Genomic DNA, 230686 nt, shown 5'->3' on the forward strand with positions numbered 1-230686 from the left:
GAAGGCTCCTTTTGCGCTGAATCTGTACGTCTGTCCTTCCTGCTTCCATGTGCAGCACAGCCTGGCGCAGGAAGACCGCATCCAGCTTGTCCGCAATCTCAGTACCTCAGCCGAATAAAGATCGGATTCATGCTTTCCCTGCTGTCTGGACATGTTAGTAATAGATGATGTGTCTTAGGACGAGCAGGGAGGGCTAAGCATGAGAGGTTCAGAACGGGGACAGGCGGCGCTGCTGCTGGCTGTAGGCGGGCTATACCTTCTGGCTACAGTGCTTGCAGGAACGTTCCTCAACGTATATCTGTGGAAAAGCCGGCAGAACTTCGCCATGATCGGCTGGTTCACCGTGGCCCAGCAGCTTGCCGTGGGTCTCAGCTTTTGGCTGGGCGGCAAGTGGGTGAAAGAACATAACAAAATGAATGCCCTACGGCTGGGAATTGCCGTATCGGGCTTTTTTTATTTGCTGGTGCTGTGGCTGCGGGGCGACGCGATTCATTACATTTGGCCGCTGGGCGGGGTCCTCGGGCTATCCATCGGGCTGTACTGGCTGGCGTTCAATATTGTTTTCTTCGAGATTACCGATGCCAAGAACCGCGATTTCTATAACGGGTGGATGGGCCTGCTCGGTTCCCTGACGGGAATAGCCGGACCCTGGGTGTCCGGCTGGATGATCTCCCGTTGGCAAGGCGGACAAGGCTACCGTATGGTATTCATACTGTCGCTATGTATCTATGGGTTGGCTGCTGTGCTCAGCTTCGGCCTGCGCAAACGGCCGCGCGGTGAAGCCTATCTCTGGCTGGAGCCCTGGCGCGAGCTTACCCGCAGGCGCAGTCCTTGGCGGCCAGTTGCGGCGGCGCTAGTATTTCAGGGCATCCGGGAAGGCGTATTCTCCTTCCTGATTGGTCTGCTCGTCTACATTGCAGCACAAGAGGAGAGCAAGCTGGGACAGTTCGCCCTGCTGACCTCCGCCGTCTCCCTGATCAGCTATTATGCGGCCGGCAGATGGTTCAAGCCCCGGGCCCGCCTCAGCGGTATGCTGGCAGGCAGCCTGCTGCTCATCGCCTTCCTTCTTCCGCTGCTATGGAAGGTGAACTTTACGACCCTCCTCATCATGGGGATCGGCACCTCACTCTGCCTGCCGCTCTACATGCTGCCGATGCTGTCCACCAGCTTCGACCTGATGGGCGTGTCCGAGGAGAGCGCCGGCAAACGCGTGGAGCTGGTAGTGCTCAGGGAGCTTAGCCTGATGAGCGGCCGCCTCCTCGGCCTGCTGATCTTCATCGCCGTGCTGTCCCTGGACCAGTCCCCGCGGACTCTAACTCTGCTCATGCTGGGATTGGGCGTTGCGCCGATTGGGAGTTGGGTGGTGGTGCGGGGGTTGCTGAATTTAAATACGCAAAAGCATTCATAACCCAGTGTCATATATCACCAGCCTCGCTTCCCGTTAGTGAATATCCTTCTCTACTGCTTTTGATAATAGTCTAAATTCATTCCTACTAAACTCAATCAAGCCGTCCCGCTTCATCCATGCCAGCTCTCTGGACAAGGCGCTGCGGTCTACGTCCAGATACTCGGCCATGGCTTCCCGATCAAAGGGAATCGTAAAAGTCTCGGTTCCAGCATCACGCATAACTCTTGTTAAATAAGTTAAAACCTTATCCCGAATAGTCGGCATAATCAGACAATCATTCCGGTCATGCAGTTCTAACGCCCGCTCAGCAATACTATCGAAAAGATTACCAAGTAATTGTTCGTGTGCCATACATAACTTTGTGCATGGGCTCAATATGTTTTGGATAGGAATAAACAGAACCTCAAGCGGTTCTATGGCCTGTACTGACATCGGGCATCTTCTTCCACGGCTGGCAGCTGTGAGAACAGCGGTATATCCACCCGGGTAATGGAGGGATACAATAATTTGTTTTCCTTTGACGTTCAATTTTGTACTTTGAGCGGTGCCCTGCAATATGATGCCGACATCATCAACGAAATCGCCCTCCCGTACCACCATCTCATCTTTTGCATATTCTTTGCGTGTGGCTGACAGACATTCAAGCATTTGGGGAATATCATTTGGAGAAATCCCTGAAAATAAACGTGATTGACAGAGGGACTCTAAGTTAATCTGAGAGGCTTTGCGTTGCATGTGCAACATCCTTTTTATTTTTACTATACTATATTAATCGTACATACACACGAAGTTTAGCTACCTTGTCTAACGTCAGAACGGAGGAAGAGCAATGCAAACGAAAGAAGATTCAATCAAAGCGAGAAACCGGCTGTTAGCCACCAAGGTTATGAAAAATCTGAAAAACAGAAAATTTGAAGCTTATTACTGTGACAACGCCATAGAAGCTGCGGAAAAGGCGCTATCCTTAATTCCGGAACAGTCTTCGGTATCTTGGGGCGGGTCGGTCACGCTTGAGGAAATCGGGCTTCTTGACAGGGTATGCCAAGGCAACTATGCAGTCATTGATCGTGATACAGCGCAGACGATGGAGGAACGTTATGACCTCATGCGCCAATCTCTTTTATGTGATACCTATTTAACGAGCTTCAACGCGGTTAGTGAAGATGGGATATTGGTCAATATCGACAGTGTGGGCAATCGGGCGGCAGCGATTACTTTTGGACCGAGAAGTGTGGTTGCTGTCGTGGGGATGAATAAGGTGTGCAAGACCGCTGAAGATGCAGTGATCAGAGCCAGAACCTATGCCGCTCCCATTAACGCAAACCGTCTTTCGAGTTCGTCCAGCCCATTTTTACATTCACCGCAAAAAACGCCCTGCCTAATCAATGGTGCTTGTGCAGATTGTAAATCAGAGGATTGTATCTGTTCTTACATCGTCGAAACAAGAATGTGTAAAACAGCGGGGAGAATAAAGGTTATCCTCGTTGGTGAATCTTTGGGGTTTTAATTTTTTTGGCACCGTTCGGGTAATTTCTCGAATTGGTGCCTTTTTGTTAGTTTTGATTCTTTGTCACAGCACACCTCCCTCCAAAATTCTCCGCCGCAATGTTATATTAGTTGTAGTTATATGTAGTTATAGTTGCACAAAAGACAAGGAGACCCCATGAACATTAAAGTACTAATCGTTGAAGATGACCCGATGGTGGCGAAGTTCAACCGGCATTATCTGGAGCAGGTTCCGGGCTTTGAGTATGCGGGCTGGGCGGCGACAGGGGATGAAGCGAGAACTATGCTGGAGGAGCAGCAGGTAGATCTGGTGCTGCTGGATATTTATATGCCTCGTGTCAGCGGGCTGCAGCTGCTCTCTGCTCTGCGGGAGCAGGGGAGCAAGGTGGACATCATTGTGATCTCCGCCGCCAGTGATAATGCGAGCATCCGCAAGGCACTGCAGAACGGGGCCGTGGATTATTTGATCAAGCCGTTTGAGTTTGCCCGGTTTCAGGCGGCACTGTCGGCGTATCGTGAAGATTATAAGCTGATGCACAAGGAGCATCTAAGCCAGGAGCAGCTGGATAAGCTGCTGCGGCATTCGCTCGGGACGGAAGAGGAGAAGTACGCTGCCCTGCCGCTGCCCAAAGGGCTTGCCGAAGGCACACTGGAGAGCATCTGGAGCACAATTAACCGGCTGGAGAGCCCGGTGTTCTCCACGGAGGATATCAGCAGTCATGCGCCCATCTCGCGGATCTCGGTCCGCAAATATCTGGCTTTTCTAACGGAGGCAGGTATTCTGGAAATGGAGCTTAGCTACGGGGCGGTAGGCAGGCCGGTGTATATGTATAAGGTGAGACCTGAAGGGCATGAACTTATCCGTAAATATCTATGAGCGTTCTCTTAAAATAAAACGGAGTCAAGGTGTCCCAAGGCTGCCCCAGGCGTTCCATGACTCCATATAGCCGTCACATTAGCTGTGAAGGTTATTAAGCTATGCCGTACATAAGCGTGCGCAGAATCAATCGAAGGCCTGCTGCAGAGCGAGCGGACTGAACTCGTTAATGATTTTATAGGCTACCAGGTGCGGGTTGTTCATGTCATTGTCGTAGATAATCATGTGATGCTTGCCCTTCAAAATAATGTCGAACCGCTGCTTCCGGTCGGCCTGGACGATGGTAATGTAATAGCTGTACTTGTTGTCTGTGCTCACATTGCGGGCGGATTTCATCAGGCGGACGCTGGAGAAATCATCGTAGATCCGCTTAATCGCTTCCGGCTCAGTAAGCACAATATCCTTCTGTTCACCGGGAACAGAAGATAGGCGGGTAATTTCCAGAGCGGCGATATCTTCCAGATGGATGGTTCGGGTAACTACTCTTTTGAATGAAGTATAGCGGCTCGCGGTGTAGCTCATCAGGGAGACACCGGCTGCTGCCAGAACAGCACCGGCCAGCCAATATTTTTCGCTTTTTTCCATAGTTTCTGTTCCTCCTAGTGATACGGTTGTATAAGCTCCAATTATAAATCTATAAACACATTCAAGCAAATTCACTACCTTTATTTACTTTATCATTTCTTTAATTACTAAATATTCTTGTCAGGGCTCCTTCAGGTTATGATGATTGTGAAAATATGCACAATAACAATTGGAGGAGAACTGAATGAACAGAAAGAGATGGGGAAGTCTGCTGGGCAAGGGGTTGCTGCTGGCAAGTCTGGTGGTATTGCCTGCATGTAACAGCACCAAAGGGGAGTCTACGGACATTGTTATTATCGGCGGCGGCGGCGCGGGAATGACTGCTGCCATTGAAGCGCATAATCAGGGAGCCAAAGTGATATTGATCGAAAAAATGCCTATGCTTGGAGGCAACACCGTCCGTGCGGAAGGCGGATTGAATGCGGCAGGAACACCTTATCAGGCAGCGGCTGGCATTACAGACAGTCCGGAGCTGCATTTCGAGGATACTATGAAGGGCGGCAAGAACCTGAACAACCCGGATCTGGTCAGAACACTTACGAACGGTGCGGCGGCTTCGGTGGAGTGGCTGAAGGAGAATGGAGCCGAGCTGTCTGAAGTGGGACGCGCAGGCGGGGCAAGCGTGAACCGGATTCACCGTCCGGCAGGCGGGGAAGCGGCAGGGAATTTCATCGTAGTCGCGCTGAAGAAGAAGCTGGAGGAGTACAAGATTGATGTGCGCCTGCGGACGACTGCCGATGAGATCGTCAAGAACGAGGACGGCGTGGTTACCGGAGTGAAGGTGACGGATAAGGATGGCAAGCAGTACACGATTAGTGCGAATTCCGTTATCCTGGCGGCTGGCGGTTTTGGAGCTAACATGGACATGATCAAGGGGTATCAGCCGAAGCTGGAAGGGTTCTCTACCACTAACCACCCGGGCGCAACCGGAGATGGTACAACGATGGCAGAGAAGATTGGTGCCAAGCTTGTAGACATGAAGGAGATTCAGATTCATCCGACCACCATTCCTAATCAAGGCGTGCTGATCACGGAAGGGGTACGCGGAGACGGTGCGATTCTGGTCAATAGCGAAGGCAAGCGATTCACGAATGAACTGCTGACCCGCGATGTCGTGTCCCAGAATATTCTGGCCCAATCCGGTAAAGTAGCTTACCTGATCTTCAATGATGAGCTGCGTGCGAACCTGAAGGCAACTGAGGTTTACTTTGGAATGGATTTGGTCAAAGAAGCGGCAACACCTGAAGAATTGGCGGCACAGATTGGTGTAGATGGCAAAGCGCTTGCGGATACACTGAAAACGTATAATGGCTTCGTTGCTTCCGGCAAGGATACAGAGTTTGAACGGCCGGATCTTAAGCTGTCTTTTGAAAAGGGTAAATATTATGCAATTCAGGTAACACCGGGAATCCACCATACCATGGGCGGAGTAGCAATTAACACCCAGGCTCAGGTGCTGGATACCAAGGATCAGGTCATTGCCGGGCTGTATGCTGCGGGCGAAGTAACCGGCGGAGTACACGGCGCGAACCGTCTGGGCGGTAATGCACTGGCAGACATCACTACCTTCGGGCGGATCGCAGCGGATGAAGCTGTGAAGGCACTTAAGAAATAGGAACTTTCAGAAGGAGGAATTATTCATGCACAAGTGGACAAAAACCTTGCTGTTCTCTGCCCTCGCGGCTGCAACAGTACTAACAGCTGGATGCTCATCATCTTCCGGCAAGTATGTGGACGGGACATATGATGGAACAGGCAAAGGGGTTAAGAGTGATATTAAAGTGGCGGTAGAGATCAAAGATGAGAAGATCGACGCCATCACCGTACAGGAGCATAAGGAGACGCAGGCGATGATCGATGCGGCTGTAGAGAATACGATTCCTGAAATTATTGAAAAGCAAACCACAGAAGGCGTAGACGCCCTCTCCGGGGCTTCCGGCTCCAGCGGCGGAATTATTGAAGCGGTGACCCAGGCGCTGGAACAGGCCAAGAAGCAGTAAGCTATCATCTATTTGTCTATACAAGAGTTGTGAAAAGTTCATTCCAGCAAGCCCAGCCCTCCTGTCTCCGGCAGAACGGCTGGGCTTGCTGCATAGTTCCATCCCCAGAAACAATCACTCTGGAGTAGCTTTACAAATTCTAGTTCAAATAATATAGTTCGAATGGTATAGGAATATGGGACATGAAGGGAGGTCTTCGCACCAGTGGCCAGGAAAAAAAGCTACAGTCTGCGCACAATGATTGCCGTCATGGTGTCTGCCGTTGTCCTGCTGGTACTGCTGATTTTATATTTTATTTTCCGGAATCAGATTATTCCGCAGACCCGGCAGGCGCTGGAGGATAAGGCGATTACGATTGCCCGTACCATCGCCCTGATTCCGCTGGTCTCTGAGGGACTCAGTGAGGGCAACAGCAAGGAGATTCAGGACTACACCTCAAGGATCGCCCGCCGCAATGATATTATGTTCGTGGTCGTGACAGATATGAAGGGAATCCGCTATTCTCATCCGGATGCTTCGCTGGTCGGTCTGCCCTTTGCGGGAGGCGGCCAGGAGATATCGCTGCGCGGAGGGGAGAGCATCTCCGAAGGGGCCGGTCCGCTCGGCAGATCCCTGCGCGGCTTCGTGCCGGTCTATAACAACCGGGGGCATCAGGTGGGTGTGGTCATTGCCGGTCTGTCCCTGGAGCGGGTCGAGCGGCTGGTCCTGATGAATGAGTGGACGATTATTGCGATTCTGGTCTCGGGAGCCTTGCTGGGAGCGGGAGGAGCATTCATTCTGGCGGCCCGGATCAAGCGGATGGTGTTCGGGATGGAGCCGGAGGACATCTCCAAGCTGCTCCAGGAACGCAGTGCGATGCTGGAATCCACGCGTGAGGGAATTATTGCCGTAGATCAGGAGGCGCGGATTACCATCCTTAATATGGAAGCACAGCGGCTTCTGCGGGCAGCGGGGATTGGCGGGAGCGCCATGAACCGGCAGATTGCCGAGTATTGGCCGGAGCTGGGTCTTGAGCAGGTATTGGCTGAGGGAGAGGGGATACAGGACCGGGAGCTGGAGCTGGGAGACAGCTCTCTTTTGGTGAACAGCCTGCCAGTCCGGGTGAATGGGAACATCGTTGGCGCGATTGCTACCTTCCGGGATGAAACCGAATTGGCTGTGCTGGCAGAGAAGCTGTCGGGAGTCTCGGTCTATGCAGAAGCGCTGCGCTCCGGTGCCCATGAGTTCATGAACAAGCTGCATGTCATTATGGGCATGACGCATATGGGTCTGTATGATGAGCTGCAGCAATATATTCTGGGAACGGTAAGCAATTACCAGAAGGAGATCGGGTCGATCACAAGACAGATCAAGGACCCGGTGCTGGCCGGATTTCTGCTGGGGAAGCTGAGCCGGGCACGCGAAGCGGGGATGGAGCTGCTGCTGACCGGAGACAGCTATCTGCCGGAGCCGGCTGATCCGCAGGTGATTCATGAGCTGATTACGATTGCCGGCAATCTGCTGGATAATGCTCTGGAGGCGCTGGGGGAGCTCTGTGAGCAACCCGTGAAGCGGGTGGAGCTTGCTTTTCAATATGAAGAAGGGCGGCTGCTATGCGAGGTTAGCGACAACGGTCCGGGAATTCCGGCGGGTCTGGGGGATAAGATCTTCGTTCAGGGCTACTCCTCCAAGGGTGAACAGCGGGGAATCGGCCTATATCTGGTGAAGAAAAGTGTAGACAAACTGGGGGGTCATCTTGAGCTTGCCGCCGGCTGCGGGCCGGGAGCACATTTTATCGTGGATGTGCCTTATGAGGTGAAGGAGGAGGAGGGTGTGTGAACATTTAAGGTCCGCATACCCGCTTACTTTAGTTACAAAACTCTTTAATAATTTACGGAAGGTTCCACAAACCGCTTCTTTGGCGCTATGATAATTGTGAAAATATGCACAAGGGGGCACAACTCACATGAATAAGAGATTAACAGCGGCGCTTATCCTCATTCTCTCCGTGATGCTGGTCATTGCAGGCTGCGGAAACAACAATGCGGGCAGCAGCAAGAATGAGAGCAAGGAAGCGGGCAGCGCGGCTACAGAGCCGGTAGCAACCACTGCACCTACTGAGAAGCCGGAGGCCGTGTCGGGAGCATCCGAAGCGAGCTATACTCCATATGATCAGTTAAAGGATAAATATGATATCGTCATCGTCGGCGCGGGCGGTGCTGGAATGTCTGCTGCGCTGGAAGCCAAAGCGGCCGGCATGAACCCGGTCATCTTAGAGAAAATGCCGGTAGCCGGCGGCAATACAACCAAATCCTCCTCAGGGATGAATGCTTCGCAGACCAAGTTCCAGAAGGAGCAGGGCATCGAAGACAGCAACGAACTGTTCTATGAAGAGACCCTTAAGGGCGGACATGATACGAACAATAAGGAGCTGCTGCACTTCTTCGTGGATCAATCCGCAGGTGCCATTGACTGGCTCGATTCCATCGGAATCCGCCTGAACAATATTACAATTACCGGCGGTATGAAGGAGAAGCGTACCCATCGTCCGGAGGACGGCTCGGCCGTGGGACAATATCTTGTAGCAGGACTTGTCCGCAATGTTCAGGAGCAGGGAATTCCGCTGTTCGTCAATGCGGATGTGAAGGAGCTTACGGTACAGGATGGTAAGGTGAACGGCGTGAAGGTGCTGTTCAACCAGGCTGATGACAAAACGATCAGCGCAGCAGCAGTTATCGTAACCACCGGGGGCTTCGGTGCCAACAAGGAACTGATTGCCAAGGTTCGCCCGGATCTGCAAGGACTGGTAACGACCAACCAGATTGGCAGCACCGGCGACGGCATTGCCATGATTGAGAAGGTCGGCGGAACTACCGTGGACCTGGATCAGATTCAGGTTCACCCGACTGTACAGCAGGAGAAATCCTACCTGATCGGTGAAGCGGTCCGGGGAGAAGGGGCTATTCTTGTATCTGCTGAGGGCAAGCGCTTCGGCAATGAGATGGATACCCGTGACAAGGTGACGGCTTCAATTAATACACTTCCTGAGAAATCCGCTTATCTCGTGTTCGACGCCGGAGTGAAATCCCGTGTAAAGGCGGTAGATCAATACATCAAGATGGGTGTAGTCAAGACCGCAGATACCATCGAGGCACTGGCGGATCAGATGAAGGTTCCAGCCGCTGCACTTAAGACCACCGTGGAAACATGGAACAGTGCGGTGAAAAGTAAGTCGGATGCCGAGTTCGGCAGAACAACCGGTATGGATAATGATCTGTCCGGTGCTCCGTATTATGCGATTCAGATCGGCCCTGGAATTCACTATACGATGGGCGGAGTGGTGATCAACACCAACACTGAGGTCTTGAACAAAGACGGCAAGGCGATTACGGGCCTGTTCGCGGCAGGAGAAGTGGTCGGCGGGCTGCACGGTGAGAACCGCATCGGCGGTAACTCGGTAGCCGAGATTATTATCTTCGGACGTCAGGCAGGGATTAAGTCGGCTGAATTTGTAAAAGCGCAATAAGCTATTATTCTATATTGTTCTCATGTAAAAGGGATGCTCCGCAGCCATCAGGCTATGCGGGCATCCCTTTCTGTGTTGCAGCTCTAAGGCTGTATCGCCGGGGAGGGCGCAGGCTTGGCCGACCGGGTCAGCGAGAACAGCTCCAGCTCCGGACGGCTTTTGCCGGCCAGCGTATCGGCAAGCAGCTCGGCGGCAATCATGCTGTAGACCGTGCCGTTTCCGCCATAGCCTTCAATGAAGTAGCAATGCGGAAATTCCGGGTGCGGCCCCATATAAGGCAGTCCGTCACGGGTGGAGCCGAAGACCGCTCCCCAGGAATATTCGGCCTTGATTCCTTGAAGTTCCGGGAACAGGGCCGTAAGCTCCTCGACCAGACGCTCACACTGGGAGAGGACCCTTACCTCACGCCGCTCCACGCTGGTAAGCTGCTCATCCTTGCCGCCGGCGATAATCCGGCCTTCAGGAGTAGTCCGGAAATACAGATAAGGCCGGGCCGTTTCCCAGAGCAGGCTCTGCTCATGCCATTTTGGAAGATGCGGCAGAGGCTCGGTCATAATAGCATAGGTGTTGATCAGCTCTGCTCCCCGGTCCTTCTTCATCTCCTGGGTCTCGTACCCCATAGCAAAGACGACTTTCTTTGCAACAATCCGCCCCTGTCTGGTATGACAGATTACGCCGTCTGGATTGTACTCATAATGAAGGGCTTCGGTATGCTCATAGACCCTTACCCCGCCGGAGTGCGCTTTATGAATCAGGCTGTGTACGGTGCGCAGCGGATTGGTTTCCGCATCTCCTTTGGAATACAGCGCACCTGGTTTGGAGAAGGCGTAATGGGCGCGGATCTTCTCCGCCTCCCAGAACTCCGAATCGAAGCCGTGCTTGATCAGATTCTCATTCTCCTGCTTCAGCATATCCACATCTTCCGGGACGCTGGCATAGAGCAGACTGGTGCGTTCGATGATCTGCGGATCGATGTCCAGCTTCCCGGGCAGGGCAAGAATCGCACGCATGGCCTGCTGGCACAGCTTGTAGAACAACACGCCATTCTCTTCCCCGAAAGTATTCATGCAAGCTGTCAGCGACTTGTCATTGGCGATCTGCAGCAGTCCCGTATTGGCGTGGGAGCTTCCGGTACCGATCGTTCTTTTATCGATAAGAACGGTATCTGCTCCACTGAGGGACATGCGGTAAGACATCATCGCTCCGCCCATCCCGCCGCCTACAATGAGACAGTCGCAGGTTATATCTTCCTCAAGCACCGGATATACCGGAGGCTCAGGCAGTGTGTGTTCCCAGGGCAGTTGCCCGCTGACGAGTTTCATAGATCTGTTCGCTCCTTTATGTCATTCAGAGTAGTATTATTTGCACTATTGAAGAGTCTCATGCGTCAAGACCCTAAGGATTATTCATTAAGTGTGAGCTTGCTGAATGTACCTTCCGGCACATAAACAGCCTTCCCCGGAAGCATACTAAGGAACGCTTGAACAACCAGAAGGAGGGACTACCGAACATGCAATCTAACCAAATGCAGGCACTAAGCGGAAAAGAATTGGAGTATATCGCCGATTCCATTTCCAATGAGGATTTGCTGATTAAGCAGCTCGCGGCTACAGCCGGAACCACTCAGAACTCTGCCGTGCAGGGGATCTGCATCCAGCAGATTCAGAGTCATACCCATCACATGGATATGCTGGTCCAGCTGCTCCATCAGCATCAGCAGTACGCACCATCACAGCCGCAATAACAGGCAGAACCCACAAACTTTGAAGGAGGTTTTACCGTGTACGCACAGAATGGAACGCCGTTTATGGCGGATGAAGATTTACTCTACACGATTTTGGCCGATTTGAAGCGGACAGTCCGCGAGTACACCACAGCAGCTACAGAATCGAATTGTCCCGCCGTCAGACGGGTATTCAATGATTTGACCATGGATACCCTCAGAATTCAGGGAGAACTGTATATGCAGATGTCGCAAATGAACATGTACACCGTTCCGGGCAAAGCGCTGCGCCAGGATGTGGACAAGCAGATTCAGAGTGCCCAGCAGACCCAGCAGAAGCTGCAGCAGTTCGTGCGTGAGAAAACAGGCGGGGCAGGAGCTTATAACCAGAACTCGAATGTTTCGCAGCATCAGCCGAACGTCCAGCAGCATCATAACGGTTCCTATTATATGTAACCCTGGCGATGGCCCTGTGAAGCATTAGAGCGCTTACCCGGCCATGCAGGAGAAAATATAAAGGGAATAAGTCAAATAGCCCCGCCTCGGCGGGGTTATTTTGTTTGCAGAACGGTACTTTTCATGTCATATTAATACTAAACTCTTTTTTGCAGGAGGCCCTGAGAATGAATGAATTGAAGAGGAAAGTGCTGGAACTGCTCAAGGAGGACGCGCGAAGCTCAACGGCATTAATGGCGACCCTGCTTGGTGCGGAGGAAGAAGATGTGAAGACCGTGATCGCTGAAATGGAGCAGGATCATGTCATTGTGAAATACGCGACGGTGGTCAATTGGGACAAAGTCGATGATGAACGGGTGACGGCGCTGATCGAGGTGCAGATTACCCCGGAACGGGGCCGCGGCTTCGAGGGCATTGCCGAACGGATCTATCTGTATCCGCAGGTTAAATCCGTCTATCTGATGTCCGGCGCTTACGATCTGCTGGTGGAAGTGGAAGGGCGCAATCTGCGCGAGGTCGCTAATTTTGTGTCTGAGAAGCTGTCACCGATTGATGCTGTGCTCTCTACCAAGACGAACTTTACGCTCAAAAAATACAAACAGGACGGTATCATCTTTGAAGAGCATGAGGAAGACAACCGTCTGATGATATCTCCGTGAAGGATGTAATGTCATGATCATTAATAACGCTCAGCACACAGGAGATAAAGGCAAGTCGATGAACTCTTATTTGGCCCCGCTGGTCCAGCAGATTCAGCCTTCGGGCATCCGCAAGTTTTTTGATCTGGCGGCAGGCAGCAAGGATATTATCTCGCTCGGTGTCGGCGAGCCGGACTTCAAGACGCCCTGGCATGTGAGAGAGGCCTGCGTCTATTCGCTCGAACGAGGCTTCACCGGTTACACCTCCAATGCCGGAATGCCCGAGCTCCGCGAGGGGATTGCCGAGTATCTGGAGACCCGCTTCGCCGTGAAGTATGATCCGGCGAACCAGATTATCGCCACAGTCGGCGGCAGCGAGGCCATTGATTTGGCTCTGCGTGCCCTTATCTCTCCAGGAGACGAGATTCTGATACCCGAGCCCTGTTACATCTCTTATTCTCCGATTACGGCTATCGGCGGCGGTATTCCGGTAGGCATTGAGACCTTCGGGAAGAATAACTTCAAGCTGACTGCCGAGGATCTGGAGGCCAAGATTACCCCGCGCTCGAAGATTCTGATTCTCTGCTATCCAAGCAATCCGACGGGTGCCATCATGAGCCGTGAAGATTGGGAGCCGATTGCCAAGGTGGTAGAGAAGCATGATCTTATCGTCATCTCGGATGAGATATATGCCGAGCTTACGTATGGAAGCAACCATGTCAGCTTCGCTTCGCTGCCGGGGATGCTTGACCGGACGATCCTGGTCAGCGGGTTCTCCAAGGCCTTCGCCATGACCGGCTGGCGGATGGGCTATGCCTGCGGTCACCCGGACCTGATCTCAGCCATGCTGAAGATTCACCAGTATACCGTCATGTGTGCGCCTTCGATGGGTCAGGTGGCTGCGCTGGAGGCCCTTACCAACGGAATGGAAGAGAAGGACCGCATGACAGACTCTTATAACCAGCGCCGCCGATTGATTGTCAAGGGGCTGCGGGAGGCGGGACTTGAGTGTCATGAGCCGCAGGGTGCCTTCTATGCATTCCCTAGTATCCAGGCCACCGGCCTGACCTCCGACCAGTTCGCCCAGCGTCTGCTGCTTGAATATAAGGTCGCCGCCGTTCCGGGAAGTGTCTTCGGTCTGGGCGGAGAAGGCTATCTGCGCTGCTCCTATGCCACCTCGGTGTCCCAGTTGAATGAAGCGGTTGAGCGAATTGGGGCATTTGTCTCACAGCTGGCCCGGGAAGGGGCCTGACAAGGCTCGACAAAGAAGTAAATAGAACTATAGCCGATCACCTTCTGATATGGTATTATTTTACTCTAAGGACAAGAAACACCTGTAATACACTTACATGGACCTCTTATTCCGGGAATAAAGGCGCTTCATATCTGGTTGCATAGAACCACACAGTTCTTATCTGGATGACGCGCAATACTTTTATCAGGAAGGGTGATTGTGCTGAGCGCAGATTATTACTTATCCTCCTTTGGCGGGAAATGTGGCTCCGGAAGCGGGCGACCTCCTGCCAGAGAAGATGCGAATGCACGCAGGCTCTCGCTGGAAGATGAAATTCAGATGCTCCGCAGCAGAATGGAACAGCTCTTTATGCAGGAGAAGTCCTTTACCTCGGATAATGTAATAGCAATCAGCAGCTTGCTGGATCTCAAGATTAATGAGTATATGAGAGGCCGCCACCGCAAGAGCAATTAATACGGCACGATTATATCAAGCGGATGTCTTCCTTTGGGAGATGTCCGTTTTTTTTGAATAATGAAGTACCGGAAGGTGGAGTATGAAAATGATCAAGGTATTTAAAAGCGAGGCCGGCAAAGAGCAGGTTCTAAGGTCCTATAACAAACTTCTTGACGCGTGGGGGACGGAATTCCAGGAGCTTGATGTGGAGACCCCTTATGGGACAACTCATTGTATAACAGCGGGAGAGCCGGAGTCACCGCCCTTGCTCCTATTACACGGGGTAGGCGATAATTCGGCCGTGATGTGGCTGCTGAATATGAAGGAGTTGTCCCGGCATTTCCGCTGCATTGCGATAGATACGCTGGGAGGACCGGGGAAGAGTGTTCCAGGTGAGCTGTTCCATAAACGGACCTTTGACCAGGTGGATTGGATTAACAAGGTCGCAGATGGGCTGAAGCTTGACCAATTCTGTGTGGCAGGAGTGTCAAACGGAGCATATATGGCCTTCAATTACATGGTGAACGGGCCGGGAAGAGCGCTGAAGGCTGTCTGTATGGAGGGAGGAATAATCATTTCTCCAATTAAAAGCATGATACATACGCTGATGATGATGTTCCCGGAGATTCTTGTTCCTACGCGCAGCAATCTGCTCAAGGCAGCCCGCAAGCTCAGCTCCCCGGCCTCAGGCCTGTTCGACAAGCATCCCGAAGTCGGGGAGCATCTGGTGCTGTTAATGCAGAATCATAACCAGCAGGCGATGTTCGCCCATAAGCTTCAGCCCTACGAACAAGAGAAAGCGGTTACGTTCCAAGATCAGCTATACTTCCTGCTGGGAGATTATAAGCTGAAGCAGAAGCGGGAGTTCACCAGAACACTGGACGCTGGCGGGTTCCGCTATACGGTCATCCCGGACGCCGGTCACGGCGTGAATCATGAGCAGCCGGAGCGGGTCAACCGCGAGCTGGTGGCTTTTTTGAAGGGGAGGAAGGGGAGCGAATCTATATAAATAACCCCCTGCGCCAGTCCAAAGGGACCTATCAGGGGGTTATACATGCATGTTAGTTAACCTTGAACGTGGCCACTGCCTGCTGTAGCCCATCGGCCATTTTCGCCAGCTCGGTAGAGGCTGCGGCTACCTCCTCCATGGAGGCGAGCTGCTCCTCGGAGGCTGCGGCAGCGCTCTGGGAACGCTCTGCCGCCTGCCTGGCCACTTCTGCCATCTCCGCCACCGAGGAGGTTAGTTCCTCGGTTCCGGCCAGCAGCTGCTCGGAGGAAGCAGACATCTCATGAACCTGGGTGTTAATCTCGCCGATGCCGCCGAGAATATCCGTGAACAGACGCCCGGCCTCGCCTACCATCCGCGAGCCTTCCTGAACGGCACCGGCATTCGCCAGCACCGCATCGGATGCAGCACGGTTGCCCTGCTGGATCTCAAGAATCAGGGTGCTGATATGCCCGGCGGCTTCGGCTGTCTGCTCGGACAGCTTCTTCACCTCACCGGCAACCACGGAGAAGCCCCGCCCGTATTCGCCCGCTCTGGCAGCCTCAATCGCCGCGTTTAAGGCCAGCATGCCGGTCTGATCGCTGATGCCTTTGATCAGACCAATGATGTTGCCGATCTGCTGGGATTGTGCGCTAAGAGAGGTAATCATGCTGGAAGCCTCTGCGGCGGTCCGTTCCATCTCTTCCATCCGGTCCACCGCCTCCGTAATGATGGAATGCCCGTTCTGCGCCTGGCCTGCCGCCCGCCCAGCCGCTGCTGCGGTGTCCATTGAGGCCTCCGCGATCCGCTGCACACCGGCGGCCATCTCCTCCATCGCTCTTGCAGACTCGCGGGTGGACTGCATCTGCTGATCCGCTCCGGCTGAGAGATCCTGAATATTCTCCACAATGGCCTCTGTGGTGTGATTGGTCTGGTTGGCGCTAGACATTAATTCCTCCGAGGTCGAGGCGACTTGCAGCGAGTGATCGGCAATGGTCCCCAGGAGTCTGCTCAGATTGGTAATCATCTGGTTCAAATGCCCGGCCATATTGCCGAATTCATCCTCACTGTCTACCTCCAGCTTCCCGGTGAAGTCTCCGGCAGCCATCTGCCGGGACATCTCATTGACCCGAGTCAGCTTACGGGTAATATAGCGGCTGTATAGATATACGGCTGCTACCGTCAGGATAAGACCTGCAAAGCTAACCAGCAGAATAGACCTTAGCAGCCCTTTAAGCGGCGCATACAGTTCCTGTTCCGGCATGGCAAGACCCACGGTCCAGCCGGTATCCGGCAGCTTTTCATAATACATCTGGATGGTCCCGCCGGAATCGGCATAGGTTACCATCCCCTGATTCTGCTGAAGCATTTCTGCTCCCGCTGCGGACAGACTTGCGCTTTTTTCATCTGTTATTTTCAGCTGCATATTCTTCTCGGCATCCGGTCCGGCAATGTAATTCCCCTGCTTGTCCAGCAGGAACGCCCAGCCTGTATTCCCCACCTTGGTCTGTTCGATCCTGCTCTGCAGCGTCTTGAGATCGATATCGCCGGCCATGACACCCAGCAAGGTATTCGTGGTATCCCGGAAAGGAACAGTAAACGTAGCCATCGTTGTCCCTGTAATCGTGTCGTAGAATGGATCTGTAAACGCTGCATGGTCTCTGCCGATAGTGTACCAGTTCTGCCCGTGATAATTATAATCGGGGTCATTGTACTGCTCGGTTGTCACAATTTTGTCGCCGTCTCGGTGGGCATAGGTGGAGAAGTACTTCAGCTTGCTGTCATACCGTCCGGGTTCAAAATAAATACCCACACCATATGTATCCGGATTAGCCTTCAGCGCACTAGACAGCATCGTCCGGTATTGATCCAGTGTGAATTCCGCAGCGTGACTCTCCAGCGTCCTTGCCAGAACCTCGGGAACCTTGCTGTGGACATTTAAGTTCGCATTAATTTCGTTAGAAATATCCGATATCTGCACATTCATTTTTTGCTTAACCTCGCGCTGGATAATGCTTTTGGAATACATGTACGACAACAGAGCGACCAGCACCAGCGTGATCAGAAAGATGGGCAGGATGAATGCAAATGTTCTCATACGTATGCTTTTGAACCGGAGCCTGGAAATTGCCTTGTGAACAACATTAGCCATGTGAATCCCCCCCATTATATAGTGAAGCTATTTATACTTATATTGAATATCATCGGCTGGAGAGCTGATTTTGTTGTTACTTTTTGTCGAAAAAAATAAAAAAATGTCGTATACCTAAGTCTGTGGGGTACGACCAAAGGCGGAGACGGCGGCAGACCCGGGACTGATGTCCGCTTCCAATTGTAGGCATATAATGAATATTCACGAACATCACTGAGTACGGGCTGGAACTGTACAGTGTAAGGAAAGAGGAAGATATTCATGCTGCATGATCAGCTGTTGAGGGACCCGAATACATATGAAGAGCTTAAGCTGGAGGGTACGGGGGCGGTCAATCCGGCGAATGGACGGCAATATCCGTGGAAGCACGGGTATTTGGCTTTTATGGAGGAAGCGGATGCCGCAGGCAGTAACCGGAAGTACCTGGAGCTGTACAACCGGATTGCCCGTTTCTACAGGCTGTCCAACAAGCTGTATTTCGCGTTGAAGTTCGGCGGAGAACGCAGCTATAGAGAGCAGTTCCTGTCTGCGCTTGAGCTGCGCGGCGGTCAGCGTGTGCTGGAGACCTCGGTGGGCAGCGGCGATAATTTCCCGTACCTTAACATGAAGGCCAAGAACGCGCAGGCCGAGCTGTACGGGCTGGATATTTCCAGCGGAATGCTGAAGCAGGCGGTGCGCAATCTGCGGCGGTGGAAGCTGGAGGCACATCTGTTCCAAGGGACTGCTGAGAGGCTGCCTTTTCAGGACAACAGCTTTGACTGCGTGTACCATGTTGGCGGAATCAATTATTTCAGTGATCCGCGTGCTGCGGTACTGGAGATGATCCGGGTGGCGAAGCCGGGCACAAAGCTGATGATTGCCGATGAGACGAAGAAGCTGGTGAAGGGAACGTACGGGAAGGTGCCGGTGGTTAAGGGATATTTTGCAGAGGGAGCAGACATGCCGGAGATGCTTGGGCTGATTCCGCCGGAGATGCTGGAGGTAGAGTACAAGGAAGTGTGCAAGGGCCTGATGTATTGCATTACCTTTCGTAAGCCTTGAGGCGAATTGTGCGGCAGGACGATTACGGACTTCCTCCTCAGGGTTTTATTTACATGTCTTTAATGTTGATCTTTGTTTGCCACCCTACCTAAGAACGATTACACTATTACTATGTGATTTTGCAACTTAGGAGGGAAGTATCATGGCGATCTATACGCGTACGGGGGATAAGGGCGAGACCTCGGTGATTGGCGGCCGGGTAGGCAAGGACGATGTCCGCGTCGAGGCTTACGGCACCATTGACGAGCTGAACTGCTTCGTTGGCCAGGCACGGAGCTTGATGGAAGACGAGCGGTTTTTGGATGTCCGCGAGCAGCTGCTGGAGATTCAGCATGAGCTGTTTGACTGCGGATCGGATCTGGCATTCGTGAAGCTGAGTGAGAACCGCTATAAGGTGAAAAGCGAGATGGCCACCCGCCTGGAAGGCTGGATCGATGCGCTTCAGGCCGAGAATCCGGTGCTGGAGCGCTTCATCCTGCCCGGCGGAAGTCAGCTGTCCTCGGTGCTGCATGTCTGCCGGACGGTGTGCCGCCGGGCCGAGCGCCGGGCAGTGACGCTGGGCCGCAGTGCGGAGATTAACCCTGAGGCGGTAATCTATCTGAACCGGCTGTCCGACTATTTCTTCGCCCTGGCCCGCGCCGCCAACACCCGGCTGGAGATTGCTGAAGTAGAATATCTGCGCAGCAAAAAGGTGTTTCGGAACAAATGACCAGCTATTATCCGCCCATCTCCTATATCGTGCCGCCGTCCGAGGACGGCTGGCTGCTCAAATCCATCCTGCAAAAGCGGATGGATGTCTCCCGCAAGCTGCTCTCCCGGCTCAAAATGACAGACCTCGGCATTACCCTGAACGGAGAGCGTGTCTATATCAGCGTCAAGGTGAGCAGCGGGGATCAGGTCCAGATACGGATGGAGGAGGAGACGTCAGAGGATATTTTGCCGCAGCCGATTCCTTTCGAGATTCTGTATGAGGACGGGCATCTGCTTGTGGTAAGCAAGGCCGCCGGAATGATTGTCCATCCGACCCACGGCCATTATACCGAGACCCTGGCGAATGGTGTGGTTCATTACTGGGCAGAGAAGGGCGAGCGGGTCCGCTTCCGCCCCGTACACAGGCTGGACCAGGAGACCTCCGGGGTGCTGGTGATTGCCAAGAACCCTTACAGCCACCAGCACATCTCCGAGCAGATGATTGCCGGAACGGTGGACAAGCGGTATACCGCGTTCGTGCACGGCGTGCCTGCTCTGCCCAGCGGCGATATCGACGGTCCGATCGACCGCGACCCGCTGGAGCCGCACCGGCGGATTGTGACGCCGGACGGCTATCCCTCCTTGACCCGGTATGAGGTCAAGGAGGTCTATGGCAGCGCCGCTTCACGCGTCGAGCTGAAGCTGGAGAGCGGGCGCACCCACCAGATCCGGGTGCATATGGGGTCGGTCGGCTGCCCGCTGATCGGTGACGGGATGTACCGTCACCCGCTGTATGGGCAGGCAGCTGGCAGCCGGTCGGAGGCGTCAGCGCCTGGAGAGGAGCGGCGTGCGGGCGAGCCGGCGGTGACCGCAGACGGCGAGGAGCAACAGGTGCAAGAGCTGGCGGTGACCGCAGACGGCGCGCCGCTGCCGCCGGGCGACGCCGCCCGGCTCGCGCAGATCGCGGAGCTGGACGCGGCCATTCCGCGCCAGGCGCTGCATGCGGTGCGGCTGGCCTTCCGGCATCCGGTGACGCATGCCGAGCTGGTGTTCGAGGCTCCGCTGCCGCCGGATATGGCGCTGCTGCAGGAGAAGCTCCGGCAGTCGGCGCGGTAAGTAAGCGCCGGACATGTTCTGGCCGCAGCTGACATCTGCCGCAGCGGGCAGCAATTTATATGCACTTTATATTTTATATATAGAAGGAGAAGCCGATGAGTGACTTGAAGGTGTATCAATATCCGAAATGCAGCACCTGCCGCAGCGCAGTAAAATGGCTGAAGGAAGCAGGGCATGAGCTGGAGCTGCAGCATATCGCAGAGCAGCCGCCAACTGTGGAGGAGCTGCGCGTGCTGGTGAAGCACAGCGGCCTGCCGCTGAAGAAGTTTTTTAATACGAGTGGTGAGGTCTACCGGGAGCTTGGCCTGAAGGATAAGCTTGCAGACTTAAGCGAAGACGAGCAGCTTGCACTGCTGTCTGCACATGGAATGCTGATTAAGCGTCCGGTAGTCACTGACGGCAAGAAGGTTACCGTAGGCTACAAGGAAGACCAGTACGCCGAAGCTTGGAGCAACGCCTAAATTAAGGAATACAAGGAGAGGTTACACATGAGCACAGCAACAGAAATGAAGGGCCGGGTCATGATCGTCGATGGAATGGCTCTGCTGTTCCGCGCTTTTTATGCTACCTCTTATGGTGGATATATCCGCAAGACCCGCGCCGGACTGCCGACGAATGCGGTGTATGGATTTTTGCAGTATTTTTTCGATGCAGTGAGTACGTTTGAGCCTTCACATGTGGTCTGCTGCTGGGATATGGGCAAGGGCACGTTCCGTTCGGAGAAGTACGAAGGCTACAAATCGAACCGGATTGACGCGCCGCTGGAGCTGATCCCGCAGTTCGACCTCGTGAAGGAGGTTGTGGCAGAGCTGGGCGTGCCGAATATCGGGCTGGTCGGATACGAGGCAGATGACTGTATCGGTACACTGGCTTCGTGCTACAGCGGGGAGTCGGAGGTCTATATTCTGACGGGGGATCACGACATGCTCCAGTTGGTGAATGACAGCGTCAAGGTCGTGATTATGAAAAAAGGCCGCTCTAACTATAAAGTGTATGATCCGGCTGAGCTTTTGGCAGAACGGGGCCTCACTCCTGCGCAGGTGATCGACCTAAAGGGCTTTATGGGCGACACCAGCGATAATTATCCCGGGGTGAAGGGCATAGGCGAGAAGACCGCCACCAAGCTGCTGACCGAATACGGCACGGTAGAAGGGGTCATTGAGAACCTGCATCTGCTGCCCAAGGGCGTACGCGCCAAGATTGAAGCGGATCTCGACATGCTGCATCTCTCCCGGGAGCTGGCGGAGATCCGCTGTGATGTGCCGGTAGTCTGCGAGCTGGCCGAATGTCTCTGGGAGCTGCAGCGGGATACGGCGGCCCGCAAGTTCCAGGAGCTGGAGTTCGGCAGCCTGATGCATCTGATCGGCGGAATCGCCGAGGTGCGGGATGACCGTGGGATCGTGCAGATTGAGCTGGGGGATCTGGGCTGAGGCCGGAATAGACAGCAAACCAAACAAGACAGTAGATACTCACCTATCGTGAGTGTGTACTGTCTTGTTTGCGTGTGAAGAGATAGATCGCATTATCCTCAGAGGGCGGCACAAGCAGGCGGGATAATTCCTCATTCAGCTCCATGCTGAAATGCTTAGCCTTATTATAAGCGTCGAAGTCACCGGTGATCGCCGGGTCTCTTGTGCCGATTACAATATACAGCTCCACAGATTCCGTATTAAAAACATGTTTCTCGTACGGATTGCCGGGCACCGGCCAGGAACAAAGTACAACCTTAGGAGCGTATTTGCTCAGGGCGGCTTTGGCATCGGCTTTTTCCACAAAATCCGGGTAGGTGATATAATGCGCCCAGCTATAATCATCGGTTGCCCGGCAGGCCGTGCCGTTATCGTTAAGGAATCTCGTCAAGGTACCGTCACCGGCACCGATCTCCAGGCACTCCTTATCTCCGATCAGAGCGGACAGGCGCTTGATTAACGTACGGGAATAGAAGCAGTAGATCCCTTGTTTATTGACAAGCGGCATCAGCACTTTGGGGCGGATAATCAGCTTCCAGCATACCCGGAACAGAGGGAGCGATACAGGCTTTCGTACAAGCTTTTCCTTGAACAGGAGCTTCTGCAGAATATAACCGTCCCAGAGATTGAACCGGACAGGCCCGGAGGCTGATTCGGCGGACACCGCTAATTGCAGCTGTTCGATCAGATAAATGGCAAAGCGGGCTTTAATAATATTAGGAAGAAAAGCGTTGATAGTGGTTTGATTAAAGCCGCTTTTGACAATTTTGCTCTTCGCTATTTTGGCGCTGCTGGTATAGCTGGCGAGCAGATTGTGGATCAGGTTGGCGCGTTTTTGGCTCGATAGGGCATTGATCTCAAGCAGAACCTCTTCTTTGTACTCCGGATATTCTGACAAAAGCGTACGGGTATCGGTCTCATTCCTCAGAATTTGCTCGGCGGCCGTCTTGCTGAAGGTTATCGCTCTCAGGTCCCGGCTCAAATGACAATACCCTCGCAGTGATCCACCTCATGCTGGATAACCTGCGCCGTAAATCCGGTAAAGCTATCCCGGTGCTTTTTAAAATTATAATCGAGGTACTCTACCTCAATATAGTCGTATCGTTTCGCAGGACGTACGCCTTCGAGCGACAGGCAGCCTTCCTCAGTGTTATAAGGACGGGCACGCTTGACGATCACCGGATTGATCATCGAAAGGGTTAATTGCTGCTCCACGCGGATGGCAATGATGCGTTTGTTGACGCCAATCATGTCCGCAGCCATGCCGACGCACCGGTCGGAGTTGGCGTTCAGCGTCTCCACAAGATCCATTAACACGGGCAGATCCTTTTCCGTGGCCGGCGCAGATTTCTGGCTAAGAAGCGATATATCTTTATTGATAGGTCTAATCATCATACTCTCCAATTATGCTGTATTTGTGTGTCCATAATATCATTTTTGGCGGGGAAGTGAAATGCGGGAGTGAGAGATATGCGGTTAAGATAAAGATTGACGAACCGGAGGAAGCTTGATTATAATGTTAATATAAGTGTTAAATGATTAACAAATATATTAACTTAAAGAGGAGCGTTAACTTCCCATGGCAGAACGCATTGTACTGAACACCGACATCCGCAAAGGTAAGATTGACCGCAACATCTACGGACATTTCGCTGAGCATCTTGGACGCTGTATCTATGAAGGCATCTGGGTGGGCGAAGATTCCCCTATTCCGAACACCAAGGGTATCCGCAACGACGTAGTGGAAGCGCTTAAAGAAATGAAAATTCCGGTATTGCGCTGGCCGGGCGGCTGCTTCGCCGATGAATACCACTGGAAGGACGGTATCGGCCCGAGCGAAGAGCGCAAGCGGATGATCAACACACACTGGGGCGGCGCGGTAGAGAACAACCATTTCGGTACGCATGAATTCATGCTCCTCTGCGAGATGCTGGGCTGCGAGCCGTACATCAACGGTAACGTAGGTAGCGGAACTGTTCAAGAGATGTCCGAGTGGGTGGAATATCTGACGTTTAACGGAGTCTCGCCAATGGCTGAGCTGCGTCAGAAGAACGGCCAGGAAGATGCCTGGAGCGTTAAGTATTTCGGCGTGGGCAACGAGAACTGGGGCTGTGGCGGTAACATGCGTCCTGAGTTCTATGCTGATCTGTACCGCCAATATCAGACGTATGTACGTAACTATGGTGACAATAAGATCCACCGGATCGCCTGCGGGGCGAATGCGGATGATTATAACTGGACGGAAGTGCTGATGCGTGAAGCTACCCGCTTCATGGATTCAATTACCCTGCACTATTACACCCTGCCTAATTCGGACTGGAATCATAAGGGCGCGGCTACAGGCTTCGGAACAGACGAATACTTCACAACGTTGAAGAAGGCACTATTCATGGATGAGCTGGTTACCCGCCATATCGCCATCATGGACAAATACGATCCGGAGAAAAGAGTGGGCCTGATCGTTGACGAGTGGGGCACCTGGTATGATGTTGAGCCGGGTACAAACCCGGGCTTCCTCTACCAGCAGAACACGATCCGCGATGCGCTGGTGGCCGGCTTGACGCTGAATATTTTCCACAAGCATAGTGACCGTGTACGGATGGCGAACATTGCCCAGACCGTGAACGTGCTGCAGGCAGTTATTCTGACCGAAGGCGAGAAAATGCTCCTGACTCCTACTTACCATGTATTCAACATGTACAAAGTACATCAGGATGCAGAACTGCTGGAGCTGACTGTAGACAGCCCGGTATACAGTTACGAGGGCGTAGAGATTCCTGAAGTATCGGCTTCGGCTTCAGTCAATGCTGAGGGCATCATTCATGTCAGCCTGTGTAACCTGAATCACGCATCATCGGCAGTGTTGCCGCTTGCCCTGCGCGGATTGGCTGGTCAAGCATCCGTAAGCGGAACGACGCTGGCCGGAGCTTCCATCGATGCCCACAATAGCTTTGAGCAGCCGGAGGCTGTAACACCGCAGGCATTCAGCGCCTTCAAGCTTGAAGGGGATACGCTGACTGTAGAGCTGCCGCCAATGTCGGTAACGGTACTGGCCATCACTCCACAAGCCTAAGGAGAGAACTGCATGACAACCACTTCAGCCTGCAAAGGATGCCGGGAGGAGTACAAGGTCACGGAAGCACAGATTGCCCGCATTCTGGCGTCCTCCATGTTCAACCCCGGCAATACCGCTTCAGACGAGGTCTATGCCGAGCGGCTTGCGCTTTGCGGGGCTTGCCCCAAGCTGCAGGATGGCGTAACCTGTACCGCCTGCGGCTGTATCATTCCTGTCGTGGCCCGGCTGAAGGCCCGCAGCTGTCCGCTGCCGGGCGGCGGCAAGTGGCAGCCGGTGGCGGAATGACGGCCCACGCCTAACGGCGGCAAGGGATTAGGCGAATAGATAGGCTAGGAGCCATTCTTGCCAGAAGAGACAAATTGATCACCGATAGCCCCTCCAACCTGCACAATACGGCAGTTGGAGGGGCTTTTTTTGTGTTGTGGAGGAGAGGGGGAGGAAGAGGAAATGAGAGGGATAAATCCATCTAATGCGGCGTGAAGTGGGCTGGAAGAGGAAATGAGAGGGATAAATCCCACTGATGCGGTGGAAAGTGGGTTAGATGAGGAAATGAGAGGGAAAAATCCCTTTGGTGCGGTTGGAAGTGGGCTGGATGGATGTTGCGAGGGGCATAAGTGCCCCTGAATTGGCCGAAAGTGAGCGATGAGCGGAAATGAGGGGCATAAGTGCCCCTGAATTTGCTGAAAGTGAGCGATGAGCGGAAATGAAGAGCACTAATGCCCCTGAATTGGCCGAAAGTGAGCGTTGAGCAGAAATGAAGAGCACTAATGCACCTGAATCGGCCGAAAGTGGGCGTTAAGCAGAAATAAGGAGTATTAGCTCTAAAAGTAGCTGAAACGAAAACTAACCTAATTAGTCTAACTAATCTATCTCTACTACCTACCTACCTACCTACCTACCTACCTACCTACCTACCTACCTACCTACCTACCTACCTACCTACCTACCTACCTACCTACCTACCTACCTACCTACCTACCTACCTACCTACCTACCTACCTACCTACCTACCTACCTACCTACCTACCTACCTACCTACCTACCTACCTACCTACCTACCTACCTACCTACCTACCTACCTACCTACCTACCTACCTACCTACCTACCTACCTACCTACCTACCTACCTACCTACCTACCTACCTACCTTCTACACACCCTAATTTGGCTTTCATATAGGACCCGGCAAATCTGCCACGCCATCTGTATAAAACAGCTCAAACACCAAATCCTCGTTGTAATTGCCGAAGCCTTTACCGAACAGGGTGAGGCCACCGATGTGCTCGGCATCCTCCTCGACAGAGAGCCGGAAGGTCCATTGTTTGTTGCGGATGCCTACCTGATCCAGGGTGACCTCCGACAGCTTTTGCCCATCCATGAAAGTGCCCGTCTGCGTAATCCGCAGCTGCTTGAGCAGGCCGTATTGATTGGTGAGTGCAGGCCACCAGGCCGGGGTGTATTTTCCCGGGTTGTCTCCGTAGTCACCGGGGCTGGTCCAGAAGCCGAGCGATTGTCCGTTCAGCGTGAAGGTAATATCCGACGGCCAGTTGTTGTTGACGGACGGGGCTTCGGAGGCGATCTCCATCGTGATGGCAAGCTCCTCCGGCTGCTGGCTCGACAGCAGGAAATTCGGGATTTTATACTCGACGAACCCCTTGCCGAACCAGAGAATCCCGGCGTTCACCCGCTCCTGGTCCCAGAAATAACGGGGATCGTCAAAGTGCCCGATGACCCTCTCTGTCGTAGACAGTCCGCAGGTAGGCTCGATCTGGAAGTCGGAATAATGCCCCACAGGGATGTCCTTGCGGTACCCTCTGCGCGGAGTCCGGGCCTGTCCCGGAAAAACAATCTCAGCCCCGTCGGCGGCCAGTGTACAGATCTTCTGCAGGCCGCTTTTGCCGGGAGCCATATGGCTGCGGATCAGCCCGGCGGCTTCGAGCTTGCGCACATGCATGGTCATAATCGCACTGCTGAGCTTGAGGGCTGCGGCCAGCTCCTTCACGTTCATGGGCTTATCGGACAGCAGCCGCAGCATATGCAGGCGCACGGTACTGGACAGGGCCTCGTACACGGGCAAAGATTGTTCGGTTAGATCAAGTTTCATCGGATGCCTCCACGTTCAGGTTATATAGTTAATAATTATATTACTCAAATAAAATTTCTACAAGCCATGATTGGCTGCAGGCGAGCTTTTCCAATTTATATCACAGACAGGCCAATCTCTGTCAGCTATGATTTGAGATGAATTAGCGATGAAACAAGGTGCTCTTGCCGGAAGCGGCAAGGGATAACAGGGAATCGGGTGCAACTCCCGAGCGGTCCCGCCACTGTATGGAAGAGCTGCACTTCATGAGGTCACTCGGGAAGCCCCCGGGGAAGACGAAGTCTGCAGCGCCTGTATTCCAAGCCAGGAGACCTACCTTGTCTACGCACACCACGACTCTACGCGGATAGGAGCGGTGTACGGATAGGTTAATGAGAAGAGGCGTTCTGCCCTGATGGACCGGAGAAAGCTTGGTGCTTCAAGGTGATCCCCGGTTATAGCTGCTGGATACAAGGATACGGCCCATAGTGATGGGACGGTGAAAAGCACCTTGTTCCGCTTCGCCACGGGTTGCGCGCTCTATCGAACTTGCCTGCGTACATACACTCCCACCCTATAGGGTGGGTTTTTTGGGCTTTATGATCTGTAATGGGAAATCAACAAACATGGAGGGTGACAAATGAAAAAGCACAGATGGTGGAGCTTTGCGGCACTGGTTGCCGGATTTACGGTGTACTTTATGCTGAACGAACCGGGGACGGCCCGGGCGATGCACATTATGGAAGGATTCCTGCCGGTTGGCTGGGCAGTGTTCTGGTGGGCGGCGTTTATCCCGTTCTTTGTCCTTGGAATCTTCAAGCTGAGAGCCATGACCCGGGAGAATCCGGAGCTGAAGCTGCTGCTGGGTCTGGCCGGGGCGTTTACCTTCGTACTGTCTGCGCTCAAAATGCCTTCCGTGACCGGAAGCAGCTCCCACCCCACCGGTACCGGACTAGGTGCGGTAATGCTGGGGCCGCTGCCCATGAGCGTAATCGGCTCGATTGTCCTGCTGTTTCAGGCGCTGCTGCTGGCGCACGGCGGGATCACTACGCTTGGAGCCAATGCGTTCTCGATGGCGGTGGCGGGTCCTTTTGCCGGATATGCAGTGTATAAACTGATGATGAAAATGCCGGACCGCGAGAAGCTGGCCCTGTTCTGCGCCGCAGCGGTAGCGGACCTTAGTACGTATGTGGTGACGTCCTTCCAGCTAGCGGTGGCGTTTCCGGCGGCGGATGGCGGCGTTCTGGCATCTTTTCTCAAATTCGGGGGCATCTTTGCCGTGACGCAAATCCCGCTGGCCATCAGTGAAGGGCTGTTGACGGTACTGCTCTGGAACTGGCTGAAATCGTATAGCCCGAATGAATTGTCGCTGCTGAAACGCAAGGTGAACGGAGGAAGAGCCTAATGAGCAATAAATGGAAAAATGGGTTGATGCTGCTGGTTGTTATTCTGCTGGTCATTCTGCCGCTGCTGCTGGTTAATGGGGAATTCGGAGGGGCCGATGATGCGGCTGAAGGTGTGATTACCGAAATGAATCCTGACTATAAGCCGTGGTTCAAGCCGCTGACCGAGCTGCCGGGTGAGACGGAGAGTATGCTGTTTGCATTGCAGGCCGCGATTGGTGCCGGTGTGATCGGTTATACCCTGGGGCTGCTCAAGGGCAAGCAAGGCGGGACGAAGCAGCATAGCAGCAAGTGATCCGGCGGATTGACGTTCTCTCTTACAATAATGCTCTGCGCCAGTTGTCCCCGATGTGGAAAAGCTCGTTCGCAGCCCTGATGTTCCTGCTATCTTACACCGTACATCCGGTACTACAGGCTGCAATCACCCTATGGATGATGTCCTGGTGTGTATTACAGGCCCGTATTCCCTTCCGTGCTTATGGCATGCTGTTCGGCACAGCGCTGCTGTTCTATGCCCTTAGCGTACCGGCGCTGCTCGTGGAATTCGGGCATCCGGCAGCGGGAGAGGCAGGAATATTCCCGCTTCCGGGACTGAACCTGCAGGTATATGTTACAGCGGCCGGGCTTCAGCGGGCAGGGGAGCTGCTGGCCAGAATCTCTGCCTGCATGAGCTGTTTCTTCTTCCTGATGTTCACTACTCCGTTTAGTGAGCTGTTGCAGGTGCTGCGCAGGCTGCGGATGCCGCAGATTGTCCTGGAGCTGATGCTGATTATGTACCGCTTCCTGTTCCTGCTGAGTGATGCAGCGCATGGTCTGCTGCTGGCCCGCAGGCTGCGCGGAGGCCGCCGGGGCTACAAGGCCAGACTGCGGGAGACTGCGGCCATGGCAGGGGCGCTATTCGGCAACACGATGCACCGTTATTACGGATTATCGCAGGGGCTGCTGGCCCGCGGCTTCACAGACGAGATTATTCTCCCGCCTTATACGGCGCGTCCTGTGCCACGGCGCTATACTGTTCAGGCTTATGCTGGTATTGCGGTGCTGCTGCTGGCTGAGGCGTATTTTATCATAAGCATATGAAAGGAGCCGGCCATGGATCAGGAATCTAGCTTGGCTTGTGACGGAGTGGTCTTTCATTACCCGGATACGAAGGAGCCTGCACTGCATGAACTGACGTTCTCCATCCCCGCAGGCAGCAAGACGGCGGTACTCGGTCATAACGGTTCGGGCAAATCGACGCTGTTCCTGCATGCCGTCGGCATTCTGCGCCCGCAGCAGGGTACGGTTGTGCAAGGAGGGAAGGCGTTATCCTATTCCAAAAAAGAGCTGGCCGCTCTGCGGCGGAAGGTGGGCCTGGTCTTCCAGGACCCTGAGCAGCAGCTGATCCTCAGCACACCGCTGGAGGATGTGTCGTTCGGGCTGCGCGGCAGCGGCATGGCTGAACCGGCTATTGCTGCGCGCTGCCGGGAGGTCATGGAGCTGCTGAATCTGACCGATCTGAGCGATAAACCGATGCACCAGCTTAGCCTGGGCCAGAAGAAACGCACGGCACTCGCCGGTGTACTGGCTATGGAGCCGGAGCTGATTCTATTGGATGAGCCGACCTCTTATCTGGACCCGTTATCGGAAACGAAGATGCTGAAGGGGCTTGAAGCCATACATGATAAAGGGACAACCGTAGTTATGGCTACGCATGATATGGACCTGGCCTACCGCTGGGCGGACTGGATTATTGTGCTGGAGCATGGAAGATGCCGGGCGGCGGGGACTCCGGAGGAGATTTTTGCGGGACGGGAAGAGCTATTGTCCATCGGACTGGGACTGCCGCTGCTGGCTGACTTATGGTTCAGCCTGCCTGCCAGCTTGACCGCAGGGCAGAGCGCTCCCCGCACCGCCGGGGAATTCAAGGACAAACTGCATAAGCTGCTTGCGCTTAACCACAGCTATTCATGAACGGGGGAAGAAGAATGAAGAAACAAGGAAAGCTGCTGATTATCGGCTTCGGCCCCGGAGCGCTGGAGCATATTACCGGCCGCGCACTGGCTGCGCTGGATGAGAGTGAGGCGGTCATCGGCTATACCACTTATGTAGATCTGATCAGGCCGCTGCTGCGGCACCAGGAGATTGTCGGCACGGGGATGACTGAAGAAGTCAGCCGGGCCCAGGAGGCCGTCCGCAGAGCAGAAGCGGGACAGACGATTGCAGTAATCTCCAGCGGCGATGCCGGTGTCTACGGGATGGCCGGGCTGGTATACGAGGTGCTGATCGAACGCGGTTGGAGCCGCTCAGAGGGGGTACAGGTGGAGGTGATCCCGGGAATATCGGCGATCCAGTCCTGTTCCTCGCTGCTTGGAGCGCCGATTATGCATGATTCCTGCACGATCAGCCTGAGCGATCATCTTACCCCCTGGGAGAGCATTGCTGCGCGTGTGGAAGCGGCGGGGGCAGCAGATTTCGTCATTGCGTTCTATAATCCGCGCAGCGGCAGACGGACGCGTCAGATTGAAGAAGCGCGCACTATTCTGCTGCGTTACCGTGATCCGGCTACACCGGTAGGCATTGTCAAAAGCGCCTACCGTGACCGCCAGCAGACAGTCGTAACGACGCTGCAGGATATGCTGGAGCATGAGATCGGCATGCTCTCAACCGTGGTGGTCGGCAACTCTGCTACCGTTGTCTATGAGGACCTGATGATTACGCCGCGCGGATATGAGCGCAAGTACAGTCTCGGAGCACAGACGCAGACGCTGAAGCCGCACGAGCGGCTGCGCACAGCCGCAGAACCGTGGTCGCTGGCTGCGGCGGAGTCCGGGCAGACAGAGGGGGCAGCTGGAGCCGGAGCGGCCAAAACTGTGGATGCTGGGAGAGCAGCAGAGACTGGGCAGAGGGATGCAGCAGATGTTGGAAGCGAGACCGAGCCGGGACAGGTGAAAAGTGCAGAAGCATCAGGTTCGGTTCGGATGGAATGGGCGCTGGGCTGTGGCGAAGCGGAACCAGGACAGACGGAAGAGGCTGCTGCGCAGAGCCTGGCTGCTGCTCCGCAGGTGGAGCGGCTGCGGAGCTTATCCGGTCGCCTGAAGGCATCCACCGATTCTTCCTTCGAGCTGGAGATTGCTCCCGCAACCGGCAGCCGCAGCTTCAACGGTGATCAGATGAAGCTGCTGGCTGAGCTTGCAGGCAGCGATGGGCAATTGATCTATACGAAGGACGGATATTTCCTGCTGCGCGGCAGCCGGAATGAAGAGGCAGAGGCAGGAGCAAGGCTGCTGGAGGCCGGACTGAATGTAAGTACACCTGGAGATTACGTGAAGGTGAAGACCTGCGGATTCTGTGAGCTGCGCAGAAGCGGAGCGTTAAGTGCTGCTGTCCGGCTCCACACCCTGCTGCATGGAATGGCTGTGCCCAGAGAGCTGCACATCAGTGTAGCCGGCTGCGGGATGGCTTGCAGCTCCGCTGTGCTGGATGATATCGGACTGGTAATGTCGCGCGGCAGCTATGAGTTGTATCTCGGCGGCAAGAAGTCCGGGCGGGGTGCCCATGCAGGGATTTTGGTGCGTGAAGGGATGGACGAAGAGCAAGCGGTAGCCGCTGTAGCTGCCGCAGTTGAGGACTACAGGGCTCATGGCCGGGAGCAGGAGCGGTATCATGCGTTCCGGGAACGGATGGACAGCGCAACAGGGAGTGCAGCCCATACATCAGATAACGATAACAGCAAAGAAGGAGTGCAGACGATGAGAACGGTATTACTGGTGGGACACGGGAGCCGGGTTCAAGCGGGAAATGAGGAGCTGCTGGAATTCACCCGCCGGCTCGCAGCCCGTAAGCCGGAGCTGAAGGTTGAGACCTGCTTCATAGAGCTGGCCTCGCCTTCCATCGCTGGCGGAATTGCCAGATGCATTGAGGGTGGTGCGGCGGAGATATACGTAGTGCCGATTATTTTGTTCGCGGCGGGGCATTCCAAGCTTGATATTCCAATGGCCATTGATGAAGCCAAGCAGAGATATCCCGGGGTGAAGTTCATCTACGGACGTCCGCTGGGGGTGCAGGACCGTGCCGTCGATATTCTGCTGGAGCGGATTCAGGAAGCAGAACGACTTCCACTCCTGCAGGTGAAGGTGGCTGGCGGAATGGACCTGGACCTGCGCGGGAACGGTGCATCCACCATAGAGGATAAGGACACCATCGTGCTACTGATGGGACGCGGGGGCAGTGACCCGGATGCCAACAGCGATCTGTATAAAATAAGCCGGCTGCTCTGGGAGAGAACAGGCTACCGCAGCGTGGAAAGCTGCTTCATTGCCATCGCCAAGCCTTCGCTGCCGGACGGGCTTGAGCGCTGCCTTGCATTGGGTGCGCGCAAAATTATTGTTCTGCCGTACCTGCTGTTCACCGGAGTGCTAATGCAGCAGTTCGCAGAGAGAGTGGCGCAATTCGCAGCGGAGCATCCCGGGCTTGAAGTGGAGATCGGCGGCACACTGGGCGCACATCCGCTGCTGGCGGATATGCTGACAGAGCGGATCGAGGAGACGCTGGAAGGCCGTGCCTTCAGTAACTGCGATAACTGCAAATACCGCGATGCAGCCTCTTTGCACCATCATCACCATCACCATCACCATCATGGTGAGGAGGAGCACGGGGAGCATGGGCATGGACATTACGGGCATGGGCATCACAGTCATGAGGGACATGGACACGGGCGCCACTGCCACGGGGAACATGGGCATACGCATGATCACTGCCATAGGGAGCATGAGCATGCACATCACGAGTGTGCGCATCACAGGCATGATGAACATGGGCACACGCATCACGCGCATGAGCATCACTGCCATGGGCGGCATGATGTAACGGAGGCGGCGGCTCTGGCAGACGATCTGGCGCTTCGCCAGCCGCGATGATCTTCATGTTATGCGGCACCAGCGACGCCCGCGAGCTGGCTCAGAGCCTCCTGCGCCAAGGCCTGCCGCTGCAGGCCAGCGTGGTGACGCCCAGCGGGGCAGAACGCCTTATGGCCGCAGGCATCCGCACCCGCGTCGGCAGACTGGACCGCGAGGCGATGATCGCTTTGCTGCAAGCGGGCGGGTACCGTGCCGTGGTGGACGGCAGCCATCCTTTTGCGCTGGAGGCCCATGCTAATGCAATGGAAGCTGCTGCTGCCCTGGGGTTGCCTTACTTCCGCTACGAGCGGCAGAGCCTTATCTATAACAGCCATCCCCGGCTGTTGCTAGTGCATTCCTATGAAGAGGCTGCGCGCAAGGCTAAGGAGCTGAAGGGCTCTGTGATGCTGACTACCGGCGGCAAAACGCTGGAGATTTTTGCGGAGGAGCTGCTGGGAGATCCGGATATCCGGCTGACCGTAAGGCTGCTGCCTTGTCTGGAGAATCTGGAGAAGTGTCTGACCCTTGGGATTGAGCAGCGGAATATTATTGCGCTTCAGGGCCCTTTTAGCAGAGAGATGAATGAGGCCTTATACCGGCAGTACGGCACCCGGGTGATGATTACCAAGGAGAGCGGGGCCGAAGGCTCGGTGGATGAGAAGCTGCATGCCGCGCTGGATATGGGGTTATATGTGATTTTGATTATGCGGCCGGGGCTGCCCTTCGGGGATGGCGGAACGGTGTTTGATTCTTTTGACGAGATTACGGCTGCTGTGAAGAATGCGCTGCTAATGACGAGGGAAGAGGGATGAATGTGGATTTCGGGACAGAGTTCAAGCCGGTGACCGTACAGCCGCAGGAGATAGAGGGTCTAAGCTTTCAGATGATTACGGAGGAGCTGGGTGAACATTCGTTTAGTGCATTGGAGTACCCGATTGTACAGCGGATTATTCATGCTTCGGCTGATTTTGAGCTGGGGCGCAGCCTGGTGTTCCATCCCGGGGCGATTGAGGCGGGGATTCACGCCATTCTGCAGGGCAAGCCGATTATAGCGGATGTGCGGATGGTGGAGGCGGGCATTGCCAAGGAGCGGATTCAGCGGTACGGCGGCGAGGTCCGGGTACATATTTCAGATCCTGATGTGGTGGACGAGGCGAAGGCGCTGGGAACCACAAGGGCGATTATCGCAACGCGCAAGGCCTGCGCCCAGGCACCGGGGGGAATCTATGTCATCGGCAACGCGCCGACTGCCCTGCTGGAGCTGATCCGTCTGGTAAAAGCAGGCGCCGCCCAGCCCGGACTTGTCATCGGCATGCCCGTTGGCTTCGTCTCTGCGGCGGAATCCAAGGATGAGCTGCGCAAGCTGGATATTCCCTACATCACCAATATCGGCCGCAAAGGCGGCAGTACAATCGTGGTCGCCGCAGTGAACGCACTAAGTCTGCTGGCAGTCCGCCGGGCGGCGGGCGAGCTGGGTTAGCTTGATCAGAGAATCAGATCGCTGAAGCGTAGGGCTGGTGAGTTGTCATATCCCGCTTAAGGTGCAAGTGGTATGCTTAATCGCACTCTGTACAACTAAATGCTCTGATCTACGAGTGAATAGCCAATTAGCTGTAAAACGTGCAATTATACTTTTCTATAATCGGTGTTCTCCTTCATTTGGGCAGATATAGTTGTACAGATTACAGTTAGATGAGGAAATCCTCCCTTTTTGCGGGTTTTAAATGTACAGAATACAACTATCTCAAATTATTTACTTCTTTAGTTCTAATAGTATTCTGTACAACAGAATTCGTGATTTTATAGTTGAAATCTGGTTCTACTGTAGTTTATACACTTGATTTGTGGATAATAGCTCCAAAACACCTCCCCCGCCAAATTCTAATGTACAAAATGCAGCAGACTTACTTTTTTGGCGGATTTGGGGTTCAACTAATGTACAAAGTGCAATGGATCCAGAATTTGTATAAAAATCTCCTGATTTGCTTAGAAGCAGCAGTATAATCAGGTTATATAGAGAGTAAGACAGGTTACCTGCCCAGGGCGAACGCTCAGAGGATAGGCTTCAGCGATGTGCAGATTGTTCAGTTTGTGAGGATTCATTCTTAGACCATCAGCAAAGAGGGAGTGCCATGACCAAGGAAATACCCGGTCACGCCGTCAGGCAGAACCGGGGCCAAGAAAGCGGGGAGGCAGGGGCGGGGCAAGCAGAGCGGGTAGAGCAAGCAGCCGGACCTGAATTCGATCAGGGATCTGAGCAGTTGGAGCAAGTAGGCGGCCCCGAATCCGCAGAAGCAGTTGAACGGCTGGAGCAAGCCAGCAGCCCCGAGATCGGGCAGACGGCCGAGCATGTACGCCAGGCTATCGAACCCGGATTGCCCCGATTTGATCAGGCAACTGAGCAACCGGAGCAAGCCAGCTGCCCCGAGTTCAAGCCAGCGGCTGAGCAGGTACAGCAGGCTGTAAAACCTGGATTGCCCGCTCCCGAATCCGCAGGTGAAACGCCAGCTCCCCCGCTGCGCAGGGGCTACACGACAGGGGCCTGTGCCGCAGCGGCAGCCGCAGGTGCGGCCACCCTGCTCATTACAGGGGAGAGCCTGCCTGCGGTAGAGATTGATCTGCCGGCCGGGTTCCGTCATGCCTTTGAGCTGACTGGCTGGCAGCGTACAGGAACACACACGGCAAGCTGTGCCACAGTGAAGGATGCCGGAGACGACCCGGATGCGACACATCTGGCGTGGATCGAGGCGGCGGTGAGCTGGCGGGATCAGCCCGGCGTGGAGATTGACGGGGGCCGCGGTGTTGGCCGGGTGACGAAGCCGGGGCTGCCGGTGGGCGTCGGAGAGGCGGCGATTAATCCGGTGCCCCGGAGGATGATTCAGGAGGCGGTATCCGCCGTACTGGAGGAGCACGGTGCAGTGCGGGGCCTGAGGGTAGTCATCAGCGTGCCGGAGGGCGAGAGCATCGCCATGAAGACGCTGAATCCCCGGCTGGGTATTCTGGGCGGCATTTCGATCCTGGGCACACGGGGCGTGGTGACCCCGTTCTCCACCGAAGCCTATAAGGCGAGTGTGGTTCAGGCCATCTCGGTGGCGGCTGCGGCGGGGAACCGGCAGATCGTGCTGACCACAGGCGGCAGCAGCGAGAAATACGCCATCGCGATGTTCGCAGAGCTTCCGGAGGAAGCTTTTATACAGATGGGGGAATATGTGGGCTTCTCACTGGAGCATGCCAAGGCATACGGAATTCGCAAGGTTACCTTCGTCGGGATGGCCGGCAAATTCTCCAAGGTGGCTCAGGGGGCCATGCTGATTCACTCTAAGAACGCGCCCGTCGATTTCGGATTTCTGGCAGCCGTTGCGGCAGGTGCGGGAGCGTCCCCGGAGCAGGTGCAGGAGATTGCTGCCGCCAACACAGCCTCACAGGTCGTGGATATGATGACTGAGGCGGGGAATTACACTTTTTTCGAGCAGCTGTGCAGGCATGCCTGTGAACAGAGTCTGGCGCATATGAACGGAGGCATGATTGTGGAAATGGTGCTTATCACAATGAAGGGCAGGGTGCTAGGAAGGGCGGAAATTCATGGATAACCTGATTTATGTAATCGGGATCGGTGAGGATGGCGCCGGCGGCCTGACCCCGGATAGCTTAAGCATAGTGAACAACAGCGAGGTGCTGCTGGGCGGCGAGCGGCAATTGAATTTTTTCGGCAGATACAGAGGGGAGAAAATCGTGCTGCAAGGCGGGCTGAAGCCTTTTACAGACAAGCTGGAGGAGGTGTGGCGTGAGCGGCGGACGGTGGTGCTGGCCTCGGGGGACCCGTTCTTTTTTGGGATTGCGGGTTATCTGGTCCGCAGGTTCGGACCGGAGCATGTGGAGGTGATCCCCCATTATAGCAGTGTGCAGCTTGCGTTCGCGCGGCTCGGGGACAGCTGGCAGGATGCTGAGCTGATCAGTCTGCATGGGCGTCCCATTCAGGGACTGGCCCAGCGGATCGACGGCAGGCACAAAATCGCCCTGCTGACAGACGAGAACAACACCCCTGCGGTCATTGCCGCTTACTTGCAGGAGTTCGGGATGGTGGAATATGAGGCGTTTGTCTGCGAACGTCTTGGCGGGGCGGAGGAAGTCTGCCGGTTCTGGACGCTGGAGGAGATGGTAACCAGGGAGTTCGCGGCGCTTAATGTCGTGATCCTGCGCCGTAAGCAGGAGGTCTCCGCTCCCGTGCGGCGCGGGTTCGCTTATCCCGACGGGGAGTTCCGGCAGCGTAAGCCGGAGAAAGGCCTGATTACGAAGCGCGAGGTCCGCGCTCTAGTGCTGTCGGAGCTGAACCTGTCCGAGGATGCAGTCGTGTGGGATATCGGCTCCGGCTCGGGTGCGGTGGCTGCGGAATGTGCGCGGATCGCCAGACTTGGGAGGGTCTACGCTCTGGAGAAAAGTGCGGAGAACCTGCCGAATATGGCAGCGAACCGTCTGAAGTTCCGGGCGGATTTCGAAATCATTCAGGCGAAGGCGCCGCAGGGCTTAGCGGCTCTACCTGACCCGGATGCCGTCTTCATCGGCGGGAGCGGCGGTGAGCTGGCGGCCATTATTGAACATAGCGCTGCGAGGCTTCAGCCCGGCGGACGGATTGTGGTTGGGGCGATTACGGTGGAGACCCTGCATGGCAGCATGGAGGCGCTTAAGGCCGCAGGACTGGCCTGCGAGGTGACGATGCTTCAGGCGTCGCGCGGCAAGCCGATTCTCGGCATGACCCGGTTCGACGGAATGAATCCCGTCTATGTGGTCAGCGGCCGGAGGCTTCATTAATCATCAGACAATAACGAAGGAGGAACCCGCAATGAAGACCGATGTAACTGAGCCGCGTGAGCAGGCTGCGGAGGGACAGGAAATATCGTCAGGAGAAGCTGCAGGGACGCTGTGGACAGAAGCAGCGATACAGGCGGCCAGTGCGTTATTTGACCCGCTGGATGCAGAAGAGCTGGAGCTGGAGGAAAGACTGACTCCCCGGGCGCTCGGAACGTTATACGGCATAGGCGTTGGCCCCGGCGACCCGGAGCTGATTACGCTTAAGGCTTGCCGTCTGCTGCGGGAATGTCCGGTGATTGCTTATCCGGCTACCAAGAAGGGCGGCAATTCCTACGCCTATGAAATCATTGAGCTGCATGTAGACCCGCAGGACAAAATCATGCTCGGACTGGTCTTTCCGATGACGAAGGACCCGGAGCTGCTGGCTGGCGGCTGGACCCGCACGGTAGAGCTATGCTGGGGAGAGCTGAGACAGGGGCGGGATGTGGCTTTTGTGACGGAAGGCGATCCTAATCTCTACAGTACCTTCATTCATCTGGCCCGGCTGATGCAGGAGCTGCACCCCGGTGTGCCGGTCGTCTCGGTTCCGGGAATATCCTCGGTGCTGGGCGCGGCGGCTGCGCTGGAGCAGCCCCTGGCAGACGGCAATCAGCGGGTGGGGATCATCCCGGCTACGGACGACAGGGAGGCGCTTCGGGAAGCGCTGCTGCATCATGATACGGTGGTGTTCCTTAAGGTGGCCAAGGTGCTGGATGTGGTGCTGGATGTGCTGGATGAGCTGGGCTTGTCCGGCCGCGCCTCGGTGGTAACCAAGGTCACCTCCCCCTATGAGACTGTCTGGCGCGATGCACGGGACCTGCGGGGCAAGGAAGTGGAGTACCTGAGTCTGATGGTGGTGAGCAAATGACTGAGCTTGCGTCGAAGGTATACATTGTAGGTGCCGGACCGGGCGACCCGGAGCTGATCACTGTAAAAGGCAGCCGAATCTTGCGCTCCGCTGATCTGGTGCTGTATGCGGATTCGCTGGTCAGCGAGGAGCTGATCCGCAGCGCTAAGCCCGGTGCGCAGGTGCTTCAGAGCTCGGGCATGGATCTGGAGCAGCAGGTGGAGCTGATGACGCTTGCCGTGCAGTCCGGTAAAAGCGTAGCCCGTGTCCACACCGGAGACCCCGCCATGTACGGCGCGATTCTGGAGCAGATGTCGCTGCTGAAGCTACGCGGCGTCGCTTACGAGATTGTACCGGGCGTTAGCTCGGTTTTTGCCTCTGCGGCGGCGGTTGGCGCAGAGCTGACCGTGCCGGAGCTGACGCAGACGGTCATTCTGACCCGTGCGGAAGGGCGCACACCCGTGCCGGAGCGCGAGCAGCTGCGCAAGCTGGCGGAGCATCACTGCACGGTGGCGCTGTTTCTGAGTGCATCACTGGCCGGTCATGTGAGCAGTGAATTCCTGGCCGCAGGCTGGAGCCCGGAGACCCCGGTGGCAGTCGTGAAGCGGGCCACTTGGCCGGATCAGCAGATTCTGCGGACCACGGTTGAGAAGCTGGAGGCGGACCTGCAAGGTGCTGGCATCACCATGCATGCCATGATCCTGGCCGGCTGGGCGCTGGACCCCGGGCTGACGGACCGCGATCAGCACCGCTCCAAGCTGTATGACAAGACCTTCACCCACGGCTGCCGGGAAGGAATCGGCTCCGGTGAGTAAGCGGTATGCGGCTGTTGCGATTACGCGCAGCGGGATAGAGCAGGCTGTGAAGCTTGGCGGGAGGCTTGGCGGGACTGAGGTCTTTGTCTATGCCAAGTATAGCGGAGAGCTGGAGGCGCGGAGCGGGGAGATCACTGTTTTTGACGGACCGGTCAGAGGGGTGCTGCCTGGGCTCTTCGGGAGCTATGAGGCGGTCATTCTGTTCTTCTCACTGGGGGCGGCTGTCCGGCTGACGGCTCCGCTGCTGCGGGATAAAAGAACCGATCCTGCCGTCATCGTCATCGATGAGCGCGGGGAGCATGTCATCAGCATGCTCTCCGGCCATCTTGGCGGAGCGAATAGGCTGACACTGGAGATTGCGGAGCTGCTGGGCAGCCATCCGGTGATCACCACGGCTTCGGATGTGCAGGGTACCTTCGCTGTCGATCTGCTGGGCCGGGAGTACGGCTGGCGTGCCGACAGCTTCACCTCCATGAAGGGGGTTAGTGCTGCGCTCGTTAACGGGGAGCCGGTAGCCTTTGTGCAGGAGAGCGGGGAACGTGACTGGCTGCCGCCGGGTGCTGAGGTGCCGGAGCATGTCTCTATGTTCGCAAGCAGAGCTGAGCTTCGGCATAGCGGACGCAGCTTCAGCGCAGCGATTGTGGTAAGCGACCGGGTGACGGAGGAACCAGAGGAGGACGCACCGGCAGATACTACTCTGGCCGAGTACACTGTAGTGTATCGCCCGCGCAGTCTGGTGCTTGGACTCGGCTGCAACCGCGGGACGTCTGCGGATGAGCTGGAAGCGGTGGTTCTTCACACTCTGCACGAGCTTAATTTGTCGCTCCATAGTGTGCGGAATGTGGCGACAGCCGGGATCAAGGGGGATGAAGCGGGACTCTTGGCCTTGTGCGCCAAATACAGCTGGGAGCTGGTTCTGTACACCCCGGAGCAGCTCAATACAGTAGAGCTGGACCATCCGTCTGAGGTGGTATTCAGGGCAACCGGGGCTTACGGTGTCTGTGAACCTGCTGCGCTGCTGTCTTCAGGTGCGCATTCGCTCCTGCAGCCTAAGCTCAAGAGCGGCAATGTGACCATCGCCGTAGCCCGGATTGTCTATCCCGGAGAGAAGGAGGGGAAGAGCGGTGAATGAGCTGAGGAATGCAGCCAGATATGAAAAAAAGCCTGGATCAGCCCCCCGTGAGCCGCAGGCGCATCCCCGCCTGGTCATCGCAGGCACAGGCAGCGGCTCGGGCAAAACAACCGTCACACTGGGGCTGATGCGCGCTTTTGCCCGGCGGGGCCTGAAGGTTCAGGGCTTCAAATGCGGCCCTGACTATATCGATCCCGCCTATCACACTGCGGTCACAGGCCATCCCTCGCGCAACCTGGACTCCTGGATGACTTCAAGCGACTATCTGCAGGAGTATTTCCTGCAGGCCTCGGCGGATGCTGACCTGTCCGTCATTGAGGGCGTGATGGGGTTGTATGACGGCAAGGAAGACACAGCACTGACCGGATCCACGGCGGAGATCGCCATCCTGACCGCCAGCCCTGTGCTGCTGGTGGTCGATGTCCGCAGCATGGGGCGCAGTGCCGCGGCGATAGTGCTGGGCTTCCGGCAGCTGGAGCCGCAGGTGCAGATTGCCGCCGTTCTGGTGAACCGCTGCGGCAGCGAGGGTCACTACCGGTTAGTTAAGGCTGCCATTGAAGCAGCCTGCGGGATTCCCGTGATTGGCTGGCTCCCCCGCGACAGCGGGCTGGACATCCCGGAGCGGCATCTGGGCCTGCTGCCCGCTGTGGAGCGAGGGGAGCTTGCGCCCTTGTTCGAGCGTGCCGCCGACATGCTGGAGCAAGGCACGGATCTGGAACGGCTGCTGGAGCTTGCGGCTGCCGCTCCTGCTGTGCAGGGGCAGCCTGTGTCGCCGGAGCAAGAAGCCTTGCTTGCCTGCATGCAGATGCCGGACCAGCAAGTTCGCTCTCTTACATATGCGGCTGAACTTTGTAACCCCGCTGCTCAGATACATAAGACACAGGCAGGCCCGGCGGGGCCTGGCCCGCTCATTGCCGTAGCCCGGGATGCGGCGTTCAATTTCTATTACGCCGATAATCTGGAGCTGCTTGCACGTGAAGGTGCTAAGCTGGTGTACTTCAGCCCGCTCAGCGGTGAAGGCATTCCGCCGGAAGCTGACGGCATCTATCTCGGCGGCGGCTTCCCGGAAGAATTCGCGGCGGTGATTGCCGCGAACCAGCTATTCCTCGACGGCCTGAGATCTGCCGCAGACGCTGGAATGCCACTGTATGCGGAGTGCGGCGGCTATATGGTGCTGGCCCGCAGTCTGACCGACCGCACCGGCACGGTGCATGAGATGGCCGGGATCATTCCGGCGCATACCGTGATGCAGGAACGCCGGGCGGCACTCGGGTATCGTGAAGTTACGGCACTTCACGACTGTCTGCTGCTGAAGCAGGGCGAGCGTCTGCGCGGCCATGAATTTCATTACTCCGTCATGAGCTATCCTGACGGGGAAGCCCGGACCTATGCCTATGAGAGTAAGGGCAGAGGGGGGAGCCAGCCTGAAGGCTACATCGGAGGAAGCATCATGGCTGCTTATGCTCATATCCATCTGGCCTCCCATCTTCCGGCAGCAGCCCGGCTTGTAGCAGCCTGCCGGGCCTATCGTGACCGCAAACAGGCTGTGCAGCAGCATGTTCCCGGCTCCCGCAACCAACAAGTGGAATAACGTATCTTAAATTATTAATTCTAACGAAATGTGTGGCGATAAGTGGAAAAACAACATCTATTCATGTTACTTTTAGCTACTTGGGCTAAAATGGGCAACATTAAGTGTTGTTTTTCCAACTGTTGTTCTAGCATCGGCTATTCGTTCATTAGCAAGTGTAGAAAATCCAACTACCCCCGTCCCGTTCAATTCGGCCTAAGCCTCATCAGCAAATCACTTATTCATACTGTATGTCAACCGCTTGTCATACGTATATTTGATACGTATAATAGGACAAGAGAACGCTTCATTATCGCGCACGGGCTGGTCAACGGGCAAGTTCCAGCGCAGGAAACTATCATTGTATTTATCGTATCTCAGGAGTCTATCGAAATTATCAGAAGCAACAGCATATGGATGCATCAGGAGAAGGGGGAACGCTGCAGTGAAATTGTTGGGAGCGATTGAAGCAGGGGGAACGAAGTTTGTATGCGGTATCGGGAATGAGGACGGGACGATTATCGACCGGGTGAGCTTTCCGACGGCTACTCCTCAGGAGACTATGGGCCAGGTAATGGATTATTTCAGCGGAAAATCAGTGGAGGCTATCGGAATCGGTTCATTCGGACCGATTGACCCTGTTATCGGCAGCCCCACCTATGGATATATTACAACCACACCGAAGCCGCATTGGGGCGGGTATAATCTGGTTGGAGCCGTTGAGGAGCAATTCCGGGTTCCGATCGGCTTTGATACAGATGTGAACGGCGCAGCGCTGGGCGAGTACACCTGGGGAGCAGCGCAAGGGCTGGACAGTTGTCTCTATATCACGGTGGGCACCGGGATTGGTGCCGGTGCTGTGGTAGGCGGGAAGCTCGTTCACGGGCTGTCCCACCCCGAGATGGGCCATATCCTGGTCCGTCGTCATCCTGAGGACCACTACGAAGGCTTTTGCCCTTATCACGGCGATTGCCTGGAGGGTCTGGCGGCGGGGCCGGCCATCGGCAAGCGCTGGGGTAAGCCCGCGGGCGAGCTGCCTGCGGATCATCCGGCCTGGGCGATGGAGGCCCACTATCTGGCTCATGCGCTTATGAACTATGTGCTGATCCTCTCGCCGCAGAAGATCGTAATGGGCGGCGGTGTGATGAAGCAGAGCCAGCTCTTCCCGCTGATCCATGCCAAGCTGCAGGAGCTGCTCGGCGGATATGTGCAGCATCCGGCGCTCAATGAAGAGATTGGCAGCTATATTGTGCCTCCGCAGCTTGGAGATAACGCTGGTCTGTCTGGCGCACTGGGTCTGGCCAAGCTGGCTTTAGACCGCAAGTAGGATATTTTGTCAAAAAGAGATTGACTGTTACGTAATATATGGTATTCTAGGTTTTAACAGTATAGCATTTAAGAGGAAGCACCTCTTTCACGAATGTCGTGGGAGAGGTGCTTTTTTTGCGTTCAAATATAAGTATGTATAGGTTTCACGCTATACATTATCCTTATATTTCTCGTTGAAACTACCGTCCTTTAAAAGGACGGCAGAGCCGTTTCTACTTGCCAGCGCTCATGCGTACTGTAAGACGACGAAAGAAGGGATTCATATGCAGATCGTATTTATGAACCGTTTGTGCAGAAGATCAGGAGTGGACGAAGAGAATTTTGCCCAGCTGTGGATTGGAGAGGAAGAGGGTCAGTGGCGTCTTGACTGGCGTGATTTCTCCGGCGAAGAGGAGACGGGCGACAGCCTGTGGTATGAAGGCGGATCGTGGAATGAGATGCTGTGTGTATACCGGCACGAGCTTGCCGTGAAGATGGGGGATGGCTACCGCCCGCTGATTGACGGGGTATTTCATGATGACGATAACCTCAGCAGCCGCAGTCAGGAGCAGCTTAAGCTGCAGTATTACAGTGAGCAATACGGGAATGAAGCCATCTTCGAGGAGCTGTGCTCCTGGCGCAGAGGGAAGGCCTCCAGTGAGCGGAAGGCGCCTTATATCCTGGCCAGCAACCGACTGCTGCGCATGATCAGCGCATTTCTTCCCCGCACGGAGGAGGAGCTGCTGCAGCTCCCGGGTGTGGGTGAAGGCAAAGTCTCACAGTATGGTGCAGACTGGCTTAGCATCACCGCGGCGGCTGAGCGTGAGCATGATTTTCCGCTAAGCTGGGTGAATCATGCCATAGACGAAGAGAGCTTCGTATCCTGGCACTATAAGCAGAAGGAGCTTAAGTACAAGAAGCAGCTGGAGCGGCTGAGACTGCGGCGCGTTCTATTACAGGGGATTGAAGAGGGACAGGGGATGGAGCAGCTCAGAGTGCTTAGCGGAGTTTCCCGCCGTGAAGTGCTTGAAGTGGTAGAGGAGCTGGAGAAGGACGGCTACTCGGCCGAGAAGCTTATTGCCCTGGAGCTGAGAGAGGTGAGTCCCGAAGAACAGAACAATATTTGGACAGCCTATGAACTGATCGGCGACAACTTCCTGAAGCCTGTCCTCTACAAAGCCTACGGCGACAACTTCGTACCTGCTGACGGACTTGATCTGTATTACGAACGCCTGCGGCTGATCCGCATCCGCTTCCGGCGGGAGCATCCGGCGGCGTTAGGGATAGTTACCCCTCAATAATTATTGAGTCTGATGGCCTGCATCAGTCCCAATCTACGGTCCTGATGACCGGAATTCCTGATCGGCGCAGACGCATTACATACTGGTGACATACCAAAAAGACGAAGGCTCTCCGAGTCCCGGTAGCCGGGTATACGGTGCCTTCGTCCCTCGTATTCGTCCGCTCTGCTTCATAGCCACTCCTTCTTACGGAAGATAATTAGCATTCCGCAGCCTAGCGTCACCATAACGGCAATGACGCCATAGTAGCCGTACTCGGTGTGGATCTCCGGGATATTGTCAAAGTTCATGCCGTAGATTCCGGTAATCACGGTCAGCGGCATGAATATGGTAGTAATTGCTGTAAATACACGCATGATTTCATTGGCGCGATTGGCAATACTGGACTGATAAGCTTCGCGCAAGTTGCCCATGAGATCGCGGTATGTTTCGAAGGTCTCAGAGATCTTGACCGCATTCTCATAGATATCGCTGAAATACTTCTGCAGCTGATCGTCGATCAGGCGAAGATCCTTCTTGTTGAGCGTGTTGATAACTTCCTTCTGCGGGCCGAGCATCTTCTTCAGCCAGAGAATCTCACTGCGCAGACCGATGATCTCGCTCAGATGCGATTTCTTGGTATGCATGAGGATGTCTTCCTCCAGCTTCTCGATCCGCGCTTCAATCCGGTCACCGACCGAGAAGAAGTTGTCGACAACGAGGTCAATCAGCAGATACAGGAAGCGGTCAGGCGTACTGACCTCCTGCTCCCATAGTACGGGCTTCAGGACACGCAGCTCATGGATCTTCTGCTTCGTAACGGTAATAATGAAATGTCTGCCAAGGAATACGTTGAGTGCACGGAGGAAGATTTCCTCATCATCGAACCGGATGCTGTTCACCACGATGAAATAATGACTCTCATAAATCTCCAGCTTCGGACGCTGATCCTCTTCACTTAGACAGTCTTCCACAGCCAGATCATGCAGGCCGTATATAGGCTGAAGCTCTACAAGGTCCTCCACATCCGCATCAATCCAGTAGAACCCCTCGGCAGGGGCGGTTAAAGTTTCTTCAATATTGTCAATAGGCGTAAAAACCCCTGCATTCACCAGCCGGATTTTCATCTGATTCACTCCTTATGTCCCTGGTCTTCTCCAGGGGTATGCTAATTTCAGCACACGGAAAAAATCAGCTTGGCCGGTGGTACAATCATGGACGAAGGCCAAAAGACGGTCCGAGAGCATGAAGAAAAAGGGCTCCCGCCGCCGGCAAGCTGATGTTAATCCTGTGTGGTTGTTCATTCTGCACGCTTATTCGCGAGCCCGGGTCGCCTTCCATTGTTCTCTCACCTCTTCTTTTCGCCGTTTTTTTTGAAATATAAGAATGTATAGGTTTCACACGATACCTTATCCTTATATTTCTCGCTGAAACGGTACCGTCCTTTAAAGGGACGGCAAAGCCGTTTCCACTTGGTTGAAACACTTGTCTAGTATAACGCCGGGATATGGCTCTTACAAGAGAAATTGTTTTCTGTTATAAGGCCCCTTCAGCATTGTATGGACTTGACGAAAAGGAGGTTCATGATTTAAAGTGAAATTTAAGAAAAAGCATCGTTCAGATGCTTAAGGTTATTCAACTGAATACAGCTAAATCTTATCAAGAGCAGGTGGAGGGACTAGCCCGATGAAACCCGGCAACCGGCGTGTGAACGCACGGTGCTAATTCTTGCGGAAGCTTTGCAGGGCGTTATTCGTCCGGCGAAAGTTCTCTGGCAGATGAGAGAGGCGCATATGACTGCATGATATGACCTTTCTCGCCCGGGAAAGGTCTTTTTTCGCTACCCTGCCTCAGGTTGAACCACCAAGTGGAACCCCATTTCAGTTAAGGAGTGAACAGCAATGCCTATCAAAATTCCCGACAGCCTGCCGGCCAAAGAAGTATTATCCGGTGAGAATATTTTTGTAATGGATGAAAGCCAGGCTTTCCATCAGGATATCCGTCCTCTCCGGATCGCCATCCTGAACCTGATGCCTACCAAAGAAACTACTGAGACCCAGCTGCTGCGCCTTATCGGGAATTCCCCGCTTCAGGTGGATGTTGTTCTGCTGCACCCCAGCTCCCATACGTCGAAGAATACTTCGGCAGAGCATTTGAAGAGCTTTTACAAAACCTTTGATGAGATCAGCCACCGCCGGTTCGACGGCTTGATTGTAACCGGCGCTCCCGTAGAACAGCTGGAGTTCGAGGATGTCAACTACTGGGAAGAGCTGAAAGTGATTTTTGAGTGGAGCAAGCACAATGTAACCTCGACCATGCACATCTGTTGGGCGGCGCAGGCAGGGCTGTATCATCACTTCGGCGTGCGCAAGGTGAGTCTGCCGGACAAATGCTTTGGAGTGTTTCCGCATACAATGAGCCATAATAATGTCAAGCTGCTGCGCGGCTTCGATGAAGTGTTCCATGTTCCGCATTCCCGCCATACCGACGTCTCCCGTGAAGATATTGAGCAGAACCCGGAGCTGCAGATTCTGGCAGAATCCGAGGAAGCCGGGGTGTACCTGGTGGCTACGCATGACGGGAAGCAGATTTTTGTCACCGGACATTCGGAGTATGATCCCTTCTCCTTGAAATGGGAGTATGACCGGGATATCGCCAAGGGGCTGGAGGTTGCCCTGCCGAAGCACTATTATCCCAAGGATGATCCGACACGCACACCGCCGGCAGTCTGGCGCGCCCATGCTAACTTATTATTCGCTAATTGGCTCAATTACTATGTATACCAGGAGACTCCTTACGATATCGGGGCATTTATCTAAGAGGTTGACTTATTCTTAATAGAAGTAATTAATCAGGAGGCAATGGAGATGGATGAGAAACTGAGAATTGAGAGCAGACTGGCACAGATTGGTTCAATGGAGGACCCCGCCACCGGGGCCATTAATTACCCGATTTATCATGCGACGGCCTTCCGTCACCCGCGGCTTGGACAGAGTACAGGCTTTGACTACATCCGCACCAAAAATCCTACCCGCTCTGTCCTAGAAGAAGCGGCAGCGGCCCTGGAATCAGGGGATGCCGGCTTCGCCTGTGCCTCCGGTATGGCTGCACTGACTACAGTGTTCACCTTGTTTGGACAAGGGGACCATCTCATTGTATCGCTGGACTTGTACGGCGGTACTTACCGGCTGCTGGAACGGATTCTCTCCAAATACGGCATCAGCGCCTCCTATGTAGATACGAATGATCTGGATGGCCTGGAAGCGGCCCGCCAGCCGGGCACGAAGGCTGTATTCATTGAGACACCGACCAATCCGCTGATGATGATTACGGATGTCGAAGCCGTATGTACCTGGGCCCGCCGTCACGGGCTACTCACGATTGTGGACAATACGCTGCTGACCCCGTTCTTCCAGCGCCCGCTGGAGCTTGGCGCAGATATCGTGGTTCACAGTGCGACTAAGTATCTGGGCGGGCATAACGATGTGCTGGCGGGGCTGATTGTGACCAAGGGTGCAGAATTGTCGGCTGAAATGGCTGTCCTGCATAACTCCTTGGGAGCCGTGCTCGCGCCGAATGACAGCTACCAGCTGATGAAGGGCATGAAGACCCTCGCCCTGCGTATGGAGCGGCATGAGAGCAACGCCCTGGCTATTGCCCGTTATCTGCAGGAGCATCCGGCGATTGCCGAGGTCTTCCACCCGGGCCTGCCGGACCATCCGGGTTATGCCATTCAGAACCGCCAGTCCTCCGGCAACACCGGGATCTTCTCCTTCAAGGTAAAAGAGGCCAGCTATGTGGAGCCGTTGCTCCGCCATATCAAGCTAATTGCCTTCGCCGAGAGTCTGGGCGGTGTGGAATCGCTGATGACCTATCCGGCGATACAGACCCATGCCGATATTCCGGCTGAAATCCGCGATGCTGTAGGCGTGGATGACCGGCTGCTGCGCTTCTCTGTCGGCATAGAGCATGTGGATGATCTGATCGCCGATCTCGGGCAGGCCCTGGAGGCCGCCCGGAGCGAGCTGGAATAAGGCGATGCGCCGCCGGACCTGCCCGGCATGCGAGATTCGCAGAACGTACAAGCAGCAGTGCCTTTGTGCACTGCTGTTTATTTTGCCTGGGACAAGGGCATTTATTCCGTCCTGTGCAGCGAAACATTTTTCAAGAACAGCCGATTGTGATACGATGGGAGAACGGACTATTTTTATTTCAAATTGTATTTATCTCATAGACTTCATAGATGAAGAGGAGGCCGTCAACAGTGAGTGCAGTCGATCTTATACTGGATAAGGCACTGAAGGGTGAACGTCTTCAGTTGGAAGATACGGTCACATTATTCGAGAGCAATGAAATTGAGAAAATGGGCGCTGCCGCAGATATTATTATGAAGCGCTGGCACCCGGAGCCAGTGACGACATTCGTCATCGGCCGCAACATTAACTACACCAATGTATGTGATGTATATTGCCGATTCTGCGCCTTCTACCGCAGACCCGGTTCGGAGGAAGGCTATGTGCTTCCCGATGAGACGATCTACCAGAAGATTGCCGAGACCATGAGCGTAAACGGAACCGAGATTCTGATGCAGGGTGGTACGAATCCCAATCTGCCGTTCAGCTATTATACGGATATTCTGCGCGGCATCAAGCAGCGGTTCCCGGAGATTACGATGCATTCCTTCTCACCGGCGGAGATTATGAAGATGGTGGAGGTCTCCGGCCTGCCGCTGGAGCAGGTCATGCGTGAGATCCATGCTGCGGGCCTCGATTCCCTGCCCGGCGGCGGTGCAGAGATTCTCGATGACCGTACCCGCCGCAAGATCAGCCGGCTCAAGGGCTCCTGGCGCGAGTGGATGGACGTCATGCAGACCGCACACCGGATCGGCATGAATACAACAGCCACGATGGTGATCGGTCTGGGCGAGAGCATGGAAGAGCGGGCGCTGCATCTGCTGCGTGTCCGTGAAGCCCAGGACGAATGCATTGCGAACAAATATGATTCCGAGGGCTTCCTGGCGTTCATCTCCTGGACCTTCCAGCCGGATAATACGAACCTGAAGCTGGACCGCCAGACCCCGGAGGAATACCTGAAGACCGTAGCCATCAGCCGCCTGGTGCTGGACAATATCAAGAACTTCCAGTCCTCCTGGGTTACGATGGGGCCTGAAGTAGGCAAGCTCTCCCTGCAATACGGCTGCAATGACTTCGGCAGCACGATGATTGAGGAGAACGTAGTCTCCTCGGCGGGCGCGACCTACAAGGTCAACATCGAGTCGATCACCCAGCTCATCCGCGAAGCGGGCAAGATTCCGGCGCAGCGCAACACGCGTTATGACATCCTGCGCACGTTCGAGGATGCGAGTGTCAAGATTGACAATGATTTTGTGATGCAGAACTAGAATAAAGCTATACACCAACAGATCAATAACGGGGCTGTGCTACATATAAGTAGCGCAGCCCCGTTATGTTTTTTGGAAACTATTATTTCCTCTTTAAATGATTCGTACAGTGACTTGGTTGCTGAATGTGGCTGAAGGATCGCCGGGAGGCGCAGGAGTGTTTTGATTTTACGAGTTAAAAGGCTAAAACTACGCGAAAACCGAATAGCAATCGTTACAGCGTCATGTAGCCAATGTATATGAAAAACAGCATACATTGTGTTCACTCGCAGGCATATGGCCGAATGTATGTGGAAAACAACATATATTGTGCTCGCTCACAGGCATATTACCCGAATGTATATGGAAAACAGCATACATTGTGCTCGCACGCAGGCACTTAACCCGAATATATGTGAAAAACAGCATATATTGTGTTGGCGTTCCAGGTAATTCCAATGTATTGGATTTTAGTTTTCTTTGTCATAGAGTTGTAAAATTTAATCGTTATATTTTACAAAAAACGCTGAAATAATGTGAGATTTTACACAACAATTTATAAGAGTTAATGGAATTTGATAGATTCATAGGGAAGGCTATGATACAATTTTTCGGACAGTGGTAGAATAATATAGCAATCACAGGGAGGAAATTAGATTTATGGGAGAGAGAAGATGGAACAAGCCGATAGCTTCTTTATTGGCTACCACAGTTCTGGCAGCACAGATGCTGGGCGGAGTATTCAATGTTCCTGTGCTGGCGGCAGGAAAGGCTGAGGCTTCTCCGGTGATTAATCCGGGAACCATTAATTTACGCTTGATGAGCACGACTGATGTTCATACGAACGTATATGGATGGGACTATTTCAAGGGTGCCGCCTCCGCGACTGTAGGTCTGGACCGTACTTCAACCTTAGTAAAGGCTGCACGCAATGACGCAGAGGGGAAATACAACCTTTTGCTGGATAATGGCGATTTAATTCAAGGAACACCGCTGGGAACGTATATGGCCCAAGTGTCTGATTTCAGGACTAGCGAAGACCAGATTCATCCGATCATCGCAGCTATGAACCTCATGGGTTATGATGCAGCAACCTTCGGCAATCATGAATTCAATTATGGTTTGGATTATCTGGACCGGACCGTTAAAGGCAATGTAAACAGCGCAACTTATAAGGAGTCTACGGGAGCGAAGTTCCCTTATGTGAATGCAAATATTTATAATGTGTCCGATAATAATAATACATTTGAACCTTATAAAATCATTGATAAAGAAGTAAAAGACAGCAACGGCAACACCGTTACTATCAAAGTCGGCCTCCTGGGTCTGGTTACTCCGCAGATCATGGAGTGGGACAAGGTGAACCTGGAGCAAAAGGTTATTGCCAAAGATATTGTGGAAACGGCGAAGAAGTTTGTTCCTGAAATGAAGACGGCTGGTGCGGACGTTATCGTCGCCATGACTCATTCCGGGTTCGACGCTGCTGCCGCAGAAGGAACTGGAGCAGAGAATGTTATTAACCTGCTGAGCAAGGTGCCTGGCATCGATGCCATTACCTTCTCGCATACCCACAAGGTATTCCCGACGAACGGCGTTGACAGCGCGCTGGATGCTTCCTTCAAAGATCCGTCCACCAAGAAACCTTACAATAATGATGTAGCTAAGGTAGATAACGTTAATGGCCACATCAATGGGACTCCGGCAGTACAAGCGGGCTATGGCGGAGGTTACCTGGGCCTTATCGATCTGAAAATCGCCCAGAACAGCAGCGGCAAATGGGCAGTAGACAAAGCAGCTTCGAAGGCTTCTACGCGCTCTATTGCTGGCGCTGCCGTTGACACCGCTATCGATGATCTTGCCGGAGCGGCACATCAAGCTACGATTGATTACGTGAATCAGCCGCTTGGTGTAACTTCTGCGCCGATGAACAGCTATTTTGCTATGGTACAGGATGATCCGACAGTCCAGATCGTAACCTATGCCCAGCAGCAGTATGTATCTAACTTGATTCATACGAACGAGAATCTGGCCGGCTACAGAAACCTGCCGATCCTGAGCGTTGGTGCACCGTTCAAGGCTGGACGCAACGGCCCTGAGGAGTATACAGATATCAAAAAGGGCGACCTTACAATAGCCAGTGCAAGCGATCTGTATCTGTATGACAATACGCTTAAGGCGATTGTAGTGAAAGGTTCGACCGTCAAAGAATGGGTAGAGATGAGTGCAGGAGCGTTCAACCGCATCAAGCCATCCATCTCTACACCGCAATCTCTGTTAAATTCAGCATTTGCTGTGTACAATTTCGATGTGATTGACGGCATCCAATATACGCTTGATGTCACCCGCAATGCCAAGTACAAGCCCGATGGGAGCATCAACGATAAATCCTCCAGCCGGGTAACCTCCATCACCTATGGCGACAAGCCACTGGACCTGGATCAGGAATTCGTGGTCGTTACCAACAACTACCGTGCAAGCGGCGGGGGTAACTTCCCGGGTGTCAAAGAAGCGAAAATGATCATTGATTCCCAGATGGAGAACCGCCAGGTGCTGATGGATTATATCAGTGCTGCGGGAACCGTTGATCCTACCGCAGACAACAACTGGTCGATTGATCCTATCCAAGGAAATGTCACTGTAACGTTCCCGTCTTCACCTAGAGCAGCAGCAGTCGCTCCTGCCAACATTACAGCTACGGGTACTACAGATGTCAGAGGCTTTGAGATCTACAACCTTGACTTGAAAAAATCCGCTCCAACCCCAACGGGAGATGTTGAAGTTCATCTGCTGGGCATTAATGACTTCCACGGCCAACTGGACACTACCTCGGTGGTGAATGGGGAAGCTGTAGGCACAGCGGCTACACTTGCTGCTTATTTGAAGGAAGCCCGTGCCAAATATGAGCATTCGCTGCTGTTCCACAACGGCGACTCTGTGGGCGCATCCGCTCCGGTATCTTCGCTGGAACGGGACAAGCCAACAATGGAATGGATGAATCTCATGAAGTTCGACGTCGGTACCCTGGGCAACCATGAATTTGACCAAGGTGTTGAGGCGATGAAGGCTCAAATCTATGGCGGTAAAGACCCTAAGAACGAGAAAGTCGTCCATAACGGCGCAGATTTCGATTATATCAATGCCAACGCAGTAGACAGCACCACCGGCAAACCTATTATCACCCCTTATGTAGTAAAAGAAGTTGGCGGTGTGAAGATCGGCTTCATCGGAGTGGTAACCAAAGCAACGCCAAGCAAAGTATCACCAGCCGGTACAGCCGGTGTGAAATTCCTGAGTGCTGAGGAAGAAGTCGCGGCGATTGAGAAATATGCGGCCGAGCTGAATGCTCAAGGCGTCAAGACGATCGTGGTGCTTGCCCATGATCCGGCAACAACGAAGACTGATCCGGTGACCAAAAAGAATGTATCCACCGGCGAAGCTGTAGATCTAGCTAATGCGCTTCCTGCTAATTCCCCGGTTGATGTGATCGTAGCCGGAGACAATCATGGCTATGCCAATGATACGGTGAACGGTAAGCTGATCGTTCAGGCTTACTCTTACGGAACGGCTTTTGAAGACATCAAGCTGGTGATTGACGGAGCTACAGGTACAGTGAAGAGTAAAACAGCTACTGTAACGAACACAGTTCAGAGTAAAATCGCACCGGATGCCGAAACTAAGGCATTGGTAGACTACTATCTGAATCTTCACCCTGAGCTGACTCAGCCCGTAGGAACTACTGACGGTACAATAACCCGTACCGATGCCTACACTAAGGAATCAGCATTGGGTAATCTGATTGCAGATGCGATGCGTCATGCTATCTTCAAAGAGGGCGAGAAAGATCCTGCTGATTTCGCCTTCATGAACCCGGGCGGTATCCGTGCGGATCTTCCGAAGGGCAATGTAGCGTTCGGAGATCTGGCGAAGATCCAGCCGTTCGGCAACACACTGGTGAAGCTGACGCTGACTGGTCAACAGATCAAGACCCTGCTGCAGCAGCAATGGGCAGTTAAGCCTGATGGCACCGCGGACACGAAGACACTGCAAATCTCAGGTCTGAAATATACAGCGAACATGTATCTGCCAGTTGCAGAACGTGTGGCTAACCTGACTAAGGCTGACGGAACACCTATTGAAATGTCGAAGAGCTACACGGCTGTAGTCAATAACTTCATGGCTGCGGGCGGCGACAATTATAAGGTGTTGACTGAGGCAAGCGCCTCGCTGGCCGGACCGATTGACCTGGATGTATTCTATGAATACATCGTGAACACATTCAAGGGCGGTGCGATCACGGCTGCCATTGAAGGTCGGATCACTAATGTGGAGAAAGCCCCTGGAACGGTTAATCCAAGTCCTAGCTCTAATCCTGGTACTGGATATAACCCTGGACCGGTTGTAACAGCAACGCCTAAGCCGACAGCTGCGCCATCGGCTACGCCGGCAGCTTCTGCTACACCAGCTCCTGTGGCTACACCGGCACCTACAGCAACTCCTGCTGTAGCCTTCAAGGATCTGGGCAAGGTAGCCTGGGCCGCAGATGCCATTAATGCACTGGCAGCCAAAGGCATTATCAAAGGGATGGACAGCACGAACTTTGCGCCTACCAAAAGTGTGACCCGCGCAGAATTCGTAACCATGCTGGTTCGTTCACTTGATTTGAGCAATTCGGCTTCACCTGCGAAATTCAGCGATGTGAAGCAGGGAGTCTGGTACTCCGATACGATTGCTGCAGCTGTCAATGCAGGTCTTGTAAAAGGCTCCGGCAACGGTAAATTCGAGCCGGGCCGTGAGATTACCCGTGAGGAAATGGCGATTATGATCGCGAATGCCCTCAAGGGTCAGCTGCAGCCGGTAGACGCTGCAACGTTGAACAAATTCACGGATAAGGCAAAGATTGCCCCTTACGCCCAGCAGGCAGTGGCACAGCTGACTCAGATTGGTATCGTCAACGGTGTGGATGCTAAGCAGTTCGCACCGAAGAGTATGGCTAACCGTGCCCAGGCTGCGGTGATCATCTTCCGTATGCTGGAGAACAAAGCTTCATAAGTTGAAGTTTCATCATGTAATCATGAAATGATAATCAATCAGAGGAAGGCCCGTGCTGAAATAGCACGGGCCTTCTCTGGACTGAGGACGGGCAGCCGTTTTGCGCTTGACGGAAGATAAGCTGAGATTTATAATTGCCTTAATTCATGTTATCAGCGTTGACGAAGATATGAACCACTTGCTTTGGACCGTTTCAGAGAGAGGAAGCCTCAGGCTGCAACTTCCTCCGGTACCGGCTGTCGGTTTACCCCTTTGTAGCTGCGGTTATGAACTCCTGACGGCTTCCGTACTCCGGAACCTTAACGGATAGTAAGAACCGCCGGTTCATGGCCGTTATCCCCATGCTAAAGAAGGATTATATTCTGCAGTGAAGCATAAGCAGCTGCTGCAAGGATAGATCGAATTTGGGTGGAATCACGGGTGCAATCACTCGTCCCTTTGCGGGACGGGTGTTTTTTGTGTAAAGAGTTCAGCGAAGTATAACCCAACAAACCTTAGGAGGAAGTAATCATGTCAGTAAATATTAAGCTTCCGGACGGATCGGTCCGGGAATATGCAGACGGCAGCAGCATTGATGATGTAGCCGCCTCTATCAGCAGCGGACTGCGCAAGAACGCCGCAGCAGGCAAGCTCAACGGGATTGTCGTAGACCTGTCAACACCACTGCAGGAAGGCGATCTGGTAGAGATCGTAACTCTTGATTCGCCGGAAGGTCTTGAAGTGATGCGCCACAGTACAGCTCACCTCATGGCGCAGGCGGTAAGACGCCTGTTCGGCACCAAGGAAGTGAAGCTTGGAGTAGGTCCTGTGATCGAAGACGGCTTCTATTATGATATGGACCTGGAGCATCCGCTCAATCCCGAGGATCTGCTGAAGATCGAGAAGGAAATGGACCGCATTGTCTCGGAGAATCTGCCGATTGTCCGCCATGAGGTCAGCCGGGGAGAAGCGCTGGAGCGCTTCGGCGAGCTGGGTGATCCTTACAAGCTGGAGCTGATTGAAGCTCTGCCGGAAGACAGTGTCATCACGATCTATGAGCAGGGCGAATTCTTCGACCTCTGCCGTGGCCCGCATTTGCCGTCTACGGCCAAGATCAAGGTATTCAAGCTGATGAATGTGGCCGGGGCTTACTGGCGCGGGGACAGCAAGAATAAGATGCTGCAGCGTGTCTACGGCACAGCCTGGATCAAGAAGGCACAGCTGGATGAGCATCTGCGCCTGCTGGAGGAAGCGAAGAAGCGCGACCACCGGAAGCTGGGCAAGGAGCTGGAGATTTTCACCTTCAATCAGTTAGTTGGACAAGGCCTGCCGATCTGGCTGCCTAAGGGCGCGAAGCTGCGCAGTATTCTGGAGCGTTATATTGTTGATCTGGAAGCAAGCCTCGGATACCAGCATGTCTACACTCCTGTACTGGGGAACGTAGAGCTGTACAAGACTTCCGGCCACTGGGAGCACTATCAGGAAGATATGTTCCCTAAGATGACTATCGATAACGAAGAGTTCGTGCTGCGCCCGATGAACTGCCCGCACCATATGATGATCTACAAGAGCTCGATGCACAGCTACCGCGATCTGCCGATCCGTATTGCCGAGCTTGGAATTCAGCACCGTTATGAAATGTCGGGAGCCTTGACAGGTCTGCACCGCGTGCGTTCTATGACGCTGAATGACTCACATATCTTCTGCCGTCTGGACCAGATCAAGGGCGAGTTCATTCGCGTGCTGGAATTGATTAAGCAGGTATACAGCGACTTCGGGATTGAAGATTACCGGTTCCGTCTGTCCTATCGTGATCCTAAGGATACTGAGAAATATTATGCCAACGACGAGATGTGGGAGACTGCACAGCGTATGCTGCGTGAGGTAGTCGAAGAAGCCGGCCTGCCGTTCTACGAAGCCGAAGGCGAAGCAGCCTTCTATGGTCCGAAGCTCGATGTGCAGATTAAGACTGTACTCGGTAAAGAAGAGACACTCTCGACCGTACAGATTGACTTCCTGCTGCCGGAACGCTTTGAGCTGGAATATGTAGGCGACGACGGCCAGAAGCACCGTCCGGTTGTCCTGCACCGCGGGATTCTGGGAACGATGGAACGGTTCGTAGCCTTCCTGCTGGAGAACTTTGCCGGTTCACTGCCGCTCTGGCTGTCTCCTCAGCAGGTGAAGATTATTCCGGTATCGTCAGCCTTCGACGACTATGCGAAGGAAGTGGAAGCGAAGCTGCTGCGCAGCGGCATCCGTGCGGAAGTGGATTTACGCAATGAGAAGATGGGCTACAAGATCCGTGAAGCTCAGCTCGAGAAGCTGCCGTACATGTTCGTGGTCGGCGAGAACGAGATGAATGCGGGCAGCGTAGCAATCCGTAAACGCGGCGAAGGGGATATCGGTGCCCAACCGCTGCAGGAAGCGATTGATTCACTTGCACAGGAAATTGCCGGACGTGTAATTTAATTCAGTCTGATTACTGAACCTCTGTTATAAGCCTCGTGAGACCGCTATGGCGCGGTGTCATGTATAAAGTTTTGTGAATCGGGAAACCCTCGTACTATGGGGAGGGTTTAACTAATGAACAAAATGGGCTTATACCAGAGGTTTTGGTGTCTTTTCGTCACGATCGTCCTTATGCTGACCGCTGCCGGGATCTTCCCGGATTACGCGCGGAAGTCAGTCCAGGCGAGAGGGATGGAGGACACTGCAGGGCAGCATGGAAGCAGCATACAGAAGCAGTCACCCGTTGATCGTCAGCAGGCAGGCTCAGCATCCCGTCTTGGAGGCTCTTCAAGAGCCGTACAGCCGGATGCTGCAGACAAAGCTGCTAAGCCAGAGGTACAGGCAGCTAAGCCTAAGAATGCTGTTAAAGCACCCGGCTCGGTACCGGTAGCCGCTCCGGCTCCAGAGCAGATTATCACCTCGCTGAAAGTAATGGCGACCGGCTATACAGCCGGATACGAATCCACCGGCAAGACCGCTAAGCATCCGGAGTACGGGATTACGTATTCAGGAGTGAAGGTACGGCGGGACAAGAATGCGGTATCCACGATTGCAGCGGACCCGAAGGTGCTGCCGCTGGGAAGTATTTTATATATACCGGGTTATGGATATGGAATTGTGGCCGATACCGGATCGGCAATCAAAGGGCGCAAGATCGATCTCTACTTCAGCACCACCAAGCAGGTCTACAAGGAATGGGGCAAGAAGTCGGTCGTGGTTCAAGTGATCAAACGCGGCGACGGCAAATGCACGGAAAGTATGCTGAAGAGCCTTGGCCATGCCATACAGACTTATAATGCAGTTCCGCAATATTTGCTGGAAGAAGCTATTTAACGGATGCTTTCGCTGGACAATCCGGGAGTTTGAATTTATTTTCACGTGAGCATGCATAATACAGCGGGCTGCTTCCCATAATATCGACTGGGGCAAATACTTGCTTCTTCCGATACAATAGGGAGGTGATTCTCGTGGCTAATTCCAAGAAACCAAAGGTACAAGAAAACTTCAAAACACCAAATGAAAAATACAATGCAGAGTTCGCTGTTGAAAATGACGGTGCAACTAAGCAAAGCAGCTCTTCTATGACCAAACCGGCTCAGAAACCGCAGCAGTAATGCTGGGTTCCCGGTAAGCTCCTGAAGCAACAAGCTGTCCTGCCATGTCCGAATTACGGGCTGGGGGGCAGCTTTTTTATGCGTTTATAATTTAACTTATTATTCCAGCTGTCTCGGTCTGGAGACTGAGATACGGTTCCTTCTTACGCCGCTGTTCTCTGCTGCATTCTTCCTGTAGACTAAGGTTATAAGTGTTCAAGAGGAAGAGTTGTATTTACGACAAGGAGGATGACATTATGAAACGAAGGTTCACCAGCCAGGTACTCGGAGGCCTGCTCCTCATCGGTCTTGGAGGAATGTTCCTGCTCCGGCAGATGGGCTATACGGATTTCAGTCTGGGTTCACTGATCTCCACCTATTGGCCGGTTATTCTGATCGTGATGGGCGTACAACGGTTTTTGGCCTCGGATGAGGAGCGTTCAAGATTCTCTGCAACACTCGGCGGATTTATATATCTGGCGATCGGTGTGTTTTTCCTGGGACGGAATTTAGACTGGTTCTACTATTCGGCAAGCGACTTCTTCAAAATGCTGATTCCGGTCATGCTGATCGGCGGCGGATTATCCGTCATCTTCAGACCGCGGCCGGGTACTCCGCCAATACCTCCGGCACCGCCTTCACCGCCCGGCTACTACCCGCCTGGACCCGGTAAGAGTCCGCTGGATACAGCGCCGCCCGCTCCGCTCGAATCTACGCTCGATCAGCAGTTCGAGCAGAAATTCGGCAAGCCGGCAGGCAGCGTGGACCGGAACTGGAATGATTATCTGCATAAGAATGAGGAAGACGCAGACGGTAACCCGCTGCATGCCTCGGCAGATACCCGCTGGCAGGAGAAGCAGGAGCGTCAGGAGCGCAGACGCCAGGAGCGACAGGAACGGCATGCCCGCCGTCATGGCGAATGGCATGAGGAGTTCCAGGATTCCGGGAATGATAAGGATGCGACGAACCGCTCGGCTTTTATCGGTGATGTGCATATGGGCAAGGAGCATTTTCAACTGAAGCGGACCAACATTTCGCAGTTCATCGGGGATACGGTGCTGGATCTGACCAATGCGCAGATTCCTTACGGCGAGACCAAGATTAATATCTCTGCTTTTGTCGGCGACATTAAGGTATACATTCCGGACGATATGGATCTGGGTGTGGCTGTGACCGGCAGCTCGTTCATCGGTGATATGCAGGTGCTTGAGCAGTCGCGCAGCGGGTTCATGAGCAATGTGCAGTGCAAGACGCCGTATTACAAGGAATCGGGCAAAAAGGTCCGTATCAACGTTAGCTGCTTCATCGGTGACGTTAAAGTTAAAACGGTGGGTTAAATGGGGATCTTCAGTAATACCAAGTGGATGCTGCTGGTGTATTTCCTGCTTAGCGGCGGGGTGACAGCGGGACTGATGTATGCGGGGACATGCCTGGGCTATATTCAGGTGGTGGATACCCGGATGTGGATCTACCTGTGTCTGGGCATTGTACTGTTCACAGTTATCATCGGCTACATCGCCGGTCAGCGGATTCAGCGGCGGATCGATCATCTGGATCTGAATATGCTGCAGGTGGCTAAGGGCAATATGTCGGTGAGGATGCCGGAGAGCGAGGACCAGTCTTTCGCACGTGTCTACCATGAGTTCAACATCATGATGGATACGGTCGAGAAGAAGATGAAGCGGCTTCAGCAGCTCGGAGAACAGGAAGTTATTGAGAAGGAAAAGGCAGCGGAGAGTGCGGTACTGGAAGAGCGCAGGCGTATGGCCCGGGATCTGCATGATACGGTGAGCCAGCAGCTGTTCGCTATTCACATGTCCGCCTCCTCGCTGCCTAAAGTGCTTGAACGCAGCGCTGAGCACGGGCAGACGGTGATGGATCAGCTGATAAGCATGTCCCAGATGGCGCAGAAGCAGATGAGGGCGCTGATCGCACAGCTGCGTCCGGTGGAGCTGGAGGGGCGCAATCTGTTCGAGGCACTGGAGAAGTGGTTCCCGGATTACTGCCGCCAGAACGGGCTCAAAGGGGTGAAGGAGCTTGAGCTTCAGGGTGAGCTGTCCGAAGCCATTGAGCATCAGCTGTTCCTGATTATTCAGGAATCAATGGCGAATATCGTGAAGCATGCCGGTGCACGGGTGGTCAGTCTGTCCCTGCGGGAGGTGCCGCGCCAGGTGGTGCTGAGCATCAGCGATGACGGTCAGGGCTTCGAGCACGTGCAGCACAAGCAAGGCTCCTACGGGCTCACGACTATGCGTGAGCGTGCCGAGAAGCTCGGCGGTCAGGTCGAGATTATCAGCCGCAGGGGAGCGGGAACGACGATCCGCGTACATATTCCAAAGTTTGTCCAAGGCCGCGCGGAGACCGCTGCTGACGGGATTGAGGCCGATTCTGAAGAGGCTTGATGGGCTCGGCGGTGATGAAGCCGGGGCTGAATCATGCTTACACAATGTTAGGGGGAGTACAGAATGAGTCTCGTAAAAGTACTGCTTGTAGATGATCACGATATGGTGAGAATGGGCCTCAAAACCTATCTGATGCTGGACCCGATGTTTGAAGTGATCGGAGAAGCGGCCAACGGTCATGAAGCGCTGGCGATGCTGCGCGAGCTGGGACAGGAGTCGCTGCCGGATCTGGTGCTGATGGATCTGATGATGCCGGTGATGAACGGGGCTGAGACCACCCGCGCGGTCCTGGCTGAATTCCCCGGGCTCAAGATCGTCATCCTTACCAGCTTCCTGGAGGACGATCTGGTGGTCGATGCGATTGAAGCCGGGGCTGTCAGCTATGTGCTGAAGACCGTCTCGGCAGAAGAGCTGATCTACGCGCTCCAAGGCGCCTATCGCGGCATGCCGGTGATGACCGGCGATGTGTCGCAGGCGCTGACCCGCGGCATCCGCCAGCGCACGGTCCAGGGCGACACCTCCGGCTTGACCGAGCGGGAGAAGGAAGTGCTGCTGCTGATCGCCGAGGGCAAGACGAATAAGGATATCGGCGAGGAGCTGCATATCAGCATCAAGACCGTGAAGACCCATGTCAGCAACCTGCTGATGAAATGCGAGCTGGATGACCGCACCCAGCTGGCGATCTACGCCCACCGCAAGGGCTGGGCGCAGGGGTAGCAGCTTCGGGTTTTTTGACTAAATCTAATGATCTATTGAACCGATAAGGAGGCTATCCGAATAGCAAACGCCAATCTGATGAAGGAAATTAACCTGAATAATCTGCGCCAGGTGATGAAACGGATGGAGACGGCTACAAAACCCCAGCTAGCTGCACTGACCAAGCTAAGCGTAGTAACTGTGAACTCATTAGTTAAGGAGCTGTCCGAGTTAGGGGAGTTGTTTGAAGACTTGGTGGTGCCTTCCAACGGGGGCAGACCCGCACAGACCTATCGCTTTAATTACGATTTCAGTCTCGCGTTGGTGATGTACGTGACAGAAAAAGCGGGAAAAGTACTGATCTCCGTCGCAGTTATCAATTTGAAGGACGATATTCTGATGAAGGATGAGCATATCATCCCGGTTTTCGAAAGAGATTTTTGCTATACAATTATTGAACATGCCCTGAACCGGTATCCTACCATCAAGGTCATTGGCATAGGTATTCCGGGACAGGCGGTAAACGGTGAAATTAAGGTTAGCAGTCTCCGGGAGCTGACGGGCACCCGGTTAATTGAAGAGATTGAGTCCCGGTTTGGTTTGCCTATCCTGGTGGAGAATGATGTGAATGCCGCGATCAGCGGATATTGCATGAAGCATAGCGAAGGCGAAGAGCAATATTTACTGGGTCTCTACTTTCCGAACGGTTACCCGCCGGGTATGGGGATATACCTGCACGGCAGCCTTCTAAAAGGAAATCAGGGGATGTCAGGAGAGGTAAAGTTCCTTCCTGATATGCCTGAGTGGAGCCTGGAGATCCCCCGGGACACATTCATAGCTGCAACCTGCAGGATCTTACAGACGGTGAATGCTGTGCTGGCCCCGGATAGAATTGTCATCTATCAGGACAGAGTGGAGGATGCCGTCTGGACATCGGCCTGGACAGCCTATCAGCTTCAGCACCCCATGCCTGTTTATCCGGAAGTCATCTTACAGCATACCTTTCAGGAAGATTTCGAGAACGGTCTGCGCAGGCTGACCCTGAAGGAGTTAGAGCCGGAGCCCGTTTAGACCTAACGTACTAAGAACCCTTGTTAACTATACAGGGGTTTTTTTGTTGTTTTTGAATCATTCAATCCACTCCTTGACAAAAAATAAGAGAGAGAACATACTTAGTATATATACTTTATAAAGTTTATTTATTAAGTGGTTTTAGGAGGAGAATCATTGTCTACGTATTTTTTGATTATTATTTATCTGGCTTTTATTAGTCTGGGACTTCCCGATTCTTTACTTGGCTCTGCGTGGCCTGTGATCTGGCCAGAGATGGGTTCATCGCTGGGGTCGGCGGGAATCATCTCGATGATTATTGCCGGAGGGACCATCGTGTCCAGTCTGTTCAGCAACACAATCGTGAAGCGCCTGGGGACAGGACGAATTACCTTTGTCAGTTGCCTCTTAACCGCCGCCTCATTGTTCGGATTCTCCGTGTCTCCATCTGTGTTGTGGTTCATTGTAATGGCCGTTCCGCTGGGTCTTGGGGCAGGTGCAGTGGACGCGGCACTGAATCATTATGTGGCTGAACATTACAAGGCTCATCATATGAGCTGGCTGCACTGCTTCTGGGGCGTAGGCGCGACCCTGGGACCCATGATTATGGCAGTCAATCTCGTACACGCCCAGTCCTGGAGAGGGGGATATGCGGTTGTGGTCATCATTCAGTTCGGATTCGCAATGCTTCTGTTAGTGACACTTCCGTTATGGAAAAAGGTTGCTGCCACGCGCGAGCCTCAGCTTCCCGCAGCGCTTAGCAGCACTCTTCCAGAGGAAACGGCAGTGAACCTTAAGCCGCAGGCGAACACCCTCCGCTTGCAGGGCGTTAAGCCTACTCTGTTGACGTTCTTGTTGTACTGCGGGATAGAAGCAATGGTTGGACTGTGGGGCGCCAGTTATCTGGTAGGCGCAAGGGGAGTTGCGCCAGATACAGCAGCGGCCTGGATCTCCGTATACTATGCGGGCATTACAGTTGGCAGGCTGATTACCGGCTTCATCACTTTAAAAGTCCATAACCGCCTGCTTATCCGTTACGGTCAATTGGTGACCATTATAGGCGGAGCTATTCTTGTAATCCCGCTCCATCCGGCCCTCTCGCTTGCAGGCCTGATATTGATTGGTCTTGGCCTCGCACCGGTTTATCCGGGTCTCCTGCATGAGACGCCGGTCCGGTTCGGCAAGGAGAATGCAGCCCGCTTAATCGGGTATCAGATGGCGGTAGCCTATACGGGGACAACGTTAATTCCGCCGTTATTCGGACTTTTATCCGTGCGCACCAGCATTGCCGTTTTCCCCTTTGCTGTACTTACGTTACTGATCTTCATGTTCGGCAGTACAGAGCGTGTGAACCGGCTATTGGGCCAATCCACTTTAGGGAGGGAATAAACGGATGGCTTATATTCTTATATGCGCAATCATCTGGCTGGCCGCCTACTTTCATATGGCCGCATTCAAAGAACCTATGGAGGTGAAGCCTATCCGTAGTGTAGAAGATCTGTTTGATTAATCAACGATCCATCATCGTCTTGGTATCTTTTATCTCCGCTTAAATTGTTTTTAATGTGACCTTAAGGTTTACAGTACAAAATAAGGACATCAAAACAAATAACACTTTGCCTGACACGGCAAGGCGCGGGAGGAAAGTAAACATGGACGATAACAAAAACAACTTCAATCGTGAGAACAACTACAATCGTGATCATGAACCGGGACCGGATCGTGAATGGGACAATAATCATAATGATACTGATAACAGCACTAATTCAACCGCAGAAGGCGGCTCCTACTACTATTCTTACGGACCTTTCAAATCGCTGAACAATGATGAGATGAACGGCAATGACCCGCAGCATTATAACCGCCGCGATCCTGAGCGGGTAGAGGTTACACCGCCACAGCCGGTGAAGTCCTTACCGTATAACACATCGCTTCGCACTACCGGCAATGACGGGAACGGCGGACGCGGCGGCAATCCTCCTGAGGGGGGCAACGGCTGGCAGTACAACCGTAAGCCGAAGAAGCCGGTGAAGGCGGTACTGGTATCTTTTCTCGCCGGAATGGTAGTCTTATCAGGCTCCATGTTCATGGCAGACCGGGGGAACTGGTTCACCGGAGGCCAGGAGGCAGCCACAGTTGCAACGAATCCGGCAGGGAAGACGGCAAGCGGCAATGCTAATATTACACCTTCCACTTCCGCAGCGGCGCTGGTCACCGGCTCGGGAGATGTATCCGGCGTAGTTGAAGGGGTAGGGCCGGCAGTCGTCAAGATTGAGACGCTGGTGAAATCGAACAACTCGCGGAATAGAAGCAGCAGCCCGAATATGAGCGATCCATTCTCACAGTTCTTCTTCGGTGATCAATTCGGCGGCGGAGGTTCCGGTTCGAATAATTCGGAATCCCAGCCGGGCTCGAATAATTCTTCTCCGCAGCTTACACCTTACGGTATTGGTACAGGCTTCATCTATGATTCGAACGGTTATATACTGACCAACCAGCACGTGGTAGATGGTGCCGATGTCATTCAGGTTACCGTAGACGGCACCTCCAAGACTTATGAAGCGAAGCTGCTGGGCTCCAGCAAGGATCTGGATCTCGCCGTACTGAAGATTGAAGGCTCGGACTTCCCGTCTGTGGCGCTTGGCGATTCCGATAGCATTAAGGTCGGCTCAGAGGTTGTGGCGATCGGGAACCCGCAGGGCTTCGACCATACAGTGACAACCGGGGTGCTCAGTGCCAGAGGCCGCAGTATTGATATTGCCGAAGAAGACGGTAGTGGTACAAAAACCTACAAAAATCTGCTGCAAACCGACGCCTCGATCAACCCGGGGAACTCCGGCGGACCGCTGCTCAACATGAATGGCCAGGTCATCGGTATGAACGTTGCAGTAAGCAGAGATGCCCAAGGGATCGGTTTTGCGATTCCGGTAAATACCATTAAAGGCGTGGTAGATAAGCTTGAAGCCAATCAGGAAATTCCTAAGGAACCGGTGCCGTTCATTGGGGCTACTCTGATGACGATTACCGATGAAGTTGCCAAGCAAATGGGGACAACGATTAAAGAAGGCTCTGTAGTAGCTGAAATTGTCTTTAAATCTCCTGCTTATACAGCGGATCTGCGTCCTTACGATATCATTACAGGAATTGACGGAAAGAGCTATGCTACCAGCCAGGATCTGATCACTTACATCCAGACGCTTAAGGTAGGCGATAAGGCGACTCTGAATGTGGTCCGTGACGGCAAAAAGCTGGATCTGCCGGTAACGATCGGCAACAAGAATGATTTCGAGACCACGCAGACTCAGAAGCAATAAGCACATCATGCGGTGGGCGTTAGAGCGGAAGGGGCAACCCTTCCGCTCTGTGCTGTTCGTGTACGGATGCGGAGAGACTGGTGCATCTGATACAATAGAGATATATGAATGAGACAATGGGGGCTGCCGGATGCGACCGAATATACTGATAATTGATGATGATGAGAAAATAACCTCTATGCTCCGCCGCGGGCTGGCCTTTGAGGGCTATGATGTCAAGACGGCGTCCAACGGGGCTGACGGGCTGCGTGCCGTTCTGAACAGTGACCCAGATGTGGTCATTCTGGATGTTATGATGCCCCAGGTGGACGGGTTCGAGGTCTGCCGCCGTCTGCGGGAGGGCGGGAGCAGCGTTCCTGTGCTGATGCTGACGGCAAAGGATGAAATCGAGCACCGGGTGAAGGGGCTGGACCTGGGCGCGGATGACTATCTGGTGAAGCCGTTTGCGCTGGAGGAGCTGCTTGCACGGGTACGGGCACTGCTCCGGCGCAAAAGCGAGCAGGGCGGTAGCCCGGATCAGGCCGTCACCTATGAGGATATTACGCTGGATGTGGATTCCCGGGAAGTGACCCGCGCCGGGCGGCGCCTGGAGCTGACGGCGAAGGAATTCGAGCTGCTTCATCTGTTCATGCAGAATCCGAAGCGGGTGCTCTCCCGCGATCTCATTATGGATAAGATCTGGGGATACGATTACAGCGGGGAATCGAATGTCCTGGAGGTATATATTGCAATGCTGCGTCAGAAGACGGAGGAGCATGGCGGCAAACGACTGATTCAGACGATCCGGGGAGCCGGTTACATCCTAAGAGGTGACTAATATGTCCATACGTTTGCGGCTTACTGCCTGGTATTCGGGAATTCTGGCTGTCATGCTGCTGGTTTTGTCCGGCGTGATCTATGCGTTCGTCTATATTAATACGTACGGCGACTTGAAAAACCGGCTCCAGAATCAATCGCATCAGGTAGAGCTGAAGGCGGGCCTGAGCCCGGACGGAAACCTGCAGCCTGTGCTTGGGGGACCAGCGGGTCAGAGCCTGTTCGCCCAAATGTACATCTATGATCTGGACCGGCTGATTCTAAGCCCAAATATGACCGAAATTAAACTGAAATTCCAGGTTCCCGCCAAGGAGGACCTGCATAACCAGGAGGGATTCCTGCAGGCCAGCTATGGCGGTAACCCCTTCCTGATCTATCAGCGGGCGGTTGATGTAACGCTCAACAACAGTCTGCCTGCGCCTGCTGTCCTTCAGGTCGCCGTCTATACGGGGGAACAGGTCACGCTGCTGAACCGGCTGAAGAATATTCTGCTGGCCGGCTCCTTCGCTACCCTGCTCGCAGCCTTCACCTTCGGCCTCTTCCTGGCCCGCAAGGCGATGAGTCCGATTGGCAAGGTCATTGAAGCTGCGAATGGAATACAGACGGGAACTGACCTTAGCTCGCGGATCGTATATGACGGTCCGCAGGATGAGATCGGACGGCTGATTGAGACGGTGAACAGTATGCTCGGGCGGATGGAAGGCTTCTATACGGGGCTGGAGGAGGCCTATGCCACGCAGCGCCGCTTCGTCTCGGATGCTTCGCATGAGCTGCGGACACCGCTTACAACCATCCGCGGGAATATTGATTTGCTGCAAAAGGTCTGGGAAATGAAGCCGGATGACAGCCGGATGTCTGAGGCGGATATCCGCCAGCTCTCAATTGAATCGGTGAAGGATATCGCCGATGAAGCGGCACGCATGAGCCGTCTGGTAGCGGATATGCTCTCCCTGGCCCGGGCGGATACCGGCCGGACCTTCGAGATCGAGCCGGTAGCGCTGGAGCCGATGATGACTGAGGTAGCCCGCCGGGCGTCCTTCCTGACGCGCGAAGCGGAGTGGTCTGTAGGTGAGATGGGCCATCTGAATGGTAAGTATATCCTGGGGAATAAGGATTACCTGCAGCAGATGATGTTTATTTTCATTGACAATGCGTTCAAATACACTCCGGCCGGTGAGGTAACGCTGGATGCATTGCTGTATCAGAATCAGGTGGGAATCCGCATTGCTGATACGGGAATCGGGATGGACAAAGATGAGGTGCCGCATATCTTCGACCGCTTCTACCGTGCAGATGAATCCAGAGGAATTACGGAAGGCATCGGGCTAGGACTGTCCATTGCCAAATGGATTATTGAGGAGCACGGAGGCTCTGTTGAGGTGGTCACCCGTCAGGGGGAAGGGACGACCTTTGTGATCTGGCTGCCGCTTCTCTTTGCCCCGCCGCTGGAATAGGGTATAATTGAGTGGCTCCTATTACAGCAGTCATTGACAGCAGAAAGCGGTGAATTCATGGAAGTCATCAAAATCTCTCCCCGGGGTTATTGCTATGGCGTCGTCGATGCTATGGTGATGGCACGGCAGGCTGCGCAGAATCTGGATCTGCCCCGGCCGATTTATATACTGGGCATGATTGTGCACAACAGCCATGTCACGAACTCCTTCGAGGATGACGGAATTATTACGCTGGACGGGCATAACCGTCTGGATATTCTAGATAAAATAGATAAGGGAACAGTCATCTTCACAGCCCACGGCGTATCGCCTGAAGTACGTAAGGTGGCACGCGCCAAAGGCCTGACTACGGTGGATGCTACTTGCCCGGATGTGACGAAGACGCACGACCTGATCAAGGAGAAGGTTGATGAGGGCTGCGAGATTATCTATATTGGCAAGAAAGGCCACCCGGAGCCGGAAGGTGCGGTGGGAATTGCGCCGGAGCATGTCCATCTGATCGAGAAAGAAGAGGACATTGCCGGCCTCTCTATCCCTTCCTCACGGATTGTCATTACGAACCAGACCACAATGAGCCAGTGGGATATCAAGCATATTATGCGCAAGCTGCTGGAGACCTTCCCTGGTGCCGAAGTTCATAATGAGATTTGTATGGCTACGCAAGTGCGGCAGGAGGCTGTCGCTGAGCAGGCGGGCCAGTGCGAGCTGGTTATTGTGGTCGGTGATCCGCGCAGCAATAACTCCAACCGCTTGGCGCAGGTATCAGAGGAGATCGCGGGAGTTACAGCCTATCGCATCTCGGATGTATCCGAGATGAATACAGAATGGCTGAAGGGAATCACCAAGGTAGGTGTGACTTCCGGCGCTTCTACGCCGACGCCGATCACCAAGGAAGTCATTAATTATCTGGAGCAGTATGACGAAGCGAAGCCGGAGACCTGGGAGATCAAGCGCACAGTCAATATGGCGAAGCTTCTGCCTCCTGTGAAGAACAAGACTGCCAGCACCAGCTGACAGGTCTGCATAACAATAACGATGAACTCATAGCGGATAACCGGCAGTGCGGCCTGAGAGGGCTGTGCTGCTTTCTTCGTTTTTGCCACATAGAATTCACACGGAACGGGGAATAATGGTTGACTGAAAGGGGAATATGCGATAAAATTACTTTAGTGCTTAAAAGCGTACACGCGTCGTAGCGAAATAGTAAATCAGAGAATTAGCAGTGTGCCGGTCTATCCAACAACACTAATACGGGTCCAAAAGGGGAGCTATAATATGATCGTTATTACATCCAACCAAACACCTCAGGAACAGGTGAGTGAGATTATTGCCGTGATTGAGAAGGAAGGCTTGCAGGTCCATCTCTCTGTAGGGGCTGACCATACCGTAATCGGACTGGTAGGGGGCGTCACTCCGAAGCTAGCCGAGCATCTTCGCCAGATGAAGGGCGTGGAGAATGTAGTTAAGATTACCAAATCCTATAAGCTGGCGAGCCGCGACTTCCATCCGGAGGATACGGTTATCGATATCCGCGGAGTGAAGATCGGCGGGGAGAACTTGGTTATTATGGGCGGTCCGTGTGCCGTAGAATCTCCGGAGCAGATCGATGAGATTGCCCGGCTGGTCAAGGCTTCCGGCGGCCAGGTACTGCGCGGAGGTGCCTTCAAGCCGCGTACCGGACCTTACAGCTTCCAAGGGGTTGGCGTGGAAGGGCTGACAATGATGGCGGAAGCCGGCAAACGTCACGGCCTGCTGACCATTACTGAGGTCATGACGCCGGAATACGTGGATATTTGTGCTGAGCATGCGGATATTCTGCAGGTAGGTACACGCAACATGCAGAACTTTGACCTGCTGCGCAAGCTGGGGACCTGCGGCCGTCCTGTGCTGTTGAAGCGCGGGTTCAGTGCGACCTATGATGAGCTGCTGAACGCGGCAGAATACATTCTCGCGGGGGGCAACCGGGATGTCATGCTGTGCGAGCGCGGCATCCGTACCTTCGAGACTTACACGCGTAACACGCTGGATCTGTCGGCCATTCCTGTGTTGCAGAACCTCAGCCATCTGCCTGTAATCTCTGACCCGAGCCACGGCACCGGACGCCGCGAACTGGTAGCCCCTATGGCCAAGGCCTCGGTTGCTGCAGGCGCCAACGGTCTGATCATCGAGATGCATACCGACCCCGATAACTCCATGACCGGAGACGGCGTTCAGTCTCTGTTCCCTGAGCAATTCGACAGCCTGCTGCGGGATCTGGAGAAGCTGGCACCGCTGGTGGGCCGCAAGTTCTCTCCGTCTCTGGAGGCTGCGCCTGTAGTATGATTGTCAACGAATAATGACTATTGAACAGCTCTCTTCTCCCGCTTCAGGCTGGAGGATGAGAGCTGTTTTTGCTGCATATTGGACAAAGGTGACATGGAATCCGGATGAAATTGGTATTTTCACCAAAGCGTCAGAATATCTCACATTGTCGCAAGAAATACCTGACATAAGCATTGACGATGTTAGGTATGCGATTTATAATGACGACAGCAAAAAAATAAAAACAAGAACATTTGATACGATGAGCGGCCTAATGTTCGGAATCTGGGGAGGAATTAAGCATGTCGGTTGAAAAAGTATTGCAGACGATCAAGGAAAACAATATCGAGTGGGTGGATTTCCGGTTTGTAGATTTGGGTGGACGTGCTCACCATATCTCTTTGCCAGCATCCGCAGTTGAAGAAGAAACCTTTGTAAATGGAGTAGCATTCGATGGTTCTTCCATTACAGGCTTCCGGGGGATTGAAGAGTCGGATATGGTAATGATGCCTGATCCAAGCACCACTTACATTGACCCGTTCACTGCTCACCCGACACTGAACATTATGTGCGACATTTTCACGCCTGATGGCGAACGTTATGAGCGCGACCCGCGCGGTATCGCAGTGAAGGCTGAAGAATTCCTGCAATCCAGCGGTGTAGGTACAGCAGCATTCTTCGCACCTGAATCCGAGTTCTTCATCTTCGACGATGTCCGTTACGAGAGCGGAATGAACACTTCCTCCTTCTACGTAGATTCCGAGGAAGCAGCATGGAACACTGGCCGCAAGGAAGAAGGCGGCAACATGGCATTCAAGGTTGGCGTGAAGGGCGGATACGTGCCTGTAGCTCCAGTGGATTCCCAGCAGGATATCCGCAGTGAAATGTGCCGTTTGCTTGGTGAAGCCGGCCTCGAAATCGAGCGTCATCATCACGAAGTAGCAACAGCAGGCCAGGCGGAAATCAACTTCCGTTTCGACACCTTGAAGAAAACAGCTGATAATCTCCTCACTTACAAATACATTGTGCAGAACACTGCACGCCAATACGGCAAGGTAGCCACCTTCATGCCAAAACCGCTGTTCGGCGATAACGGTAGCGGAATGCACGTTCACCAATCGATCTTCAACGGCAGCGAGCCTTTGTTCTATGAAAAAGGTGCCTATGCCAACCTGAGTGAAATGGCGCTGCACTACATCGGCGGTATCCTGTATCATGCTCCTGCATTGATCGCGCTGACGAACCCAAGCACCAACTCGTTCAAGCGTCTGGTTCCTGGCTATGAAGCACCGGTCAACCTGGTCTATTCCAAGGGGAACCGTTCCGCTGCTGTCCGTATCCCGGTAGCTGCTGTAACACCTAAGGGCTGTCGCATCGAATTCCGTACACCGGACTCTACGGCTAACCCATACCTGGCCTTCTCCGCTATGCTGATGGCTGGTCTGGACGGAATTAAGAAGAAGATCAACCCTGAAGAAATGGGCTACGGTCCGCTGGACAAGAACATCTACGAATTATCTGATGCAGACAAAGAGAAGATCCGCAGCGTTCCGGGTACCCTGGACGAAGCTCTGGATGCACTGGAAGCTGACTTCGAATTCCTGACAGAGGGCGGCGTATTCACCAAAGACTTCATCGATAACTATATCGCCCTGAAGCGTTCCGAAGCTCAAGCCGTTGCCATCCGCGTTCATCCGCATGAATACTCCCTGTACTTCGACGTATAAGCTTATAAGATAAGCTAGTGTAAAACTAGCTGGATAGAGAGGCCTCTGGAATCTTTTGATTCCGGGGGCTTTTTGTGTTTTTTTCGTGTAAACAAACTTTCAGGGGTGGCAGTTCGTGCTGGAGGGAGAGGCGAGAGGTGGAAGTAGAGAGGTGAAAGGTGAAAGGGATAACCCCCACTGTTGCTGCTGCTGATTAAACTGAGGGAGAGTAAATATGAGGAGCATAAGTGCACCTGAATCCGGGGAAGTTGTGTGCTAGTTGAGCAAATGTGAAGCCCTGTTCTCATTTGTCGCAAATAGCTTAATATTGTGGTTTCGTAAATTTTCGTTACTAAAATAGTGTTAATGTAATAAAATTACAATTAAATGTGATTCTCTGAGCTTTAGAGTATTAATTTTGCACATTAATCTCTGCTCATAAGTCACAAATAACGCTTTACAAAGGAAAATAACGGTGTAATAATGAAACCGAAACCGATTTCGGAAAGCGGTACCGGGCTTTGCGATTATGTAGTCATACGCAATCAAGAATACGTCTGCTGTTAGGAAAAGGGAGGATGAATGTATTGAAGGATCAATCAAAGGTGTCAAGATCAGGCTGGAGCTTCACCGGGAATAACGGAGACTTTCGGCTGGAGCAGCCGGACCGGAGCAGCTTTTTATATTTTCCGCTGGTGAATGAAGGGGGCATGATGTCCTCGGTCAGTCCTAGGCTGCATGGTCAGGCCACTTCGGGCCATAATACCTTTCTGACACCGCCAATCTCCGTGGAGGATCTGCATAACTCCCGCGCCTCGCGCAATTTCTGGGTGTACATTGAAGGCAAGGGCGCCTGGTCGGCTGCCGGCAATTCTGCACGGCAGAATGCGGCGTTCTATGGCGAAGCAGCAGATGAATCCTTGCTGGAGGCAGGACTTCTGTGGCATCGGGTGACGCGGGAGAGTAAGGAGCTGGGGCTGAGAGCGGAGATCACAAGCTTCGTACCCTGCGGCAACGACAAGGTTGAACTGATGAAGGTGGTACTTACGAACAGCGGTACAGAGGCGCTTACGCTGACATCTACAGCAGCTATTCCGTTGTATGCGCGTTCTGCGGATGATCTGCGCGATCACCGGCATGTCACCTCGCTGCTGAACCGGATCTATACTTCGGCGTATGGCGTAGAGGTGCAGCCTGCGCTGTCCTTCGACGAACGCGGCCACCGGGTGAATCATACTTCGTACGGGGTATTCGGGGCTGGTGAGGGCGGAGCGCTGCCAACCGGATTATTCCCGGTGCAGGAGGAATTCATCGGCGAGGGCGGGAGCCTGGACTGGCCGGAAGCGGTCGTGAACAATCTGGCGCCGCCGATTGGAGAAGATGGCGGAGTGCCTTGGGAAGGATATGAGGCGCTGGGTGGTTTGCGGTTCGCCGCAATCACTTTGGAGCCGGGTCAGAGTCATTCTTATGTCGTAGTCATGGCGATTGACAATGATAGAATCGATGTGCAGGCACTGATGGCCAAATATGGATCTGCTGCGGCTTTTGACGCGTTGCTTGATGAGAATAAACGCTTCTGGGCGGATAAAGTCAATACGGTAGAATTCCATACCGGAGATCATGCCGCCGACGAATGGATGAAATGGGTCACGCTGCAGCCGGTGCTGCGCAGGCTATACGGCAACTCGTTCCTGCCTTATCACGATTATGGCAGAGGGGGACGCGGCTGGCGCGATCTCTGGCAGGATTGCCTGGCTCTGTTGATTATGGAGCCTGCGGATGTGCGCAGCCTGCTGCTGAACAACTATGCCGGAGTTCGAATTGACGGCAGCAATGCGACGATCATCGGGCAGCAGCCGGGCGAATTCATTGCCGACCGCAACAATATTCCCCGGGTCTGGATGGACCATGGTGCGTGGCCGTTCCTGACTACCATGCTATACCTGGATCAGAGCGGGGATCTGGACTTCCTGCTGCAGGAGCAGACTTATTTCCGTGATACCTTCATGAACCGCTGTAAGGACCGCGACGCCTCCTGGGAGCCGGGGGCAGGAAGCAGTCTGCGGACAACTGCGGGCGAAGAATATACAGGTACTATTCTGGAGCATATCCTGCTGCAGAATCTGGTTCCTTTCTTCAATGTGGGTGAGCACAATAACATCCTTCTGGAAGGCGCAGACTGGAACGATGGCCTCGATATGGCAGCACAGCGGGGCGAAAGTGTTACATTCACAGCCTTCTATGCCAGCAACCTGCTCGATCTGTCCAAACTGCTGGTTACCCTGAAGGAACGGACTGGCGGAGATACACTGGAGCTGGCCGAAGAGATGGTGCTGCTGCTTGACTCGCTCGGCCAAGCTGTCGATTATGAATCGGTGACGGCCAAGCATGAGCTGCTAAGCCGCTTCTATGCTGCTGCACCGAATAAGGTGAGCGGGGTAAGAGCCGTGCTGACGCTTGAAGAGGTTGCAGCAGATCTCGCCCGTAAGGCGGAATGGATCTTCGATCACCTGCGCCGCAATGAATGGGTAGAGAGCGGACACGGTGACGGCTGGTTCAACGGCTATTATAATAATGACGGTGAACGTGTAGAAGGGGAATGGGCGGAGAGCACACGGATGACGCTTACCGGTCAGGTCTTCCCGCTCCTCGGCCACGCTGCTGCTCCAGAGCAGATTCCTGCGATCATCTCTGCGGTAGAGCGCAATCTGTACGATGAGAAAATCGGCTACCGTCTGAACAGCAACTTCGGCGGCATTCAGCAGAATCTGGGCCGGGCATTCGGCTTCGCCTTCGGACACAAGGAGAACGGAGCCATGTTCAGCCACATGACCGTTATGTACGGCAATGCGCTGTATAAGCGCGGATACGTTAAAGAAGGCCGCAAGGTGCTGGATTCACTGTATAATCTGAGTGCGAACTTCGAGGTGAGCCGGATGTATCCCGGAATTCCGGAATATATCAATGAGCAGGGCAGAGGAATGTATACGTATCTGACAGGCTCGGCAAGCTGGCTGCTGCTGACGATGGTAACTGAGGTGTTTGGCGTCAAAGGCAAGCTCGGCGACCTGCTGCTGCAGCCGAAGCTGGTGAATGAACAGTTTGACGGCGATAAGAGCGCCTCGATCAAGACTATCTTTGCCGGACGCGAGCTGAAAGTCGTCTATATGGCCTCTGGAAGCACGGAATACGGAGAGTATCAAATACACGCAGCCCGCTTGAACGGGGCTGAGGTAACGCTTCAGCGCGTCTCAGAGGGTGCTGTGATTCCACGCAGCCTGTTGACAGACCTGCCTGAAGGAGAAATTCATCTGCTGGAGGTAGAGCTGGCCTAAAGCCGGAGCTGCTGAATTCTATCGCCTGCTCTGCCGGTCCGCGCGGAGCAGGCGTTTTAATATCCAAATAACCCGTATAGAATGGGCTTGGAAATGCTATGATAGGATGTGCTGCGTCCAACCAGGACAGAAAGGAAAGAGATCAATGACACGTATACTATCCAATGGAGTACTGACCGTAGAGATTGCTGATGTGGGAGCCTATGGAGGCACCCGTTTTGACTGGACAGGATTTATTACAGGCGTGAAGCTGGACGAGGGCGGGCATACCTTTTGTGTTCCGGAAAGTCTGGTGCCTGGGCAGGGTACTGGAGGGATAGGCCTCTGCAATGAGTTTGGCATTTCCCGGGCAATTGGCTATGAAGATGCTGCTCCTGGGGAATGGTTCCCCAAGCCCGGCATCGGGCTGCTGCAGAAGCAAAGTGATGAGCCTTATTCATTCGTCGGGGAGTATCCGCTTAAGCCATTCCCGATCACTGAAGAGTGGAGCGAAGACTCGGTTACATACACTGTGCAGCCGCTGGAATGCCGGGGCTACAGCATGCGGCTGGTCAAGACATTGAAGCTTGAAGATAACCGGCTGGATATTTCCTACAGGATAGAGAATACAGGGACCGAAGCGCTGCGGATTGAAGAGTATATTCATAATTTTGTCGGCATTGATGGGGCGCTGGTAGGGACGGATTATGAGCTTAGGCTGCCGGGAACGCCCCAGATCGTAGCCCCGGAATCGGCGTATACGGAGAATTTGCTCAGCATAGACGGGAATAGCCTGACATGGGCCGGGGAACCGGACCGCCAATTCTATTGCAGACTCGAAGGCTGGGAGCAGGCGGAGGCGGACTATTACTGGGAGCTGATCCATAAGCCTACTGGGGCCTGCATCAGAGAGAGCGGAGATTTCGCTGCTGAGCGGATTGCGCTGTGGGGAGACAAGCATGTAATTTCACCCGAGGTTTTTGCAGACATCACTATTTTACCGCGTCACAGCAAGGGTTGGAGCCGCAGATACCTGTTTTCAGCCTCCTGATTGCGGCCTAGCTTACCTCATATGTGAATAATTATACTTGCTGGTGTTTATCGTTATCTGCTATCATAGCGATATCCATATTCATAGGAGAGAAAGGGTGGGAGTTATTTTGAGCAAGAGAGCATACAATTTTAATGCCGGTCCGGCCGCATTGCCGCTGGCAGTATTGGAACGTGCACAGGCGGAGTTCGTTGAATTCCGGGAGAGCGGAATGTCCATTATGGAGATGTCGCACCGCGGGGCGATATACGAATCCGTGCATAATGAAGCTCAGGAACGCCTGCTTTCGCTCCTCGGCAATCCGCAGGGCTACAAGGTATTGTTCATCCAGGGCGGAGCAAGCACACAGTTCGCCATGGTTCCGATGAACCTTATCGCTGAAGGCCAGGTCGGCAGTTATGTCATGACAGGAAGCTGGGCGGACAAAGCCCTGAAGGAAGCCAAGCTGACAGGCGGCGGTCATGTAGCCGCATCCTCCGCAGACAAGAAATTCCTGGCTATTCCTGAGCTTAGCAGCATCAAGGCTGCGGACAATGCCGCTTACCTGCATATCACCTCGAATGAGACGATTGAAGGCACGCAGTATGCACAGTATCCTGATGCCGGTAACATTCCGCTGGTTGCCGATATGTCCAGTGATATTCTGAGCCGCGACTTCGATGTGAACCAATTCGGTCTGATCTATGCCGGTGCGCAGAAGAATCTCGGACCGTCGGGCGTTACCGTAGTGATTGCCAAGGAAGAGCTGATCGCAAGTTCTCCGGCGAATATTCCGACGATTCTGCGGTATGATACTCATTACAAGAACAACTCTCTCTACAATACGCCGCCATCCTTCTCTGTATATATGGTTAACGAAGTGTTAAAATGGATTGAGGAACAGGGCGGGCTTGCCGGCACTGAAGCCAAAAACCGTGACAAAGCAGGTCTCCTGTATGATTATATCGACGGCAGCGACGGCTTCTACCGCGGAGTTGCGGAAGAAGGCAGCCGTTCCATCATGAATGTAACGTTCCGGATGCAATCGGAGGAGCTGGAGAAGCAGTTCATCAAAGCTTCCGAAGCGGAAGGCTTTGTCGGCCTCAAGGGACACCGCAGCGTAGGCGGCTTACGGGCTTCGATCTACAACGCAGTCCCACATGAGAGCGTTAAGGCGCTGGCTGATTTCATGAAGCATTTCCGGCAAACTCAAGGGTAATGAAAGAACGTTCCTGACCTTCCGCCTGGCAGCGGAAGGTTTCTTCTTGCCCGCAGCCAGGATCATTGAGCCCGGCCTGTGTCCGGCCTGTATCTGCAAGCAGCATCAAGAATACATCACAGGGCCATGGAGGACACGGCGGATACTTACTCCGCCGCACTCCTTAAGACCCTACAGAGAGGAAGCATTCGTATTATGGCATTACACATTGTGCTGGTGGAACCGGAAATACCGGCGAATACCGGCAATATCGCCCGTACTTGTGCGGCCACAGGAACCCATCTCCATCTCGTGCACCCGCTGGGCTTCCGCACAGACGATGCTACGCTGAAGCGTGCCGGACTCGATTATTGGCATGCAGTGAATATTGAATATCATAATTCCTTCAGTGAAGTATTGGAGAAGTATCAGGAAGGGCGGTTCTTCTACGCGACCACCAAGGCCAAGAAGCGCTATAGCGATTTCGCCTTCCGGGATGGAGACTTCTTCGTGTTCGGGAAAGAAACCAAGGGGTTGCCGGCAAAGATCCTGGAGGCTGGTCAGGAAACGGCGATGCGGATGCCGATGAGCGAGGCGGTCAGATCGCTTAATTTGTCCAATTCGGCAGCGATTGTGGTCTATGAAGCGCTCCGGCAGCTCGATTTCCCACAACTTTTCTAAAAGTTGACATCATTTTTTATTTTTTTCAGCAGGATTCGACATTTTAGTAACGAAATAGTTGATTAGTGCCGAAGAAAGTAATAGGGTACGTGAACTTGGATGTCAGAAATGGCACTACTAATCATAAGTTGAACAGGAGAGTGTAAGTTAGATATGAAACCTGCTGGCGTTGTACGTAAAGTAGATCAGCTGGGTAGAATTGTTCTGCCTAAGTCTCTGCGTAAAAGGTATCAAATGAATGAAGGTGATCCTGTAGAAATTCTTGTTCAGGGCGACCACATTATTCTGGAGCGTTACCGTCCGAAGTGTGTCTTCTGCGGATCTATGGAAGGCGTAAGCGAATATAAAGACCGTTACATTTGTTCAAGCTGCCTTACCGAGATGACCCAACTGCCAAAACACGCGTAAGCGTAGAGCGCATCAATTATCTACATAGGGTAAAACGCGTAAGCGCGTCTTATAACATGGATGCTGGTTGGACTCGGCTTCAGTGAATAGTGAAGAACACAAAAAGAGCGCCGCACACATCCGTGCGGTGCTCCTTTTTGTGGTATACGTCCATCAGATGGTTCGCGGAGGGCGGGTCACAGCCCCTTAGTCTTGTCGTCGTTGTAGGAAGAAGTAAGAATACCAGCCAGAAACAGTACAAATACCAGGGTCACGATCCAAAAAGTCAGGGAGAACGACATGCAGGCACCTCCATTATTGACGATCTTCGTTACCCTGAGTATACCCTTTTAATCTGTAAAAATAAATGAAAATGTGATATTTAGCATTGACGGTTATACTCGGAATTACTTGAAGAACAAGAAGTTGGTTGGGACGCGGCGCAAATTGCCGTCGGAAGGCTTGTTAATAACCTTGCCGCGGAAAATCATGGACGATGAGCCGCCGCCGTCCAGGTTATAAGCATCGATGACGCCGAGATTGTACAGCTTATCCTGCAGCTCAGCCAGTGTTGCTCCCGAGTTACCGTTCTCGTTATATCCGTCAGCGACCAGAATCAGCAGCTGATTATCCTTGTAGTTACCGATGATGGTCCGCGGTGCCCGCTTCGGGGCCAGCTGCCATTTCAGCGGAATGGCTGTCTTGCTCTGATTCTTCAGCAGCACAGGGACGAAGGTTGCTCCGAATACCGGCTCCAGCTGATCGAGCTGGTCACGACTGGTGAATTTGCCGCCGATCAGCTGGCCGGATTTGTTCAGGCCGACGAAGCTGAGATCCTTGTAGCTGGGCTCGAAGCCGTACAGATATTCTCCGCCGACGATGGTGGTCGAGAGCGGATAACGCTTGCCGTTCTGATCAGCGAAGCCGCCGGCATTAATGCCGGCCGAGGCACCGTAGCGGTTCACGGCCTGCAGTGTGGTCTCGGAAGCGCCCGTGCCGTCACCGGCCAGGCTCATCTTCATGGCTGAGGTATCCTTCAGCTTAATCTTCATTGCGTATGCTGTATAATTGCCGGGGTTCAGCCGGTATAATTCAATGGTAATCCGGTCGCTGCTGATCACATCGGCAGGAATGCCGAGCCGGGAACTAATCCGGCGGTTGTAGATCCGCTCAGGACGGGAGGTCTGGGCCGTTGCTGTGCTGACCAGTGTGTTCATAGCGTTCGTGGTCTGCTTGTAGAGCTGTGCGCTGGTACCGATAGAGTCTATGGTGTAAGCGGCATAGCTCTTGGCCACAGCCAGGTCCTGCTTCAATTGCGCGGTTTCATTCACGGGTCCGGGGTCAGCTGCGAAGGGGGCGGTATTCAGCTTAAGCTCAAGCGGAGGCTGGTACAGCCACAGACAGAGCAGCAGTCCGAACAATGGAGCAGTCAGGAGCATGAAGAACCGGTTCACTCTTTTGACAGGAGTCATCATTTCAGCAGATCCATCTCTTTCTTGAGCGTATCAAGCTGTTTCTTGACCTCGCTTAATTGCGTGTACAGCTTGTTGCTGTTGTCCGTCTTGTTACTGGCATTATCCTTGGTGAAGGTCAGCAGCTCGTTGAACGTCTGCACGGTGCTCTGAAGCTCCTTCACTTGTTCTGACAGGACGGCGATCTTCGACTCGTAGTCGGTCTTCAAAACGGTAAGCTGCTGCTGGCTTTGAGATCCAAGCTCGCTCAGCACCTGATCCTTCAGATGATTGGTGTAGCTGTACACGGCATATACGCCGGCTGTGATCATCAGAATCCAGAACAGTAGAAACCATTTTACGGACGAGCCGCTTCTCTCTGCACTCCGGCGAGAGTGTACCCGGGTCGATTCCGCTAGCGGTTGCATTTCATCACCTCAAGCCATATTTTTTCAAGTCCTCATTCTATCAGACTTTCAGGTTTTTCGCAAAAGTGAAAGAGCCGCGCAGAAACGACAAAAAGTAATTGCATCCTGTTAAACTACTGCGATACAATTTCTATAGATTGGAATATCTGATGGACGTATTCAAGGTAAAAGTAGGAAGAATAGACTTATGACAGCATAGATCCTTGTTTGCGTGTTGACAGGAAACGCTTACAGCGCTTTCCATTCTGGAAAATTATATAGATAGCAGGAGGTCTGGGCATTAATGACGAAGGTCTGGCAGGTGGTCATCGTGGGATGTCATCCCACAAGTATGCTGGGAACAAAATTAATTCTGGAAGATGAGGAGGGACTGACGGTAGACGGCATGTTCGCTACCTGGGAAGAATGTCTCGCGGGCATGGAGGAATTAAGGCCTGATCTGGTGCTGAGTGATTATCAGATGCATGACGGAACCGTAGAGCAGGTGCTGCCGGACATGAAAAAAAGCTCACCGTGCTCCCACATTATTATCATGACGGAGGAGAACGATAAGGAGATATTCCTGCCCCTGATTGAACTGGGAGCGAGCGGGGTATTGTCGAAGGGAGCCACTCCGGATCAGCTTCTGCAGATGATCCGCGGCATCCGCGAAGGGTTCCTCTCCATTCCGCTGGAATGGATCGAAAAGGGCTTCCGTCCGGTAGCCTCCTCCAGAGGGCTGGAAGGTGTCTTGCAGCTGACACAGACGGAGATGTTCATCATGGAACGCATTGTGCAAGGAATTACATACGACAAAATCGCACTTGAAATTGAAGTCAGCCGCCGTTCGATCGATAACTACCTGCGCAAGATTTATGTGAAGCTGGAAGTATCGACAAGAGCGCAGGCAATTGAGAAGTTCGCGCTTTTCTCAAGACAGAACAAGCAAATCTACGCATAATCCCTGTATTACGACATAATGGCGTCAGGACTGGAATATTCTTAAACCAGATAAAGGGGGGAAGCGTATGAAGTATGAGTTTTCTTCGCGCGCACATACATTGTTATCTTCACCGCTGCTGAGTATCCGTAAGGAGACACGCCGGGGTACGCTGATCTCGCTGGCAGAGGAGCTCCCGGCAGAAGAATTATTTCCGCTGTCACTGCTGTCTGAGGCGGCATCTACCGTGATCTCCACAGATGCAAGTGCGCTGCAGTACGGGGAGCCTGAAGGGTATGGCCCACTCCGCGAATGGCTGACCGGAGATTGGCTCCGCAGCAAAGGGGTGGCGGTAACCGAAGGCGGAGTGCTGCTGACAACGGGCAGCCAGCAGGCCATCGATCTGCTGTCCAGGGTGTACATCGATCCCGGGGATCATGTACTGGTTGAGAATCCGACTTCTCCCGGTATTCTGCAGGCGCTGCGGATGCAGGGAGCCGTCATTATTCCGGTCCAGGGGGATGGGGACGGCCTGCTGCCGGATCATCTGCGCCGAACGATCCGCAGCTATAGGCCCAAGATGCTGTTCGCTGCGCCAAGCTTCACCAACCCCAGCGGAGTGCTCTGGAGCCTTGCCCGGCGGCAAGAGATTCTGGAGCTGTGTATCTCACATAATGTGCTGATCGTGGAGGATGATTCCTATGGCGATCTGCACTTCCAGCGGAGTGAGGGCCACCCCTCCAAGAAATATCCTACTCTATATGCGCTGGAGAATGTCAGCGAGGGCGGGCATGTGCTGTACATCGGCTCCTTCAGCAAGACGGTCGCGCCGGCGCTGCGGACGGGCTGGGCGGCGGGAAGCCGCGAGCTGATCGGCATGATGGCTGCCGCCAAGCAGATGGCGGACTGGCAGTCCAGCTCGCTGAACCAGCGCCTGCTGCATCATCTGCTCAGTGTGTCGGCTTTTGATCTAAGGGAGCATATCGCGCTGCTGAACCGCGAATACAATACCCGCCTGAAGCTGATGGCGGAGCTGCTGAAGCGTCCGGCCTGGAAGCACAGCGTGTATGATATGCCGGCCGGCGGCATGTTCCTCTGGGTATCGCTGCCTGAAGGCCTGGACGCGATGGCTCTGCTGCGGGCTTCGCTGTCTAAGGGGGTAGCCTTCCTGCCTGGTCCGCTCTGCAGTGTAAGCGGAGGCTCGGACCGTATCCGGCTCAACTTCAGCCATCCCGGCCGCGATGAGCTGCTGCTTGGAATGAATCTGATGAGCGAAGCGGTGACCGAGTTCACGGCGCGCAGCTAGGGGAGAAGGAACGGGCGCAAATATGAGCTTCACGGAAAATGAGCGGATTTTCATTTGAATTTTGCCGGATGCTATGTTAGGCTGGAGTCAATTAAATCTTCCATAAACACATCGTTTACTGGATTGTTACTGGCCGTGCCAGGCAAAACCTAAACTGATGGTGACTGATTTGAACCCGTTCGCCGGGCTCGATGATCTTGCCATAGGTTTAGGTTTTTCTGTTATATAGGCCATGCAGAAAGATCATAATGAAAAGGGGTAAGGACTATGGCTACAGTACTTAACGGATTTCCTGAGCATTTCTTATGGGGCGGCGCAACCGCTGCCAATCAGCTGGAGGGCGCTTTTGATCAGGGGGGCAAAGGGCTGTCAACCGCAGATATGATCGCCTTCGTGCCAAAGGATAAGCGCACAGGGGATCATTCTATGGAGATCTCTTCGGAGCGTATCGCCCGGATTCTTGCCGGAGAGACGGATGACTGGTTCCCGAAACGCGAAGGCGTTGACTTCTATCACCGCTACAAGGAGGACATTGCTCTATTCGCCGAAATGGGCTTCAAGGTGTTCCGGCTCTCGATTAACTGGGCACGGATCTTCCCGAACGGCGATGATGCCGAGCCTAACGAGCAGGGTCTGCAATTCTACGACGATGTATTCGATGAACTGTTGAAATACGGCATTGAGCCGCTGGTTACTCTCTCGCACTATGAGACTCCGCTCGGTCTTACACAGAAGTATAACGGCTGGGCCAGCCGTGAAGTGGTCGGCTTCTATGTGAAGTATGCTGAGACTGTATTTACACGTTACCGGAAAAAAGTAAAGTACTGGCTGACCTTCAACGAGATCAATGTCATGCTGTTCAGCCCGTATACCGGAGGCGGTATTCTTACAGACCGTGTGGAGAACAAGCTGCAAGCGGTCTTTCAGGGGCTGCACCATCAGTTCGTAGCAAGCGCCCTGGTTACCAGACTCGGACATGAGATTATTCCGGGCTCGCAGATTGGCTGCATGCTGGCCCGTATGGAGAGCTACGCGCATACCTGCAATCCGGCGGATGTACGTAAGAGACAGCAGGAGGACCAGCTGAATCTGTTCTTCACGGATGTGCATGCGCGCGGCAAGTACCCGCTTTATATGAACCGTTATTTTGCCGAGAACCATATTGAGATTGTCCGTGAACCGGGGGATGATGAGCTTCTTGCTGCGAATACAGTAGATTTCATCTCGTTCAGCTATTATATGACGCTTACGGTGTCCGCAGGTCCGGAGGGTGAGGCGACTGAAGGAAATCTGCTGGGCGGCATCAAGAACCCGTATTTGAAGGCCTCCGACTGGGGCTGGCAGATTGATCCTGTGGGTCTGCGCATTACCCTGAATAACCTGTACGACCGTTACCAGAAGCCGTTGTTCATCGTAGAGAACGGGCTGGGCGCATATGACAAGGTGGAGGAAGACGGATCGATCCATGACCATTACCGGATTGATTATTTGCGGGAACACATCAAGGAGATGAAGGAAGCGGTGAAGGACGGCGTGGAGCTGATGGGCTATACGGCCTGGGGCCCGATTGACCTGGTGAGCATGTCGACCTCGGAAATGTCCAAGCGCTACGGCTTCATCTACGTAGACCTGGACGACACGGGAAGCGGCACGCTGAACCGCAGTAAGAAGGATTCGTTTGAGTGGTACAAGCAGGTGATTTCGTCGAACGGTGAAATATTGTAGGTGAAATGGGGCAAGCTTAAGAAGCACAGGCTTTAATAAACCGTTTTCATAAAAGTGTTGTCATATTAACAATGATATGCTAAGATGCTGCTACAGGTAGAATAACTGGATTGTTACTGTTCATTCAGGCAAAACCAGAAACGGGCACTCTTTTGATGCCGTTTTGGTTGTGCCTTTTTTAACACGATAATGTTGTATCCCCGCGCCTGCGGGGGGATTTTATTACTCTGACGGTGTAAGGTGATGGAATGAAAATTGCTAAGGTGCTCAACAACAATGTGGTCACCGTACTCGATGCCAGCGGGAAGGAACGGGTCGTAATGGGCCGCGGTATCGCCTTCAAGAAGCAGGCCGGGGATGATGTTGAGGATGCTCAGGTCGAGAAGGTATTCGCCCTGGAGAATAAAGAAGGTTCACAGAAGCTGATGTCGCTTCTCTCGGAGATCCCGCTGGAATATGTGGAATGCACCGATGAAGTGATCCGTTATGCCGAGACGGTGCTCGGGGAGAAGCTGCATGACAGCATCTATATCTCACTGACGGACCATATCCATTTCGCCATCGACCGCCACCGTCAGGGGCTTCAAATCAAGAATGCACTGCTGTGGGAAATCAAGCGGATGTACCGTAAGGAGTTCTCCATTGGACTCAAGGCGCTGCAAATTATCGAGGAACGGCTTGGGGTTCTGCTGCCGGAGGACGAGTGCGCTTTCATCGCGATGCATCTGGTTAATGCGCAGATGAACGGTGAGATGCGGGAGACGGTAAGTATCACGAATATCGTGAAGGACATCTTGAATATTGTCCGGCGGAGCTTCCTGATTGAGCTGGATGAAGAATCACTCGGGTATTACCGCTTCCTGACCCATCTGAAGTTCTTTGCGCAGCGGGTGGTTCAGGGCACTCCGATGGAGGAGCGGGACCAGGATCATGCGCTGCATGATCTGGTCATGAAGCAGTACCCGGCTGCCCATGCGGTTGCGGTGAAGATAGCGGACTATTCCCGCAAGATATACAAACGGGTCTTGTCCAAGGAAGAAATATTGTATCTGACCATTCATATTGAACGGATTATCCGTAATGAGGATATAACAGAATAATGTGGTGCAGGATTGCTACTCGGAACAGAGGCAAAACCTAAACCCGGACAGTGCTGGAGGCAGAAGACTGCCTTTCCCCGCTGATCGGCGTTTAGGTTTTTTTTTGCGGAAAACATACTACATCTAAGGAGCAACATCTTATGAATACAAAAGAGCTGTCCAAAGAAATATTGAAGCTTGTCGGCGGAGAAGACAATATCGATCAGGTAACCCACTGTATGACCCGTCTGCGCTTCAATCTGAATGACAACAACCGTGCGGACAAAGCGGCCCTGCAGAAGACGGACGGGGTTATGGGCGTGATGATTAACGGCGGGCAATTCCAGGTCATTATCGGTAATGATGTGCCGGTGGTCTACAATGACCTGATTGGCAATATGTCCGTTTCTCCTGAGAAGAAGGCTTCTGGTGACAAGGTTGAGAAAAAGAAGCAGAACCCGCTGAGTAAGCTGTTCGACTTCATCTCGGGAATCTTCACACCGATCCTGCCGGCCATTACCGGTGCGGGGATGATCAAAGGGATTGTCGCCCTGCTGGTGGCGGTGGGCTGGATGGGGACAGAGAACTCCACGTATATCATTCTCTCGGCGATCGGGGACGGTGCCTTTTACTTCCTGCCGATTGTTCTGGCCATCAGCGCTGCCCGTAAGCTGGGAAGCAATATGTACATCGCTGCTGCGATAGGTGCGGCCATTCTGCATCCGACCGTCACCACGCTGCTGGGGTCCGGGGAGCCTGTTACCTTCGCTTCACTGCCGGTGGTAGCTGCAACTTACGCTTCGTCTGTCATTCCGATTGTGATTGCAGTATGGCTGGCCTCCTATGTGGAAAAAGCCGTTGATAAAGTAACCCATGCTTCCCTGAAGCTGATTATCGTTCCGACGGTTACGCTGCTGGTCATTGTGCCGCTTACCCTGATTGCCGTAGGCCCGCTGGGAGTAATTATCGGGGATGGCCTGACTGGAGGCATCAGCTGGCTGTTCGAGAATACGGGGTTGTTCGCAGGCCTGCTGCTGGGCGGAACCATGTCGCTGCTGATCATTACCGGGATGCACTATGCTCTGATTCCAATCATGATCGCATCCATTGCACAGCTTGGCTATGACTATATGATTCCGATTATGATGGTAGCGAACTTCGCCCAGGCGGGCAGTGCGCTTGGTGTCTCACTGAGAACGAAGAACAGCAAGCTGAAGTCCCTCTCCCTGTCCACAAGTATTACGGCTTTCATGGGGATTACAGAACCAGCTATGTACGGTGTGAATATGCGGCTTAAGAAACCGTTCATCGCTGCCCTGATCGGCGGAGCCGCCGGCGGTGCGTTCCTAAGCTTGTTCAAGGTAAAAGCGTATGTTATCGGCGGACTCGCCGGGCTCTCTGGCATCCCGATGGTTCTCGGTGCGACCTTTGTCTATTCGGTCATCGGCTTCGCCATCGGGGCGGCAGTTGCTGCCATTGTCACTTATATTATCGGCTTCGAGGATGAGCCGGAAGCTGCTGCTGCACCTGCGGTGACTTCTGCCGAGCCTGTCGCATCTGACGCTCACACTACTGTAATCGGCGCTACTGCTGAGTCTACGATGGTGAATCAAGAGGTGTTCAGTCCGATTGCCGGAGCGGTGAAGCCGCTCAGCGAAGTGAGCGACCCGGCCTTCTCGGAAGAGATTATGGGTAAAGGATATGCCATTCAACCGTCCGAAGGCCGCGTAGTCTCGCCGGTCCAGGGAACGGTGTTCTCGCTCTCGAAGAGCGGACATGCCATTGGTCTGGTCAGCGACAGCGGAGCGGAAATGCTGATCCATATCGGCATCGACACGGTGAAGCTGAAAGGCTTGCATTTCTCGCCCAAGGTAACCGCCGGAACGCGGGTGGCTGTCGGCGATCTCCTGATGGAATTCGATCTGGTCGAGATCGAGAAGGCTGGCTATAGCACGATTACGCCGGTTATTATCACGAACATCCAGCAGTACCAGTCCATCCAGTCTGCTGGCGCCACCTCGGTTAAGGAGAAGGAGCTGCTGTATACGGTGCTTGCTTAGGGCGAGCCAGGAGCGAATAAGCGAAGGGCTGGGGCTTGGAGTGAATGAGCGAAGAGCACAGTATAAACCAGTAGGATATTCTAGAGTATAGATCAGGTAAGTGGATAGAGAAGGTACAAAGGAGTTGTCGCTCGCAGCAGGTCTGCGTGGGGACAACTCCTTTTGTGCTTGGATAGTTGGCGCGAGAGATGATTCGCAGGCTGAATGTGTGCGGAAAACCGAATACAATGTGATGGACGCGGGTAAGCGGGCCGAATGTGTACGGAAAACCGAATACAATGTGATGGGACGAGGGTAAGCGGACCGAAAGTGTGCGGAAAACCGAATACAATGTGCTGGGGCGAAGGTAAGCGGGCCGAATGTGTACGGAAAACCGAATACAATGTGATGGACGAGGGTAAGCGGGCCGAATGTGTACGGAAAACCGAATACAATGTGCTGGGGCGATGGGGCGAAGGTAAGCGGACCAAATGTGTGTAAAAAATCGAATACATGTATTGGCGATTATCCAGTAACTTTATTCTGTGGAGATAGATGGAAAAAGAGTATCTAATTTGACTGGATTCCTCGAATTTGGGACTTTAGTTGGAAAAAGTACATTTATTCAGCTGAAATATGCTACTTGAGACAAAATGGTGGAAAATAAGTGTTGTTTATCCAACTAATCTTTTGCGCCGGGAAAAACTCAACAATTTAAGTGTTGATTTTCCATCTATTAGCCGGGCAGTAGAGCGGGAACGCCTCACGATTGTGTGAATGCCCATGTAAAGGGAGGCGCTTCCGCTCGGGTTCGGCAGGTGGAGCTGCGAACGAATCGGCAGGTGCAGCTGGCCCAGGTCCGGCTGTTGGAGTAGTGAGCGGATGGGTAGGCGCGCGGCCCGGGTTCGGCAGGTGGAGTAGTGAGCGGATGGGGAGGCGCGCTGCCCGGGTCCGGCAGGTGGAGTAGTGAGCGGACAGATGGGCAGACACGGCGGCCTGGGTCCGGCTGTTGGGGCTGCGAACGGATAGGCTGTCGCAGCAGCCCAGGTCCGGCAGATGAGCTGCGAACGAATCGGCAGGACCTGGGCCTGAGGGCGGCCAGAATCCGCTGAGATCCGCTCCGGCCGGGCGCGGGCCTACAGCTTGCCTGCGCTGACCTCCGCGATCGTGGCATATTCGATCAGCGCTGCCCTTCCGGCGGCCGTGAGCGTGTAGCGGCCGCGACCTACCCGGAAGAACCACGAATAGTAGTTCTTCTGCAGGAAGGCGGCGGCGCCGGGCACGCCGCTTCGCTTACGCAGCGCGGCGGGCGTGACGCCGCGCGGTGCCTCAGCCCGGCTGCGCGCAGCCGCCGGGCCCCCAGCAGCAGCGTCAGCCGCCGCTGCTGCCGTATCCGTGGCCGCCGTCTCCCCAGCGGCCACGGCAGTTCCCGGCGCGCCGCCCTGCGCCGCGCGCCCCCCGCCGAGGCCGGCCGCATCAGCGGCTTCGGCCTCCAGGGCCTGCAGCGCGAGTGCTACGCGCAGCGCCTTCTCGCGGTAGGCCGTCACGAGCTTGACGCGCGTGCTGCCGCCGGTGTTGTAGTCCCCGCTGCGCTCGCGGAACTCATAGAGCAAGCGCTCGCGGCGGCGCACCGCGCTGCGGGTCTGCGGCGGCGCGTCGCCCGGCTCCGCGAGCACCTCGACGAGCGGGGCCTTCGTCTTGTAGAAGACGACGGTGATCAGCCCGAGGCCGAGCCGGCGGCACAGCCCGGTGAGCTCGCCCCAGCGCTGGTTGACCGCGCCCTTCTTCTCCCTGACGCGTTCTACCGCGAGGTAGACGTTAGGGCTGAGCCGCAGCCGTTCAATCCCCTGCAGCAGCAGGGCGAGATTGAACGATTTTTTCATCTCCACAATGAGTGGCTGCGCCTCGTCCTCCCGGATGCCCACCAGATCACAGGTCCGCACCTCACCCTTGATGTCATAGCCTTGCCGTTCAAAAAAACTCTTCAAAGGAGCATACAGCTCCGTCTCCTGCTTGATTGCCATTCGTATTCACTCCTGCCCTGGATTGCAGCGTAATTATAATAGAGAATTTATGATTCTCTATTATAGCACAGCAAAAAAGAGGTCAACTATTCCGGGCTCGCCGCATAGGTATGTAATACACTTTCTAAGCTTGGTGGAGCAAGTAGGAGCGCAAGAGGAGGCAGCGAGCCATGGATATTTTTGAGCGTATAGCAACGCATCGGGCTGAGAACGACCGTTTGGCGTGGAGCGGCACTTTCAAGGACTATATAGAACTGCTTAGAGTAGACCCCTCTCCCGCCAAAACGGCTCATTCCCGCGTATACGACATGATCAAGTCACACGGCGTCGAGGACATTAACGGACGTAAACGGTATAAGTTTTTTGAACAGGAGATCTTTGGACTGGATCGTGCGGTGGAAAAGCTGGTGGAGGAATACTTCCATTCCGCAGCCCGAAGGCTGGATGTGCGTAAACGGATTCTGCTGCTGATGGGACCGGTCAGTGGAGGAAAGTCCACCTTGGTCACGCTGCTGAAGCGCGGCCTGGAGCAATATTCACGCACGGATGCGGGTGCGGTGTATGCTATTGAGGGCTGCCCGATGCATGAGGACCCGCTGCATCTAATTCCGCTGGAGCTGCGGCCTGAGATCGAACGCGAGCTGGATGTACGGATTGAAGGCAATCTCTGCCCGTCCTGCCAGATGCGGCTGAAGAATGATTACCACGGGGATATTGAACGTGTGGCGGTTACCCGGGTGCTGTTGTCGGAAGAGGAGCGGGTAGGGATTGGTACATTCAGCCCTTCCGACCCGAAGTCGCAGGATATCGCGGATCTGACCGGCAGTATCGACTTCTCCACCATTACCGAATTCGGCTCGGAATCCGATCCGCGGGCCTACCGCTTTGACGGGGAGCTGAACAAGGCCAACCGCGGCCTGATGGAATTCCAGGAAATGCTGAAATGCGATGAGAAGTTTCTGTGGAATCTGCTGTCTTTGACCCAGGAGGGCAACTTCAAGGCCGGACGGTTCGCGTTAATCAGTGCTGACGAACTTATCGTGGCCCACACGAATGAGACCGAATATAAATCCTTCATCTCCAATAAAAAGAACGAAGCGCTCCAGTCCCGCATGATCGTCATGCCGGTTCCCTATAATCTGCGCGTCTCTGAAGAGGAAAAGATCTACGCCAAGCTGATCGGCCAGAGCGATATGAAGCATGTGCATATTGCCCCTCACGCGCTGCGCGCGGCGGCGATCTTCTCAATCCTGACCCGGCTCAAGGAGAGCAAGAAGCAGGGGATGGATCTGATCAAGAAGCTGCGCATGTACGACGGCGAAGAGGTCGAGGGCTACAAGGAAGCGGATCTGAAGGAGATGCAGACCGAATACTTAGATGAAGGCATGTCCGGCATCGACCCGCGTTATGTCATTAACCGCATCTCCAGCGCCCTGATCAAAGGCGATCTGCAGTGCATGAACGCGCTGGATGTGCTGCGGGCGATCAAGGACGGACTGGATCAGCATCCTTCGATTACGAAGGAGGAGCGCGAGCGTTATCTGAACTTTATTTCTATTGCCCGCAAGGAATACGATATTCTCGCCAAAAGCGAAGTGCAAAAGGCCTTCGTCTACTCTTTTGAAGAATCCGCCAAAACGCTGTTCGAGAATTATCTCGACAATATCGAAGCCTTCTGCAACTGGTCCAAAATCCGCGACCCGCTTACCGATGAGGAGATGGAGCCGGATGAGCGGCTGATGCGCTCCATTGAAGAGCAGATCGGCATCTCGGAGAATGCGAAGAAGGCCTTCCGCGAGGAGATCCTGATCCGTATTTCGTCCTACTCCCGCAAGGGCAAGAAGTTCGAGTACAACAATCACGACCGGCTGCGGGAAGCCATCGAGAAGAAGCTGTTCACGGACCTCAAGGATATCGTCAAAATCACCACTTCCTCCAAGACACCGGATGAAAGCCAGCTCAAACGGATCAACGAGGTCAGCCGCCGCCTGATCGACGAGCACAACTACTGCCCGATCTGTGCCAATGAGCTGCTGAAATATGTCGGAAGCCTGCTGAACCGCTGACGGAGGCGGATTCACGGATACTGGGGACCGGGGACTGCCATCAGGCAGTCCTCTTGTCTATCCCGGAGCTAATTAAGACTTGTACGCTCAGCCAAAAGGGAATATCCCAGGCCATGGTGATGGCTTAGGGATATTCCCTTTAGTCTAGCGAAGCGCCTGATCGGCGAATCCGTGCGGACTGGATAACTAATTCTTCTAATCCTCCTGAGAGTCCTTAGGCTCCTGCTCCTTGCCGCCAATCTTGAAGCTTAATTGGCCGTTATATTTGCCGAGCTGTCCGCCCACGCCGATGCCTGCGCCTTCGCCGCCGCCGAACTGGGCTTTGGCCTCAGCCCCGATGCCCTTGTTGCCGCCGAGCTGAACATGAGAGTCAAAGCCTGCACCTTGACTAAGCCCCAGATGAGCACCCGCATCTGCATTCAGCCCGTGATCGCCCCCGGCCTGTGCGCCCAACTTGACATCTGCGCCTTGCCCGCCGCCGAGCTGGGCCTTGCCTTGTGCAGCCACCCCGTATTTGCCGAAGGCCTGGGCTTCGGCGTTCACTCCGAGGCCTTGCCCGTTGCCCACATGGGTATCGCCTTGCGCTTCGATCCCGTAGGAGCTGCTGCCGATATGGCCGTCTGCCTGCATGCTTGCGCCGCTGTTAGCCAGCTTTCCTCCGGCATTTATGCCGATGCTGTGTTTACCCCCTAACTCGCCTCCTACATCGACATGAATTCCCTTTCCGCCGGCCTGACTTGCCCCGGGATGGCCATCCACCGGCTTGTTCGCGGCAGCCGGATGTCCGTTTTCGAGGACCGTCTGCGGCTTGCTGGCATTCTGAATCTGCTGCCAGCCGTCCATGTTGTCCTCCGCATGGTCATTCTCGAGCTTATGTGGAGCGGCCGGAGGTTCGGAGGCCCTGACAGTCTGCGTATTCCCGGCAGTTGCGGAATTCTTAGCAATCCTCGGAGGGGTCTCCTCAGTGGACTCCGAACGTATCAGGTAGTGGTAATGCGAATAAGGGTAGGGCTGCGGCAGATGCCGATAGCCTGACGGATGAGCTGAGCTGTTCGAATCTTCGTTCCTGTTATTCATGCGGGAACCCTCCATTCTTGAAGTCATTACAATAGCCTATTCACCGAAATGGGAAGTGATTCGTGTCAGATGAATATAAAAGTGCATTGTAATGCCTTCAAGGCTATGCTACATTATGAATGAATTATATATTATTCACTCAGGCGCGGAGGGCTTACGGATGGAAGATAAGAAGGCTGAGATTTTCAGATGCGGCAAAGAGCTGTTCAGCTCCAAGGGCTTCAAGGACACCAATATTTCCGACATCACCAAAATGTGCGGATATGCCGTAGGCACGTTCTATAATTATTACGCTTCGAAAGAGAAGCTGTTCATCGATATTTATCTGCAGGAGAACGAGAAGCTGAAACGGAGTATCCTGCAATCTTCGGTCAATCTGGACGACGAGCCTGCCAAAGTGCTCAAAGAAATCATGGCGCTTAATTACAGCGGGATCAATACGAATCCAATCCTGAAGGAATGGTACAACAAAGCTCTTTTCAGCAAGCTGGAGAAGGAATTCTATGAGCATGGCGGAATAGAGGGTATTCATGAAATGATGAACAGCGGCACGCTGGAATTAATCCGGCACTGGAAGTCCAGGGGGAAAATCAGAACAGATCTGGAGGACGGGATGATTCTTGCCTTGTTCAACTCCGTGCCGTATATCGACATTCACAAGGAAGAGATCGGGGTTAGCTATTTCCCGCAGATCCTGGACTATTTGGTCGAATTTATAATGAAAGGCTTGACGGATACACAGCATTGACAAAGGTATCCGGCATCGCTTTGCTGGCGGCAGAATACACTATTAAATGTTCAGTGGATATCCTGGGCATTTTATTTTGGCTTGAAATGAATGAATTTAATTAAGTTCATTCATATTTTAAATATAACGAATTGAGGCGCCATTATGAAGACTGTCATTATTTACCGATCCGGCCGCAGCATGAACACACAGAAGATTGCAGCCGCTATGGCTGAAGTGTTGGGGGCAGATTTGGCCAAAGTGGAGGACGTTAAGCCTGAGATGCTGTCCGTATATGACCTGATTGGCCTCGGTTCAGGCATTTACGTCTCCAAAATTCACCGCAGGATGTTCAAATTCATCAAGAGAATGCCGCTCCGGGACAAAAATGTCTTTATTTTCTGCACATCCGGCTCTGGGGAATTCAAGAATCAGGCGCTGGTTGAGGCCAAACTGGCGGCCAAGGGCAGTAACGTGATCGGTGAGTTCCATTGTCCCGGGGAGTTCAGCCCGCTGGGCTTCAATCTGGATAAAAAAGGGCATCCCGATGAGCTGGATGTTGAGAAAGCCCGCCTGTTCGCAGCCGCTATATTTGACAAGATTGTCTGAAAAGCTGAGTATATAGCAAGACTGGATCAGTCCCGGAGGCCGCCATCTGCTATAATGTATGCACCTATGTATACTGAAAGGCCGGTGGAGTCACTGAATTACAGCAGAGAGATCGGGCGGAGTATTGATTATATTGAGGAGCATCTCATGGACCCGCTGACAGCGGAGCAGATTGCGGCGTATGCGGGTTATTCGCTGTACCATTTCTGCCGGATGTTCAGCCAGTCGCAGGATATGCCGGTCATGGAATATGTGCGCACCCGGAGATTGTCGCGGGCTGCCGTTGAATTGTTCAACGGGCGGAGAATTACGGAGATTGCGCTGGAATATGGCTTCGAGACACCCGGGGGCTTCGCCAAAGCCTTCCGCAAGACCTACGGCTACAGTCCCTCCCAGTATGCGGCGCGGATGAGCGGGTATCTGCGGGACAGGTTGGAGTATGAGATTAAGGCGTATATGGCAGAGCCGGTGAGGGTGGAGCGGCCTGCTTTTAACGTAGCGGGTTACGGAATTGAGACGAATGTGGAGGCGGGGAATGCTACGCAGGATGTCGCTTCTTTCTGGTATAACTATGAGGGCGATAATCTGGAGGATCAAATGTATGCGAAGCTGAATCCGCCGAAGCACGGGGAGGTCGGCTTATGTATACCGTCAGACGCTGGCGGTAATGCTGTGTATCTGCTGGGGGTTATTGTGGAGGACTTCAGTAAGGCCACTCCTGACATGCTTACGGCTGTTGTGCCTGCGGCACAGTATGCGGTATTTACGACACCACCGGTAGACGCTACCGATGAGGCGGGACCGGAGACTTTTGCTGAGGTGGTCAAGAGTACCTGGAGATATATCTTCGAGGACTGGTTCCCAGGCAGCGGCTACATGCATGACGAAGATAAACTGAACTTTGAGTTCTACGACGAACGCTGTCACGCCCGCGTGGATTCCGTGATGGAGATTTATGTCCCTGTACGGGAGCGGGTATCATGAAATCACTAACCGTTTAATTGTAATATGTGGAAAAATAGTATGAAGGAGCTAACCATGGTCAAACAACGCAAGATTCTACTAACAGTAACCGTATTGTACACGCTGCTTGTGCTTTATTTTATGTTCTTTGCTTTTGGCAGAGGAGAGGCTTCGGATCATACCGTTTACACCTTTATTTTCATGCCTGAAAACTTCCTTTTGCTGCCGTCTCCGTCTGATCTTTTTCCTCCCACCCTGATGGATTTGGTGGGTTTCGGGAACACACTTGCGTTTGTTCCTTTCGGTATATTGATTCCATGGCTGTACCGGGTCAGCTTCGTCCGGTTCATCACCTTGTTCTTCATCGCGATTCTTGTGCTTGAAACGCTCCAGGCCCTTGCCTTCCTGGGCAGCTTCGATATCAATGATGCTCTTCAGAATTCGGTTGGTGCAGCCCTCGGTTTCGGGGCGTACAAGCTTGGCTTCCGTTACCGGAGCCTCGGGCGCAATCTGGCGGCAACGGCTATAGCGGGGTTGGTCCTTTTTATAGCTTTATGGGGACTAGGCGCAGCGGTAAACAAAATAATAACTAAAGTAGAGGGGCCGTTCTCAGCGATCACGGAATGGACGGACACCTCGGGCGATTCATCCGCAGACAAACCGGACAGCATTCAAATCAACGGACAGAAGTTACCGCTCCGCTATAACCTGTATGGCGCTGAAGGCGGAGATTCCAGAACATTCACGTATAAGTCTGAGGGTCAGACGACTTTCTGCTTCACTTTCGGAAACCCCGAACCAACGGATTATTCCGGTGAGATCAGTATTACCCGGGATGGCCAGGAATTCTTGAATTATACTGGAGATTTTCAGCGTACTAATCCTGAACAGTACCCTGTAGTATACGAGATGCCGGTTGAGCCAGGGCAAGAGCTGAAGATCACGATTAAGGGCGAATTGAAAATATGGGATGTCGGGTATAAAAAGATGCAGTATATTTGGAACTGAGTGCTTAATCTTCCATTAGGAGAGGATAGGTGACGGTAATGAGAATGGCGTTTGTTCTGTTTGACGGCATGACCAGCATGGATTTTGTCGGGTTCTATGAAGCAGTGAGCTGGGTAGCGATCCTGAAGGCGAAGGAGAACGTATCCTGGACCTTCTGCGCTAACAAGGCGGAGGTGAGCGATGACCGGGGGTTGACTATCAAGGCTAATGAGATACTGCCTGATCTGGGCACATTCGATCTGGTCTTCCTCCCGGGTGGTCTTGCGACCCGGACGCTCCGCTACGATGAGGACTTCATAAGCTGGATACGGACGGCAGAAGGCGCACGTTATAAGGTGTCGGTCTGCACAGGTGCGCTGCTCTTAGGGGCAGCAGGATTCCTGGAGGGGAAAAAAGCGACCACGAACTCGTCCGCCTACGATCTGCTAGCTCCTTACTGCGGGGAAGTCATTAAAGCCCGGGCGGTCCGGGACGGCGATACCTTCACCGGAGGCGGAGTAACGGCTTCAATCGACCTTGGCCTGTACCTGATCGAGTGCTTAGTAAATACAGACACTGCGCGACAGGTGCAACAAAAACTGGAGTACCCCTATTATCAGGCAGGTAACCTGAGCGATATTTACTATCCGTATGAAGAGGAATAATGAGGGTTCAGCAAAAAAGGCAAGCCCCCGTAGCAGGGGGTTGCCTTTTTTGCTGTCCGTTATTGCCCGGCTGCGGCGTCCAATTGAACCGCAACGTAGCTTCCAAGCTCCACCATGCCTGCACTATCCAGCTTGGCCGCATCGTGTTGCTTGATGACCTCGGCGGTTTTCTGCATCAGCTCCGAGCTGTCGGTATTGCCCAGAACGCGCAGGACTACCAGCGTCTCGCCTTTCTTCAGCTGTTCGGCCAGCTTGGTCTTGTAGGCTTCCAGGGAATCTACTTCAAGTCCTTGCGTCACGTAATAATCATAGGCATTGCTGGTGGCCTTGAACAGAGGCAGCTCATGGTCCAGCCAGTAGGCCTTGTCCATCACATACTCTACATCGGAGGCTGTAGCGTCATTGGAGTTATAGAGCAGATAAGGAAGTCCGGTATTGGTGGCGTTATTGGTCGGGTCAACGTTGACCCATTCGTCGCCGATCTTCACCTTGTTCCAGGCGTGATTCACGCCGCTCATGGTTCCTGTGACGACCATCGAAGGGACCTGGACGAGATCAGAGAGCAGCTGGAAGGTATGGGCATAGCTCATGCATACGCCGACTTTTTTAACCAGAATGCCGTAGGTATTGAAAGAATCGTTATACTTCGCATCTACTGTCTTGAACTCCTGCTCCATGGCATTCTCCAGAGCAGCATCGTCATAGGCGGTGTTATCATTCAGATAATCGTAGATTGCCATCTGCTTCTCATCCGCGCTCATGCCTTCCTTGATCACAGCAGCGATTACTTTATCTGCCTCGGCAAGGATCTCCTTCTGCTTGGAGCGGATGATCTCGGCAGAATCATCGTAACTCACATTCAGTGTCAGCTTCTCATAATCGTAGCCATAGCCGCGGAAGCCGAGAATGAGCGGGTTCTGGTAGACCACCTTCTCAATTACATCGACCAGGGTACGGGCATTCTGCGCCTCCGGGAAGGCTTGCAGCGAGATTTCGGTGTCGCCGTTCATCAGGGTCAATGCGAGATATTCCTCCAGCGCAGAGTCGGCATGAATCAGGTCTGCCCGTATCGTGGTGCCCGGTACCGCCTGTTTGTTGCCTTCCTCTACCTTGCTCTTCGTATTCTCTTTTTGCTGGTCGATGACATTATCTCCAGGTTCACTGGCGTTCCCGTTATCGTTGTCGATGATGGTCGGTACGTCCGGTGCAGGCACATAATCCGTGTTATTCTGCGGCTCCACATACCCGGGATTCGCTTTGTTGCTCTGGGTGGCGGCAAGACTGGAAATATCCGCTTCGGTCAACTGCGTAACCTGGACATATCCCTTAAGTGCAGTGCCTTGAATTGTGTATGGGACATCGGTTGGGCCGGAAGCCTTAAGAGTCACAGCTCCGGTGTCGTACATCACTGTTACTGAGGCTTTGGAGCCGTCAATGAACTGGACCGGAACGGTCTTGGGCAGCTCTTTGGCATTCTTGTACAATTTCAGGTTGATGTTATCCTCAGGAGCCACAGTGCGCGGCAGACGTTTGGATAACGCTACGGTATCTGCCGAACGGCTGAACCGGGATTCTTTGTCCCCCTGAACGGCAGTGACGTAATATTCCCCTTGGACATTATTATTCTGTACGCTCGTAATCATCTCATCTACTACACCGAGCGCACCGCGTCCGTCCTTCATGAAATCGTTATACGAAGTGCCCTTCACGGTTGCAATCAGCAGCGGACGCTGATCCGCATAGCCCTGCTCGGCGCCGCTGAGCGGCTCATTGATGTTCTCCATTGTAATATGGGAGGCGCTGTAAATATTGTAGCTCTCCGCGCCCGGAACTTCATTCCATACCAGAGTCAGTCTTCCGTCAGGACTGATGTCGGCTTGCAGCGTCGGCGTGGGCAGATCCGATTTCACCGTAAACGGAATAATCACCGGCTGCTTCAGCAGAGTAGGCGACTTGGCATCCAGGTCATAGTTGAGCCGGATGTAGTAGACAGGCGCGTTCCCCCAGGAGCTGGCTCCGGTAGCGCGCAGGGAATCGGAGGGAAGGACGCCGAAGCCGAGCGGCTTGATGGAGTATACGCTTTTGCCGTCAACAAGCTGTGAATCCTCAAGGGTCCCGACCTTACTCTCCGGCAGTGCCTTGATATCAGTATGTACGGATAATGTCTTACCAATGGCTTCTGAGCCAAGATCGGTATTGAATCTGAAGATGAATTCCATATCCTGCTCCACATTATACATAGGCATGATGCCCGGACTGTGATCTGCTTCATCTGAATCATACTTCTGCTTCAGATCGTACACGGTCTGTGAAGCCTCCGGCGGAGGATTCCCCGAAGTGTTCTTCGTCTCGGCAGTTGCCGTGGCGGCCGGACTGGATGAAGGCGCTGGACTTCCTTCTTTGCTGCCCCCCATGCAGCCTGTCAGAATCACACACATGATGAGCAGCAGTATTGCCATTTGTTTCACTTTCACTAACGTCCTCTCCCGTCTGGTTTCTGTATGAGAGTAATCATGGACCATCCAGAATTACCCATTATAAATCACAGGAGATATATAACCCATTGGGATACTATTAAAACAAAATTGGGATAATTTATATTTAAGTATTTTTTGCAGCAGGGGATATGGGGGAGGGGGCGCTGAGTATTGGCGGTGATTCATGTTATAATTCACTTACACGTAATCCGCTAGGAAGCGAAGGAGGCAGATCCAAGTGTCGAATCCGGATGAGCAGAGGCAGCATTCGTATCAGGATTGGTTGTCATGGGACGGTGTATGGGAATTAATTAACGGCAAAGCCTATAATATGTCTCCAACGCCTACAGCCCTGCACCAGTATGTTATAGGAGAGCTATATTTTGCATTGCGTACGCACCTGGAAAATAAGAGCTGTCATGTGTTTGTCGCTCCGTTCGATGTGTTCTTCAGCGAGGATGATTCTGCTGCAATGCCCGATCATGTCGTCCAGCCCGATCTGTCGGTGGTCTGCTCTAAGGATCAGATTACGAAGAATGGCTGTCACGGCGCGCCCACAATGATTATCGAAGTGTTATCTCCGTCAACGGCACTCAAGGACTTCAATGAGAAGTTCAATCTGTACCAGAAGTATGGCGTCCAGGAATATTGGATCGTCGATCCCGGCAACCGCACGGTTCATGTATATGCGCTGCAGGATGGCGTGTATCAGGTGCGGGACTTATATTCGGAGCAGGATAGCGTGCGGTCGAATGTGTTTAGAGATTTTCAGATACCGCTTGGCAAGCTGTTTGACCTCCAAATCTGATACAACAAGTAGAAACGGCTTCGCCGTCCTCTTAAAGGACGGTACCGTTTCAGCGAGAAATAGAAGGATAAGTTATCATGTGCAACGTATAAATTCTTATATTTTCAAAAAAAAGCCGCAGCGTAATTGCACATAGCAACTACACTGCGGCTTATTGTGCGAAACCATACGTTTCTTTACATAAACTTCCGCTGCACCTTCTTGCCGTCATAGGTGAACAGGGCGTTTTTGTCCTCCACGACGGTCTGCAGATGCACGGTGCGGCCCCAGAGGGCGTAGATATGCGGGAGCGTGCGCTCCAGGTATTTCAGATCCAGCTCGATACTCTCATAGCGGTGGGCAATCAAGAGTTCGCCGTTCCGCTCATAATCGGCATCCTGGACGACGAGGTACGGGGAGCCGCCGTTCACCCGGGCCAGCACCAGCTGGTCGCGTACATTCTCCCAGGCTTTATCGGTGATTTTCCATTCCGGGCCTTTTTTCTCGAACACGTAGAGGTCCAGATCATTCACTAGTTCCTTCGAGAGATAGCTGCGGATGAAGGAGAGGTCGGAATCCAGCTCGCGGACCTCGAACATTTTGTCCCGGTCCCAGCGCTTCTCAATGTCCTCGAAAATCTTCAGGCCTAGGTAATACGGGTTCAGGCTCTGGCGGGAGGGCTGCACCACCGATGAATTCAGCTTGGCGTATTCGACCGTCTCTTCGGCAGTCAGGTCCAGCTCGCGCATAATCCGCTGATGCCAGTAGGAGGCCCAGCCTTCGTTCATGATCTTGGTCTCCATCTGCGGCCAGAAATAGAGCATCTCGTCATGCAGCATCGTCATGATGTCGCGCTGCCAGTCCTCCAGGGCGGTAGAGTATTGCTGAATGAACCAGACGATATCTTTTTCCGGCTCCGGGGGGAAGGTGCGCTTACCGGCGGTTTCGGGCTCTGGCGGGACGTCAGTACTCTTCTCCAGATCCCACAGTTCGCTGTAGGCATTAGGCGGACCAGATCCGCCGGGCGGGGCGTCCTTGCGCTCCTTCATCTTGGCTTCGAGCAGATGAGTCTTGCCCAGCTTGCGCGGCTGGATCAGGCTGGGATCGATATGCTCCTGGATCGCCAGCACGGAATCAATGAAGCTCTCTACGGTGTCTGTGCCATAAGTGACGGAATAATCGTTGATCCGGTCGGCGGTAGCAGCCATGCTCTCGACCATATCCCGGTTGGACATGGAGAAGCGCATATTGTTCTTGAAGAAGTCGCAGTGCGCCAGCACATGCGCGACAATCAGCTTGTTCTGCACCAGGGAGTTGCCGTCCAGCAGGAAGGCGTAGCACGGGTTAGAGTTGATGACCAGCTCATAAATTTTGCTCAGGCCAAAATCGTATTGAGCCTTCATTTTATGAAAAGTCTTGCCAAAGCTCCAGTGCCCGAACCGGGTAGGCATCCCGTACGCACCGAAGGTATAAATAATATCCGCCGGACATATCTCATAACGCATCGGATAAAAATCGAGCCCAAACCCGGAAGCAATCTCCGTGATCTCGGCAATCGACCGCTCCAGCGCTTTAATCTCATCATCACCGGGCATGCATCCATCTCTCCTTCCAGCTTGTGAACCGTTCTTCCTATGTATATGGGGGGAGGGGAGGGAGTATGATGGGCATGCTCAGCCTAAATATCCCCTATTCAGCTTCCGTATAGAATAGCTTAAGCAGAATATTCTGCGGATAATTTCCAAAGTGCTCCCCGAAGATGGTAAGTCCGCCTTTGTTTGTAGAATTCCCATCAATCCCAATCCTCAGCTTGATGAAGGGAGAGTCTTCGATCTTTAGCTCAGCGAGGGTGACCGATGATATTTTTTGACCGTCTATTCCAGTATCCTTCTTGGTGACTCTTAAATGCTTCAAAAGTCCATACTGGCTTAGTTCGTTATCCCACCAGTTTGGTGTTAATTTCCCGCGCACATCTGAAAAATTACCCGGAGCCGTCCAGGTGCCTAAAAAAACATCGTTGATATAAAAGGCGATATCACTTGGCCAATTATTGTTGGACCCAGGAAACTCTGAAGATAGCTCCAAGGATAACTCTAATAATTCTGCAGTAAAATTTCGGTTAAAATCATTCGGAATTATATATTCAACGAAGCCCTCCGCAAACCAAATTAAAGAAGCATCGATCCGGTCATTGGAGACGAAGGTCCGTTGATCGTCTAACTTGCCGATGACTTTAGTCTGGCCGGCTAACCCGCAGGTAGGGGTGACTGAGAAATTAGAATAGTATCCCAGCTTGATTTCATTCGTAATGACTTTAAAAGGAAGATGGAGCTTTTGGGGCAAGTTGAGGGCAATATGATCAACGGCAAGCACAAAACTCTTCTTTCTGTTATCGGTACCCTCCAGGTTGTCCTGGAGCTTGATGATCTTGGCGTCCTCCAGTAACCGGATATGGCGTGACACGATCGCTTTGCTTAAGTTTAGTTTTACGGCCAGCTCACTGACCGTAAGGGGTGTATGCAGCAATAGTCTAAGAATCGAAGCTCTTGTGTCCGATGCCAGTGCCTTCAGAACAGAAATACCATGATCATCGAGTTCTAAGAACATATGGACCTCCAATTGTTAACTTTTTGGTTTACAATAAACGATCTGGTTAAGCGCTGATTTTATTTAGTATACCACAAAGTTGAAAATCAGGAATAACGCTGATATAGCCTTGAAAAAACGCTTTCATCATGATAGTATTTGCTTGCTTGCGGGGGAGATTTATTGCGATACCCACAAAGAAGTTAACTTTTATTGTTGTGGACTACTAAGATAGGAGCTGAAGCTAGATGACACACAGGATGGAATATCCGCGTCCGCAGTTCGTCAGAGACGCATGGCTTAACTTAAATGGAACCTGGCAATTTGAATTTGATGACAGCAATGAGGGAGCAACGCAGCGATGGTTTGATCCAGGTGAGAGCTTCAGTCAGACCATTGAAGTTCCCTTTGCGTTTCAGACCCCTGCCAGCGGAATACACGATACCACTTTTCATGACTATGTTTGGTATAAGCGCAATTTCACCCTCAATTCGGACTGGTATCAGAAGCGTGTGATATTACATTTTGGAGCGGTAGATTATCGGGCATGGGTGTATGTGAATGGTCATTATATCGGCGTGCATGAGGGTGGACACACTTCATTTTCTTTTGATATTACGCATGCCTTAACCGGTCAGGAGGAGCAGGTCACTGTTCATGTGGAGGACCCATCAACAGACGAGACTATTCCCCGGGGCAAACAGTTCTGGTTAGAGCAGCCCGAAAGCATCTGGTATACGCGCACGAGCGGGATTTGGCAGACCGTGTGGCTGGAGGCAGTCAACCCTGTGCATATTCAGCAGGTGAAGTTTACGCCCGATCTGGATCAAGGTAGCATTGGAATAGAAGTGAAATCGGAGGGACATGGATCAGAAGAATTAGATTTGGAACTTCGTATTTCTTTTGGCGGAGAACTGGTTATTCAGGACCGGGTACGATTGTTACAGCCTATAACACGCAGAATGGTAGATCTGTTTGGTCTGAAAATATTCCGCACAAACTTTCACCGCGCCGGCTGGACATGGAGCCCGGAAGCTCCTAATTTGTTCGATGTGGAAATGAAGCTGTACGATCACGGGGTTGAGGTGGACTCTATAGAGTCGTATTTCGGCATGCGGAAGGTTCATACAGAGGATGGTATGGTCTATCTGAATAACAAACCGTATTATCAAAAGCTTGTACTGGATCAGGGGTATTGGCAGGAAGGATTACTTACGGCGCCAACGGACGACCATCTGAAGAAGGATATTGAATTAGCCAAAGAATTAGGGTTCAACGGTTGCCGTAAGCATCAGAAGGTCGAGGACCCGCGCTTTTTATACTGGGCAGATCAGATAGGGTTCCTTGTATGGGGAGAATGTGCGGCGAACGCCTCTTACAATAATGATGCTGTAGCCCGGTTAACCAAAGAATGGATTGAGATTATTGACCGTGATTTCAATCACCCCTCTATTGTGGCATGGGTTCCGCTTAACGAAAGCTGGGGCATTCCCATGGTGAAATCGGATAAGCAGCAGCAGTATCACAGCGTAGCCATGTATAGTCTGATTCATTCCTTGGATGATACCCGGTTAGTGATATCGAATGACGGATGGGAAATGACGCTGACGGACATTTGTGCGGTTCACAATTATCAGCATGGCCGGGCAGATGAGCCCGATAAGTATGAAGAATTCAAGCGGATTCTATCCACCAAGGATACGATGCTTGCATCCAATCCATCAGCCCGCAGTGTGTATGCAGACGGTTATGAGCATCGGGGAGAGCCCATCTTGTTAACTGAATTCGGCGGGATAAGCTATAAGGCTGGCGCTGACGACGGCTGGGGTTATACCAGTGCACAATCTGCAGAGGATCTTGTTCTGGAATACGGAAGAATTATGAAAGCGGTATACGCGTCGAAGATTATTTACGGATATTGTTATACACAGTTAACAGATGTGGAGCAGGAGATTAACGGCCTGGTAGCCTATGACCGGACACCCAAATGCGACCTGTCGTTAATTAAAGAAATTAACGATCAATGGCATCTGCGGACCATTTAACCGGGCTTATTTAATAATAAGGAGCTGATGAAATGATGACAAACGAACTATTGCTTCAAAAGATCGGTCTGGTCGTAGACAGGCTTATGAACCTGGGCGGCAGCGACTATGAAAAGGATAAAACCGTGGTTCAGGCCGATACCAGGGTAGGGATTGTGCAACGTGATTTCGGAATTGAAGAATGGGATTGGCCTCAGGGCGTAGGTCTTTATGGTCTTTATAAGCTGCAGAACTACTACGGCGATACGCGTTATATGGAATTTTTTCAGAATTGGGTTTCCCGTAATCTGGAGGCGGGACTGCCTTCCAAAAATATCAATACGACAGCTCCCTATTTGCCTTTGGTGCTGCTCCTGGATCAGCTTGAGCCTTCCAGCGAACTGGAAGAGCTATGCCGGGAGCATGCGGATTGGCTCATTCATGAGCTGCCCAAAACCAAAGAAGGCGGCTTCCAGCATACGGTCACTGCCATCGGCAACCGGGATGGCATTCACCTGCACAATGGACAGTTATGGATTGATACGCTCTTTATGGCGGTTCTGTTCTTGAACCAGGCCGGGCGCAAGTTCAACCGGCCAGAGTGGGGGCATGAGGCTGAACACCAGATTCTGCTCCATATCAAGTATTTGTTCGACAAGCATACCGGCTTGTTCTTCCACGGCTGGAGCTTCGAACGCAATGATAATTTCGGCAGTATCTTCTGGTGCCGCGGCAACTCCTGGTTCACGTATGGGATCGTCGATTACCTGGAAGCTTGCCAGGATTCGATTAGTCCGGGTTTCCGGCAGTTTCTGGTTGATACGTATACTGCTCAGGTCAATGCCCTGGTATCCCTCCAGGCCGCTTCCGGTCTGTGGCATACCGTCCTGCAGGACCCGTCCAGCTATGAAGAGGTATCGGGATCGGCCGCAATCGCCGCAGGGATTATCAAAGGGATTAAAGCCGGTATTCTGGATGCCTCCTATCAGGCTGCGGCAGACAAGGCCATTCAGTCGGTATGTCAAAATATTAGCGGAGACGGAACCGTGATGAATGTGTCGGCCGGAACCGGTATGGGGATGGATAAGGACCATTACAAGAACATTGCTCTCAGACCTATGGCGTACGGACAGTCCTTGGCTCTTATTGCGTTATATGAAGCTTTAAAATAAACTGCAAAAAGCCTAATCCTTGAGCAAAGGATTAGGCTTTTTTCACAATAAACTATGTTAAGATTACGTTAATTAACACTTGGATATCGACGAACGGGGAGGGATAAGTAATGACAGACTTTACAGTGATTCGAGACCTGTTCCATATTACGGAACCGTGCGGATTTGATCATGAATCGTTAACGCCGTGGATGGAACGCTACGGGCATATTCCGCAGGTGTTGCGGGCGTATTATACGGAGCTTGGGGCCCACTCTGCATTGAACGCGACTCAGGATTTTCTGGTTCAGCCTCACAATTTTCCGCGTTATATGGAAGAAGATTACTGCATCTTTTATACCGAAAATCAAGAAGCCTGCGTGTGGGGAATCCGTGCAGCGGATATGAAGCTTGATAATCCTCCCGTCTATGTGCGCAGCGGAGCCGAATGGGAGCGCCTGCGTTCGTCTGTTAAGGAATTTTTGCTGGCCATGGCCCATTTGCAGGCAGTGCTGGCGATGGAGTATAGCAGCGAAGAATATTGGGATATCGATGAGGCTGTTGCGGAGCGAATTGAGCAGAACTTTCCATCCCGCCAAGCCGATTCAGATTTGTACACGGGCGTACGTTTTTTTGGCCGGCCGGGTGAATTGATTGTGATTATGAACAACAACGGGGGCCATCTGCTATTGTTCGCGGCTGAAGATGAGGAACGACTTGATGAATTGTACAACCTTTTTGAGCAGTGGACGGAGCAGTAATCCCCGCCCCCCGCAAAAGTCCCGTATACGTCAAACAAGGGCCTGACCGCAGTCAGGCCCCGCTTAACATCCATCAAACCGTTTCCATTCTATTTGAACTGGAACCAAGTTAAATTGGCCACTGTGGTTGAATCTGACTTCACAAAAGTAACTTAACTGACCATGTTTGCCATCCATACTTGTTTTAGCTGTATTACCGAAGTCTACATTTTAAATGCTATGGCCTTCCGCTTCAAATTTCAATGTGTTAAATTTAGTCCGCTCCCTTAACCGTACACCCGCACCTCAATAATCTCCGCATACTGGCTTCCGTTAGTTGACTCAATCACGACGCGCAGGCGGCCGGTTGTCACAGCTTCGTTCAGCGTGTGTACCCGCTTGCGCTTGTGGTTGTCACGTTCCCCGGCAACTGAGGTCCATTTGCCGTCCAGGTAAGCTTCAATACGATACTCCTTAACGAGTGTTGGCAGGATTTCGTAAGGCGTAATATGATGATGCAGGTTGATCAAGTCCTCGTTGACATCGTCGTTGAAGGTAACGTGAACCTCGCGCAGAGTTACCGGCTCGTTCCAGGCCAGCTCCAGCCATTCCGGCTGACCGGAGGCCATCCGGTCAGAGGACCACATATGCGGACCGCCGTACGGGCGGAGGTAGCCGTCGATAACTTTATCCGCAGCGAAGGCGCTCGTTATCCCGGACAGGCGGAGACACGGGGCTTTGTGGTCGAATTTCTTTTTGTCCCATTGCACTACGGGTTGTGCAGGCGGATTCTCGCCAAAGTCCCGCGAGGCTGCGGGGGTCTCACTATGCCCGTAGGCGAGCATACCCGAAGCTGGCTCATCCGCCATATGCAGCGACAGTGCAGGATTGGCCTTCAAGATCACGAACGCGTTGCGCGGTGACTTCGGCTTCCACTGAACCGGGAGCTTCACCCACTGGGCGGCTCCGGCCTGAACGGGAGCTGACGCGGACTGAATCAGCGTATGGGGAATATAATTCTCGGGCCGTCCGGTCTCCCATAGCTCGACCGTCAGCTCTGCGGCTTCGGCCGCATCGATCAGCAGCTCAATTCCGTTCAGCCCCGGATCGGCCGCAACGGTGATGCCGATGTTCGCTGTGAGCGGGACGCTGAATGCGGAATGCTCCACACCGAACCGGCTCCGCTCGCTGGAAGCGCTGAGCGCAGCCTTCAGCGCCAGATCGGCATCATCCTCGTTGAGTAGCCCGAGGACGGAAGCATCCTGGCGCAGCATCGTCTGCTGCAGCTCGTTCAGGTGGGCCGCATGCAGTTCGCGCGGCGATATTCCCTTGGCGGCGCAGAGTGCCGCGCCGATACCGGCGGCCTCGCCGATGACCGCGCAGGTAGCCATGACGCGGGTCGTGCCGAACGCGACATGCGAGGCGCTGATGTCGCGGCCGGCCATCAGCAGATTGTTCACGTTCACCGAATACAGCGAACGGAACGGGATGTGATAGCTGCCGTCCGAATACATATGCTTCGAGCCTGACTCTGTAGCGTACACTCCCTGCGGCGGATGCAGGTCAATGGACCAGCCGCCGAACGCAACGCGGTCCGGGAATTCGCGCTGGGCCAGGATATCGTTCTGATTCAGGACATAATCGCCAATGAACCGGCGGTACTCCCGCTTGCCCGGAGTCGAGCCGACCCATTCCAGCGTCATGTTGTCAGCGTCGAATTTGCCGGAGTTCTTAATATAGTCCCAGATCCCGTAGATCACAGACCACAGCTCGTCGCGGATGGCCTCATTGTCATGAACAGTGTCCTGCTCGCCGCCGAATTCGATCCACCAGTAGGCGCAGCCGTTGTCGCCGCTGCGGATGATGCGGCGCTCGGCAATAGAGGTTTGTGTAATATCCTTTGCCATGGCTGGAGCGATATATTTGACCGGATGACCTGCGTCCTTGGTATAGAAGAGCAGTGTGCTGCCGAGCGTAATATCATCTGCGACCAGCGGCGCCCATTCCTCATTATATTCTTCGCGTGCTTCACGGCCCAGCCGGTACTCTGCCCCTGCCAGGAAGCCTACCAGGCCATCTCCCGTACAGTCCAGAAAGACCGCGCTTTCAAAAGTGATTCTCCGCTCCGACCCCATCATCCACCCGGTCACGGACCGGATGCTCCGCTGGCCGCTGCCATCCTCGGAAACATCGACCTCATGAACATCCGTGTTCAGAAACAGCTGGATGTTCGGCTCGGCCTTAACCGCTTCAAGCACAACCATATCCCAGAGATACGGATTGCCGTCTTTGTTGCGGTACTGGTTCTCCACGAACAGCTCGCCCATAATCCCCGTTTCACGGGCATACCGGTGGATACCGTGCGAGGTTGCACCGCATACCCATACCCGCACCTCACTGCTGGAGTTACCGCCGAGCACCGGACGGTTATTAATCAGCGCCACACGCTGGCCCAGACGGGCTGCCGCAATCGCCGCGCATACCCCTGCCAGTCCGCCGCCTACCACAGTTACATCCGTGTTGACCGTTTCACTACGCATTGTTGAACCTCTCCTTTGGTGTGTGTTAATATATCCGTAGTTTCATGATAGAATAATCAATAATCAAATGACATGCATATAATTTCTTGATTTATACACTTTATTTCATTGAATAATGCATCTGAGGGGAGTCAGAACATGCGCATGAATTGGTCGGTTCGTCCGGCAGCCCACATCTATTGGGAGCAGAAAAAACAGTTCCTGCTGGAGCACGACACCTACCCTGTGTGGACCTTATTTGCGGTGGAGCAGGGACAATTCGCTTACCGCTTCGGAGACCACGAAGGGGAAGGAGGGTCCGGGGACATCATTGTATGTCCGCCGGGGACAACCTTTTACCGGAGAACGCTTAGTCCGTTGACCTTTCATTTCATACAATTCGAATGGGAGGAAGAGGGGGGACCGGAGGACGCCGCAACGCTTGGAGGCAGATGGACTGTCAGGGATGTGGAGCGCCTGATGTCTACCTACCGCTATATGCGGAGTATCGGAAGAGGGATTCAGGAGGAACCTGGCTATAGCCGGATGAAGCATATGCTGGAGGATCTGTGGAGGCTGCTTGAAATCGAGCGCAGCAGTGCATCCGAGGAGCTGCGCTCTGGAGAGACAAGCCCGGGCCCGCTGATGCAACAGGCTAAGCAATGGCTGCTAGAGCATGCCTGTACACCTATGACCCTGCAGGAGCTGGCCGCTACCCTTGATATTACACCGGTACAATTAACGCGGCGTTTCCGTGCAGCCTATGGGATGGCCCCTTCGGACTTTGTGACCGGACTCCGGCTCAGACGGGCCTGCCAGCTCTTGGAGGACTCAAGGTTGCCCATTGAACTGATCGCCCAGCAGTGCGGTTACGAGAACGGCTTCTACCTGAGCCGGGTGTTCACGGCGAAGCTGGGATTAACGCCATCCCGGTACCGTAAGCTACACCGCGTATAATTAAAACGATTGTATATTTCAGAACATTATACTATCATGTAATTAGTTATTTATCTAATTTTATGTGAACCAAATGATTTGTTCTGTAGAAAGGATTGGACTGTAATGATAATAGATGCCAACCAAGGTAAGGATTATCCCACATTTGCGTATTCGGTATTAGACCATTATATTGCCGGGGACATCATCGTCGATAAGTCTTCGGCGCTGATCGGTACTTCTTCAGGCATTTATACAGTGGTTGGGGATGAGACAAATGATGATTTTGCACCCATGCTTATGCACGAATTCAAGCGTAGAGAGATGCTTAATCAGAGATTTACGTTATTTTCATCCTCTGAACGATGGGATCGCAGAATCAATGAGCTTTTAGGGGCGAAGCTGCAGCGGATGCCGAGGTATTCTTTTACATTCAATGAGCACCGTTTCATGCAATCGCAAAGAGTGGGTATACCGGATGGCTTCCGGCTGAACAGGACAAACAAGGAATCGCTTGAGGTGAATAGAGAGTTCGATGCAGCGTACATCCGGAAATACTGGGGATCGGTGGAGCGTTTTGCGGACAAGGGCTTCGGTTTCTTTGTTACGGAACACGATGTATTTGCTGGGGAATGTGTCTCTATATTCTCGTCCGAACAGTACGCTGAAATTGATATAGTGACGAATCCTTTGTTTAGGGGAAAGGGCGTGGCTCAATGTGTTGCCGAAGCTTTTATCCTGGAGTGCTTAGAACGTCAGATCACGCCAAGATGGGACTGTGACCTTCACAATACTGCCTCTATCCGGTTAGCGCAGAAACTACATTTTGCCGCTCCAGAGACCTATTCGCTCTATGTGAGGAAGTAAGGCTGAATTATTGTAGTAATATATGGGTATGTAGATGGAATAGGGAGGGGGAATTGCATGCTTAAGCATTGGCATAGACTGTTCTTGCTGGTTGCAGTATTCTTATTGATTGCTGGCTGCGGCCCTACGAAAGCAGATGTCATTGATCAGCTAGTGTCCAAGGAAGAGAATGTACTCCACTTGCATATGTTCTCCAATTCACGGGATTGGGATGATGAAGTAAATGAGGCGCTTAATTCCGAGCCTGCGCTTGTGGAGCATATCCCGCATGTGACTGTGCATACAGAGGAGAAGAAGCTGAAGTGGCTGGAGCTACTGGGCCTGGAAGCGAAACGGCCCGTAATTGTGATTTTTGATCATGAACAAATGGTGTATCACACAAGTGAGCCTGAACAGCTGAGAGAGTATGCTAAAACACTTGATTAATGCAATCTGATTCAGTCTGATTTATTCATTCCAGTAAGCCGTTGCCAAAGTGAATTCTGCTTCCATAATACAGCGACAGCCAGAGACGTTATCCGTCCTCTGCTGTCGCTGTTTCTGTTTGCAGGACAAGAAAGTATAAAAAACAAGAAAAAGAACATAGAAAGCGCAAGAAAATTAAACTTATCCGAACTATAATGGGTTATGCTTACCTATCGTTGATTGAGTATTTGTACATAACGCCCGTGTGAAGGAGGACTTCCGAATTTGAGAACATTCCGTAATCCGGTGCTGCCGGGCTTCTACCCTGATCCTTCGGCTATCCGTGTAGGAGAGGACTATTATCTGGTTACTTCAAGCTTTGAATTCTACCCCGGGGTTCCGGTCTTTCACAGCAGGGACCTTGTCCACTGGCGTCAACTGGGCCATGTGCTGGACCGTCCGTCCCAGCTCAATCTGGACGGAATTCTCCCGTCGAGAGGGATTTGGGCACCGACTCTCCGGTACCATCAAGGTCTCTTTTATATGATCACGACATTTGTTGATAATCACAAGCAGCCGCATAATTTCTATGTAACCACAGCTGATCCGGCGGGAGACTGGTCAGATCCGGTCTGGCTGGAGGATGCGCCCGGCATTGATCCTTCCCTGTTCTTCGATAAGGACGGCAAGGTCTACTACACTGGTAACCGGGTGCCTCCCGGGGGCCAGGATTATCCGAAGCATATGGACATCTGGCTGCAGGAGATTGATCTGGCGCAAGGCAGGCTTACCGGCCCGAAGCACAGTCTCTGGCAAGGTGCGCTGAAGACAGCGCATGCCCAGGAAGGGCCGCATCTGTATTCCATAGGAGGATGGTATTATCTGCTGATCGCTGAGGGCGGCACCGGCCATACCCATGCGGTAACGGTTGCCAGAAGCCGGAACGTGACGGGGCCTTATGAGGGGCACCGGGCCAACCCGATCCTGACCCACCGCCATCTCGGCAGGGAGTACCCCATAGTGAATACGGGTCACGGGGAACTTGTCGAGACGCAGCATGGGCAGTGGTGGATGCTCTGCCTGGCCTCCCGGACCTGCGGGGGATATTACCGCAACCTGGGCCGGGAGACCTTCCTGGCACCGGTCAAATGGGAGGACGAATGGCCGGTAGTGAATCCCGGTAAGGGCGTACTGGAGCTTGAGGGGCCAGCGCCGAATCTGCCGATGACGCAGTGGCCGCTGTTGCCGGTGCGTGATGATTTTGCTGACGGGGAGCTTAGCCCCGCCTGGAACTTCCTGCGCACGCCGCGCGGTGAATTCTGGAGCCTCAGCGAGCATCCGGGACATCTGCGGCTGCGGCTGAAGCCGGAGGTGCTGGCAGAGACCGGCAATCCGGCTTATATCGGAAGACGGCAGCAGCATCTCAGCTTCAGAGCCGCAGCGGAGATGCGCTTCCAGCCGGAGGCCGCAGGAGAGAGCGCCGGACTGGCCCTGATCCAGAATGCGGACAACCACTTCCGCTATGAACGGGTGGCAGAGGATGGCAGGCAGCTGCTGAAGCTGACTGTGCGCAGCAGAGGAGCTGAGCAATTGCTGGCCTCTGCGCCTTATCCGCTGGATACCGTACAGCTTAAGGTAGAAGCCAGGGGGCAGGATTACAGCTTTTATTATAGAGCTTCAGGATCAGACACCTGGACCGCACTGCATGAACAGGCTGACGGCCGGGTGCTGAGCACGGATTGGGCCGGAGGTTTTACAGGGGCCTATATCGGAATGTACGCCAGTGCGGGCGGAGCGCAGAGCAGCAATGTTGCGGATTACGGCTGGTTCAGCTATGAAGAGCTTGAATAGATCTTGATTAGACAGAGATGGAGGAATACGATGACTAATATACATGATTACGAAGTTTATCCAATCCCCGAGCTGCCGCAGATTCCGCAGCGGACCTTCCGTATTACAGACTACGGGGCAGAAGCTGAAGGGCTGCTCTGTACATCTGCTATACAGGATACCCTGGATGCCTGCGCAGCTGCGGGAGGAGGAACGGTGATCATCCCGCCTGGAATCTGGCGTACCGGGCCGCTGACGCTGCACAGCCGGATCAATCTGTGTGCCGAGCGGGGGGCACTGGTATGCTTTGAACCCGACTATTCGCGGTATCCCCTGCTGTTCTCCCATTACGAAGGGACTGCCGGCTGGCGGTGCCAGGCTCCGCTGGACGGAGAGGATCTGAGCGATGTAGCCATTACCGGTGAAGGCATCTTCGATGGCAGCGGTGAGGCCTGGCGTCCGGTGAAGCGCTTCAAGCGGACGGAACTGGAGTGGAATAGCCTGCTTGCCTCCGGGGGGGCCTTGGATGAACAGGGTGAGATCTGGTGGCCTTCCAAGGAAGCGCTTGCGGGAGAAGCCTGTTATCTGAGCCTGAAGAAAAAAGGCGAGACAGCAAGGGAAGCCTACCTCCCTGCCCGTGCGTATCTGCGTCCAGCGCTGCTGAGCCTGCGGAATTGCCGTAGAGTGCTGCTGGAGGGGCCGACCTTTCAGAATTCTCCTGCCTGGTGTCTGCACCCCATGGGCTGTGAGCAGGTTACGATCAGACATATTCAAGTGCGCAATCCGTGGTACTCCCAGAACGGAGACGGGCTGGATCTGGAGTCCTGTACACATGCGCTGGTCGAGCACTGCGGGTTCGATGTAGGCGACGATGCCATCTGCCTGAAATCGGGCAAGGATGAGGAGGGCCGCCGGGCAGGAAGAGCTTGCCGGTACATTACGATCCGCCATTGTACGGTCTATCACGGACATGGCGGGGTAGTGATCGGCAGTGAAATGTCGGGCGGTGTACATGCGGTCCGGGTGAACGACTGCGTGTTCATGGGTACGGACATCGGGCTGCGCTTCAAGAGTACCCGGGGAAGAGGCGGCGTAGTAGAGGATATCCGGGTAGAAAATATACAGATGTCAGGCATCGTCCATGAAGCGGTCTCCTTCCACCTGTTCTATGCCGGGGTTGAGGGGTCTGAGGGCTATGATGAGCAGGAGGTTCCGGTCACGGAGGAGACTCCGCAGTTCCGTAACATCACGCTACGGAATATGGCCTGCCACGGGGCGGCAACCGCCCTGCTGGTGAACGGGCTGCCGGAAATGCCGCTTGCTGCGCTTACGGTGGAGAATTTCAGCGCCATAAGCAGGCGGGGCATCATCCTACGCCATGCCGCAGGTCTGAAGCTGGACCGGATCAGGCTGCAGACGCAGGAGGAGCCGCAGGTACAGATGCATAAGTGCAGTGATGTTGAGCTTGTCCGTTCAGGAGAGCTGGCCATCACAGAGCATTAAGCAGAGGTACGGGGCGGAACGGATACTACCCTCCAGACTCCGGTGCAGGCAGTGCCCCTGCTTCCTTGCGGTACTGGAGCGGGGTCAGGCCGGTTGATTTCTTGAAAGTTTTATTGAAATGGGACAGATGCTCGAAGCCGACTGCCCCAGCAATCTCCTGGATTCTGGCGGGGGTACCGGCCAGCAGGCGCTGGGCCTCGCGGACCCGGATATGGACGATATATTCCCGGAAATGAAAGCCGGTCAGGCGATGAAATACCCGGCTCAAATAGGACGGACTGATGAAAAAGTCCTTGGCGGTCTCTTCCAGCGTAAGCGCTTCCCGGTAATGGGCACGGATATAGGTGGCGACATCGGTTACCAGATGGTGCAGCGGATGGAGGGTCCCGCCGGACTGGGCCGTGCTCTCCGAACGCTGGAGCAGAATCATCAGCTCGGTCAATAGCGCGGTGACACAGGCTTCGTACAAGGGCCGACGGAGGCGGGATTCCTCCAGCATGCGGTTCAGCAGGGACTCCGCTTCATTCTGCTCGCGCAGAGTCAGCCTGAACAAGCGGTAGCGGCGGCTCTGGAACCACTGCTGCTCGTCCCTCAGCACCGGGGGCAGCAGCAGCGGGTCATAGTTGATCAGGATCCGCTCGAACTCGGCCTTCTCAGAGCTGGCCGTGGAATGGAGCTCGCGGCCGGGAATCAGAATCAGCTCGCCTTTGTGAACCGTAACCACCCGGTCGTCCACGAAATATACACGCTCCCCGTCCGTCAGATAATACAGCTCAGTCCATTGATGGCTGTGGGGGCGCGGCATGGCAGTGATGCCTTTGCGTTTCATATGCTGGATGCTGAAGCGTCCGTCTTCAAGATAATATTTGGGATTAGGGCCAGATACGCTGTTCATACATCTCCTCTTCTCCTGGAAGCTGTTACGGTTATTATAGAATACATTCAGGTTGCTGTGAAAGGAGCCGTTCAATGTTAATGATAGTCTCGAAGAATGCCGGAGAAGGATTCAGCAGTCTGCAGGAGGCGCTGGATTCCATTCCGCCGGGGGAGATGCAAGCCGTAACCATACGGATTAAGCCCGGGATCTATGAGGAAAAGGTTACGGTTGTCCGCGAAGCCCCGCCCATCCTGCTGCTGGGAGAGGATCAGCATTCCACGATTATCTCGTGGAATGATAATGCCCATACGCTCGGTACAGACGGTGAACCGCTGCGTACCTTCCGCACCGGGACGCTGAACGTGTTCGCAGAAGGCTTCACTGCCGAGAATCTGACCATCCGCAACACTTCCGGCCCGGGAACAGGACAGGCGGTCGCGGCGTTCGTGGATGCCGGGCAGGCTGTGTTCCGGCGTGTGCGTCTGCTAGGGGATCAGGATACCCTATATACCGGGCCGGGGCGGCAATATTATGATGATTGCTACATTGAGGGGGATGTGGATTATATTTTTGGCCCGGCCACCGCGTTGTTTGACCGCTGCCATCTCCATAACAAGCGCTCCAGAGGGTATATCACAGCGGCTTCAACGCCGGAGGGAGCCGCCTTCGGTTATGTGTTCCTGGATTGCCGGATTACCGGCGGCGAAGGGGTAAGTGAGTGCTATCTCGGACGCCCTTGGCGCCCTTACGCGCATGTCGCCTTCATCCGCACGGTGATGGACGGATCGGTGACCGGAGAAGGCTGGCATAACTGGGGGCAGCCGGACCGGGAGCAGTCCAGCCGCTATGAAGAGTACGGCAGCAGCGGCCCGGGCGCTTGCCCCGAAGGCCGGGTGGCGTGGTCTCGCCAGTTAACTGCGCAGGAAGCCGCACAGTACCGGATCCTGTCTGTGCTGGACGGCTGGCATCCCGAGGGATATTAATCACTTGGACCGTGGTACACCCGGACCCAGGCATTCAGGATTGGAGGATTTCCCTGATGGAATCACTTGAACAATATATCAATCAACTGACGGCGTCTGCACCGCGCAGCTCTGCCTTCAGCGCAGACCTTCCATTCGGACAATGGAGGGCATCCCTTACCGCGAGGTTCATAGAGCGGCTGGGCGGATTCCCTTCTCAGAGGGCGGCACTTGAACCGGTACAGCTGGAGCGTACAGTCTGCAGCGGATATATCCGTGAACGTATAGAGATCACTACCTATGAAGGACTTAGAATGGCCCTGTATCTCCTGATCCCGGAAGAGCCGGCAGGCTCTCCCTGCCCGGCTGTGCTGGCTATTCACGGGCATGGCTACGGCAGCCGCGAGATTACCGGCTTGAACCCGGACGGGTCGGAGCGGACGGGGGACCCGGGACTGCATAAGGATTTTGCCGTCTCCCTGGTGAAGCAAGGCTTCGTCGTTGCGGCTCCCGAGGTACTTGGTTTCGGAGACAGGCGTCTGGCTGAGGATCTTGCCAGCGGCGAGCCCGGACGTAATTCCTGCTTCCGCCTGTCCGCGGCGCTGCTGATGACAGGGCAGACGATGGCAGGCTTCCGCATCTATGAGACGATGCGGGCGCTGGATTATCTGCAGCAGCGGGACGAGGTGGAGGGTGAGCGGATCGGCATTATGGGCATCTCCGGCGGCGGGCTGGTGGCAGGCTTCACGGCTGCACTGGATGAACGGATCAGCAGTGCGGTGGTCAGCGGCTACGCCAATACGTTCCAAGACAGCATTCTCACGCGGAATCATTGTCTGGACAATTACATTCCGGGCATTCTGCTGGAAGCGGAGATGCCGGATCTGCTGGGCCTGATTGCACCGCGCGGGCTGTTCCTGGAGGCGGGGGATGCGGACCATCTGTTTGGTCCCGCCGCCGCGAGGCAAGCCTTGGACCGGCTGGAGCTGATTTATGCGGCAGAGGGCCGTGGAGGGCGACTTGCGGCGGATTTTTTCACAGGGGGTCATGAGATTCATGGGGAACCGGCGTATGCCTGGCTGCTTAAGCAGCTTGCCGGTCCGCAGGAGTAGGGTAACAGGTAGCGCAAATGACAGGAGGAATAGAGATGTCTATATCAGAAGCAGTAAGCACAGGCTTATCCCGCAGAATCGCGGATACCTTCATCGGACAATGCAATGAACAAGGGGAGCACGAGTATGTAATGGAGCGCTGGGCGTATGTCCCCGGCATGCTGCTGATGTCAGTGGCCCGGGCCGGGATGCAGCATAACGAGCCTGAGTACCTCTCGTTCATGCAGCGGCATATGGACAGCTTCATCGGGGAGGACGGAAGCATCCGCTCCTATTCGCTGGAGGAATATAACCTGGATCAGATCAATCAGGGCAAGAATCTGTTCTGGCTGTACCGTCAGACGGGTGAACAGCGCTACGCGGAAGCCGCTCATCTGTTGGCAGCGCAGCTCATCGGACAGCCCCGGACCTCCGAAGGCGGCTTCTGGCATAAGAAAATATATCCCTTCCAGATGTGGCTGGACGGATTATACATGGCTTCGCCGTTCCTGGCCGAATACGGGGCAGTCTTCGGGCGCCCGGAGCTGATCGATGAAGCTGCCCGTCAGCTGCTGCTGATTGAGCGCCGAACCCGTGATCCCCGTACCGGCCTGTTCTATCACGGCTGGGATGAATCCCGGGAGCAGGAGTGGGCGGATTCCTCCACCGGATTGTCGGCCCATTTCTGGAGCCGGGCGATGGGCTGGTATGCGATGGCCGCCGTGGACTGCCTGGAGCACTTCCCGTTGACCCATCCGCAGCGGGGAACGGTGATGGGGATTTTTCAGCGGATGTGCGGTGCGCTGGTTGAGGTGCAGGATAAGGAGAGCGGCCTCTGGTATCAGGTGCTGGATCAGGCGGGACGCAAGGGCAACTACCTCGAAGCGACAGGCTCATGCATGTTCGTCTATGCGATGGCCAAAGCCCTGCGGCTGCGCTATCTGGAGCCTTCCTTCAAGGCAGCGATGTTAAGCGGCTACGAGGGAATCCTTAAGCATCTGGTGACCGAAGATGAACAAGGCGTTCATCTACACCAGATCTGTCACGGGGCAGGGCTCAGCAAAGACCGCAACGGCTCCTACGATTACTACATTTCCGAAGAAGTTGTATCTGATGTACCTATGGGTGTTGCGCCGCTGCTGCTGGCTTCTCTTGAAGTGGAGAGGTATGTTGCCGGGCAATAATGAAGTCCCACGAACAGCGCAGAATTCAATATGAGTTATTCATGCATCCGGTTCATGAGAGGTTCGATATTGTGATTAGGAATCAAGATTAAGCATCGTTTATATCCAAAAGAATGATCAAAAGCTGCGGCTCCATCTATCCAGATTTCAGTGGACAGACGGGGCCGCAGTTTTATGATTTAGGGACCGCAACTGATGCTGCATATTTCTCTATCTGCTTCTTATGATGCTTGTCGTGGGAGATGAAATCTCTCAGATACTTGCGGATACTGAATTTCTTGCCGTCACCATCGGGATGATTCTGTTCTAGCGCCGCATCGCTGAAGGAGGCCGCAAGTCCGGTAATCTTGGTCCGGTACAGGACGAATTGGCGGATGGCTTCCTGCCGGGTTACTGTCCTGGCGTATAGAACCGCATTGGCATTGAATGCATTGAAGTCCAGATGTTCGGCTGTCAGCGGCAGGCCTTCTTGGATTTTGACCAGGGCCTCCTCATAAAAGTATTTGTCCCACAGCATGATGTGGCAAAGGACATCCTGCAGGGACCATTTTCCGGCCTCCAGCGGAGCCTCCCAGTCTGCATCTTCCATGCTGTCCAGCGATTGAATATAGGGGATGAAGGATTCGAATTCAAGAATGAGCTGCTTGTTGGTTTTGGCTGCCATGATCATACCACCTTGTCTGTCAGATTGAATAAGAGATTATATCATTCATTATAATAGGAGGAACTGGACGACAGCCTGTCAGGTTCGCAGAATTCATAGACTGGATGATATGACTAGAACCGGGCAGTCATTAGGCGGTATTTTCACTTTCCCGGTTAGAAAATAAAATCCGGAAATATACCAATCTTTTACCGGAATCATGCTATAATTTTAACGGATTCATAGGGCTTAAGGATCAGTTAGAGCAAGGAAATTTATAATTTGTATGCTTTTATAACTACATAGTCGGGGGAATCAGTTTGTTTATCAAAAGAAGTGTAAGCAAAAAAGTAGTCGCTGGAGCACTAGCCATATGTCTTGCGATATTGCCGGCAGGCGCAGCTTTTGCGGGTATTGCGCCGGATCTGGCAGGAAACTGGGCCAAGAATCAAATCAGTAAATGGATGGATCAAGGTCTGATCTCCGGCTACCCGGATGGGGAATTCAAGCCGGATAACCCGGTCACCCGGGCGGAATTAACGGTTTTGATTAATAGGGCTTTTGGATTCACTGAAACGAAAAAAGCTAATTTTAACGATATCTCCAGCAGTAAATGGTATTATTCAAGTATTTTGCAGGCTAATGCTGCAGGTTACATTCAAGGCTACGAGGATGGGACCTTTAAGCCTGATCAGAAGATCAACCGGCAAGAGCTGGCTGTGATCATCAGCAAGCTGCTTAAGCTGACAGCACCGGCTGCGGCTCCTGATTTCAAGGATATTACTAAGAGTGCAGCTTGGAGCAAAGGTGCGATCGGGGCTGTCAGTGAACAAGGTATCATGAAGGGTTCCGGTGATGGGAACTTTCGGCCTCTCGCTTATACAACCCGGGCAGAGACCGTAGTCATTTTGGATAGGGCTCTATCGGTGCTAAATGCAGATTCCGATGAATATGTAATCATCTATGAAACACCAGGTATATATGGTCCGTTGTCAGGAATGTCGGAAGTAGATAGTGATGTAGTGGTCAGCGTGCCGGGTATCACACTCCGTAATATGAATATCACTGGAGATCTGCTGCTGGGAGAAGGCATAGCTGAAGGCGATGTGCGGCTCCAGAATGTAACAGTAAGAGGCAATACCGCAATTGAAGGCGGCGGGGTGAACAGTATTCATCTTGCCGATTCCACACTGGGTTCTGTACGTGTTGACAAGGAAGATGGCAGTGTAAGAGTGGTCGCTGAAGGAAAGACCCAAATCCATAACCTTCAGATTCAGTCCGCTGCTGCCGTTGAATCCCTCACCGGAGCTGAGATCAGCACTCTCACGTTATCTCCTGAAATTCCAGCGGATGCCCGCATTCTGTTGACCGGCAGCTTCAAGGCTGTAAATATTCTTGCCTCACGCCTTAACATCGAACTCAGCGGGGGCACTGTGGAGGCAGTCAATCTTGATAAAACAGCGGGCAGTAATAAATTGTCCAATAGCAGCAATATCAAGTCCATGACAATGAACGCCGGTATACAAATATCAGGTAAAGGCAACATCGGGAATGCGGTTGTCAACGCTTCGGGCATTACAATGGAGAATGCTCCAGGTAAACTTACGATCGGCACAGATGTTCCGGCAGATGTGAAAGTAAATATAGCCGGTTTTGATCTAACGGTTGCTGCGTCTTCGGCGGCCCCAACAGCGGCTGTACTAGTTGGCGGCGGAGGGGGAGGAACTGGTGGAGGCGATGGAGGTGGCAGTACACCGGCGCCAACAGCGGCACCAACACCAGTACCAACGGAAGAACCGACACCGGCACCAACACCAGTACCGACGGAAGAACCGACACCGGCGCCAACACCAGTACCGACGGAGGAACCAACACCAGCTCCAACACCAGTACCGACGGAGGAAGCAACACCAGCACCAACACCAGAATCAACAGCGACGCCAACGGCGGTGACTTCACCGTCACCGCCGCCGTTAGCGACACCAACAGCGGTGTTTTCACCGACACCTTCGCCGTCCCCATCCTCGTGGCCGGAAGTAACACCGACACCCACACCTTGGTCAACGGCAACGGCATCTCCAACACCGCCTGTTCTTAATCTTAGTCTTATACAAGGGGTCATTGAGCGTGCAGACGGGAAGGTTGTAGATTCAGGCACTATATACGTAGAACGGGATAGCGATAGCGATCATACGATTTACACCGCTGGAGTGATGAACGGGCAATTCTTGATGAATTTGCCGGATGGGACGTACAGAATTTACTCCATGCGTTCCACAACTACACAAGAGAGCATTTCACTTTACTATACGTTTTACGTTATGAATGGCAAAGCAGATAGAGAGGTGCATATTCTCATTCCTGAGCAGCAGGCAGGTACGATTCAGTATTCGGACGGGACTATAGTTGAGAATGGAGAAATTTTTGTACAGCGCCTGGACAGTGGACCGATTGGCTGGTATAGTGCCGAAATCCAAGCAGGCAGGTTTAACTTTAATTTACCCGACGGTCATTATAACGTAGAAATGTTAATCTATGGCGAAACCAACAATCAATTAAGAATTAATTATTTATTTGAGGTCATTGACGGGAAGAGCAATCTGAATATAAAATTGCCTCCCAAAATAGAAGGAAATATTACCTTCGTGGACGGCTCCCCGATTGACGACGGATGGCTGGAAATTAGAAAAATGAATGCTCAGAATTTCGGGGTTTATACGGTCAATGTGGTTGCAGGTAAGTTTGCTCTTTATTTGCCGGATGGCGACTATAACATACAGCTGCTGAACATTAAGAATTCAGAAAGTATAGCCTTACGCACACAGATAACAATTGTCAATGGTGAACCTGCCGCCGGACCGATTGATATCAAGGTACCTTTAGCAATATCAGGCAAGATCTATAATGAGGATGGAACTCCACATGCTAATGGAGTGCTAATGATTACTGAGGCCGGTACGGATTCTCCGCTTTCCTATGCAGCAAAAGTTACCAATGGCAATTTTGATTTTTATCTGCCGGATGGGGAATACGATGTATTATTCTATTGGGATGCTGAGCATCAAAAGAGAATCGATATAAATCGTAAATTTAAAGTTGAAGAGGGCTTGCTTGTTGATCCCCTCGATATTATTTTGGCTAAGGAATAATAACCGAATAGAGCAGATGATCAGGAAAACAGAGCAGCGCTTCTCCCATTGCCGGAGAGCCGCTGCTCTGTTGCATGTAAACCTTATTCAATAGTCATTCAGTACACAACCGTATGTATGGTTAGCTCTTTTTAGTAGAATCGCGTCTGCAGCATTGATATACTTTAACAAATAGGAGTACGGGAGGTTCATTATGCAACAGAGGGTGCTGCTGATCGAAGATGATAAAGCGATCAGCGAAATGGTTCATTCTTATTTGACCAAAGAGGGCTATGAGGTAGAGACCGCATATGACGGGGAAGCGGCGGTGAGCAAGTTCGTCGGAGGTCTTCCTTATGATCTGGTGCTGCTGGATCTGATGCTGCCGAAGCGCAGCGGCACGGATGTGCTGCAGATGATCCGCAGCGGCAGCCTTGTGCCGGTGCTGATTATGTCGGCAAAGGACAGCGATGTGGACAAGGCGCTGGGGCTGGGCTTCGGCGCGGATGATTATATTACCAAGCCGTTCTCGATGATTGAACTGGCAGCCCGGGTGAAGGCGGCGATCCGCCGGGCGGGGTATGCTGCATCTGGAAGCCAGGCTGCTGCCGGGAGCGGGGTGCAGGATGGCGGAGAGACACAGCCGGAGAAGCCGAAGGGAATCGAGCTGCGCGGGCTGAGCGTGGACCTGGATAATTTCTCCGTGCGGAAAAACGGGCAAGAGCTGAAGCTGACCGCCAAGGAGTTCCACATCCTGAAGCTGTTCGTGAGCAGTCCGGGCCGGGTATTCACCAAGGCGCAGATCTACAGCCAAGTCTGGGAAGAGGATTATTATGGCGATGAGAATGTAATTAATGTACATATGCGCAGATTGCGCGAGAAAATTGAGGATGATCCCTCCCATCCGGAGTATATCAAAACGCTGTGGGGGATCGGCTACAAGCTGGGGGATGTGCTGCTGTGATTATTCTGTTGCTGGTTCTGCTTGTACTGTTGCTTGTGGTCACTACGTTACAGTTCTTGAAATCACGGCAGCATGCCCGCCAGTTGGACTACATTCACTATAAGCTGGAGAGCATTATAGAAGGCGGATCGCATGAGCGGCTGCTGCTGATGAGCAGCAGTCCGCAGGTGCAGCAGCTGCTGACCGACCTGAACCGGCTGCTGGATGTCAATCATCAGGGAGCGGCTAAGCGGAGTAAGCTGGAGCAATCCATGCGCGGAATGCTGGCGAATGTGTCGCATGATCTGAAGACGCCCCTGACGGTGGTGCTGGGCTATATTGAGACGCTGCTGCATGATGAGGCGATATCCAAGGAAGAGCAGGAACGGATGCTGCGGACGATTCATACCAAGGCAGGTGAGGTCATTGTGCTGATGAACCGGTTCTTTGATCTGGCGAAGCTGGAGTCGGGGGACCGGGATATCCCGCTCTCGCGGGTAGAGCTGGGCGAGGTCTGCCGCCGGAATATTCTCTCCTTCTATGATCTGCTTAGTGAGAGCGGCACGGAAGTGCAGATCGAGATCCCGGAAGAGCCGCTTCATATCATGGGCAACGATGAGGCACTGGACCGGATTCTGACGAATCTGCTGTCCAACGCGATTACCTACGGTAATGCAGGGGGAGTGTTGGGGCTGAAGCTGTACCCTGACGCCGGACGGGTCTGCATAGAAGTGTGGGACCGGGGCAAGGGCATCGCCGAAGGCCACGAGGATAAGGTGTTCGAGCGGCTGTACACCCTGGAGGATTCGCGTAACCGCGATTATCAGGGCAGCGGCCTGGGACTGACGATTACGAAGCGGCTGACCGAGCAGATGAACGGGACTATTTCCCTGAGCAGCCAGCCGAATGTGCGTACGGCATTTACGCTCTCTTTTCCCAGACAGTCCTTCTGAAGCTTCTTAAGAATTAAGTAAGATTTCAGTAAGAAAAAAGCAAATTCCGCCCTGTAGAATAAATACCAGGAAGAACAAGACGATGCTAAAGGGGATAACGGAAAATGACAACGATACTCCGGACATGGGATCTGACCAAGGTCTATGAGGATAAGGAAATTGTTAGCAGTGTGAATATGGAGATTAAGCAGGGTGAAATTTACGGATTCCTGGGACCGAACGGCGCCGGCAAAACAACGGTGATGAAAATGATCACGAATCTGGTGAAGCCGACGGCGGGCGAGATTGAATTTGCCGGGGAGAAGATGACCCACCGCTCTTACGACATGCTTAAGCGCATGGGCAGCATTATTGAATACCCGGTGTTCTACGACAAGCTGAGTGCCCGCGAGAATCTGGCGCTGCATGGGGAATATATGGGCTTTTATGATGCCAATGCGATAGAGGAAGCGCTCGAATTAGTGAAGCTGAGAGCCGTGGACAGCAAACCGGTGAAGAATTTCTCCCTGGGGATGAAGCAGCGGCTGGGCATTGCCAGAGCGGTCATGACCAAGCCGGAGCTGCTGATTCTTGACGAACCGATTAACGGGCTGGACCCGCTTGGAATCAAGGAGCTGCGCGAGGTGTTCCGTATGCTGAGCCGTGATTATGGCATGACCCTGCTGATCTCCAGCCACATTCTGGGTGAAATCGAACAGATTGCCGACACGATCGGCGTAATTCGTGAAGGGGTGCTGGTGGAGCAGGTGGCAATGGATACGATCCGGAGCCAGCAAACCCAGTATATCGAGCTGGTGACCAGCGAGTGCACGAAAGCCGTCTTCGTCCTGGAGGGGAAGCTGGGCCTCCGCAATTACAAGGTGCTTGACCCGCGGACCATTCGTGTCTATGAAGACATCCCGCAGCTAGAGCTGAGCCGGGCCCTGTCCGCAGCAGAGGTGGAGCTGGAGAGTATGAGCAAGAAGCATCATTCGCTGGAGGATCATTTTGTGGAACTGATGGGGGGCGTCAACCATGTTTAAGTTAATCCGGCTGGAGCTGCGCAAGAGTAAATTCACTTTTCTTAAGGGCGTGCTGATTGCGGATCTGGCCATTCTTACTGCTATGATCTTGCTGATTTTTACAGGGATGGATGATGGGGAATTCGATACTTATGGCGAGATTTTTCAAGGAGTATTCATATTTGTAAAAGCGACTTATATCGTCTTCGCCTCTGTGTTGCTTAGCAAGCTGGTCATCGACGAATACAAAAACAATACGATTACTGTGTTGTTCACGTACCCGGTACCGCGCAAAATGCTCATGGCCGCCAAGCTGATCATTGTCTTTTTGTTTACCTTCTTCGGCATTTTGCTGTCGGATATTGCCATCAGCAGCCTTCTAGCAGGAAGCTTGTATGTGTTCCCGAATGTTATTCAGGAGACATTGACCCGGGAGCTGATTACTACTCACCTGCTCAGCGCGGGGACGGATGCGCTATACGCGGCAGGCATCGGGCTGATTCCGTTATACTTCGGAATGCGCCGCAAATCCGTAACGGCCACGATTGTTTCCGCCGTGTTGATCGTCTCGCTGATATCCTCTGGCAACAGCTTCGGCGGCTTCCGCATGGGTGACCTGCTCGGGATCTCGGTTGGCCTGGCCCTGGCCGGGGTGGCGGTTGCCTACTTCTCGATCCGCAATATCGAGCATCAGGATGTAAGCTGAGGCTGCCGGAATCGAAGCCGGTCCACTCTTAGAAATGAAGCAGACAGTGCGGTCCTCCTGAAGGACTTGCACTGTTTTTGTTGTTGTACAGCCCGGTTAGTGCTATGTTTTTCTGGCGACCGCTAACGTTTTTTTTGCTATAATAGGAACTAATTCAGAGAGTTCTACATAATCAGAGCGTTTCTGCAGTCTTCGGACGCTAACGATAGCAGGGTTGAAGGAGCAGCGGAGGAGGTGGGCTATGCTTAAGGACTGGGCTTCTATTCTGGACAACGCGCTATCTGGTGAAAGTGCTTATAGGGCGTTGTTCGATCATCATCCGGACTTCATCATTGTGCTGGACAGGCAGGGAAGGTACAGGGACAGTAACCGGATGTTAAGTGCCGAGGAGGCAGGCAGACTGAACGATTGCCGGATGCATCCGCCCGGTGAGGCTCATTTCGCAGCTGCCCTGGCCGGGATTACATCGAGCTTCGAGCTGGCCGTGGAAGCCTCGGAAGGACATGAAGAGACGGGGAGAGGGGCCGGCGGTGCTGAGTCTGAGGGAAATTATGGTGCTGGAAGTGCGGGAAGTACCAGTGCTGGAAATGTGGTAAGTGCTGGTGCTGGAAGTACTGAGAGTGCTGGGAGTTCTGGAAGTGCCAAGGGAACGGGAAATGCTTGCGGTTCAGGGGTTACGGTACGCTATGTGCCGCTTCACACAGACGAAGGCATTGCCGGTGTATTCGCTATCCTCCATGATCCCGGGAACCGCCCCCTGTCCAGTCTGCTGCATAGCTGGGTGAGCATGAGCAGCAGTCTTGCGGCAGGTGCTGAGCGGAATGTGCAGGCAGGAGACGAGTGTTCTGCGTATGCGGATGAAGTGGCCGCCGCGAAGGATGACGAGGAGCTGCCGCAGGCCGAATTCGTGTTCGAGATGGCCGAGGACAAACGGCTTAGCCTCATTCTGAACTCCGTCTCTGCCGGGATTTTCGGCCTGGACAACCTCGGCCGGACCATCTTCATTAACCGTGAAGGGGCAGAGATGCTGGGCTACGAGCCGTCAGAGCTGACGGGGCTGCCGATGATGGAGATAATCCATTACATGCATGGAGGCGCGCCCCTCCATTCTCTGCTGGAGTGTCCCATCACGCTTACCCTGCAAGACGGAGTTACCCGCAGCAAGGCGGATGAAGTGTTCTGGCGCAAGGATGGGACCAGCTTCTTCGTGAATTACCGGATCGCTCCGCTGCTGGACAGAGGGATGATCTGCGGTGTGGTTATTTCCTTCAGCGATATTACGAACGAGCGGGAGATTCTCCGCGCCAAGGAATCGGCAGAGCGGGCCGCACAGGCCAAGTCGGATTTCCTGGCAATGATGAGCCATGAGATCCGTACGCCGATGAACGGAATGATCGGTATGGCCGACCTGCTACTGGAGACCGAGCTTGGGGAGGAGCAGCGCAGCTACGCCGAGATTCTGCGCAGCAGCAGCTACAGCCTGCTGCAGATTCTTAATGACATCCTTGATTTCAGCAAGATGGAGGCGGGCAAGATGCCGCTGCAATCCGAACGCTTTGATCTGCGGGAGATGCTGGAGGGCATTATTGATCTGTTCACTCCAAAGGCGGAGGAGAAGAAGCTCTCTTTGCGCTGGTGGGCAGATACCAGTGTGCCGGACATCGTCACGACCGATCCGAGCCGGCTGCGCCAGATTATCGTCAATCTGGTAGGCAACGCGCTGAAATTCACCGATCGGGGCAGTGTCACCTTGTCAGTCAAGAACATCCCGCTGCCTGCCTCACCGGAATATCTGCTGGAGTTCTCGGTCCGTGATACCGGTGTAGGCATTGCCGACAGCAAGCTGAATCTGCTCTTCCAGTCCTTCTCCCAGCTGCATCCGTCCATTAACCGCAAATACGGCGGAACCGGACTGGGACTTGCCATCTGCAAGCAGCTCGTGGAGCTGATGGGCGGAACGATCTTCGTGGAGAGCGAGGAGGACCGGGGATCGATCTTCCGGTTCATGCTGCCTTTTATGAAGGAAGAGGCGGAGCTGGAGCCGGAGTTACTCTCCTGAGGGTTAACCGGAGCCGGGGGCTGACGCTCACTTGTGTTCTCGTATATCGAGGACAATCACCTGTATTCTCAACTATCAAGCCAGACAACCCGTTCCCCAAGATACAGTGGGGCGGGTTATTTCTGTTCGTTATATCGACTTTAACGCATGGGTAGCGCAAACCATTGGATTTCAGCTTGTTGCATTATAACCGGATTATAGTAAAATCAGAAAGTGCTATTACCAAATTCTTCTTACAAGGGGGAGTAACATGCAAGAGCAGATGTCACGTACGAATAAGGCGGCTTGGGAGACAAAAGCCTATCAGGCTTGGACGCAGTACCATGGTTCACCTGAGGAGCTTGCAGTGCAGCTGCAGCAGGATCCCGCACATACACTGCGGTATTGGCTCAAGTACACGGGCGATCCGTCAGGCTTGAAGGTGCTGAATCTGCTTGGCTCTCACGGCAGGAAGGCCATTTGCTTCTCGTTGCTTGGCGCTGATGTTACCGTCGTGGATATTTCGGAAGAGAACCGCTTATATGCCTGCGAGGTAGCGGAAGCAGCGGGGGTGAAGCTGGATTACATCTGTGCAGACGCAATGAATATCCCCGGAGAAGAAGCCTTGGGAACGTTCGACGTGGTGCTGATGGAGTTTGGGATTTTGCATTATTTCACTGATTTGAATGCGGTGTTTGCCTTGGTCCGCAGACGGCTGAAGGTAAATGGACGACTTCTGCTGACCGACTTCCACCCGTTCGCCAGGGCATGGCTGACCACGAAGACGCTACAGCATCCCACCGGCAATTATTTTGACGATACGCTTAGAGAAAGTGAAGTTGCGTTCGCCAAGCTGCTTCCTGAAGAGGAGCGTTCCGGCTTAGGACAAGTGGTGGTGCGGAGCTGGACGCTGGGGGATATCCTGACCTCTGTCGCTTCGCAAGGATTATATATCCGTACCTTCGAAGAAATCAAGAGTGCCGAGCACCCGGGATTCCCCGAATTCTACACGCTGGTTGCCGATGCTGTTGAGGTACTGTTAAGACCGTTATATCCTGATAGGACAACGTAATAGTATCAAGCAAGCTAACAGCAGGTCTCCATTTGGGGACCTGCTGTTAGCTTGAAGCAAGTAGGCGGAATGTAATCGAAAAACCGATCACATTGTGCAATCGTGAGGCAAGAGAGCCAAATGTAATCGAAAAACCGATCACATTGCACTATCGTGAGGCAAGTGAGCCAAATGTAATCGAAAAACCGATTACATTGCACTATCGTGAGGCAAGTGAGCCAAATGTAATCGAAAAACCGATTACATTGCACTATCGTGAGGCAAGTGAGCCAAATGTAATCGAAAAACCGATCACATTGTGCAATCGTGAGGCAAGTTAGCCAAATATAATGGAAAAACCGATCACATTGTACTGGCGCTATGGCAAGTGGGCCCAAATGTATTGTGTGGGCCCACCCACTCTAGCGCATATACATCAGACCTACCGTAGCAGGTCCGCAGTGACTCCCGATGACGCAGCCGGCATGAATGACGGCGATTTCCTTAACATCAGTCTGCGCGCGCAGCGCGGTCTCCAGCATCTTGGCATCCTCTTCTGCCAGCGTATGGGCAATAATGAGCAGCTCCTTGTCCATATCGGCGGCATTCGCCAGCGCATGGTGGAGCATCTGTTCCACGGCCTTCTCCTTCTTGCCGCGGATGCGGGCAACGGGGACAATGGCTCCGTCCACCAGCCGGAGAACCGGACGGATCTTCAACAGGCTGCCGATAAAGTTCTGCATCCCAGAACAGCGGCCACCCATGTATAAGTAGTCCAGCGTATCGACAACGAATTCCGATTCTACCCGGTTACGGGCTTCAGTAATCATTGCTGCGATGTTGGCAGCGCTCTCGCCTGCGGCTGCGGCACGTGCAGCCTTTATGACCAGCAACGCGATTCCGCCGCATAAGGTCTCAGAATCTACGACATGCACCCGGCCCTCCGGGAATTCACCCGCTGCCAGTAGAGCATTCTGATATGTAGAAGATAGAGCAGAGGATAGACTGATATAGACAATATCATGGCCGCTGCTGATCACGGGCTGAAACGCGGCGATGAAATCAGCAGGGGAAGGTGCAGCGGTCTTAGGCAGGGCACCGCCCGCAGCAACCCGGCGGTAGACCTCCTCGGGGGTAATTTCGACCCCGTCCTTGAAGGTACCGTTCTCAAAAACTACATATAACGGCACAATGCCGATATCATATGTGTCCTTCCAGCCTTGCGGCAAATCGGAAGTGCTGTCTGAAAAGATTTTTACGATAGACATGAATATCTCCTTCACCGATCTCGGATGAGAATACACTAGATTATGAAAACTATAATCTATTTATTATACCAAGCTTGGGAAGAATCTCAAAACAAAAAAACAGCTCCACCGTCCATGCAGACAGCGAAGCTGTTCCCAAATTAGCTCAGCTCTTATTTCTTCATTACCGGAATCCACACTTCACACACATAATCCTCAGCTGACGTATCGCCGGGCGGGTATAGCTCAATCTCAGGTCCGCCGGTATGCTCATAGCCGGTTCCAGGGAACCATTCCTGATAGATCCGCTGCCAAACCCCTTGAATCGCATGCGGCAAAGCACCCTCGGACCGGAAGACCGCCCAGCTGGCGGCCGGAACGACAGTGGTCTCATACCCTTGTGCATCTGTCTCCGGCGTTCCTTCCACCCCGATCCAGTAGGTAAGCTGTTCCTTTTTCATATCCATATCCGTGCAGATGCCAAGCCATTCGCGGGAAGACGCAAGCTCGATCAACTTATCGGAAGTGCCGTCCTCATTGCATTCGTCCCAGAACTGCGGGATTCTCCGGAGATTCTCCCCGTCCCGGGTAGTTACCTCTATTGATTTGCCGATGACGGTAAAAGCTGGTTTATCCACGATTTTGTAGTCCATGTCCTGATCTCCCTTCAATGATAGGTGGAACGAGATGCGGGGGAAGGCTTTGAGCTGTACGCCGGACTTACGCGCTTCCGAGGGGGTAATCCCATGGGCTTTGCGGAACGCCTTGGCGAAGGACTCCGGCGAGTCGTAACCGTATTTCAGCGCCACATCCAGCACACGGACCTTGGACACGGCCAGCTCCTGGGCGGCCAGCGTCAATCTGCGCTTGCGGATATAGTCGGCCACGGTGAAGCCGGTCAGCATACTGAACATGCGCTGGAAGTGGAACGGTGAGACAAAGGCCACCTCAGCCACTTCCTCAATGCGCAGCGTTTCAGTCATTTTCAGCTCCATATAGTCCAGTGCATTCTTCATTCGGATCAGCCATTCCAAGCTCCCCATCTCCTTCTGAAATCATCCTATCATAACACCGCACAAATGTTCCTGTTATTCTCTGCTCATTAATGACAGGGTTCCGCCTGCGTCCTATCCACCTATGATGTCATACTTGAAGGGGTTTGTCAGCATTCGTTAGACTACCCGATCCGGCAGACTCTAGGATCAGCCACTTTTCACCTTCCAGGGTGCGGGTATAGGCATAGATATATTCATGCTCCTGCAGCAGCAGCTCATAATCGGCATAAACCATAATGGGATGCTGCTTACGCAGACGAATCAATTCTTGATAATAATAAAATACCGAGTCCGCATCAGCCAGTGCCTGCTCCCCATTAATCTCGGTGTAGCGCGGGTAGATCAGGTAGACTACGGCTTCTTTCCAAAAGGCTCTTTTCATAAATGTAGCTCCATTACCATGGTATATTAGGTTTATAGATTACAAGGGAATGGAGGGATTGGATTGACAATTCAAGCGGTTCTTTTTGATTTGGATGGAACATTGCTAGACCGGGATACATCCCTGTTAAAGTTCGTACAAGATCAATACCGGCGTTACCCGGAGCTTCAGATTGTTGATTATGATTTGTTTGTTCAGCGCTTTATCGAGCTTGATAATCACGGTTACCTGTGGAAGGACAAAGTATATCAACAGATCCTACAAGAGTTCTCTATTTCGAAGCTGGACTGGAACTTGCTATTGGATGATTACTTATACAACTTCCAGCAACACTGTACAGGTTTCCCGAATTTATTAAGTATGCTTACTGAACTGAAGAATCATGATCTGAAGATTGCCTTAATCTCGAACGGTTATGGTCAATTTCAATACGATAATTTCAAGGCATTGAACATCGGGCATTTATTCGATGAGGTGCTTATCTCCGAATGGGAGGGACTCCGTAAACCAGATCCGTCCATCTTTCATCGTGCATTAACAAGATTAGGTGTAGACGCGGGCAATGCTCTTTTTGTTGGCGATCATCCGGATAACGATATTCGGGCAAGCCGCGAAGCGGGAATGAAGGCCGTCTGGAAACGGAATCAACAGTTTGTCACAGTGGCCGAAGCGGATGCAGTCATTGATGATTTGGCAGAATTAGTGGAGCTCTTATTGAAAAAAGCCCCGAAGAAGCCATACATCTTCGGGGCTGATAAGCTTACACCGTGACGGAAGCGCCCCCGGCACTAACGCTACCCAGTCCATTCACCGTATAATCCTTGCCGTGAATGGTGAGGGAGGCTGGAACCTCGGTTTCGTTGCTGACGGTAACCTGTGCATCGGTCACGGTCACTTTTAGCCGGGAGCCGCGGAACATAATTTTGAACGAATAGGAGGTCCAGTGTCCAGGATTAGACGGGTTTAGAACCAGCCGGTCGTTCAGCACGCGAAGTCCGCCGAAGCCGTGAACAACGGACATCCATGTACCCGCCATGCTGGTTGTATGGCAGCCGTCCTCCGTATCGTTATTGTAATTGTCGAGATCCAGGCGTGAGGTCCGCAGGTACATCTCATACGCCTTCTCCTTGTAGCCCAGCTCACTGGCCAGAATGGAATGGATGCAAGGGGAGAGGGAGGACTCATGCACGGTGATCGGCTCGTAAAAGTCGAAGTTGCGCTTCTTGGTCTCCAGATCGTAGCGGTCGCCCAGGAAATAGAGTCCCTGCAGCACATCCGCCTGCTTGATGAAGCAGGAGCGCAGAATCCGGTCCCATGACCATTTCTGGTTCAGCGGCAGGTTCTCCGGCAACACATCCTTGACCTGAATGATCTCCTTGTCGAGGAAGCCGTCCTGCTGGAGGAAGATTCCGCGTTCCTCATCAGCCGGATAGTACATTTTGGCGATAATCTCACTCCACTTGGCCGTTTCACTCTCCAGCAGCTCCAGCTTGTCGGCCAGCTCAGTGTAACGCGAACCCTCATTCTCCTGCACATAGGCCAGAGCCTCAAGCGTGTATTCCATCGTCCAGGCGGCCATCCGGTTCGTGTACCAGTTGTTATTGACGTTATTCTCGTATTCATTCGGGCCGGTGACGCCCAGCATCACGTATTTGTCCTTATGCGCCACATAGTTCACACGCTCCTCCCAGAAGCGCGCAATCTCCACCAGCACCTCCAGGCCGTATTGAGCCAGATAAGCCTTGTCGCCGGTATAATTCACATAGTTATAGATGGCATAGGCAATCGCGCCGTTGCGGTGAATCTCCTCGAATGTAATCTCCCACTCGTTGTGGCACTCCTCACCGTTCATCGTGACCATCGGGTAGAGCGCGCCTTTGCGGTAGCCGAGCTTACGGGCGTTCTCCTTGGCCTTCTCCAGGTGCTTGTAGCGGTAGATCAGCAGATTGCGGGCAATCGCGGAGTCGGCGGTACTGAGATAGAACGGCACACAATAGGCTTCCGTATCCCAGTAGGTGCTGCCGCCGTATTTTTCCCCGGTGAAGCCCTTCGGTCCGATGTTGAGCCGGTCATCCTCGCCCGTATACGTCTGATTCAGCTGGAAAATATTGAACCGGATCGCCTGCTGCGCCGACACATCACCCTCGATAATAATGTCGCTCTCTTTCCACTTGTCGCCCCAAGCCGTTGCCTGCTCCGTGAGTAGCGCCACGAATCCAGCTTCCTGGGCACTCTGAAGTGCAGCCGATGCGGCATCCACGAGCTGTCCCAGCCCGTAATTGCGGGAGGTCACATTCGCAGCATACTTATAAATAACCAGCTGATCGCCGGATTGTACCGGAACATTCACTGTACTGCCCACATATTTGTCCTGCTCCAACACCTCTGCTTCGGACGCAACCGGCTCCCCATTCAGCAGAATGTCGAAGACGAAGGCGGAGGTGACATGGAAATCAAGCTTTTTGGTCTTCAGGGTCAAATGTCCGCCTTCTGGTCCGGCCTTCTTCTCCACTTCGTTCCAGAACTTCTCGTCATAGTTGGAGTCCTTGTTCTTGATATCGCCGTCCAGGTAGGGGGTTACGGTAATATTCCCTGCAAAATTGAGCGGAGTGAGCGAATAGCGGATCGCCCCGATCTCCTGACGGACCATGCTGACGATGCGGATGCTCTCAACCTTAACGATTTTGCCGTCTTGAGTGGTTGCGGTGAAGCTGCGTGAGAGCGTGCCTTCCTTCATATTGAGTACGCGGCGGAACTCTGTAACTGTGCAGGTAGCCAGATCCAGCGGGGTTCCGTCCAGCTCGATGTTAATTCCGATCCAGTTGGTGCTGTTCAGCACTTTGGCAAAATACTCCGGGTACCCGTTCTTCCACCAGCCGACCCGTGTCTTGTCAGGGTAATAGACGCCGGCCATATAGCTGCCTTGCAGGCTGGGTCCGCTGTACTGCTCCTCGAAGTTGGCTCTCCCGCCCATGTATCCGTTCCCGATACTAAATACGCTTTCGGATATTTCCTGGGTCTGCGGATCAAAGGACTCTTCGATAATGGACCATTCGTTGATTGTTAAGTATTGTTTCATGATTTTGGCTCCTTTAAGGGGGATATGAAATGAACTGAACCTCGTAATAAAATTATGGTGACTACATCGCCACTGCGCGAAAAATTTGGGCTTCCGGCCGCTGTTATAATCAGATTTCTTTATTGAAGTGGTTCTCAGCGGATGAAATCTGATTATAAAGGCGGTCGCTAACGCTCCTACAGCTCCAAACTTTCACTCCGCAGCTTCATCCCCATGAGTTTAATAACTACCTTCAGTTCTTTTACTGAGGGTAGGGTAGAAGATGCAAGTGCAGCATTCGCTCTGACTGATGATCTGAGCTGATGATCTAAACTGATGATCTGAACGGATGAGTGCAGGGAGTAATTGACGCTTTCTGCACCATGAGCGAAGCTCAGAGGTTCAGACTTAGAGTTAGTTGTATTTTGTGCATTAAAAAGTTGCGATTAGAGGGACTTGAGTCGTATTACTGTAGTCTGTACAACTAAATCTGCCCTAAAAGGTCATATCAGCTTAAAAGGGATAGCATAATTGTACAAAGTACAACTAAGCCGATAACCGGGGGATAAATTGGCAATATAGTTGTACAAAGTACAGTTAGGCTGTCCGGCGGACTAGAGATGCCGCTTGAGCGGAAGGGCTCACGGCTAGGCTCAGGCTCTGTTACTATTCGTCATACAGTGGCAAAAGATTCCTTCAGTGTGGCAACAGTAAGCTGCCGCAGGGAAGGGACAACTAGTGTGGCTCCGCCTAGCGTCTCGGGTGAGCCTATGCCCACGCTGCGCATACCTGCGCGGGAAGCGGCCAGGATACCGGCTGCGGCATCCTCGAAGACGACGCAGTGTGCGGGAACGGTGTCCAGAGCCTGCGCACCCAGCAGGAAGACCTCCGGGTCAGGCTTGGCCGCGCTGGTATGCGTGCCGTCGATGATGGCATCGAAGTATGGGGTCAGGCCGGTATTGTTCAGGATGGTCATCGCGTTCTTGCTGGCGGAGCCGAGGGCTACCTTGATGCCGGCGGTCCGGCATTCTTGCAGAAAGTCCAGGGCGCCGGGCAGAATCTCCGAGCTGTCCATCTTGGCGATATACTCGACATAGCGGTTATTCTTTTGCTCCGCCAGCCGGGCTTTCTCGTCTTCACCAAGTGTGATGCCGCCGATCTCCAGCAGAATATTCAGCGAAGCGGCCCGGCTGACGCCCTTGAGCCGCTCATTATCCTGCTCTGTGAAGACAAATCCAAGCTCTTCGGCCAGCTCCCTCCAGGCAATATAGTGATACCGGGCAGTGTCCACGAGAACACCGTCCAGATCGAACAGGCAGGCTTTGATATCTGACATGTTGAACCTCCTAATATGATTAGTTAACAATTAGATGTGGTTATCGCGCCAACTGGGCAAGAATCCTGCAAAATATGCAACATTTCTCTGCGAATCATGCCCCGCTGGCGGAAATCCTGCACAAAATGCAACAATCGGTGAAAGCTGGGTGCCAACTGGGCAAGAATCCTGCAAAATATGCAATATTTCTCTGCGAATCGTGCCCTGCTGGTGGAATTCCTGCAAAAGGTGCAACAATTCCTATTCACACGAGGGGCGAACAGTGAAAACTAAAAAAGTGTGTATCAGCCCCAGCCTCACCGCCAGTAGCCGCAGGCGGGAATCCCTCTACCAGCAACATTCTGAACTTTAGCGCAAACGTTTGTGCAAAGTTCCAAAAAATAAATGAAGCGTAACTCTGCTTCATTCATTTTCTTGTACATGCCTTAATTTCCCGGAGCATGCATAGAGGACTCCCGTACGATTAGACGGTGGGGAATGACAAAACGATTCGTATATCCGTCCTGATTATCCGGCTTCTGAATGTTCTGGATCAGTACCTGAGAGGCCGTATAGCCAAGATGATAAATCCCGATATCAATGCTGCTGATCGGAGGACTGGACAGCTCGGAGAGCGGGATATTGTTGAAGCTGACAATCGCCAGATCCTCAGGGACCTTGTACTTCAGCTCGTTCAATCCGCGGAGTACCCCGAATGAGACCATATCATCCACCGCGACAAGCGCTGTCGGACGGTTCGGAAGATTCATGAAGAAGGACATTGCCCTATAGCCGCTGTCCTGCAGAAATTCGCCTTCAACGATCCATTCATCCTTCATTTCCAGACCCTTGCCCTGCATGGCCTTGCGGTAACCCTCCAGCCGGTCGCGCGAGACGATGAGGTTCGGCGGCCCGCTGACGAAGCCGATGCGTTCATGCCCCATGGAGATGAGATGATTCGTCGCATCATAGGCGGCCATGATATTATCATTGTCCACTGACAGAATATCCTCGTAGCGGTCGCTCCGTCCCACCAGGACAAAGGGATAACCGCCCGACTGCAGGAAATCGATCACCGCATCGTCTTTACGGGAATACAGCAGAATAACGCCGTCCACGCGGCGTCCCTTGAGCAGACGGGAGACAGCTTCAAGCTCCTCCTTCTCGTTCGCCCCGGAGCTGATCAGCACATCATAGCCGGAACGGCTAGACTGAGTGACGATCCCGCGGATTAATTCCATAAAAAACAAATTGGAGAACAGCTCTTCAGCCGGTTTCGGAAGAATGATGCAGATACTGTTAGTGGTCTTGGATACCAGACTTTTGGCCATCATATTCGGGGTGTAGCCCATTTCTTCCATAATCACTTTGACCTTACGGGAAGTTTCTAAGCTGATTCTGGGATGGCCTGACAACACCCGGGACACCGTGGAGGGTGAGACCCCCGCTTTCTTGGCAACGTCCTTAATGGTAACTGTCATAGAAACCTCCTAATGGAACCGTTTGCTTTACACAGTAATATTAATCGAAGTGGGGATGATTGTAAATAGTGAAACCTCGCATAGAGCGTAATCCCCGTGGCTTCTACGTTCTGAGCACTACACAGCGATACGGCTTAAGCTATTGTGAATCTGGAAGTGGAGCAGAGGGGTATGCAAATCTGTGCAATGAACAAGGGGATTTTGTGCAAAATTAGTGCAAATAGAGTAGAGTTTGTCTTATCAATCTCTAAAAAGTAAGCAGTTGAACATTACTTCTCCGGAAGATTAGCTGGCTCGAAAATTTCAGCAGACACCTATAAATACTCATTATATAGAGGACACAACAGAATTGATTCTATTGTGTCCTGAACTAAGTAGTAGCTCTATTTCATTCTACAAACGTTTGCGCCAAAATGTTCTGAATCAGCCCATAAGAAACCGATCAGAGTTTAGGACATATTGGCCTGAAGTACGGCGAAGCCGTATGCCGGCAGCCTCAATGACAGCTTGCCGCGTTCGGCATGGATCGCTTCGCCGGTCCATAGGTTCTCCCAATTGCGTTCCTGAACGTCCAGCCGGAAGGTCTGCACCGTCTCCTCTGTATTAATCAGTACGATAATCAGATCATCACCCAGACTGCGCTCGTAGGCCAGCTTGCTGCCCCCGGCTGAGGCTTCAAGGAAGGTGAAGCGTCCGGTGCGCAGCGCCGGATGGCTGCCGCGGATCTCAATCAGCTTACGGTAAAAGTTGAATAAATTGCGGTCCTGCCGCTCCGGGTCCCACTCCATACATTTACGGCAGTCCGGGTCGCCTCCGCCATCCATTCCGATCTCGTCCCCGTAGTAAATGCAGGGCGTGCCCATGAAGGTGAACTGGAACAGTGCAGCCAGCTTCATGACGTTCTTATCGCCCTCGGCTACAGTCAGCAGACGCGCAGTATCGTGGCTGTCCAGCAGATTGAAGGCGACCTCACTGGCCTGGAGCGGATACCGGGACAGCTGTCTGCCGATCGAATGGGCGAAGCCTTCCGCATCCAGCGTTCCGTAGACGAAGAAGTCAAGCACTGCATCTGTGAACGGGTAGTTCATGACGGCATCGAATTTGTCGCCTTCCAGCCAAGGGGCTGATTCATGCCAGATCTCGCCCAGAATGTAAGCCTCGGGATTGGCACGCTTCACGACTTTGCGGAAATCACGCCAGAATTCGTGATCCACCTCGTTGGCCACATCCAGACGCCAGCCGTCGATGCCCACCTCCTTGATCCAATACTCGGCGACCTTCAGCAGATACTCCTTCACCTCAGGATGCTCTGTATTCAGCTTCGGCATCAGCGGCTCGAAGGCGAAGGCATCGTAGGTTGGAATATTGTTCACGACCTGGAGCGGATATTCCCTGATATGGAACCAGTTCTTATATTCCGAATCCTCGCCCTTCTCCAGTACGTCCACGAACGGGGCGAAGGTACGGCCCGCATGGTTGAAGACCGCGTCCAGCAGCACACGGATGCCGCGCTCATGACAAGCATCGACCAATCTTTTCAGCGTGTCCACATCACCGAAATGCGGATCGACCTGCATATAGTCCTCCGTGTCATATTTGTGGTTGGTGGTGGCAGTGAAGACCGGTGTGAAATAAATGCCCGTAATGCCCAGCTCCGTCAGATGGTCGAGATGATCTATGACACCCTGCAGATCTCCGCCGAAGAAATTATCCGGCCGGGGGGTTCCGCCCCAAGGCTCCACATTATCAGGACTTATACCGGGATTGCCGTTAGCGAACCGTTCCGGGAAAATCTGATAAAACACCGCATCCTTGACCCAGGCCGGAGGTGTGAAGACATCACCGCGGCTTATGTAGGGGAATTCAAACAGCCGGTTGGGGTTCGCGGGACGCTCCTTCTGGAAATCACTCTCTGTCATCCAGATCCGTTCTTGGCCCTGCTGCAGCAGGAAGCCATATTTCAGCCTGCGGTAGAGCGGAACCGATTCGCATTCCCAGTAATCGAACATTGCATCGGAAGTGAACAGGGTCATCGGGATCAATTCCTTGGTGGTGTCCCAGGCATATTTATCACCCGCCCAGGCGAAGACCTCGGTCAGATCCCCCTTCTTGGCACGCAGCCGCAGGTGGATGGTGTTGTGATCATAGGCATACGACCAGTTCAGACGGGGACGATGATACACGGCTTCTAATAACATATTAATTCCTCCTAGATTTAGTTTGGCTATATAGATTGAACTTAAAAATTTAAGTTAAGGGAAAAGTGGCGGAGGGGAATTTTGGAACTGGAGGAGCGGTAGCGACCGCCTTTGTCTGCGGATTTCGACCGCGAACAGCGGTATAAATCATGAAATCTGCAGACAACAGCGGCCGGAAGTCCAAAACTTCTCTGGAGTCACGGCTAATCCCAAAACATAAAAAACAGTGGTTCAATTTATATAGACTACACACCCGATTCTGCACACAACAAAAAGGCACAACCGCCGGTTAGATTACGCCGAGGTTGTACCCGAGAAGGGACAGTGCCTTTAGATTGGTGAAGAATGAGGTGTTTCATGATGGTTTGGATTATAGCACGGAACAAAATGAGGTTCAAGAGGTTTGTACAAACAGTTGCACAAAGTTTCAGGAAGGGGAAACCGATTTCCAAAGTCTGTAAATTGATAATATTTAGCAATTATACAACAATATTCGTCTAAATACGACAAAAAATGCAGAAAAGAATTTTTAAACCGAAGTATATTCAAGTTATTTAAAGAAATCATGTGATAAAAAGAGTAAAGGTAACATTATCCATAATAAACGGCTGAATTCTATTGAATTTACTATGTGCAAACGTTTTTACAACTGCGAGTTAGCTGATGTATTATGGATTCAGGAATGAAGCGCTTTCTAAACCGGGTATAACGTATTCGGAAGAGGCAATTGGAGAAAGCAGAATTTTTTTTGAATCCTCTGAAATCGTTTGCGCAAAGTAGGGAGCAGCAACGTCAAGTCAGTCAAGTCAAAAGAAGCATCATCGTCAAATCAAGTGATATACACACACAGGAGGGGTTAAAAGGAATGAATCTCAAAAAACTTATGGTTCTCACCGCAGCGTGCTCGATGGCAATGTCAATTACGGCGTGCGGCTCAAACAACAATGCCGGAGGAAATGCGGCAGCGACTAATGCTCCTGCGGATAATGCAGCAGCTACCGATAATGCGGGGGCAGGCAGCGACAACGCACCGGCAGCAGGTGAGATCGTCCCGGAAGAGGGCGCTTCACTTGTGATCTGGGAGAGTAAGGAAGAAAGACAGTTCGCTGAAGAAGTTGCGAAGCAGTTCACTGCCAAGTATAACGTTCCGGTCAAAATTGAAGAGGTAGCCCCGCCGGATCAGGTTGGCAAGCTCACCCAGGACGGCCCTTCCGGCCTGGCTGCGGACGTCATCATCATTCCTCATGATAATCTCGGCAAGGCGGCAAGCGCGAGTCTGCTGCTCCCTAATGATATTTTTGCAGAACAGACCAAGGCGGAGAACACTGAGGCTTCCATCGTGGGTTCTTCCTATGACGGCGAGCTGTACGGCTATCCGAGAGCGGCGGAGACCTATGCGCTGTTCTACAACAAGTCTCTGGTCAAAGAAGCTCCCAAATCCTTCGATGACGTCATTGCCTTCAGCAAAACGTTCACGGATAAAGCCAAGAACCGTTACGGCATTATGTGGGAAGTAGGCAACATGTACTTCAACTATCCGTTCATCGCCACTACCGGAGGTTACCTGTTCGGCAAAGACGGTACCGACAAGGACGATATCGGCCTGAACAATGAAGGTGCGATCAAAGGCCTGACTGAATTTGCCAAGCTGAAGGAAGTCCTGCCGATCAAGAGCGGTGACATTAACCCGGACATCAAGCGCAGCCTGTTCAACAGCGGTGATGTCGCCATGGATATTACAGGACCTTGGGAGCTTGCGGGATATAAAGAAGCGCTGGGCGACAACCTCGGAATTGCTCCGGTTCCTACTATTGACGGCAAAACCGCCATTACCTTCTCCGGGATCAAAATTTTCACCGTCAACGCCTACACTCAGTATCCGAATGCGGCTAAACTCTATGCACACTTTGCTTCCGGCAAAGATTCGCAGCTGACACTTAACAAGCTGGTCGGCTCCGTGCCGACGAACCTCGAAGCGCTGAAAGATCCGCAGATTACGGGTGACGAGTTCGTATCCGCGTTCGCAGAACAGGCGAAGAACTCCCAGCCGATGCCTTCGATTCCTGAGATGGGGAACGTCTGGAGCCCGGTGAATGCTGCACTTCCGGCCATCTGGGATAACAATACTGATCCGAAGGCAGCCATGGACAAAGCCGTAGAGCAGATTAAAGACCTGAACAACGGGGCTTCTGCCCAGTAACTACACAATCAACAGCTTACCGTGGAATTAGAGTTGCCCGCCGCATAGCCTGCGGCGGGCAGTTTCCTTGAATTCCGCACGGAGAGGAGAACGGAAGGGAAATGCAGCGACACAAAGCGAGAGCTGGAATACTGTCGGCCATTTTTATGGGACTCGGGCAAATATATAACCGCCAATTCATCAAAGGGCTTATGTTCATAGCTGTAGAAGCTGTGGCACTTATCTATTTCATTAGCAATCTGGGAAGAGCCTTCTGGGGGATTACTACGCTCGGGGAATCTCCAAGCCGTCTGGAAAAGGTAAAGGGGATTGCCAAAATGGTTCCCGGGGACCATTCCATCGTCATTCTGATTGAAAGCCTGATCACCCTGCTGTTCTTTGTGTTATTCCTGATCATCTGGTACATGAATATTAGGGATGCCTATAAAATCGGAGCAGAACGCGAAAACGGCCGTCCGTCCAATACATTTAAACAATCTGTACGTTACATCCTCGACTATAAATTCGCCCAGAGCTTCCTGCTGCTCCCGGGTATGGGCATTCTGTTCTTCACCATTATGCCGATCATCTTTATGATCATGCTGGCCTTTACCAACTATGCTGCACCGAACCACATTCCTCCGGCGAAGCTTGTAGACTGGGTAGGGTTCGAGACCTTCCGCAATCTGCTGGTGCTGAAATCATGGAGCCATACCTTTTACGGTGTACTTACCTGGACCATTATCTGGGCGGTTCTTTCGACTGTAACTACTTATTTCGGCGGGATGCTGGTTGCCCTGCTGATCAGCCAAAAAGGCATACGCTTCAAAGGCATGTGGAGAATGCTCCTGATTATTCCTTACGCTATTCCGCAGATGATCTCGCTCCTGTTGATGCGCAACCTGTTCAACGGGCAGTTCGGCCCGATCAATCAGTATCTCGGCTATTTCGGACTAGGCGGCCTGCCTTGGCTGACTGATCCATTCTGGGCCAAGGTTACGGTTATTGTCGTCAACATGTGGGTAGGAATTCCGGTATCGATGCTGCTGATTATGGGGGTGCTGACTACGATTCCCCGCGATATGTATGAGGCGGCCGAAGTGGACGGTGCGACCAATTACCAGAAATTCCGTATCGTTACCCTGCCGATGATTCTGTTCTCTACCGCACCTACGCTGATTATGCAGTTCGCGGGGAATATCAACAACTTCAATGCGATCTTCCTGCTGACGGGAGGGAACCCGGTGAACGGAAACTACCAGTACGCCGGCTCGACGGATCTGCTCGTCACCTGGCTGTATAAGCTGACGCTGGATCAGAACAAGAATAATATGGCGTCTGCGATCGGTATTATCCTGTTCATCATTGTTGCCGGGTTCTCCCTGTACAATTACCGCCGGACCAAATCGTTCCAAGAGGAGGACATGATTCAATGATCATCGGACGCAAGGCAGCGAATTTTATTCGTCTCTGCTTAAGCTATATCGTTCTTGTTGCACTGGCGGTTGCTGCAATCTATCCGGCACTCTGGATCCTGCTTGCTTCGTTCCGGCCGGGTAAATCCCTGTACAGCAAGACGCTGATTCCCGAGACATTCACCCTCGCCCACTATAAGGAGCTGTTCACCTCACCGGTCTATATGTTTGGAACCTGGTATGGGAATACGCTTAAGATTGCGGTGTTCTCGATGCTGATCGGGGTGGTGCTGACGCTGTTGACCAGCTATGCCTTATCCCGGTTCCGGTTCAGAAGCCGCAAGACCACCATGTCCACACTGCTGATTCTCGGGATGTTCCCGGGCTTCATGAGCATGATTGCCATCTATCTGCTCCTGAAGGAATTCAACCTGCTGGATACCCATCTGGCGCTGATTATCGTCTATGCGGCCGGAGCGCCGCTTGGAGGAACGCTGATCGCCAAGGGGTTCCTGGATACGATTCCGCGTTCGCTGGATGAAGCCGCGCGGATTGACGGGGCGAGCAACTTCGGGATTTTTACCCGGATTATTCTGCCTTTATCCCGTCCGATGATTACTTATATAGCGCTGACCCTGTTTGTGGGCCCGTGGGTCGATTTCATCTTCGCCAAGCTGATTCTGCGGACCAAGGAGAACTGGACGGTTGCCGTGGGGATGTGGGATATGGTCAATACGATGCAGAATTCCAACTTCACGCTGTTCGCGGCGGGAGCCGTGCTGATCTCTGTACCCATAATGATTCTCTTTGCCTTCCTGCAGCGTCTGCTGGTTGACGGCCTGACGGCGGGGGCCAGTAAGGGGTAGAAAATAGTAATTAGACCATGTATGTACGAATAACGGGTGCGGCCTTGAAGCAGTTCTGAGGGGCTGCACCTTTCTTTTATGGAGGAGAAATCGTAATCTGCATGATAAGGGGAGAGTGTAATGAAACGGCGGCGATTCATTAATTTCAGCTCGGTTGGCGTCAAGTTATTCGTAATTCTGTTCTGTACTATTGTCCTGTTGTCCTCAGTTCTGGGCTTAACCTCCTATTATGCGGCAAAAGGGATCATTACCGATGAGGTGGCAGCAGCCTCCTCACAGTCCATTGTCCAGGCGGCGGACAAGCTCGATTTCCTGTTCGCTGAATATGAAGCGCTCTCCAGGCAATTCGCTGTAGATCCGGCGTTAAAGGCTGATATGGAGACGGTTAATCGCCCGTCCGCCGGTACGGTTGCAAGGTCAGCCGCAGAGGACCGGATACGCCGCAAGCTGGACTCCGTCAGAGGATCGGATGAGCGGCTGCTCGGAGTCCGGCTGGTCGCAAGAAGCATGGTGGACGCCGAATCCTACAAATCGACGGGGATTAGCGGAGTGCGCAGTGATGAAGGCATCCTGGCCCGGATGAAGGAGATTGATAACGGTAAAGGCAATCCGGTCTGGTTCCCCGTCCGGGCTAAAGGCTTCTTCGACGCGTACAGCGAGTCCGCTATGACGATGGGCCGTCTGCTGCGGAATATTCAGAATCCGGCGGCAGAGTATTATATGCTGATCGAGGTGAAGGGGCAGGCACTGACAGATGTGCTGTCCAACCTGCATATCGGGCTGGGTGGGGAGATCCGCATCCTCGATTCTTCGGGCCGGGTTGCATACAGTGCTGACGATGCACTGCTCGGGCAGGCTTCTTACATACATACTGGAGCGTTAAAGGACGGGGCGCTGACGGGAGTGCAAAAGGGTGAGGAGCAGAAGCTGCCTGGGGCAGTGAAGAGTGAGGAGCGGGAGCTGACCGGAAAACGGGAGAATGAGGGACAAGAGCCGGCCGGAGCACGGCAAGGGGAGAGCGGGAAACGGTCCTTCACAGCCGGGGATGAGCAGGGGAGTGCGCAGCTGGTAGTCTACCAGCCGTTGAGTACAGCGGACTGGACGCTGCTGGGTTATGCGCCGGTGAGCGATTTCACCAAATCGGCCGACAGGCTGCTCTATATTACCTTGCTGGTAGTCTTGGCTGCAGCCTTGATTGCTCTGATCATTGGCTATGTTCTGGTGCGGCTGATCGGCCGTCCGCTTGGCAAGCTGGCCCGGCTGATGGAAGAGGGCGAGCAGGGCAATCTGCAAGTGCGGACCAGCTTCAAGGGCCGGGATGAGATCGGACGGCTGGGCCACGGCTTTAACCGGATGATGGAGCAGATCTCTCAGCTGGCGGGCCGGAGCAGCAACTCGGCTGCTGAAGTGCTGGCTACCGCAGAGCAGCTCGTCGCAGCTTCGGGGGCGATCAGCGGCCAGGCCAGCGAGGTAGCCGCTGCGACCGGCGAAATCGCAGGCGGAGCTGCCAGTCTGGCGGCTGAAGCGGAGAGCAGCAATGCCAAGGTAGAGCTGATGGGCGGCAAGACCAGCGAAGTAGCAGAAAGGAATGCAGTGATGGCCGCTTCCGCTGAGAAGGTCATGGAGGTCAGTGACCAGGGAGCGGAGCGGATGAAGAAGCTGGTATCGCAGAGTGAGGATGTGCTGAAGCTGATGGACCTGATTCAGGAGAATTCAGCTATGCTGCGGGATAGCACGGTGCTGATCCGCAGCATTCTCTCCCCGATGATTGCGATGAACAAGCAGACGAATATTCTGGCGCTGAACGCTTCAATTGAAGCCGTGCGCGCAGGCGCCGCCGGGAGAGGCTTCATAGTCATTGCCAATGAGATCAGAGGGCTGGCTAATCAGTCGAGCGAGTCGATTGCCTCCGTCTCCCGGATTACCGAGGAGATCAGTAGCCATATCGAGAACACGGTCAAGGTTGTGAGTGAGGCTGCACCGATGTTCCACAGCCAGCTGGCCTCGGTCCGGGAATCCTCGCTCATCTTCGGGAGTGTGAGGGCCGAGATGGAGGTGTTCAGCGGAGTTCTGAACCAATCCTCGGCGGCGGTCTCCGAGCTGGCCGAATACCAGCAGCAGCTGGGACAATCCATGGCGAGTGTGATCTCGGTAGTGCAGCAGACCAGCGCCTCTACGGAAGAGGTGGCGTCCATGTCCTCACAGCAATTCACGGTCAGCAGGGAGTTGGTCGCCCTGTCGCACAGGCTGGAGGAGCTGGCGGAGCAGCTGAAGCAGTCGATGATTTCTTTTCAGGGATGATGGGATAAAAGGATGAGGGGGAGCGGGCGAGGAAGCGTATTGCGGGAACCTGCGCTTTTCTATAAGATGGATGAGGTAAGATGCAGGATATCTTGAATACTGAAGGTGATGTCATGGACAAGCATTTATTTCTGAACGGCGGCGGTCCTCCGTTTACCCGTGGACTGGCACGGAGGTTCGTAAGCGTGATGGCAGCAGGACCAGTCGCTGTATTATTTGAAGAAGGCGAAGACTGGCCGGACTATATGGCAGCTTGCATGCAGCCGCTGGTTGACGCGGGGATAGCTGAATTCTGTTATCTGCCGCTGAAGTCTACTGAGGTGAAGACTGCTGTAGAGAGTCTCCAGACTTGCGGCGGGATCGTCATCGGGGGCGGGGATACAGATCTGTATGCCGACCTCATTGTGGAGACCCCTATCGGTGAGATGATCCGGCAGCGTTATGAGTCGGGAATACCGGTTGCGGGATTCTCGGCAGGAGCGTTGATTAGCCCGGAGCGGTGTGTAATTTCGGCCAAGGATAATGAGAGCAGACAGTTCAAACACCGGCAGGGCCTCAATCTGATTCCTGATCTGCTGCTATCCGTCCATTTCACCCAGTGGGATGAGGAAGAGCATTTACGGACAGCGGTCCGCACCCTCGGCGAGCTGCCGAATTACGGCATTGACGAAGAGACAGGCATCTACCTGCTGAATGGACAGCCCGAAGAGATAGAGGGCGGCGGGGTGTATAGTCTGGTGAATGGAATATTAACAAAGATTCATTGAGGATAATGAACGGGGAGCAGAGGGCGCGGGCCTTCTGCTCTTTTTTTTGCGCCGGGAAGCCTGGGCATGTAGGACGTAAGCTGGCTAGGAAGCGGTGGGCAGAATGTAATCGGAAAACCGATCACAATCGGCTGGCGAGGGGTGCGTGGGCGGAATGTATGCGGAAAACCGAATACAATTTGCTGGCAGAGGGGGACGTGGGCGGAATGTATGCGGAAAACCGAACACAATTTGCTGGCGAGGGGTGCGTGGGCGAAATGTATGCGGAAAGCCGAACATAATTTGCTGGCGAGGGGTGTGTGGCCGGAATGTATGCGGAAAACCGAACACATTCGGCTGGCGAAGGGGTGCGTAGGCTTGTGGATGGGGGGAGGGGGTCAACCCGCTGCTTGTCCTGCCTGCGATCAAGCGATACACTTGTGCTATCGATACTGGCAGAGGGGAGGCGGGCGGTGTGGCGGAGATGAACGGGAGTCTTTTTGAGCAGGGATTGCTGGAGCGGGATTATAGCCCGCACTTTCTAGCTTACTATTATAAGCAATGGAGCAATTATACGATGGCTTACCATCATCACAACTCCACGGAGATCATGTATCTTATCTCAGGCAGCTGTGTGGTGGAGGTGCGGGATGAAGCGGGCGGCGATACGCCCTTCCGGCTGAAGCGGGGAGAGATGATTCTGCTGGATGCGGAGGTGCCGCACCGGCTGATTGTGGAAGAGGGCTCCTCATGCCGGATGCTAAATGTGGAATTTGCTTTTACCGAATATGGGGGCGTAGTTCCGTCCATTGGCAGCTTGGCCCGGGAGGAGGAGGTGCTGGCAGAGCTGCTGCGGCATCCGTTCGATAGTCTGGTGTTGTCCGATCAGGAGGAGGTTTTCCATGTGTTGAAGGCGCTGGTGCTGGAGCTGGATCAACGCGGGCGGAAGGGGAGCAGCCTGGTGCATCTGCTCTTTGCGGAGCTGCTGCTGCGTCTGGCCCGGCTGCGCATGGAGTCGCTCCCGTCCAGCCAGCAGCCCTCACAGCTCTACGTGCGGCGGGCCATTGAGTTCCTGCACCAGAATTATGACCGGAGCATTCAGGTTAAGGAGGTTGCGCTCTCCGTGAATGTTCACCCGGGTTATCTGCACCGCATCTTCCGGACGCACACAGGGCAGACCCTGACGGACTACCTGAACCAGCTGCGTATGGAGAAGGCCCGGATGCTGCTGGGACAGGGGGAGATTCCGGTAGCGGAGATTGCCGACTATGTGGGGATCAGCAGCAGGCAGTATTTTCATCTGCTATTCAAGAAATATTCAGGCTGCACTCCTATCGAATACCGCAACTCTATCGAACGCCATTACTGGAGTGAAGGATAGTTTCGTGTTCAACCGGGGAAGGGTATGGCGTATAGAAAGTTAGGATTGTTGACAGGATGCCGGCAAAATGGTCATGATATTGGTTACGCTTCCGGCAGTCCCCTTGTTACAATGGACAGGAGTCAATAATTCATTGCCGGAGGATGATTATTATGTCTTTTAAAGTAACCTTTATCGGGGCAGGCAGTATCGGGTTCACCCGCGGACTGCTGCGCGACCTGCTGACTGTGCCGGAATTCCGTAATATCGAAGTTTCGTTCATGGATATAAACAGCCATAACCTGGACATGGTCACCGAACTGTGCCAGCGGGATATTAAGGAGAATGGTCTGGATATCACCATCTCTTCCACTACGGACCGCAGGGAAGCGCTCAAGGGGGCCAAGTACGTATTTTGTACTATTCGTATGGGGGGCCTTGAGGCCTTCGCTACCGATGTGGATATTCCGCTGAAGTATGGCGTGGATCAGTGTGTAGGAGATACGCTGTGCGCAGGCGGGATTATGTACGGGCAGCGCGGGATTGCGGAGATGCTGGAGATCTGCCGTGATATCCGTGAGACAGCTGCGCCGGATGTATTACTGCTGAACTACTCGAATCCGATGGCTATGCTGACCTGGGCCTGTAATAAATACGGCGGTGTGCAGACCATCGGGCTCTGCCATGGCGTACAGCATGGACATCAGCAAATCGCTCAGGTGTACGGCCTGGAGAAATCGCAGGTGGACATTATCTGTGCCGGGATCAATCACCAGACCTGGTACATCTCTGCGAAGCATGAAGGCAAGGATCTGACGGCAGGTCTGCTGGAGGCTTTCGAGAAACACCCTGAGTACAGCCGCACCGAGAAGGTGCGGATCGATATGCTCCGCCGCTTCGGCTATTACAGCACGGAATCGAACGGGCACCTGAGCGAATATGTGCCCTGGTACCGCAAGCGCCCGAGCGAAATCATGGACTGGATCGATCTGGGCGTGTGGATCAACGGGGAGACGGGCGGCTACCTGCGTGTCTGTACAGAAGGCCGCAACTGGTTCGAGACGGATTTCCCGAACTGGATGAAGGACCCGGCGCTGGAGTACATCCCGGAGAAGCGGGGCGAGGAGCATGGCTCGTTTATCATCGAAGGGCTGGAGACAGGACGCGTGTACAGAGGCCACTTCAACATGGTGAATAACGGCGTGATCTCCAATCTTCCGGCTGACGCCATTATTGAAGCGCCGGGCTACGTGGACCGCAACGGCATCTCAATGCCGCTGGTCGGCGACCTGCCTCTCGGCTTGGCGGCAGTCTGCAACGTCAGCATCTCCGTGCAGCGCCTGGCGGTAGAAGCAGCTGTGCATGGCGACGACAAGCTGCTGCGCCAGGCGTTCATGATGGACCCGCTGGTCGGTGCCGTCTGCAACCCGAAGGAGATCTGGCAGATGGTTGACGAGATGCTAGTGGCCGGAGAACAGTGGCTGCCGCAGTACAGCGCAGCCATTGCGGAAGCGAAGGAGCGCCTCGCTTCCGGTGATCTGATCCCGACGAACGCCGGCAACGAAGGTGCCGCCCGTCTCAAGGTGAAGTCAGTAGACGAGATGATGCAGGACCGCGAGGCCGCGAACAAGAACGCCGGGGAATCCGACAAAGGCAAGGACCGCGAGAAGGTGCTGTAAGCGGAGCAGGCATAAGCCTGGTCGGAGCGGAGAAAGATTGGAATTAGGGCTGTCCCAAAAGTCATGATGACTGCTTGGGATAGCCCTTTATTTTGGCGTAGGTGGAGGTGGGGGTGGGGGGCGAGCGGGCACGCGGTCCAGATGTATGCGAAAAACCGAACACAATGTGCTGGAGAGCAGGCACGCGGGCCAAATGTATGCGAAAAACGGCTCCCCTTGCTGTGATGGGGGAAATAGGTGGATATTGGGCACTTGCTAACCAATAAATAGACGATACTCCGGCAAGAGTTGGAAAAACAACACTTAAATATTCATACCTCTCCCGGTAGCAGCCAAATCGGCAATAGCAGATGCTGTTTTTCCACTTAGTTCCCTATAATCGCCAAACGTTGAAGAATTAAGCTGCATTAATCCACTTGTTATCTGCAGTGGTTGTGGATGCTGTAGCTATGGTTAGCCCGCAGGAGTATTAATTCTACTATTTCCGTTGGTTTGCGAGATTGTAAAGCAGTTCCTCACTCCCTGATCAGCTTCTCCTGCTGCAGCCGCGCGATCTTGCGGCGGATCGGAAGGCTGAGCCAGATGAAGAACAGGCCCAGAATGATAACGGACACTCCCACGACGAGGTTGATTTTGTAGATGTTAGAAGAAGTGTTCAGCATAATCAGCATGAGATTTAAGGAGCCGATGATCAGCTCCATGAACGCGAGGGACAGATAGACTTTATAGATTCTCTGATAGTGATTGATCTTGGAATCTGCATCGGTATAGATCTGGAAGGGGCCTTCCGAGGCCTTCCTTCTGAAGAACACCCAGCGTTGGTTCATGAAGGCACGATTGGCCTTGGTAGGGGTTCCGGATGGCACCCGCTCGGCTCCGGTCTCCTCCATGAATTGCAAGTAGCCTGCCGCCTCCTTCGGGTCCTTCTCCAGCAGCTCAATCCGGTAAATATACTCCCCCTTAGCGCTCTCTTCGAACACATAACGGGCCCAAGAATGCTCCACCAGGGCCAATCCCTTGGCCGACATTTCATTCAGCCACGCTTCTTCCTTCTCGAAATCCATGAAAAATTTGCGCACCACCTGACTCATTACACTTCGCCTCCCAGTAGTTTTCTTCCATTAGTGAGCAACTCGTCAAGCCTTGTCATTTCACTCTGGACGATCGATTTGCCTAGCTCCGTAATCTGATACTCCTTCTTGCGGGAATCTTCTCCGCCAGCCAGCAGCTTGATCCAGCCTCGTTCCACAAGTGTGCTTAACGCCCCGTATAACGTGCCTGCACCCAGCTCCACACGCTGATTGCTCAGCAGCTTCACGTTCTGCATAATCCCGTAGCCGTGCATCGGGGTGAGCAGGGACAAGAGGATATAATAGACGCCTTCGGTCAGCGCCCCGTATTCATTGTTGCCGGACAATGCCATCACCTTCCTTATCGCGTATCTTTGAGCTTCATTTCACAGACCGGAAATTTCCTGTGTATCATTCGGCGTTATAGCATCTGACGTTATACCATGTGTCGATATATCGTTAACCGATACATTTAGTATATCGGCTGCCGATATAATAGTCAACAGGGTTTTTGCAGCCAACATCCGCGCACCAAAAATCCCCTGCCCGCCGTTCACACGGTTTGCAGGGGATCCTTCTTACAGTATGAATCTGCGCGTAACGCTCATTCTACGGTCAGTCTGGAGAGCAGCTGCTCAGGCTTCGATTGCTTTTTTGCCGAAAAAAGCCTTCAGCGCCAGATACACTTCCTTCTTATCCTTAATCACATAATGCATGAACTGCTCCTGCTTCAGGTGGCGGTAGGCGGACATCAGGGTGCTGCTGCGGTTGTACTGGTTCACCTCGCCGTAGCCGAACATGTTGCTGCGCTTCAGCAGCTCGCCGATCAGCTTGACGCAGCGCTCATTGTCGGAGGTCAGATTGTCGCCATCCGAGAAATGGAAGGGATAGATGTTGTATTTGGCAGGCGGATAGCGGCTGTCGATAATCTCCAGTGCTTTCTGATACGCCGAGGAGCAGATCGTCCCCCCGCTCTCCCCCCGGGTGAAGAAGTCATGCTCGCTGACCTCTTTGGCTTCCGTATGATGGGCCAGGAACACAATATCCACCTTCTCATACTGGCGGCGCAGGAAGCGGGTCATCCAGAAGAAGAAGCTGCGGGCGCAGTATTTTTCAAAAGTGCCCATACTGCCTGAGGTGTCCATCATGGCGATAATCACGGCATTGGAGTGAGGAACCGTGATGTCATCCCAGGTTTTGTAACGCAGATCATCAGGGCTGATGCTGTGTATTCCGGGATTGCCGCTGCTGGCATTGCGCCGCAGATTCTCAAGCAGTGTACGCTTTTTATCGATGTTCGACATCATGCCTTTTTTGCGGATATCATTGAAGACAATCGACTTGACCTCAATCTCTTCCTTATCCTTCGGCTTCAGATGGGGAAGCTCCATGTCCTGGAACAGAATATCCTCCAGATCCTCGAGATCGACCTCGGCCTCAACGGTATCCGCTCCAGGCTGATCGCCGGCCTTATCCCCTTTGCCCGGCTGGGCCGACTGGGAGTCGCGCCCGAGGACATCGCCCACCTGGCTGTCCCCGTCTCCCTGTCCAACATGCTTCTGCTTGCGGAAATTATAGATAATCCGGTATTCATCCAGACTGCGGATCGGCACCTTCACAATCTGCTTGCCGCCTGACAAAATAATATTCTCCTCGGTAACCAGATCGGGCAGATTGCCCTTGATGGCTTCTCTGACCTTTTGCTGGTGACGCTCCTGATCCTGATGGCCTTTGCGGTGAAGGGACCAGTCTTCTTTGGATACGACAAATGCGTATGGACCGGACGGCTGGGACAAGGATGACCACCTCCCATGGACTGTGTTATTCGGTAATGTCACTACGGAGACTAAGACGAAGCAGCAGGTTGTAACTAAAGTATATTCAGGGAGATGGGGGATATGTGAGCTGTATTATTCACTGATTTCTTCAATGAGCAGCTTATAGCTGTTAGAACGGGCTTCGCCGGAGTACCGGCGTCCGTCGATGGTGAACAGATACAGGGCAGCCGTGGAGCCTTGAAGATCCTTGCCCATATAATCCGCATTTATTGTGACAAAGTAAGTGAGTGTGACGGTCTGCCCCGCTTCCAGCGTTCCCAGAGCAACTGTTCCGCTATATGGCGTACCGGGCACGGCGATAGCGCTTATGGTAACGATATCGGGATTAATGACGGTACCCTGCGGTACAATTCGGATCACCGAGACCTCTGCCGGATAATTCCCGCTATTGGACACGTAAATGTTGAATTCCGCGATACCTCCAGGCTCGACGATGGGCGGCTCGCCCTCAATCTGAATGGAAATGATGGGCGTGAACAGCAACGTGGTCACCGCATTGGAGCGGGAGAGCTGCCCGACATTGCGCCCGTCCGGCAGGGAGAACGTATACTGGACCACTCCCTGATTCTGAATGGCCGGCGTCTGGCGGATATCGGTTGCACCTGGAATAGATACGAGAAAATCTACCGTCATAACAGCGCCTGCCCGTAAGGTGCCCAGCGGAATTCCGTCCCCGGGGCGGACGCCCCTCTGGGGAACCCCGTCAATACGGACGCTGTCCCAGACGAACAGTACGCTTGACGGAATGGCGTCCGTCAGCAGCGCGTTCACGGCCAGATTGCCACTGTTCTGTACAGTGAACTCGTACCGCAAGTTGTCGCCGGGCGCCGCGCTGTAGAGATCAACCTTCAGTTTTACCGATAATCCGGGCTGGATGACTGTAATCTGAACCGTGTTGCTTGTGGTGGAGGTTCTGTTGTCGTTGACCTCATAAGAGATCTGCGCGTTCGCCATAATCGCCGATCCTGGAGGGTTCGAGGCCACCCTTACACGGTAGGAGACCTCGGTGCCTGCTCCTGTCGGGAGCGAACCCAGTCCGATGCCTGAAGCCGGGTCAGCCTCAGGTTGATAAATCCCGCCTGCAATAACACTTCCGGGAAGGAAGGAGGTGCCCTCCGGAAGGGGGAGCGCAGCAAGGACTCCGGTCAGCGGCCGGGTGCCTTCGTTCCTGAGTTGAAGGGTATAGGTGACGACATCCCCAATGAAGGTAGTGGGAGTGCTGGCCGAGAGCAGTGAGGACAACTGGTAGGACAGCAGGGAGACACTGACCGGATTGGAGCGGATCTCCCCGTTCACCGTTCTTCCTTCAGGTGTAGTGAAGGAATACGTGCCAACCGCCCTGTTATGCAGCGCGAGTGAAGGCGGAAGCGAGATAACAATGACCTGGAAGGCGATACTGACTCCCGAATGGGCGGCGAGTAGGCCAAGGGGAATGCCGGAAGACGGAGTGACCCCCGGAAGGGGGACTCCGTCTCTAAGCACACTATTGGCAATGAACGAGACGCCTGGGGGAAGCACATCCGTGATGGTGACAACCGCCCCGGTATTGCCGCTATTCCTGGCGGTCACAGTGTAGACGAGCGTCTCCCCCAGGGAGGCGCTCAGGCGGTCTGCTTGCTTTTGCAGCGATAATACCGGGCCCACCACAAGCGTATTGACGGTATTGGAATAGGTAACCGATTCAGTGCCCTCTGCCGAGCTGTACAGAACCATGGACTGATTACTTACGACAGGCTGGAGCTGTGAGCCGTCTGTCATATGACGATGACCTGAACCTGGAAGGTTACCGTTGTGGTCGCTCCCGGGGCGATCGTTCCGATCACAATACCGGTGCCCGGATTTGCTCCGGGACGCGGAGTGCCATCCACAGTTACGCTGCCTGCAACGAACTGGCTGCCGGCCGGGATCGGGTCAACAAGGACCACATTGTTGACGGGAACAATGCCGTTGTTGGTTACGGCAATCGTATAGGTGATGATATCGCCGACTACAGCATCGACAGCTGGTGTGCTCTTCACTGCTGTTACATCCGGTGAGGAGACCGGGATGACGAGTGTATTCGACAGTGTAGAGCCTGAGAGCAGACGTCCATCAGGCGGAGTGAAGGTGAAGGTTGCCGCCGCCTGGTTCACCAGCTGCTGCGGTGAAGGCAGGGAAGCGACAGTTACCTGCAGGGTGACGAGCATAGTAACTGTGGCACCCGCTGGAACTGTACCCAGATTGATTCCGGTAGTCGGATCAGCGCCGGGAACGGGCTGGCCGTTAACCAGTACACTGTTCGGTATGAAAACAGTTCCCGCAGGGATAGAATCGGTTAAGGTGACGACTGCTGCAAGATTACCTGTATTGGTGACGCTGAGTGCATAAGTGACAGTATCTCCAACCGTGGCATTAGTGGTATCCGCAGATTTCAGGACACCGATAATCGGCTGGAATACCGGGGTAATTAGATTATTGGAATAAGAGGCGCCGGAGAATGCCCCGGAGGTGAAGCTGACCGAAGCCTGATTATTCAGTGTGGCCGGATTAGGAAGACTGTTGACGAGAATATTGAAGGTGACCTGGACCACCGCACCAGGGGCGATAGTGCCGAGCGAGATCCCGTTTGCAGGGTTGCCCCCCGGCAGCGGAGTGCCGTCCACGACCACGCTGCCGGCTACAAAGGAAGAACCGGCCGGAATCGGATCGCTCAGCACTGCATTGTTAACCGGTGCAATTCCGTTATTGGTGACTGCGATGCTGTACGGAACGGTATCGGTCACTACGGCATCGGTAACAGTGGTGCTCTTGACCACAAGTACATTCGGCGAAGATACGGAAATCTGGTTGATGTTCGAGCTGGCGGATTGATTGAAGACGCGTCCGTCAGGCAGCGTATAGTTGAAGGCGATAATGGCCTGATTGCTGAGCTGCTGGCTGGCTGGCAGCGTGTCGATCACTACAGAGAATACTATGGTCAGTGATGCACCGGCTGCAACACTGCCCAGAGGGATTCCGGTAGCGGGATCTGCACCCGGAGCAGGGAAGCCGTTAATCAGTACACTGTTCGGAACCAGAGTTGTACCTGCGGGAATGGTATCAGTCAGGGTGGCCGATGCCGCATAGTTCCCTGAATTGCTGACATTAACGGTATAGACAATGGTATCGCCTACCGTTGCATTCTGAGAGCTGGAGCTCTTGGCTGCAGCGATAACCGGCTGGAAGACCGGGGTGGTCACAATGTTCGAGAAGGCTACACTGGACAGGGCACCGGAAGTGAAGCTGACGGATGACTGATTGTTCAGTACACCTGAAGCCGGCAGAGACGTAACCGTTACGTTAAAGGCCACCGTTACAGAAGCGCCCGGAGCGATGCTGCCTATGGTCACCCCGGTAGCCGGTGAAGAAGCGGGACGAGACACGCCGTCTACGAGCACACTGCCCGGTACAAAGGCGGTACCGGCAGGCAGAGCATCTGTGAATACCACATTATTAACCGTAGCAATACCGTTATTGGTCAGGGTCACGGAATAAGTGATGGTGTCGCCCACATTGGTTGCGGTGGTTGCGGTGGTTTTGACGACAGCCAGATTCGGATTCGAGACAGGGATGGTCAGGGTATTGGTGAGCACCGACCCTCCCAGGGTTCTTCCGTCAGGCAAGGTGAAGCTGTAAGCAACCGTTCCCTGATTCACCAGCAGCTGCGGCGATGGCAGTGAAGTGATCACCACCGAGAATGAGACAGCTACAGTGGCCCCCGGAGCGATAGTTCCGGCAGCAATTCCTGTGGAGGGATTAGCTTGCGGCAGAGGCAGCCCGTTAATCAGTACACTGTTCTCCTCAAAGGTAGTTCCGGCCGGGATATTGTCCGTTACGGTCAGAATTGCTGCGTAGTTGCCTGTATTGCTGACCGTTATCGTGTAGGTTACGGTATCACCGACTGTTGCATTGGCGGTATTGGCTGTTTTGACCGCAGCGATATTGGGCTGGAAGACAGGCACCGCCACGGGATTGGAGAAGGTGGAGCCGCTAAATACACCTGAGGTGTAAGTTACTGTAGCCTGATTGTCTATGGAGGCATCCCCGGGTACAGAGGTGACAGTGACACTGTACGAGACGACGGCACTAGCCCCGGAGGCAAGCGTACTGAGTGTAATCCCTGATGCCGGGTTGGCATTCGGAAAAGGCACCCCGTTCACCGATACGCTGCCCGGCACAAAGGCAGCCCCGTCTGGTGTTGGATCACTGAGGATCACATTGTTCACCGGGTCTATACCGTTATTCGTGATATTTACGGAATATGCAATAGTGTCACCTAGTGCCACTGAAGTGGAGGAGGTGCTCTTAACCACCGACAGGTTAGGGGCAGAGACTGCGATGGTCACGGTATTGGAGATGGCACTTCCGCTGAGCAGCCGCCCGTCAGGCGGAGTGAAGGTATAGGTGGCGTTTGCCTGATTGACAAGCTGCTGCGGTGAAGGCAGAGACACGATGAAGACCGTGAAGCTGACAGATACACTGGCACCGGGAGCTACAGTTCCAACAGTAATTCCGGTATCCGGTGCAGCCCCCGGCTGAGGGAATCCGCCGACAATGACGCTGTTGGGGTCAAATGTAGTACCCGCCGGGATGTTGTCGGTTAACGTAACATTGGCTGCAAGGTTACCGCTATTGCTGACCACAATGGTATAGATGACCGTATCGCCAACTGTGGCGTTCAGGTCACTGGCGCTTTTTACAAGGGAGATCTGCGGTTGTGTGACCGGTGTGGTGGTGACGTTGGACGATGAAGAGCCGGAGAAGACCCCGGAGGTGAAACTGACGGTGGACTGGTTATTCACCTGTGAAGGAATCGGCATGGTTATTCTCACCTCGAATGTGACGGCAACGGAGGCTCCAGGCCCCAGGCTGCCGATTGGGATGCCGGCCGACGGAACTGACAACGGCTGGGAGACGCCGCCGACAATTACGGTTCCGGGAAGGAACGCTGCATTCTCTGGCAAGGGATCGCTGAGAATGATATTGCTGACAGAGGTAATGCTGTTATTCGTCAGCACGGAGGTGAATGTAAGGATGTCGCCGGTCACGGCATCAATGGCATTGACGCTTTTGACAACACTGACATTCGGTGCCGAGACGGGAACCGTAAGTGTGTTCGACACGGTGTTACCGCCAAGCTGACGCCCATCCGGCAGGGTGAAAGTATAGGATGCTGCTGCCGAGTTAAGCAGCTGCTGATTTGGGGGAAGCGAAGTAACCGTAACAAGGAAGCTGACTACGACGCTGTCTCCGGGAGCAAGCGGCCCCACCGGAATGCCTGTTAATGGGCTATACCCAGGCAGCGGGGTCCCGCCTATACTTACGCTGTTGGTCTCGAATACCGTCTGCGGCGGCAGGGCATCGGTCAGATTCAGCATTGCCGCGATATTGCCAGTGTTGCTGGCCAGGATGGAGAAGGAGAGCAGACTGCCGACAGAGGCCTGCGCAGGGCTTGAGCTTTTGACCAGTCCAATGACTGGAATGAAGACCGGGGTAGACACTGTATTGGATAGGGCTGCTCCGCTGAATGAGCCGGCCGTAAAGGATGCGCTGGCCCGGTTGCTCAGTTGAGGCGGGCTTGGAATAGAGTTGGCATTCACTTGGAAGACAACGATGCTTGTGGCACCCGCAGCAAGTGTTCCGAGAGCAATCCCGGCATTTGGATTGGCAGAGGGTACGGCCGTCCCGTTCACCGTGACAGTTCCTGCTACAAAGGCACTGCCTGCCGGAGCCGGATCAGACAGCACTACATTGTTAACAGCTACGCCGCTGGGATTGGATACAGAGACGGTGTAGGTAAGATATTCGCCTACAGCCACTGAGGTGAGATTGGCATTTTTGAGAATCGTGATGTTGGGGGCAGAGACTGGAATAGTCACCGTATTGGATACACTTCCGCCGGACAGAGAGCGTCCGCTGGGCAACTGATAGGTATAGCTGCTGCTGCCCTGGTCGGTCAAGGTTGCCGGAGACGGCAGGGACTGGACATTCGTCAGGAAGGTTACGGTCAAGGCGGCACCTGGAGCTACGGACCCGAGCGGGATTCCGCTTACCGGAGAATCTGACGGACGGACCGCACCGTTTACTGTGACGCTTCCGGCGACGAGGGCAGACCCGGCAGGGATCGTGTCAGTTAGGGTCACATTCGCTGCGAGATTACCGGTGTTCTGCACCTGCAGCGTGTATTGTACATTTCCTCCAACCGTGGCGCTGCTTGGACTGGAGCTTTTGACGATAGCGATTATTGGCTGGTACACAGGAGTGAGGATTGTATTGGACTGTGTGATGGCGTTAAATGTCCCAGAGCTGTAAGAGGCCGATGACTGGTTGGCGAGCTGGCCGTTTCCCGGCACAGAGGTGACACTTACCTGGAAGGTTACCGTTACGCTGGCTCCCGGGGCAATGGTGCCCACGGATATCCCCGAAGCCGGATCAGCGGCAGGCCGTGCGGTTCCCGCTACCACCACGCTTCCAGGCACCAGAGTGCTGCCGGCGGGTATCGGATCAGAGAGCACAACGTTCGTGATGGCGACGATTCCGTTATTAGTAACCACAGACGTATACTGCAGGGTATCGCCTACGGCGACATCCGGGAAGCTGGCGCTTTTGACAAGGGCAACATTCGGCAGTCTGACCGGTATGGTGAGCGTATTGGAGGCAGCCGTACCGCTCACGGTCCGCCCGTCAGGAACCTGGAAGGTATAGGCGGCTGTAGCCTGGTCCACCAGCTGCGGGGGAGAAGGCAGACTGTTCACCAGTACACGGAACTGGACTGTAGAGCTTCCTCCCGCCGCGATGGTGCCAATGGCGATCCCGGCGGCGGGATTACCCGCCACAGGCGTGCCGTTTACCGTGAAGCTTCCCGGAATATAGGAGCTGCCGGCAGGAATGTTATCCGTGAGCGTAGTAGTGGCTCCGATATTGCCGGTGTTGGAGATTTGCAGGGTGTAGAGAATCTGGTCTCCGACGGTTGCGTTGGTAGTATTGGCGCTTTTGACAATGCCGAGAACCGGAGAATAGACCGGCAGTGATTGTGTATTGGATGGAATAACCCCGCTCACAATCGGGCCTCCGGCCACACTCTGGAAGGTGAAGGCGGCAGTGGCTGTGTTGGGAACAAACTGCGGATTAGGCAAGGAAGTTACCCTGGCTTGATAGGTAACCGTTATAGAAGTGCCAAGGGCCAGTGATCCCAGCGGGATGCCGGAGGTTATATCATAAGTCGGCCTGGAAACACCGGCAACCACCACGCTTCCTGCGACAAAAGTAAGACCTGCCGGTAAAGTATCTGACAATACAACACTGGCTGCACTTGCCGTACCGGTATTGTTGACCGTTACGGTGTAGGTGACCAGATCGCCAACGATGGTACCGGCGACATTTGCGCTTTTGGTCAAGGAGATCTTGGGCGCATTGATGTCAATTTGCAGCCCGTTGGCGTTAACGACATACGCATCGCCCGAAGTTGTTAAGGTCAGGAGTGCGGAGGACTGGTTATTGACCAGGCGCGCAGAGACATCCACATTCGTGATATCCCAGCCCTGCCGCCCGCCGACAATGTTAGAGCCTGGACTGCCGTTGGTCTGGTTGCGGGTGCCGAACGTACCGGTCGTATTCAGATTGCCGGTATCATTATTAATCTGCGAAGCGAAGAAGTTATTGGCAAAATTGTTAGGCCCGGAGAGGGCGACCTGAGTGGTGGAGGTAGGGCCGAAAAGCGCCTGGTCTCCCGAGCGGTTGGCATCTCCTTCCTGGGCGCTGAACTGGATACGTCCGCCCAGCGCGCCGGTAACAGGTGTGGCGAAGCCTGTAATGGTGGTGACCACCGGGGCCGAGGAGGCTTGGACAAGGACAGCGCCTGCGCGCAGGGACATGTTGCGGAAGGGCAGCGACGGATTCTGGTAGATGACAGCAAGTGTCCAGCCGGCATGGTTGGCAGTGGAATCTCCGGGAATTACAATAGTTCCGACTACACCGCCAGTGACATAGGTTCCGGCACCGGAGGCTTGAATGGTGCTGGTGACATTTGCGGAACGGACATATGCGAGTGCACCCCCGCCCAGATCCACCGAATTGGCTGTGGCTGAATCGGGGGTTACACTGACCGTGTTCCCTAGCGGTGTAGTGAAGGATACAGGATTGTTGATTGCCGCAGTGAGATTGACGGTACCGTTAACATAGGAACCGCCCCAGATCAGCTCGGCATACAGAACTGTGCTTCCGGCAGGGAGAACCAGAATGGCTGCTGAACTGTTGCTCTGATATAGACTGGTAGTGCCAGCAGGATAGGTGCCGTATACAGAAGCTGTATTAATCGTAGAGAAGCCTCCGATACTGTCCTGTGTACCCGGTACACCGGCAGTTTCAGAGCGGCTTAGTCCCAGCGTGTTGCCAGTGAAAGTGATGGCGCCTGTTGCATTAACCGTAGACCGAACGACTAGAGGAATAATTTTCACCTCCTTTTGAATAGAAGCTCAGACAGTCAAAAAAAAGCAGACCGGCTCCTGTGTGCGCCGATATGCCATCTTGCTTGTGTTGTATTAACCTATGTTCCGTTTTGGGCAATCTTGTATGTCCATCCCGAATTTTATAACATATATTTCCTGTCCTGCAGCCGAAGCCGGCGCTCTAGCAGTGCCTGTGGTTCAGGCAGCACCTTCCGGCTCATCGCCTCCAGTTCCTCATCGGTAATCTCCCGCTTAATGACGGCGAAGTGGTACATAATTTCGTGAACGACATTGGACTGCAGCGTCTTCAGAACCTCGAGCTCTTCCGCATCATACAGATTGTCGTCATACGGATATTGATAGAACAGCTCCATCCGCAGCAGTCTGAAGTCAAACGGCGGCAGCGGCACGGGATAATCCGGGATCTCCGGGCACAGCGGGCTCTGATAGGGCTGGAAGAAGCGGCCGGTAAAATACCGTGGGGTATACTCATCGAACTTTTGCTTAAACATAGGGTTGGAGGCATGCGGGAAGCTATGGGCATAGGGTGAGAGAATACACACAACCGCTTGGTGTGTGCTTATTCTATAAATCTCTGACATCGCTGCAAACAGATCGTTCACATAAGGCATCACCCGGCTGGCCATAACGAATTCAGCCGTATTGTCGGGCAGGGGGATTCCTTCGCAAATATCGCAGACGATATCCACCCCGGGGTACTGTGTGCGGTCGATTCCCAGATACCCGGACTCTTTGCCGGGGCCGCAGCCGATATCGATTCTCAAGGGATACCACTCCTTCAAATGCTGAATAAGGCTCTTCATCTATTGTATTAGTCCGGCGCTTCTGTGCGTACGGCTGATGCCCAGCCCGTAACGGCAAGTTTACACTACCCGGCTTATGGGGTAATCCATAGGTAAGGTAAGCAGCACACAACCAACAGAGGAGGTACACATCATGAGACTAGAGCGTACGCTACCCGCTATGACAGCAATCGCTGTATTGATGCTCACCCTGACGGCTTGCGGCGGGAACAGCCCTGCGGAAGCCCCCGGAGAATCGTCCTCAGCAGGCTCATCGGGAATCCCTGTACAGACAGCGGCGTTACCTCTCGCCAGTCCGGTGCTGAAGCCTGGTCCTTCCGCAGCCGCAGAGTCAGAGAAGATCCAGGGCTCAGGCACTTATGTCGGGCAGATGGATACCCATTCCGTGGAGATTGTGACAGAAGAAGGGCCGACGGCCTTTGAACTCGGTGCAGGCACAGCGGATGCTCCGGAAGGGCTTGAGATGGATGATCCTGTAGTATTTACTTATGTGGAAAAAATAGTCGGAAAAGATCCTGTCGTGATTCAGCGGGTATTGTCCAGTCTGGCCAAAGCGGACTGATTCGGCAGAGTGCCCTGAACCCGAACCCGGGCTGCAATGGCGGAATACCCCATGGGTATCCGCCATTGCAGTTCTTTTTGCCGCCTTTGGAATCGGCTCCAAAGGTTATTTTTTTGTAACCGGCTCAGAGAGAAACTTTTTCCGCCCGGCTTGCGTCAAAGAGATAGAAATTGAGATTGTTTTCCTATCCGGGAGGGTGAGCTTGTGAAAAAGTTATGGATTTCGATTGTAGCAGGATTATTGGTGTTCCCGATGTTGTTTCAGGCTCCGGCCCAGGCAGCAGCAAAACCCATCAGAGTTATTATTGATGGAGTGACCTTGTCCACAGACCAGCCGCCGGTAATGGTGAACGGACGGACCATGGTTCCGCTGCGGGCTATCTTTGAAGCCTTCAATGCCGACATCAAGTGGAATCAGAAGACACAGACAGTAACAGCTTCCCAGAACGATACAACGATTGTACTGAAGATTGGCTCCAAGATCGCAACCATCAACAACAAGGCAGTCAGCCTGGATGTGCCGGGCCAGAATCTGAAGGGCCGCACAATGGTGCCTACCCGCTTCGTAAGTGAAGCGCTCGGCCGCGAGGTGGGCTGGAATCCGGCTGCGCAGATTGTCACGATCACCACTCCGGTTCCGGTAGGCGGCAATGCGGCTCCGGTATCGGGAGTAACCGCCCAGGATATCAGTGATTATGGAGACGGCCGGGATCTGCAGATCAGCTTCAACCGTGCGGCTGACGAATCGCTGGTGGATCAATACCGAGTGCTTGTCGCCAAGACCGGTACTTCACTGAACCTATCGTCTGCACTGGCAGTAGGTGCCAATAACTACTCCGTTGCTCTGGTAACAGGAGCTAATCCTGTTGTGAAGCTGAACGCTGCCGCCAGAACGATCGATGGTGACCTGATTAAGAATAATCAGGGATATAGCGTATATGTAGTGACAGTCGGCAAAGGCAACAATACCAGTGCCCTCTCCAGTGCAGCTGCCGTTATTACATTGCAGAACAAGGCAGTTCCCGCACTGGGCACCGTCCAGGCAACGGATACCAGTGATTACGGGGATGGCCGGGATCTCTCCGTCAGCTTCAACAAGCTGGCCGATGAGAGCAAGATAAGCTCTTACCGGATCTTCGTAGTCAAAGCGTCCAATTCCACAGTGTTTGACCTGGGCAGAGCCAATGCGGTCTCCAGCAGCAATTACACGCAGATCAACAAGACGGGGAACAACATCAGCCTGAACCTCTCCTCCGGCTCCAGAGATACAGATGGAGCGCTGATCAAGACGGGTGTCAGCTACCGGGTATACGTACTGGCGGTTGACAGCAGCAATGCTGCGAATAATGTGCTGTCACCTGCTTCAACGGCCCTTACACTGGCCAATGCAGGGGTATCCAACCTGAACGTGACCGATGTGAATGATTATAATGACGGGCGGGATTTGAAGGTTACCTTCAACCATGCCACAGACGAGACCAATATTAGCCAATACCGCATTCTGGTGGTGCCTGTGAATTATTACAGCAGCTTCAGCTTAAATGATGCGAATAATGTATCCAGTGCGAATTATACGGCGGTAAACACATCAGGAACCTATACCGAACAGATCCTGAATTCTTCCAGCAGAGATGTTCGCGGTTCCCTGATCAGGAACGGAACCAGCTACAAAGTGTATGTGCTCGCGGCAGGCAACTGGAACAATTCGGGTTCGAATGTGCTATCCGCTGCTTCTCCGGCGATTACGCTGGTGAATACCTCCGGGCTCAGTGCCATATCGAATCTAAGTGTGAGTGATGTGAACGATTATGGAGACGGTCGTGATCTGAGAGTATCGTTCAATCATGCCGGAGACGAATCCTACATCAGCCATTACGGGATTCTGGTGGTGCCTATGAATTATTACAACAGCTTCAGCTTGTCGGATGCGAATAATGCGGGGAATTATACAACCGCAGGTACATCCGGGGACAGCACCAATCAGGTGCTCGATAGCTCAGCCAAGGACGTACGCGGCGCAGCCATCAAGCCGGGAATCAGCTACCGGGTATATGTATTGACTGTCAGAAACGGCAGCTACCAGGGAGCTAATGTATTATCGGAGGGATCGGCAGCCATTACCTTATCGGCTAAGCTTCCAGTCACCTCCGTGACAAATGTGACTTACGGCATGGATAACGGCAAACTTGTGGTTAACTTCACCAAGTCTGCCCGTGAGTCGAATATTTCCGAATACCGGGTATTCGTAGTCCCTTCCAAGCAGAGCTTCGGCACTGCAGAAGCTCTTAACGTGCAATCGTCTTACTACAGATCAGCAGTCCCTAACGGTAGCAATCTCTCTATAGCGGCTGCAGCCAAAGATATTAACGGTAACCCGATTGTCAAAGGCACCAAGTATAAGGTATACGTGCTTGCGGTAGCCAACAGCTCTGGAGTGCAGAACGGCGGACTGTCCGATTCAAGCGAAGAGTTCGAGATCTAAGCGTCCAGCTCTGTATATAAGGCTCCACAACAAAACACAGCATGTCCCGGTTCACAGGGATATGCTGTGTTTGCGTACACGAGTTATCATGATGCTCCGGCATTCACCAGAACAACGGACAGCAGAAGCATGAACAGAAGCAGGAAGCCGGCGTTGATGATGGTGCCGATAATAGCAAAAACCTTGCGCCGTCTGCGCAGGGTCAGGCCGATAATACCGGTAACCGCCCCGATGATATTCACTGCGACCAGGATCAGCATCGTCAGGCCCAAATACATAATCGTTTCTGCCGAATCGGCAATCAGTTTATTATGCTCATTCATCAGAGAAGACGCTTGCGCTCCTACATACACGAAGGTAATGGCATAGCAGACCAATGTAAGTAGAGCTATTACGAACGAAGCGATACCGGGGCCCGAGTGCTTATAGTCGCGTTTGTTCTCCTGGTACTCATAATCCGGGTTCATGTCTTGTTCTGAAGAGCCCCATCTTGCAGGCTCGGTTGCGGCGGTGTCCGATTTGGGAGGTGTATGATAGTCCATTTGGCTGCACTCCTTGGGGTGTAATAGGTTATTACTACCACTTCATCATAACAGCGCTCTAAATGCAAGTCCTCAGGAATACAAGCTACAGAATGATGCGGCTGGCAAAAGGCGAAGCTGATTGTTAAGATAGGAGAAGTTCAACTCAGGGAAGGAGCTGTATATCCATGCAACGAAGATTGGTGGGCTGGGGAGCCTTGCTGGGTATGCTGTCTGTTGCCATCGGCGCGTTCGGATCGCATATCCTGAAGCCTGTAATCAGCGAGCACTATCTGCAGGTGTACGAGACGGGCGTCCAGTATCATATGTTCCATGCGCTGGCCCTGATACTTATCGGGCTTACCGCTGGGCAGTGGGGCGAAAGTGTCCGTCTGCGCTGGGCAGGGCGGCTGATGGTTGCCGGGGTTGTCCTGTTCTCGGGCAGCTTGTACATCCTCAGTATTTCCGGTGTCAAGGTTCTCGGAGCAATCACTCCGCTGGGAGGCGTATGCTTCATTGCGGGCTGGATTTGCCTGGCCTTGGAGGCCTTCTCGCGCAAGAAGTGAATAAGTGCGGCAAGAGCTGCGTATCCGCCAAAATAATCGTAAGAGAAAGAAGCACCCGCTCCGGGTCCCGGGGCGGGTGTTTCTTTCTCTTACAGAAATTCATCGATTTCATTAAGCTTGAACGTGTAGACCTGCTTCTCGTCTACATGGTATACACTCAGCGAATTCTCCGTTTCGTCTAAGTTCAGAATACGGCAGGGCATGGATACCTGTTTGCCATGCCGGTTCGCACGCAGCCGGACGAGCTGGTTATTCTGAATGTACTGTCTGATTTTGCCGAATACATCTGCTGGAGTTTCTGCCGGAGCTGCTGCAGGCTTCTTGGCTGCGGGCTTCTCCGCAGGCTTGGCCTCCTGAGGGTCTGCCGGCTTCTCCGGCAATTTCACTGACACCGGAGCAGGTGTGAAGCTGTCATTCTTCAGAGCCATTTTTGCAGACTTCAGCAGATGATCAATGGCTCTTCCAAGCTCCAGCCCGGAGTTGATGTTGAAATCAGTGACTTTGTCGCTTGAATTTAACATTTCAAGCAGGAACTGCAGCGCAAGCGGGTTGGTGCGGGCATTAATCAGGATGTCGACATTGAAAAGATAATTGCCGTCGGTGTGTTGTAGTTTCTTATCCATTAATCCCCCAGCGTAATCGTTAATCACGATTTCTTTAATTTAAATTAGTGTATAAACTATACCATTAAATAAGCGGAAATTATATACCCTCCTGCATAGAAATAAGGACTTCTGACCCTCCGATTTCTTCATGAACTAGGACAATCGTCCACACGTGGCCTGAACCGTACGCATAACCTACAACGTGCATGAGAAAGGAAGGAGGTGCTGCAGATGGTAACAATAGAGCCCATGCAGGTGGGCGATTATGTCCTGGTTGGGGTTGAGGTGAAGCTGCCCAAAACGACACTGCTCAGCATCAGCACAGACAAGGGATATATTATGTGCGGGGCGCTGGACATAGGACTGCTGAACGAGGTGCTGAGCGACCGGCAGATTATTGCGGCAAGGGCTGTCGGGGTGCGCACGCTTCAACAGCTGCTGGCCGCGCCGCTGGAGTCTGTAACTATAGAAGCAGAGAAGCTGGGAATCGTTCCGGGCATGTCCGGTGCAGAGGCCCTGCTGCTAATGATGTAAGGCACATAGCAATGTGTAGTCAGCCAAGGAGCTTCCCGGCCCCTTGGCTGACTTTATTCTGTCTTGAACCGCATCAATTAGCATAACCGGCGCTTGCTTGGTTCATCCTACGGGTGAAGACACAAGCATGCAGCCAGCGGCGGGGAAGAGGGCTTGTCCGGGGCCAGGCTTGTTTCGCCCTCCAAGCAAAAGGGTAAATGGAGAATAGACAACTGCAAGGCCGGACAATGGATAAGCAGCCGGCTAAATTTAATGGATAAGGAAGGGATCATCTCATGGCTAAAGCATCAAACAAAGTGAACACCGCTTCATTGGAACAGGTACTGAACCGTCAGGTTGCCAACCTGAACGTATTGTATGTGAAAGTGCATAACTATCACTGGTATGTGAAGGGGGAGCAGTTCTTCGCCCTGCATGTGAAGTTCGAAGAGCTGTACGATGATATTACACTCAAAATGGACGAGGTAGCTGAGCGCTTGCTGAGCATCAAAGGCAGCCCTGCAGCAACTATGAAAGAATATCTGGAACTGGCTACCATTCAGGAAGCCACAGGCAAAGAAGATGCCCGCGGTATGGTTCAGGCGCTGATCGAAGATTTCGCTACAGTAGCGGAAGAACTGACAGAGGGCATCGAGCTGGCGGAAGAAATCAGCGACCAGCCGACGGCAGACCTGTTCATCAAGATCCGCACGGATCTGGAGAAGAACCAGTGGATGCTGCGCGCTTTCCTGGGCTGATTGCGGGATAAGTAGCACAATGATTTGAATATAGGAATAAAGTCTCCCCTGAAGGGAGGCTTTATTTATTTTTCAAAATATAAGGATTCATGTGCTTCGCATGATCCCCTTTAAAAGGGCAGCGTAGCCCTTTCTACTCGAATTCACTAAGATTCAGGGGGAGCATTCTATTCTCATCAATCATCATTTGAATGAATTTCAGTGAAGCCTGCAGCTCCGGTTCCGAGAATTCACCCATTTTCTCAATGAATTTCTCCTCCAGGTTCTCGTGCATCCGGGCGTGGAGTTCAAAGAGCTGTCTGCCTTTAGGAGTAAGGCTGAAGTAGATTTCTTTCTTGTTGTCATTCATCCGGCTCCGCTTAATGCAGCCATCCTGGAGAAGCTTGGTGCTGATCTTAGTGATGCTCGCCTTGGACAATTTCAAGCTCTCCGCGATGGTAGTGCTGTTGACAGGCTCGTGATTGCCAATGCAGTCGATGACATGAATACTGGTCAAGCTGGTTGAAGTGAGAGTAATCCCGTACTTCCGTGTGAGATCCGTAAATACATCCATTTCGGTTACGAAAGTCTCTTCAACTAAATGGGAGAGGTGGAGAAAACGGTCATACAGCAGCCGCTTAAGTCCTTCAGAGGAATGCATGGGGCTTAGCATCTCCTTTCTGCAAAGTACCTTTATTCTAACTTAAAATTATTAACGTGTAAACTAAATATTCAGACAATTTATTTATGGTAAGTTGCTGATCTTAAATTAAATAATAAAGATTGACATCGTATTTCTTTCAAAATATAGTTAACTGGTAAACAATATTAATTATTGAATGCCAAACGATATTTTGGGGGGATGAAGATGAAGGATGTGTCCACAACGGTTAGGGAACGGCGGACCATTCGGAGATTCAGCGCTGCGCCGGTTGAACAAGAACGGATTATTTCCTTGGTAAATAAGGCGGCTGGCTTATACGAGTCCGAAGGAACGCCACACTGGCGCTGTCTTTACTTCGGCACTCCCGAGTCCCGTGAAGAGCTGGCTGAATCCATGATGGCGAAGGTGACGGGCGGCCGGCTGGGGAAGCTCCTTCCTGCCCCAATGACAGATCTTCTAAGAAGGCAAATCACGGGTACTCCCGCTCATGTAATCTTCATTGCCGAGTCCGCCGGCACGGAGCGGGAGCGTGATGAGAATTACGCCGCGGTCTGCAGCATCATGCAAACGGTTCAGCTTCTGGGCTGGGAACAGGGGCTGGGGATGCTGTGGTACACAGATCCCTTGATTCTGAGCGAATCGTTCTATAAGCTCATCGGCTGGCGTGAAGGAGAGCGGTTTGCCGGGATTCTGGAAATCGGCTCCTTCGACAAAGCGCCGCGAGGACGGAAAAGAACACCGGCAGAACGGAAATGGACGGTTATCGGGGAAGACAGCCGCCAGCTTGAAGACGCCGCCCCTTTCTCCGCGTACAATGTCCTTAGGCTGCTGAATGAGGCGGTCTGGGCACCGAATGACGGCATGCGGGAGCCTTGGCGGTTCATCTATGTGACGGGTGATAAGACAGAGGCATCAGGCAAACTGCAGTTCTCTGAAGAGGCGCCTTCACCGCCGTTTCTGCTGGTCGTAGCCAGAGAAGAGACGGACCCGCACAAGCAGGACGAGGATTATGCCGCAGTGTGCAGCCTGATACAGAATTTTCAACTGCTGGCCCGGTCTGAAGGGTGGCAGTTGCGCCGCAGGATTCCGGAATGGGTCTATGACCGGAAGCAGTGTGAGTCCTTCGGGCTTCGTCCGCTGGAACGGATCGTCGCAGTACTTGAAGCGGGGGAACATAAGCGGTATTCAAATTCCGTTTTTCCTATTCCCGCAGTGAAGATAACCATTAATTAATTTGATAAAAAAGGGCCGATGTAATAAAATTAGTGAGAATCATTGATAATCATCCTGATTCACTTTATAATAATTATAATGTGATATAAAATCTAATTGCTTGTAATCAGGGTTAACCTGTGACAATACAACTTTCTGATTTCGCAAATCGATCAATGGAGGGAATAATAATTATGGCAGCAGAATTTGTCATTGAGGGACTGAAAGCGACGATTGAAGGAAAAGAAATTCTGAAGGGGATTAACCTTCAGATGAAGGGCGGAGAAATTCACGCCGTGATGGGACCGAACGGTACTGGTAAAAGTACGCTGGCCTCAGCTCTGATGGGTCATCCCAAGTATGTGGTTACAGAAGGTACGGCCTTGCTCGAAGGTGAAGATCTGCTGGAAATGGCAGTGGATGAGCGCGCCCGCGCCGGGTTGTTCCTCGGGATGCAATATCCAAGTGAAATCAGCGGAGTGACGAACTCCGACTTCCTGCGCAGTGCGATTAACTCGCGCCGTGAAGAGGGCAGTGAGATCTCACTGATCCGCTTCATCCGCCAGATGGAAGCCAAGATGAAAGAACTGGATATGAACCCTGAATTCCTGCACCGTTATCTGAATGAAGGCTTCTCCGGCGGGGAGAAGAAGCGTAACGAGATTCTGCAAATGATGATGCTGGACCCTAAGATCGTCATTCTTGACGAAATTGACTCCGGCCTTGATATTGACGCACTCAAAATTGTTGCTGATGGCGTGAACTCCATGCGCAGCCCGGAACGCGGATTCCTTGTTATTACCCACTATCAGCGGTTGCTTAATTATATCAAACCTGACTATGTGCATGTCATGATGCAGGGACGGATTGTGAAATCCGGCGGTCCTGAGCTGGCACAGAAACTGGAAGCAGAAGGTTACGAATGGATCAAGGAAGAGCTCGGCATTGAAGACGAAACTGTAGGACAAGAAGCTTAGAAACGCTGGAAGGAGGAAACCACTTATGACGACGCAAACCATTCTTCCCGTGGATGCACAGCAGCTCGGCGCACAATCGCAGAGCAGCGGCGAACCGGGCTGGCTGAAGGACAGCCGTTTGAAGGCTCTGGAGCTTGCCGCAGGGCTTGACCTGCCGAAGCTGGAGAAGACACGGATTGACCGCTGGAATATCAACAACTACGGGGAATACAAGCCAAGCCAGGCGCTGGCGGCACTTCAAGATGCACCGGCTTCTATTACCGGGCTGATTGAAGGACAAGAGGAAGGCAGCCTGATTATTCAACGGAATTCAGGGGCTGTATATGCCCGCCTGGCTCCGGAGCTGGCTGCGCAAGGTGTTATTTTCACCGATTTGCAGACTGCAGTCAGAGAGCATGGAGACCTTGTTCAGCGTTATCTGCATAAGGCAGTATTGCCGGAAGAGCACTCCATCGCCGCACTGCATGCAGCACTATGGAACGGCGGGGTATTCCTCTATGTTCCGAAGAATGTTGTCATCGAGACTCCGCTGCAGGCGGTTCTGCTCACGGATGACGCTGAAGCTGCCTTTGTACCGCATATTCTGATTGTTGCCGATACTAACAGTTCGTTGACCTACGTGGATAACTACGTATCCGATAAGACTGAAGCGGGTCTGCATAACGGAGCCGTTGAAGTATTCGTAGGTGTAGGTGCCACTGTGAGATACGCTACCGTACATCAGCTGGGGCAGGATACAACGGATGTGACGTACCGCCGCGCCGTTGTGGAGAATGACGGCACCATTGAATGGATCATCGGTGAGATGAACTATGGAGATACAGCCAGCGATACCAAATCGGTGCTTAAAGGCAACGGCTCAAGCTCAGATGCGAAGGTCATTGCTGTAGGCTCCGGTTCGCAGAAGCTGAGCTATACTACACAAGCCCAGCACTTCGGCAGAAATACACCAAGTGACATGATCACGCGTGCTGTTATGCGGGATTCAGCAACCTCGATTATTAACGGAATTACGAAGATTGAGAAGGGTGCTACCAGAGCTGACGGACAGCAGACAGAGAAAGTTTTGATGCTAAGCCCCAAAGCGCGCGGAGACGCCAACCCGATCCTCCTTATAGATGAAGATGATGTAACCGCAGGCCATGCCGCTTCCGTAGGACAGGTCAATTACGAGCAAGTCTATTACCTGATGTCCCGGGGATTATCGCGGCATGACGCAGAAACACTGATCATATACGGCTTCCTTGCACCTGTTGTATCGCAAATTCCACTGGAGGGACTGCGCAATCAGCTCCAATCTCTTGTGGAAAGGAAGTTAGGCCAATGATTAGCAGTCAGATCCGGGAGCAATTTCCCATCCTGAACCAGAAGATCAACGGCCATCCGTTGGTCTACCTGGACAGTGCAGCCACTTCACAGAAGCCGCGCCAGGTCATTGAGGCGGTCAAGTCTTACTACGAATGGGATAATGCCAACGTACACCGCGGGGTGCATACCCTGGGGAGCCGGGCAACCGATGCGTATGAAGGTGCCCGCGAGAAGCTGAAGAACTTCATTAATGCCCGCAGTGTGAAGGAAATTATCTTCACACGCGGGACAACGACCGCGCTCAATATTGTAGCTTCCTCTTACGGTCCTTCCGTCCTGAAGGAAGGGGATGAGATCGTGATTACCCAGATGGAGCATCACAGCAATTTCATTCCCTGGCAGCAGCTGGCCAAGAACACCGGGGCTACCCTGAAATTCCTGCCGCTGCAAAAGGACGGTACGATCACGCTGGAGGATGCCGAGCAGACGATTACTGCCCGGACCAAGATCGTAGCCATTGCGTATGTATCCAATGTCATGGGCGTTACTCATCCTATCAAAGAGCTTGCAGCGATTGCCCACCGGAACGGTGCAGTAATTGTGGTGGACGGTGCACAGAGCACACCGCATCTGAAGGTGGATGTGCAGGACCTGGATTGCGATTTCTACGCCTTGTCCGGGCACAAGATGCTTGCACCTACTGGTATCGGTGCTCTCTACGGCAAGAAGGCGCTGCTGGAAGCTATGGAGCCGGTTGAATTCGGCGGCGAGATGATCGATGATGTCGGGCTGTATGAGTCTACCTGGAAGGAGCTGCCGTGGAAGTTCGAAGGCGGAACACCGATTATTGCAGGTGCCGTCGGCTTAGGAGCAGCGATTGATTTCCTGCAGGAGGTCGGGATGGATGAGATCCACCGCCACGAAATGCAGCTTGCAGCATATGCGGAGCAGCGGCTGTCGGAGGTCAGTGATCTGACGATCTATGGTCCCCGCAACCGTCAGGTGGGGGTAGTCACCTTCAACCTGGGTGATGTTCATCCGCATGATGTGGCCACCGTGCTGGATGCAGAAGGCGTGGCTGTCCGCGCGGGGCATCATTGCTGCCAGCCGCTCATGCGCTGGCTGGAGGTCAGCTCCACCGCCCGGGCGAGCTTCTACCTGTACAACAATGAACAGGATGTAGATGCGCTGGTTCAAGCCTTACTTAAGGCAAAGGAGTATTTCAGCTATGAACTTGGATGACTTATATAGACGCGTAATTATGGATCATTACAAAAATCCCCGGAATCGCGGCTCATTTGAAGATGACGCACTTAAGATTGAGCTCAATAACCCTACCTGCGGCGACCGCATTACGCTTCAGCTTAAGGTGGAGGATGGCGTCGTCCAGGACGCCCGTTTCAGCGGCGAAGGCTGTTCAATCAGCATGTCGTCGGCTTCGATGATGACGGAAGCGGTCAAGGGCCAATCGATAGCGCATGCGCTTGAGATGGCCGACAGCTTCTCCTCTCTAATGAAGGGTGAGGAAGCAGATTTCGGTGACTACGAAGATATTGAAGCCCTGTCCGGTGTTAATAAATTTCCGGCGCGGATCAAATGTGCCACTCTGGCCTGGAACGCGCTTCGCAAAGGCATAGATACGCAAAGAAGCTTATAAAATAATATTACACACAAGGAGGCTGACACCATGGCTAAGAAAGCGCCTGATATGGAGGAATACCAGTACGGATTCCGTGACGAGCACAAGTCGATATTTCAGTCTGGTAAAGGACTCACGGAAGAAATCGTCCGGGAAATCTCCGCAATCAAAAACGAGCCGGAATGGATGCTGGAATTCCGGCTGAAATCCCTGGAGCAGTTCCGTAAGATGCCAATGCCGAAATGGGGCGGCAATCTGGATGATCTGGATTTCGAGGATATCCAATATTATGTTAGACCTTCCGAGAAGCAGGGCAAGACTTGGGAGGAGGTACCTTCCGAGATCAAAGAGACCTTCGACAAGCTGGGAATTCCGGAAGCGGAGCAGAAGTTCCTTGCCGGTGTCTCTGCACAGTATGAATCTGAGGTAGTCTATCACAGCATGCAGCAGAACCTGGAGGATCAGGGTGTGATCTTCACAGATACGGATTCCGCACTGCGTGATCATCCTGAGCTGTTCAAGAAGTTCTTCGGCACAATCATTCCGCCTGCAGACAACAAGTTCGCCGCACTTAACAGTGCCGTTTGGTCAGGAGGCAGCTTCATCTATGTTCCGAAGGGTGTGAAGTGTGAAGTTCCTTTGCAGGCTTACTTCCGCATCAACTCCGAGAATATGGGACAATTCGAGCGTACTTTGATTCTGGCAGACGAAGACAGCTTCGTGCATTACGTTGAAGGCTGTACTGCCCCAATCTACAGCACGAACTCTCTGCATAGTGCAGTGGTTGAAATTCTCTGCATGAAGAACGCCCGTGTCCGTTATACCACCATTCAGAACTGGGCACCGAACATCTACAACCTCGTTACCAAACGTGCGGTTGCCGAAGAGAATGCTACGATGGAATGGGTAGATGGCAACATCGGCTCCAAGCTGACTATGAAATATCCTGCGGTTGTTCTTAAAGGCCGTGGAGCCAAGGGTTCTGTATTGTCCATCGCGGTAGCGGGCAAGAATCAGCATCAGGATGCAGGCGCCAAAATGATCCACTTGGCACCGGATACCACCTCAACCATCGTATCCAAGTCGATCAGCAAGCACGGCGGCAAGGTCACTTACCGTGGACTCGCTTCCTTCGGCCGCAAGGCAGAAGGCGCGAAATCCAATATCAAATGCGATACGCTCATTCTGGATAACGAGTCCACCTCGGACACGATTCCTTACAATGAGATCATGAACGATAACATTGTGCTTGAGCACGAAGCGACGGTCTCCAAGGTATCTGAGGAGCAGCTATTCTACCTCATGAGCCGCGGTCTCTCCGAAGCTGATGCCACGCAGATGATTATTATGGGCTTTATCGAGCCGTTCACCAAAGAGCTGCCGATGGAATATGCGGTCGAGATGAACAGATTGATCAAATTCGAAATGGAAGGCAGTATCGGGTAACTAGCTGCCTCTTTCAATAACCAGGCGATATACAGTGAGTGTCCACAGAACTTTGATGCAGGTTGGTCAAAGCTCTGTGGGCACTTTTGTGTTTTATAGGAACATAAAATACCTTTTATTAGGCTTTCAAAAAGCTGCTTTGCATCGTTGAATCTTGCTATATCTTAATTGAGCAGTATTTGCGAGGAAATAGCAGCATTTAAAACTACGGGCGTCCATTAGCCCCTGCTTAAGCCCGGTTTATTCCGGAAAAAGAGGGAAAACGGTGGTTTCTCCCCTTTGCCGCATTAAATTAGGGATGATAAACTGCTTAAAGTCACTAAATTGGAAGCGCTAAAAAAGCTAGCTTACGGTGCGATATTTAGAGACCAAGTTTTTGCTTACGGAGCAGGTTACTTCGTAAAGCTAAGTTTATGCTTACGGAGCAGGTTACTTCGTAAAGCTAAGTTTATGCTTACGGAGCCAGCTTTACTTCGTAAAGCTTTAAGGAGGAGAGATATGGATGTTCTCAGGCAACTGCGGGGCTTTTATCGGGAGAAGCTGCACTATCTGATTCTGTCGATTGTATGTTTGGCGGCCGCAACTGCAGTGGGGCTTATTACCCCCAATTTGTTAAGGAGATTGATCGATGATGTTATTGTTCCCCTAAAGTTTACTGAGGTGCCCGTACTCGCTCTCAGTGTGCTTGCTGTCATTATTGTCAAGGCGTGCCTGCAGTTTGCCCATGGATTTTTCGGCGGACGGCTGGGGAATTTCCTGGCCTATCGGCTACGCAATGCCTGCTATGAGAAGCTGCAATTTCTGTCCTTCCGTTATTATGATACGGCGAAGACAGGTGACCTGATGTCCCGGCTGACCGGGGATTTGGAAGCGATCCGGATGTTCATTGGCTTCGGATTTGCCCAACTGCTGAATGTGTTTTTCATGGTTTTGTTCGGCTCCATTATGATGTTTACCATCAATTGGCAGCTGACGCTGGTTACTCTGATCACAATGCCGTTTCTGGCGGTAGTCGCACTCAGATTTGAATCCAAGATTCATCCGGCCTTTCAGGAGATGCGCCTGGCGTTAAGTTCCCTGACAACGGCTGTACAGGAGAATGTCACCGGGGTAAGAACGGTCAAATCGTTTGCCAGAGAGGCCTACGAAGTTGAGAAATTCTCACACCGTAATGAACGTTATAAAGATAATCAGATTTTTGCGGCCGAGCTGTGGAGTAAATTCTTCCCGTTCATGGAGCTGCTGGCTTCGGTCAGTGTAGCGATCCTGCTGGGTGTCGGCGGTACGCTGGTTATCAACGGGAAGATGTCGCTGGGTGAGCTGGTTGCGTTCTTCAGCCTGATCTGGTACATTATCGGCCCCGTATGGGGACTCGGGTTCCACATCAACAACTATACCCAGTCGAAGGCCTCTGGCGAACGTGTGCTGGAAGTGCTGAATCAGACAATCGATGTCCGGGATCAAGAGAATGCCCGCGAGCTTGCAGCGGCAGAAGTGAAGGGTGAGGTGGAGTTCGATCATGTCACCTTCGCTTACGGCAACAAAATGCCGGCAGTCAAGGATATTCATTTCCATGCGGAGCCTGGTGCGGTCATTGGATTCCTTGGCGGAACGGGATCCGGTAAATCCACGATTACCCAGCTCATGATGCGTGCTTATGATGTGAATCAGGGCAGTATCAAGCTCGATGGCGTGGATATCCGCGAGTTCCAGGTCCGTAGTCTGCGCTCGCAAATATCGACGGTATTCCAGGAGACCTTCCTGTTCTCCTCATCGATCCGCAATAATATCTCTTATGGACTGAAGAATGTCAGCATGGATGAGATCATCCGTGCCGCCGAGCTGGCGAAGGCGCATGACTTCATTATGGAGATGCCGGAAGGCTACGATACGGTAGTCGGTGAGCGGGGAATGGGTCTCTCGGGCGGCCAAAAGCAGCGGATTGCCATCGCGCGCGCACTGCTCAAGAATCCGCGGATTCTTATTCTGGATGATGCCACCAGTGCGGTGGACATGGAGACAGAGCATGAGATTCAGGCCGGGTTCCAGGAGGTTATGCGCGGACGGACCACCTTGATTATTGCCCACCGGATCTCCTCCCTGCGTCATGCCGATCAGATCATTGTCATGAATGAAGGGATAATGGTCCAGCAGGGCACCCATCAGGAACTGATCTCCGTCCCGGGACCTTATCAGGATGTGTACCGGATTCAGTATGCCGATTATTTAGCCAGGGATATGAAGCGAGAGGCGGGTGATCCGGCATGAGTCTTGAGACCTCCAAGCAGACCGCTGACGGCGTATTAAATACCGACAACAGTAAGGTTGAAGAACAGACGCTTGAAGAACGTTTTATCTACAAAGACGATGATGTGATCGACAAGGCTTTTGACTGGAAGCAGTTCACCCGCTTATTCAGTTATATGAAGCCATATGCGAGGCAGATGCTGCCGCTGGTCTCGATCATGATGATTTTGGGGACGATTACCAAGCTGACGGTTCCATTCCTGACCAGTATGGCGATTGATAAAGCGATTGCTCCAAAAGACGGAAACACCAGCTTGACGCTGCTCTACACGCTCACAGCCAGTGTAATCATTCTGTATCTGATTCAATGGATTGCGGGTGTATACCGGATCAAATATACGAATGTGATCGGCCAGCGGGTGATCTATGATCTGCGCTCGGACCTGTTCCGGCATATCCAGAAGCTGTCCTTCAACTTCTTTGATAAACGTCCGGCCGGATCAGTCCTGGTCCGGGTGACCAATGATATTAACTCGCTGCAGGATTTGTTCACCAACGGGGTCGTCAATCTAATGATTGACTGTGTGCAGCTGTTCGGCATTATGATAATTTTGCTGCTGATCAACTGGAAGCTGGGGCTGGCCGTGATGATTACGGTGCCCATTATGTTCCTGATCTCGACCAAGCTGCGGCAGAGAATCCGTATTGCCTGGCAGGATGTGCGTATGAAGAACTCGCGGATCAACTCCCATCTGAATGAGTCAATTCAGGGGATTCGCGTCACTCAGGCCTACACGCAGGAAGAAGAGAACATGCACTATTTCGATGCCATGAATATGGACAGCCGGAAGTCGTGGAACAAGGCCTCAGCCATGAACCAGGCATTCGGTCCGATCATTGAAGTCACCGGCGGCTTCGGGACGATGATTCTCTTCTGGTTCGGGGCTTACCTGATTCAGTCGGGAGAACTTACGGTCGGCTTCCTGGTCGCCTTCAGCAGTTATGTCAGCAACTTCTGGGACCCGATCAACCGGCTGGGACAGATGTACAATCAGCTGCTGGTGGCGATGGCCTCCTCCGAGCGGATATTCGAATATCTCGACGAACAGCCTGCGGTTCAGGATAAGCCGGGAGCAACTCCGCTGTCCAAGATTAAGGGAGATATTCACTTCGATAATGTTGTGTTTGAATATGAGAAGGGCCGTGCGGCTCTCAAGGGCATTAACCTGGATGTCCAGGCAGGCCAATCCATTGCTCTTGTAGGACATACCGGCTCTGGCAAAAGTACAATCATCAACCTGATCGGCCGGTTCTATGATATCAAGAGCGGCGGCATCACCATTGATGGACGGGATATCCGCGAGGTTACACTCCAGAGTCTGCGCGAACAGATCGGGATTGTCTTGCAGGATACCTTCATCTTCTCGGGAACGATCCGCGACAACATCCGCTTCGGGCGGCTGGATGCCACGGACGAAGAGATTGAAGCGGCCGCTAAGGCTGTAGACGCCCATGATTTCATCGTCAAGCTGCCTGCCGGTTATGATACCGAGGTAGAGGAGCGGGGAAGCGCACTGTCCATGGGACAACGCCAGCTGCTGTCCTTCGCCCGGGCGCTGCTGGCTGATCCGCGGATTCTGATTCTGGATGAAGCGACCGCCAGCATTGATACGGAGACGGAGATCAAGATTCAGGAAGCGCTGAAGCTGCTGCTTCAGGGCCGGACCTCCTTCATCGTCGCCCACCGCCTCTCGACCATCCGCCATGCGGATAAGATCGTGGTGCTGGATCACGGCGAGATCAAGGAAGAAGGCAACCATGCCGAGCTGACCAAGCACGACGGTATTTATAACGGATTAATAGAAGCACAGTTCCGCTTCTTATAGAAGCACATGCAGCAGCCTGGCCCCGATGTGGGGGAGGGGCTGCTGTTTTTTTTGCGTCTGGAATGATAAGGGGAAGCGTAGAGTTCCTTTCCGTTAAGGCCGTTTTCCCGGCTTCCCGCTTACCCGGACCTCCAGCAGCTGCGCACTGATCTCCTGCTGCCACCCAGTATCTTGAGTATCCGCTGCCAGCAGGGCTTCGATATGGAGGCGGGCCATTTCCCAGCAGTAGACGGTGTTAACATGCAGGCAGTGCTGAAGCTCGTCTTGCTCCGCCGGAGCCAGTGGACGCTTCAGACTCAGGGTGTATAGCTCGGCAAGGCGCTGGTGAACCGCAAGCATCATATCTCCTCCCTTGTATTATTGTCTGCTATTAGCGTGACCCTGGAGATACGGTTTCAAACCGGAATGAAGGCAAATATAAATATTCAGATCTTTAGAATAAAAAAAGTTCTTGAAATCGCTTTTATTTATGCTACAATAGCAGTAATACAGGATTGTGACCGGTAACGCGGGCAATGCCTAAGCTGATGCGAGTATCATTTTTATGAATGATATTGGGATCAACTTAGGCTTTTTTTGTACAAACTATGCGTCAGGAGGTGAAATAGAGATGATTATCGAGAAGGTGCTGAACAATAATGTGCTCCTGACCAAGAACCAGAAGGGCAAGGAGGTTATTGTGATGGGCAGAGGGATTTCCTTCAATAAGGTGGCGGGGGATTATGTTGATCCTGCCAAGGTGGATAAGATTTTTCTGCTGAACGAGAATGAATTCACTGCCCGGCTGACTGAACTGCTGAATGATATTCCGGTGGCTCACCTGGAGCTGGCCAGCAGCATCGTCACCTACGCGAGTGGAGTGCTGCACACAGAGCTGAACGATAATCTCTATCTGACGCTGACGGATCATATTCATTTCGCGCTGGAGCGTTTTGAGAAGGGGATTCAGCTGAAGAATGCGATGCTGTTTGAGATCAAGCGCTTTTACCGGAAGGAATTCGGGATCGGGCTGGATGCCCTGAAGATGATTGAACAGACCACCGGCCTCTCGCTGGGTGAGGATGAAGCCGGCTTCATTGCCCTTCACCTGGTTAACGCCAGAATGGATGGCACGGAGGTAAGATCGACGATCAAGATGACGGAGATCGTTCAGAATATCCTGAACATCGTTACCTATCATTATAAGGTTGTGCTGGACGAGACCTCGCTTAACTATTCGCGGTTCCTGACCCATCTGCAGTATTTTTCCATGCGGGTGCTGAAGAAGGAGACCAATAACAGCGGGGAAGAGTTCCTGTACAATCAGGTGAGGCTAACCTATGTCAAGGCTTTCGAATGCGTAGGCAAGATTAATGAATATCTGGAGAAATCCCATGGCCAGAGCCTCAGCAAGGATGAATATGTCTATTTGACGATTCACATTCAGCGTGTAACTGAACGCAATAACCTGGAGTAACACGTAACATACGTAAGACTACAATATTTATTTCATATATTTTCATATCATCTGTCAGGGTGTAACTGGTCATGCAGGCAAAACCTGAGCTGATGGCAAAATAGCGTGTGTGTTCTACGCCTTTTTTGCCTTGAGTTCAGGTTTTTCTTGTTTGCAGAGGGGAAAGATAGAAGGGCTGGCACAACTCGCCTCTGCAGCGATGCTTATATTACAGATCTCAAAAGGAGCAAACCCAAATGAGCAATAAAGACTTATCCAAACAAATTATCACACTCGTTGGCGGAGAAGGGAATGTGAATTCCGTCTTCCATTGTGCCACACGCTTAAGATTCAAGCTGAAGGATAACAGCAAAGCCAATAAAGCAGCGCTCGAGAAGACTCCTGGAGTCATTACAGTGGTTGAGAACAGCGGGCAATTCCAGGTGGTCATCGGCAACAATGTCAGCCAGGTATTCGAGCAGATTATGAAGGAAACCTCGCTTCAGGATGCGGAGAAAAGCGGCAGTGACGAAAGCTCGGAAAGCACCGGAGTTCTGGGTAAAGCGGTGGACATCATTTCGAGTATTTTCTCGCCGATACTGGGTGCACTGGCCGGGGCAGGGATTCTCAAGGGCTTGCTGGCCCTGATTCTGTCACTGGAGTGGATTAGTGCTGCCAGCGGCACTTATATGATCCTCAATGCGGCTGCCGACAGCGTGTTCTATTTCCTGCCTGTCTTCCTGGCGGTTACGGCAGCGCGCAAATTCAAGGCGAATCAATTCGTGTCCATTGCCATAGCCGGAGCCTTGATCTATCCCGCAGTCATTGCGGCTGTAGGCTCACCTGACCCGCTGCACTTCCTGGGGATCAAGATCGTACTGATCAATTATTCCTCCAGCGTGATCCCGATTATTCTGGCGGTATGGGTGCAGTCGTATGTGGAACGCTGGTTCCGTTCCTTCATTCATGAGTCCGTGCGGAATATTCTTGTTCCCATGTTCGCACTGCTCATTGTTATTCCGCTTACGTTCCTGGCCTTCGGACCTGTAGGTTCAATGATCAGTGAGGGACTCGCTTCCGGTTATACTTGGCTCTACAATCTAAGTCCGCTTGTGGCCGGAGCCATAGCTGGGGCGTTCTGGCAGGTGTTCGTAATCTTCGGTGTACACTGGGGCTTCGTACCGATCATGCTCAGCAATATTGCTACACTGGGACAGGATACCATGCTGCCTATTCTCAGTGCGGCCGTTCTGTCGCAGGCCGGGGCTGTATTCGGTGTATTCCTGAAATCGCGGAACCCGCAGCTTAAGGCACTCGCCGGTTCTTCTACACTATCTGCGGTCTTCGGGATTACTGAACCAACCATTTATGGAGTTACCCTGAAGCTCAAAAAACCGTTCATCTATGCGTGTATCTCCGGCGCTATCGGCGGTGCAATTATTGCAACAGGCGGCGCAAGAGCATTATCCTTCTCACTGCCGGGTCTGCTGGCTCTGCCGACCTATTTCGGTACCGGATTTGTCTGGGTAGTCATTGGTATACTGGTAGCATTTGTACTGGCCGCTGTACTGGTGCTGGTGTTTGGCTACAAGGAGCCTGAGACAGATGCTGCGGCATCGGTTAACTTAAGTGCAACCTCGGGTACGACTACACCGACGCTGATTGATAAAGAACTGATTGTAAGCCCGCTGGCAGGAACGCTGCAACCGCTTGACACCCTGCCTGACGAAGCTTTTGCTTCCGGCGCCATGGGCAAGGGCATTGTAATCGAGCCTTCTTCCGGCATCTTAACCAGCCCTGTGAACGGAACGGTAACTACTGTATTCCCGACAGGACATGCCATCGGCATCACTTCGGAGGGCGGTGCGGAGCTGCTGATTCATGTCGGTGTCAATACCGTGAAGCTTAAGGGTCAGCATTTTACCAAAAAAGTGCAGGAAGGCGACAAGGTAGTCAAGGGTCAGCTATTGCTTGAATTTGACCTTGAAGCCATCCGTGCAGCCGGATTTGTAACCGCCACGCCTGTGATTGTCACCAACTCGGCACAATACCTTGATGTGCTTAAGAGCACAGGGACAGAAGTGCCTAGCGGTGAGCTGCTGCTTACACTTATCCGATAAAAGGATAGCCTCCCCCGGCCGGGGGAGGCTTCTGTTGGTATTCAACTTCAAGCAGCACTTCTGCGGTAACGCAGGAGGGGCTGCTTGATTTATTTTGCGTAGAGGAAATCTCTCTACTCCATATAAATCTCAACGACGGCAATTTTGCGTTCGCGGGACAGGTCAAGGAACTTGCCTTCGCTCTGTACAAGCGGACGGAAGACATCCAGCGGGTTGTTCATCACGATAACACCCATATCACCGGTGCTCAGCAGAACGCGCTTGCCGATGAAGTTAGGCATCAGGTGATTGATGAAGGCCTGGACCGGTTTGCCGTTCAGCTTCCCGAAGCTGAGGGAGTTGATCTCACGCAGAACGGAAATCAGCTCCTGCTTGGACTGATAGACCCGGTGAGTGGTCATGGCACTGTAAATATCCGCAACGGCTGCGATCTGGGCGTAAGGATGAATATCTGTCTTGGTCAGCTGCTTGGGATAGCCGGAGCCGTCCTCGCGTTCATGATGCTGCAGGGCAACCAGAGCAGTGAAAGGATCGTTCATGGAGTTCTGTATGATTTCGTACCCGTAAATCGTATGTAATTTGATCTCTTCGTATTCATCAGGGGTTAACTTACCAGGCTTATTCAGAATTGCGGGGGAGATGCGGCATTTGCCGATATCAATCAGGTATCCCGCACGCCCGATCTCGTAGCACTCTGTCTTGGAATATCCGAGCCACGAGGCAAGATAATACGAGAGCATGCCTACCTGCAGGGAATGATTGTAGGTATAGTTATCTTCCCGGTCCAGCAGCAGCAGGAGTGTCACTACGTCCTTATGTTTGTCCAGCGTGGACAAGGTCGGCTGCAGAATATCATCCACTACGGACTGATTGAAGCTGCCTTTGCTGAGCGCTTCCATATATAGAGATTCAAAACCGTCAATCGTGGTATCGAAGCTGCTGGCTGCGGCCTGAATGATTGATGTCCGGCTGGAAGGGGCGGGCTCTTCCTGTACCGTTTCAATGTCTACATAATCCACGCCGTGCTGTATCAGCTTGGCGATTTCCTCCATTTGCAGCCGTGATCCCTTAGGGAGTACATGCAGCCCGCGGGAGCTGAAGGTATCCATCCGCAGATGATCACCCGGTTTAAGATCCATCACGTGTACTCTCAATGACTAGGCCACCTTACTATAGCAATTTTTTACAGCATAGCAACAAAGTCCGCAATATTCAATGGTGTAAGAGTACTGATTGTAGCTTGCAGATTGTGCAACCCGCTGGTCCTACCCTGTTGTGTATCTATGCAGATTCGCGGAAGGGGAACGGTCCGGTTAACCGCCGGATACGGGCGGAATGAAGGCCACCTCTGAACCTTCGGTAATATCCGTATCATCAGGCGCATATTCCTGATCAACGGCTACAAGAGACACGCTGATCTGCGGCGCGGCATCGGGATAGGAGGCGGAGAGGAGTTCCTTCAGCCTGCCTGCTGTCAAAGGGGACTCCTGGGCGTGGAAGACCAGAGTGGAGGAGCCGATGATTTCGGCCAGACCGGCGAACAGCCGGATGGAGATATGCATGCTTTCTTCACCCTTTCTGGACTTAGCTTAGGACAGCTTATAATGATTACAATATACCATATTGGGTCTGAAAATGTTATGCTAACTCTAGAACTGAACAAGCCTGCCGCTTACTTTATAAACGGCTGTACAAGTGGGAGGGAAGCCAGCTTATGAAGCCTGGGCCGCAAAGATTAACCATTATTCATACCAATGATATACATAGCCACTTTGAAATGATGAGTCCGCTTGCGGCAGTGATATCCGCAATGAAGGCAGCGGCAGGCGAGGATCCGGTGCTGCTGCTTGATATCGGCGATCATATGGACCGCGCTGCTGTAGAGACGGAAGGCACGATGGGACAGGCCAACATAGACATTATGAATCTGACCGGATACGATGCAGTCACCATCGGCAATAACGAAGGCCTCACCTTCTCCAAGGAGATGCTCTCAGCCATATTTACAGGTATCCAGTGTCCTGTGGTATGCTGCAATTTCCTGGAGTCCGCTACCGGTGAGCCGCCGCACTGGATGCAGCGCCGCGCGGTTCTGGAGAAGGACGGCATCAAGATTGGACTGACCGGTGCTACGGCGGCGTTCACCTCCTTCTATTCCCTGCTCGGCTGGGATGTGCTGGACCCGGAAGAGGCGCTGCGCGAGCAGGTTCAGCTGCTTGCCCCGCAGGTGGATATCGTGATCATTCTGTCTCATCTGGGGTTACCCGCAGACCAGAGGCTGGCAGAGAACCTGGAGGGCGTGCATGCCATTCTGGGCGGGCACACCCACCATATGCTGGAGCAGCCGCAGATGATTAACGGGACAGCCGTATGCGGAGCCGGCAAATTCGGCCGGTACGCCGGACGGGTGGTCTTCGAGCGGGAACAGCCGGACGGAGCGTTTCACCTGGCCGAAGGAGGCTGCACGGAAGTTGATCCTGCCTTGACGGAGGAGCTGATCGCTCCGGCGGCAGCGATCCATCTGCTGCGCGGGCGTGAGGCCCTGGAGGAGACGGTTGCCATCAGCGACCGCATGCTGCCGCTGGATCTGCAGGGGGAGTCTCCGTTTGGCAACCTGCTGGCACAGGCGGTCCGCCAGTTCACAGGCAGTCCCATCTCGCTCGTGAATACAGGCCAGCTGCTTGGCCCGCTGCCGGAAGGGAATATCACCACAGGCATGCTGCATGCCTTATGTCCTTCTCCGATTAATCCTTGTATTGTACAGCTGACAGGCAAGGATATCCGCACCGCACTTGAACAAAGTCTGATGGCAGAGTTCCGGAATAAAGTCATCTACGGATATGGCTTCCGCGGAGAGGTGCTGGGCACCCTGGCCGTGGACGGATTAAAAATCTTGTACGATCCAAGGGTCATGCCTTATGATAACGGTATTGCGATTTTTGCCGGCGGGGAGCAGCTGGAGGATACCAAGGTATATAGTGTCGGCACGCTGGATATGTTTACGTTCCGTACAGGCTACGAGAGTATAGCCAATGGCCGGGAGGCGGTATATTTGCTGCCTCATTTCCTCCGCGATCTGCTGCGGATGGAGCTTCAGCGGCCGGTGAGTCTGGATGAGTGTGAAGCGGTTCGCTGGGAGAGGCAATCCACCTGATGATCCACACCATGTTTTATTAAATTGATAGTTAACACAGTACCAGGTTTCATTGACTAGATCAGGAGGAGTAATATGGATACAATTACAGCCATTATTCTGGCAATTGTGGAAGGAATCACGGAGTTCATTCCGGTTTCTTCGACGGGACACATGATTCTAACGACTAAGCTTCTGGGATTTAACGAGCAGGATTCGATTATGAAGACGTATGAAATTGTGATTCAACTGGGGGCTATACTGGCGATTGCGCTGGTCTACCGCCAGCGGATTGTGGATCTGCTCGGATTCGGCCGCAGAGACAGAGGGGGCGTAATGCCGGCAGCCCGTCTGAACCTGATTCATGTGCTGCTGGGCATTGTGCCTGCGCTTGCTGTAGCTTTTTTTGCCCGGGACTTCATTAAAAGCCTCTTCGGGGCATCCACCGTCCTCTGGGCGCTGGTCGCAGGCGGTATTCTGATGATCATTGCCGAATGGGTCAACAAACGCAAGATCCGCGTGACGGCGCATGATCTGGATGATCTGTCCTACGGGCAGGCACTCTCGATCGGACTGTTCCAGATTATTTCCGTCCTCTGGCCTGGCTTCTCCCGTTCCGGCTCGACCATTTCCGGGGGGATGCTGAGCGGAGTGAGCTACAAGGCCTCGGCCGACTTCTCCTTCCTCATCGCGATTCCGATTATGTGCGCGGCCTCGGGGTATGAGCTGCTGGATTCCTACAAGAATTTCACGAGTGAGACGATCGGGTATTTTGTCATCGGCTTCATTATTTCCTTCATCGTGGCTTATGTGGTGGTAGTTCTGTTCATGAGAATGATCCAGAAGATCAGACCGACGCATTTTGCCATCTACCGCTTTATCCTTGCAGCCGCCTTCTGGCTGTTTATTATGCGTTGATTCTCAGCTTGGCATCACAGAAAAGCAATTTTACCGTTTAAAGGCAGGAGTGAGCCAAGGTGCGTCTAGTATCCGTCAATCGGCTTCAGGCCGGAATGAAGCTGGGTAAAAAAATATATAATGATGAAGGGCTGGTTCTGCTTGCGGACGGAGTGGAGCTTACCGATTCCCTGATCAAGCGGCTCGCCAGAATCGATATCGGCTATATCTATATTGAGGATTCGCTCACGGAGGATATTGTGATCCCCGGAATGCTGCAGGACGAGACGCGCAATCAGGCGCTCAAGGTCATCCGGAACCAGTTCCAGCAGATGTCCGGCGCCTCGGGAATTACCAAGGGCTTTTATCATCTGGATAAGAAGTTCTCCAAGGTGATGGATTCCATCCTTGATGACATGTCCCTGCAGGAGGACCCGATGATCATGCTGCTTGACATGCACACCGCTGATAACTACCTGTATGTCCATTCCCTGAACGTATGCCTGTATACGCTGGTGCTGGGGATTGCCCACGGCTACAGCAAAGAAGAGCTGCGGGTCATTGGGCTTGGTGCGCTGCTGCATGATATCGGCAAGACGCAGATTCCTGTCAAAATTGTTCAGAAGCCCGGTATGCTCAGCGAGGAGGAATTCCGCCATATGCAGGCGCATACCGAGATCGGATACCGCATTCTCAAGGAAGAGCCGAATATTCCTCTGCTGGCGGCCCACTGTGCCCTGCAGCATCATGAACGGATTGACGGCTCCGGCTATCCGCGCGGCCTGACGGGTCCGCAGATCCATGAATATGCGAAATGGCTGGGGGTCGCCGATTCCTATGATGCGATGACCTCCAACCGGATTTACAAAAAAGCCATGCTGCCCCATCAGGCGGTAGAAGCGCTGTATGTCGGCTCAGGAACTTTGTATGAGCAGAAGCAACTGGAGTTATTCAGAGACCGCGTGGCCATCTATCCGCTGGGACTTACGGTGAAACTCAGCTCCGGCGAGAGTGGCGTGGTGGTCAAGATTGACCCCAGCACACCACATCGGCCTGTTGTCCGGGTGCTGAATGGACCCGAAGGCGAAACGGTTACCCCCTATGAGCGTGATCTCAGCAAAGCCCTCTCTGTAGTCATTGTGGATGTGACAGACGGGGGAGAACCTGTAGTGAAAAGTACCGGATAGGTGTTCTGCGCAGCGAGGAGAGAATAGGGTATCTGCAGGAATTGCGGAGCTGTATTCTCCGCCTTGCTGTTTTTTTGAGTAGTCGTGGTATGATATAGCTTAAGTTATCGTTCTTTTTCTTTTGTTTTGGGTTAATAATAAGGAATAAGCATTAAAGGAGCATTAAGAAATGAGTATATTAGAGCCATCATCTATAATCCCTGTAAAAGAGCTGTCGCCGGAGTACGATCCATGGGATCCGATTACTTCACTCCGCGAATACGGGCAGCATGTGCTGACCAGTGTAGAGATGACGGTCACGAATCTATGCAATATGCGCTGCGAGCATTGCGCCGTCGGCGACAGTCTTACGATGAAAGAGGGAGAGCTGCTGCCTTTAACCAAGATGCTGAAGCGTCTGGACGAGGTAGAGCACCTGCAGACTATCAGCATTACGGGCGGGGAGCCGATGTTCCGTGCCGGGACGGTGGAGAATACCATCGTACCGCTGCTGAAATATGCGCGGGAGCGGGGCATCCGTTCGCAGATCAACTCCAATCTGACCATGCCGTATTCCCGTTATGAACAGTTGCTCCCTTACCTGGATGTCATGCATATCTCGTTCAATTATGTGAACGGCGATGACTTCCACGAGGTGGGCTTCGCGAACAGCGGGCACCCGGTCTCGAAGGAGGCCGCCTACCGGCTGTATGATACGATGCTGGAGAATTCCCGCCGGCTGAGCAGCGACGGAATGCTGATCTCTGCCGAGTCGATGATCAACTATCGTACACACACCAAGCTTCCCGAGATTCACCGGCTGATCGGGGACATGGGGGCTAGACGGCATGAGGTACACCCGATGTACGCATCCAGCTTCGCCTCGAAGCTGCCTGTGCTGTCGCTCCGGGAGATGAATACTGCTATTCATTCCCTCCTTGACCATCGTGACCCGGAGATGTGGATGCTGTTCGGCACGCTGCCGTTCTTCGCCTGCAGCTTCCTGGAGGAAGACCAGCAGCTACTGAGCAGACTGCGCAGCGAGAAGAATGTAACGCTGCGCAATGATCCGGACGGAAGAAACCGGGTCAATGTCAACCTGTTCACGGGCGATGTCTTTGTAACAGACTTCGCCGACATATCCGCCTTTGGCAATATCAGCGACTCGAAGCTGGATGACATTTTCACGGAGTGGCAGACTAAGCATCCCTTGAATCAGCAAGTGAATTGTTACTGTGATGCGGCAGGCTGCTGCGGGCCTAACCTGCTCGTGGCCGATATGTATTATCCCGGGGTCGATTTCAAAACCAGAAAAGCGATCACCTTGTAGAAATGGGGCGTTATTATAGTGCATACGGAATTTGAAATAGGAAGATTAGTGCTTAATCTTTTGCTCGTTCTGGTGCTCGTATTATTAAATGGTGTATTTGTTGCGGCGGAATTCTCGCTGGTTAAGGTCAGACAGTCCCGTCTGACCCAGCTGGTCAGCGAAGGGAACAAAATGGCGGGATATGCGCTTAAGGTCAACAAGCGGCTGGATTCGTATCTGTCGGCCACCCAGTTCGGGATCACACTCGCTTCCCTTGGACTCGGCTGGGTCGGGGAACCGGCGATCTCGGAGCTGCTGGTGGAGCCCCTGATGTACCAGATCGGTGTTACTGACCAGACGCTAATCTCAACGGTATCTGTGATTATCGGCTTCTCGATTATTACCTTTTTACATATTGTGCTGGGAGAACTGGCACCGAAATCTCTGGCTATTCAAAAAACGGAAGGGTCAGCACTGTTGTTGTCCGCTCCGCTGATGTTCTTCTATAATCTGTTTCTGCCCTTCATCTGGGTGCTGAATGCGTCAGCGAACGCTCTGCTGAGATTGTTCGGCGTGGAGCCGGCCAGTGAAGCCGAGGCTGCCCATTCGGAGGAGGAAATCCGCATTCTGATGAATCAGAGCGCGAAGAGCGGGGTGATCGATCAGGATGAGATGAAGCTGATGGATAACATCTTCGAATTCTCGGACCTGCTGGCCCGTGAGGTGATGCTGCCGCGTACCGATATGGATGTACTGTACAGCAATCTTCCGCTAGAGGAGAACATGCGGATCATTACGGAAACGAAGCATTCGCGTTATCCGGTGGCCTTCGAGGACAAGGACCGGATTATCGGCTTCATCCATATTACGGATCTGCTGTTCGCCCCGCCGGAGCAGCAGAATGATCTGGCTTCCCTGGTCCGGCCGATTCTGAACGTGCCGGAATCGATGGAGATCAGCCATGCGCTGCGGCTGATGCAGAAGAACAAGGCCCAGCTGACGCTGGTCGTTGACGAGTACGGCGGAACGGCGGGGCTGCTGACCGCTGAAGAGATTCTGGAGGAGATCGTCGGCGATCTGCATGACGAGTTCGAGGATGAACGCCCCAGCGTAGAGCGTAACGGCGATTACATCTCCGTAGAGGGCCGGATGCTGATTGAAGACGTCAACGATCTCACAGGCGTCGTGATTGAGGATGACGAGGTGGATTCCATCGGCGGCTGGCTGTTCAAGGAGCTGGAGGGCAATCCGTCCAAGGGCAAGAAAGTTGTGGTAGGCGACGTCACCTTCGAGGTGGAGGAATCCACCCGGCTGCGGATCACCCGGATCAACATCCACCGCGAGCCGCCGCCAGAGTCCGAAGAGGATGCGGAAGCCGTGGAAGAGGAGAAGGAGTAAGCAGAAGTGTAACTCGTATTTTTAAATAGAGCAGGGTACTTCAGAAGCCGGTTTGCAGGGCTTTTGGGGTCCCTGTTTTTTTGTTGCTTAGGGCGATTTTATTGGGCAGTTGTTCTTTTCCACCCTTGGACTGTCATAAGTTAGTTACGAAGGTAACGATCAGAGATCTGGACATCCATCAGGCAATGCCGTCAAAACCTTACGAGGAGGAATGATCATTGAACTCCCAGGATCGCGTATGGACACCGTATAGGGGACCGTTTGATCCTTGTCCGCCGGTGCCGTTCAAGACGTATGTTGTGCCGCCGAATCAATTCGTCACGTTTCAGCCCCCGAATCTGCCGCAGTTCTCCCTGCCGGAGGCGCTCAAGCATGGAACGTTATGGCCATCGCTATACAGCCCTTATGAATCCAAGTTCAAAGGAGGGAAGTAGGCTATGGAAGCTAATCCTTGCGAGCCCCGTTATTACGAGATGCTGGAGCAGCTGCAGGTACTTGATTTTGCACTCGTAGAGCTGAATCTGTACCTGGACACTCATCCGCAGGATGTGAAGGCGATTGAGCAGTTCAATCAGCTGACGTATGAGCGCACCAAGCTGGCGAACCAGTTCCAGGAGCTATACGGACCGCTGCAGAATTTCGGCCGCGCCTATTCCAAGGCTCCATGGCAATGGAGCGAGAGTCCCTGGCCTTGGCAAGTCTAAGGCATGAAGCCGGGAATGAAATAGCCTTAAGGAGGGGGAAGTTCACGAATGTGGATCTATGAGAAAAAGCTGCAATACCCGGTGCGTGTCGGCAAATGTGATGTGCGGATGGCCCGGTATCTGATGGAGCAATACGGCGGTGCGGACGGTGAGCTGGCTGCGGCGCTGCGCTATATGAACCAGCGGTATGCAATACCGGATAAAGTGATAGGGGTGCTGACAGATATTTCAACTGAAGAATTCGCCCACCTCGAAATGATTGCCACCATGATCTACAAGCTGACCAAGGACGCCTCGGTGCAGGAGCTGGAAGCCGCAGGCTTAGGCCCGAACTATGCGCAGCGGGATCACGCGTTGTTCTATAACAACTCTGCCGGTGTTCCGTTCACAGCTGCCTACATCGCTGCGAAGGGAGATCCAATCGCGGATCTGTATGAGGATATCGCCGCCGAGGAGAAGGCCCGGGCTACATACCAGTGGCTGATTGACATGACCGACGATGTGGATCTGCAGGACAGCCTCAAGTTCCTGCGCGAGCGGGAGATCATTCATGCGATCCGGTTCAAGGAATCGGTGCAGATTTTGATTGAGGAGAAGGATAAGAAGCGAGTGTTCTGAGCGCTGATGCATATACAAATAGTTTAAAAAGAAGAGCCGCAGGAGCAACATCTGCGGCTCTTTTTGCATTGAATGCGAACGTGCGTGCTTTTTGTTATATTGAATTCCATTAAAATGGGATATGCTCACAAGAAACAAGCAGGATATAACAGGAGGCGACTAAAATCCCCTTACCGCATGATGAAGCTTTTAAGAAGCTGTTGGAGACGTTCTTTCAGGAGTTTATTGAGTTGTTTTTTCCTGAGCTGGATTCTATGCTGGACTACAGTGAAACCCGGTTTCTGATGCAGGAATTGCTGGTGGATATTGTTGGCGAGGAAGCGCGGGAGCTGGATCTGCTGTTGGAAATCCGCTATAAAGGACTGGACGGTTATATTTTGATTCACCTGGAACCGCAGTCGTATCGGGATTCACGATTCCATGAACGGATGTTTATTTACTTCAGCCGTCTGTTTGAGCGCTACCGCAAAGAGCATAAGCTGATTATTCCGATTGCGATTTTTACTTCAGATGAGATCAGGGAAGAGCAGGATACCTTGGAGATGGTTATCCCTGAGCACCAGATTTTGCGCTTCCAGTTCCTAAAGGTGGAGTTGCGTAAGCAGAACTGGCGAAGATTTATTGATTCGGACAATGCAGTGGCTGCTGCGTTACTAGCCAAGATGGGGTATACTACAAGAGAAGCAAGAGAAGTGCGCCGGGAGTTCCTGCGCATGTTCATGAAGCTGAAGACACGCTTGGATCAAGGGCGGTTGGCGCTGATTATGTCAGTGGCAGATTTATATTTCCAGCCGGACCGGGCCCAGGATGAAGAGATCATAAAAGAATTAATGATACAATACCCGGAGGAGGGTGAAGCGATTATGGAACTCATGCCAGCCTGGAAGCGTTGGGGATATGAAGAAGGTATAGCTGAAGGAATAGAACAAGGCATAGAAAAGGGCCAAGCCGAGATTATCCGTAAGTTACTGCTTCATGGATTTACCCCGGAAGAGGTGTCCAAAGCCGTGGAGTTACCGGTGGACGAGATTAAGAAGCTGGTGTAAGCAGGGCTGCTTCAAATAACGGAACATTATGCTAAGAGAGCTGCAAAAAACGCCTCCAGACCCAAGTAAGGGTCGGAGGCGTTTTAAATATGAACTCTTTTGGTATGTTTTCATGCGTTTTTCTGAAATAACCATTAATAACCAGAATTTCAAAGGATATGATAGCATGACCTCGTTGGGGGAGTGTACAAGGGCCTAGAGCTATTTGTATGTAAAATTATGTATATTTTTGAGTGTTGAGGAAACCGGCGTTTAGGCTTACACTGAATATGTAAATAAATACCAAATATTCAAATGGAGGAAGGCGATCAAGGCGGCTAAGCTAATCAAGCTGACTAAGCTGACTAAGCTGACTAAGCTGACTAAGCTGACTAAGCTGACTAAGCTGACTAAGCTGACTAAGCTGACTAAGCTGACTAAGCTGACTAAGCTGACAAAGCTGACTAAGCTGACTAAGCTGACTAAGCTGATTAAGCTGACTAAGCTAATCAAGCTGATTAAGCCGTAACGCATACTCTCTCATACATCGTGATCATACCCGCACGTAAGTCCACTACAATCAGAAAGGAATGTGAGATTTTGTGAACAGAGTTGCATTGGTAAGTCCCTTACGGACTGCAGTTGGTTCATTTAACAACGGACTTTCGACACTGAGTGCTACAGAATTAGGAGCAAATGTGATGACGGCCTGCCTTCAGCAAAGCCATGTAGAGCCTGCGTTAGTGGAGCAGATCTATCTGGGCAATGTCCTACAGGCGGGCGAGGGCCAGAATCCTGCCAGACAGGCGGCACTGCAAGCCGGTATCCCTATTGAAGTTCCTGCAACAACTATCAACACCGTTTGCGGTTCAGGGCTTCATGCCGTCGCTTTAGCTTACAACTCTATTCGGGCTGAACAAGGGAGTGTCCTCCTGGCCGGAGGGATGGAGAGTATGTCGAATGCCCCTTATGTGCTGAGAAATGCAAGAAACGGCTATAAGCTTGGAAACAGCGAGCTGATAGATACCGTGGTCGCTGACGGGCTGACCTGCCCGATCAATCATTACCATATGGGCATTACAGCCGAGAACATTGCCGAGAAATATCATATTTCGCGACTGGAGCAGGATGAATTTGCTTATGACAGCCAGATCAAGGCAGCCGAAGCTAAGAGAAATAAGGTTTTTGCTGAGCAGATTGTACCCGTGATGACCACCAGCAAAAAGGAAACTGTCTGGTTCACGGAGGACGAGCATGTAAGAGGAGAGGTCAGCAAAGAGAAGCTTGCTCATCTGAAGCCTGCTTTTAAGGAAAACGGGTCGGTGACTGCCGGAAATGCCTCGGGGATCAATGATGGAGCGGCGTCTGTGCTGGTCATGTCGGAAGACAAATGCAAGGAGCATGCAGTAGAGCCTTTAGCCTATATTAAGGGGTATTCACTGGTTGGCGTAGATCCTGCCTACATGGGAATGGGTCCGGTAAGAGCTATTAAGTCGCTGCTTAAGAACCAGGACATCCCTCTAGAAGCTATCGATCTGTTCGAGATTAATGAAGCTTTTGCGGCACAGGCCATAGCGGTATTGCATGAGCTTGAGATTAACCCGGAAAAGGTAAATGTCAACGGCGGCGCGATTGCGATTGGACATCCTGTCGGGGCCAGCGGAGCCAGAGTGTTAGTTACGCTGGTGCATGAAATGGTACGGAGATCGTCGCATTATGGTATAGCCAGCTTGTGCATCGGAACGGGGATGGGCATTGCCATGCTGGTCGAGAACGCACGCTATTAACACAACGCTGACAGAAAGGGAGTCTAAGATCATTATGAATGCAAAAGAGGTTCTTACGCTGCAATCCATGCCTGCGGCCAGTCCGGGCTACGGGCGTCCGCCTTACCGCTTCATTGACCGTGAATTTATGGTCATCACTTATGAATCTGACCCTGCAGCGATCAGACAGGCGGTCCCGGAACCCTTGCAGCCGGATGGAAGTAACACCGTGTCTTATGAATGGATCAAGATGCCCGATTCGTCGGGTCTGGGAAGCTATGAGGAGAGCGGGATTGTGATCCCGTGTACCTTTGAGGGGAAGCCGTGCAATTTCGTGGCCCAGATGTATCTGGATAATGCGCCTGCCATTCTGGGAGGACGGGAGATCTGGGGGTTCCCCAAAAAGTGGGCCTCTCCCCGCCTGACAGTTGCAGGTACAGAGACGCTGACCGGCACGCTGCATTATAACGATGTTCTGGTGGCTGTGGGAACCATGCCTTACAAGCATAACCTGCTGGATACAGAGGACACAGCTAGAGCTATCGCCAAAACTCAAGTGAATCTGAAGCTCATTCCCGATGTGGATGGGACCCCCAAGATTGCGCAGCTGGTTGCCTACACTCTTGAAGATGTTCACGTAAAAGGCGCTTGGACCGGGCCGGCCCGCTTAAGCCTGATCCCCCATGTGAATGCCCCTGTGGCCGATTTGCCGGTGAAGGCGTACCTCGGGGGAAAGCATTTCACTGCTGATCTAACGCTGCCCTACGGCAAAGTCATTCATGACTATATCATCCAGTAGCCTGTAGCCAGCTTTTCTCCAATAATAAACAAGGAGCCTGAAATCTATGATAAACAAATTAATCTCCGCCGAAGACGCCGTGAAGAGGGTGAAGGATGGAGATACCGTGATGGTCGGCGGTTTTCTGGCTGGAGGCCACCCCGAAGAATTGGTGCGTGCGCTTGTCGAGACGCAGTCAGCCGGTCAGCTCTCGCTAATTTCCAATGATACCGGCACCCCGGAATTATCGATCTATAAGCTGGTCAAAAGCGGCCGGGTCAAGCGGATCTATGCCTCCTACATCGGCTCCAACCCGGAAACGGGAAGGCTGCTGATGACCAAAGAAGCGGAGGTGAATCTCTATCCGCAGGGCACGTTAGCTGAGAAAATCCGGGCTGGTGGAGCGGGGCTGGGTGGTGTGTTAACCCCTGTAGGAGTAGGGACGATTGTAGAGGAAGGTAAGAGGAAGCTCGATATTGAAGGGAGGGACTATTTACTCGAGCTGCCTCTCCATGCAGATGTGGCACTAATCCGGGCCCATAAGGCGGACGAGGCGGGGAATCTGGTGATCGACGGTTCTTCCCGGAACTTCAATTTCGTGATGGCGATGGCGGCGGATTATGTAGTAGCTGAGGTAGATGACTATGTGAAGCTCGGGGAGATTGATCCCAATCATGTCAACGTACCGGGAATCTTGATTGATGCCATTGTAAAGGTGGGGAATACGCATGAATAAGCGGGAATTCATTGTGAGAAGAATCGCCCAGGAGTTCAAGGACGGCGATGTGGTGAATCTGGGGATCGGTATGCCGACCCTGGCGGTAGACTATATTCCTGATCATGTTCAGATTATGCTACAGGCGGAGAACGGAATACTTGGAGTCGGCCCCAAAGCGGCGAAGTCAGAAGAAAACATCGATTGTATAGATTCTGGCGGCAGCTTCGTGACCACGATGGCCGGAGCCTGCTATTTTGACAGCGCGGTCTCCTTCTCGATCATCCGTGGCGGGCATGTGGACATCACTGTGCTGGGCGCGCTTGAAGTCGATGAGCAGGGCAATCTGGCAAGCTGGATGATTCCGGGGAAAAAAGTACCGGGCATGGGCGGAGCTATGGATCTGGTAGTCGGGGCTAAACGGGTCATTATCGCCATGGATCATGTGAGCAAGGACGGGCAGCCGAAAATAGTGAAAGACTGCAAGCTCCCCCTGACGGCGGTACATGTCGTAAACACGATTGTCACTGAAATGGCGGTCATTGAGGTGATCCCGGGCCAGGGGCTGATGCTGATGGAAATTGCACCGGGTCTGACGGTGGAAGACGTTCAGAAGGCTACAGGGGCCGAGCTATGGATCTCCCCGGACCTTAAGGCGATTGCTGTCTAATACAATAAAATTTAATATGCTTACATTGCGATGATTCTACGAACATATTACGCCGTTATGCTGTCTACTAGAACAGACAACAAGGAGCGTGAAAGTTCGTGAGTAATCATCCATTTGTAAAGAGAGTCTTGAGCGGAATTCTGGCAGTAACAGTTCTGCTTCCGCTCATGCCACCCTCTCTATCCCAATCACCCACCGTCTATGGAGAGGCAGGGGAACCTAGCGGGGTCGTGAAGGTAGAGGATTTTGAACAGGTGAGCTTAACGGACCTAACCTTTGACAGTGCCCGTATTCATAGCGGCAGTCTGGCGCTGGAGACGAATCCGAAATACGTACATAGCGGAGCGAAGTCCCTGCGGATTGATTATGACTTCATTGGCATAACCGATAACCCCTCTCAGGTTGCCGTGGGTCCCGCGACTCAGCTGCCGCTCTCTAACCGAACGCCTAAGAGAATCGGGATGTGGGTATACGCCAATCAGGAAGGTCATGGCCTCACCTCCAAGTTCTACGTGTCTTCCACCGGCAAATCCAAAACGTATGAAATCAGGAGTGAAGAGACCGGGATCGACTGGAGCGGCTGGAAGTATGTTGAGGCGGATATAGGTTCAGACCTGACCATGCCGGGTACACTGGCCTTCTACTTCCAGATGAAAGAAAGACAAATGAGCAAAAAGAATAAAGGCTCGATCTGGATTGATGACGTCAGGCTGATCTATGATGAGCCGGTTAATGAAGATATGGATGTGCCTGTGTTAAGTCCAGCGGCACCGGCTCCTAATCAAACCTTGAGCGCTCCTGTCTCTGACATTATTCTGTCAGCAGAGGATACCAAGTCGGGCATTGACCCGGATTCCATCCGGTTAACGGTGGATGGTCAGCCTGCGGCACCGTCAACTTATGTCTATGATCTGAATCATAAGCAGATTACCTATCACCCGGAGCTTCCGCTGGCCGGAGGTTATCATCAAGTGCTGGCAGAAGTCAAGGATATGGCCGGCAATCCGGCAGCAGCAGAATATGCTTTTCAGATTGAGCATGGGGCCAGATTTACCTTGGAAGCCCCGGAAGAGGCTGTCAGTAATGAGACCTACCGGCTGAAGCTGAAGGCGACGGACGTAGGCGAGGCTAAGAGCTTCCATGCCAGAATCAAGTTCGATCCAGAGACATTGCAGGCCAATGTGATTACTGCACGCTCCGGCCTCAGCCATGTGCAGACAGTCCTCGATAATACAGGCGGCTATGTTGAAGTCAGTGCCGAGGGATTGCAAGGGGATCAGGCGGATGCGCTGGCAAGTATTGATTTTGAGGTGAACCGGTCTGCGAAAATGGAACGCGGCGAGACGGCTAAGCAGATGGCTATGGTGGAAGGCAGTTTCGGGTATGAAAGCGGGACGCCAGTTCCTTCCTTAGCCTCCCCGCTTAGGTATAAGATCGGGTTTCCTTACAAGCTCAGCATCAAGGGATCAGCGCTGCACACTCAGAGTATCATCACGGTTACCTCCCGCGCAGGAGCGTCGGTGGAAGGAGCCGGGATTGATTTTACCGATACCAGCGGTCCTCAGACTTATGTGCGTGTAACCGCCGATGGGTCCAAAGTGTATGCCAAAGCCGATCCATCGTCCGCAGTGTTGCTTGCTGTAGAGAAAGACGCGCGGATGTTCGCCACAACAGGCAGTGCCTCCGGATTCATCAAGGTGTATTTGCCGGATGGCAGCAAGGCAGGGTACATCTCATCCGCAGATGTGGAGCAGAGTGATCTTACCGCAGGAATAGGCTTGACGGATGCCAAGGGAGAGATCTATACGTCCCTGACTAACCTTGCCATTGGTACTTGGAGCGTTCAGGCTGTCAAGGATGGCGGGACCAGCGAGAGTATCAGTATGAATGTTGTAGCTCCGTTTGGCGGGGCAGATCCGCAATATGTGCAGACCTTTGTAACCGAAGATATGAAGACGATGATGAGCGTAGGGTGGCAGAGCGCGCCAAGTGTTCAAGAAGCTTACATCCAGTACATGAAAGATAGTGATTGGGTGGATAGTGATCTGACGAATGCTCCGGCAAAAGCAGCCACGCAGCGCGCACTCTCCGAGGTGGAGGTCATTCCTGAGGTTGCAGGCGGACCTATGGGCGAAATCAAGCTTCATAATGCATTAGTCACGGGTCTTGAGCCAGGTACGGGCTATCATTACAGAGTTGGCTACGAAGGCCATTGGAGCGATTGGTCCAATTATAAGACGGTGGAGGCTGCGCCGGACAAGCCTGTTTCCTTTGTATTTGTAACCGATTCGCATACCAAAGGGGACAATGGGCTGGAGACCTATCAGCAATTGATCCAGAATGCGTTCACGAATTATCCCGATACCCAGTTCGTTATGCATGGCGGTGATATGGTCGATGATGGGGCGGTTTTGAATGAATGGAACCAGTTCTGGCAAGCCTCGTCGATCTATACCTCCTCTGTTCCTTCAGCGTATGCCATGGGGAATCATGATGTCAAAGGGGGAGGAAAGTACATTTTCGCCAAAGCCTTGGGGCTTCCTGTTAACGGACCTGAGCTCCAGAAGGAGTATGCCTATTCGTTCGACTCAGGAGAGGTGCATTTCGTGGTGCTGAACTCTGAAGCAGACGAAGCAACAATGGGTAAGCAAGCGGAGTGGCTGCGGGAGGATATTCTAACCAGTGATAAAAAATGGAAGATTGTCATGTTCCACAAACCTGCCTATCATACCGAAGATGGACGCGGCAATCTGATTGAATACACACAGACTTATTTTGCCCCTATTCTCGAAGAATTGAAGGTCGATCTGGTGCTGGAAGGCCATGACCATGTATATGCACGTACCTATCCGATGAGCAAAGGCAAGCCGCTGCTGAACGGAGAGCAAGGAACAGTCTATCTGGACGGCGGAGCTTCTGGCTGGAAGTTCTACGATGGAAGCAAATACGAGTATCTTGATTTCATGTTTGACGAGGATGTTCCCGTCTATTCTGCCATTCAGGTAAGCCATGATAAGATCATCATTCAAGCCCGCACTACGCAGAGCGCAGAATTAATTGACAACTATACGATTGTGAAAAAGGATGAGCGGACAGTGACTTCCGTGGCCGTAGCCCCGGCCGAATTGAAGCTGAATGTCGGCGACACGCACGCGACGGTGCTTACGGCTACCTATAGCGATAACTCCACTGCCGATGTCACGAATCAAGCGGTCTGGACATCTTCTAATGAGCGGGCAGCTACAGTAGACGCCCAGGGTATCATTCATGCCGTTGAAGTGGGAGAAGCTACCATCCAGGCGAATTACGGTAACATGCCGCCGGTGAAGCTATCGGTAACGGTTCAGGCAGAAGGTACGGTGCCTAAACTGCTGAAGCTGACCGCCGAGCCTGGCACACACACCTTACAGGTGAACAAGCAAGCAGCTTCCGTGATTACAGCGGTATATGACAATGGAGCAAATATAGTGGTTACGGATCAGGTTCGTTGGACAACTTCAGATCCTGCGGTCGCCTCGGTATCGGACAAGGGGATCATTACGGGTATTGCAGCGGGGGACGGGGTAACAATTACTGCTTCCTTCGGCGGCTTAACCATTGCGATTCCCATCGTGGTTGAGGGCGGAAAGGTACCGGTGGCAACGCCGACACCAACGCCGACACCAACGCCAACGCCAACGCCACAATCGGGAGGAACACCGGCAGCAACGCCAGCACCAAAGCCGGCGGTAACACCGACAGCAACAGCAACACCAGCACCAACAGCAACGACGACACCGGCACCAACACCGGCTATAACTGCCGGTCCCGCAAAGCCAACGGTAACCAGGCCTGTCCTGAAAGATACCTTGGACTTAGATACGCTTAAATCTATCGTTGCAAAAGGCCGGACGGCTGCAGTTGTCAAGTTCCAGGATGTACCTGCCGTTCTGTGGAGTGCATCATTCATTGATCGTGCAGCCCGGATGGGGATGATAACGGGTTACGCGGATGGTTCATTCCATCCTGAAGCCAAAGTATCACGCGCTGAGTTTGCTGTAATGCTCACAAAAGCTTTTGGCCTCACGGGGGCGCAGGGGACCGGATTCTCCGATACGGAGGGACATTGGGCTTCGAAGGCACTTGCGGCGCTTCAACAGCATGGAGTTATTCAGGGCTACGCCGATGGTTCCTTCCACCCCAAGCAGGAGATCACCCGCGCGGAAGCTGTGACTATGCTAGCGCGTCTTACAAGCTATGTTCCCGGCACACCGGCACCATTCTCCGACCTCCCGGCAAGCTGGGCGGCAGAGCCAATTAATGCCTTCGCTAATGCAGGAATTGTCTCAGGGAAAGGCAATGGCGCCTTCAAACCAAAGGATTCTGCTTCCCGCGCGGAAGCCGTAGTGATGATCGTCCGGCTCATGGATAAGCTTGTTGAAGCGGGTGAGGAGTAGGATAAGTAGACAAAGCTAAAGCTTCTGAGCAGACAAGGGCAGCCCCATTTAATCGGGGCTGCTCTTTTTTTAGCAAGGTAAAGCGGAGGGTAAGATAGTTTTCTACGATCGAAATGAGAACACATGTGCTTTTTGTTATATTATATTCCACTAAAATGGAATATACTCACAAGAAACAAGCAGGATATAACAGGAGGCGACTAAAATACCCTTACCGCATGATGAGGCTTTTAAGAAGCTGCTGGAGACGTTTTTTCAGGAATTTATTGAGTTGTTTTTTCCTGAGCTTGATTCGATGCTGGATTATAGTGAGACCCGGTTTCTGATGCAGGAATTGCTGGTGGATATTGTTGGCGAGGAAGCGCGGGAGCTGGATCTGCTGCTGGAAATCCGCTACAAAGGACTGGACGGTTATATTCTCATTCACCTGGAGCCGCAGTCGTATCGGGATTCACGGTTTCATGAACGAATGTTTATTTACTTCAGCCGTCTGTTTGAACGTTACCGCAAAGAACATAAGCTGATTATTCCGATTGCCATCTTCACTTCAGATGAGATCAGGGAGGAGCAGGACACCTTGGAGATGGTTATTCCTGAGCATCAGATCCTGCGCTTTCAGTTTCTCAAGGTAGAATTGCGTAAGCAAAACTGGCGAAGATTTATTGATTCAGACAATGCAGTAGCTGCTGCGTTACTAGCTAAGATGGGGTATACTACAAGAGAAGCAAGAGATGTGCGCCGGGAGTTCCTGCGCATGTTCATGAAGCTGAAGACACGGCTCGATCAAGGACGGCTGGCGCTTGTGATGTCAGTGGCGGATTTATATTTTCAGCCGGACCGGGTCCAGGATGAAGAGATTATAAAAGAATTGATGATACAATACCCGGAGGAGGGTGAAGCGATTATGGAACTCATGCCAGCCTGGAAGCGTTGGGGATATGAAGAAGGTATAGCTGAAGGCATAGAAAAAGGCATAGAACAAGGCATAGAACGAGGAATTGAAAGAGGAATTGAAAGAGGAATTGAACAGGGAATCGAACAAGGAGTAGAAAAAGGCCAGGCGGAGATTATCCGCAAGTTACTGCTTCACGGATTCACTCCGGAAGAGGTCTCCAAAGCGGTGGAGTTACCGGTAGAGAAGATTAAGAAGCTGATGTAAGCGGAGTTCTATCATATTATGCTCACGCCCAAAGAGACCGTCTACCCTAAGACGGTCTCTTTAGTGCGTTTTGATTCAAATCTTTTATTCAATGTAGCCTTTCGTCGCCTCATACATCTGGGCTGCATATTGGTCAATCTGGTCCCGTGACATGCGCAGACGGTCCACAGAGGTGCCGTATCCGATCTCCTGGAGTCCTTCAGCGAATCCCTGAAAAATTCCATCCGTGAACGCATCTAACGGCTCGCCATGTACATGCAGCCCTGATCCGCCGAGATCGGTATTTACGGCCGGCGGGGCCACCTCGATGACCTCAACGCGGGTCCCGGAGAGCTGGAGTCTCAGACTCATGGTGAACGAATGAAGGGCCGCCTTCGTTGCTGAATAGATCGGTGCGATGGCAAACGGAGTAAAGGCCAGACCTGAGGTCACGTTAATGATGGTTGCAGCCTCCTGGCTTGCGAAGAATGGAGCAAACAGCATAGCCAGATGAAGAGGGGCTTCAAGGTTGGTGGTAATTTCCTGATTGAAATCAGCCCAATGATTCCTAACATCCGCTGTCTGTATATTGAAGCGCTGCTGAATCCCGGCATTGTTCACCAGGACATTGACTTGCGGATAGCTTGATGTTACCCAGTCTAAGAGAGCAAGGCGTTCTGACTCTACCATTAAATCGCACGAGCGGGTAATCAGGCCGGGGACTTTGTCCTTAGCCGACTGTAGCACTTGCTCACGCCGTCCGGTAATGATGACTGTGTTCCCCATTTGGATGAACCGTTCCGCCATAGCCAGTCCGATGCCGGAGCCTCCGCCTGTAATCAGAAGAGTGTTTCCTGAGAGCTTCATGATAAAACCTCTTTCCCGTTAGTCTCTAAATAATTCGTATAACGTTCTATTTTCTTCTCAATTCCCTGCAAGGATTCGGTCATGAGCGCGATTTGTGCCAATACAGCCTGCTTATGTTCTTGAAACATGGCAAGCCGCAATGCAATCGTGCTGTCCCCCTCCGCCATCCAGTCTACATATTGCCTGATCTGGCTTATGGGCATCTGTGTGTTTTTCAGATAGAGGATGATCTTAAGGAAAACGAGGTAATCCTCCGTGAAAATCCGCCTGCCGGCTTCATCCCGCTCCATCCGGGGCAGTAACCCCTGCTTCTCATAATAACGTATGGTAGATTCCGGAATCCCTAACCGCGTTGCCGCTTCGCCAATGGAATAATAGTTCATCTGGAGGCCTCCAATTGATTGTTTAGGTGTCGACAGTTATAGGATACGACTTAAACCAAGGTTTAAGTCAAGACACTTTTTAGATTGAAGTATAGATGAAACGTAAATCCGACAAAATCCTTATATCTAAATTCGTTTCGACAAAAAAATATGACTAAGGAACTATAACTTTCTCCTCTGTTAACTTTAACAGAGTAAAGATAAGAAACGCCCATAAGGGATCAATGAACTATTTTAGCAGAAAATGTTATGTAAAATATAAACTATTCACTTGCTGATCCGATAAAAAATAAAGCCCGTCCCAATTTAATGAAAATATACAATAATTGTTTAAAAATTAAATTATCTGCTTTGTAATCCAAAATTCCTATCCAGTGGTGATGAAAAGAATGAACATTCAAGAAATGACAACCAATCAGGTACAAAGAACCCCCCGGATTAAACCAAACTACCCGGTGGGCGTGCTGGAGCTGGAAGATCCCGCCAGGCCTTCGGAGAAACCGTCCTTCTCTTGGTTAACGATTATCGTTCCGCCGCTAGGAATGCTGATCATATCCATATTTATGTCAACCCTGACCAGGTCCTATATTATGCTTGTCTCCACGATGGGTATGACGGCGCTCACGGTGATAGTCTCGGTCATGAATTATAGAGCCAGTGTGAACAAGCATCAGGAGCACAACAAAAAGTTAGAAAAGAAATATCTCAACTACTTATTCCAGGTTCGCAATGATCTGCAAGGAGCTGCCAGTACGCAGCGTGAGGCCCATACATATATTCATCCAAGTATTCAAAGCTGTACAGAAATTGCCCGTAGCCGGAGTAAACAGCTCTGGGAGAGAACAGCTATTGAGGACGATTTTTTACATATACGGATTGGGGTCGGGGTTCAGCCGATCTCTCTCGTACCTACATACACCCCGACCACCAAGGCTATCGATGATGAGAATCCGCTTGAAGAGATCGCCAGTAAGATCTGCGAGGAGATGTATTACGTAAAAGATATCCCGGTCTATATTCCTCTAAGCAGTATCAGCACGCTCGGGTTATACGGTAAGCGGCCTGAGGTCCGCAATTTCCTGAATGCTGCAATCGTTCATCTCACCACACACCACGGATACGATGATGTAAGGATCGTGTGTGTCATGCAGCCGGAAGATCTGGAGCACTGGGAGTGGCTGAAATGGCTGCCGCATACCTGGAATAAGGACCGGAGTCAAAGAACTCTGGCCACGACAGCCTACGAGGCTGCTGCGATTGCCGATGAACTGCTTGCGGATCTCAGGAAGAGAGAAGAGGGTAACAAAGGAAGCTACGGCTTGCAGAATTTGCAGACCCCGCACTATGTTTTTTTGGTTTTTGCTCCTGAACTGTGGGACAGTACGGAAATGATGAAATACCTGCTCTCAGGTGATTCGAAGCTTGGAATGACAAGTATTTTTGTATCGGAGAAAATCGACGTTGCTTTGCCGCTGAATTGCCAGGTCATTCTGGAGATGAAGGATGGTCAAGGACTTGTCCGCAAGGATACTCATGATCTGCTGGGTCATTTGGCTGATTTTTTCACTACAGATTCAATGTATAACACTCAAGCAGAGTTTTTCGCCCGTTCTTTGGCACCGCTCCGTATTAAGGCCGGACAGAATAACAGCTACATTCCGCCGATGGTTACTTTTCTGGAGAGCTTTGAGGCCCAGCAGGTCGAGGAGCTGAAGGTACTGGAACGCTGGTCCCGAAACCAGGCCAACCGTACGCTGTCCACTCCCCTTGGGCTGGGTGCAGGCGGAAAGTCTCTTGTCTTCGATATGCATGAGACTAGCTACGGTCCCCATGGACTGGTAGCGGGTACAACCGGATCAGGGAAAAGTGAGTTGCTTCAATCTCTGCTGCTTGGTCTGGCGGTGAATTATCATCCGCATGAAATTGCGTTTGTGCTGATTGACTATAAGGGTGGCGGGATGGCCAATGCCTTCACGGGACTTCCGCATCTGGTGGGAACGATCACCAACCTGGGCGGCAATCAGATTAACCGGGCGCTGGCCTCCATCAAAAGCGAGCTGATGCGGAGGCAAAGACTCTTCAGTGAAGCTGGTGTGACCAGTATTGACAGCTATATTGTTCTTTACCGTAATAAGGAGGTACGCCTGCCTCTGCCGCACTTGATTATCGTAGTCGATGAGTTTGCAGAGCTGAAATCGGATCAGCCGGAGTTCATGAAGGAGCTGGTCAGTGCGGCGCGGGTCGGAAGAAGCTTGGGCATTCATTTAATACTGGCAACTCAGAAGCCATCCGGAGTGGTGGACGATCAAATCTGGAGTAACTCCAGATTCAAGCTGTGCCTGAAGGTGCAGACTCCCTCTGACAGTAATGAGATGCTGAAACGTCCGGAGGCTGCCGAGATCAAAGAAAAGGGCCGCGGCTATCTGCAGGTGGGCAATAATGAGCTGTTCACCTTGTTCCAGTCTTCCTGGAGCGGGGCGCCTTACCATTCAGGTGAAGCTGAAGATGAGGGGATGCCCAAGCTGGACATCGTTTCATTAAGCGGGGAGCGCAGAGCGCTGCTTCCGAAGCAGCAACAGGGTGATAATGCCTTGGCGTTAAGTGAACTGCAGGCTGTAGTTCAACACATTGCCGATATTTCAGCAAAGGAATCCATTGGAGAGGCCTTCCAGCTGTGGCTTCCTCCGCTTCCGGAGACTTTGGCGCTGTCGGAGGTGCTTGATCAGGAACGGATATGGAATGGGCAGCAGTGGCAGGAGCCAAGGGATCAACTGGTGGCAAGCGTTGGGCGGGTAGACAATCCTTCAGATCAGGAGCAGTACAATCTGGAGATTAATTTTAATGTAAATGGACATTTGCTGGTCTATGGAGCGCCAAGCAGCGGGAAGACCACTCTACTGAAGACAATGATCATGTCGCTTGCCATGAAATATGATCCGGGATATGTGAATTTTTATATTCTCGATTTCGGTACAAGAACTTTAGGCGTCTATCATGAGCTTCCGCATTTGGGGGATGTCATTTATCCGGAGGATGAACAAAAGCTCGGGAAGCTGATTAGCTGGCTGCTCGCCCAACTAAATGAGCGTAAACGTAAATTTTCTCAGCTTGGCATCAGCAATCTGGTCTCTTACTGTAACGCAACTGGAGAAAAAGTCCCTTATATCGTTATTATGCTGGATAATTTCACAGGCTTCGCAGAGGCGTACGACGACTATGTTATGGATCTGGCTAAGCTTGTGCGCGAAGGGGGAGGCTACGGAATTTACTTTGTGTTTACGGCCAATACAGTCAGCTCCTATCCTTACCGGATTAGCCAGAATATTAAGCAGTCGCTAGTATTTCAAATGTCTGACAGGCTGGATTACTCCAGCGTTCTGGGCAGGACAGATGGAATGGAACCGACCAATACAGTGGGCCGTGGCTTGCTAAAAGAAAACGGGATTCTGGAATTCCATATTGCGCAGCCGGCCGAAGGCAGCTCGGATGATCAAATCGCGGCCTCCATACGCCGGATCAGCTCAGAGATGAGAGCGGTAGCAGGAGACACTAGTCCTGCTCAGATTTCTGTAATACCGGATAAGCTTTCACTTGCAGAGCTTCTGGAGCGTGCAGTCAAGAACCGGCCGGAAGGAACCGGGGGAACGCTGGTGCCGCTTGGATTGGAACAGGCCACGACACTGCCGGTAGAACTCAATCTGAAGGAAATCAGCAGCTTTGTAGTCTCTTATACCGGGCAGCAGGATGTGGAGCTAACGTTTACTTCGATCCTGAAGGCGTTTGAAGCCTCGGCGGATTCCATAACCAAGGAGCTGTATGTATTCGACAGCAACACTTTTAAGCGGGCAGAATTGAAATCCGTTTCCGCTCTTACGGTTATGGATACAGCAGAAGAGTTTCTGCAGCTCACTCATACCTTCATAGAGCAATTGCAGCTTAGAAAAAATGATGCCCGTCAAGCTTTGGCTGACAGCTCCGCACCTGGGGAATTTGATGAAACGGATTATATTTTGTCCAAGTATCCGCTTCTTGTCTTGGTAATGCCGCATTTCAAGTCGGCCTTTGACCGGATGGAGAATGATTCACTGGATCACCTGGAGCGGATTGCCCGCTTTGGCGGCGGACTTGGCGTGCTGCTGATGGTGGGCAGTGACGTGCATGAGCTTAATCAGCTGCAGCTTATCACGAACCTGGCCGGTGAGATGATTAATAGCGGCAACGCGCTGCTGACCGGCGGAAGGTTGAACGATCATATGGCTTACGCTCATTTACTGGAGAGCATGGAGTATAACGAGCTTAATCAAATAATGGAGCCAGCTGAGGCTATGCTGCTTATTGCAGGCTCCAGGAAGCAAATTAGAATGGCAACAGAATGATAGATGGCAGGTGAATGAAGCGATGGAACCGGCACGTGAGAATTTTGAATTACAGGCTCTCGAGATTATATATTTAGCTGCATTAACCGGGGAGAATGGTTTTCCGGGGTTAGCCGTAGATTTGGAAGCAGAAACGGAGAGCAGGCAGCGTGCGTTAATGAATGCCCAGATGAGAACGCTTGAAGCGAAGGGGTATCTGGAGATTGACTTCATGGGACTTGCCAAAGTTAATGAAGTGCTTCATGAGTGTATTGCCGCAGGTGCCAATAGTACTTCTTACCTCTGTCAGGTTGTACAGAACGGAGATAAGCCTTCTAGAATCTATTATTTTCATCAGGGGAACACGCGGTTTCAGCTGGAGTATCTGCCTGAGACCAATACATATATTATGCAGGAACTCTATGCACAGCATGAAATAATGTTCCAGGTTATAGAGCGGATTCCATTGCTCCAGAGTCTTGAAGGTGAAGGAGATTCTGAACAAGATATCTTCGAAGAACCGGACTTGGAGCGCTGGGCAGAGGAAATTCTTCACGCCGGAGCATCGCTATACGCACTGGCAGAAATCAGGTGCATCGGCAAGGAAGCTCAGGTCATCCGTGAACTGAATCTAGTGATTCATAAGAATCTGATGTGGGTGCTGAAGCGTGAACCGGAAGAGGAAATCACTCGGGACAGAGTAACATTGTCAACGGCTATTGAGGAGTTATGCCTATGGCTGCAAGCCGTGTAATGATCAGGGGGGATCAGGAGATGTCAACAGCGGTTACCACAGTAATATTCAATGGAGCGAACAAGAAAACAATGGATTTGGATATCACCCTCACAATGACCACAGGGCAATGTCTTGAATGGCTGAAGCAGGCTAGCTGGCTCCCCGGTGACTGGGAATTTAAATGTGAGGTTAGCAGCACTGGAGAAGAGTGGACGGAGCTTGGTTTACAAGTGGTATTGGCGGATATGATTCAGGGGGATGGGGCGCTTATCCGGATTTGGCCCTATTGAACAGGAGGATTATAGAGGAGGTTACATATGAAAAGCGTACATCTGGTCTGCTCGCCTGATCTTATCATGCTTTTGTCACGGTCGCTGGAGAATGAGGGGTATGTGATCTCAGGTAAACATTCTACACTTCACAGCTTTATACGGGGCTTCAGCAGTAAAGAGGTAGATCCCTCTTCCATAGTCATTATAGAGGGCGGAGCAGGTCTCAGCACACCTGTGAAGGCGGCCGAAATTGTCTCGTTCATGACACTGATCCGGAAGTATCTCAAAGCTACCCGGCTGATTGTTCAAGTAGATCCGGCACTGAAAACAGATATTGAGTTCATCCGGACGATGGTCAATATGAATATTCACGATCTGCAGTTCACCACGGAATTCCGGGGTGAGGAGCTATTGAATTGGATCAGGGAGAAGAAAACGACAAGAGATTATTATAGCATCCTTGGCAAAAAGAAGCGCCTGTTCTCATTCAAGGGCTCAACCGCAGCCCCTGCTCCTGTTCAGCCTATGGAAGAATCTGAACAGGCTGCTGCCAGAACTGTGGATTCGCTTGCCCGTCCACAGCCAGCTGTAAGTCCAAGAACAGGAGCGGCACCGGCTGGTGTCAGGCAGGCTCCTTCCTCAGACTCTGGCGGAGGGGGAGCTGCTCCCCGGCCGAGGCCAACAGCCCGGATAGAAGCTCCGGCAGCTGATGCCGGAACGCTGGAGAGTCTGGAACGATCTATACCGGCAGAAAGCCAGCAACAGCCTTCCTTAGCAGGAACTGCGAGATTACTAGGCAGCCATGTGCCGCTGGTGATTGGCATCTGCGGTGCCGGGGGAGAAGAGGATGTAGGTGCTGCGGCCTTTTTGCTGGCTGCAGGTCTGGCAGATCTGGGCTGGAAGCCGCTGGTATGCGGAGATAACCGGCCGGAGATCAGCTCGCTGGAGCAGATTGTATTTGAGGGCGAGCAAGAGGATTCCACTTCGACCATGTTTGAATATGAAGGGGTCACTTTCTATCGCAGGGGTTATGCGTGGGATATCTCAGAGCTCTTGGCCAGTGATTTCACTCATATTATTCTATGGCTGGATATTCATCAGGAGCGTAAGGGAATTAGCGGACTGGAGCTGTGGTGGAATTCGCAGATTCCTATCCTGATCGGTAATGGAGCCATGTGGAAATACGAGCTGCTCAAAGAGAAGCTAAACACGCTTAATCCGTATGAACGAAAGCGCTGCAGACTGCTGCTGGAGAATGGGCATCAGGAGGTGCTGCACATGCTGAAGAAGGACTTCCCGGAGATACAGGCGATGCTGATGCCTGCCCATCAAGATCCGCTATATCTGGATAAGGCGGCAGTGGAATGGGTGATGAAGCTGCTGAGTGTTCAGAAAAAACTCATTCGCAAGCAAACGCTGCTCTGGGCCATTGCAGGCACCGTTTTGTTTGTGACTTTACTATTAATAGGCATTGGATTTTCGTTTGTTCCGCAGAGCCGATAGGCTTGAAGCAGTAGGATACCTTACCAATGATTAAGGAGGCTGAATATGGATTCAGGTACGGTTAGAGGGCTCGCATTCAATTGTCACCGGTTGCTGTCTCCTGCCCAGGAATGCAAGGATAAAATGACCGCTGCTATAACCGGACTTCCGGGTTATTGGGTGGATCTGGGCGGGGAAGAGTTCAAGAATCACTGCACAGATTGGATCCGGAAGATGGAAACCTTCAAGCAGGCGATTAGCAGCCTTGAGACGGATATACTGAGATATGCGGATACCCTACAGGCAGAAGAGAAGGCCGCTGCTGACCGGGCTAAAGCAGCTGCAACAAAGATGACGGGGAAAATTAAATAGCCTGAGAAAAGAGGTCATGAAGTGGCAGTACGCAAGCGCAAAAAAATTCTACGATACACGATTATTTCAGGTTCTCTTGTTGCCGTTATTACTTCGGGTGTATGGTTTGCAACCTACCGCCACTATAATGCCAAGCTGATTGACGAACGGGCCGCTTATGAGCAGCAGCTGCTGGATAAGGATCAGGTCTTGCAGCGTTACATGGATCAGTCCCAGACCGCTTACGTGCTGATGACCCCTAAGCTGGCGGGTGAAGCTATTGCTGCAGAGGATGTAATACAGGAGAAGCTCCCGAAGTTCTCCTCGCCGGATAATCTGATTAGTGATTCCAAAGCGATTGTCGGTAAATACCTGAAGATTGATGTTATGCCGGGCACAGCAGTAACGACGGAGATGGTTCGTGATGAGGCGAGACTTGACCCGTCAGAGCGTAAAGAAGAGACGGAATATATTAAGCTTCCGCTCCGCCTTACAAAGAAAGATGTCGTTGATATCCGGATTGTATTTCCTAACGGTGAAGATTACATAGTAGTGGGCAAGAAATCGCTGAAGGACGTTGATTTGGCGAATCAGTACACCTTCTTCAATGATAATGAAGAAGAGGCGCAATTGCTTACTTCGGCTCTGGTAGATGCTTATATTAACAATGCAGAGCTGTATATGAAGCAGTATGTGGAGCCGGAGCTGCAGCCAGAACCCGTGATTAACTATGTGCCTAATCTGGATGTACTGGGCGTGATCAAGAGCAATCCGTCCATTATTGAACAGGCCAAGTGGGGGCTTGCCGAGAAGCTTCGTACAGAGTTGGATAAACGCCTTAAGGCTATTGACGATGGCAACAAAATCCGCATAGGAGCACAGGAACCAAGCGGAAGCGGAGTCAGCAAGCGGAAGTCTGAGCAGGGAGCAGCACTGGAGCAGGCTGCGCCAGTAGATAACTCTCAGTCAGTGAACGGAATTATAGATCAGACCCATCAGGCGCCTATCGACTCAAGTACAGATCAGAATTCAGCGGGCTTAACGGAGGATGCACCGGCAACTGAGAATCAACTGCTCGAAGGAGAGTGACAGCTGTGAATATCGTTGTGGCAGGAGATTGCGAGAAGCATGATTTCATACTTGCAGCAGCAATGCTGCTGAAGAATTATTTTAACAATGAGGTTATGGTCATCACGGATAACAACAGGCATTATCAGTATTTAGATGGAGAGGCGTCCGGTATAACGATCACAGATTCCTCTGTTACCGAGAAGCCGGATATTGTGCTGTATGACTGGCATCAGGGTTACCCGGAAGGACTGGTGGATGAGGTTACTGTCTTTGCCACCACCTATGAGCGTCACGCTATGGAGAACGTAGATACGCTGCTTAATCAGAAGCATATCCCGGTTGTATTGCTGGTTATTGAAGAAGAATGCGGGCTTGGCCTGAAGTATATAGATCATTATTATCCGGTGATTACTTCAAAGATTAGCTACATTAGCAGCCCGGGCAGAAGAATTGACTGGATTCATGATGGAAGAGTGAACCTGAAGGTTGATAAGGATTTCGCTGAGGCTGTAAATGACTTCTTGATTGAAGTCTGTAATGTTCCAAAGCATGAGATTAAGAAGCTGTGGCAGTATGCACGGAAACGGGGGTAGTTCATTGTGCTTGTAGCTTTCTGGGGACCTGTCCAAGGGCAGGGGAGAACGACCTCTAATATGGCCGCTGTCGCGGCAACCATCGCGCTGGATCATCATATCCGGGTGCTGATGACCCATACAGATTCCGGACAAGGCATGCTGGAGTATATCTTCTCACAGACAAGATCCCTTGGTCAGTCTGTAAGCAGCTCGGGCGGGCTGGATGCGATTCAGCGGCTGGTGCAGTGCGGGATGCTTACTCCTGAAGGAATACGGGATCATGCAGAATCTATTCTTAAGAACCGTCTGGAGCTGCTAAGAGGGTCGGTGAGTACGGAGAAGCATGGGCCGGAGCTGTTGCTGCCGCATATTTTTAAAGACTATAGACGCTTTTATGATTTGCTGTTTGTAGAGATTGCTGCCGGTGAAGACCCGGAGGTGGCTCAGATGGTTATGAAGCAGGCAGATTTAATTGTAGTGAATCTGAATCAGAGCCAGTCCAGTCTGAATGCCTACTTCACGCAGAAGGGCAAAGCTCCAGTGCCAGACAACAAGCCGGTTCTGTATTGTCTGGGTTCTTATGAACGTAAAGCCAGATTTAATAAAGAAAAAATTATGAAGCTATACGGATTACATAAAAATGAAGTCGGCTTCATTCCACAGCATATCAATTATATGGATGCTCTGAACGAACAACGCATCATTCCGTTCCTGCTCAAGACACGGGAAGCCAGGAAGCGGCTCTTGGATTTCAACGAGGATGTCTACTTCAATGATGCGGCACGCCAAATGGGGAAGCTGATCCTGCAGACTCTGGAGATATTCCCTGTAGTGGAATTGGACGCTGCGAATGATTAATATCATCCTGATCATTGTTGTGCTGGCTGCTATTGGAGTATTCCTGTACTTATGGGTAGGCAAAAGCAAGAAATCAGCGCCGCCTGCCGTTCAATTGAAGTACGATATGAACGAAATTGTGCAGTTTCTGAGGAGAGCCTTCGAGGAGATTATTGCGTCTTCACTCTATGAAGGAAGCCCCAGCGAGGAAGAATACAACCGCCGCAAGGCACGGCGCAGAGAGCTGCAGAAGGCGCTGCGCTCTTGCATGCACGGCGATTTATCGGCGAAGAGATATGTGAAGCTCTATATGAAGGATCTACTGCTGCAGACCTATGGGCTGGATGAGGGGAATGCAGATAAGGTGATCCCCTTCGGTCATGCTAACCGGCTGACTTCCCAGGACTGTTTCGACATCCTGCTCTATACCTTCAAGAAAGACTATGGGCAGAATGCCTTCAATGAAATGGTTAGCAAATACAATCTGGATACGCTGCATAGATTGCCTGATGGTTCTAAGGGCTACAAGGTTACCGAAGAGCAAATTCGCAGCATCTACAGCGCAGAGCATCCGGGATTGTCCTTTCAGGACAAGGTTGAGGTCATTGTACAGAGAGCGTACCAAATCTATAAAGGTCTGGGTGTGATCGATGAGCTGCGGGACCAGAATATTGACGGTGTCAACGGGGGGACAAGCGGGATGCCGCCGGATGTTGTCCAGACCACAGACTTTCTGGAGTATACGAAGCAGCAGCATTTCCTTCCGCAATCCTATGACGCTGTCTGGACCTTCTACCGCGGAAAGTCACTCCATCTGGAATTCTTAAGCTTCGGTTCGGAGAAGGAGCTCAAGCGGGTCTGTCAGAATATTTACGGCTTCGGAAATCCGGGACAGCTGAACGAATCCAAGGGTTACATTATTAATGACATGGCGGATGGAAGCAGAGTGGTGGTGGTCCGCCCCAAAATGGCGGAGAGCTGGGCTTTTTTTGTCCGCAAATTCAATGACTCCCTGGTAGAGCTGGAGCAGCAGATTACAGATGAAGGGGCGCCGCTGGCTATAGAAATGCTGGAGTTTCTGATTCTGGGTCATCAGGTTACTGCAATTACCGGCCGGCAGGGCTCCGGGAAAACCACCTTGCTGAAGGCGCTGATCAAGTACATTGATGCAAAGAACATCCGTATTCAGGAGACATCCTTTGAGATCTGGGCGAGAAAAATGTATCCGGGCAAAAATATTCTGTCCTTCCGGGAGACTCCTTCTGTCAGCGGACAGGATGGGCTGGATGTGCAGAAGAAAACAGATGGTGCGGTGAATATCGTTGGTGAAGCGGCCACGCACAGCGTTGTCAGTTATGTCATTCAGGCAGCCCAGGTGGCTTCCGAATATACGCTCTTTACGCATCACGGCAAAACACTGCCCAATTTGATCAGCGCTTTGCGCAACAGCCTTGTCGCTTCAGGAGCCTTCAGCAATGAGAAGATTGCCGAGGTTCAGGTCGTTGAGGCGCTTGGCTTCAATGTTCATCTGGTATTGCGTGCCGGCAAACGTTATATCGAGCGCATTACCGAGATCATTCCGGCGGACTCACAGTATGAGTATCCTCAGGAATATAAGAACCGGGAGACTCCTATGGAGAAGCTGGATGCATTCATGGATACCATGTCCGAATATTTCGGACGGATGACGGACCGGCGTGCTTACAGTTATACAGATATTATCGTCTGGGAAGCCGGGGAGTACGTAGCGAAGCAACCGATCAGCAGCCGGAAAAGAGAAGAGATGCTGAAGAATATGGATAAAGATGAGGCCGGGCGTTTTGAAGCCTTTATCGAACAATATTGGGGGCAGTCCGCATGAATCTGCAAACAGTAATGTTGATTGTCCTGATCTCCTTGGGCCTTCTGCTGGCTATTCTGCTTATTCTGCTCAGTATCGTGCAGCGCAAATTAAAAGGAACACAGTATCAGGAGCAAAGACGCCTGAAGGCACTGCTTCCCACACGAACCAAGGAGAAAAAATGGCTCGAACAAGCACATAAAGCCTACCCGGTATTGGATGAGTTGCCGGTGGTGAAGAAGCTTCTGCACCGTATTCGTTCACGCCTGACGATCATCCATGCCGGTAATGAGATCATGGTCAGAAGCCGTTCGGCTGCGTTGACAATCATGATAGTGGCCTGCATTCTGCTGATCTCGCTGCTGTCCTTCTTTTGGACCACTTCATGGGTAAGCCGGGTAACCATTATGCTGGTCTCCGTCTATATGGGAGGCATCCTGAGTGATCTCTTCATCGGACGGTTAGTGAAGCAGATGCTGTATGACCAGTCCTCCATGATTCTCGACATCCGGCATGAATATCATCAGACGCATATGGTACAAGTCAGCCTGGAGAATTCGGCGGAGCGCTCTAAGCCGATGGTTGCTGTACACGCCCGGCAGATTGCCGGAATTCTTGCGGCAGTAGATCCGGAGGATGAGCTGCAGAAATATTATGAAGTAGCACCGAACCGGTACATGAAGCAATTGGCCGGAGTCAGCTACAAGATAGGCGAATATGGTGATGCGGATATTCATAAAGGGGAACGTTCCATTTACTTGTCCATGCTCGGCAACATCAGAGAAGAGATCCATATGGATATTAACCGCCGGGAGCGGATTGACCGGCTGCTGTATGGCATCGTTTTTGTGGCAATCTCACCAGTCTTCATGCTAGACCCGATCCGTAATTGGGCGGAAAATATGTTTCCGATTGTATCTAATTACTATAATTCTGCGTGGGGGCTGTACTCATTAATCCTGCTGTATATCACTTTTATTGTATCTTTTATTGCGCTGCGGATTCTCAAGGGTGTGGATGAAGATACCCAGGCGATCAAGGATGAAGGGAAATGGCTGAACCGGCTGCTGAAACAGAAATGGGTCTTCCGGGCAGCAGACCGGATTACTCCGGCAGAGCATGAGCCAGTTCATTTCAAGGTTGCCCGGCGATTGAAGGATGCCAACTCGGGGTTGTCCCAGCATGCGTATTATCTGCAGAAAAGCTTAACGGCAGCAGCGATTTTCCTGCTGATTCTGGTGCTTCAATTCTCTATCCATGGGAGCATCAGGCATAACCTTCTGCACCCCAATGTGCAGATTACGACAGGCGGCAATCAAACCGAATCGCAAAGGATGCTCAGCGAGGAACGATACGCCTTTGAACAATCATTAATGGGCGAACTGATAGCAAAGGATATTACACCGGATGAGATGCTGATCTATATTCAGGAGAAAGCGGAAAACAAGCATTTTTTGCAGTTCAATACGGATCAGAATGCGTATGCGCAGCAATTGATTCATCAGGTAGACCAATATCATCAGGAATATTTCAAATGGTACGAGCTTATGCTGGCCTTTGCGCTGGCCTGTGCCGGCTTCTACGTGCCCGATCTGTTCCTGCTCATCCGCACACAGCTCCGGAAATGGGAAATGCAGAATGAGGTGGACGGCTTTAATACCCTCTCGATGATGTTATCCCAATTTCCCAATATTAGCGTGTATGAAATGATAGAGTGGCTGCACCGGTACAGCTACATCTTCGAACGGCAATTGCTGCGGTGTATGCTGGACTATGAAGCCGGTGGCTGGGATGCCATCGACCGGCTGAAGGAGGATGCACGGTTCGTCCCGCTTGAACGTCTGGCGGACCGCTTGCAGGTTGCGGCAGATCTGATTCCGGTGAAGAAGGCGTTCGATGACATGGATGCGGAGCGGTCGTTCGCCATGGATCAGCGCAAGGAGCACTATGAGAAGGTAATCAGCAGGAAGAACACACTGGGTAAAATGTTCGGGTTCTTGCCGATGCAGGCAACGTTCACCTTATATTTACTGCTTCCCTTCGTCTATATGGCCTTCCAGCAGCTGGGTGACCTGACTGTTGTAACTGGCAAAATGTGAAGGAGATACAGGCATGGAGAATATAGCAAGCTTCTTGAAGACCACCATATCCATTCTGATTACACTAGCCATCATCTCAGCGGGGCTGTTCCTCTGGGGGAAAACACAGCCTGTAGTCGAGCTGGCCAACAGCCAAGCGGCCGCACAGGCCAGGGAGCTCTCGGAGCAGCAATATTCCGCCTTCGATAACCAACTGGTCAGCGGTTCACAGATTCTGACCGCTTACCGGCGGTATGAATCGGATCAGAACTTCTGTCTATATGTGGAACGGCCATATGTCTATGGTCAGACTGATTCTAATAGATACATTAGTATGAACCCAAGCGGAGACGGCTATTGCCGTGCCTTTGATTACTCGGGGGGGAGATTCAAAGAGGGAACGGAGAAAGATTATAACAAAGTGAATGACAAGGAGATTTCTGACGCTTCTAACCATTACTATATCAGTCCCCAGTCCAGATTCAGGGCGACGCTGATCAAAGACCACAATGAGCGGATTGCCGCTATCTACTTCAGGGCTAAATAAAGGGAGGGCATTATGGAAAATATCTCAACAGGACTCAAATGGGTCATCGGGATCATCGTTACCATTCTGATTATCGCAGCCGGAGTCAGCATCTATCTGGTCATTAACAACTACTTCATCCGCGCCCAAGAGCAGACGCTGGCTCAGACCCAGATGATTAACCAAGCGGAGTTCAACAGTTATGATAACAAGGATGTCTCCGGCCAGGATGTAATTAATGCGGCGATGCGTTATAAGGGGCGCCCGCAGTTCGCGATAAAGATCTATACGGGAGAGAATCCGACTAAAGGTTTCTATGCGCAGAATACGTATCATGCTAATTATATACATTCAAAGTCTGGGGATGTTGTTGATTGGACTAAGACGGAGAGTGAAGATGGTAAAAGTGTTTCTGAAATGCTGGATATAAAAAATAATGATTGTAATGTGAATACGCTGGGGCGCTTCCATGCTCAAATTTACAAAGACAAGAACGATGAAGTCAGACTCATTGTATTTTCACAGCCCGATGAATAGGGGAGAGGAGAGCAACTATGGAGAATATATCAACCGGACTTAAATGGGTGATTGGAATTATAGTGACAATTCTAATTGTAGCGGCGGGTGTAAGTATCTACCTGGTGATTAACAATTATTTCATCCGCGCCCAGGAGCAGACGCTGGCCCAGACCCAGATGATTAATCAGGCGGAGTTCAACAGCTATGATAGTAAAATTGTCTCTGGTCAGGATGTAATTAATGCAGCTATGAAGTTTAGAGGACGTCCACAGTTTTCTATTCTAATTAAAACCGGAGTAAATTTGGCGGGCTTTTACGCAGAGAATACTTATGCAACTTATTATAGTATCCCAGGAGAGTCAGAGGTCCCCCCCACCGATGGCTCCAATGATAGCCCCACCGCTAGTTTTGTGAAAAATAGTGCGGCAAAACAACACAGTGTCTCCCAAATGCTGGATCAGAGTAAAACAATACTTGATGCAGATAACTACAATGTAAATACACTCTCACTTTTTAAGTCAACTGTATATAGAGACAAGAATGATGAGGTCAGATTAATCGTATTTGATCAAAATAACATCAATGAAAACTAGCACCCAGTTCCTCCTAACCCTCTTTGCCTGGATTTTGTTCGCTATGGGCGGCTTTACGTTTCTGCGGCTGGAAGGGGAGAACTCTGCAGCTGAACTCAGGCAGCCGGAGCAGCGAACAGTGACATCTGCGCTTTACACAGGAACAGGTGATTTGAAGCGGATAAGCGGAGAGCAAGTGCTGGGCATGATCCCTGCGGCGCTTGAGGGGGACTATATTTTATATATCGACGGCATGGTTATTAATGAAGCTACAGATCTCACAGCTATTGATTTACGTGGAGTGCCGGGTGCGGCTTATCAGTTAGAGGTTACCCGGACGGATGAGATGATTAAGCAAATCTCTGCCACCCGTTGAGAAAGGAGAGCCTGTATGGCAGATGCACTTAAAGGTGTAATTATCGTAATTCTACTGGCCTTCGTGTTCGGGGTGTATCCGGCATTCCGCCAATCTGAAGTTGTCGAGAGGAATACTAAGCTTGCAGCCAATGCAGCGGTAGTGGAATTCGTCGATACGGTTCGCAGCAAAGGGTATGTGGACGTAGGCGATTATGAGCTGTTCCTTCATTCGCTGGATGCCTCCTACGGTGTATTTGACGTCAAGCTGGAATATTACAAAAAGAACCTGCAGCCCTTATACGGTAATCCGGATGATTACTCCACATTCCAGAACAGCTTCAGTGTCCGGTTCGATGGCTATTTCACCAAAGATATACTGAATGTCTTGTATCCGGCTTCAAGCGATTCCATTCCAGCGGATAATCCCCAGAGAAGATTCACTATGCATGTGGGCGACTTATTCAATGTCCGGCTGGAATCCGCAGGCACAACGCTGGCCTCACGGATGCGCTCTCTGCTGTTTCATAGCGAACTGATTCCGGTCAATCTGAAGTACGGGGGGATGGTACGTAGTGAAGCCCCTTAGTGTGGTGCTTATTTTTCTGATTCTGATCATCCCGCTGGTGCTTATGAATGACACGCGAGCGGAGCTTCAGTTATCCAATCAGGAGATGTATAAACGCTACTCGGATGACTTTCAGTCTGCGGTGGATGATGCGGGCGGCTATCTGGCACGGCTGGAGAAGCAGCCAACCACCACAGCGGTGCATTACGGGAGGGAACGGCAGCTGCAGATGGATCAGGATGTGCTCAGTGTATTTTACAGTAATCTGGCGATGAAGTTTGGACTGGAGAACAATCAGAGCGCAATCAATAATCTGAAAATACATATACCTGCACTAGTGATGTTCGGTTATAGCGGATACACCTTAGTGACTCTGGACGACACAGCCAGCTACAGCGGAGATAAAGAGCTGACACCCGTCAGTTGGCCTGAACGGCCCTATTACTATAAGCTGAGGAACGGTAACTTGCTCTATTTTACTTTGGATGATCATGCGCGGGTGTATGATACCGGCTCTAATGAATTCTATGAAGGGGAGTATGCAGCACTGACTGCGCAGACCAATCTTGACCCGCTTACTTCGATCGATAGATTTCGTGAGGTGAGGCAGAGTACGATCACTTCACTGGTGGAAAAGGATCTGGCCACAGCCATTAACAGGCATCTGGAATTGGTGAGACGGATGGGGTTATCCGTGCAGTTCACCCTCCCGCGCGGCTTACACGAGCAATCTATACAGGACACCGGTATGATGGCGTTTATCCAGGGATATCCGCTTCCGGGCGGAGAGCTGCTGGATGCGTACTCTTTAGGCAGCGGGGCGGTCATGCAGCGGAAGGGTCTGGTTGGGACCCGAAATAACGCAGGCAGGCACATTGCTTACGGAGAAAGCTGCGTACCAGCCGGAGCAACTGTGATAGAAAGCCTATTCGACCCGGAGGAGGCTGTGCGAAAGGGGTATTTTATTGAGGATTGTTCGGTTTATATCCAATAGCAAAGGAGAAATGAAATGAAATTATTCGGCATCAGTAAAAGCTTAATCATAGGAATGAGTGTAATAGTGAGCATGGCATTGACCATGAATACGGCGGGAGCTGAAGGAACGTCATCCCAGGCGGTAAGCGTTATTTTTGACGGGATCAAATCTCCGTTGGCGGCAGGTTATCCCTATGCAGAGAACGGAATAACGATGCTCCCATTCCGCATCATCTCCGGCAAGCTGGGGACACAATCAAGCTGGAACGCAGCTACGAAGGTGCTAACCCTTAAGCAGAAGGAGAATAATATTATTCTTACAGTAGGTTCTTCCTATGCCAAAGTAAACGGAGTGCCTACAGCTCTCGGAGCCAAAGTAGTACAGAAAGACGGGATGACGATGATACCCCTAACGGTTGTCAGCGATCTTCTGGGTGCAGAAGTGGAAGTGGATGATTTGATTCAAAGCGTACATATTCATACGCCAGGCAAGGAGCTTGGCAAGTTGGACGATTTTGGCAGAAAAATTCGTACGACAAACCTGCCAAAGAATTATAAGGACTACCCTTATATTCTGGAAGACATCCCAAATGAAATGTATGAAATGAAAAATACCATAAATTATATTGTCAAGAGAGCTGACACTGGGGCGAATTTGTATGCTATTAAAGAAGTGACAAGTGAAGGTATATCAAAGATCATTAAACGGATGAATATCGGATACGATCTGCGCTTAAATGTGGATTACAAGACCATCAATCCGGCAAGTTTTGCCCAAGAAGTCTTTAAGTATGAGAATCAATCCGTATCCATTCGTGAGAATTATATAAGAGAATATGCTGAATGGGTGAAGAAGAACAGAATTCAGATTGAAGGGTCAATCGATCCAGAGCCTTCAGTCATGTATTATCCTGGAACAGGGGATTATCGTATCCGGTCCAAGTTCCGGTTCAGAATTAATAGTTTTACAGAGTATAAAGAATTGATGCTCGATGCGTATTTTTCGACCACACACTATATGAACAATGAGAGAATAAAAAAGGGAGTCTGGTATGAAGGGTATGCAGATATAGCGGTATCCACGAATTACTACAATGGAGACCCATTCGATCATATGACAGTAGGTGCAACTTCCAGTTTGTTTGAAAATTCAATTATGTATGAAGTGAAGTGATGGAAGATGCGGCTAGATAAGTCTATAAACATTGATTTGAGAGGGTGTTATCTATGAATAATAATCTAGTGAAAAGCATCAAAAAAACAATGGTTGTTCTGGTACTGCTGGCTACAGGCCTAGCTTCATTCCCAGCCTCCGGAGTAAGGGCAGATTCTGTTCAATTCAGTGATATTCCGGCTAATCATTGGGCGAAAGGCGGAATTGACTCGGCAGTAAAAAAAGGCATTGTAGTTGGATATCCCAGCGGACTATTTATGCCGAACGCGAATGTAAGCCGTGCAGAATTCATCAAGATGATCGTGACTGCCACTGGTCAAACTGTGGAGCCGACGGAAGGGAAATGGTATGAAGGCTACGTCAATGCTGCGGAACAGGCTAAGCTGTACGTTACCAGTGATTTTGCTAATTCGGAGCTGGAATGGAACGCGAAAATAACTCGCAAGGAGATGGCACGTATTGCTGCCCGTGCGACTGGATTAGAGACGAAAGAAGATGACAAGTGGATGTATCTGGCTACGAAGACGGGCTTAATCTCTGGACTGGGCGCAGGCAAGCTTGGAGAAAAGGAAAATACCACTAGAGCCCAAGCAGTAGTTACTGTCGAGCGCGTGTTGACGGTTAAAGGCGGAGGTAAGCTGCCTATAGATAAGTACGCCGTTGGAAGCGCAGAATTGGTCTGGCACAAAACGAATATTTTTACGGTCATGCCGGAGATTATGACGACTGGTGATCCTGTGAAGGATTTAAATGCAGCCGATCTTTGGAAAGAAGATAAGATGAAAATCACTTCTAAGGATGGTCTTTATAGCGCCGAACTAGATGAACTGCTTGTCATTGACTTAGCTGATAAAAATGATCCGAATTTAGCTCGGATTCCTGATGTAGCTACTTTAAAATGGAAAAACACTACTGATAATACACCGGATGGGATAAAAATTGCTGGGGAATATTTGAATAGTTACTTGCTCTATTCTAAAGGCCATGTAAACTTCAATAATGATACTAAACGTTATTCACCAATAGGTGATTTTACAGCCGAATTCTCAGGTCTTGATAATTATTATGAGCGAGTGGCTTTTGTCAATGGACATTTAAATGCTCAAGCACTTGTATTTCAAAAAATACCTTTCGATTTACCAATGACTATTTTACCTAAAAGTGGGTGGAAGAATACTTCAGGCATATATATTCGTGTGGCCGTTCCGTCTTATTCTGCCTTCTATTCCTTACGAAATGAAATCTTAAAAATAGCAGGCCCTAATCGTACTCAGTATTAAGAGAGGTGGAGAAGCATTGATAAAAAAACGATCAAAAATCATAACAATGATAAATATAATATTGTTTATCCTCGTTATTTTTTTGATCTTGTTCCTACAATTCAAACCGATAAAAATGAATGAGTGGTCCATTAGCAAAGGAGAATTGAAATGAAATTATTCAGCATCAGTAAAAGCTTAATCATAGGAATGAGTGTAATGGTTAGCATGGTATTGACGATGAATACTGCGGGGGCTGAAGGAACGGCATCCCAGGCGGTAAGCGTGATTTTTGACGGGATCAAATCCCCGTTATCGGCAGGATATCCCTATGCAGAGAATGGAATGACGATGCTCCCATTCCGCATCATCTCCGGTAAACTGGGGACACAATCGAGCTGGAACGCAGCTACGAAGGTGCTAACCCTTAAGCAGAAGGAGAATAATATTATCCTTACTGTAGGTTCTTCCTATGCCAAAGTAAACGGAGTGCCTACAGCTCTCGGAGCCAAAGTAGTACAGAAAGACGGGATGACGATGATACCCCTAACGGTTGTCAGCGATCTTCTGGGTGCAGAAGTTGAAGTAGATGAATTGATTCAAAGCGTACATATTCATACACCAGGCAAAGAGCTTGGCAAGCTGGACGATTTCGGCAGAAAAATTCGTACAACAAACCTGCCGAAGAATTATAAGGACTACCCTTATATTCTGGAAGACATCCCAAATGAGATGTATGAGATGAAAAATACCAAAAATTACGTTGCCAAGGAAGCTGACACTGGGGCAAAATTGTATGCTACTAAAGAAGTGACAAGTGAAGGTATAGCAAAGGTCATAAACCGGATGAATATCGGATATAATCTACGCTTAAATGTTGATTATAAGACCATCAATCCGGCAAGTTATGCCCGGGAAGTCTTTAAGTATGAGAATCAGTCCGTATCTATCCGGGAAGATGATATCAGAAAATATGCCGAATGGGTGAAGAAGAACAGAATTCAGATTGAAGGGTCACTCGATCCGGAGCCTTCGGTCATGTATTATCCGGGAACTGGGGATTATCGTGTCCGGTCCAAGTTCCGGTTCAGAATTAATAGTTTTACAGAGTATAAAGATTTGATGCTTGATGAGTATTTTTCGACCACACACTATATGAACAATGAGAGATTAAAAAAGGGAGTCTGGTATGAGGGTTACGCAGATATATCTGTGTCCACAAATTACTATAATGGGGACCCATTTGAGCACATCGCATTAGATGCATTTTCCAGTTTGTTTGAAAATTCTATTAAGTATGAAGTGAAGTGATGGAAGATGCGGAACAAGTGTCTCGTTAGTTTAATATCTTTATTTTTAACTTCTTTGTTACTGACTCCATTTTTAGATATTGCGGAGGCTGCTTTTACTGCTAAGTTTAAAGATGGGGCGTTTAAGTATATAACATCCTCTAATGAAGCCACTTCAAGCATCCGCTTTCAAACGGTAGGCTGGTACATTCATACAAAGCCAACCTGTAACGGTTCCGGAAGTGGGGAGCAATGTGACCCAACATCATTACCGGTTAACAAACGGTTTAAATTGCAGGATTCCGGCGGAGGACATATAGAATCGGAAACTATTGCTGATGGAAAGGTGACTACAAACTTTGCTTGGACCAAAGCCGAGGTTCTGGATGCTATCGGTAAAGCAAAAGCGGAACAAGTCATCTCTGAAGGTACTCCTTTATATGCCAGTGCCATTATGCGCGTAGTCACAGGCCCAAGGTCGAACCCAATCCAGGTATCAGGTCCCTACCATACGTTATACGATATCAGGCATGCAGAATCTTGGGCCAATCCCGGAGATTTCAGACAATATTTTGATGTCACTGTACCTTTTGAAGGGGAAGATTATCCCGTTACTATGATTCTTAAGCTTTCCAACGGGACGGTCGTAAGTAAACAATTAATCGGTAATTATAAGGCGGGCTTTACTATAACCAAATCTTTCCCGCTAACCGTTGAATCTGGAGGACAGTCCTATGCGATTGACCAATCTTGGCTTTCACCGGTTCTGAGATCAGGCGAACAGCTATATATTCAGCGCAAATCTGCAAATGATCCAGGTTTAGTTCAGCGTAACTTTAAGGTGTATGTAGGCGGAGTTAATATGGTAGCCAGTTACAAAAAAGTAAATACCCCTCCGGATCCGGGTGGAGGAGAAGGATCCGGTGAATGCACATTTACCATTGAACCGCCTAGCACCGCCGGATCGCCGCAAACATCCTTTATGGAGCCTAGCGCGAATGGAGTCATTAAGGGTGACGATTCAGCGAATGGAATTCATTTTGAAGCACCTATAGGCATTCCTACTTCAGAGAGCTTATATGCTAATGTCTGGGGCAGAAATTATTTGTTTGACCATACCTTTGCCAATATGAAAGGTCAAGTCCGCTACTCCTGCAAAGTAGAAGTCACTTACCCTACGAAGTGGGAGGAAGCGCAGCCGGATCTTCCGGGGCCTGATAATACAACGATTCCCCAGTTGCCGCTGCCTAAAAGTTCATCTTTCAAAAAAACGTACACCTTTGACTTGACCCCAAGAGAATATGCTTACTGGCAAGTAGACAAGTTATCTGTCTATCAAATTGAACAGGCTCGAATGGCAAACTATGCACTGCCTGGAGGGGAAGTGACCCTATACCCCAACAATTATGAAGAGCCTGTAGTTGATCTTGCCAATAGCACAGAGGTTGAGGACCATGTTGTTCCTAAAGAGACAGGGAGTTTAACATTTACACCGGATGTAGTGGATGGAGGCGATCACGAGCCAACTGAAAATGATGTTGATGATACAGCAACACTCAAAGAGCTGGCAGAAAGCCAAACCGAAGATCCTGAGGTTCAGAATGACCGTCTAGTCTTTAACGGGGAGACGATTATGGATGATAGTGTTGCTGAGGGAACCGGACCCGCTCCGGGAAGGATTCCAGATCCACCCATGATCGGAGACGAAGTGCTCTATGAAGGCGGGCTGATGATTAACAGATACTTGCTTAACCGGGCAGATACAATCAGTACGGGGACAATCTATTACACTATGCTACCCGAAAATGTGGATGGAGAGGGGGATAAGGAGTATCCCATTTCCCCGATTAACTCCGTGACAGTCCATACCCCAGTCGTCAATTACTCCCAGCTTCCTGATGACAACCGGCCGTTCGACCAGCGGATGGCGCCGGATATGACACGGACAGTGCTGATTCTGGACCGGCCCTTCACCGTATATTTTACGGAGAGTGGTCAGCATCTGGGGATTCCGGGGTATGGCAACCGGGACTACGGTAAATATACGAAGGATAAACGTATTCAATTTCCGTTCGGGGTGTTTCATGGCAAACAATACTATCCCGACAATACCTGGATATCTATTCCGGTTGGCACTCCAGCTATGACTTTTACCCTGCCGACCTGGGTGAATGAAGGGGACTATACTGTGCGTACGCAGTCCTGGGCAATTAATGCTCCGTCAGACGGTGAATATCTGTGTCAACAGAACCTGAATGGAGATCTTGTCAATTACTGTGCAGCGGAAAGCTTCAACGTGGGTGTGGTGGGCCGGTTGTTTGATTTTAGAATCTGGGACATTGGTGATTTCCGGTTTGAAAAGGTATTTCGTAAAGGAACGGGCACTCTTGCGCATAGTACTGCAATGTACTATACCGGCGGCAATGATGAAAACGGAAATCCCACGGCTTTGAGCGGACAGCCACAATGGCAGCTGCCGATCCGCAAGGGCTCTCATCCCACGGAGCAATTGACGGTACCGCATAACGGGTATTCCTTTCTGTTTGATTTTCGGACCATCGGGAATCTGTGGCAGCCGGGCGAGGGGATAAGGATTGAACCCAGCTTCTACTTCATCCCGAAGACCGGAGGTGCTGCGGCCCCTGTAGATCTGTACTATGACATTTCCGGGTCGCAGAATAAGATGATTGGGGTGGGCTCTGCTAAGGACAAGCTTAGCTATAGCCGTACTTACCGCCTGGCAGATGGCTTGCGGAATATTGCGGATGGTGAGCTATCCACTTCAGCCAGCTACGAGTATAACTATATACTCACCCAGGAGGAGCGGGAGAAGAAGCCGTGGATCAAATTCTACCCGCAATATCTGAAGCGCAAAACCAACATTGGAGAAGGTTATAATCTGGAAGTCCTGCCCTACAAATCCCGTACCTTGGTGGGTCCAACAGACATCCCGGTGGAAGTTGATCCAATTACGGCTGTCCGCAGTGTTCAGCACTGGTATGGCGAGTATAACCTGCCCATTGCCCCGTATATCCTGCCGAAAGGAACGAACCTGCTCAATCTTGCGAATCACTACGGGGGGGCACTGGACGGGCATGAGCCCGAATTCATAACCGGCGGCTACATCCTTGTGAAGTTTGAAATCTACACCTTCAAGAACGGAGATGCGGATACGCGGATTCTGGGTTACAAGGCGCCGATTGCGAATATGTGGGCGATCGAGGGACAGATGACAGGCGCTACAGATGAACGGGGACAGACCTTTTACTTTTCATCCGGGGATATTATGCTCTTCGAATCAGATTTCTCGGTGCGTAATGATTATCTGGGGCAGGGTAGATAAGATATTGAATTAAATTACTTAGTAGTTAAATATAATATTTAAAGGGATTATATATAAGATAATTGAGTCCGTTGACCGATAATAATGGAAGAGCAAACTGATGCTATATTAATGAATTTGGAATTTCTCATAGAGTTACAGGACTTTTCAAATTCATTTTTATATAAAAAAAATTAATCAAAGGAGCGGTTAACTATGGCAAGCCCTAAAGTTACATTGGACTATGAAGGATTGAAGAAGCAGGCAAGTGTGATCCTGAAACAAAAGGCGGATTTCGACACCTTAATTAAAAACGTAAAAACTACCACGCAGAACCTTAATCAGGTATGGGATGACGCTGCTGCCAAGAATTTCACGGAAAAAGTTAATGCTATGGACAAAACGTTTAAACAGTTCTCTGAGGCACTGAAGGGTTTGGGAGATCACATGAACAATGTATCCGATAAATACAAAGAGCTGTCGCAGGCAGTCATTAAGGCGCAATCCGGCTTCTAAAATGATTCATTCATACCCATACTCCATGAGCTTTACTACATAAGAAGGCAATTAGCTATGCAGAACGCTGCATAGCTAATTTTATGAGCTGCAAGCGGGGAGGAAGCATATGGCTTCAGCAAAGCTTATATTTGATACCGATCAGGTCCGGCGTCTGCAGACGAAGATCGGACAGGTGAGTCAAGATACGAACCGGCTGTATCTGCAGATGAAAGGCCAGGCGGGGAGTTGGAGCGGTATTCCAGTGGGAGCCCATCTGATGAAAGCCCAAGTGCTAATGAACGAATTAACCGTAGAAGCAGAGAAGCTGGAGGATATTATCCGAACTGCCCTTAGGGGTGTCGAAGGACTCCAGGCGGAGAATACACGGAATGCGGACCAGGTGACACAGCAGTTTAGTTTATTTGCAGGGATGCTCGGGAGGTATGGAGCACAAGAGGTGGGGGGACGGAGTTCAATCCCGCCTGCTGCGCACAATGCGGCTACGAATCTAATCCGTTCGTTCGCTGCCCTACCGGGACGGGATGAGCTGGATAGCGATCCTGCGGTGAAGCAGCTCCGGCTGACCATCCAAACCTCAGGGCCGGGAAGCTTGGGAGCTATTGCTGCGCAGAGCAAGCTTAAGGATATCTTCACAGCACGGGATCAGATTGCTAAGGCACAAATGGCTTATAAAGTCTACGAGAGCTTTGGGAACAAGAGTCAGAT

189 protein-coding genes, 1 pseudogene and 2 riboswitches (2 of these 192 only partly in view) are annotated in these 230686 nt (G+C 52.4%); of the genes and pseudogenes, 151 read left to right on the forward strand and 39 right to left on the reverse strand.

Going from position 1 to position 230686, the window contains the following annotated elements:
- Positions 1–118, forward strand: partial view of a hypothetical protein gene (locus tag NYE26_RS07145; RefSeq protein WP_339254929.1) — the 3' end only. 428 nt of this gene lie to the left of the window's left edge; 118 of the gene's 546 nt are visible here — the last part of the coding sequence; the start codon falls outside the window, past its left edge; its stop codon occupies positions 116–118.
- Between the two features lie 81 nt (positions 119–199).
- The gene (locus NYE26_RS07150; protein WP_339254931.1) at positions 200–1408 is read left to right on the forward strand and encodes an MFS transporter; all 1209 of its coding nucleotides are present in this window, start codon (positions 200–202) and stop codon (positions 1406–1408) included.
- 33 nt (positions 1409–1441) lie between these two features.
- On the opposite strand, the gene NYE26_RS07155 is transcribed toward NYE26_RS07150, so the two are convergent.
- On the reverse strand, positions 1442–2143 hold the full coding sequence (locus tag NYE26_RS07155) for a Crp/Fnr family transcriptional regulator (RefSeq protein WP_339254933.1): 702 nt from the start codon (positions 2141–2143) through the stop codon (positions 1442–1444).
- A 94-nt stretch (positions 2144–2237) separates the two neighbouring features.
- Here NYE26_RS07155 and NYE26_RS07160 point away from each other — a divergent pair, with 94 nt between their 5' ends.
- Complete coding sequence (locus NYE26_RS07160) at positions 2238–2915, forward strand: lactate utilization protein (RefSeq protein ID WP_339254935.1); 678 nt, start codon at positions 2238–2240, stop codon at positions 2913–2915.
- 156 nt (positions 2916–3071) lie between these two features.
- The gene (locus tag NYE26_RS07165) at positions 3072–3791 is read left to right on the forward strand and encodes a response regulator (protein ID WP_209878365.1); all 720 of its coding nucleotides are present in this window, start codon (positions 3072–3074) and stop codon (positions 3789–3791) included.
- A gap of 126 nt (positions 3792–3917) precedes the next feature.
- On the opposite strand, the gene NYE26_RS07170 is transcribed toward NYE26_RS07165, so the two are convergent.
- Positions 3918–4376, reverse strand: a complete 459-nt coding sequence (locus tag NYE26_RS07170; protein ID WP_339254937.1) for a hypothetical protein — start codon at positions 4374–4376, stop codon at positions 3918–3920.
- Between the two features lie 184 nt (positions 4377–4560).
- On the opposite strand from NYE26_RS07170, the gene NYE26_RS07175 reads away from it, so the two are divergent.
- The 4 genes from NYE26_RS07175 (at position 4561) to NYE26_RS07190 (ending at position 9881) form a co-directional block, all read left to right on the forward strand.
- Entirely contained in the window at positions 4561–5991 is a 1431-nt protein-coding gene (locus NYE26_RS07175; RefSeq protein WP_339254939.1) for a flavocytochrome c, read from the forward strand.
- A 25-nt stretch (positions 5992–6016) separates the two neighbouring features.
- Positions 6017–6376, forward strand: coding sequence for an FMN-binding protein (locus NYE26_RS07180; protein WP_036722498.1), 360 nt, complete (start codon positions 6017–6019; stop codon positions 6374–6376).
- Between the two features lie 204 nt (positions 6377–6580).
- On the forward strand, positions 6581–8194 hold the full coding sequence (dcuS, locus tag NYE26_RS07185) for a DcuS/MalK family sensor histidine kinase (protein WP_209878361.1): 1614 nt from the start codon (positions 6581–6583) through the stop codon (positions 8192–8194).
- Between the two features lie 127 nt (positions 8195–8321).
- The gene (locus tag NYE26_RS07190; RefSeq protein ID WP_339254943.1) at positions 8322–9881 is read left to right on the forward strand and encodes a flavocytochrome c; all 1560 of its coding nucleotides are present in this window, start codon (positions 8322–8324) and stop codon (positions 9879–9881) included.
- Between the two features lie 83 nt (positions 9882–9964).
- Here NYE26_RS07190 and NYE26_RS07195 read toward each other — a convergent pair whose 3' ends face one another.
- Positions 9965–11203 carry an FAD-dependent oxidoreductase gene (locus tag NYE26_RS07195; protein WP_339254945.1) on the reverse strand — a complete coding sequence of 413 codons (1239 nt, stop codon included), beginning with the start codon at positions 11201–11203 and terminating at the stop codon, positions 9965–9967.
- 188 nt (positions 11204–11391) lie between these two features.
- On the opposite strand from NYE26_RS07195, the gene NYE26_RS07200 reads away from it, so the two are divergent.
- The 6 genes from NYE26_RS07200 to NYE26_RS07225 all read left to right on the forward strand — a co-directional run bounded on the left by NYE26_RS07200 (position 11392) and on the right by NYE26_RS07225 (position 15397).
- Positions 11392–11625 (forward strand): hypothetical protein, encoded by a 234-nt coding sequence (locus NYE26_RS07200; protein ID WP_036696741.1) that lies wholly within the window; start codon positions 11392–11394, stop codon positions 11623–11625.
- 36 nt (positions 11626–11661) lie between these two features.
- Positions 11662–12060 carry a spore coat protein gene (locus tag NYE26_RS07205; RefSeq protein ID WP_339254949.1) on the forward strand — a complete coding sequence of 133 codons (399 nt, stop codon included), beginning with the start codon at positions 11662–11664 and terminating at the stop codon, positions 12058–12060.
- A gap of 167 nt (positions 12061–12227) precedes the next feature.
- Positions 12228–12719 carry an Lrp/AsnC family transcriptional regulator gene (locus tag NYE26_RS07210; RefSeq protein ID WP_036696743.1) on the forward strand — a complete coding sequence of 164 codons (492 nt, stop codon included), beginning with the start codon at positions 12228–12230 and terminating at the stop codon, positions 12717–12719.
- A 13-nt stretch (positions 12720–12732) separates the two neighbouring features.
- Positions 12733–13950 carry an aminotransferase class I/II-fold pyridoxal phosphate-dependent enzyme gene (locus NYE26_RS07215; RefSeq protein WP_036696744.1) on the forward strand — a complete coding sequence of 406 codons (1218 nt, stop codon included), beginning with the start codon at positions 12733–12735 and terminating at the stop codon, positions 13948–13950.
- Positions 13951–14151: 201 nt separating this feature from the next.
- A complete protein-coding gene (locus tag NYE26_RS07220; protein ID WP_051477788.1) occupies positions 14152–14406 on the forward strand; it encodes an aspartyl-phosphate phosphatase Spo0E family protein in 255 nt (84 codons plus the stop codon).
- An 88-nt stretch (positions 14407–14494) separates the two neighbouring features.
- Positions 14495–15397: an alpha/beta hydrolase gene (locus tag NYE26_RS07225; RefSeq protein ID WP_339254953.1), complete on the forward strand. Its 903-nt coding sequence runs from the start codon at positions 14495–14497 to the stop codon at positions 15395–15397.
- Positions 15398–15449: 52 nt separating this feature from the next.
- Here the strand turns inward: NYE26_RS07225 and NYE26_RS07230 are convergent, their stop codons facing one another.
- The gene (locus tag NYE26_RS07230) at positions 15450–17471 is read right to left on the reverse strand and encodes a methyl-accepting chemotaxis protein (RefSeq protein WP_339254955.1); all 2022 of its coding nucleotides are present in this window, start codon (positions 17469–17471) and stop codon (positions 15450–15452) included.
- Positions 17472–17786: 315 nt separating this feature from the next.
- On the opposite strand from NYE26_RS07230, the gene NYE26_RS07235 reads away from it, so the two are divergent.
- The 5 genes from NYE26_RS07235 (at position 17787) to NYE26_RS07255 (ending at position 21802) form a co-directional block, all read left to right on the forward strand.
- On the forward strand, positions 17787–18566 hold the full coding sequence (locus NYE26_RS07235; protein WP_339254957.1) for a methyltransferase domain-containing protein: 780 nt from the start codon (positions 17787–17789) through the stop codon (positions 18564–18566).
- 142 nt (positions 18567–18708) lie between these two features.
- The gene (locus NYE26_RS07240) at positions 18709–19275 is read left to right on the forward strand and encodes a cob(I)yrinic acid a,c-diamide adenosyltransferase (protein ID WP_036696754.1); all 567 of its coding nucleotides are present in this window, start codon (positions 18709–18711) and stop codon (positions 19273–19275) included.
- Positions 19272–20372 carry an RluA family pseudouridine synthase gene (locus tag NYE26_RS07245; protein WP_339254959.1) on the forward strand — a complete coding sequence of 367 codons (1101 nt, stop codon included), beginning with the start codon at positions 19272–19274 and terminating at the stop codon, positions 20370–20372. Before NYE26_RS07240 ends, NYE26_RS07245 begins: the two co-directional genes overlap by 4 nt.
- A 95-nt stretch (positions 20373–20467) precedes the next feature.
- Entirely contained in the window at positions 20468–20833 is a 366-nt protein-coding gene (locus tag NYE26_RS07250; protein WP_036722484.1) for an arsenate reductase family protein, read from the forward strand.
- A gap of 27 nt (positions 20834–20860) precedes the next feature.
- On the forward strand, positions 20861–21802 hold the full coding sequence (locus NYE26_RS07255; RefSeq protein WP_051477787.1) for a 5'-3' exonuclease H3TH domain-containing protein: 942 nt from the start codon (positions 20861–20863) through the stop codon (positions 21800–21802).
- A gap of 43 nt (positions 21803–21845) precedes the next feature.
- Here the strand turns inward: NYE26_RS07255 and NYE26_RS07260 are convergent, their stop codons facing one another.
- Positions 21846–22823, reverse strand: a complete 978-nt coding sequence (locus NYE26_RS07260; RefSeq protein WP_339254962.1) for a hypothetical protein — start codon at positions 22821–22823, stop codon at positions 21846–21848.
- On the reverse strand, positions 22820–23236 hold the full coding sequence (locus NYE26_RS07265) for a peptide deformylase (protein WP_339254964.1): 417 nt from the start codon (positions 23234–23236) through the stop codon (positions 22820–22822). Before NYE26_RS07265 ends, NYE26_RS07260 begins: the two co-directional genes overlap by 4 nt.
- Positions 23237–23420: 184 nt before the next feature.
- Between NYE26_RS07265 and NYE26_RS07270 the strand changes: the two genes are divergently transcribed.
- Positions 23421–24914 (forward strand): alpha-N-arabinofuranosidase, encoded by a 1494-nt coding sequence (locus NYE26_RS07270; protein WP_339254966.1) that lies wholly within the window; start codon positions 23421–23423, stop codon positions 24912–24914.
- 12 nt (positions 24915–24926) lie between these two features.
- The gene (locus NYE26_RS07275) at positions 24927–25202 is read left to right on the forward strand and encodes a DUF6171 family protein (protein WP_036722478.1); all 276 of its coding nucleotides are present in this window, start codon (positions 24927–24929) and stop codon (positions 25200–25202) included.
- Between the two features lie 886 nt (positions 25203–26088).
- Here NYE26_RS07275 and NYE26_RS07280 read toward each other — a convergent pair.
- Positions 26089–27021: a helix-turn-helix domain-containing protein gene (locus NYE26_RS07280; protein ID WP_339254968.1), complete on the reverse strand. Its 933-nt coding sequence runs from the start codon at positions 27019–27021 to the stop codon at positions 26089–26091.
- Between the two features lie 139 nt (positions 27022–27160).
- Positions 27161–27356, forward strand: a riboswitch (cobalamin riboswitch).
- A gap of 284 nt (positions 27357–27640) precedes the next feature.
- Here NYE26_RS07280 and NYE26_RS07285 point away from each other — a divergent pair.
- The 15 genes from NYE26_RS07285 (at position 27641) to NYE26_RS07355 (ending at position 45101) form a co-directional block, all read left to right on the forward strand.
- Positions 27641–28405 (forward strand): energy-coupling factor ABC transporter permease, encoded by a 765-nt coding sequence (locus tag NYE26_RS07285; protein WP_036722468.1) that lies wholly within the window; start codon positions 27641–27643, stop codon positions 28403–28405.
- Positions 28405–28698 carry an energy-coupling factor ABC transporter substrate-binding protein gene (locus NYE26_RS07290; RefSeq protein ID WP_036722466.1) on the forward strand — a complete coding sequence of 98 codons (294 nt, stop codon included), beginning with the start codon at positions 28405–28407 and terminating at the stop codon, positions 28696–28698. The genes NYE26_RS07285 and NYE26_RS07290 overlap by 1 nt, the downstream gene beginning before the upstream one ends.
- Positions 28695–29483, forward strand: coding sequence for a cobalt ECF transporter T component CbiQ (gene cbiQ / locus NYE26_RS07295; protein WP_339254971.1), 789 nt, complete (start codon positions 28695–28697; stop codon positions 29481–29483). The genes NYE26_RS07290 and cbiQ overlap by 4 nt, the downstream gene beginning before the upstream one ends.
- A gap of 12 nt (positions 29484–29495) precedes the next feature.
- Complete coding sequence (locus NYE26_RS07300) at positions 29496–30356, forward strand: ABC transporter ATP-binding protein (protein ID WP_339254972.1); 861 nt, start codon at positions 29496–29498, stop codon at positions 30354–30356.
- 14 nt (positions 30357–30370) lie between these two features.
- Positions 30371–33301: a precorrin-3B C(17)-methyltransferase gene (gene cobJ / locus NYE26_RS07305; protein WP_339254973.1), complete on the forward strand. Its 2931-nt coding sequence runs from the start codon at positions 30371–30373 to the stop codon at positions 33299–33301.
- Positions 33298–34092 (forward strand): precorrin-6A reductase, encoded by a 795-nt coding sequence (gene cobK, locus NYE26_RS07310; RefSeq protein ID WP_339254974.1) that lies wholly within the window; start codon positions 33298–33300, stop codon positions 34090–34092. Before cobJ ends, cobK begins: the two co-directional genes overlap by 4 nt.
- A 2-nt stretch (positions 34093–34094) precedes the next feature.
- On the forward strand, positions 34095–34760 hold the full coding sequence (locus tag NYE26_RS07315; protein WP_339257381.1) for a precorrin-8X methylmutase: 666 nt from the start codon (positions 34095–34097) through the stop codon (positions 34758–34760).
- Positions 34761–35754: 994 nt separating this feature from the next.
- The gene (locus NYE26_RS07320) at positions 35755–36870 is read left to right on the forward strand and encodes a cobalt-precorrin-5B (C(1))-methyltransferase (RefSeq protein WP_339257383.1); all 1116 of its coding nucleotides are present in this window, start codon (positions 35755–35757) and stop codon (positions 36868–36870) included.
- Positions 36863–38089, forward strand: a complete 1227-nt coding sequence (gene cbiE / locus NYE26_RS07325; RefSeq protein WP_339254975.1) for a precorrin-6y C5,15-methyltransferase (decarboxylating) subunit CbiE — start codon at positions 36863–36865, stop codon at positions 38087–38089. The genes NYE26_RS07320 and cbiE overlap by 8 nt, the downstream gene beginning before the upstream one ends.
- 31 nt (positions 38090–38120) lie before the next feature.
- Positions 38121–38996, forward strand: a complete 876-nt coding sequence (cobI, locus tag NYE26_RS07330; RefSeq protein WP_339254976.1) for a precorrin-2 C(20)-methyltransferase — start codon at positions 38121–38123, stop codon at positions 38994–38996.
- Entirely contained in the window at positions 38993–39790 is a 798-nt protein-coding gene (gene cobM, locus NYE26_RS07335; protein ID WP_076079758.1) for a precorrin-4 C(11)-methyltransferase, read from the forward strand. The genes cobI and cobM overlap by 4 nt, the downstream gene beginning before the upstream one ends.
- Positions 39738–40922, forward strand: a complete 1185-nt coding sequence (locus NYE26_RS07340; RefSeq protein WP_339254977.1) for a cobalamin biosynthesis protein — start codon at positions 39738–39740, stop codon at positions 40920–40922. Before cobM ends, NYE26_RS07340 begins: the two co-directional genes overlap by 53 nt.
- A gap of 1 nt (position 40923) precedes the next feature.
- Positions 40924–42513: a cobyrinate a,c-diamide synthase gene (locus NYE26_RS07345; RefSeq protein WP_339257385.1), complete on the forward strand. Its 1590-nt coding sequence runs from the start codon at positions 40924–40926 to the stop codon at positions 42511–42513.
- A gap of 424 nt (positions 42514–42937) precedes the next feature.
- Positions 42938–43819, forward strand: coding sequence for an ROK family protein (locus NYE26_RS07350; protein WP_051477785.1), 882 nt, complete (start codon positions 42938–42940; stop codon positions 43817–43819).
- 265 nt (positions 43820–44084) lie between these two features.
- The gene (locus NYE26_RS07355; RefSeq protein ID WP_339254978.1) at positions 44085–45101 is read left to right on the forward strand and encodes an HRDC domain-containing protein; all 1017 of its coding nucleotides are present in this window, start codon (positions 44085–44087) and stop codon (positions 45099–45101) included.
- Between the two features lie 170 nt (positions 45102–45271).
- Here NYE26_RS07355 and corA read toward each other — a convergent pair whose 3' ends face one another.
- Positions 45272–46207, reverse strand: a complete 936-nt coding sequence (corA, locus tag NYE26_RS07360) for a magnesium/cobalt transporter CorA (protein WP_209873045.1) — start codon at positions 46205–46207, stop codon at positions 45272–45274.
- Between the two features lie 526 nt (positions 46208–46733).
- A riboswitch (SAM riboswitch) is annotated at positions 46734–46865 on the forward strand.
- 116 nt (positions 46866–46981) lie between these two features.
- Here corA and metA point away from each other — a divergent pair.
- The 24 genes from metA to NYE26_RS07480 all read left to right on the forward strand — a co-directional run bounded on the left by metA (position 46982) and on the right by NYE26_RS07480 (position 79460).
- Entirely contained in the window at positions 46982–47899 is a 918-nt protein-coding gene (metA, locus tag NYE26_RS07365; RefSeq protein ID WP_339254979.1) for a homoserine O-succinyltransferase, read from the forward strand.
- Between the two features lie 48 nt (positions 47900–47947).
- Complete coding sequence (locus NYE26_RS07370; protein WP_036722449.1) at positions 47948–49114, forward strand: aminotransferase class I/II-fold pyridoxal phosphate-dependent enzyme; 1167 nt, start codon at positions 47948–47950, stop codon at positions 49112–49114.
- A gap of 230 nt (positions 49115–49344) precedes the next feature.
- Positions 49345–50481 carry a cyclic dehypoxanthinyl futalosine synthase gene (mqnC, locus tag NYE26_RS07375; RefSeq protein WP_339254980.1) on the forward strand — a complete coding sequence of 379 codons (1137 nt, stop codon included), beginning with the start codon at positions 49345–49347 and terminating at the stop codon, positions 50479–50481.
- A 639-nt stretch (positions 50482–51120) separates the two neighbouring features.
- Complete coding sequence (locus NYE26_RS07380; protein ID WP_339254981.1) at positions 51121–55509, forward strand: bifunctional 2',3'-cyclic-nucleotide 2'-phosphodiesterase/3'-nucleotidase; 4389 nt, start codon at positions 51121–51123, stop codon at positions 55507–55509.
- A gap of 510 nt (positions 55510–56019) precedes the next feature.
- Positions 56020–57957, forward strand: coding sequence for a threonine--tRNA ligase (thrS, locus tag NYE26_RS07385; protein WP_209872960.1), 1938 nt, complete (start codon positions 56020–56022; stop codon positions 57955–57957).
- Positions 57958–58071: 114 nt separating this feature from the next.
- A complete protein-coding gene (locus NYE26_RS07390) occupies positions 58072–58830 on the forward strand; it encodes a 3D domain-containing protein (protein ID WP_339254982.1) in 759 nt (252 codons plus the stop codon).
- A gap of 134 nt (positions 58831–58964) precedes the next feature.
- Positions 58965–59111, forward strand: a complete 147-nt coding sequence (locus NYE26_RS07395) for a hypothetical protein (RefSeq protein ID WP_200869501.1) — start codon at positions 58965–58967, stop codon at positions 59109–59111.
- Positions 59112–59347: 236 nt separating this feature from the next.
- Positions 59348–60427: a cell wall-active antibiotics response protein LiaF gene (liaF, locus tag NYE26_RS07400; RefSeq protein ID WP_339254983.1), complete on the forward strand. Its 1080-nt coding sequence runs from the start codon at positions 59348–59350 to the stop codon at positions 60425–60427.
- A complete protein-coding gene (locus NYE26_RS07405) occupies positions 60428–61492 on the forward strand; it encodes a sensor histidine kinase (RefSeq protein ID WP_051477783.1) in 1065 nt (354 codons plus the stop codon). It begins immediately after the preceding gene.
- A gap of 63 nt (positions 61493–61555) precedes the next feature.
- Positions 61556–62209, forward strand: a complete 654-nt coding sequence (locus NYE26_RS07410) for a response regulator transcription factor (RefSeq protein WP_036722382.1) — start codon at positions 61556–61558, stop codon at positions 62207–62209.
- Positions 62210–62263: 54 nt separating this feature from the next.
- Entirely contained in the window at positions 62264–63259 is a 996-nt protein-coding gene (locus NYE26_RS07415) for an ROK family protein (protein WP_339257387.1), read from the forward strand.
- Positions 63260–63415: 156 nt separating this feature from the next.
- Entirely contained in the window at positions 63416–64627 is a 1212-nt protein-coding gene (locus NYE26_RS07420; RefSeq protein ID WP_339254984.1) for an MFS transporter, read from the forward strand.
- Between the two features lie 263 nt (positions 64628–64890).
- Positions 64891–66552, forward strand: coding sequence for a trypsin-like peptidase domain-containing protein (locus tag NYE26_RS07425; RefSeq protein ID WP_339254985.1), 1662 nt, complete (start codon positions 64891–64893; stop codon positions 66550–66552).
- 130 nt (positions 66553–66682) lie between these two features.
- Positions 66683–67369: a response regulator transcription factor gene (locus NYE26_RS07430; protein WP_036722376.1), complete on the forward strand. Its 687-nt coding sequence runs from the start codon at positions 66683–66685 to the stop codon at positions 67367–67369.
- 1 nt (position 67370) lies between these two features.
- Positions 67371–68822 carry a HAMP domain-containing sensor histidine kinase gene (locus tag NYE26_RS07435; protein ID WP_209872944.1) on the forward strand — a complete coding sequence of 484 codons (1452 nt, stop codon included), beginning with the start codon at positions 67371–67373 and terminating at the stop codon, positions 68820–68822.
- A gap of 57 nt (positions 68823–68879) precedes the next feature.
- Positions 68880–69836: a 4-hydroxy-3-methylbut-2-enyl diphosphate reductase gene (locus tag NYE26_RS07440; RefSeq protein WP_036722368.1), complete on the forward strand. Its 957-nt coding sequence runs from the start codon at positions 68880–68882 to the stop codon at positions 69834–69836.
- Positions 69837–70097: 261 nt separating this feature from the next.
- The gene (aroF, locus tag NYE26_RS07445; protein ID WP_339254986.1) at positions 70098–71144 is read left to right on the forward strand and encodes a 3-deoxy-7-phosphoheptulonate synthase; all 1047 of its coding nucleotides are present in this window, start codon (positions 70098–70100) and stop codon (positions 71142–71144) included.
- Between the two features lie 13 nt (positions 71145–71157).
- A complete protein-coding gene (locus tag NYE26_RS07450; RefSeq protein WP_076079776.1) occupies positions 71158–71436 on the forward strand; it encodes a hypothetical protein in 279 nt (92 codons plus the stop codon).
- Positions 71426–72850 carry a type I glutamate--ammonia ligase gene (gene glnA / locus NYE26_RS07455; protein WP_036722362.1) on the forward strand — a complete coding sequence of 475 codons (1425 nt, stop codon included), beginning with the start codon at positions 71426–71428 and terminating at the stop codon, positions 72848–72850. The genes NYE26_RS07450 and glnA overlap by 11 nt, the downstream gene beginning before the upstream one ends.
- A 566-nt stretch (positions 72851–73416) precedes the next feature.
- On the forward strand, positions 73417–76164 hold the full coding sequence (locus NYE26_RS07460; RefSeq protein WP_339254987.1) for a cellobiose phosphorylase: 2748 nt from the start codon (positions 73417–73419) through the stop codon (positions 76162–76164).
- 145 nt (positions 76165–76309) lie between these two features.
- A complete protein-coding gene (locus NYE26_RS07465; protein ID WP_339254988.1) occupies positions 76310–77194 on the forward strand; it encodes a hypothetical protein in 885 nt (294 codons plus the stop codon).
- 106 nt (positions 77195–77300) lie between these two features.
- Entirely contained in the window at positions 77301–78392 is a 1092-nt protein-coding gene (gene serC / locus NYE26_RS07470) for a 3-phosphoserine/phosphohydroxythreonine transaminase (RefSeq protein WP_036722639.1), read from the forward strand.
- Between the two features lie 195 nt (positions 78393–78587).
- Positions 78588–79052, forward strand: a complete 465-nt coding sequence (trmL, locus tag NYE26_RS07475) for a tRNA (uridine(34)/cytosine(34)/5-carboxymethylaminomethyluridine(34)-2'-O)-methyltransferase TrmL (RefSeq protein ID WP_339254989.1) — start codon at positions 78588–78590, stop codon at positions 79050–79052.
- Positions 79053–79205: 153 nt separating this feature from the next.
- Positions 79206–79460: an AbrB/MazE/SpoVT family DNA-binding domain-containing protein gene (locus tag NYE26_RS07480; RefSeq protein ID WP_036697751.1), complete on the forward strand. Its 255-nt coding sequence runs from the start codon at positions 79206–79208 to the stop codon at positions 79458–79460.
- Between the two features lie 386 nt (positions 79461–79846).
- Here NYE26_RS07480 and NYE26_RS07485 read toward each other — a convergent pair whose 3' ends face one another.
- Both NYE26_RS07485 and NYE26_RS07490 read right to left on the reverse strand, forming a co-directional pair.
- On the reverse strand, positions 79847–80914 hold the full coding sequence (locus NYE26_RS07485) for a phosphodiester glycosidase family protein (RefSeq protein WP_209872933.1): 1068 nt from the start codon (positions 80912–80914) through the stop codon (positions 79847–79849).
- Entirely contained in the window at positions 80911–81318 is a 408-nt protein-coding gene (locus NYE26_RS07490) for a hypothetical protein (protein ID WP_036722356.1), read from the reverse strand. The genes NYE26_RS07485 and NYE26_RS07490 overlap by 4 nt, the downstream gene beginning before the upstream one ends.
- Before the next feature lie 283 nt (positions 81319–81601).
- Here NYE26_RS07490 and NYE26_RS07495 point away from each other — a divergent pair, with 283 nt between their 5' ends.
- The 5 genes from NYE26_RS07495 to NYE26_RS07515 all read left to right on the forward strand — a co-directional run bounded on the left by NYE26_RS07495 (position 81602) and on the right by NYE26_RS07515 (position 88407).
- Positions 81602–82258, forward strand: a complete 657-nt coding sequence (locus NYE26_RS07495) for a response regulator transcription factor (RefSeq protein ID WP_036722353.1) — start codon at positions 81602–81604, stop codon at positions 82256–82258.
- Between the two features lie 67 nt (positions 82259–82325).
- On the forward strand, positions 82326–83543 hold the full coding sequence (locus NYE26_RS07500) for a PLP-dependent aminotransferase family protein (protein WP_076079779.1): 1218 nt from the start codon (positions 82326–82328) through the stop codon (positions 83541–83543).
- Positions 83544–83810: 267 nt separating this feature from the next.
- Positions 83811–85268 (forward strand): 6-phospho-beta-glucosidase, encoded by a 1458-nt coding sequence (locus NYE26_RS07505; RefSeq protein WP_339254990.1) that lies wholly within the window; start codon positions 83811–83813, stop codon positions 85266–85268.
- Positions 85269–85516: 248 nt separating this feature from the next.
- The gene (locus NYE26_RS07510) at positions 85517–86368 is read left to right on the forward strand and encodes a PRD domain-containing protein (RefSeq protein ID WP_209872925.1); all 852 of its coding nucleotides are present in this window, start codon (positions 85517–85519) and stop codon (positions 86366–86368) included.
- Between the two features lie 140 nt (positions 86369–86508).
- Complete coding sequence (locus tag NYE26_RS07515) at positions 86509–88407, forward strand: beta-glucoside-specific PTS transporter subunit IIABC (protein WP_339254991.1); 1899 nt, start codon at positions 86509–86511, stop codon at positions 88405–88407.
- Between the two features lie 1115 nt (positions 88408–89522).
- Here the strand turns inward: NYE26_RS07515 and NYE26_RS07520 are convergent.
- Positions 89523–90410: a DUF2161 family putative PD-(D/E)XK-type phosphodiesterase gene (locus NYE26_RS07520; protein WP_339254992.1), complete on the reverse strand. Its 888-nt coding sequence runs from the start codon at positions 90408–90410 to the stop codon at positions 89523–89525.
- 170 nt (positions 90411–90580) lie between these two features.
- On the opposite strand from NYE26_RS07520, the gene NYE26_RS07525 reads away from it, so the two are divergent.
- On the forward strand, positions 90581–92476 hold the full coding sequence (locus NYE26_RS07525) for a PrkA family serine protein kinase (RefSeq protein ID WP_209872919.1): 1896 nt from the start codon (positions 90581–90583) through the stop codon (positions 92474–92476).
- A 195-nt stretch (positions 92477–92671) separates the two neighbouring features.
- On the opposite strand, the gene NYE26_RS07530 is transcribed toward NYE26_RS07525, so the two are convergent.
- Positions 92672–93553 (reverse strand): hypothetical protein, encoded by an 882-nt coding sequence (locus NYE26_RS07530; protein ID WP_339254993.1) that lies wholly within the window; start codon positions 93551–93553, stop codon positions 92672–92674.
- A 160-nt stretch (positions 93554–93713) separates the two neighbouring features.
- On the opposite strand from NYE26_RS07530, the gene NYE26_RS07535 reads away from it, so the two are divergent.
- The 5 genes from NYE26_RS07535 (at position 93714) to NYE26_RS07555 (ending at position 97504) form a co-directional block, all read left to right on the forward strand.
- Entirely contained in the window at positions 93714–94301 is a 588-nt protein-coding gene (locus NYE26_RS07535; RefSeq protein WP_036721318.1) for a TetR/AcrR family transcriptional regulator, read from the forward strand.
- Between the two features lie 144 nt (positions 94302–94445).
- A complete protein-coding gene (locus NYE26_RS07540; RefSeq protein WP_339254994.1) occupies positions 94446–94889 on the forward strand; it encodes a flavodoxin domain-containing protein in 444 nt (147 codons plus the stop codon).
- Positions 94890–94955: 66 nt separating this feature from the next.
- A complete protein-coding gene (locus NYE26_RS07545; RefSeq protein WP_339254995.1) occupies positions 94956–95873 on the forward strand; it encodes an AraC family transcriptional regulator in 918 nt (305 codons plus the stop codon).
- Positions 95874–95927: 54 nt separating this feature from the next.
- Positions 95928–96860, forward strand: coding sequence for a VanZ family protein (locus NYE26_RS07550; RefSeq protein WP_339254996.1), 933 nt, complete (start codon positions 95928–95930; stop codon positions 96858–96860).
- A 38-nt stretch (positions 96861–96898) separates the two neighbouring features.
- Positions 96899–97504 carry a DJ-1/PfpI family protein gene (locus NYE26_RS07555; protein WP_339257389.1) on the forward strand — a complete coding sequence of 202 codons (606 nt, stop codon included), beginning with the start codon at positions 96899–96901 and terminating at the stop codon, positions 97502–97504.
- A 59-nt stretch (positions 97505–97563) separates the two neighbouring features.
- On the opposite strand, the gene NYE26_RS07560 is transcribed toward NYE26_RS07555, so the two are convergent.
- The gene (locus NYE26_RS07560) at positions 97564–99978 is read right to left on the reverse strand and encodes a transglutaminase domain-containing protein (RefSeq protein WP_339254997.1); all 2415 of its coding nucleotides are present in this window, start codon (positions 99976–99978) and stop codon (positions 97564–97566) included.
- 241 nt (positions 99979–100219) lie between these two features.
- On the opposite strand from NYE26_RS07560, the gene NYE26_RS07565 reads away from it, so the two are divergent.
- On the forward strand, positions 100220–100789 hold the full coding sequence (locus NYE26_RS07565) for a Uma2 family endonuclease (protein ID WP_339254998.1): 570 nt from the start codon (positions 100220–100222) through the stop codon (positions 100787–100789).
- A 176-nt stretch (positions 100790–100965) separates the two neighbouring features.
- On the opposite strand, the gene NYE26_RS07570 is transcribed toward NYE26_RS07565, so the two are convergent.
- Positions 100966–102363, reverse strand: a complete 1398-nt coding sequence (locus NYE26_RS07570) for a SpoVR family protein (RefSeq protein WP_339254999.1) — start codon at positions 102361–102363, stop codon at positions 100966–100968.
- Positions 102364–102457: 94 nt separating this feature from the next.
- Positions 102458–103375: a helix-turn-helix domain-containing protein gene (locus NYE26_RS07575; RefSeq protein WP_339255000.1), complete on the reverse strand. Its 918-nt coding sequence runs from the start codon at positions 103373–103375 to the stop codon at positions 102458–102460.
- A 227-nt stretch (positions 103376–103602) separates the two neighbouring features.
- Here NYE26_RS07575 and NYE26_RS07580 point away from each other — a divergent pair, with 227 nt between their 5' ends.
- From NYE26_RS07580 to NYE26_RS07590, 3 genes are all read left to right on the forward strand, one after another.
- Positions 103603–105399 (forward strand): sugar-binding domain-containing protein, encoded by a 1797-nt coding sequence (locus tag NYE26_RS07580; RefSeq protein ID WP_339255001.1) that lies wholly within the window; start codon positions 103603–103605, stop codon positions 105397–105399.
- Positions 105400–105431: 32 nt separating this feature from the next.
- Positions 105432–106550, forward strand: a complete 1119-nt coding sequence (locus NYE26_RS07585) for a glycoside hydrolase family 88 protein (protein ID WP_339255002.1) — start codon at positions 105432–105434, stop codon at positions 106548–106550.
- A gap of 110 nt (positions 106551–106660) precedes the next feature.
- Positions 106661–107290 (forward strand): hypothetical protein, encoded by a 630-nt coding sequence (locus tag NYE26_RS07590; protein WP_339255003.1) that lies wholly within the window; start codon positions 106661–106663, stop codon positions 107288–107290.
- Positions 107291–107556: 266 nt separating this feature from the next.
- Here NYE26_RS07590 and NYE26_RS07595 read toward each other — a convergent pair whose 3' ends face one another.
- Positions 107557–109809: an FAD-dependent oxidoreductase gene (locus NYE26_RS07595; RefSeq protein WP_339255004.1), complete on the reverse strand. Its 2253-nt coding sequence runs from the start codon at positions 109807–109809 to the stop codon at positions 107557–107559.
- A 138-nt stretch (positions 109810–109947) separates the two neighbouring features.
- Here NYE26_RS07595 and NYE26_RS07600 point away from each other — a divergent pair, with 138 nt between their 5' ends.
- The 5 genes from NYE26_RS07600 (at position 109948) to NYE26_RS07620 (ending at position 115329) form a co-directional block, all read left to right on the forward strand.
- Entirely contained in the window at positions 109948–110745 is a 798-nt protein-coding gene (locus tag NYE26_RS07600; RefSeq protein WP_339255005.1) for an AraC family transcriptional regulator, read from the forward strand.
- Between the two features lie 105 nt (positions 110746–110850).
- Positions 110851–111591 (forward strand): GNAT family N-acetyltransferase, encoded by a 741-nt coding sequence (locus tag NYE26_RS07605; RefSeq protein WP_339255006.1) that lies wholly within the window; start codon positions 110851–110853, stop codon positions 111589–111591.
- 57 nt (positions 111592–111648) lie between these two features.
- Entirely contained in the window at positions 111649–112017 is a 369-nt protein-coding gene (locus NYE26_RS07610; protein ID WP_339255007.1) for a hypothetical protein, read from the forward strand.
- Between the two features lie 264 nt (positions 112018–112281).
- Positions 112282–113847, forward strand: coding sequence for a glycoside hydrolase family 43 protein (locus NYE26_RS07615; protein WP_339255008.1), 1566 nt, complete (start codon positions 112282–112284; stop codon positions 113845–113847).
- 30 nt (positions 113848–113877) lie between these two features.
- Positions 113878–115329, forward strand: coding sequence for a glycoside hydrolase family 28 protein (locus NYE26_RS07620; protein ID WP_339255009.1), 1452 nt, complete (start codon positions 113878–113880; stop codon positions 115327–115329).
- A 25-nt stretch (positions 115330–115354) separates the two neighbouring features.
- Here the strand turns inward: NYE26_RS07620 and NYE26_RS07625 are convergent, their stop codons facing one another.
- On the reverse strand, positions 115355–116224 hold the full coding sequence (locus NYE26_RS07625; RefSeq protein WP_209872878.1) for an AraC family transcriptional regulator: 870 nt from the start codon (positions 116222–116224) through the stop codon (positions 115355–115357).
- A 74-nt stretch (positions 116225–116298) separates the two neighbouring features.
- Here NYE26_RS07625 and NYE26_RS07630 point away from each other — a divergent pair, with 74 nt between their 5' ends.
- The 4 genes and pseudogenes from NYE26_RS07630 to NYE26_RS07645 all read left to right on the forward strand — a co-directional run.
- The gene (locus tag NYE26_RS07630; protein WP_339255010.1) at positions 116299–117189 is read left to right on the forward strand and encodes a pectinesterase family protein; all 891 of its coding nucleotides are present in this window, start codon (positions 116299–116301) and stop codon (positions 117187–117189) included.
- Positions 117190–117245: 56 nt separating this feature from the next.
- Positions 117246–118280 (forward strand): alpha/beta hydrolase family protein, encoded by a 1035-nt coding sequence (locus tag NYE26_RS07635; RefSeq protein WP_339255011.1) that lies wholly within the window; start codon positions 117246–117248, stop codon positions 118278–118280.
- Between the two features lie 35 nt (positions 118281–118315).
- Positions 118316–119443 (forward strand): glycoside hydrolase family 88 protein, encoded by a 1128-nt coding sequence (locus NYE26_RS07640; RefSeq protein WP_036721368.1) that lies wholly within the window; start codon positions 118316–118318, stop codon positions 119441–119443.
- Positions 119440–119535 (forward strand): annotated as a pseudogene (locus NYE26_RS07645) (phosphoribulokinase); the annotation flags it as partial. The gene NYE26_RS07640 and the pseudogene NYE26_RS07645, both read left to right, overlap by 4 nt.
- Before the next feature lie 80 nt (positions 119536–119615).
- Here NYE26_RS07645 and NYE26_RS07650 read toward each other — a convergent pair.
- The gene (locus NYE26_RS07650; RefSeq protein WP_339255012.1) at positions 119616–120107 is read right to left on the reverse strand and encodes a DinB family protein; all 492 of its coding nucleotides are present in this window, start codon (positions 120105–120107) and stop codon (positions 119616–119618) included.
- 524 nt (positions 120108–120631) lie between these two features.
- On the opposite strand from NYE26_RS07650, the gene NYE26_RS07655 reads away from it, so the two are divergent.
- The 7 genes from NYE26_RS07655 to NYE26_RS07685 all read left to right on the forward strand — a co-directional run bounded on the left by NYE26_RS07655 (position 120632) and on the right by NYE26_RS07685 (position 129927).
- Positions 120632–123235, forward strand: a complete 2604-nt coding sequence (locus tag NYE26_RS07655; RefSeq protein WP_339255013.1) for an S-layer homology domain-containing protein — start codon at positions 120632–120634, stop codon at positions 123233–123235.
- Between the two features lie 193 nt (positions 123236–123428).
- Positions 123429–124178, forward strand: coding sequence for a response regulator transcription factor (locus tag NYE26_RS07660; RefSeq protein WP_339255014.1), 750 nt, complete (start codon positions 123429–123431; stop codon positions 124176–124178).
- Positions 124175–125110 (forward strand): sensor histidine kinase, encoded by a 936-nt coding sequence (locus NYE26_RS07665; RefSeq protein ID WP_209872862.1) that lies wholly within the window; start codon positions 124175–124177, stop codon positions 125108–125110. Before NYE26_RS07660 ends, NYE26_RS07665 begins: the two co-directional genes overlap by 4 nt.
- 104 nt (positions 125111–125214) lie before the next feature.
- The gene (locus NYE26_RS07670) at positions 125215–126132 is read left to right on the forward strand and encodes an ABC transporter ATP-binding protein (protein WP_076079106.1); all 918 of its coding nucleotides are present in this window, start codon (positions 125215–125217) and stop codon (positions 126130–126132) included.
- Positions 126125–126817 carry an ABC transporter permease gene (locus NYE26_RS07675; RefSeq protein ID WP_339255015.1) on the forward strand — a complete coding sequence of 231 codons (693 nt, stop codon included), beginning with the start codon at positions 126125–126127 and terminating at the stop codon, positions 126815–126817. The genes NYE26_RS07670 and NYE26_RS07675 overlap by 8 nt, the downstream gene beginning before the upstream one ends.
- Positions 126818–127058: 241 nt before the next feature.
- Positions 127059–128876 carry an ATP-binding protein gene (locus tag NYE26_RS07680; RefSeq protein WP_339255016.1) on the forward strand — a complete coding sequence of 606 codons (1818 nt, stop codon included), beginning with the start codon at positions 127059–127061 and terminating at the stop codon, positions 128874–128876.
- Positions 128877–129126: 250 nt separating this feature from the next.
- A complete protein-coding gene (locus NYE26_RS07685) occupies positions 129127–129927 on the forward strand; it encodes a methyltransferase domain-containing protein (protein WP_339255017.1) in 801 nt (266 codons plus the stop codon).
- 401 nt (positions 129928–130328) lie between these two features.
- Here NYE26_RS07685 and NYE26_RS07690 read toward each other — a convergent pair whose 3' ends face one another.
- The 3 genes from NYE26_RS07690 to NYE26_RS07700 form a co-directional block, all read right to left on the reverse strand.
- Positions 130329–131174, reverse strand: a complete 846-nt coding sequence (locus tag NYE26_RS07690) for a DegV family protein (protein WP_339255018.1) — start codon at positions 131172–131174, stop codon at positions 130329–130331.
- A gap of 152 nt (positions 131175–131326) precedes the next feature.
- Positions 131327–132187 (reverse strand): AraC family transcriptional regulator, encoded by an 861-nt coding sequence (locus NYE26_RS07695; protein WP_339255019.1) that lies wholly within the window; start codon positions 132185–132187, stop codon positions 131327–131329.
- A gap of 109 nt (positions 132188–132296) precedes the next feature.
- Positions 132297–132590 (reverse strand): hypothetical protein, encoded by a 294-nt coding sequence (locus tag NYE26_RS07700; RefSeq protein ID WP_339255020.1) that lies wholly within the window; start codon positions 132588–132590, stop codon positions 132297–132299.
- 63 nt (positions 132591–132653) lie between these two features.
- Here NYE26_RS07700 and NYE26_RS07705 point away from each other — a divergent pair, with 63 nt between their 5' ends.
- Positions 132654–133361 (forward strand): HAD family hydrolase, encoded by a 708-nt coding sequence (locus NYE26_RS07705; protein ID WP_339255021.1) that lies wholly within the window; start codon positions 132654–132656, stop codon positions 133359–133361.
- Here NYE26_RS07705 and NYE26_RS07710 read toward each other — a convergent pair.
- The 4 genes from NYE26_RS07710 to NYE26_RS07725 all read right to left on the reverse strand — a co-directional run bounded on the left by NYE26_RS07710 (position 133351) and on the right by NYE26_RS07725 (position 140642).
- Positions 133351–135669, reverse strand: coding sequence for a glycoside hydrolase family 65 protein (locus NYE26_RS07710; protein WP_339255022.1), 2319 nt, complete (start codon positions 135667–135669; stop codon positions 133351–133353). The genes NYE26_RS07705 and NYE26_RS07710 overlap by 11 nt on opposite strands.
- A gap of 652 nt (positions 135670–136321) precedes the next feature.
- Entirely contained in the window at positions 136322–136984 is a 663-nt protein-coding gene (pgmB, locus tag NYE26_RS07715) for a beta-phosphoglucomutase (protein WP_339255023.1), read from the reverse strand.
- 425 nt (positions 136985–137409) lie between these two features.
- Entirely contained in the window at positions 137410–138444 is a 1035-nt protein-coding gene (locus NYE26_RS07720) for a LacI family DNA-binding transcriptional regulator (RefSeq protein ID WP_076079097.1), read from the reverse strand.
- Between the two features lie 449 nt (positions 138445–138893).
- Positions 138894–140642, reverse strand: coding sequence for an alpha-glycosidase (locus tag NYE26_RS07725; protein ID WP_339255024.1), 1749 nt, complete (start codon positions 140640–140642; stop codon positions 138894–138896).
- Between the two features lie 865 nt (positions 140643–141507).
- Between NYE26_RS07725 and NYE26_RS07730 the strand changes: the two genes are divergently transcribed.
- The 7 genes from NYE26_RS07730 to NYE26_RS07760 all read left to right on the forward strand — a co-directional run bounded on the left by NYE26_RS07730 (position 141508) and on the right by NYE26_RS07760 (position 151188).
- On the forward strand, positions 141508–142842 hold the full coding sequence (locus NYE26_RS07730; protein ID WP_036721401.1) for a maltose ABC transporter substrate-binding protein: 1335 nt from the start codon (positions 141508–141510) through the stop codon (positions 142840–142842).
- Positions 142843–142943: 101 nt separating this feature from the next.
- Complete coding sequence (locus NYE26_RS07735; protein WP_209872835.1) at positions 142944–144257, forward strand: sugar ABC transporter permease; 1314 nt, start codon at positions 142944–142946, stop codon at positions 144255–144257.
- On the forward strand, positions 144254–145102 hold the full coding sequence (locus tag NYE26_RS07740; RefSeq protein ID WP_209872832.1) for a sugar ABC transporter permease: 849 nt from the start codon (positions 144254–144256) through the stop codon (positions 145100–145102). Before NYE26_RS07735 ends, NYE26_RS07740 begins: the two co-directional genes overlap by 4 nt.
- A 120-nt stretch (positions 145103–145222) precedes the next feature.
- Complete coding sequence (locus NYE26_RS07745) at positions 145223–147403, forward strand: methyl-accepting chemotaxis protein (RefSeq protein ID WP_339255025.1); 2181 nt, start codon at positions 145223–145225, stop codon at positions 147401–147403.
- Between the two features lie 92 nt (positions 147404–147495).
- Entirely contained in the window at positions 147496–148170 is a 675-nt protein-coding gene (locus tag NYE26_RS07750) for a Type 1 glutamine amidotransferase-like domain-containing protein (RefSeq protein WP_339255026.1), read from the forward strand.
- A gap of 463 nt (positions 148171–148633) precedes the next feature.
- On the forward strand, positions 148634–149530 hold the full coding sequence (locus NYE26_RS07755) for an AraC family transcriptional regulator (protein WP_339257391.1): 897 nt from the start codon (positions 148634–148636) through the stop codon (positions 149528–149530).
- Positions 149531–149682: 152 nt separating this feature from the next.
- A complete protein-coding gene (locus NYE26_RS07760) occupies positions 149683–151188 on the forward strand; it encodes an alpha-glucosidase/alpha-galactosidase (protein WP_339255027.1) in 1506 nt (501 codons plus the stop codon).
- Between the two features lie 515 nt (positions 151189–151703).
- Here the strand turns inward: NYE26_RS07760 and NYE26_RS07765 are convergent.
- From NYE26_RS07765 to NYE26_RS07790, 6 genes are all read right to left on the reverse strand, one after another.
- Positions 151704–152279: a DUF2812 domain-containing protein gene (locus tag NYE26_RS07765; RefSeq protein WP_339255028.1), complete on the reverse strand. Its 576-nt coding sequence runs from the start codon at positions 152277–152279 to the stop codon at positions 151704–151706.
- The gene (locus tag NYE26_RS07770) at positions 152279–152611 is read right to left on the reverse strand and encodes a PadR family transcriptional regulator (protein WP_036692768.1); all 333 of its coding nucleotides are present in this window, start codon (positions 152609–152611) and stop codon (positions 152279–152281) included. Before NYE26_RS07770 ends, NYE26_RS07765 begins: the two co-directional genes overlap by 1 nt.
- A 282-nt stretch (positions 152612–152893) precedes the next feature.
- On the reverse strand, positions 152894–154054 hold the full coding sequence (gene yhbH / locus NYE26_RS07775) for a sporulation protein YhbH (protein WP_209872814.1): 1161 nt from the start codon (positions 154052–154054) through the stop codon (positions 152894–152896).
- Positions 154055–154168: 114 nt separating this feature from the next.
- A complete protein-coding gene (locus NYE26_RS07780; protein ID WP_339255029.1) occupies positions 154169–155854 on the reverse strand; it encodes a DUF11 domain-containing protein in 1686 nt (561 codons plus the stop codon).
- The gene (locus tag NYE26_RS07785; RefSeq protein ID WP_339255030.1) at positions 155851–162570 is read right to left on the reverse strand and encodes a hypothetical protein; all 6720 of its coding nucleotides are present in this window, start codon (positions 162568–162570) and stop codon (positions 155851–155853) included. Before NYE26_RS07785 ends, NYE26_RS07780 begins: the two co-directional genes overlap by 4 nt.
- 131 nt (positions 162571–162701) lie before the next feature.
- Complete coding sequence (locus tag NYE26_RS07790; RefSeq protein WP_339255031.1) at positions 162702–163385, reverse strand: methyltransferase domain-containing protein; 684 nt, start codon at positions 163383–163385, stop codon at positions 162702–162704.
- A 133-nt stretch (positions 163386–163518) separates the two neighbouring features.
- Here NYE26_RS07790 and NYE26_RS07795 point away from each other — a divergent pair, with 133 nt between their 5' ends.
- Positions 163519–163947, forward strand: a complete 429-nt coding sequence (locus NYE26_RS07795) for a hypothetical protein (protein ID WP_339255032.1) — start codon at positions 163519–163521, stop codon at positions 163945–163947.
- Between the two features lie 204 nt (positions 163948–164151).
- Positions 164152–166428 (forward strand): copper amine oxidase N-terminal domain-containing protein, encoded by a 2277-nt coding sequence (locus tag NYE26_RS07800; protein ID WP_339255033.1) that lies wholly within the window; start codon positions 164152–164154, stop codon positions 166426–166428.
- 86 nt (positions 166429–166514) lie between these two features.
- Here NYE26_RS07800 and NYE26_RS07805 read toward each other — a convergent pair whose 3' ends face one another.
- The gene (locus tag NYE26_RS07805) at positions 166515–166970 is read right to left on the reverse strand and encodes a hypothetical protein (RefSeq protein ID WP_339255034.1); all 456 of its coding nucleotides are present in this window, start codon (positions 166968–166970) and stop codon (positions 166515–166517) included.
- A 167-nt stretch (positions 166971–167137) separates the two neighbouring features.
- On the opposite strand from NYE26_RS07805, the gene NYE26_RS07810 reads away from it, so the two are divergent.
- Positions 167138–167515: a DUF423 domain-containing protein gene (locus NYE26_RS07810; RefSeq protein WP_036721421.1), complete on the forward strand. Its 378-nt coding sequence runs from the start codon at positions 167138–167140 to the stop codon at positions 167513–167515.
- An 89-nt stretch (positions 167516–167604) separates the two neighbouring features.
- Here the strand turns inward: NYE26_RS07810 and NYE26_RS07815 are convergent, their stop codons facing one another.
- Positions 167605–168138 carry a hypothetical protein gene (locus tag NYE26_RS07815; RefSeq protein WP_339255035.1) on the reverse strand — a complete coding sequence of 178 codons (534 nt, stop codon included), beginning with the start codon at positions 168136–168138 and terminating at the stop codon, positions 167605–167607.
- Between the two features lie 213 nt (positions 168139–168351).
- Between NYE26_RS07815 and NYE26_RS07820 the strand changes: the two genes are divergently transcribed.
- A complete protein-coding gene (locus tag NYE26_RS07820; RefSeq protein WP_339255036.1) occupies positions 168352–168654 on the forward strand; it encodes a DUF1805 domain-containing protein in 303 nt (100 codons plus the stop codon).
- 275 nt (positions 168655–168929) lie between these two features.
- Positions 168930–169391 (forward strand): Dps family protein, encoded by a 462-nt coding sequence (locus NYE26_RS07825; RefSeq protein ID WP_036692784.1) that lies wholly within the window; start codon positions 168930–168932, stop codon positions 169389–169391.
- A 133-nt stretch (positions 169392–169524) separates the two neighbouring features.
- Here the strand turns inward: NYE26_RS07825 and NYE26_RS07830 are convergent, their stop codons facing one another.
- Positions 169525–170031 (reverse strand): MarR family transcriptional regulator, encoded by a 507-nt coding sequence (locus tag NYE26_RS07830; protein ID WP_339255037.1) that lies wholly within the window; start codon positions 170029–170031, stop codon positions 169525–169527.
- A 207-nt stretch (positions 170032–170238) separates the two neighbouring features.
- Between NYE26_RS07830 and NYE26_RS07835 the strand changes: the two genes are divergently transcribed.
- The 8 genes from NYE26_RS07835 to NYE26_RS07870 all read left to right on the forward strand — a co-directional run bounded on the left by NYE26_RS07835 (position 170239) and on the right by NYE26_RS07870 (position 180749).
- Complete coding sequence (locus NYE26_RS07835; protein ID WP_339255038.1) at positions 170239–171267, forward strand: nitroreductase family protein; 1029 nt, start codon at positions 170239–170241, stop codon at positions 171265–171267.
- Positions 171268–171440: 173 nt separating this feature from the next.
- Positions 171441–172223, forward strand: a complete 783-nt coding sequence (sufC, locus tag NYE26_RS07840; RefSeq protein ID WP_036721433.1) for a Fe-S cluster assembly ATPase SufC — start codon at positions 171441–171443, stop codon at positions 172221–172223.
- A 25-nt stretch (positions 172224–172248) separates the two neighbouring features.
- Positions 172249–173550, forward strand: a complete 1302-nt coding sequence (gene sufD / locus NYE26_RS07845; RefSeq protein ID WP_339255039.1) for a Fe-S cluster assembly protein SufD — start codon at positions 172249–172251, stop codon at positions 173548–173550.
- On the forward strand, positions 173547–174773 hold the full coding sequence (locus NYE26_RS07850) for a cysteine desulfurase (protein WP_036721439.1): 1227 nt from the start codon (positions 173547–173549) through the stop codon (positions 174771–174773). The genes sufD and NYE26_RS07850 overlap by 4 nt, the downstream gene beginning before the upstream one ends.
- Entirely contained in the window at positions 174760–175188 is a 429-nt protein-coding gene (gene sufU, locus NYE26_RS07855; protein WP_036721441.1) for a Fe-S cluster assembly sulfur transfer protein SufU, read from the forward strand. Before NYE26_RS07850 ends, sufU begins: the two co-directional genes overlap by 14 nt.
- A gap of 30 nt (positions 175189–175218) precedes the next feature.
- On the forward strand, positions 175219–176616 hold the full coding sequence (gene sufB / locus NYE26_RS07860; RefSeq protein WP_036721442.1) for a Fe-S cluster assembly protein SufB: 1398 nt from the start codon (positions 175219–175221) through the stop codon (positions 176614–176616).
- A 498-nt stretch (positions 176617–177114) separates the two neighbouring features.
- A complete protein-coding gene (locus NYE26_RS07865; protein WP_339255040.1) occupies positions 177115–178884 on the forward strand; it encodes an ABC transporter ATP-binding protein in 1770 nt (589 codons plus the stop codon).
- Positions 178881–180749, forward strand: a complete 1869-nt coding sequence (locus NYE26_RS07870) for an ABC transporter ATP-binding protein (protein WP_245368155.1) — start codon at positions 178881–178883, stop codon at positions 180747–180749. The genes NYE26_RS07865 and NYE26_RS07870 overlap by 4 nt, the downstream gene beginning before the upstream one ends.
- A 93-nt stretch (positions 180750–180842) precedes the next feature.
- Here the strand turns inward: NYE26_RS07870 and NYE26_RS07875 are convergent, their stop codons facing one another.
- Positions 180843–181091, reverse strand: a complete 249-nt coding sequence (locus NYE26_RS07875; RefSeq protein WP_081750960.1) for a hypothetical protein — start codon at positions 181089–181091, stop codon at positions 180843–180845.
- A 268-nt stretch (positions 181092–181359) separates the two neighbouring features.
- Between NYE26_RS07875 and NYE26_RS07880 the strand changes: the two genes are divergently transcribed.
- Together NYE26_RS07880 and NYE26_RS07885 are read left to right on the forward strand one after the other, a co-directional pair.
- Entirely contained in the window at positions 181360–182205 is an 846-nt protein-coding gene (locus tag NYE26_RS07880; protein WP_339255041.1) for a PRD domain-containing protein, read from the forward strand.
- A 236-nt stretch (positions 182206–182441) separates the two neighbouring features.
- Positions 182442–184304 (forward strand): beta-glucoside-specific PTS transporter subunit IIABC, encoded by a 1863-nt coding sequence (locus NYE26_RS07885; protein ID WP_036721449.1) that lies wholly within the window; start codon positions 182442–182444, stop codon positions 184302–184304.
- Between the two features lie 113 nt (positions 184305–184417).
- Here NYE26_RS07885 and NYE26_RS07890 read toward each other — a convergent pair whose 3' ends face one another.
- Positions 184418–185458, reverse strand: coding sequence for an HD-GYP domain-containing protein (locus NYE26_RS07890; RefSeq protein WP_036721450.1), 1041 nt, complete (start codon positions 185456–185458; stop codon positions 184418–184420).
- 159 nt (positions 185459–185617) lie between these two features.
- The gene (gene moaD / locus NYE26_RS07895) at positions 185618–185866 is read right to left on the reverse strand and encodes a molybdopterin converting factor subunit 1 (RefSeq protein WP_036721451.1); all 249 of its coding nucleotides are present in this window, start codon (positions 185864–185866) and stop codon (positions 185618–185620) included.
- A gap of 152 nt (positions 185867–186018) precedes the next feature.
- Between moaD and NYE26_RS07900 the strand changes: the two genes are divergently transcribed.
- The 15 genes from NYE26_RS07900 to NYE26_RS07970 all read left to right on the forward strand — a co-directional run bounded on the left by NYE26_RS07900 (position 186019) and on the right by NYE26_RS07970 (position 204078).
- Positions 186019–187458, forward strand: coding sequence for a bifunctional UDP-sugar hydrolase/5'-nucleotidase (locus NYE26_RS07900; RefSeq protein ID WP_339255042.1), 1440 nt, complete (start codon positions 186019–186021; stop codon positions 187456–187458).
- Positions 187459–187533: 75 nt separating this feature from the next.
- Positions 187534–188355: an undecaprenyl-diphosphate phosphatase gene (locus tag NYE26_RS07905; RefSeq protein ID WP_209872766.1), complete on the forward strand. Its 822-nt coding sequence runs from the start codon at positions 187534–187536 to the stop codon at positions 188353–188355.
- Between the two features lie 59 nt (positions 188356–188414).
- On the forward strand, positions 188415–189521 hold the full coding sequence (locus NYE26_RS07910; RefSeq protein ID WP_036721458.1) for an HD-GYP domain-containing protein: 1107 nt from the start codon (positions 188415–188417) through the stop codon (positions 189519–189521).
- 169 nt (positions 189522–189690) lie between these two features.
- Complete coding sequence (gene yfkAB, locus NYE26_RS07915; protein WP_339255043.1) at positions 189691–190830, forward strand: radical SAM/CxCxxxxC motif protein YfkAB; 1140 nt, start codon at positions 189691–189693, stop codon at positions 190828–190830.
- A gap of 12 nt (positions 190831–190842) precedes the next feature.
- Entirely contained in the window at positions 190843–192207 is a 1365-nt protein-coding gene (locus tag NYE26_RS07920) for a hemolysin family protein (protein WP_143803712.1), read from the forward strand.
- Between the two features lie 218 nt (positions 192208–192425).
- Complete coding sequence (locus tag NYE26_RS07925) at positions 192426–192641, forward strand: spore coat associated protein CotJA (RefSeq protein ID WP_036692819.1); 216 nt, start codon at positions 192426–192428, stop codon at positions 192639–192641.
- A gap of 3 nt (positions 192642–192644) precedes the next feature.
- The gene (locus tag NYE26_RS07930) at positions 192645–192911 is read left to right on the forward strand and encodes a spore coat protein CotJB (protein WP_036721463.1); all 267 of its coding nucleotides are present in this window, start codon (positions 192645–192647) and stop codon (positions 192909–192911) included.
- Positions 192912–192959: 48 nt separating this feature from the next.
- Positions 192960–193529: a manganese catalase family protein gene (locus NYE26_RS07935; protein ID WP_036692823.1), complete on the forward strand. Its 570-nt coding sequence runs from the start codon at positions 192960–192962 to the stop codon at positions 193527–193529.
- Positions 193530–193693: 164 nt separating this feature from the next.
- The gene (locus tag NYE26_RS07940) at positions 193694–194575 is read left to right on the forward strand and encodes an Rpn family recombination-promoting nuclease/putative transposase (RefSeq protein WP_339257393.1); all 882 of its coding nucleotides are present in this window, start codon (positions 193694–193696) and stop codon (positions 194573–194575) included.
- 581 nt (positions 194576–195156) lie between these two features.
- Positions 195157–196341 (forward strand): acetyl-CoA C-acetyltransferase, encoded by a 1185-nt coding sequence (locus NYE26_RS07945; RefSeq protein ID WP_339255044.1) that lies wholly within the window; start codon positions 195157–195159, stop codon positions 196339–196341.
- A gap of 34 nt (positions 196342–196375) precedes the next feature.
- Positions 196376–197119, forward strand: coding sequence for an acetoacetate decarboxylase (locus NYE26_RS07950; protein WP_339255045.1), 744 nt, complete (start codon positions 196376–196378; stop codon positions 197117–197119).
- 46 nt (positions 197120–197165) lie between these two features.
- On the forward strand, positions 197166–197834 hold the full coding sequence (locus NYE26_RS07955; RefSeq protein ID WP_339255046.1) for a CoA transferase subunit A: 669 nt from the start codon (positions 197166–197168) through the stop codon (positions 197832–197834).
- Positions 197827–198483, forward strand: a complete 657-nt coding sequence (locus NYE26_RS07960; RefSeq protein ID WP_339255047.1) for a 3-oxoacid CoA-transferase subunit B — start codon at positions 197827–197829, stop codon at positions 198481–198483. Before NYE26_RS07955 ends, NYE26_RS07960 begins: the two co-directional genes overlap by 8 nt.
- Before the next feature lie 98 nt (positions 198484–198581).
- Entirely contained in the window at positions 198582–202919 is a 4338-nt protein-coding gene (locus NYE26_RS07965) for an S-layer homology domain-containing protein (RefSeq protein ID WP_339255048.1), read from the forward strand.
- A gap of 205 nt (positions 202920–203124) precedes the next feature.
- On the forward strand, positions 203125–204078 hold the full coding sequence (locus NYE26_RS07970; RefSeq protein ID WP_339257395.1) for an Rpn family recombination-promoting nuclease/putative transposase: 954 nt from the start codon (positions 203125–203127) through the stop codon (positions 204076–204078).
- Between the two features lie 84 nt (positions 204079–204162).
- Here the strand turns inward: NYE26_RS07970 and NYE26_RS07975 are convergent, their stop codons facing one another.
- Entirely contained in the window at positions 204163–204924 is a 762-nt protein-coding gene (locus NYE26_RS07975; RefSeq protein ID WP_339255049.1) for an SDR family NAD(P)-dependent oxidoreductase, read from the reverse strand.
- On the reverse strand, positions 204921–205307 hold the full coding sequence (locus NYE26_RS07980) for a MerR family transcriptional regulator (protein ID WP_339255050.1): 387 nt from the start codon (positions 205305–205307) through the stop codon (positions 204921–204923). The genes NYE26_RS07975 and NYE26_RS07980 overlap by 4 nt, the downstream gene beginning before the upstream one ends.
- 389 nt (positions 205308–205696) lie before the next feature.
- On the opposite strand from NYE26_RS07980, the gene essC reads away from it, so the two are divergent.
- The 22 genes from essC to NYE26_RS08090 all read left to right on the forward strand — a co-directional run.
- The gene (essC, locus tag NYE26_RS07985) at positions 205697–209683 is read left to right on the forward strand and encodes a type VII secretion protein EssC (RefSeq protein WP_339255051.1); all 3987 of its coding nucleotides are present in this window, start codon (positions 205697–205699) and stop codon (positions 209681–209683) included.
- Between the two features lie 121 nt (positions 209684–209804).
- The gene (locus tag NYE26_RS07990) at positions 209805–210416 is read left to right on the forward strand and encodes a hypothetical protein (RefSeq protein ID WP_339255052.1); all 612 of its coding nucleotides are present in this window, start codon (positions 209805–209807) and stop codon (positions 210414–210416) included.
- Positions 210398–210688 (forward strand): hypothetical protein, encoded by a 291-nt coding sequence (locus tag NYE26_RS07995; RefSeq protein ID WP_339255053.1) that lies wholly within the window; start codon positions 210398–210400, stop codon positions 210686–210688. The genes NYE26_RS07990 and NYE26_RS07995 overlap by 19 nt, the downstream gene beginning before the upstream one ends.
- A 27-nt stretch (positions 210689–210715) precedes the next feature.
- Positions 210716–212173, forward strand: a complete 1458-nt coding sequence (locus NYE26_RS08000) for a hypothetical protein (RefSeq protein ID WP_339255054.1) — start codon at positions 210716–210718, stop codon at positions 212171–212173.
- Between the two features lie 45 nt (positions 212174–212218).
- Positions 212219–212524, forward strand: a complete 306-nt coding sequence (locus NYE26_RS08005; protein ID WP_339255055.1) for a hypothetical protein — start codon at positions 212219–212221, stop codon at positions 212522–212524.
- Positions 212525–212545: 21 nt separating this feature from the next.
- Positions 212546–213592 carry an SAF domain-containing protein gene (locus NYE26_RS08010; RefSeq protein WP_339255056.1) on the forward strand — a complete coding sequence of 349 codons (1047 nt, stop codon included), beginning with the start codon at positions 212546–212548 and terminating at the stop codon, positions 213590–213592.
- A 5-nt stretch (positions 213593–213597) separates the two neighbouring features.
- Positions 213598–214167, forward strand: coding sequence for a hypothetical protein (locus NYE26_RS08015; protein WP_339255057.1), 570 nt, complete (start codon positions 213598–213600; stop codon positions 214165–214167).
- Between the two features lie 6 nt (positions 214168–214173).
- The gene (locus NYE26_RS08020) at positions 214174–215007 is read left to right on the forward strand and encodes a hypothetical protein (RefSeq protein WP_339255058.1); all 834 of its coding nucleotides are present in this window, start codon (positions 214174–214176) and stop codon (positions 215005–215007) included.
- Entirely contained in the window at positions 215000–216847 is a 1848-nt protein-coding gene (locus tag NYE26_RS08025) for an ATPase, T2SS/T4P/T4SS family (RefSeq protein WP_339255059.1), read from the forward strand. The genes NYE26_RS08020 and NYE26_RS08025 overlap by 8 nt, the downstream gene beginning before the upstream one ends.
- Entirely contained in the window at positions 216844–218925 is a 2082-nt protein-coding gene (locus tag NYE26_RS08030; RefSeq protein WP_339255060.1) for a hypothetical protein, read from the forward strand. Before NYE26_RS08025 ends, NYE26_RS08030 begins: the two co-directional genes overlap by 4 nt.
- 13 nt (positions 218926–218938) lie before the next feature.
- Complete coding sequence (locus tag NYE26_RS08035; protein WP_339255061.1) at positions 218939–219451, forward strand: hypothetical protein; 513 nt, start codon at positions 218939–218941, stop codon at positions 219449–219451.
- 12 nt (positions 219452–219463) lie between these two features.
- Positions 219464–219967 (forward strand): hypothetical protein, encoded by a 504-nt coding sequence (locus NYE26_RS08040; protein ID WP_339255062.1) that lies wholly within the window; start codon positions 219464–219466, stop codon positions 219965–219967.
- Positions 219968–219984: 17 nt separating this feature from the next.
- Positions 219985–220542: a hypothetical protein gene (locus NYE26_RS08045; RefSeq protein WP_339255063.1), complete on the forward strand. Its 558-nt coding sequence runs from the start codon at positions 219985–219987 to the stop codon at positions 220540–220542.
- Positions 220532–220897 carry a hypothetical protein gene (locus tag NYE26_RS08050; RefSeq protein WP_339255064.1) on the forward strand — a complete coding sequence of 122 codons (366 nt, stop codon included), beginning with the start codon at positions 220532–220534 and terminating at the stop codon, positions 220895–220897. Before NYE26_RS08045 ends, NYE26_RS08050 begins: the two co-directional genes overlap by 11 nt.
- A gap of 15 nt (positions 220898–220912) precedes the next feature.
- Positions 220913–221464 carry a hypothetical protein gene (locus NYE26_RS08055; protein ID WP_339255065.1) on the forward strand — a complete coding sequence of 184 codons (552 nt, stop codon included), beginning with the start codon at positions 220913–220915 and terminating at the stop codon, positions 221462–221464.
- Positions 221451–222437 carry a hypothetical protein gene (locus tag NYE26_RS08060; RefSeq protein WP_339255066.1) on the forward strand — a complete coding sequence of 329 codons (987 nt, stop codon included), beginning with the start codon at positions 221451–221453 and terminating at the stop codon, positions 222435–222437. The genes NYE26_RS08055 and NYE26_RS08060 overlap by 14 nt, the downstream gene beginning before the upstream one ends.
- 15 nt (positions 222438–222452) lie before the next feature.
- Positions 222453–223592, forward strand: coding sequence for a copper amine oxidase N-terminal domain-containing protein (locus NYE26_RS08065; RefSeq protein WP_339255067.1), 1140 nt, complete (start codon positions 222453–222455; stop codon positions 223590–223592).
- A 53-nt stretch (positions 223593–223645) separates the two neighbouring features.
- Complete coding sequence (locus NYE26_RS08070; RefSeq protein ID WP_339255068.1) at positions 223646–224872, forward strand: S-layer homology domain-containing protein; 1227 nt, start codon at positions 223646–223648, stop codon at positions 224870–224872.
- Between the two features lie 150 nt (positions 224873–225022).
- Positions 225023–226162: a copper amine oxidase N-terminal domain-containing protein gene (locus tag NYE26_RS08075; RefSeq protein ID WP_339255069.1), complete on the forward strand. Its 1140-nt coding sequence runs from the start codon at positions 225023–225025 to the stop codon at positions 226160–226162.
- Between the two features lie 960 nt (positions 226163–227122).
- Positions 227123–229483 carry a DUF5704 domain-containing protein gene (locus tag NYE26_RS08080; RefSeq protein WP_339255070.1) on the forward strand — a complete coding sequence of 787 codons (2361 nt, stop codon included), beginning with the start codon at positions 227123–227125 and terminating at the stop codon, positions 229481–229483.
- Positions 229484–229678: 195 nt separating this feature from the next.
- Positions 229679–229978, forward strand: a complete 300-nt coding sequence (locus NYE26_RS08085; RefSeq protein ID WP_076079049.1) for a WXG100 family type VII secretion target — start codon at positions 229679–229681, stop codon at positions 229976–229978.
- Positions 229979–230087: 109 nt separating this feature from the next.
- Positions 230088–230686, forward strand: the 5' end (the start) of a protein-coding gene (locus NYE26_RS08090) for a hypothetical protein (RefSeq protein WP_339255071.1). It continues 1198 nt past the right edge of the window; only the first 599 of its 1797 coding nucleotides appear in the window; the start codon lies at positions 230088–230090; its stop codon lies off the right edge, out of view.

The organism is Paenibacillus sp. FSL P2-0136 (assembly GCF_037975325.1).
GTDB lineage: Bacteria > Bacillota > Bacilli > Paenibacillales > Paenibacillaceae > Paenibacillus_AQ > Paenibacillus_AQ silagei.

Coding starts and splice junctions, on each gene's coding strand:
- NYE26_RS07150 (WP_339254931.1), top strand. CDS start 200: ATGAGAGGTTCAGAACGGGGACAGGCGGCGCTGCTGCTGGCTGTAGGC.
- NYE26_RS07155 (WP_339254933.1), bottom strand. CDS start 2,143: ATGCAACGCAAAGCCTCTCAGATTAACTTAGAGTCCCTCTGTCAATCA.
- NYE26_RS07160 (WP_339254935.1), top strand. CDS start 2,238: ATGCAAACGAAAGAAGATTCAATCAAAGCGAGAAACCGGCTGTTAGCC.
- NYE26_RS07165 (WP_209878365.1), top strand. CDS start 3,072: ATGAACATTAAAGTACTAATCGTTGAAGATGACCCGATGGTGGCGAAG.
- NYE26_RS07170 (WP_339254937.1), bottom strand. CDS start 4,376: ATGGAAAAAAGCGAAAAATATTGGCTGGCCGGTGCTGTTCTGGCAGCA.
- NYE26_RS07175 (WP_339254939.1), top strand. CDS start 4,561: ATGAACAGAAAGAGATGGGGAAGTCTGCTGGGCAAGGGGTTGCTGCTG.
- NYE26_RS07180 (WP_036722498.1), top strand. CDS start 6,017: ATGCACAAGTGGACAAAAACCTTGCTGTTCTCTGCCCTCGCGGCTGCA.
- NYE26_RS07190 (WP_339254943.1), top strand. CDS start 8,322: ATGAATAAGAGATTAACAGCGGCGCTTATCCTCATTCTCTCCGTGATG.
- NYE26_RS07195 (WP_339254945.1), bottom strand. CDS start 11,203: ATGAAACTCGTCAGCGGGCAACTGCCCTGGGAACACACACTGCCTGAG.
- NYE26_RS07200 (WP_036696741.1), top strand. CDS start 11,392: ATGCAATCTAACCAAATGCAGGCACTAAGCGGAAAAGAATTGGAGTAT.
- NYE26_RS07210 (WP_036696743.1), top strand. CDS start 12,228: ATGAATGAATTGAAGAGGAAAGTGCTGGAACTGCTCAAGGAGGACGCG.
- NYE26_RS07215 (WP_036696744.1), top strand. CDS start 12,733: ATGATCATTAATAACGCTCAGCACACAGGAGATAAAGGCAAGTCGATG.
- NYE26_RS07225 (WP_339254953.1), top strand. CDS start 14,495: ATGATCAAGGTATTTAAAAGCGAGGCCGGCAAAGAGCAGGTTCTAAGG.
- NYE26_RS07230 (WP_339254955.1), bottom strand. CDS start 17,471: ATGAGAACATTTGCATTCATCCTGCCCATCTTTCTGATCACGCTGGTG.
- NYE26_RS07235 (WP_339254957.1), top strand. CDS start 17,787: ATGCTGCATGATCAGCTGTTGAGGGACCCGAATACATATGAAGAGCTT.
- NYE26_RS07240 (WP_036696754.1), top strand. CDS start 18,709: ATGGCGATCTATACGCGTACGGGGGATAAGGGCGAGACCTCGGTGATT.
- NYE26_RS07245 (WP_339254959.1), top strand. CDS start 19,272: ATGACCAGCTATTATCCGCCCATCTCCTATATCGTGCCGCCGTCCGAG.
- NYE26_RS07250 (WP_036722484.1), top strand. CDS start 20,468: ATGAGTGACTTGAAGGTGTATCAATATCCGAAATGCAGCACCTGCCGC.
- NYE26_RS07255 (WP_051477787.1), top strand. CDS start 20,861: ATGAGCACAGCAACAGAAATGAAGGGCCGGGTCATGATCGTCGATGGA.
- NYE26_RS07265 (WP_339254964.1), bottom strand. CDS start 23,236: ATGATGATTAGACCTATCAATAAAGATATATCGCTTCTTAGCCAGAAA.
- NYE26_RS07270 (WP_339254966.1), top strand. CDS start 23,421: ATGGCAGAACGCATTGTACTGAACACCGACATCCGCAAAGGTAAGATT.
- NYE26_RS07275 (WP_036722478.1), top strand. CDS start 24,927: ATGACAACCACTTCAGCCTGCAAAGGATGCCGGGAGGAGTACAAGGTC.
- NYE26_RS07280 (WP_339254968.1), bottom strand. CDS start 27,021: ATGAAACTTGATCTAACCGAACAATCTTTGCCCGTGTACGAGGCCCTG.
- NYE26_RS07285 (WP_036722468.1), top strand. CDS start 27,641: ATGAAAAAGCACAGATGGTGGAGCTTTGCGGCACTGGTTGCCGGATTT.
- NYE26_RS07290 (WP_036722466.1), top strand. CDS start 28,405: ATGAGCAATAAATGGAAAAATGGGTTGATGCTGCTGGTTGTTATTCTG.
- NYE26_RS07300 (WP_339254972.1), top strand. CDS start 29,496: ATGGATCAGGAATCTAGCTTGGCTTGTGACGGAGTGGTCTTTCATTAC.
- cobJ (WP_339254973.1), top strand. CDS start 30,371: ATGAAGAAACAAGGAAAGCTGCTGATTATCGGCTTCGGCCCCGGAGCG.
- cobK (WP_339254974.1), top strand. CDS start 33,298: ATGATCTTCATGTTATGCGGCACCAGCGACGCCCGCGAGCTGGCTCAG.
- cbiE (WP_339254975.1), top strand. CDS start 36,863: ATGGATAACCTGATTTATGTAATCGGGATCGGTGAGGATGGCGCCGGC.
- cobI (WP_339254976.1), top strand. CDS start 38,121: ATGAAGACCGATGTAACTGAGCCGCGTGAGCAGGCTGCGGAGGGACAG.
- cobM (WP_076079758.1), top strand. CDS start 38,993: ATGACTGAGCTTGCGTCGAAGGTATACATTGTAGGTGCCGGACCGGGC.
- NYE26_RS07340 (WP_339254977.1), top strand. CDS start 39,738: ATGACAAGACCTTCACCCACGGCTGCCGGGAAGGAATCGGCTCCGGTG.
- NYE26_RS07355 (WP_339254978.1), top strand. CDS start 44,085: ATGCAGATCGTATTTATGAACCGTTTGTGCAGAAGATCAGGAGTGGAC.
- corA (WP_209873045.1), bottom strand. CDS start 46,207: ATGAAAATCCGGCTGGTGAATGCAGGGGTTTTTACGCCTATTGACAAT.
- metA (WP_339254979.1), top strand. CDS start 46,982: ATGCCTATCAAAATTCCCGACAGCCTGCCGGCCAAAGAAGTATTATCC.
- NYE26_RS07370 (WP_036722449.1), top strand. CDS start 47,948: ATGGATGAGAAACTGAGAATTGAGAGCAGACTGGCACAGATTGGTTCA.
- NYE26_RS07380 (WP_339254981.1), top strand. CDS start 51,121: ATGGGAGAGAGAAGATGGAACAAGCCGATAGCTTCTTTATTGGCTACC.
- thrS (WP_209872960.1), top strand. CDS start 56,020: ATGTCAGTAAATATTAAGCTTCCGGACGGATCGGTCCGGGAATATGCA.
- NYE26_RS07390 (WP_339254982.1), top strand. CDS start 58,072: ATGAACAAAATGGGCTTATACCAGAGGTTTTGGTGTCTTTTCGTCACG.
- liaF (WP_339254983.1), top strand. CDS start 59,348: ATGAAACGAAGGTTCACCAGCCAGGTACTCGGAGGCCTGCTCCTCATC.
- NYE26_RS07405 (WP_051477783.1), top strand. CDS start 60,428: ATGGGGATCTTCAGTAATACCAAGTGGATGCTGCTGGTGTATTTCCTG.
- NYE26_RS07410 (WP_036722382.1), top strand. CDS start 61,556: ATGAGTCTCGTAAAAGTACTGCTTGTAGATGATCACGATATGGTGAGA.
- NYE26_RS07425 (WP_339254985.1), top strand. CDS start 64,891: ATGGACGATAACAAAAACAACTTCAATCGTGAGAACAACTACAATCGT.
- NYE26_RS07430 (WP_036722376.1), top strand. CDS start 66,683: ATGCGACCGAATATACTGATAATTGATGATGATGAGAAAATAACCTCT.
- NYE26_RS07435 (WP_209872944.1), top strand. CDS start 67,371: ATGTCCATACGTTTGCGGCTTACTGCCTGGTATTCGGGAATTCTGGCT.
- NYE26_RS07440 (WP_036722368.1), top strand. CDS start 68,880: ATGGAAGTCATCAAAATCTCTCCCCGGGGTTATTGCTATGGCGTCGTC.
- aroF (WP_339254986.1), top strand. CDS start 70,098: ATGATCGTTATTACATCCAACCAAACACCTCAGGAACAGGTGAGTGAG.
- NYE26_RS07450 (WP_076079776.1), top strand. CDS start 71,158: ATGACTATTGAACAGCTCTCTTCTCCCGCTTCAGGCTGGAGGATGAGA.
- glnA (WP_036722362.1), top strand. CDS start 71,426: ATGTCGGTTGAAAAAGTATTGCAGACGATCAAGGAAAACAATATCGAG.
- NYE26_RS07465 (WP_339254988.1), top strand. CDS start 76,310: ATGACACGTATACTATCCAATGGAGTACTGACCGTAGAGATTGCTGAT.
- trmL (WP_339254989.1), top strand. CDS start 78,588: ATGGCATTACACATTGTGCTGGTGGAACCGGAAATACCGGCGAATACC.
- NYE26_RS07480 (WP_036697751.1), top strand. CDS start 79,206: ATGAAACCTGCTGGCGTTGTACGTAAAGTAGATCAGCTGGGTAGAATT.
- NYE26_RS07485 (WP_209872933.1), bottom strand. CDS start 80,914: ATGATGACTCCTGTCAAAAGAGTGAACCGGTTCTTCATGCTCCTGACT.
- NYE26_RS07490 (WP_036722356.1), bottom strand. CDS start 81,318: ATGCAACCGCTAGCGGAATCGACCCGGGTACACTCTCGCCGGAGTGCA.
- NYE26_RS07495 (WP_036722353.1), top strand. CDS start 81,602: ATGACGAAGGTCTGGCAGGTGGTCATCGTGGGATGTCATCCCACAAGT.
- NYE26_RS07500 (WP_076079779.1), top strand. CDS start 82,326: ATGAAGTATGAGTTTTCTTCGCGCGCACATACATTGTTATCTTCACCG.
- NYE26_RS07505 (WP_339254990.1), top strand. CDS start 83,811: ATGGCTACAGTACTTAACGGATTTCCTGAGCATTTCTTATGGGGCGGC.
- NYE26_RS07510 (WP_209872925.1), top strand. CDS start 85,517: ATGAAAATTGCTAAGGTGCTCAACAACAATGTGGTCACCGTACTCGAT.
- NYE26_RS07515 (WP_339254991.1), top strand. CDS start 86,509: ATGAATACAAAAGAGCTGTCCAAAGAAATATTGAAGCTTGTCGGCGGA.
- NYE26_RS07520 (WP_339254992.1), bottom strand. CDS start 90,410: ATGGCAATCAAGCAGGAGACGGAGCTGTATGCTCCTTTGAAGAGTTTT.
- NYE26_RS07525 (WP_209872919.1), top strand. CDS start 90,581: ATGGATATTTTTGAGCGTATAGCAACGCATCGGGCTGAGAACGACCGT.
- NYE26_RS07530 (WP_339254993.1), bottom strand. CDS start 93,553: ATGAATAACAGGAACGAAGATTCGAACAGCTCAGCTCATCCGTCAGGC.
- NYE26_RS07535 (WP_036721318.1), top strand. CDS start 93,714: ATGGAAGATAAGAAGGCTGAGATTTTCAGATGCGGCAAAGAGCTGTTC.
- NYE26_RS07540 (WP_339254994.1), top strand. CDS start 94,446: ATGAAGACTGTCATTATTTACCGATCCGGCCGCAGCATGAACACACAG.
- NYE26_RS07545 (WP_339254995.1), top strand. CDS start 94,956: ATGTATACTGAAAGGCCGGTGGAGTCACTGAATTACAGCAGAGAGATC.
- NYE26_RS07550 (WP_339254996.1), top strand. CDS start 95,928: ATGGTCAAACAACGCAAGATTCTACTAACAGTAACCGTATTGTACACG.
- NYE26_RS07555 (WP_339257389.1), top strand. CDS start 96,899: ATGAGAATGGCGTTTGTTCTGTTTGACGGCATGACCAGCATGGATTTT.
- NYE26_RS07570 (WP_339254999.1), bottom strand. CDS start 102,363: ATGCCCGGTGATGATGAGATTAAAGCGCTGGAGCGGTCGATTGCCGAG.
- NYE26_RS07575 (WP_339255000.1), bottom strand. CDS start 103,375: ATGTTCTTAGAACTCGATGATCATGGTATTTCTGTTCTGAAGGCACTG.
- NYE26_RS07580 (WP_339255001.1), top strand. CDS start 103,603: ATGACACACAGGATGGAATATCCGCGTCCGCAGTTCGTCAGAGACGCA.
- NYE26_RS07585 (WP_339255002.1), top strand. CDS start 105,432: ATGATGACAAACGAACTATTGCTTCAAAAGATCGGTCTGGTCGTAGAC.
- NYE26_RS07590 (WP_339255003.1), top strand. CDS start 106,661: ATGACAGACTTTACAGTGATTCGAGACCTGTTCCATATTACGGAACCG.
- NYE26_RS07595 (WP_339255004.1), bottom strand. CDS start 109,809: ATGCGTAGTGAAACGGTCAACACGGATGTAACTGTGGTAGGCGGCGGA.
- NYE26_RS07600 (WP_339255005.1), top strand. CDS start 109,948: ATGCGCATGAATTGGTCGGTTCGTCCGGCAGCCCACATCTATTGGGAG.
- NYE26_RS07605 (WP_339255006.1), top strand. CDS start 110,851: ATGATAATAGATGCCAACCAAGGTAAGGATTATCCCACATTTGCGTAT.
- NYE26_RS07610 (WP_339255007.1), top strand. CDS start 111,649: ATGCTTAAGCATTGGCATAGACTGTTCTTGCTGGTTGCAGTATTCTTA.
- NYE26_RS07620 (WP_339255009.1), top strand. CDS start 113,878: ATGACTAATATACATGATTACGAAGTTTATCCAATCCCCGAGCTGCCG.
- NYE26_RS07625 (WP_209872878.1), bottom strand. CDS start 116,224: ATGAACAGCGTATCTGGCCCTAATCCCAAATATTATCTTGAAGACGGA.
- NYE26_RS07630 (WP_339255010.1), top strand. CDS start 116,299: ATGTTAATGATAGTCTCGAAGAATGCCGGAGAAGGATTCAGCAGTCTG.
- NYE26_RS07635 (WP_339255011.1), top strand. CDS start 117,246: ATGGAATCACTTGAACAATATATCAATCAACTGACGGCGTCTGCACCG.
- NYE26_RS07640 (WP_036721368.1), top strand. CDS start 118,316: ATGTCTATATCAGAAGCAGTAAGCACAGGCTTATCCCGCAGAATCGCG.
- NYE26_RS07650 (WP_339255012.1), bottom strand. CDS start 120,107: ATGGCAGCCAAAACCAACAAGCAGCTCATTCTTGAATTCGAATCCTTC.
- NYE26_RS07660 (WP_339255014.1), top strand. CDS start 123,429: ATGCAACAGAGGGTGCTGCTGATCGAAGATGATAAAGCGATCAGCGAA.
- NYE26_RS07670 (WP_076079106.1), top strand. CDS start 125,215: ATGACAACGATACTCCGGACATGGGATCTGACCAAGGTCTATGAGGAT.
- NYE26_RS07675 (WP_339255015.1), top strand. CDS start 126,125: ATGTTTAAGTTAATCCGGCTGGAGCTGCGCAAGAGTAAATTCACTTTT.
- NYE26_RS07680 (WP_339255016.1), top strand. CDS start 127,059: ATGCTTAAGGACTGGGCTTCTATTCTGGACAACGCGCTATCTGGTGAA.
- NYE26_RS07685 (WP_339255017.1), top strand. CDS start 129,127: ATGCAAGAGCAGATGTCACGTACGAATAAGGCGGCTTGGGAGACAAAA.
- NYE26_RS07690 (WP_339255018.1), bottom strand. CDS start 131,174: ATGTCTATCGTAAAAATCTTTTCAGACAGCACTTCCGATTTGCCGCAA.
- NYE26_RS07700 (WP_339255020.1), bottom strand. CDS start 132,590: ATGAAAAGAGCCTTTTGGAAAGAAGCCGTAGTCTACCTGATCTACCCG.
- NYE26_RS07710 (WP_339255022.1), bottom strand. CDS start 135,669: ATGAAACAATACTTAACAATCAACGAATGGTCCATTATCGAAGAGTCC.
- pgmB (WP_339255023.1), bottom strand. CDS start 136,984: ATGTCAGATATCAAAGCCTGCCTGTTCGATCTGGACGGTGTTCTCGTG.
- NYE26_RS07720 (WP_076079097.1), bottom strand. CDS start 138,444: ATGACAGTTACCATTAAGGACGTTGCCAAGAAAGCGGGGGTCTCACCC.
- NYE26_RS07725 (WP_339255024.1), bottom strand. CDS start 140,642: ATGTTATTAGAAGCCGTGTATCATCGTCCCCGTCTGAACTGGTCGTAT.
- NYE26_RS07730 (WP_036721401.1), top strand. CDS start 141,508: ATGAATCTCAAAAAACTTATGGTTCTCACCGCAGCGTGCTCGATGGCA.
- NYE26_RS07735 (WP_209872835.1), top strand. CDS start 142,944: ATGCAGCGACACAAAGCGAGAGCTGGAATACTGTCGGCCATTTTTATG.
- NYE26_RS07740 (WP_209872832.1), top strand. CDS start 144,254: ATGATCATCGGACGCAAGGCAGCGAATTTTATTCGTCTCTGCTTAAGC.
- NYE26_RS07745 (WP_339255025.1), top strand. CDS start 145,223: ATGAAACGGCGGCGATTCATTAATTTCAGCTCGGTTGGCGTCAAGTTA.
- NYE26_RS07755 (WP_339257391.1), top strand. CDS start 148,634: ATGAACGGGAGTCTTTTTGAGCAGGGATTGCTGGAGCGGGATTATAGC.
- NYE26_RS07760 (WP_339255027.1), top strand. CDS start 149,683: ATGTCTTTTAAAGTAACCTTTATCGGGGCAGGCAGTATCGGGTTCACC.
- NYE26_RS07765 (WP_339255028.1), bottom strand. CDS start 152,279: ATGAGTCAGGTGGTGCGCAAATTTTTCATGGATTTCGAGAAGGAAGAA.
- NYE26_RS07770 (WP_036692768.1), bottom strand. CDS start 152,611: ATGGCATTGTCCGGCAACAATGAATACGGGGCGCTGACCGAAGGCGTC.
- NYE26_RS07780 (WP_339255029.1), bottom strand. CDS start 155,854: ATGACAGACGGCTCACAGCTCCAGCCTGTCGTAAGTAATCAGTCCATG.
- NYE26_RS07790 (WP_339255031.1), bottom strand. CDS start 163,385: ATGAAGAGCCTTATTCAGCATTTGAAGGAGTGGTATCCCTTGAGAATC.
- NYE26_RS07795 (WP_339255032.1), top strand. CDS start 163,519: ATGAGACTAGAGCGTACGCTACCCGCTATGACAGCAATCGCTGTATTG.
- NYE26_RS07805 (WP_339255034.1), bottom strand. CDS start 166,970: ATGGACTATCATACACCTCCCAAATCGGACACCGCCGCAACCGAGCCT.
- NYE26_RS07810 (WP_036721421.1), top strand. CDS start 167,138: ATGCAACGAAGATTGGTGGGCTGGGGAGCCTTGCTGGGTATGCTGTCT.
- NYE26_RS07815 (WP_339255035.1), bottom strand. CDS start 168,138: ATGGATAAGAAACTACAACACACCGACGGCAATTATCTTTTCAATGTC.
- NYE26_RS07820 (WP_339255036.1), top strand. CDS start 168,352: ATGGTAACAATAGAGCCCATGCAGGTGGGCGATTATGTCCTGGTTGGG.
- NYE26_RS07825 (WP_036692784.1), top strand. CDS start 168,930: ATGGCTAAAGCATCAAACAAAGTGAACACCGCTTCATTGGAACAGGTA.
- NYE26_RS07830 (WP_339255037.1), bottom strand. CDS start 170,031: ATGCATTCCTCTGAAGGACTTAAGCGGCTGCTGTATGACCGTTTTCTC.
- NYE26_RS07835 (WP_339255038.1), top strand. CDS start 170,239: ATGAAGGATGTGTCCACAACGGTTAGGGAACGGCGGACCATTCGGAGA.
- sufC (WP_036721433.1), top strand. CDS start 171,441: ATGGCAGCAGAATTTGTCATTGAGGGACTGAAAGCGACGATTGAAGGA.
- sufD (WP_339255039.1), top strand. CDS start 172,249: ATGACGACGCAAACCATTCTTCCCGTGGATGCACAGCAGCTCGGCGCA.
- NYE26_RS07850 (WP_036721439.1), top strand. CDS start 173,547: ATGATTAGCAGTCAGATCCGGGAGCAATTTCCCATCCTGAACCAGAAG.
- sufU (WP_036721441.1), top strand. CDS start 174,760: ATGAACTTGGATGACTTATATAGACGCGTAATTATGGATCATTACAAA.
- sufB (WP_036721442.1), top strand. CDS start 175,219: ATGGCTAAGAAAGCGCCTGATATGGAGGAATACCAGTACGGATTCCGT.
- NYE26_RS07865 (WP_339255040.1), top strand. CDS start 177,115: ATGGATGTTCTCAGGCAACTGCGGGGCTTTTATCGGGAGAAGCTGCAC.
- NYE26_RS07870 (WP_245368155.1), top strand. CDS start 178,881: ATGAGTCTTGAGACCTCCAAGCAGACCGCTGACGGCGTATTAAATACC.
- NYE26_RS07875 (WP_081750960.1), bottom strand. CDS start 181,091: ATGATGCTTGCGGTTCACCAGCGCCTTGCCGAGCTATACACCCTGAGT.
- NYE26_RS07880 (WP_339255041.1), top strand. CDS start 181,360: ATGATTATCGAGAAGGTGCTGAACAATAATGTGCTCCTGACCAAGAAC.
- NYE26_RS07885 (WP_036721449.1), top strand. CDS start 182,442: ATGAGCAATAAAGACTTATCCAAACAAATTATCACACTCGTTGGCGGA.
- moaD (WP_036721451.1), bottom strand. CDS start 185,866: ATGCATATCTCCATCCGGCTGTTCGCCGGTCTGGCCGAAATCATCGGC.
- NYE26_RS07900 (WP_339255042.1), top strand. CDS start 186,019: ATGAAGCCTGGGCCGCAAAGATTAACCATTATTCATACCAATGATATA.
- NYE26_RS07905 (WP_209872766.1), top strand. CDS start 187,534: ATGGATACAATTACAGCCATTATTCTGGCAATTGTGGAAGGAATCACG.
- yfkAB (WP_339255043.1), top strand. CDS start 189,691: ATGAGTATATTAGAGCCATCATCTATAATCCCTGTAAAAGAGCTGTCG.
- NYE26_RS07930 (WP_036721463.1), top strand. CDS start 192,645: ATGGAAGCTAATCCTTGCGAGCCCCGTTATTACGAGATGCTGGAGCAG.
- NYE26_RS07935 (WP_036692823.1), top strand. CDS start 192,960: ATGTGGATCTATGAGAAAAAGCTGCAATACCCGGTGCGTGTCGGCAAA.
- NYE26_RS07950 (WP_339255045.1), top strand. CDS start 196,376: ATGAATGCAAAAGAGGTTCTTACGCTGCAATCCATGCCTGCGGCCAGT.
- NYE26_RS07955 (WP_339255046.1), top strand. CDS start 197,166: ATGATAAACAAATTAATCTCCGCCGAAGACGCCGTGAAGAGGGTGAAG.
- NYE26_RS07960 (WP_339255047.1), top strand. CDS start 197,827: ATGAATAAGCGGGAATTCATTGTGAGAAGAATCGCCCAGGAGTTCAAG.
- NYE26_RS07975 (WP_339255049.1), bottom strand. CDS start 204,924: ATGAAGCTCTCAGGAAACACTCTTCTGATTACAGGCGGAGGCTCCGGC.
- NYE26_RS07980 (WP_339255050.1), bottom strand. CDS start 205,307: ATGAACTATTATTCCATTGGCGAAGCGGCAACGCGGTTAGGGATTCCG.
- essC (WP_339255051.1), top strand. CDS start 205,697: ATGAACATTCAAGAAATGACAACCAATCAGGTACAAAGAACCCCCCGG.
- NYE26_RS07995 (WP_339255053.1), top strand. CDS start 210,398: ATGGCTGCAAGCCGTGTAATGATCAGGGGGGATCAGGAGATGTCAACA.
- NYE26_RS08000 (WP_339255054.1), top strand. CDS start 210,716: ATGAAAAGCGTACATCTGGTCTGCTCGCCTGATCTTATCATGCTTTTG.
- NYE26_RS08005 (WP_339255055.1), top strand. CDS start 212,219: ATGGATTCAGGTACGGTTAGAGGGCTCGCATTCAATTGTCACCGGTTG.
- NYE26_RS08025 (WP_339255059.1), top strand. CDS start 215,000: ATGATTAATATCATCCTGATCATTGTTGTGCTGGCTGCTATTGGAGTA.
- NYE26_RS08030 (WP_339255060.1), top strand. CDS start 216,844: ATGAATCTGCAAACAGTAATGTTGATTGTCCTGATCTCCTTGGGCCTT.
- NYE26_RS08035 (WP_339255061.1), top strand. CDS start 218,939: ATGGAGAATATAGCAAGCTTCTTGAAGACCACCATATCCATTCTGATT.
- NYE26_RS08040 (WP_339255062.1), top strand. CDS start 219,464: ATGGAAAATATCTCAACAGGACTCAAATGGGTCATCGGGATCATCGTT.
- NYE26_RS08045 (WP_339255063.1), top strand. CDS start 219,985: ATGGAGAATATATCAACCGGACTTAAATGGGTGATTGGAATTATAGTG.
- NYE26_RS08050 (WP_339255064.1), top strand. CDS start 220,532: ATGAAAACTAGCACCCAGTTCCTCCTAACCCTCTTTGCCTGGATTTTG.
- NYE26_RS08055 (WP_339255065.1), top strand. CDS start 220,913: ATGGCAGATGCACTTAAAGGTGTAATTATCGTAATTCTACTGGCCTTC.
- NYE26_RS08065 (WP_339255067.1), top strand. CDS start 222,453: ATGAAATTATTCGGCATCAGTAAAAGCTTAATCATAGGAATGAGTGTA.
- NYE26_RS08070 (WP_339255068.1), top strand. CDS start 223,646: ATGAATAATAATCTAGTGAAAAGCATCAAAAAAACAATGGTTGTTCTG.
- NYE26_RS08075 (WP_339255069.1), top strand. CDS start 225,023: ATGAAATTATTCAGCATCAGTAAAAGCTTAATCATAGGAATGAGTGTA.
- NYE26_RS08080 (WP_339255070.1), top strand. CDS start 227,123: ATGGAGCCTAGCGCGAATGGAGTCATTAAGGGTGACGATTCAGCGAAT.
- NYE26_RS08085 (WP_076079049.1), top strand. CDS start 229,679: ATGGCAAGCCCTAAAGTTACATTGGACTATGAAGGATTGAAGAAGCAG.